The following is a 223592-nucleotide window of genomic DNA, read 5'->3' as shown; positions in this document are numbered from 1 at the left end:
TGGCCCTCACGATCGCCCACCTGAACACGCGCCAGCAGTTCGGCCGGCCGTTGGCCGAGTTCCAGGTGCTGCGCCACCGCGTGGCCGACATGAAGATGGAGATCGAGCTGTCGCGCTCGATGAGCTATTGGGCCAGCCTGGGGCTGGAGGCGGAGGCACCGGCCCGGCGGCTGGCGCTGTCGCAGGCCAAGTACCAGCTGTCACGCTCGATGAAATGGGTGGGGCAGCAGGCCGTCCAGCTGCACGGCGCCATCGGTCTCACGGACGAGTACGGACTCAGCGACTACGTCAGGCGCCTCTACCAGCTGGAATACACCTTCGGCGACGGCCCGCACCACCTGGCCATCCTGAGCGAAGCGCAGTTCGCAGACGCCTGACGCGAAAAAAGAGGCCGTGCGATCGGCACGGCCTCCTGGCGACGGAGGAATCCGTCACTCGGGGGTGATGCCGGCCATCTCCACCAGCTTGCCCCAGGCCTGGGTGTCGGTCTTGACACGCTGCAGCAGCTGGGCCGGCGTCGACGCCTGAGGCTCGGCGCCGATGCCGCGCATGAACTCCACATACTGAGGCTGGCGGCTGATGGTGTGGATGTAACCATTGAGCTTGTCCACCGCAGCGGCCGGCACCCGGGCCGGCATGAACACAGCGAACCATGCGGTGAGGTCGTAGCCAGGCAGGCCCGCTTCTTCCATCGTGGGCACATCGGGCAGGGCGGCCATGCGCTCGCGCCCGGTAACGGCCAGCGCCCGTACGCTGCCGCCCCTGGCCTGCGGGATGGCCAGGGTGGCATCGGCGAACACCATGTGGATGCGCCCCCCCATCAGATCGTTCATGGCAGGCGGAACACCCTTGTACGGCACGCTGAGGATGTCCACGCTGGCCATCTTCTTGAACATGGAACCTGCCACCAGCCCGGTCGCGTTGCCGCTGCCGAAGCTGTAGCGGGTGGGGTCCTTGCGGATGCTCGCCAGCAGTTCGCTCACGCTTTTCTCCGTCGTGAGCCTGGGGTTGGTCACCATGACGAAACCCAGCGTGGCGACGCTGCTCACGGGCGTGAAGTCCGCCACCGGGTCGAACGGCAGTTTCTTGAACAGGTGGGTGTTGGCCGCGTGCGTGGAGTTGGGGGTGAACAGGATGGTGTACGGATCGCCGGCCGCGGCCGCGACAGCGGAGGCAGCGATGTTGCCCAGGGCACCAGGCTTGTTGTCAACGACCACGGGCTGCCCGGCGAGCAGTTCGATCTGGCGAGCCAGCTGCCGCGCGGCGGCATCGATGCCGCTGCCGGCGGGATAGCCCAACAGCATCTTGATCGGCCGGGTCGGGTAGTTGTCCTGGGCCAGGGCCGGTGCCGCCGCCCAGGCACAGCCAAGGGCGAGGGCGCAGGCCAGGGCCGCGCGGCGCGGCAGGGTTTGCAGAGAGTTCATGGTGTGGTGTCTCCTGGGTTCGTTAAAAGACTCAGTACCGGGCCGACAGCGCGGTGCCGATGACGTGGCTGGCGAAAGCGCTGGCGCCGGTGGCTGACATGGAGGGCGCATGGGTCAGGTATTGCTTGCATGCGCGCAGGGCCACCGTGCCGTTGCCGGCAAAACCGGCCAGCCAGCGCGCGGCGGTCGACTCGAACGCCTGCGCGGCCACCACGTGACTGACGAGCCCTGCGGCCAGTGCCTGCGCGGCCGAGAGTTCCTCGCGCGTGTAGACCAGCATCGCCAGCGTCTTCAGTGGCACGCGGTCGTGCAGCGCCGCCATGACCAGCGCCGGCGGTATGTCGCGTTCGAGCTCCGGAATGGAGAAGCGCGCGCCCTCGTGCGCCAGGGTGATGTCGCACACGCAGGCCAGCGCGGCACCGACACCATGGGCGCGTCCCTGCACCACCGCGAGGGTGGGCACGGGCGCGAACTTGATGGCGTCGTACAGCGCCAGCGCCGGCTCGGCCACCAGATGCCGCAGCTTCTCGGCCGAAGGCACCGCACCGCCCTTGGGCGGTGTGGGCGACTTGCGCCCGGCACAGAAGTCATCGCCTGTTCCGCGCAGGCAGATGGCCTTCACGTCGTCGCCCAGGGTCTGTACGGCGTGGACGATGGACGCCGACATGGCCGCGTCAACCAGGTTTCCGGTGCCCGGATCGTTGAGCGTGAGGGTCAGCACGCCGTCGTGCAGCGACTGCAGCACGCCGGGCGTCGATGAGGCATCGTGGGTGTTCGTCGTCATGGTGGCTCTCGCTTCAATGGGCGCCTTGCGCAGCGCGGTCCTGGTGGATCACTTCCCACACCGCCAGCGGCGTGGCCGGCATGGGCAGCTCTTCGTCGGTGTAGGCCGCCAGCGCGTGGGCCAGGGCGTTGAACGTACAGGCGGTCGCGGGTGTGATGCCGCTTTCGCCGCCTCCCTTGACCCCCAGCGGATTGCCATGCGTGGGGTCGTTGGTCAACTCCACGCGCAAGGGCGGCATCAGCTCGGCGTGGGGCATGCCGTAGTCCATGTAGGAGCCCGAGAGCACCTGACCGCTCTGCCGGTCGACGTGGTAGCCCTCCGTCAGGGCCTGGCCCAGGCCTTGGGCCAGACCGCCATGCACCTGACCTTCGACGATGAGCGGGTTGATCGCCTGCCCGACATCGTCCACCGCGCTGTAGCGCACCACCTCGATGCAGCCAGTCTCGGGGTCGATCTCCACCTCGCACACAGCCGCACCCGTCGGAAACGCAGGCATGCGACCATTGAACTCGGCCTCGGCACCCAGTTCGCGCGTCCCGGGATCGCCCGGCATGCCATGGCGTTGCACGTGGCTCGCGAGTTGAGCGAGTGTGATTCGCCGCGTGCGCAGGCCCCACCACACGCGCGCCGAGAAACCGGCGCCCTCCCGGACAAGACGCTGCGGGTCGACACGCAGGCAATGCGCCGCAACGGCGCGGGCCCTGGCCATCAGCTCGGTGCTCGCGTCGATGAGCAGCTTGCCGCCAAGCCGCATGGAGCGGTCGGAGTGCGTGCCACCGCCCCACTTGACGAAGGCGGTGTCGCCCGTGCGCAGCCGGATCGATTCGAACGGCACCCCGAGGTGGTCGGCCACGACCTGCGCGAACGTGGTCTCGTGGCCTTGCCCGGTCGACTGCGTGCCCGACACGATGTCCGTGGTGCCATCGGGCAGGATGCGCAGCTCGATGCGTTCGCGCGGCGCGCCCACGGGCGATTCGATGTAGTTGGACAGGCCGATGCCGCGCAGCCGGCCGCGCTGCAGGGCTTCCTGGCGCCGCGATTCGAAGCCCTGCCAGTCGGCGAGCTCGATCACGCGTTCCATGTTGGCGGGGAAATCCCCACTGTCGTACGGCAGCCCCATGGGGCTCAGGCGCGGCAGCGTCTCGCGCCGGATCAGGTTGATGCGACGGATCTCCAGCCGGTCCATGCCGAGGCGGGCCGCGGCGATGTCGAGCAGGCGCTCGAAGGCATGCATGCTCTCCGGCCGCCCCGCGCCCCGGTAAGGGCCGGTCGGCACGGTGTTGGTCACGACACCGGTGACGTGGATGGCGGCCACCGGTACGTCGTACACGCTGGTGGTGACGCGCATCGCGTTGGCCATGGGCACGTAGGAAATCGTGTGTGCGCCGACGTTGCCGATCAGCTCGTTGTCCACCGCGAGAATGCGCCCTTGCGCGTCGAAGGCCATGGCCGCGCGGAAGGTCATGCCACGGCCCTGGTAATCGCTCACAAAGGCCTCGCTGCGGTCCCCGGTCCACTTGACCGGCCGGCCCACACGACGGGCGGCCCACAGCACGCAGGCCGGCTCCATGTTGAGCGAGGTGCGCGGGCCGAAACCACCCCCCACATCGGGAGAGATCACGCGAATGCGCGCGGGTGGCACCTTGAACGCCTCGGCCAGCCCCAGCTGCTGGCGCACCACGCCCTGGCTGCCGGAGGTGAGTTCGTAGACATCCGCAGCCGGGTCGTACTCGCCGATGGCCGACCTCGGCTCCATCTGGGCGTTGACGATGCGGCTGTTGCGGAACTCGCGCCGCACCACCAGAGCGGCGTTCTCGAACGCCGCCCGCGCGGCGGCGCGGTCACCGATCTGCGTGCTGAAACAGCAGTTGCGCGGCAGGTCGTCGTACAGCTGCGCGGCACCTTCGGCCAGCGCATCGTCGGCGTCCACGACCGCGGGCAGCACCTCGTACTCCACCTGAACAGCCTCCACGCCGTCGCGCGCCTGGTGAGGGGTCTCGGCCACCACCATCACCAGCGCCTCGCCCACGTGGCGCACCTTGTCCACGCTCAGGGGCCACTGGCGCCGGTTGTAGATGCTCCCTGTCTCGGACGAGAGGAACGCCTTTTCCTTGTGGTTCACCGCGGCGACGGGATTGGGCACGTGGTCGATGCCCTCGAATCCGTCGGCCTGGTAGTCCGCGCCCGTCAACACCGCCAGAACACCGGGCAGCGCCAGCGCAGCCGCTGTGTCGATGCGCACAATGCGCGCATGCGCATGGGGCGAGCGCAGGAACGCCGCCCAGGCCTGGCCCGGCTTGTCGATGTCGTCCGTGTATCGACCCTGGCCGACCACCAGGCGGCGGTCTTCGTTGCGTGGCTGGGCCTTGCCGATCCAGCTCATCGCGTCTCCTCCGCGTCTGCCCGGGCGCTGCAGGGCAGACCCATTTCCGTGGCGGCCTGCTCCACCGCCCGCACGATGTTGATGTAGCCGGTACAGCGGCAGATGTTGCCTTCCAGCGCGGTGCAGATCGACCCGTGATCGATGTGCCGGCCCGAGCGCAGCAACCCGTCGGAAGCCATGATCATGCCTGGCGTGCAGAAGCCGCACTGCAGCCCGTGGCACGCCATGAACGCCTTCTGAAGCGGGTGCATGCCCTCGCCGTCCGCCAGCCCCTCGATGGTGACGACCTCGCCACCACTGGCCTGAACGGCCAGCACGGTGCACGACTTCACCGCGACCCCATCGAGCCGCACGGTGCACGCGCCGCATTGGGACGTGTCACAGCCGACGTGGGTGCCGGTGAGATGCAGCTCGCGGCGCAGCAGGTCGACCAGCAGGGTGCGGTCATCCACATGACGGCGCACCGGCATGCCATTGACGGTGAGCTCCACGTTGGCCTGCTCGTGGCTGCCACCGGGCTGCGCACCGGCAGACGCGGCGACGGCCGCCGGCTGCAGCCGGGCGTGTTCACCGCCCCCTTCCGTCAACACCTCGTTGAAACGCGCGAAGAAACGGTCGGCCATCCTCGCGCCCACCGAGCCCACCAGCCGGGAGCCGATCTGCGCAAGCTTGCCGCCCACGTGGGCCTGGGCCGCGTAGACCAGCAGCGTGTCCGGCCCCTCGTCCTCCAGCGTGACCACCGCGGTCATTTCTCCGAAGCCCGCCATCCCGCCTTCCCCCTGGCCGCGCAGGCGGTAGCCCCGCAGCGGCTCCCGGTCCTGCACCGACAGCGAGCCCTTGAACCGCGCCTTGACCGGCCCCACGGAGGCGCGCACCACCACCTGCCATTCGCTGTCATTGACCGCGGTGAAGGATTCGCAGCCATCGATGCATTGTTCGAGCACCGCAGGGTTGTTGAGCGCCGCCCACACCGTCTCGCGGCTGGCGTGGATGACCTGTCGTCCCTTGAATTCCATGATCAGTTCACCTGTGGATCGGTGGCGCCCAGGGCGGACAGCGCACGCCCGGCCAGCACCCCGACCAGATGGGCCCGATAGGCCCGTGTTGCCGTGGCATCGGCGTTGAACCCCGATGCATCGGGTTCCATGCCCGCCAGCGTTCCGGCGTTCCAGCCGGCGCTTGCGCAGGCAGCCAGACGCTCTTCGGCCGCAGTCCAGCGGAACGCGCAGGGCCCCGCGCCCGTCACAGCGACGCGGACCTCGCCCCTGTGGTCCGCGATGAACACGCCCACCACGGCATACCCGGAGGCCGCGTGCCGGTGCTTCACATACGCCGCGCGATCGGGCACCCGGAACTCGATCGCCGTGAGGATCTCGGTGGGCTCGAGCGCGGTCTCGAACATGCCCAGGAAGAAAGCATCGGACTCGATGCGGCGCCGATCGGTGATCAGTGTCGCCTTGAGCGCCAGCACCGCGGCGGGATAGTCGGCGGCAGGATCGCTGTTGGCGACCGAGCCGCCCATCGTGCCCCGGTTGCGCACCTGCTGGTCACCGATCAGACCCGCCAGCCCGGACAGGGCGGGCAGGCAGCGCCGGACCGTGTCCGACTGCGCCACGGCGGCGTGCCGCGTGGCCGCACCGATGCGCAGCACGCCATCTTCTTGCGCGATGCCCTGGAGCTCCGGCAACCGGCTCAGATCCACCAGATGGCTTGGCGCGCTCAGGCGCTGCTTGAGCGTGGGAACCAGCGTCATGCCGCCGGACAGTGGCCGGGCATCGGGAAACCGGGCGAGACAGTCGACGGCCTCCTGGACGCTGGCCGGTCGGAGATAGGCAAATGGATACATCGACTCAACCCGCGGCCAGCCACGCCTGCGCCCGGGCTGCCACCCAGGCCGGCACTTCCTGCATGGGGTAGTGACCGGCCTGCGGCACCACCTCGATCTCGGCATGCGGGTAGTGCCGCAGCCAGGTCTGCCGGGCCCGTTCGAGGTTGATGCCCGGGTCGAATTCGCCCACCAGCACCTTCACGGGCAGATCCAGCCCGGCGATCTCGTCGGCGAAGCCCTGGCCCGCCCATTCGCCAAGATAGGCGCGCATGGCCTCGGGGCGGTTTTCCATGGAGTCGGCAGCCACACCCTGGCACCAGGTCGCGGTGAGGCGTTGCCCGGTGGACAGGTGGACGATCTGTTGCCGTGCGGCGGCATCGTCCACCGCCGACTCGAAGAAGGCACGGCGCGCGGCGTCCATGCCGGAGCCGGCGGCGGACACCGGCGCCACACCCAGCATGCGCTGCACCCGGCCGGCGGCCTGCAGGGCCACCTTCTGCATCGCCATGCCGCCCATGGAATGCCCCACCAGCGAGAAAGTCGCCCAACCCAACTGGTCTGCCAGGGCCAGCACGTCCGTTGCTGCCTCGTCGAACCGATAGGTGCCCACCTCTGCACGGCGCGAGCCGTAGCCACGGTAATCGAACACCGCGCATTCGAACTGCTGCGGGTCCAGAGCTGCCAGCAGGGGCTGCCAATGCCGGGACAGGCCCAGCCAGCCGTTCATCACCACCACCTTGCGGGCCCCCCGGCCCCAGGTGCGCGGGGTGAGATCGTCCGTCATAGCGGCAAGGTCTCCACGTTGTATTCAAACAGCCATTCGTAGCGCTGCCGCACGCGCTCCTCGGTCCATTCACGGTCCACATAGGCCGCCGCCCCTTCCGCATGGGCGAGCTGTGGGTTGTGGAAACGCGTGGCGTTCTCGTTGGCGCCCTGCACGATCCTTGCGGTGCGCTGGACGCGGGCAGCCTCATAGGCGGCGGTCGCACGATCGATGTCACCACCGTACTCGTGCAGCGCCCGGGCCAGCAGGTAGCCGTCTTCCAGTGCCATCACCGCGCCCTGCGCGAGGAACGGCAGCGTCGGGTGACAGGCATCGCCCAGCAGCGTCACGCGTCCACGGGTCCATGACGGCATGGGGTCTCGCACCATGAGTGCCCACTTGTACGGTGTCTCCACCGCGCGGATCAGGTGGTGCACATCCTCATGCCAGCCAGCGAAGTCGCGCTCGAAGTCTTCCCGCGAGCCCTTCTGCGACCACGACTCGACTTCCCATCCTTGCGACTGCTCGACCACCGCCACCAGATTGACCAGCTTGCCGGACCTCACGGGATAGTGGATCACGTGCTTGCCAGGTCCGACCCAGTTGTAGCCATGAGGTTGCTGCAGATGCGCGGGCAGCGTGCGCGCATCGATCACGCCGCGCCAGGCCACGATGCCCGAGAAGCGGGGTTCGTCGTCACCGAACAGGCGCTGACGCACCTGCGAATGCACGCCGTCGGCCCCCACCACGAAGTCGGCGGTGGCCACTTCCTGCCCCGAGGCGAACATCCGCACCACATCGCCCTCCTGGCGAATATCGGTGACGCGGGTGTCCAGACGGATCGCATCGGGACTCAGCGCGCGCACGCCCTTCACCAACGCCTGGTGCAGGTCGCCACGGTGCATGGTGAGGTAGGGGAAGCCATAGCGCTGGCGCGAGACCGAACCCAGATCGAACAGCTTCCACTCCTGTCCGGTGGACCACAGCCGCACGAACTTGCCCGCCGGCTCGGAGGCGATTGCCATGATGTCGTCCATGAGTCCGAGGGCCGCCAGCACCCGCACGCCATTGGGGCTGATCTGCACACCGGCGCCGATCTCCCCGAGTTCCCTGGCCTGCTCGAGCACTTCCACCTGAAAGCCCCTTTTGAGCAAGGCGATGGCGGCCGTGAGCCCCCCGATACCGGCACCGATGACTGCTATCCGCATGAACGTCCTTTGGCCCTCTCCGCCTTCGCGGGGGCGCGTTGATTGACAAGGGCGCCACTCTAAATTGAGTCGGGACGAAAGTTAATCACGACTATTCGATCATGCCATCGGGAAATCGAATGAATGGCCCGCACGCCACCGGGAGCTCGGCCATGCCACTCTCCACCCCTGTGTGCGTGAACAGACAGACCCGTTGCGGCAACGGGTCCATGCTGGCCTGCCAGACCTCAGCGAGATGCCACATGAAGAGCAAACTCATCCACGAAGCGGATGGCCAGCGCACGTTCGCCATCGTTCTGTCCCGCGGCGACGAGATCACCGCGTGCCTGACGGCGTTCGCACGACAGGAAAAGCTGTCCGCGGCCAGTCTCAAGGCCATCGGTGCGCTCGAGCGCGCCGAGCTGGCCTGGCTGAACTGGGACACGAAGAAATACGACCCCATCGACGTGGACGAGCAGGTTGAGGTCGCGTCGTTGACAGGAGACGTCGCGCTCGGGCCAGACAACCAGCCGGCCCTGCACATTCACACGGTGCTGGGCAAACGGGATGGGGCCGCCGTGGCCGGCCACCTCAGGAGCGGGGTCGTGCGGCCCACGCTCGAAGTGATCCTGACGGAGTCGCCGCGGCACCTGTGCAAGCGGCACGATCCCGAGAGCGGCCTGGCCCTCATCGCCCCCGACGCCTGAGGGCCTGAGGGCGCTCAGCCGCGCGGGTTCTGGCGCGTCACTTCGGCGCGCAACCGGTCTTCCTGTTCCCGCAGCGCTGGCGTGAGGGCCTCGCCGAAGTCCTCGGCAGAGAACACCTGGCGGATTTCGATCTCGGATTCCCCCGGCATGGGATTGGGGCAACGCTTCACCCAGTCGATGGCCTCCTGCAGTGAGGCGCATTTCCAGATCCAGAAACCTGCAATCAGCTCTTTCGTCTCCGCGAAAGGGCCATCGATGACCTGGCGATCACGGCCGGAGAAGCGCACACGCGCTCCCTTCGAGCTCGGGTGCAGGCCTTCACCGGCTTCCATGACGCCGGCCTTCACCAGCTCTTCATTGAAACGGCCCATCTCCGTGAGCAGCTGCTCACTGGGCATGACGCCAGCTTCGCTGTCGCGGTCGGCCTTGATCAGGATCATGAATCGCATGTCGTTCTCCTTGTGCGGTGTGTCAGAGCAGGACGGCTCAAACCTCTCGACGAGTGGGCGACGCGGAATTCGACATCACCGGACCACAACAAGACAGCGATGCGTTCAACTCACTGCGGCGTGAGCACTTCCAGCCCACCCAGATACGGCCGAAGCACCTCAGGTACGGTGACGCTGCCGTCGGCGTTCTGGTAGTTCTCCAGCACCGCCACCAGCGCACGGCCCACCGCGAGACCGGAACCGTTGAGCGTGTGCACCAGTTCATTCCTGCCCTGTGCATTCTTGAAGCGGGCCTGCAGGCGACGGGCCTGGAAGGCCTCGCAGTTGGAGACCGAGCTGATTTCGCGGTAGGTGTTCTGCGCGGGCACCCACACCTCCAGGTCGTGCGTGCGGGTGGAGCCGAAGCCCATGTCGCCGGTACACAGCACGATCACACGGTACGGCAGGCCGAGCTTCTGCAGCACGGCTTCGGCGTGTGAGGTCATCGCATCGAGCGCCTCGTAGCTTTTCTCGGGGTGCACGATCTGCACCATCTCGACCTTGTCGAACTGGTGCTGGCGGATCATGCCGCGCGTGTCTCGCCCGGCGCTGCCGGCTTCCGAACGGAAGCACGGCGTGTGCGCTGTCAGGCGGATGGGCAGGTCGGACTCGGCCAGCACGGTGTCGCGCACGGTGTTGGTCAGCGTGATCTCGCTGGTGGAGATGAGATACAGCGCCTGCGTGTCCGGCACTTCCTCGCCCTCCTGGCCGCCCTTCTTCACGGCGAACATGTCACCCTCGAACTTGGGCAGCTGACCGGTGCCCAGCAGCGTCTCGGCATTCACGATGTAGGGCGTGTAGCACTCGGTATAGCCGTGCTCCTGCGTCTGCACGTCAAGCATGAACTGGGCGAGCGCGCGGTGCAGGCGTGCGATCGGGCCACGCATGAAGGTGAAGCGCGCGCCGGCCAGTTTGGAGCCGGTCTCGAAATCCAGCCCCAGCTTCTCGCCAATGTCGACATGGTCGCGCAACTCGAAATCGAAGCGGCGGGGCGTGCCCCAGCGGCGCAGTTCCACGTTGGCGTTCTCGTCGCTGCCCACCGGCACGCTTTCGTGCGGCAGGTTCGGCACGGCGAGCAGCAAGGCCTGCAGTTCGGCCTGGATCACCTCCAACCGCGCGGCTGAGGTCTCGAGCTCGGCCTTGAAGGCGGCCACCCGGGCCATGGCGGCATCCGCCTCGGCGTGCTGGCCTTTGCCCTTGAGCATGCCGATCTGCTTCGACAGTGAATTGCGCTGCCCTTGCAGCTCTTCGGTGCGGGTCTGCAGTGCCTTGCGCTCGGATTCCAGCGCCTGGTAGGCCACCACATCCAGGTAGGGCTGCGGCTGCTTGCGGGTCTGCAGGCGCGCCACGACCGCGTCAAGGTCTTTTCTCAGTTGAACGATGTCTAGCATGCGGTGATTGTAGTTTTGCACCCTGGCCGGGCACGGGCGCGCTCAGCGCAGATGTTCCAGTGGCTGGGCGTCTTCGCCTTCGATCTTCAGGCCCTTGGGCAGCGGGAACTTGATGGTTTCGGTCAGACCATCCATGGTGCGGACGGAGATCGCCCCCAGCGACTTGATGCGCTCGATCACCTGCCGTACCAGGATCTCAGGCGCCGATGCCCCGGCCGTGAGACCCACGCGCAGCTTGCCCTCGAACCACTCGGGCTGGATTTCGTCGGCGTTGTCCACCATGTAACCCGGGGTACCGAGCTTCACCGCCAGCTCACGCAAGCGGTTGCTGTTGGAACTGGTGGGACTGCCCACCACGATCACGATATCCACCTGCGGGCTCAACAGCTTGACCGCATCCTGCCGGTTCTGGGTGGCGTAGCAGATGTCCTGCTGCTTCGGCTCCCGCACGCTGGGGAAACGCGCCTTCACCGCGTTCAGGATTTCGGCCGCGTCATCCACCGACAGCGTGGTCTGCGTGACCACCGCAAGCTTGTCCGTCTGTGCCGGGGCCACGCGGGCGACATCTTCCACGTCTTCCACCAGATGGATACCGCTGTCGAGCTGACCCATGGTGCCTTCCACCTCGGGGTGGCCCTTGTGACCGATCATGATGAATTCGTAACCCTCGCGGTGCAGCTTGGCCACCTCCACATGCACCTTGGTCACCAGCGGGCAGGTGGCATCGAAGATGTGAAAGCCGCGCTGTCTGGCCTCGTCCTGGATGGCCTTGCTCACGCCATGCGCCGAAAACACCAGCGTGGCGCCGGCGGGCACGTCCGAGAGCTCCTCGATGAAGATGGCCCCCTTGGCCTTCAGGTCGTTCACCACATAGGTGTTGTGCACGATCTCGTGGCGTACATAGATCGGCCGGCCGAACTTGGCCAGTGCGCGCTCGACGATCTCGATGGCCCGGTCCACGCCGGCGCAGAAGCCGCGCGGCTCGGCCAGGATGATTTCTTGCGATTCAGCCATCAGAGCACCCCGATCAGCTGGACTTCGAACCGCACCGGCTGGCCGGCCAGCGGGTGGTTGAAGTCGAACAGCACCGCGCCGTCCTCACGCACCTGCACGGCAGCACCGGCATAGCTGCCCAGTCCGTCCGGTGTCGGGAATTGCACCACGTCCCCAGCGGCGTACTGCTCGTGCGGGTCGCCCAGTTCGTTCAGCAGCTTGCGCGCGACCCATTGCACCATGTCCGGCTGGCGCTCCCCAAAGGCCTCGCCAGCGGGCAGTTCGATCACCGTGCGGGTGCCCTCCTCCAGCCCGATGAGGCGCTGCTCGATCGCTGGCGAAAGTTCGCCCGCGCCCAGGCTCAGCGTGGCGGGCTTGTCGCTGAAGGTGTCGATGATCACCTGGCCCTGGGGACCGGACATCCGGTAGTGCAGGGTGAGAAAGGAGCCTTCTTGGACTTGGGGCATGGCGTGGGGGGTATCCCTGGACGAGGTGTGCGAAAAAGAGCGGTTTCGTGGCCGACAGGCCCCTATTGTAAAAACCAGGCAAAAACAGGGAGGAAACCCCATGGATGGCCTTCTGGCACCCGGAATCAAGGGCCTGCCGAACGACGCTCGCCCCCGGGAAAAGCTGCTCGCGCGCGGGCCCGGTGCCCTCAGCGATGGCGAGTTGCTGGCACTGCTGCTGCGCACCGGCATCTCTGGCAAGCACGTGTTGCAACTCGCCCAGGAGCTGCTGGACCGCTTCGGTGGCATCGGCGGTCTGTTGCACACCGGCGCCGATGCGCTCAAGCAGGTCAAGGGTCTGGGGCCTGCCAAGCGGGCCGAAGTGACGGCTGTGCTGGAACTGGCCCGGCGCGCCCTCGCCCAGACGCTGGAAGAACGCACCATCTTCGAAAGCCCGCAGGCGGTGCGCGACTACCTGCAGCTGCAGCTGGGGGGCCGGCCGCACGAGGTCTTCGCGGTGATTTTCCTGGACAGCCAGAACCGCCTGATCGCGCTGGAAGAGCTGTTTCGCGGCACCCTGACACAGGCCAGCGTCTACCCACGCGAGATCGTGTTGCGCGCGCTGCACCACCACGCAGCCGCCGTGGTGCTGGCGCACAACCACCCGAGCGGCGTGGCCGAGCCCTCGCGCGCCGACATCGAACTCACCCAGATCCTGCTGAAGGCCATGGCGCTGGTGGACGTGCGCGTTCTCGACCACTTCATCGTCACCCGGCAGCGCGCCACCTCGATGGCGGAACAGGGGCTGATGTAACCGGGCGGGAATACTCCCCGGGGTGGGCGACAATTCCCGCATGAAAGTCCACACGCTGGCCGAGCTCAAGGCGCTCAAGCGGACGATGGCCGAGCGCGCAGCGGCCGATGCCGCACGCCGCGAGGCGGAGCGGCTCACCGCCCTCAAGCGGGAACGGGAACACCGGCTGTTCGAACTCGCTGTCGGCCCCGTGCGACCCATCGTGCACCCAGGGCGCATCGAACCCCGTCGCGTCCCCGTGAATCCTGTGCCCGTACAGCGCCAGCGGGACGAGGCCGCGGTGATGCGGGAAGCCTTGTCGGACGAATTCGATATCGAGACGCTTCTGCACACCGATGAGCTGCTGAGCTACCGCCGGCCGGGCCTGGGGCCGGAGATCGTGCGCAAGCTGCGCGAAGGCCGCTGGAGCATCCAGCGCCAGATCGACCTGCATGGTCTGCGCACGGACGAGGCGCGCGAAGCCCTGGGCCGCTTCATTCGAGAGTCACATCAAACGGGTGTGCGCTGTGTGCGCGTGGTGCACGGCAAAGGCCTGGGGTCGCCCGGGCGCACGCCCGTGCTGAAGAACCGCGTGCTGCGCTGGCTGGTGCAGAAAAAAGAGGTGATGGCCTTCGTGCAGGCGCGGCCGGCCGAGGGTGGCGCGGGTGCGCTGGTGGTGCTGCTGCGGCCAAGCTGAGCCGTGGCGGTGGGCTTCAGCCCGGCGAATTCCTCATCCAGTCTGCCGTCTGGAAAAAACTCGCCTTGAGACGCGCTCTCAAGGCCGGGTCGACCTCCACGTCGCCCATCGCCTGGTCCATGCAGGCCAGCCACTGGTCGCGTTCGATGATGCCGATGGCGAATGGCATGTGGCGCATGCGCAGGCGCGGATGACCGAAACGATCGGTGTAGTGCTGCGGGCCGCCGAGCCAGCCGCAGAGAAACCAGACCAGCTTCTGCCGGGCGCTGTCGAGCGTTGTGCCATGCACCGCGCGCAACTCGCGGTAGCGCGGTTCGATGTCCATCAGGTCGTAGAAGCGGTCGACCAGGGCATGCACCTTGTCTTCGCCGCCGATCCAGTCGAACGGTGTGGCGTGCTGCGTGGGTTCCTGGGGTTCGATGAGGTCGCTCATGCCACTCACACTGCCGCTTTGCGCAAAGTTTCCACCACCGGGGTGCGCAGCACGCTGCGCAAACCCCACCAACCCGCCAAGAGCGCCAGCACTGCGCCCAGAATGGCACCGCCGAGCGGCACCCAGGGCGATGCGGTCCAGGAGAACTGGAAGACGAAGCGCGCCAGCGCCCAACCCACCGCGACCGCGACCACCGAGGCGAGGAAACCGGCCAGCAAGCCCACGCCCAGCAGTTCCACGCGCTGCACGTTGCGCAACAGCTGGGAGCCCGCACCCACGGCACGCAGAATGGCGAACTCTCGCTCGCGCTCGCCGCGTGTGGCCGTGATGGCGGAGAGCAGCACGACCAACCCGGCCGCGAGCGTGAAGGCGAACAGGAATTCCACCGCGCTGATGACCTGCCCCAGCACACGCTGCACCTGCGCGATGGTCTGACTCATGTCGACGTTGGTGATGTTGGGGAATTCACGCACCAGAGCGTTGTCGAAACCGTTCGCGGGTTCGGGCGCGCGGAACGCCGTGATGTAGCTCACCGGCACATCCGGCACCTGCGCCACCGGAAAGACGACGAAGAAGTTCACACGCATCGAGCCCCAGTCCACCTTGCGCAGGCTGGTGATGCGGCCTTCGGTGATCTGGCCTGCGATGTCGAAGCCCAGGCGATCGCCGAGCTTGAGGCCGAGCTCCTCGGCCAGCCCCTCTTCCACGCTCAACGCATCGGGCTCGTTGTCCATCCAGCGGCCACCGACGATGGGGTTGTGCTCCGGCACGGTGGCGGTGTTGGAGAGGTTGAATTCGCGGTCCACCAGCCGTTGCGCGCGGTCTTCCGTGAAGTCTTCGGGCACCACGGCCTTGCCGTTGATGGTGACCAGCCGGCCCCGGATCATGGGGTACCAGTCGTAGCGCTGCACGCCCGCACCCTTCAGCGCTTGCTGGAAGGCTTCGCCCTGCTCGGGCTGCACGTTGATGACGAAGCGGTTGGGCGCATCGGGCGGTGTGGCGCTGCGCCAGCTGGAGATGAGATCGGTGCGCAGCAGCACCAGCAGCACCAGCGCGAGCAGGCCGACAGCGAGCGCGCTGATCTGCACCACCGCATACACCGGACGGGCCGAGAGCTGACGCGTGGCCATGACCAGGGCGCGGGGCGCGGTGGCCTCGTTCACGCTGGCACGCAGAACGCGCACGGCGGCGTAGCTGGCGACGGCGAACAGCAGCACGGCCGCCGCGAAGCCGCCCACCGCGATGCCGCCCAGCAGCAGGTCGCGGCTGGCGGCCAGCAACAGCGCCGCGAAGCCGGCCATGCCCAGGCCCAGCACGGCCAGCGTGGCAGGTTTGAGCTGGCCCACGTCGCGGCGGATCACGCGCAGCGGCGGCACCTGGGCGAGCTGCAGCACAGGCGGCAGGCCGAAGGCCATCATGAGGGTGAGACCCATGCCCAGCCCCAGCAGCGCCGGCGCGATACCTGGTGCCGGCAGACTGGCTTCCACCAGCCCCGCGAGCAGCAGCACGAAGGCATGGTGCACCACATAGCCAATGGCCACGCCCAGCGCGCTGGCGAACAGGCCGATCAGGGCGAACTCCAGCGTGTACGCGCGTGCCATGGTGCCCTGCGAAAGGCCGAGCACGCGCAGCATGGCGCAGTCGTCCAGATGACGCTGGGCAAAGCCGCGCGCGGCAATGGCCACGGCCACGGCACACAGCAGTGCAGCCAGCAGGGCCACGAGGTTGAGAAACTTTTCGGCACGCCCCAGCGTCTGCTGCATCTCGGGCCGCCCACCCTCCAGGGACTCCAGCCGCATGCCACGCACATCGGGTTGCCGCATCGCCTGTTCAGCCCAGCGGCTGAATTCGCCAACGCGGGCACCATCACCGGCCACGGCGAGGCGGTAGGTCAGGCGGCTGGCCGGTTGCACCAGGCCCGTGGCGGGCAGATCCGCCGCATTGAGCATGACGCGCGGCGCAAAGCTCATGAAGCCGCCACCCCTGTCGGGTTCGACCACGATGATCCGGCTGATGTCGAACGATGAGTCGCCCAGCAGCAACGGCTGCCCTATCCGAAGGTCCAGCGCGACCAGCAGCGCTTCGTCCACCCACACGGTGCCGGGTGCGGGGATGCTTCTCGCGGCACTGTCGGGCCCGCCCTGGGTCTCGGCCAGGCGCACGGTGCCGCGCAGCGGGTAGCCCTCGCCAACGGCCTTCAGGGCCACCAGGCGCGCCGCGCCGCCCTCTTCCTCGCGTGCGCGGCCCATGGTGGGAAAGCCGAGCGTCTGGGTGGTGCTCAGGCCGAGCGAACGCGCGCGCTCCTCGAACGACGGTGGGGGCACATGGTCACTGCTGACCACCGCGTCGCCGCCCAGAAGTGCGCTGGCATCCCGCGTGAGGCCGCCTTGGAGGCGGTCGGCGAAGAAGCCCACCGCCGAGAGGGCCGCCACGGCCAGCGTGACGGCCAGCATCAGCAGACGAAGCTCACCCGCACGCCAGTCGCGCAACAGGGAGGACCAGCCCAGGGTCCAGAAACGAATGGGCAACGAGCGGATGGGCGATGTCATGGTGACGGATTCGAGCGCGCTCGGTGCAACTGGTTCACTTCGTGCCGAAAATCCGGTCGCCAGCGTCGCCCAGGCCCGGCACGATGTAACCATGGTCATTCAGACCGCGATCGACCGCCGGGGTGTAGACCGGCACGTCGGGATGGGCGTCGTGGAAGGTCTTGAGGCCTTCCGGGCAGGTGACGAGGCACACGAAGCGGATCGAGCGCGGGCCGGTCTTCTTGATCCGGTCCACCGCGCTCACGGCGGAATTGCCAGTGGCCAGCATGGGGTCGAGCACGATGACGTCGCGCTCGTGCATGTCGTGCGGCATCTTGAAGTAGTACTCCACCGCCTGCAGGGTGGCGGGGTCGCGGTACAGGCCGATGTGACCCACGCGCGCGCCGGGAATCACCTGCAGCATGCCGTCCAGGAAACCGTTGCCCGCACGCAGGATGGAGGCGAGAACCACTTTCTTTCCGTCGATGACGCGCGACTTCATCTTCTCCAGCGGGGTCTCGATGTCGATTTCCTGCATCGGCATGTCGCGGGTGATCTCGTAGGCAAGCAGTGCGCTGAGCTCTTGCACCAGCTCACGGAAGCTCTTGGTGCTGGTGTCCTTGCGGCGCATGAGGGTGAGCTTGTGCTGCACCAGGGGGTGGTCAATGACGTGGACGTCTCGGCTCATGGAAATGTCTCGGAAAAGGGTGATCCGAGTTTATGCCCGAACGAACGGGCACCGCCGCGTCAGGTGGAACTGGCTGCGCGCTCGCGGGCCACGGGTGACGGAGCTGGCATCGCGTCGAGCACGATCCGCTGGGGGTTGGCATAGCAGAGAAAACGCTGGTTGGTGGCGCGGCCGATGGCGCACAGGCCGACCCGCCGGGCCACGTCCAGCCCCATCTGGGTGATGCCACTGCGCGAGATCACGACCGCCACGCCCATCTGGGCCGACTTGATGACCATCTCGCTGGTGAGGCGGCCGGTTGTGTAGAAGATCTTTTCGCCCCTGGGGGTGGAAGCGTCGTTCATGGCCATCCACCCGGCAATGGTGTCCACCGCGTTGTGACGCCCGACATCCTCCACGAACAGCTGCAGCGCCTCCCCATGAAACAGGGCACAGGCATGCACCGATCCGGCCGACTTGTAGGTGCTCTCCTTGAGCCGGATGGTATTGACGATGGAATACAGCTGCGACTGCTTCAGCCCGGCTTCGGCAGGGAGGCGGATGTTGTCGATCTCGTCCATGAGGTTGCCAAACACGCTGCCCTGGCCGCAACCCGTGGTCACCACACGCTTCGCGGTGCGCTCCTCGATGCGGTCAATGCCTGCGCGCGTCTTGACCGATGCGGCGTTCACGTCCCAGTCCACCGTGATGGACTCGATCTCGCTGGCCGACGCCACCAGCCGCTGATTGAGGAGATAGCCCAGCACCAGCCACTCCGGGCGGGCGCCCAACGTCATCAACGTGACCAGCTCGCGCTTGTCGACGTAGACAGTGAGATCGCGCTCGGCGGGAATGGCGATGGTCTCGCGCGCGCCTTGTTCGTTCATGACCTCGATTTCTCGGGTCAGCGGGGCGCGCGCTTCGGTCAGTTGGGGAAGGGCCATGGACGAAGACTACCGCATGAAAAGGGCCGCCACCCGGAGGTGCGGCCCATGGGAGGGCGGCGGCAAGGGGCTTCCCCTCGCCCGCCGGTCACTTCTTGGCGGGTGTCGCGGCGCCGGCGGGCGCCTGGCTGCTGGGTGGCGCCTTGGCGGTGTCGGGCGGGGAATGCGCGCCTGCAGCTTCCGCCGGCTTCGGCGGGGTGTAGGCGAAGGGGCCTGGGTCGGTGCAGGGTGGCGCACTGGCAGTGGCCGGTGCCACGGACTTGCCGGCAGCGGCAGCGGTCTTGAAGTAGTTCGCGGCGGCCTTGTCCATCGACACGCACAGCTTGTAGCCCTCCACCTTGGTTGCCCAGGCGGTGCGCGCAGCGGTCTCGGCCGCCTTCGCCTTGGCCTCTTCGGTGGGGGGTGGAGGTGCGGGCAGCTTGGCCTGGGCGGAAGCGGCCAATAGCACGGCCATGCACAACAGGGTACGTTTCATGGGACTTTTCCTTGTCTCTCGGTCTTGTCGTGTTCCTGATGCCTCAGGCCTTGACGGCCTGCACCGCCTCTGCAGCCGCGGCCTCATCGACCTTGGCACTGCGTTGCGCAGGGATCTTGCCGGCCTTGATGTCGTCGTACCAGAGTTCGTGGTGTTCCCTGGCCCAGGTCTCGTCCACGTAGCCGGTCTTCATGGCCTTGTAGGCGCCCTTCATGCCGATCGTGCCCAGGTAGATGTGGCCCATGAACAGCGCCATCATCAGCACCGCCGCGCTGGCGTGGATCATGTGCGCGACCTGCATGTTGCCCCGCGTGTACTCCACCGACGGCAGGATCTTGTCGAGGAACAGGCCGGAGCCCACCACGATCAGGCCGAAGAAGAACACCCCCGCCCAGAACACCACCTTTTCGCCGGCATTGAACCGGTGCGAAGGCACCTCCTTGCCTGTCAGCAAACCGCCACCCTTGAGCAACCAGGTGATGTCTTCCTTCGCCGGCAGGTTGTCCTTGATGAAGGTGAAGATCACCACCACCAGCGACACGGCAAACAGCGGGCCCACGAAGTTGTGCACGTTCTTGAGCGCGTAGGTCAGCCAGCCGAACAGCGTGCTGCCGATGATGGGGAGCAGGAAGAATTTGCCAAAGGCCATCATGATCCCGGAGATGGCCAGGGCGACGAAGGCGATCGCATTGACCCAGTGTGCCGCGCGTTCGAAATACGTGAACCGTTCGATCACACGTCCCGTGGGCTGGCCATGCACCGGAATGGCACCTTTGGCGAAATAGAACAGCGCAATGGCCACCACGACGATGAGCATCAGCGAGCCGCCATAAGGAATGATCCAGTTGTTGCGCACCTGACGCCAGGCCTCACCGGCATTGGTCAGGCGCGAGCCCGGGTAGTTTGCAAAGGGCTGGATCAGGTTGCCGGCTTCCAGGTACGGCAGGCTGGAATAGCCCGTCACACCTTTGCCCACATCGCGCCACATCGGCGCGTTGTTGCCCGGCTGCACCTTGCCGCGCTCGGCGTTGGTCTGCTCGGGGTACTTCGGGTCGGTGCTCGCATCGGGAGCGATCTCGAAGATGTTGGCGCCACGGATGCCACCCATCTGGCCCGTGGCCGGTGCGGCCGCACCCGACGCAGGGGCCGGATCCTCCGGAGGATCGACCTTGAGCGTCTGGGCACTGGCCCAGCCCGCACCGAGCGCCAGCGCCGCGGCCACCAGAAGAGACGGCAGCGACAGGCGACGGGCGCCTGCAGTCAATAGCCTGGTCATGGTGTGTGCCTCAGGGTTGGGTGCCGCCCATGCGGGTGTAGTCGTTCTGGCCGTACTGCGCACGCGTCTTGAGTTGCTGCTCCCAACTGGTGCGGTCGCCGGCCTTCCAGCCGGTGTTCGCATACTGGCTCGCGCCCACGCCGTGGTACGGCGCGCTGTCCTGCTTGACGCCGGCGGCGTTCATTTCCTGCGGCTTCTCGCCGCAAGCCGCGAGGGCCAGCAGCGCAGCGGAGAGTGGGATGACGAGTGTGAAGCGGCGCATCATGACTTGGTCCCTTGTGCGGAGCCATAGGCGGTGCCCCAACCCCAGACTTCAGCGCCCTTGCCCCGCTGCAGCACGCGATTGCGGAAGATATCGGCCACCACGTCGCCATCACCGGCGAGCAGGGCTTTGGTCGAGCACATCTCGGCGCAGGCCGGCAGTTTGCCTTCGGCCAGTCGGTTGCGACCGTACTTCTCGAACTCGCTCTGGCTGCCATGGGCTTCCGGACCACCAGCGCAGAAGGTGCATTTGTCCATCTTGCCGCGCACGCCGAAGGTGCCTTGCGAGGGGAACTGCGGCGCACCGAACGGGCAGGCATACGAGCAGTAGCCACAGCCGATGCAGACATCCTTGTCGTGCAACACCACACCTTCGTCGGTGCGGTAGAAGCAGTTGACTGGGCAGACCGCCATGCAGGGGGCATCGCTGCAGTGCATGCAGGCCACGGAGATGGACTTCTCGCCCGGCACACCGTCGTTGAGCGTGACCACGCGGCGGCGGTTCACGCCCCAGGGGACTTCGTGTTCGTTCTTGCAGGCCGTGACGCAGCCATTGCATTCGATGCAGCGTTCGGCGTCACAGATGAATTTCATTCGTGCCATGTTGTGCTCCTGGTCTTATGCTTTTTCGACGTTGCAGATCGTGGTCTTGGTTTCCTGCATCATCGTCACGATGTCATAACCATAGGTCGTACCCGTGTTGACGGCCTCGCCGCGCACGATGGGGAATGCGCCATCAGGGTAGTAGGCCTTCATGTCCGCACCCTGCCAGCGGCCCGAGAAGTGGAACGGCAGCCACACCGTGTCGGGCCCGACGCGCTCGGTCACCAGCGCCTGCACATTCAGGCGTGCACCCGTCGGCGTGTTCACCCAGACGCGTTCGCCGTTGCGGATGCCACGCGCGGCTGCGGCCTGCGGGTTGATCTCGATGAACATTTCCTGCTGCAGTTCGGCCAGCCAGGGGTTGGAGCGCGTTTCCTCGCCACCGCCCTCGTACTCGACCAGTCGGCCCGAGGTCATGATGAGCGGGAATTTCTCGTGCATCTTGTCCTCGACGTTCTTCGCCTGCAGCGACTTGTAGAGGATCGGCAGGCGCCAGCGGGTCTTCTGGTCGTCGTGGCTGGGGTACTTGGCGATCATGTCCGGGCGCGTGCCATAGATCGGCTCCCGATGCTGCGGCACGGCATCGGGGAAGTTCCAGACCACCGCACGCGCCTTGGCATTGCCGAACGGGTGGCAGCCGTGCTTCATCGCGACGCGGATGATCGCACCCGTCGGGTCGGTCTTCCAGTTCTTGCCTTCGGCGGCCTTCTGCTCGGCCTCGCTGAGGTCGGCCCACCAACCCAGCTTCTTGAGCAGCACGTGGTCGAACTCGGGGTAGCCGGTGGTGATCTCCGAGCCCAGCGAATGCGAACCGTCCTCGGCCAGCAGGGTCTTGCCGTCGCGCTCCACGCCGAAGTTGGCGCGGAAGCAGCCGCCACCGTCCATGACGTGCTTGGAGTTGTCGTACAGGTTGGGCGAACCGGGGTGCTTGATCTCGGGCGTGCCGTAGCAGGGCCAGGGCAGGCCGAAGTAGTCGCCGGTCATGTCGTAGCCGGTTTCCTTGTCGACCACCTTGCCCTTGGCCTTGAGCGTCTTCACGTCGAAGGCGTTCATGTTGCGCATGTGGGCCTTCAGGCGCTCGGGGCTCTGGCCGGTGTAGCCGATGGTCCAGACCGACTTGTTGATCTCGCGCAGGATGTCTTCCGGCACCGGCTCGTCCATGCCCTTGACTTTCTGCATCTTGTAGTTCTTGCTGAGCTCGGTGGCGAAGCCGAGTTTTTCAGCGAACTGGTGCATGATCATGTGGTCGGTGCGGCTTTCCCACAGCGGCTCGATGACCTTCTCGCGCCACTGGATGGAGCGGTTGGACGCGGTGCAGGAACCGCTGGTCTCGAACTGCGTGGCCGCCGGCAGCAGGTACACCGCGCGGTTGGGGTTGAGGTCTTCCGCCTTGCCCGGCATGGCCGCCATCGACGCGGTGGCCGAGGGGTACGGGTCCACCACCACCAGCAGGTCGAGCTTGTCCATCGCGCGCTTCATTTCAAGACCGCGCGTCTGCGAGTTCGGCGCGTGGCCCCAGAAGAACACGCCCCGCAGGTTCGGACCCTGGTCGATCAGCTCGTTGTTCTCCAGCACGCCGTCGATCCAGCGTGAGACGGTGATGCCGGGCTTCTCCATCGTGCCTTCGGCGTACTGTTTCTTGATCCACTCGTAGTCCACACCCCACACGTTGGCGAAGTGCTTCCAGGAGCCGGCGGCCAGGCCGTAGTAGCCGGGCAGCGAGTCCGGGTTGGGGCCGACGTCGGTCGCGCCCTGCACGTTGTCGTGGCCGCGGAAGATGTTGGTGCCACCGCCGCTCTTGCCGACGTTGCCCAGCGCGAGCTGCAGGATGCACGAGGCGCGCACCATGGCGTTGCCGATGGTGTGCTGCGTCTGGCCCATGCACCAGACGATGGTGGCCGGCTTGGCTTCCGCCAGCATCTTGGCCACCTTGAACATCTGCTCTTCCTTCACACCGCAGGCTTCCTCCACGGCGGCAGGCGTCCACTTGGCCATCACGTCGGCCTTGACGGCCTCCATGCCGAACACGCGGTCGTTGATGTACTGCTTGTCTTCCCAGCCGTTCTTGAAGACGTGGTACAGCAGGCCGAAGAGGAAGGGAATGTCGGTACCGGAGCGGATGCGCACGTACTCGTCGGCCTTGGCGGCTGTGCGCGTGAAGCGGGGGTCCACCACGATCATCTTGCAGCCGGTTTCCTTGGCGTGCAGCATGTGCAGCATCGAGACCGGGTGGGCCTCGGCGGCGTTGGAGCCGATGTACAACGCGCACTTGCTGTTCTGCATGTCGTTGTACGAGTTGGTCATGGCGCCGTAGCCCCAGGTGTTCGCGACGCCGGCCACCGTGGTGGAGTGGCAGATGCGCGCCTGGTGGTCGCAGTTGTTGGAGCCCCAGAAGCTCACGAACTTGCGCAGCAGATAGGCCTGCTCGTTGCTGTGCTTGGACGACCCCACGAAGTACACCGAGTCGGGGCCACTGGCCTCGCGCAGCTCCTTCATCTTCGCCGTGATCTCGTTGAGCGCGGTGTCCCAGGAAATGCGCTGGTACTTGCCGTTGACCAGCTTCATCGGGTACCGCAGGCGGTATTCGCCATGACCGTGTTCGCGGAGCGAGGCGCCCTTCGCACAATGTGCACCAAGGTTGATGGGCGAGTCGAATACCGGCTCCTGGCGCACCCAGACGCCGTTCTCGACGATCGCGTCGGACGCGCAGCCCACCGAACAGTGGGTACAGATGGTGCGCTTGACTTCGATCTTGCCGGTGCCGTCGATGGATTTGCCGCCGCTGGCAGCGTGCGATTTCTTCACCAGCGTGAGCTGGCTGGCGGCCAGACCGACGCCCACGCCCAGACCCGAGCGGCGCAGGAAAGCGCGGCGGTCCATGGTGGGCAGGGCCGTGGAGAGGCCGCGCTGCAGGTTGCGCACGAAGCCGGAAGATGCGGAAGAAGCGCGCGGCGCGTGCGCACCCGAAGAGGATTTTTTGGTCAGCAACATGGGGAGAGCTCCGGTTCGCTCAGAGGCGGGTGGTCTGGTAGTACTGCTTGACGTGATCGCTCAGCGAGTAACCACCCCCTTTGGTCGGCGCGACCTTGGACTCGACGGCGGCCACCTCTTCCGGCGCCACGCGGGGAATGAGAGTGGCCGCGGCAGCCAGGGCACCGACCGTGGATGCTCCCGCGAACAGGGTGCGGCGGTTGAGGCCTGTGCGGCCTTCATCGGGTTGGTTTCGTGGGGACTTGTTCATGCATGTCTCCTGGTTGGTCCGGCCCCGCTTCACAACATGCGGGCCTTTTGCATACGTCGAATCTAACCTTCCGTTACCACGTATGCAAGCCGCACATAGGTCCTTCCCTCACAGGCAAATGCGACCTTTTCTCATCTGAGAATGCCGCACCGCAGCATGCTCCTGCGCTTCCGATTTCATAGCCAGAACCGTGCCACGTGCAGGCGGTGCCCGCCGGATGCACGAGGGGCCGTAGCGGCAGTTCGCCCTTTCCCTCGGAAGCGCAGGCCGCGCTTGCGATGGCAATGGATCGATGCGGCGCGCGACTAGGTGATAACCCATGTCCACCAATCCATTAGTGCACGCTGCTGCCGTCAGTCTGTCATCGGCCATCGCGACAAGTTGTCGCACGCGCTTCGCGCCACCACGGCGCGACAGCCACGCGCAATGCGTCTGAAAAGCGCCAATACCCCAGTGATTTCGTAGGCTACGTCCGTAGAATCCCGCCGGGTGGAAACCTCATTTCTTCCCCCCTCGCCCGAACGCACGCTGGAAGGCTGGCCCGACTGGTCGATCCTGATCGTCGACGACGAGCAGGGCATGCTCAACTTCCTCGTCAAGACACTGGCGCCCCGCTGCCATTTCGTGATGAGCGCGTCCAGCGCGGAAGACGGCGCGCAGTGGCTGCGCGGCCACCACGTCGATCTGGTCATCCTCGACATCTCGCTGCCCGGCAAGAGCGGTGTGGCCTGGCTGAAGGAACTGCGGGAACAGGGCTTCACAGGCGAGGTGATCCTGATCACCGCATTCGCCGACCTCGACACCGCCATCGAAGCCCTGCGCGCCGGTGCGTCGGACTTCATCCTCAAACCGTTCCGGGTGCCACAGATCCTCAATGCCGTGAAGCAGTGCTACGAGCGCTCGCGGCTGCGGCGCGAGAACTTCGTGTTGCGCCGCGCCGTCACCAGTGCGCCGGGGCGGGCCGCGCTGGTTGGCGGCTCTGTCGCCATGCAGCAGCTGCGCAAGTCGATCGAGCGCGTGGCACCGGTCAACAGCACCGTGCTGCTGCAGGGCGAATCCGGCACGGGCAAGGAACTGGTGGCGCGCGAACTCCATGCCCTCAGCAGCCGGGCAGGTGGCCCCTTCGTTCCTGTCAACTGCGCGGCGGTATCCCCCGAGCTGATCGAGAGCGAGCTGTTCGGCCATGCCAAGGGGGCGTTCACCGGGGCCACCCGTGCGCGCGACGGCCTGTTCCATTACGCCCAGGGCGGCACACTGTTTCTCGACGAGATCGCCGAGCTGCCCTTGCCCATCCAGGCCACGCTGCTGCGCGCGATCGAAGACCTCAACATCCGTCCCGTGGGCAGCGAACAGCTTGTGCCACTGAACCTGCGCATCGTCGCGGCCACCAACCGGCAGCTCAGCGATGAGGTGGCAGCCGGCCGCTTCCGCAAGGACCTGTTCTTCCGCCTGCAGGTGGTGGACCTGGCCTTGCCTCCCCTGCGCGAGCACAAGGACGACATCGCGGAGCTGGTGGCGCACTTCATGGCGCAACTCGCTCCCTCGCTCGGTGTGGAGCCCCTGTCCATCAGCGAACAGGAGATGGACTTCCTGCGCGAGTACGACTGGCCAGGCAATGTGCGGGAACTGCGCAACCTGATCGAGCGCTCGCTGATCCTGGGCAACCTCAACGTGTCGGCGCTGTACCCAGGCCAGACCCGCCGCCCCGACACCAACGCGGCGCCCACCGACCTGCACACGCTGGAGAAGATGCACATCCTCTCGGTGCTCGAGTCGGTACAGGGTGACAAGACCCGTGCCGCACAGCTGCTGGGCGTCTCCCGCCGCACCCTGGAACGCCGTGTGGCGGAGTGGAGCATGGCATGACCCGGCGCGCTGCCTCAATCGCATGACACTCTGGCGTGCGCCACGCTGGCTGGCCGGCTCGGTCCGCAACAAGCTGCTGGCCATGGCGCTGCTGCCGCTGCTGCTCGCATTTCCGATGCTGGTGCTGGCGCTGGCGCTGTGGGGTAACGTGGCCTACGACCGTCTGCTGATCACCAAGGTGCGCAGCGACCTCGCGGTGGCCCATGGCTACTTCGAACAGGTGCTCAGCGAGGTGGGGTCGGGCACGCTGGGCGTGGCCGCATCGCAGTCGCTCTACACCGCGCTGCACGCCGCCACACCCGACAGGCGGCAGGCACTCAACCAGCAGCTCGCATTGGGCCGCGAGCGGCTCGGCCTGGACTTCCTCGTGCTCTATGACCCTCAGGGCGAGGCCCTTGCGCGCGCCGTGCCCAACGGTCTCAGCCGGGAAGATGCCACCGCCCCGATTCCGCAAATGCCGCCCGCACTCGGCGGTTCGCTGAAGATCAGCCGCACGAACGCCAACGCCAGGCTGCTGGTTCTCGACCCGGAGGGACTCGAGGCACTCGCGCCACACCTCGCCGCGCGCCTTCGCATCCCTCTGGTGGCCACGCGCAACGCGGCGCCCGACACGCGAGAAGCCGAGCACCGCGCGCTGGTCATGCTCTCGACCCACCCGGTGCGCGACGCCGCTGGACAGACGATCGCGGTGCTGGCTGGTGGTCTGCTGCTGAACCAGAACCTGGACTTCATCGACCACATCAACCGCATCGTCTACCCCGAAGGGTCGCTGCCCTTCGGCAGCCAGGGCACGGCCACGCTGTTCATGGATGACGTGCGCATCACCACCAACGTGCGCCTGTTCCAGGACCAGCGCGCCATCGGCACACGCGTGTCGCAGACGGTGCGCGATGCCGTGCTGGAACGCGGGCAGACCTGGCTGGACCGCGCCTTCGTGGTGAACGACTGGTACGTCTCCGCCTACGAACCCCTGCTCGATGCGCACGACCGCCGCATCGGCATGCTTTACGTGGGCTACCTGGAAGCACCCTTCCGACTCGTGCGCTATGCAATGCTGGGCGTGATGGGCCTGATCTTCCTGGGCGTGATGGCGCTTTCGGCCTGGTTCTCGTTGCGCTGGGCTCGCAGCATCTTCCAGCCGGTACAGCAGATGAACCGAACCATGCAGCTGGTGGAGGAAGGCCAGCCGCATGCACGCGTGGGCGAGATCTCGGCGCGCGACGAACTGGGCGCGCTGGCCGGACACCTGGATCAGTTGCTCGACGTGATCGACGACAAGACTGCGGCCCTGCAACGCTGGGGCGAAGAGCTGGACCACAAGGTGGCCGAGCGCACGGCGGAGCTGGAGGCCAGCAACGCCTCGCTGCAGCTGGCGCAGCAGCAGCTGGTGAAGAGTGAAAAGCTCGCAGCGATCGGCCAGCTCACGGCCAGCATCGCGCACGAGATCAACAACCCGATCGCGGTGATGCAGGGCAACCTGGACCTGATGCGGGAGACGCTGGGCGAGGCCAGCCAACCGGTGAAGTCGGAGCTGAAGCTGCTGGACGAGCAGGTGGAGCGCATGCGCATCATCGTCACGCAGTTGCTGCAATACGCGAGGCCCACGGAATACGCGGGTTATGTGGAAACGCTGGACATCAATCGCACAATGGAGGACTGCCTGGTGCTGGTGGGTCATCTGCTGGCGCAGACGAACATTGGCGTGGAACGCGACTTCCAGGCGACGCGGCGCGCAGGATTGAACCGACAGGAGCTGCAGCAGGTGATCATCAACCTGATGATCAACGCGATACAGGCGATGCCCAAGGGCGGTGTGTTGCGGCTGATGACGCGCGACTGGATGGACAGGGCGGGGCGAAGTGGCGTGCAGCTGTGGGTACAGGACAGCGGCGCGGGCCTGTCACCCGAGGTGCTGGAGCGGCTGTTCCGTCCGTTCTTCACGACGAAGAACGACGGCAACGGCCTGGGTCTGTGGATCAGCCAGGGCCTGGTGGAGCGCTATGGCGGGCACATCACGGCCGAGAACCTGGCGTCAGGGGCGTCGTTCTGCGTGGCGCTGTTGACCGAGCCGCATGCGCCGGATGCCGCGCCCACCCGGGATGGGCGGCCCGGGGGGCTCTGACCCGATCTCCCCAACCCCTCAGCGCGAAAACTCAGACCAGCATGTCGAAACCTTGCGTCTCGACATTGAAGAAGGCCCGCGTGAACCCAGCCAGCGCCGCGTAGAACCGCGCCTTGGGATGGCGTTCCACCGCATCGCACATCTGCAACACCCAGGGCTGCAGATGGGCTGTGAAGAACTTCTGCTGTTGCGTGAGATTGGCCACCTCCACATCGTCACCGGCGATCAGATAGCGCATCACTTCGCAGAGATAGGCAATGTGGTCTTCGGTCTCGGGCATGGCCTCGTCGCGCGACAGCCCCAGCAACGCCAGATCGCCGCGCAGCGCCGCCAGTGGCTTCTCGTTCAGGAAACCGCTCAGGTAATGCGAACCGAACAGGAACACTTCCGGTTTTCCCACCCCGCCGAACAGCGATTCGAACTCCGCAGCCACTTCATCGTCCCCCATCGACCGGGTGGCAGCCACCACCTCGCGCCAGGGCTCCTCGAGGAATCCACCCGCGGCCGGCGCTTCGGTCACGGCCACGCGCAGCTGCGACATCAATTCGGTCGAGGGCGGTGCGTAATACAGCGCGGCCAGCAGCCCATACACCTCGGCGCGGGCCGTTTCTTCGTCCAGCGTGGAAGTCGAGACAGGAAGGTCGTTGTTCATGTGAGCTCGCGGATCAGTGATCGGTGATGCGGGCCTCGCCCGGATTGGAGTACAGGTCCACCACACGGCAGTCGCCGCACATTTTCAGGCGCTCCAGCGCCTCGCCCTGGAACATCGCGTGGCCCGAGAGCTTGGCCAGCATGACCTCGATGCCTTTGAGCGTGCCGAACGGCTTGGCGCAGCGGATGCAATGGTAGGGCTGTGCCTCGTTGAGGACGCGCAGCTGCTTGCGCTGCTCGCCCAGCAACAGGCGCGGCTGCAAGGTGATGGCGTCTTCCGGGCAGGTGCTGGCGCACAGGCCGCACTGCACGCAGTTCTTCTCGATGAAGCGCAGCTGCGGCCGCTCCGTGTTGTCCTGCAGTGCGCTGGCCGGGCAGGCGCTCACGCAGCTCAGACACAGGGTGCAGGTGTCCTTGTTGACGTTGATCGTGCCCAGCAGCGACGCGCCGGGCAAGGCGATGGCCTCTGCGGGCGCGCGTTGTGCCGCGCTGTCCTGCAGCAGGTGATCGAGCGCGAGTTCGACGGTGGCACGCTTCTCGGCCTGGATGGCGAACGTGGCGCGGCGTTTTACGGCCTGCGCCGGTGCGTCGTCCAGCGCGGCATCCAGCGCCGTCACATCCGTCGCCTCGATCAGACGGAAATGCCGGCCGCTGTATCCCAGGCCGTTCACGATGGCCTGCGCAACGTCCATCTGCGCGCGCACGGCTTCGCGGTACTGCGGCGCCTCCTCGCCGGTCATCAACACCCACACCTGCGACGCGCCGTAAGCAAACGCTGGCAGCCACACGTCCAGCCCGACAGAGGCGGTGTGCCACAGCGGTTGCGGGATCACGCGCGCGGGCACGCCGCGCACGGCCTTGGCATCGAGCGAAGCGGCGCGGCCCAGGTCGGCAACGAGTGCAGCACCGGCCTTGTCGCTGTGCAGCAGCAGGGCCGCGTCCTTGCCACCGGCCTTGGCGTACGTGGACAGCACGGTGCGCAGTTTCGTGCCCTGCTCGCCCGCGCGCGGGTAGGCGTACGACAGCGCGCCCGTCGGGCAGACCGTGGTGCAGGCGCCGCAGCCCACGCACAGGTTGGGGTTGACGATGATCTGGTTGCGCTTGAGATCGCTGCTGACCGCCAGTGCCGAGCACACCTCGACGCAGGCGTTGCAACCCACGGTTTCGTTGCGGCCATGCGCGCAGAGCTTCTGCTTGTAGGTGAAGAACTTCGGTTTCTCGAACTCACCGACCAGATCCCTCAACTGGATGACGGTGGCCATGGCCGCCTCGGACTTCAGGCCACCAGCGAGGTGGAAATAGCCCTGCGGAGGCGCGTGCTGCGTGAATGCCGGCGTGTCGCGCAGGTCCAGAACGATGTCGAAGCGTTCCGTGTGCGCCTGGTCTTCACGCTGGAAGTTGATGGCACCGACCGATTCGCAGGCCGTCACGCAGGCGCGGTGGCTCTTGCAACGGTCCATGTCGATCTGATAGTCCAGTCCGATGGCACCTTCGGGGCAGGCGGCAACACAGGCATTGCATCGCGTGCAGAGGTCCAGATCGATGGGATTGTCCGTGCGCCAGCTCACGTCGAACGCGCCCAGCCACCCGCGTACCTCGTGCAGCGCGCCCGCGATCACCGGGTGGCGACGCGCCTGCGTGCCACGGCCACCCGTGGCCATGAGGCTCACCTGCAACACATCGCCCACCATCGCGGCGATGCGTTCGCTCTCGTCGAGCTTACCGATGATCAGCAACCGCCCTTCGCTCTTGTAAGTGACCGTGGGCACCGGCTCGGGGTCGGGCAGACGGGCTGCGGCCAGCAGCGCCGCCATCTTCGGCATGGCCCGGGCGCCTTCACGGCCCCAGCCGCCGGTTTCGCGGATGTTCACGAAATGGATCGGGCGCACATCGAGCGCGACCGCGCCCTCGGTCTGTTCCGAGAGTTCGGTGAAGAGCTGGCTCTCCTGCGTGCAGGCCACCACCAGCTCGTCCTTGCTGCGACAGGCCTTCTGGAAGGCGGGCGCGTCGCGGCGGCACAGCGTGGTGTGCAGGGTCAGGTCTTCATCCAGCGCGTCGCCCAGAACCCGGGGGTTCAGCGGCATCGTCTGGTTGCAGTTGCAGATCAGGGTGGTCATCGTGGGAATCCGGGGAAGCGGAAGCGAGCGGTTCGCAAGCGTCGGCGGTGGCGTCCGGGTGGGACGGTCCGCCGATCGGTTCGGGAGAAGGGTCGGAGGCAGCAGCCTGGGGCGCGTTCACCTCGGGCGGGCGGACCTCGTCGGGGTCGTCCACCAGCTTGAGGAAACGCGCGCCCACCATCTTGGCCACCTCGGCGGCCAGCAATGGGCTGGGCTTGGAGTAGTCGTCGATGTAGATGTCCAGTCCGTCCATCACGTTGTAGTGCGGATCGGTGAACAACTTCTTCATCGCAGCGTTGCGCACATCGCTGGGCACGCCACGGGCCACGAAGCCGGAGTAGTCCGACTCGGGTGTGAGGCGGGCAACGTCTTCCAGCGTGAGGGCGGGCGGCGATTCCGCCGCCTCAGAAGGTTGCGGTGCCGGCCCCGACGGTGCAGCGGGTGCGGGTGCGGGGGCCGGAGCCGCCACCGGCATTGCAGGTCTGGCCGGCGGCTCTGGCGGCACGGCCTCGCCGGTGCGCACCTGCACCTTTCGGCGCGACCAGCGCGAGAAGAAGTTGCTGTCGTCTTCGGCGGCCATGATCAGTGCCCGGGAGCGCCACCCCGGCGTTTGTCTGTGGAGATGCGCACCGGTTGACCGAAGCGGTCGGTCAATGGCTTGAAGCTGTCGGGGCGCTTGCGCTTCTTGGGCTCGGGCTGGTAGGTGGCGTCCACGAAGCCGCGCAGCCAGTCCACCACCACCTCCGGCGCGGCCACCTGGTCCACCCGCTCCTGGGCGTCGAGCCAGCGGCCCGCATCGTGGTAGCTCAGCGTCACGATCTGTGGCACGGCCATGGGTTCGCCATCCAGCAGGCGCTCTTCATCGGCGCGCCAGAACACCCAGAAGCAGGGGTTGGGGCTGTTGAGGTTGAGGAAATAGCCTTCGGCGTCGTCGCGGAACAGCTCCACGCGAAAACGTGGAAACAGCCAGTGCGTGGCCTGCGCGTCGGAGCCTGCAGTCTCCACCGGCTCCACCGCATGCGGTTCGTGTGCCTCGTGCTCTGGCGCGGGACCGGTGTCTTCCGGGTCGGTGCGCACCATCACATCGGCCAGCACCCAGCGCCAGGCCTGCCAGCGGCTCATGGGCCCGCTCACCGGCTCGCGCCGCATCACCACATCGACTTCGATGGCGGGTCGGCTGCGGGCGGGGGACGACATATGTTCGATCTGCATACGGAGACCGACTGTAAGCCATACCCCCAGGAGCAGCGCGCTTTCAGCGGCTTCTCCCCGCCCCAAGGTGCGACATGCAAGGGGAAACCCTGAAATTTCCGCGTGCTCCCTGGACGAGGCGCCACCAGCCACAAGGTCGATGGTGACCGGGTGGCCCGCCGCAGCGGCATAAAAGGAGGAGAACCGGCGCAGCCGGTTCGGGGGACAGCCGCGGAGGCGGGCCACCCGGTCGCCACCGACCGCCGCCCCGCCAACGCCAGAGAGAAACGCAGCCTCAGTACGTCTCGAGATGCAACCGGCCTTCGCGCTTCAACGCGGCGCCAATGGTGTCCCAGTTCAAGCCCGCACCCTGCGCCACATCGCGCAGCGCCAGCACCACGCCCTCCTCCATGCTCTTCAGGCCACACACATAGAAATACGTGTTCGCGTCCTGCAGCATCGCGGCCAGGTCGGCGGCGCGCTCGCGCATCACATCCTGCACGTAGCGCTTGGGCTGGCCCGGCGTGCGGCTGAACGCGAAGTTGATGTCGATGAAGTCCTTGGGCAGGCTCTGCAGTGGGCCAAAGTACGGCAGCTCTTCCTGCGTGCGCGCGCCGAAGAACAGCATCAGCTTGCCGCCCTCGAACTTGCCCGAGGCGCGCAGGCGTCGGCGCCATTCGGTCATGGCGCGCATGGGCGCGCTGCCGGTGCCGGTGCAAATCATCACGATGCTCGAACGCGGGTGGTTGGGCATGAGGAAGCTGGTGCCGAACGGCCCGATCACTTCCACCTTGTCGCCCACCTTGAGGTCGCACATGTAGTTGCTCGCCACGCCGCGAACAGGGTCGCCGTCGTGGTCCTGCAGCACGCGTTTGATGGTCAGCGACAGGTTGTTGTAACCCGGACGCTCGCCGTTGCGCGGGCTGGCGATGGAGTACTGGCGCGCGTGGTGCTTGCGGCCGATGTCGTCGACACCGGGCGGCACCACGCCGATGCTCTGGCCTTCCAGCACCGGGAAAGGCATGGCGCCGAAGTCGAGCACGATGTGGTGGGTGTCGTAGTCGCTGCCAGCGGTCTTGCCGACTTCGGTGACCCGCACATTGCCGACCACGGTGGCGGTCACCGTCTTCTGCGCGGCCTTGGGGCCGTAGAGGTTGCTGTAGGCGTGGGCGGCCGACCAGGGCGGCAACGTGGCGCCAAAGGCGGCCGAGTTGAAAGCCTCTTCACCACCCGGCTCCTTCACCACCGCCGGCGGTGCGACGGGCGCTGGTGCGGTGGACACGTCGGCACCGGCTTCTGCCAGGCCTTCGAGTTCTTCGGGCGGCAACTCGGCAGGCAGTTCGTCCCACTTGAGCTGCTCTTCGGTGGTGTAGGCCCGCACGCGGGGCATCATGCGCCAGTTGTCGATCGAGCCGGTGGGGCACGGCGAGATACAGTCCATGCAAAGGTTGCATTTGGACGCATCGACCACGTAGTTCACCGAATCGTGCGTGATCGCCTGCACCGGGCAGATGGCTTCGCAGGTGTTGCACCGGATGCAGATTTCCGGATCGATCAGGTGCTGCTTGATGACAGCGGCTTCAGCAATGGCGTTCATGGCGAGTCTCCGTGGAATCGAGAGACAGTGTAGGAGCGAGGAAGGCTAAGACCAAGGTCGCCGCGGAACTGGCTTTGCCAGGCCGCCAGCGACGCCCCCTGGGGGGTGACGCCGCAGGCGGCGCGGGAGGCGTCAACAAACAGTCACCCGAACCTGACGTATTCGAAGTCGACCGGCTGGCGGTTGATGCCCATGACAGGCGGGGCGATCCAGCCGGCGAACTTGCCGGGGTCGACCACGCGACCCATGAGCGAGGCGACAAAGGCGAAGTCTTCCGGGGTCGGCAGCCACTCGCTCTTTTTCGCGGCCCATTCGGCCTCGTTCACCACGCGGCCATCGGGCGACATCTTGATGCCGGCGAGCGCGCCGATCTGGCGGTTGAAGGCCTTGTGCGGCACTGTCAGGCGGGTCGGGATGCCGGCTTTCTCCAGCACCTTGTTCCAGCGGTTCACACCGGCCACGGAGTCGGTGATGAAGTCGTCGCGCAGCACTTCGTTGAGCGCGTTGAGCATCGGCACTTCCTTCTCGACCAGCTGGCCGTCGCGGACTTCCAGCACCTTGTAGGTCTGTCCCTTGAGGATGTGGTCGTCGGTGCGCTTGCCTTCCTCGTAGCGGCCCTTGAGGCCCGAGCTGTAGAAGATGGCGGCATTGCTCGACTGGTCGGCACCGAACAGGTCGATGGTGACGCTGTAGTGGAAGTTCAGATAACGCTGGATGGTGCCCAGGTCGATGGCGCCGGCGGCGCGCACCTTCTGCGGGTCATCCGTCTTGAGTTCGTTCATCACCTGCGCGGTGCGCGTGAGCACACGCGACACGCCGCTCTCGCCCACGAACATGTGGTGCGCTTCCTCGGTCAGCATGAACTTGGTCGTGCGGGCCAGCGGGTCGAACGCAGACTCGGCGAGCGCGGACAACTGGAACTTGCCGTCGCGGTCGGTGAAGTAGGTGAACATGAAGAAGGCCAGCCAGTCGGGCGTCTTCTCGTTGAACGCACCCAGGATGCGGGGGTTGTCCTGGTCACCCGAGGTGCGCTGCAGCAGCGCCTCGGCTTCTTCACGGCCGTCGCGGCCGAAGTGCTTGTGCAGCAGATACACCATGGCCCACAGGTGGCGGCCTTCTTCCACGTTGATCTGGAACAGGTTGCGCAGGTCGTACATGGACGGCGCGGTCAGGCCCAGGTGGCGCTGCTGCTCGACGGACGCGGGCTCGGTGTCGCCCTGCGTGACGATGATGCGGCGCAGGTTGGCACGGTGCTCGCCAGGCACGTCCTGCCAGGCCTTCTCACCGAGGTGATCGCCAAAGTGGATCTTGCGTTCGGCATCGCCCGGGTTCAGAAAGATGCCCCAGCGGTAGTCGCGCATCTTCACGTGGCCGAACTGTGCCCAGCCCTGTGGGTCCACGCTGACCGCGGTGCGCAGGTACACCTCGTGGTTGGTCGAGCCTTCGGGGCCGACGTCGTCCCACCAGTTGATGAAGTTGGGCTGCCAGCCTTCGAGTGCGCGCTGCAGCGTGCGGTCCTCGCTGAGGTTGACGTTGTTGGGGATCTTCTCGCTGTAGTTGATCGTGGACATGGCGGTTCTCCTGGGCGGTTATCGGTGGGAAGACACGGATCGAGGAAAGGGGGTCAGGGGGCGAAGAGGGTCCGGCTTCGCCGGCCCGAGACGCCGTCCCCTGGGGGAAGACGCCGCAGGCGGCGCAGGGGGCATTTCAAACCCGGTTGAAATCGAAGGCGGCCTTGTCGCCCTTGCCGTACACCTTCAGCGCGCCCTTTTCGCCCACGGCGTTGGGGCGGATGAAGATCCAGTTCTGCCAGGCGGTGAGGCGGCCGAAGATGCGGGTGAGCATGTTTTCCTTCTGCGCGAAACGCAGGTTGGCCTCCAGGCCGGTGAGCGCATCGGGCGACATGGCAGCGCGCTCCTCCAGCGCGATGCGCACTTCGTCGGCCCAGTCAATGTCGTCGGGCGAGGCCGTCACCAGGCCCAGTGCCAGTGCGGCGTCGGCATCCAGTGCCTTGCCAATGGCGCCACGCGCGGCTTCCATCGGTTGCTCTTCTTCATAGAAGCGGCGCTGCAGGCGCGACTGGCCGTTGACCATGGGCAGGAAGCCGAAGTTGAACTCGCCGAGCTGGAGCCTGGGCGCGGCATCGGCGTCGTCGGGCAGGGCCAGCATGTAGGCGCGGTCGGCGCAGAAAGCGAGTTCGGCCAACGAACCGGCGAAACAGGAACCGGATTCGATCAGCGCGAAGAGGCTGCGCGAGGACACATCCAGGCGGGCAAAGGTGCGGCGCATCAGGCCCAGGGTCTCGCGCACGAACCAGTGATCCTTGTGGGCAAGCATCAGCGCATCGCTGGCGAGTACAGCGGCGGCATCGCCTTCGGTCTTGAGCAACCAGGTGCCCATGTCGAGTTCGTTGGTGCGCAGGCACAGGATGGCATCGTCCAGCTCGCGCGCCATCTGCAGCGGCCACCAGGCGGCACCGGCGGCCTCGATGCCGGCGATGTCGGTCGGCTGCGCGCCGGTGGGGGCCTTCACGGTCAGGGTGACGTTGCGCCTGGCACGGTCGATCGCCACGCTCACATACTGGTAGCTGATGCCGTCGGCGCTGTCGGTGCGCTCAACGCGCGGCAGCGTCACGCCCTTGCCGGCGGCGGGACGGTCGCTCTTCGCGGCCAGCGCGGCGGCGCGTTCCTTCACATGGTCGGCGAACTTCTGCGGCTTGGCGATGGAGTCGACCAGGCGCCAGTCCACGGCCTTCTGGCCACGCACGCCTTCGCTGGTGGTGCAGAAGATGTCGGCCAGGTCGTGGCGCACGTGACGCTTGTCGGTGACGCGGGTCAGGCCGCCGGTGCCGGGCAGCACGCCGAGCAGCGGCACTTCGGGCAGCGAGACGGCAGAGGAACGGTCATCGACCAGCACGATCTCGTCGCAGGCCAGGGCCAGCTCGTAGCCGCCGCCAGCGCAGGCGCCATTGAGCGCGGCGACGAACTTCAGGCCGCTGTGCTTCGACGAGTCTTCGATGCCATTGCGGGTTTCGTTGGTGAACTTGCAGAAGTTCACTTTCCAGGCGTGGCTGGAGAGACCCAGCATGAAGATGTTGGCGCCCGAGCAGAACACGCGGTCCTTGCCGCTGGTGACGACCACGGTGCGCACTTCGGGGTGCTCGAAGCGCACGCGGTTGAGGGCGTCGTGCAGTTCGATGTCCACGCCCAGGTCGTAGCTGTTGAGCTTGAGCTTGTAGCCGGGGCGGATGCCGCCGTCTTCGTTGATGTCCACCGCCAGCGTGGCAATCTCGCCGTCGAAGGACAGCTTCCAGTGGCGGTACTGGCTGGGTTCGGTGCGGTAGTCGACGGCGGGGGGCGTTGCGGTAGCGCTCATGGGATGTCTCCGGCAATGTCTGGGGCGATAGCAGGTCCGCAGGAAGCTGCGGCGGGATCAGGCCCGACGACCTGCACTCAAACGCTGGTCCGAACCTGGTGATGTGAATAATAATTCACAAATCCAAAAGCGTCAATGCACTTTCATGCATGTTTTTCTTCGAGGCCGATGGCCTCGCGCACCTGGGCACGCAGCGCCTGGAACGCGTCTTCGAGGTTGTAGGCGCTGGTGTCGAAGCTCATGTCGGCCTTTGAATAGAAGGCAGAGCGGCCGGCGAGGATGCGCTTGAGGTCTTCCATGGCCTCACGGCTTGCGGCCATGGGGCGCATGTCGCCCTGCGCGGCCACGCGGCCCATGTGGTCGGCCGGATCGGCCTGCAGCCACACGGTGGTGCAGTGGGAGAGCAGCAGGTTGAAGTTGGCCGCGTCGGACACGAGGCCGCCGGGCGTGGCGATCACCACCTCCGGGTAGATCTGGATCGCCTCTTCCAGCGCGCGGCGCTCGTAGCGGCGGTAGGCCGGCGTGCCGTACAGGGAATGGATCTCGTTGATGCTGCAGCCGGCGAACTTCTCGATCTCACGACTGAGTTCGATGAAGGCGAAGCCGAGGTCGTCGGCCAGGCGCTGGCCCAGCGTGGACTTGCCGGCGCCGCGCAGGCCGATGAGCGCGATGCGCGCCTTGCGCCCCGGGTCGCCGCCCGCCGCGGCGCCACCGCCGAGCAGACCGCCGATGGCGATGCGCGCGCGCCGCAGGTCGGCCTCGTTGCGTTTCTCCAGCAACTCCCGGATCAGCAGCCATTCAGGTGAGCTTGTGCTCACATCACCGATCAGCTCGGCCAGCGAACATTGCAGGGCCTGCGCCACCTGCAGCAGCACCAGAATGGAGGCGTTGCCGGTGCCGTATTCCAGATTCGCCAGGTGGCGTTCGGACACGTCGGCCGCGATGGCCACAGCCTTGCGCGTCATGCCGCGGCGTGAGCGCAAGGTGCGCACGCGTTCGCCCAGGGCCACCAGGAACGGGTGGCGCGGCTCCTCTTCCGCGCCGTGCTGCCGGGCCTCTGCGGGGGCCGTTGCGCCGCTGTCGACGTCCATGATGTGCCTGACCTTTCTGTGGAGCGGCTGGCAGTGAAAACCCTTTGGGGGCTTGCCAAGCGCCAAAACATGCACTTTAATGCACAATCTGCAAAACGCAAGATAGTGCATTTATAGCGCCATTCGCCCCCCGCAACCAGTGCGGGGGACCCGACCCACCCCGAGAGACAAGCCATGACGACCTCCCCCCTGCTTCCCAATCACCTCGGCGGCCAATGGCAGACCGGCAATGGCGCGGGCACACCGCTGTTCGATCCGGTGCTGGGCACCGAGCTCGCCCGCGTGAGCAGTGCCGGCCTGGACCTCGCCGCCGGTTTCGCCTTCGCGCGCGAACAGGGCGGCAAGGCACTGCGCGCGCTCAGCTACGGCGAACGCGCCGCCCTGCTGGCCGCCATCGTCAAGGTGCTGCAGGCGAACCGCGACGCGTACTACGAGATCGCCACCGCCAACGCCGGCACCACCACCAAGGACTCCGCGGTCGACATCGACGGCGGCATCTTCACGCTCGGCTACTACGCCAAACAGGGCGAGGCCCTGGGCAGCGCCCGCGCGCTGCTCGACGGCGAGCGCATCCGCATGGGCAAGGACCCGGTGTTCCAGACGCAGCACATCCTGCAACCCACGCACGGCGTGGCCTTGTTCATCAACGCCTTCAACTTCCCGAGCTGGGGCCTGTGGGAGAAAGCCGCGCCGGCCCTGCTCTCTGGCGTGCCGGTGATCGTCAAGCCGGCCACCGCCACCGCCTGGCTCACGCAGCGCATGGTCAAGGACGTGATCGACGCCAACATCCTGCCGCCGGGCGCGCTGTCCGTGGTCTGCGGCTCGTCGGCCGGGCTGATGGACCAGCTGCAGCCGTTCGACGTGGTCTCGTTCACCGGTTCCGCAGAGACCGCACGCATCATCCGCAGCCACCCTGCGGTCGCCGAGCGTTCGGTGCGCTGCAACATCGAGGCCGACAGCCTCAACAGCGCCCTGCTCGACCCGGCGGCGACCGCCGACGGCGAGGCCTTCAACCTGCTTGTGAGCGAGGTGGTGCGCGAGATGACGGTGAAGTCGGGGCAGAAATGCACCGCGATCCGCCGCGTGTTCGTGCCGCGCGCGCTGTACGACGCCGCCGCCCAGGCCATTGGCGCCAGGCTCGCGAAGACCAGCGTCGGCAACCCGCGCAACGAGTCCGTGCGCATGGGCTCGCTGGTGAGCGCGGAGCAGAAAACCAGCGTGCTCGAAGGCATCGCGACGCTGCGCGCCGAAGCCGAGGTACTGTTCGACGGCAGCAGCGCGGCCCTGGTGGATGCCGACGCTGCGGTGGCCGCCTGCGTGGCACCCACGCTGCTCGGTTCGCGCGAACCCGCCAAGGCGAAGGTGCTGCACGAGGTCGAGGTGTTCGGCCCCGTGGCCACGCTCATGGCCTACGACAGCATCGGGCAGGCCTACGAACTCATCCGCCGCGGCGAAGGTTCGCTGGTGTGCTCCGTCTACAGCACCGACCCGGCCTTCACCGCCAGCGCCGCGCTGGAGCTGGGCTCGGCCCACGGCCGCGTGCATGCCATCTCGCCCGATGTGGCGGCCAGCCAGACCGGCCACGGCAACGTGATGCCCATGTCGCTGCACGGTGGCCCCGGCCGCGCGGGCGGTGGCGAAGAGCTGGGCGGCTTGCGCGCGCTGGGCTTCTACCACCGCCGCAGTGCGGTCCAGGCCAGCAGCGCAGCGCTGGACGTCCTGGCCGCCTCGGCGGTAGCCTTGAAATTCTGAGACAGCACCCGCGACCCCACGAGGAGACAAACCCATGGACACCCCCGTCGCTCCGCCCCCCGAGCGCTTCAACTTCGCCCGCCACCTGCTGGAACTCAATGCGGGCCGCGAAGGGCGCACGGCCCTCATCGACGACCAGGGCACGCTGACCTACGTCCAGCTGGGCGACCAGGTGCGGCGCTTTTCCGCCGCGCTGACCGCGCTCGGCCTGCGCCGCGAGGAACGCGTGCTGCTGCTGATGCACGACAGCAGCGACTGGGTGGTGGCTTTCCTCGGTGCGCTGCACGCGGGCGTGGTGCCCGTGGCGGTGAACACCCTGCTGACCGCGCAGGACTACGCGTACATGATGTCCAACAGCCGTGCCCAGGCCGCGCTGGTGTCGGCCGCGCTGCTGCCCACGCTGCAGACCGCGCTGGACAAGCTCACCGCCCAGGGCGGGCACGAGGTGAAGCACATCATCGCCTCGCGATCCACCAATGCCCTGCCCGACGGCGTGCACCACTTCACCACGCTGGTGGGCAGCCACGCGCCCGCCGCCGAGGCGGCCGACACACACGGCGACGAGCCGGCATTCTGGCTTTACTCGTCGGGCTCCACCGGCGCGCCCAAGGGCACAGTCCACACCCAGGCCAACCTCTACTGGACCGCCGAGCTCTATGGCAGGAACGTGCTCGGGCTGCGCGAGGACGACGTGGTGTTCTCCGCCGCCAAGCTCTTCTTTGCCTACGGCCTGGGCAACGCGCTGAGCTTCCCGCTCAGCGTGGGCGCCAGCGTGGTGTTGATGGCCGAGCGCCCCACGCCGCAGGCCTGCTTCAAGCGCTTCACCGAGCTCAAGCCCACGGTCTTCTATGGTGCGCCCACCGGCTACGGCGGCATGCTGGCCAGTGCCGATCTGCCGAAAAGGAACCAGGTCGCCCTGCGCCTGTGCTCATCGGCCGGCGAGGCCCTGCCGCAGGACATCGGCCAGCGCTGGACCGACCACTTCGGTGTCGAGATCATCGATGGCATCGGTTCCACCGAAATGCTGCACGTGTTCCTCTCGAACCGGCCCGGTGACGTGCGTTACGGCACCACCGGAAAACCGGTGCCGGGCTACGAGATCGAACTGCGCGGCGAGGATGGCCAGCCCGTGGCCGATGGCGAGATCGGCGATCTGTACATCAAGGGCCCGAGTGCGGCGCTGATGTACTGGAACAACCGGGGCAAGAGCCGCGACACCTTCCAGGGGGACTGGACCAAGGCCGGCGACAAGTACACACGCGACGCCGACGGCTACTGCACCTATGCCGGCCGCAACGACGACATGCTCAAGGTCAGCGGCATCTACGTGAGCCCGTTCGAAGTGGAGGCCACGCTCGTGCAGCACCCCGCCGTGCTGGAAGCCGCCGTGATCGGCAAGACCGACGCCGACGGCCTGACCAAGACGAAGGCCTTCGTGGTGCTCAAGGCCGGCGCGCAGGCCACGGACACCGAACTGCAGGCCTTCGTGAAGGAGAAGCTCGCGCCCTACAAATACCCGCGCTTCATCGAGTTCCTGCCCGAGCTGCCGAAGACGGCGACGGGCAAGATCCAGCGCTTCCGGTTGCGGGAGCGTGAGGCGGGCTGAGCCCGTTCGCCCCAAGAAAAAGCCGGCAGATGCCGGCTTTTTCTTGGGTGACAAGACCTCAGGTGTCCTTCGAAATCTTGATCGACGGGAACTTGCTCGAGAAATCCTTGGCCTTCGCCGCAATCTTGATCGCCACCTGACGTGCCACGCCCTTGTAGAGATTGGCAATCTCGCCCTCGGGGTCGGCCACCACGGTGGGCATGCCGCTGTCGGCCTGCACACGGATGCTCATGTTCAACGGCAGGGCGCCGAGGTAGTCCATGCCGTATTCGGCCGCCATGTTCTTGCCGCCGTCGGCCCCGAAGATGTGCTCGACGTGACCACACTTCTCGCACACGTGCACGGCCATGTTCTCCACGATGCCGAGGATGGGCACGCCCACCTTCTCGAACATCTTGATGCCCTTGCGCGCATCGAGCAGGGCAATGTCCTGCGGGGTGGTGACGATCACGGCACCGGTCAACGGCACGCGCTGGCTCAGGGTGAGCTGGATGTCGCCGGTGCCCGGCGGCATGTCGACGATCAGGTAATCGAGGTCGGACCAGTTGGTCTGGCGCAGCAACTGCTCCAGCGCCTGTGTGGCCATCGGGCCGCGCCAGATCATGGCTTCATCACGGTCGATCAGGAAGCCGATGGAGATCACCTGCACGCCGTAGTTCTCCAGCGGATCCATGGTCTTGCCATCCGAGCTTTCGGGCCTGCCTTCCACACCCATCATCATGGGCTGGCTCGGGCCGTAGATGTCGGCATCCAGAATGCCGACCTTCGCACCTTCGGCTGCCAGGGCCAACGCAAGGTTGACGGCCGTGGTGCTTTTGCCCACACCGCCCTTGCCCGAGGCCACGGCAATGATGTTCTTCACATTGGGCATCAGCTGCACGCCGCGCTGCACCGCATGGGCAATGATCCTCGTGGTCATGTTGACCGACACGTTGTCCACGCCAGCCACTGTGCGGGCAGCGGCGATCAGCGCACGGCGCAGGGCAGGCAGCTGGCTTTTGGCCGGGTAGCCCATTTCCACGTCGAAAGACACGTCACCCCCGGCCACCTGAAGGTTCTTCACCGCTTTCGTGGAGACGAAATCCTTGCCGGTGTTCGGGTCGGTAACGGCTTGCAGCGCGGTCAGCAGCGCCTGGGAATCAACGGCCATGGGCAACGGTCTCCTGGAGAGGTGGGGGGGGTATCGGTGTTATGGGGCATGAGGGCCTGGGGAAGTCTAACGTCCTGCCCGGGGCAAGGGCATACACACAGACGGCATGAGGGCATCGGCCCGTAAAATCGCGGGTTCCCCGTCAGAAAGCCCTTTTCACCATGAGCCAGCAGCGACGCCTGTTCGTCACCACCGCCCTGCCCTACGCCAACGGCCATTTCCACATCGGCCACATCATGGAATACATCCAGGCCGACATCTGGGTGCGGTTCCAGCGCATGCAGGGGCACGAGGTGAACTTCGTCTGCGCCGACGACGCCCATGGCGCGCCGATCATGATCGCCGCCGACAAGGCCGGCAAGACACCGCAGCAGTTCGTGGCCGACATCGCCGCCGGCCGCAAGCCCTACCTGGACGGCTTCCACATCGGTTTCGACAACTGGCACAGCACCGACGGCCCGGAAAACCACGTGCTGGCGCAGGACGTGTACCGCGCGCTCAAGGCCAGCGGCCTGATCGAGACACGCACCATCGAGCAGTTCTTCGATCCCGAGAAGAACATGTTCCTGCCCGACCGCTTCATCAAGGGCGAGTGCCCCAACTGCCACGCCAAGGACCAGTACGGCGACAACTGCGAGGTCTGCAGCAAGGTCTACAGCCCCACCGACCTGATCAACCCGTATTCCGCGCTCTCGGGTGCCAAGCCGGTGTTGAAGAACTCCGAGCATTTCTTCTTCAGGCTCTCCGACCCGCGCTGCATCGAATTCCTCAAGGCATGGACCACCAGCGGCGCGGTGCAACCCGAGGTGCTGAACAAGATCACCGAGTGGATCGCGCCGGGCGAGGACGGCAGGCCGAAGATGGGCGACTGGGACATCAGCCGCGACGCGCCCTACTTCGGGATCGAGATCCCGGACGCGCCCGGCAAGTACTTCTACGTCTGGCTGGATGCGCCGGTGGGCTACCTCGCCTCGCTGAAGAACCTGTTCGACAAGACCGGCCGCGACTTCGACGCCTTCATGGCGGATCCGGCGACCGAGCAGTACCACTTCATCGGCAAGGACATCATCACCTTCCACACGCTGTTCTGGCCCGCGATGCTGAAGTTCAGTGGCCGCAAGGTGCCCAACGCGGTGTTCGTGCATGGTTTCCTCACCATCAACAACGGCGAGAAGATGAGCAAGAGCCGGGGCACCGGCCTGGACCCGCTGAAGTACCTGAACCTGGGCATGAACCCGGAATGGCTGCGCTACTACCTGGCCGCCAAGCTGAGTTCACGCAACGAGGACGTGGACTTCAACGCCGAGGATTTCATGCTGCGGGTCAACAGCGACCTCGTGGGCAAGTTCGTGAATATCGTCTCGCGCTCGGCGGGTTTCATCACCAAGCGCTTCAACGGCGAGCTCACACACGCGTTCGACCCGCAGGGCGCGACCCTGCTGAACGACATCCGTGGCGCAGCTCAAGGCATCGCCGCCCTCTACAACGACCGCGAATACGGCAAGGCGATGCGCGAGATCATGGCGCTGGCCGATCGCGTGAACGCCTACGTCGACCAGCACAAGCCCTGGGACCTGGCCAAGGACAGCGCCAACAGCGAGCAGCTGCACCAGGTGTGCTCGGTGCTCGTCAACGCCTTCACGGCGCTGGCGCGCTACCTCGCGCCGGTGCTGCCAGATCTCGCGCAACGTGTGCAGGAACTGACCGGTGCCGATCTGAAGACCTGGTCGGACAGCGCCGACGTCGCGCGCATACAGCCCTATCAGCACCTCATGCAACGCGTGGACGTGAAGCAGCTCGACGCGCTCTTCGAGCCACCACCGGCGCCCGTGCAGGCCGTCGAGGTGCCGGGTGGAGAGCCCATCGCCGACACCATCTCCATTGACGACTTCGCGAAGATCGATCTGCGCATTGCGCAGATCGTCAACTGCGAACCCGTCGAAGGATCGACCAAGCTGCTGCGCCTCACGCTGGACGTGGGCGAAGGCCGCACGCGCAACGTCTTCAGCGGTATCGCCAGCGCCTACAAGCCCGAAGACCTGGTGGGCAAACTCACCGTGGTGGTGGCCAACCTCGCGCCGCGCAAGATGAAGTTCGGCGTCAGCGAAGGGATGGTGCTCGCCGCCAGCCACGCCGACGAGAAGGCGCAACCCGGCATCCACGTGCTCAACCCATGGCCCGGCGCCACGCCTGGCATGCGGGTGCGCTGAACGGTCCCGCCGTGTTCAAGCCGATCCGGGGCTTCACCAGTCTGCAGCGCACGCCGCAGACCGATCTGAAGCTCGGCTCGGTGCTGGCCTTCGTGGCCGGCGCGGCCAATGCGGGCGGTTTTCTGGCCGTGGGCCAGTACACCTCGCACATGACGGGCATCGTCTCCTCGGTGGCCGACCACCTGGTGCTGGGCGAATTCACGCTGGCGCTGGCCGGCATCGGATCGGTGCTGGCCTTCCTGCTCGGCGCCATGACCACGGCCTGGCTGGTGAACTGGGGCATGCGCCGGGAGCTGCGCAGTGCCTATGGTCTGCCGCTGGTGCTGGAAGCTGTGGCGCTGCTGGTGTTCGGTCTGTTCGGCGCCGCCATCGGGTTCATGACACCGGTGTTCCTGCCGCTCACCGTCGTGCTGCTGTGCTTCATCATGGGCCTGCAGAACGCGGTGATCACCAAGATTTCGCGCGCCACGATCCGCACCACCCATGTCACGGGCCTGGTGACCGATCTTGGTATCGAGCTGGGCAAGCTGCTGTATGTGAATCGGGCGGAAGAGGCCACGCCCGTGCGCGCCAATAGAGGCCGGCTGCGCGTGCATGGCCAGCTCATCATCTGCTTCTTCGTGGGCGGACTTGCCGGGGCACTGGGCTTCAAGTACATGGGCTTCATCAGCACCGTGCCGCTGGCCCTGATGCTCCTGCTCCTGGTGATGCGACCGGCGCTCGACGACTGGCAGCGGCTTCGCCCGACTTGAGGCCGGGGATGATCAGCGCCCGCGGTCCAGATCCGGATCGCGCGTGGACATCGTGGAGATCACGCGCAGGTCGCTGTCGAACACGACCGTGAACACCTTGGACTCCCCCACACCGGGGCTTTCGAAGTAGCGCCAGTCGTAGTGCGTCTCGCGCTTGAGCGGGTACGTGGTGATCTTCATGGGCTTGCCCAGCATCCGGCGCACGGTCTCCATCGGCATGCCGGCCTGGACCTGGGCGAAAGTGCGCGGATTGAGCACCTGGCGCAGCGCAGCCATCTTGCCGTCGGGGCCGATGGTGATCATGTAGTTGGTGTGCCCTGCCGGCTGGCGGTTGTATTCGTAGATCTGGGCGCCATCCTCGCCGTCCCAGACCGCTTCAGGAGCCCCGAAGCGCTCACGCACGTCAGCCTCGGTCGACACGCCCTCCTCCAGCTCGCTGATGTTCTGGGGGTCACAGGCCGAGAGCAGGCCCACCAGACCCAGCAAGGCCAGCAGCCCTGGCACGGTGCGCCATTTCTTGTCCATTGCGGATCGCATGTCGGTTCCTTGTCCCGGATGAAGGAGAGACCAGTCTAAACGGCGCCCAGACCCGCGCTGGACGAAGATCGGGGCACGAACGGTACCCAAAGGTAACATCGGTCCATGTCCCGAGGCCTGCCCCCCCTTGCGCCATTCCGCCCGCGCCTGCTCGATGCGATGCAGGACTACAGCCGCGACAAGCTGGCGCGCGACGTGGGTGCCGGCGCCACGGTGGGTATCGTGGCCCTGCCACTGGCCATGGCATTCGCCATCGCCAGTGGCCTCAAGCCCGAGGCCGGCCTGTGGACCGCCATCATCGCGGGCTTCCTGATCTCCGCGCTGGGCGGCACCTCGATGCAGATCGGCGGCCCGGCAGGCGCCTTCATCGTGATCGTCTACGGCATCGTCGAGCGCTACGGCGTGCCCAACCTGCTGATTGCCACCGCCAGCGCGGGCGTGCTGCTGTTACTGCTCGGGCTGTTCCGCCTGGGCACGCTGGTGCGTTACGTGCCCGTCAGCGTGGTGATCGGCTTCACCAACGGCATCGCGGTACTGATCGCCATGTCGCAGGTGCGCGACCTGCTGGGGCTGGAGATCGAGAAGATGCCGGGCAGCTTCTTCGGCCAGCTCAAGGCCATGCTCCAGCACATCGACAGCTTCAATCCCTTTGCCTTCGCGCTGGGCGGCCTGTGCGTGCTGGGGCTGTTCGTCTGGCCGCGTCTGTGGGCAGTGGATTTCCAGTTCCGCCGCCGGATCGAGAAATTGGACCGGGTGAGCGCGCTCAAGGCCACGTCGCGCCTTCCCGGGCCGGTGGTGGCCCTGGTGACGCTCACGTTGCTGGCGTGGGCGCTGAGCCTGCCGGTGGAGACGATCGGTACGCGCTTTGGCGGCATCCCCCAGGGCACACCGGCTTTCGACCTCCCCGACTTCTCATGGGAGACCGTTCGCCTGCTGGTCACGCCCACATTGACCATCGCCCTGCTCGGCGCCATCGAGTCGCTGCTGTGCGCGCGCGTGGCCGACCAGCTCGGCGACGCGCCCAAGCACGACCCCAACCAGGAGCTGATGGCCCAGGGCATTGCCAACACCGTGGTGCCCTTCTTCGGTGGCATGCCCGCCACCGGCACCATCGCGCGCACGGTCACCAACATCCGCTCGGGCGCGGCCTCGCCGGTGGCGGGCATGGTGCATGCGCTCACGCTGGCCGCCGTGGTGCTGATCGCCGCGCCGCTGGCGTACCACATTCCGCTGGCGGTGCTGGCCGGGGTGCTGCTGTTCGTGGCATGGAACATGGGCGAATGGCGGGAATTCGCGCGCCTGCGGCAGTTCAGCAACCACTACCGGTTGATGATACTGTCCACGTTCTTCGTCACCATCATCTTCGACCTCACCGTGGCGGTGGAGCTCGGCCTGGTGCTGGCGGTGGTCCTGTTCGTGCGCCGTCAGAGCGAGATTTTCCGCGCCGAGCCGATCGCCCGCACCGAGCAGCAGGCCACCTACAGGCTCTATGGCTCCCTGTTCTTCGGCGCCGTGGCAAAAATCGATCCCATCGTGGCCGATGTGGAGCGCTCCCCCCACCCGATCAACGTCATGCTGGACGCCAGCCACATGATCTCGCTCGACACCACCGGCCTGGACGCACTGGAACAGCTGCACAAGGCGGTGCACAAACGCGGCGGACACCTGGGCATCGTGGGGCTGCATGCCCAGCCGCGCTCGCTCATCGAGCGTTCCGGCTTCGCGCAGCGGCTGCACACCTGCCAATGAACCTCTGAGGGCGGCCTGCGGGACGCCCGGTAAAATCGGCCACTTTCCCTCCGCGCACCCAACGAGCCCACCATGTCCTTCTTCCGCCGCCCCGACTACCAGTCCGACACGACGCAGTTCATCGAACAGCTCAAGGCCGCCAGGCCGGGACTGGAGCAGTCGCAGCGCCAGGGCCGTGCCCTGCTCTGGGACAAGCAGATCGACCGCGAATTCCAGGCCAGGGCCGAGGCCGCCCGCGTGCCGCAGCAGCCCTACGTCTACCAGACCGGCTCCGACCACGCCTGACCACCGCCGGCAAAGGCTCTCCCATGAGCGACCCACACACGCTCAACGAGGCGCCACAGGGCCTGGATGAGGTTCTGCCGTCGGTGGTGGACCACGTCGCCCTGGCGCGGCTGTATGGCGAACCGCTGTTCACCATGCCGCGCGACCTGTACATCCCGCCGGACGCTCTGCAGATCTTCCTCGAGGCCTTCGAAGGCCCGCTCGACCTGCTGCTCTACCTGATCCGCAAGCAGAACTTCAACATCCTCGACATTCCCATGGCGGCGGTGACGCGCCAGTACCTGACCTATGTCGACGAAATCCGCGCCAGCAACCTGGAACTGGCCGCCGAGTACCTGCTGATGGCGGCCATGCTGATCGAGATCAAGTCGCGCATGCTGCTCCCGCCCAAGAAAACGGCCGAGGGCGAAGAACCCGAAGATCCGCGTGCCGAACTGGTGCGCCGCCTGCTCGAGTACGAACAGATGAAGCTGGCCGCGCACCGGCTGGCCGACAGCCCGCAGTACGGGCGCGATTTCATCCGTGCCCAGGTGTACGTGGAGCAGGCGCTGGCGCCGCGCTTTCCCGACGTGAGCGCGATCGACCTGCAGAGCGCCTGGCGCGACATCCTCAAGCGCGCCAAGCTGGTTCAACACCACAAGATCAGCCGCGAGGAGCTCTCGGTGCGCGAACACATGAGCATCGTGCTGCGCCACCTGCAGGGCCGCAAATTCGTCGAATTCGGCGACCTGTTCGACCCTTCGCTGGGCGCGCCGGTCCTGGTCGTCACTTTCATCGCCATGCTCGAACTGGCGAAGGAAACGCTGATCGAACTGACCCAGGCGGAGGCATTTGCCCCGATCTACGTCCGCCTCGCCTACACCCCGGCATGATGGGGCGCGGCCTGGCGCCGACACACTTCCTCTCTCTCCGCCCATGACCAGTCCACACCGTTTCGACGTCCTCATCATCGGCAGCGGCCTGGCCGGTCTCACGGCCGCCCTGCACCTGGCCCACAGCCACCGTGTGGCGGTCATCACCAAGCGCGCACTCAGTGACGGTTCCAGCAACTGGGCCCAGGGCGGCATCGCGGCCGTGCTGGGTGAAGGCGACAGCGTGGCATCCCACATCGAGGACACGCTGGTGGCCGGTGCGGGGCTGTGCGACCTGGAGGCCACGCAGTTCACCGTGGAAAACGCGCCCGCGGCCATCGCCTGGCTGCAGGAACTCGGCGTACCGTTCTCTCAGGAGGCCGGCGAACTGCATCTCACGCGCGAGGGCGGCCACAGCCACCGGCGCGTGGCCCATGTGGCGGACGCCACCGGCGCGGCCGTGCAGGCCACACTGATCGAACGCGTGCGTGCCACGCCCGAGATCCAGCTGTTCGAACACCACATGCTGGTCGACCTCATCACCGACCGGCAGCTGCCTGGCGCGGGCACCGAGCCGCGCTGCTTCGGCGCCTACGTGCTCGACACCGAGCGCGACGAGGTCATCACTTTCAACGCCACGCACACGGTGCTCGCCACAGGCGGCGCCGGGAAGGTGTACCTCTACACCACCAACCCCGACACCGCCACGGGCGATGGCATCGCTGCCGCCTGGCGCGCGGGCTGCCAGGTGGGCAACATGGAATTCATCCAGTTCCACCCCACCTGCCTGTACCACCCACACGCCAAGAGCTTCCTGATCACCGAGGCTGTCCGAGGTGAAGGAGGTCTTCTCAAGCTGCCACCCCACCTGGGCGGCCACCGCTTCATGCCCGACCACGACCCGCGCGCCGAACTCGCTCCGCGCGACGTGGTGGCCCGGGCGATCGATTTCGAGATGAAGAAGCATGGCCTGGACTGCGTGCACCTGGACATCTCGCACCAGCCCCCCGAATTCCTGCGCGAGCATTTCCCCAACATCCTGGCGCGGTGCGCGGAGCTGGGCATCGACATCACGCGCGAGCCCATTCCGGTGGTGCCGGCGGCGCACTACACCTGCGGTGGCGTGGTGACCGATCTCGCCGGCCGCACCGACATTGCTGGCCTGTACGCGGTGGGTGAAACCACCTGCACCGGACTGCACGGTGCCAATCGGCTCGCCAGCAACTCGCTGGTGGAGTGCATGGTGTTCGCCCAGGGCGCGGTGAACGCGATCCGCGCCGCGCCCGGCGTGGGCCCGACGCCCGCCGCACCGCAGTGGGACGACAGCCGCGTGACCGACGCCGATGAGCACGTCGTGATCTCGCACAACTGGGACGAGCTGCGCCGCTCCATGTGGGACTACGTGGGTATCGTGCGCACCAACAAGCGCCTGGAGCGCGCGGCGCACCGCATCGCGTTGCTGCAGTCCGAAATCCAGGAGTTCTATTCGCAGTTCCAGGTCACGCGCGACCTGCTCGAGCTGCGCAACCTGGTGCAGGTGGCCGACCTGATCGTGCAATCGGCCATGCGGCGCCACGAAAGCCGCGGCCTGCACTTCAGCCGCGATTACCCCGGGCTGCTGCCCGAGGCGAGGCCGACCATTCTGATGCCGCGGGCCCGGTAGAGGAGGTTCAGGCGGCGCCGATGTTGGGCACGAGAGCGCCTGCATCGTGCCCCGATTTCATGGCCGCCGTGAAGGCGAGCATGCGGTCGATCGGCCGGCGCGCCAGCGGGATCAGCGCCGGATCGACGTGGATCTCGTTCAGGCCTTTCTCCAGAATCTGCGCCACACCCGCGAGGCCGTTCATCGCCATCCAGGGGCAGTGCGCGCAGCTCTTGCAGGTGGCGCTGTTGCCGGCCGTCGGGGCTTCGATGAACACCTTGCCCGGGTTCTGCTGCCGAAGCATGTGCATCATGCCGTTGTCGGTGGCCACGATGAACTCGGACGCATCCAGCGTGCGCGCGGCGTGCAGGATGGCGGAGGTGGAACCCACGGCATCGGCCAGGGCGATCACGTCCGCCGGGCTTTCCGGGTGCACCAGCACCTTGGCCTTGGGATGTTCCTTTTTCAAGGCTTCCAGCTCGAAGGCCTTGAACTCATCGTGCACGATGCACGAGCCGGTCCACATCACCATGTCGGCCCCGGTCTCGCGCTGGATGTAGGCACCCAGATGCTTGTCGGGCGCCCACAGAATCTTGTGGCCCTTGTCCTTGAGCGCGCGCACGATGTCGAGCGCGCAGCTGGAGGTGACCAGCCAGTCCGAACGTGCCTTCACGGCCGCACTGGTGTTGGCGTATACCACCACGGTGCGGTCCGGATGGGCATCGCAGAAGGCATTGAATTCGTCGATCGGACAGCCGAGGTCGAGCGAGCAGTTCGCGTCGAGGTCCGGCATGAGCACGGTCTTCTCGGGGCTCAGGATCTTGGCGGTCTCGCCCATGAAGCGCACCCCTGAGACCACCAGCGTGGTCGCGGCGTGGTCGCGGCCAAAACGCGCCATTTCCAGCGAATCGCTCACGATGCCGCCGGTCTCGATGGCCAGATCCTGCAGATCGGGATGTACGTAGTAGTGCGACACCATCACGGCATTGCGCTCCTTGAGCAACTGCCGGATGCGCTCCTTGAGCGCGGCGCGCTGCTTCGGACCGGGTTCCACCGGGACGCGCGCCCAGGCATGCTGCGTCGGGCAGGCCGGCTGTTCGTATTCCACGTCGATGACAGCGGTGTCGTCTGGGGTGTTCATGGGGTCGTCGTGTCTGGAGTTTCCGGCCGCTCAGAGCGTCTGGAAGCGCATGGAAAAATCGGTGGCCTTGACGTCCTTGGTGAGGCCGCCAATGGAGATGCGGTCGACGCCGGTTTCTGCAAGAGCCCGCACGGTGTCCAGGTTCACGCCACCCGAAATCTCGAGCACGGCGCGGCCAGCGTTGCGCCGCACCGCCGCGTTGAGCGTGGGAATGTCCATGTTGTCGAGAAGCACCATGGTCGCGCCGCAGGCCAGTGCCTCGTCGAGCTGGGTCAGCGTCTCCACCTCGATCTCGACGAACCGCGCATCGGGTGCCTGCTCGCGCACGCGCTGCAGCACCTGGGCCACGCCGCCTGCCGCGGCAATGTGGTTTTCCTTGATGAGCACCGCGTCGTACAGGCCGATGCGGTGGTTCACGCCGCCACCGATCTTCACCGCGTACTTCTGCGCCAGGCGAAGCCCGGGCAAGGTTTTTCGCGTGTCCACGATCTGCGCCCGCGTGCCGGCCACCGCCTCCACGAAAGTGGCCGTCTTGGTGGCCACGGCCGATAGCAGCTGCAGGAAATTGAGCGCGGTACGTTCTGCTGTGAGCAGGGCCTGGGCACGTCCTTCGATACTGAGCACGGTCTGTTCGGCCGCGCACCGCTGCCCCTCCCCGACATACCATGACAGGACCGCCTGGGGGTCGAGCGCGTGCACAGCGGCCTCCACCCAGGGCGTGCCGCAGATCACGGCGGCCTCGCGCGCCAGGATGCGGGCCCTCGCAGGCCGCTCGGCATCCACCAGAGAGGCGGTCAGGTCACCACCGGCCACGTCTTCGGCCAGCGCCAGCGCGACATCGCGCCGCGCCAGTTCCTGCACGTCGGCCAGGGTGAATTCAGAGAGGTGTTTCATGGGGCGCAAGCATAGCGGTTTGGACTATAGTGCCCGATTCTCACCCACCCCCAACCCCTGCGGGATTCCCACATGAGCACCCCCACCAACTCCACGCCCATGGCCACGCCCTACGGCACCTTGCCTGCAGCGTCGCCCCTGCCCCAGCGCAAGCCGGTCAGCCTGCCCCGGCTGAATGAAATGCGCGAGCGCGGCGAAAAGATCACGATGCTCACCGCCTACGACGCCACATTTGCCGCGGTGGCCGATGCCGCTGGCGTGGAGTGCATCCTGGTCGGCGACTCGCTGGGCATGGTGTGCCAGGGACTTGCCAGCACCGCCGGCGTGACCCTCGAAACCATGGCCTACCACGTGGAAAGTGTGGCGCGCGGCCTGCGCCGCGTGCAGGGCACGGCCTGGCTGCTGGGCGACCTGCCCTTCGGCAGCTACCACGAATCCAAGGAGCAGGCCATGCGCAGCGCAGCGCAGCTGGTGCACGCTGGTGCCCACATGATCAAGCTGGAAGGTGGCGGATGGACCGCCGAGACCACGCGTTTTCTCGTGGAACGCGGGATTCCTGTGTGTGCGCATCTCGGTCTCACGCCACAGACGGTGCATGCGCTGGGCGGCTACCGCGTGCAAGGCCGCGGCGACGCGGCCGCGCTCACGCTCAAGCGGCACGCGCTCGAACTGCAGGATGCCGGCGCCACCATGCTGGTGCTCGAAATGGTGCCGGCCGCGCTGTCCGCCGAGATCACCGCGCAACTGCCGCATTGCCACACCATCGGCATCGGCGCCGGCAAGGGCACGGCGGGCCAGGTGCTGGTGATGCACGACATGCTCGGCGTCAACCTGGGCAAGAACCCCAAGTTCGTCCGCAATTTCATGGAAGGCGCAAGCAGCGTGCGGGACGCGATGGCGGCTTACGTGGCCGCGGTGAAGGACGGCAGCTTCCCCGACGACAGCCTTCACGCCTGGTAGGACAATCCTCCCGCAGCGCCTGCGGTGCTCTCCATGGGGAAGCGCAGGCGGCCTCCCGGCGCCCTTTGAAAAGACACCCTCATGAAACTCGTTCACACCATCGAAGAGTTGCGCGACACGCTGCGCCCTTTCAACTCGCCCGCCCTGGTGCCCACCATGGGCAATCTGCACGCAGGACATCTGGATCTGGTGCGCGCGGCGAAGCCGCTGGGCGACGTCACCGTGGCGAGCATCTTCGTCAACCGCCTGCAGTTCGCGCCCCACGAAGACTTCGACACCTACCCCCGCACCCTGCAGGCCGACTGCGACAAACTCACCGCCGAAGGCTGCGACGTGGTGTTCGCACCTTCCGAGAAGGAGCTGTATCCCGAGCCCCAGGGCTTCAAGGTGCAGCCGCCCGCCGATCTGGCTGACATTCTGGAGGGCCACTTCCGCCCGGGCTTCTTCACGGGTGTCTGCACCGTGGTCATGAAGCTGTTCCAGTGTGTGCTGACCCAGGCGAAGGGCCCGCGTTATGCGCTGTTCGGGCAGAAAGACTACCAGCAGCAGATGGTGATTCGCCGCATGGTTCAACAGTTCGCCCTGCCCGTGAACATCGTCAGCGTGCCCACACAGCGCGCCGCCGATGGACTGGCGCTGAGTTCTCGCAACGGCTACCTGAGCGAAACCGAGCGCACCGAGGCCGTGCAGCTGTCACTGGCGCTGCGCGCGCTCGGACGCGACGCCATGGCCGCGGCCGATGGTCTGGTGCGTCACCTGCCCAACCTGGAAGAGCGTGCCATGCAGGGCCTGGCCGCACGCGGCTGGCAACCCGACTACCTCACCGTCCGCCGCCGTGCCGACCTGCAGGTACCGCAGGCCGGCGACCCGCTGGTGGTGCTGGGCGCCGCGCGCCTGGGCAAGACACGGCTGATCGACAACTTCGAGATCTGACCCCGGAAAAACGCGCCATGCTGCAACTGCGCCCCAACTGCGAGTGCTGCGACCGGGACCTGCCCAACGAAACCACCGACGCGCGCATCTGCACCTTCGAGTGCACGTTCTGCAGCGATTGTGCGGAAACGCGGCTGCACAACACCTGCCCCAACTGCGGCGGTGAACTGGTGCGCCGCCCCCGGCGGCCGGCTGCGGCCCTGACCCGCCATCCCGCCTCGACGGAACGCGTGCTCAAACCCGAGGGCTGCGCGCCAGCGGTGGCCTGAAAGGCCGGCTAGAGCCCCTCGTCCTTGGGATCGCGTGCCATGAGTGCGGCCACCGCCTGCGCTGGTCGCAGCCGCCCTTCGAGCAAGGCCACCACGGCTTCGCTGATCGGCATGTCCAGACCCAGCAGGCGTGCTCGCTGAACCACGGTGCGGGCGCTGTACACACCCTCGGCAACGTGGCCGAGCGAGTCCACCGCCTCGCTCAGGTTCATCCCCTTCGCCAGCAATTGCCCGACCCGGCGGTTGCGCGAGAGGTCACCCGTGGCGGTGAGCACCAGATCGCCCAGCCCCGAGAGACCCATGAAGGTATCGGCCCGCGCTCCCAGGGCGACCCCCAGGCGCGTCATCTCGGCCAGGCCGCGCGTCACCAGCGCAGCCCGGGCATTCAGCCCGAGGTCCAGGCCATCGCACAAGCCAGTGGCGATGGCCAGCAGGTTCTTGACGGCCCCACCCACCTCCACACCGACGATGTCGTCGTTGGCGTAGATGCGGAGCATCGGGCTGTGGAAAGCCGCGACCAGCATGTCGCGCACGCTGGCGTGTTCGCTCGCGGCGACCAGCGCCGTCGGGCGGCCTTTCGCCACTTCCTGTGCAAAGCTGGGACCACTGAGCACGCCGGCCTTGAGGCGCGGTGCCACCTGGGCCCGGACTTCGTGGCCCAGCAGCCCGTGCATGGATTCGCCACCTTGTGGCGCTTCGAAGCCCTTGCAAAGCCATGCCACGGGCGTGGGGTGGGCCGCCAGCGTCTGGAGCATCCCGCGCAGGCCCGACATGGGCGTACCGATGACGATCAGGTCGGCCTGGTTCAGAAACGGGGCAGACGCATCCAGGGCCCCATCGGCAACACTGATCGCGGGCGGCAAGGTCACACCCGGCAGGTAACGGCGGTTTTCACGCCCGGTGCGCATGTCTTCCGCCTGTTGCGCATCGCGCGCCCAGAGCGTGACCTGGCGGAATTCACCGTCCTGCGCGGCCGCGCCGACGGCCAGTGCGGTGCCCCAGGCGCCCGCTCCGAGCACGACGATGTTCATGGAATACCCCCCCGCGAGAGGGATTACTGTGTGACGATGCGCGGGGCGTCGTCGGCGGCCTGGGCCTGTTGCTGCTCGTACATGGCCTGGAAGTTGATCTCGGCCAGGTGCACGGGCGGGAAACCAGCGCGCTGGACCAGATCGGCCACGTTGCTGCGCAGGTAGGGGTACACGATCTGTGGGCAGGCGATGCCCATGATCGGGCCCATCTGCTCCTGCGGCAGGTTGCGGATCTCGAAGATGCCGGCCTGCTTGGCCTCGACCAGGAACACGGTGCGGTCCTTGATCTTGGTCGTCACGGTGGCAGTGACGCTGACTTCGTACACGCCATCGGCCACCGGGCTGGCTTCCACCCCAAGCTGGATGTCCACCGTGGGCTGCTCCTGTTCGAGCAGGATGGCCGGCGAATTGGGCTGCTCCAGCGAAGCCTCCTTGAGGTAGACGCGCTGGATCTGGAAGATGGGTTCCTGGTTTTCTGCCATGGTGGTGTCTCGAAAGAAGCGAAGGAGAAAAAACGAACCCGCCGGGGAATCGAAGTCCCTGCGGCGGGCACAGCCGTGGATTATGTCAGCCCGGCAGGGCGGGTCGTGACTCAGGCCTGGAGCATCGGTACCAGGCCGCCACGTCCATCGAGCGCATGCAGGTCGTCGCAGCCACCCACATGGGTATCGCCGATGAAGATCTGTGGCACGCTGGTGCGCCCTGTGAGCTGCGTCATCTGAGCGCGCAACTCGGGCTTGCCGTCCACGAACACCTCTTCCAGGTCGACCACCCCACGCCGGTCGAGCAAAGCCCGGGCCCGGCTGCAATAGGGGCAGTACGCACTGGTGAACATCTTGACCTTGGCCATGCGGAGAATCCTGTCGATCCGTTGGAACAAGGGAAATGATCAGGCTTTTTCCACCGGGAGGTTGGCGGTGCGCCAGGCACCCATGCCACCCGTCAGGGCATGTGCGTTTTCGTAGCCCAGCTTCTTGGCGATGGCCACGCCGCGGTTGGCCGTTGCACCATTGGCACAGACCATGATCACGGGAACGGCCTTGTTCTTGACGGCGCCAGGCAGCTTGGCTTCCAGATCGGCCAGCGGAATGTTCTTGGCGCCGATCACATGGCCGGAACCAAAGCCGGCCGCGTCCCGCACATCCACCACCACCGCCTTGTCGCGATTCATCAGTTGCACAGCCTGCGCCGCGTTGACGGAGCCTGCACGCCCCCCCGCAGAAGCCAGCGGCCAGAGCAGGAAGGCCCCGGACGTGATAGCCACTGCAATCAAAACCCAGTTTTCGATAAAGAAACTCACAGATACACCTTTCGAGTAAGCCCGGGATTTTAGAATGTCTGGTTGCGCCGCGCCGATCCTGTTCGGCATCGCATGCCCGATCGGGCCCGGTTGTCCGGCTCGCGGGTTGACCGCTCCATCCCCATCCGCCCATCAACGCACCGCTTGCCCATGTACAAACTCGTCCTGATTCGCCATGGCGAATCCACCTGGAACCTGGAAAACCGATTCACCGGCTGGACCGACGTGGACCTCACGCCCACGGGCCTGGAACAGGCGAAGAACGCTGGTCGGCTGCTCAGGGCCGAGGGTTACGACTTCGATCTGGCCTATACCAGCGTGCTCAAGCGCGCCACCCGCACGCTGTGGCACGCGCTGGACGAAATGGACCGCACCTGGCTGCCCGTGGTGCACAGCTGGCGCCTGAACGAGCGCCACTATGGTGCATTGCAAGGTCTGAACAAGGCCGACATGGCCAAGCAATACGGCGACGAGCAGGTGCTGGTCTGGCGCCGCAGCTACGACACACCGCCTCCGGCGCTGGAGCCCAGCGACCCGCGCAGCGAGCGCAAGGACCGTCGCTACGACCGCCTCAAGCCGGAAGAAATCCCACTCACCGAGTGCCTCAAGGATACCGTGGCACGCGTCTTGCCGTTCTGGAACGAAGCCATGGCGCCGGCGATCAAGGCCGGCAAGCGGGTGGTGGTCGCGGCGCACGGCAACAGCATCCGCGCCCTGGTGAAGTACCTGGACGGCATTTCCGACAACGACATCGTCGGCGTGAATATCCCGAACGGGATCCCGCTGGTCTACGAACTCGACGCGGATCTCAAGCCGATCCGGCACTACTACCTGGGTGACGCCGAAGTGGCAGCGAAGGCTGCTGCGGCCGTGGCCGCGCAGGGCAAGGCCTGAAACCGGCGATCCGTCACGCAACCCTCTGGAATACCAGGGGTTCGCAAAGGGAACCGAAGCATTCCGCCCTGCTCCAAGGTGTATATTGACCCGACAGGGTCCAGCAGGCCCTGCACGGGCTTTTTATTGGGGTATCTCGATGGCAAGACAGGTGAGTCATAAGCTGAAGATCGCGGGCTGGGTGGCCATTGGTGCGGTCGCCGGAGCACTGACCACAGTGCAGTTGCAGGCAACCGCCCAGCGAGCGCTCGCACCCCTGCCGCTGGAAGAGCTGCAGCAGCTCGCAGCCGTCTTTGGAATGGTCAAGAGCGACTATGTCGAGCCGGTGGACGAGAAGAAGCTCATTTCGGAGGCCATTTCCGGCATGGTCGCCAGCCTCGATCCGCATTCGCAGTACTTCGACAAGAAGTCCTTCAAGGAATTCCGTGAAGGCACCAGTGGGCGTTTCGTCGGCGTGGGCATCGAAATCACGATGGAAGACGGTCTGGTCAAGGTGGTCTCCCCGATCGAGGACTCCCCGGCCTTCCGCGCCGGCCTCAAGACCGGCGACCTGATCACCAAGATCGACGACACCATGGTCAAAGGCCTGAGCATCAACGACGCTGTCAAGCTGATGCGCGGCGAGCCCCGCACCAAGGTCCTGCTGACCATCTTCCGCAAGGACGAGAACCGAACCTTCCCGGTGACGATCACCCGCGAGGAGATCAAGACGCAGAGCGTGAAATCGCGCGTCGTCGAGCCGGGTTATGCATGGGTCCGCGTGTCGCAGTTCCAGGAACGCACGATCGAGGACTTCGCCCGCAAGATGGAAGACATCTACAAGGCCGACCCCAACCTCAAGGGGATGGTGCTCGACCTGCGCAACGATCCGGGTGGTCTGCTGGACGCGGCCGTGGCATTGTCTGCCGCGTTCCTGCCCGAGAACGTCACCGTGGTCTCCACCAACGGCCAGCTGGAAGACAGCAAGTTCATCTACAAGTCGATTCCGCAGCACTACCTGCGCCGAGGCGGTGCCGACCCCATCAAGCGCCTCACCGACAACACGCAGGGCGCGCTCAAGCGCGTGCCGCTGGTGGTGCTGGTCAATGAAGGCTCCGCATCGGCCAGCGAAATCGTCGCCGGCGCGTTGCAGGACCACAAGCGCGCAAAGGTGCTGGGCAGCCAGACCTTCGGCAAGGGCTCGGTGCAGACGGTGCGCCCCCTCGGCCCCGACACCGGCCTGAAGCTCACCACGGCGCGTTACTACACCCCGTCGGGCAACTCCATCCAGGCCAAAGGCATCGTGCCTGACGTGATGGTGGACGAAACCGAAGAAGGTAACGTGTTCGCCGCCCTGCGCACGCGCGAGGCCGATCTGCAGAAGCACCTGAACAACGGCACCGAAGCCGCAAAGGGCGATGCCGCGATGACCGACGCGGAGCGTGCCGCCGCGCAGCAACGCGACGAAGCCCGTGAAGCCGCTCGCAAGCGCCTGGAAGAGGAAGCCCGGAAGAATCCGAACCAGCGCCTGGTGCCGGAGTTCGGTACCGAGAAGGACTTCCAGCTGCAGCAGGCCCTCAACCAGCTCAAGGGCCGCCCTGTGCTGGTGAGCAAGACGCTGTCGGTGCGCGAAGAAGAGAAGAAAGAAAACTGATGGACCCCGCGGGCACCGCCCGCGGCGAGACACTTGGACGACGCCCAGCTCCTCCGCTATTCGCGCCACATCCTGCTCAACGAACTGGGTGTCGAAGGCCAGGAAGCGTTGCTGGCCTCTCACGCATTGGTGATTGGCGCAGGTGGCCTGGGTTCACCGGTGGCGTTGTACCTGGGCAGCGCGGGCGTCGGCCACATCACGCTGGTGGATCACGACACCGTCGATCAGACCAACCTGCAACGACAGATCGCCCACAACCTCGCGCGCGTAGGCCATCCCAAGGCCGAGTCGGCGCGCGAGGCCATCGCCGCCATCAACCCCGACGTGCGCGTCACCACCGTCACCCGGCGTGCCGACGCGGAACTGCTAGACGAGCTGGTGTCGCAGGCGGACGTGGTGCTCGACTGCACCGACAACTTCGCCACTCGCCATGCCATCAATCGGGCCTGCGTGGCCCACCGCAAGCCTCTGGTCTCGGGTGCGGCGATCCGCATGGATGGCCAGCTCAGCGTGTTCGATGCGCGTACGCCGGGCAGCCCCTGCTATGCCTGTGTGTTCCCCGAAGAAGCCGGGGTGGAGGAAGCCTTGTGCGCGACCATGGGTGTGTTCGCGCCACTGGTAGGCGTCGTGGGCACGATGCAGGCGTCCGAGGCACTCAAGGTGCTCACCGGGCTGGGCTCGCGCATCACGGGTCAGCTGTTGATGATCGATGGGCGCGATCTGGCGTTCACCCCCATCGCGCTGCGGCAGAACCCGCAATGCACGGTGTGCGGCCAGCCGCACTGACCTGACGCCTCAGGGCAGCATGCAAGGGCCGTGGCGCTGGCGGAACGCCCGCGGCAACTCGGCAGTGCCGTCTGCGAACAGGCCTTTGCTGGCGCGGCGAGCCATTTCTTCCTGCTCGCGGTACGGCCCCAGGCTGCGGCGCCAGCGGTACGACCAGGCATGTCCCTGCAACACCATCCAGGCGGCCACGTCGGCGCCCTGGTGTGTCAACTTTGCGAGCCCGCGACCATAGTCGTCGTGCTGGCGCACACTGACGGTCACCATCTGGTCCATCACCCGCCCGGCCAGCGCATCACGCGAGGCCGTGCCACCCGCCTGGCAGATTTCGGGGGCATCGATGCCGTCAATGCGCAGCTTGCGGTAGCGCCCACCATCCAAGGGTTGTACCCACACCGTGTCGCCATCGAACACACGGCTGACCCTCGCAACATAGACCTCGGACGAGGCGTTGGTGGTCGCAATGGCCGGGAGCGCTGCCGAACAGGCCCACAACAGCGACAGAACGGGGCAGAGGAGCCGGCGCGTCAACCCTTCTTGCCGCCCAGCACGAGAAGTGCCGCGCCGATCACGATGGCGCCGACACCGGCCCACACCGGCACGTTCACGGTTTCCTTTTCCTTCACCGACAACTCCAGCGGCCCCAGCTTCACGGCCTCCGTGTTCTTGGTGTAACTGAAGCTGCCGTAGACGAGGCCGAGCACCCCGCCGACGATGAGCACGATACCGACCAGTTTGGCTGCGTTCATTGGAAATTCCCTCGAATGGTTGTGTGCGCGCTCCACCCGCCTGGCCCGAATGTCAGCGGTGCAGCGCGATGCCGATGATGCACCAAGCAAGGATACCCGTGGTTCAGCCTCAACTGTTCAGTGCTTCCCCTGCCACCAGGCCCGCCCCCAGTCCACCCGCCGCGGCACCGCCCCCGCCTCCTCCACCGCCCCGCGCGCCAGCGCCACCTCGCCCTTCGCCATCTCCCCGGCCGCGTGGCGGTGACCCAGGTCCGGACGCGGGCAGCACGAAGCTCGCGGGAATCGGGTCCAGGCCCAGCTGTCGGCGCAGATCGGACCGCAACTCTTCGATCAGCGGCTGGAAATCTGGCGATTCGCCGCGCTTGAGTGCAGTGGCACAAGTGGCGGCCAGCTCCACCTGGGCCAAGGAACCGAACAACACCACTTCGGCCAGCGTCTCCTCCATCTGGGATGCGTTCTCCACGGTGGCGGGAGAGAACGACCCCGCCAGGGCGCGGTACGCCGCGACCAGCGATTTCAGGCGCTCGGTCTCCTGGCGGTTCTCGCGCTGGCGCCGTTGCTGGACGCGCTGCATCACGAAGACGCGAATCACCAGCAACACGATGGCGACCACCAGGGAAGCCAGCAGGGTGAGGGGCAACGTGCCCATGTCAGCGAGCCTCATGGCCTGGGTCAGGGCTCGGCCAAAGCCAACCGCAGGCGGTCGCGCAAAGCGTCGTACTCTGCCTTGTGGCGTGTCTTGAGTCGCCGCAAGCCGGCCTCCACCATCCGCACCTGCGCCGCGGCGTCTGCCGTCTTGATGCGCTCGATTTCGGTCTGGATCTCCTGCAGCCGCTGGCGGGCTTCCCGCCCGGCCTTGCCGCGCGGCGGCGTTTGCGCGGCCATGTCGAGCAGCAGCTCGGTGATCAACCCTAGCTGGCGTCCATAGGTGGCTGCCTCGAAGGCTTTGCGCTCGATGACCGGGTCACCGGACGCCGTGTCGATGCCATCGAAAAACCACTGGGTTCGGGGTTCTATGCGCTGCGCCACATCACCGCTGAAGGGCAGCTGCAGTTGCGGCGCCCACAGAAAGAGCCAAGGGTACATGCAGGTCCTCCTGAAAAACCAAGGACAGCTTACCTGCTTGCACGCCGGTGGGAAAGCAGTGCGCTCAGCGCAGATCGGTCCACCAGCGCCGGTTCTGCCGCGGCTGTCCCAGCGTGAGCACCTCGCCGATCTCTGGCGTGGCCAGCGGCAATCCTTCGCGCTCTGCGATGTCGGCCACGCGGTCCATCGGATCGCGCCAGCTGTGGAAACCCAGGTTGAACGTGCTGTTGTGCACCAGGTAGAACTGCCGGGCCCCCAGGTCCTTGAACGCCTGCACGGTCTCTTCGGGCGACTTGTGCGACGACGGCCAGTAGCTGTCGTAGGCACCGTTTTCCAGCAGCGCGATATCGATCGGACCCAGTCGCTCGCCTATGGTCTTGAAGCCGGTGAAGTAACCGGTATCGCCACTGAAATAGATGCGCTCGTCACCGCTCTGGATGAGCCACGACGTCCACAGCGTGCTGTTGCGGTCCCAGAGCGTGCGGCCCGAGAAATGGTGCGCTGGCGTGGCGGTGAGTTGCACGCTGGCGTGGGTCGTGCGCTGCCACCAGTCGAATTCCTCGACGCGCTGAGGGTCCACACCCATCGCCTGCAGCCGGGCACGCAGGCCCAGTGGCACGAAGTAGCGCTGCACGCGTTCGCGCAGGTACACGATGGTGCCCTCGTCCAGGTGATCGTAATGGTCGTGAGAGAGGATCACCCCCTCGATGGGTGGGAGCTCCTCCAGCGACAACGGTGTCGCGTGGAAGCGCTTCGGTCCGAACCACTGCACCGGCGACGCGCGCTCACTGAACATAGGGTCGATCAGCCAGTAGCGACCCTTCAGCTTGAGCAGGTGCGATGAGTGCCCGAGGCGCACGATGTGGTTCGCCGCCGGGTCGAGCGCCTCGAGCATCGCGCGGTCCAGACGGCGAACCGGAACGGGGTCGCGCGGCACCGCGTCTGCCTGGGTTTCGAACAGGAAGCGGCTCCAGATTTTCCAGGAGCCCATGCTGGGGCGGGTGTTCGGGTCGGGCGTATTGCGGAACCGGCCGTCATCGCCCAGCTGAGGCGACGCCCGCTGTTCGCTGTTGCCAGCGCCGACGGCGCAGCCCGCGCACAGGCCCGCCACGGCCAGCAACAGTCCAAGGGTTCTCGATAAATGCGGCACGGGCATGTGTCGCATCCGTTCAGGCGGTCGTGCTGGCAGGGCTCAGCAACGCATCGAGCCGGCGCAGGCCCGCGACCGTCTGCAGGCACGCCTGAGCCGCCTCGGTGCCCTTGACGGCGAAGTGGCGCAGGAAGTACTTGCGGTGTTCTGCATGCTCATGGAAGTGGTGCGGCGTGAGCACCGCCGAGATCATCGGCACGCCGGTATCCAGTTGCACGTCCATGAGGGCCTGTACGACTGTCTGAGAGACGAAATCGTGGCGGTAGATACCGCCGTCGACCACGAGCGCACTGCCAACCACGGCGGCGTAGCGGCCGGAGCGGGCCAGGCGCTGCGCGTGCAGCGGGATCTCGAAGGCACCGGGCACATCGAACACGTCGATGGCATCGGCACCGAAGCCGCCTTGCGCCATTTCGGCGAAGAAGGCGTCGCGTGCCTGATGCACGATGTCGGCGTGCCAGGAGGCTTCGACGAACGCGAAGCGCAGGCCAGCGGGCAGGTGAAGGTGGTGGGAAGACTCGGTCTGATTCATGGTGTCCTCAAAAAGGAGGGGCCGACAAATCAGGGCGCACAAGCGCACGCGCCTCCCCTGTGCACACGCGCAGGGGGCACGACGCTCGCGCTCTCTTTCATCCGGACTGTGACCGTCGGTCCCGGGATCTCACCGGGTCTGCTGACCCCATGCACCGAACGGGCCGGCGCCTGGGCGCTCGCGGCACTCGTTCGGTCGTGTCGCCACGCCGCCATCACCGCCGGTGGGGAGTTCCACCCCGCCCTGAGAACGCTTGTGTCCGACACTGGGTCGAACGGAGGAGATTCTAGGCATGGTGGCATTCCCGTGCTGTCGCGCGGGTTGGAGGCGCTTTCAGGCCGTGACGATCCAGCCTTCGAGCGGGTCGAACGCCGGCAAGCCCCAGCGGGGGTGCCCACTGCGGTGCTGCTGTTCCGCCCAGGCCGCCTGCAGCAGGCACAACACCGCGTCCAGACTGTCACCACTGGGGTCGTCAGCCAGCGCATCCCGCTGGGCATGGCTCAGGCGAAGCCGCAGGCCCACGGCCTGCAGCAACGGTGCCTGACCGCTCTCCAGCGCGTTGATGAGGGTCTTGCGCGCGATCAGGCGCTCCGGTGTCTGCTTTGCCCGATCGTCGGCCTTGTACGACGCACTGCCCAGCACGCTGCGCGCGAGCAGGCCGGGATAGGCCTCCAGTGCGACTCGGCCGCCGTCGCCTTCGCAGAGGCCCGGCAGCGTGACGCCCGCAGCGATCAAGCGTGGCACGCCTGCATGCAGCATGAACGCCACGGGCGGATTGACCCATTTCATGCTCGGGCTGGAGCCAGCCGGCCCATCCGTGGCCCGGTGCGCGAACTTGCCGCCCACAGGCCGCGCGTCGCAGAAAGCCGAGAACGATGCACGGATGGACTCGCGATTCAGCTCCGCATAGTGCGCCATGCAGTCCGCCCAATCGGTGGGCCAGCCCAGCTGGGTGACCAGCTCGCGCGGCAGGCCGAACGGCAGGTCAAAACCACCCACCCAGCGCCCCGGCGCAGCCAGGCGCTGACTCCAGCCATCCAGCGACTCGAAACGCTCCACCGCCTCCAGCACCACGCGCCCCCGGTCGGCACGACCGACCGCGAGCGTGATAGGTTTTCGTCGGGTCGGCGCACTGGTGAAGTCGCAACCCAGGAGTTGCCAGGGCTCGCTCATGGCAGCCTCAACCCAGTCCCAGCGCAGTCACGCCCGCGGCGATGCAAATGGCACCGAAGATGCGCGCCACACGGTCACCCTCGCCCAGCAGATGCCCACCGATCAGGGCGGCGAACAGCATGGACACCTCGCGCGCCGGCGCGACATGCGACAACGGCGCTTCGCGCATGGCATAAAGCACCAGCACGTATGCCACGGGGCTGACCACCGCCACCAGCAACGCGTAGCGCCATTGCACCCGCCAGAGTTGCCGGGCCGTGGGCAGGTCGCGCAGCACGCTGGGCGCGAGCAGCGCAAGGCGCACAAAGTTGCCCATGTAGTCGACCAGGATGGGTGACATCACGAGGAACTTGACGGCGTAACCGTCCACCACCGTGTAGCCTGCAATGAACACACCGGTAAGAAGGCCATAGAACATGCCCTTGTGCACACGCTTGCGTGCCACAGGGTCGTGCGCGGCACGCAGCAAGCCAGGGCCACCCGCGATCAGAAACACACCACCGACCACCCCCGCGATGCCGAATGCACCCAATGCGGAGATCTGTTCACCCAGGAAAACGATCGCGAAAAGCGATGACAGCAAGGGGCCGGAGCCGCGGGCCAGCGGATACACCACAGTGAGATCGGCCTTGCGGTACCCGCGCAACAGGACAACGAAGTAGAAGACGTGCAATACACCACTGGCGACCACGAGGCCCCACTCGATGGCACCCCAGCGTGGCACCTCGTCGAGCCCAAGCCACCAACCCAGAGGCGCCCAGACCAGCATCAAAAGGATGCCAGTGAAGAAAACGAAACGCGCGTCGCCGGCGGCCTTCTTCGCCGCAATGTTCCAGCAGGCGTGGATCAGGCCTGCCAGCACGACGAGACAGAATGCGGTAAGAGACATGCGGCGTCAAAAGAAGCCTGGCCCGGGGAGCAGCGAGGGTCCGGCTCTGCCAGCCCAAGGCGCTGTCAACCTTCCCGGCGCTGAAGGCTCGCCAGAGCGGGGGGAAGCCGCGCAGCGGTGCAGGGGGCTGCTCCTCAAGCCCTGCCGATGATGTTGGCGGTCGCCATCAGCTCTTCCAGCAAGGCCAGCGACACGCGGCCCGACACCCCGTAGGGATCGAACTCGGGGCGCTCGGAGTACTTCAGCACAATGGAGGTGTTGAGCCTGGAGAGGTTGACCTGCCCCATGGTCCAGCCACCAAAGCGACGCTCGGTGATCTCTTCGTAGTGCAGCAGCACCACGTCGGTGTGGCGCGGGTCGGCCACGATGTGGTTGTAGAGGTCGTTCACCGCGTTGCGCCCGCCCTCGATGGCCTGCAGGAACACGCCACCACCGTAGCACAGCACACCGGTGATGCCGTTGCCCAGGTTGTGCGCGCGCGAGGTGTCCAGGATGGAGTCGATGGCTTTGGCACAGTCCTTGTCGACAGCGCGGCTGACGTAGAGCAGACGTACGAGCATGTGAAGCCTCAGGGTTGACGGGGGATGAGCGAGAGGAATTCGCGGCGCAGGTTGGGGTCCTTGAGGAACACGCCGCGCATGACCGAGTTGATCATCTTGCTGTTCATGTCCTTCACGCCACGCCAGGCCATGCAGTAGTGGCTGGCCTCCATCACCAGCGCGAGGCCGTCGGGCTGGGTCTTCTCCTGGATCAGGTCGGCCAGTTGCACCACGGCTTCTTCCTGGATCTGCGGGCGGCCCATGATCCATTCGGCCAGTCGTGCGTACTTGGACAGGCCGATCACGTTGGTGTGTTCATTGGGCATGACACCGATCCAGATCTTGCCGATGACCGGGCAGAAGTGGTGGCTGCAGGCGCTGCGCACGGTGATCGGGCCAACGATCATCAGCTCGTTCAGGTGTTCGGCGTTCGGGAACTCGGTGACGCTCGGGCCTTTGACGTAGCGGCCGTTGAACACTTCCTTGATGTACATCTTGGCCACACGGCGCGCCGTGTCGGCGGTGTTGTGATCGTTCTCGGTGTCGATGACCATCGCGTCGAGCACGCCCTGCATCTTTTCCGCGACTTCGTCGAGCAGCTTCTCCAGCTCGCCCGGCTGGATGAACTCAGCGATGTTGTCATTGGAGTGGAAGCGCTGGCGCGCGGCCTTCACGCGTTCGCGGATCTTGACCGACACGGGCACGCCGTGATCGTCGTCAGGGGGGGCTGCGGAGGTCATGTCGGATGCGGTTTTCGTCAGCATGGGGCATGCTAACACCGGACCTCCCGGGAGCCCCGGGCCTGGGGACTTTGGGCCGGGCGCCTCAGCGGGTGTCGCCCACCAGCAGTTGTTCCAGGTCCTGAAGGGTGTTGGCCTCGTGCAGCGGCTTGTCGTGGCGGATGCGCTGCATGCGCGGAAAGCGCAGTGCCACGCCGCTCTTGTGGCGCGTGCTGCGGGCAATGCCCTCGAAAGCCAGCTCGAACACCAGGGTGGGCCGCACGCTGCGCACCGGTCCGAACTTCTCCAGTGTGTTCTGGCGGATCACCGCATCCACGGCCTTGAACTCTTCGTCGGTGAGGCCGGAATACGCCTTGGTGAAAGCAACAAGCTGAAGGCCGTCGGGGTCTGCCGGACGGCGCTGCGCGATGGCCTCGACCACCGCATCGGCCTCGGCGGCGTCGGCCGGTGGCCGGTTCCACACCGCAAAGGTGTAGTCGGTGTACACCGAGGCGCGGCGGCCGTGGCCCGCCTGGGCATAGATCAGCACGCCGTCGATGGACAGCGGGTCGATCTTCCATTTCCACCAGGCCAGGGGGGCGTCCACCCCACCGCGCTTCTGCCGGCCCGTGCCGTAGGCGCTGTCCCGGTGTTTGAGCATGAGGCCCTCCACACCCAGCGTACGGGCCTCGGCGCGCCGGCCCGCGAGCATGGGCCAGTCGTCACCGGCCAGCTGAGGCGAGAGCCACAGACGCGGTCCCGGCGTCTGATTCAGGGACGCTGCAAGGGCTTCCAGCCGGGCGCGGCGTTCATGCTGCGGCGCCTGACGCTGGTCTTCATGGCCCACTTCGAGCAGGTCGTAGGCCATGAAACTCACCGGTGCGGCAGCCAGCACCTTCGGGCCCAGGGTCTTGCGGCCGATGCGCTGCTGGAGCAGCGCGAACGGCGCGGGGCCACCCGGGCGCTCACTGCCTGGCAGCCGCGCGGCGCCGGTGCCGTCGTCCCACACCAGAATCTCACCATCCAGCACGGTGCCGTCCGGCCAGCGCTGCGCCAGGGCCTGCAGTTCGGGAAAGCGGTCGCTCATCAGCTCCTCGCCACGCGACCACACCCACACCTGCCCGGCCCGCTTGACGATCTGCCCACGGATGCCATCGAACTTCCACTCCGCCAGCCAGTTGCGCGCGGGGCCCAGGGCAGCCACTTCGTCAACGGCATCCGCGCCCAGAGGACTGGCGAGGAAGAATGGGTAGGGCTGACTCGGATCGCGGCTGTCCTGCCCGGCGACCAAGGCATCGGCCGGGGCGACAAGCGCCCGGTACGCGGCTGCGGTGGGTGACCGTTTGCCGTCGGTAAAGCCCATCATGCGTGCCGCGACCAGCTTCGCGTCCAGCCCGGCGTGCGCAGCCAGGGCCCGCTGCACCAGCAGCTTGCTCACGCCCACGCGAAAGCCGCCGCCCACCAGCTTCACCAGAAGAAAGCGCCCTGTGGCATCGAGCTCCCGCCACCAGGCACCCAGGGACTGGGCAATGGCTTCGTCGCTCTGGCCACGCAGGGGCAGCAGACGTTCCTCCATCCAGATGCTCAAGCGGGTCTGCATGCCGGTGCTGTCCTGCGGCAGGGGCAGCACGAGCGCGATGGTTTCGGCCAGATCGCCCACGGCCTGATAGCTCGCATCGAACAACCACTCCGGCAGACCCGAAGACGCGATGGCCTGCGCGCGCAGTTGCGCGGTGCGGATGAGCTGGCGCGGCTTGCCACCGGAAAGGAAGTACACCGCCCAGGCGGCGTCCGCGTCGTCCGCCTCGGCAAGGTAGCGCCGCAGCGCGGCCACCTTGGCGTTGGTGGCCGTCGTCGCGTCAAGCTCGTCGTACAGCGCCGCGAAGCGTTTCATGCGCCCGCCTCGGCCTCATCGCCGTATTCGGTGTCGAAACTTTCGGCCTGCAGCCCCTGCTCCTGCAGGTAGCGCACCAGCACCGGCACACTGCCGTGCGTGACGATGATGCGATCGGCGCAGGTCGCGCCGATCGCACTGAGCAAGCCTGGCCAGTCGGCATGGTCGCTGAGCACGAAACCGCGGTCGTGACCACCCCGGCGGCGCCATCCGCGCACCTGCATCCAGCCGCTGGCGAAGGCGTCGGACAGGTCACCAAAGCGCCGCATCCAGGGTGTGCCGAGCGCCGATCCCGGACACAGCACCAGCGCTCGGCGCAGGCTCGCGGGATCCGTGACCTCGCCCACCGCCCGCGTCTCGGGCAGCGGGACTCCGGCGGCTCGGTACGCGCGGTTCAGCGGCTCGACCGCCCCGTGGCACACGATGGGACCGATGGACGCATCCACGCCGGCCAGGATGCGCTGCGCCTTGCCCAGGCTGTAGCAGCTGAGTACGCTGGCACGACCGGTTCCGGCGTTGTCATGCCACCAGCGGTTGATCTCGCCAAAGAGTTCTGCATCGGGACGCCAGCGGTAGATCGGCAGGCCGAACGTCGATTCGGTGATGAAGACGTCGCAACGCACCGGTTCGAAAGGTGCACTGGTGCGGTCTGGCGTGGCACCAGCGGGTGTGGTGCGGTAGTCACCACTGGCCACCCACACGCGACCCTGGTGTTCCAGCCGCACCTGCGCCGAGCCCAGCACATGCCCCGCCGGATGCAACGAGATGCGAACGCCGTGGTGTTCGATGGCCTCACCATAGGCCAGGCCCTGGAAGGTGATGTCCGGGCCCAGGCGGGCGCGCAGCAGGCCCTCGGATACCGCCGTGGCAAGGTAATGCGCGTGGCCTGTGCGCGCGTGGTCTGAATGCGCGTGGGTGATGACAGCTCGGTCCACCCGGCGCCAGGGGTCGATGTAGAAGTCGCCCGGTGGGCAGTACAGTCCCTCGGGTCGCTGGACGATCAGGTCCCCCGCCATCGCATCAATAACGGTGGCCCGTTACGAACAGGGTGATCCGCATGATCGCAAAGGCCATGCGATCAAGCTGGCGCTGTATCCAGGGTCTCCGGCTGATCGCGTCCGCATCGAGGAGTTGCCCGCTGTGCTGCACCAGACCGTCAAGGTGACTGTGCAGCAAACCGGAGAAGCGCCGGTCGTTGGTCATCACATTGGCCTCGCGCGCCAGCAGCATCGACAGAGGATCGAGATTGGTCGAGCCCACCGTGGACCAGCGCCGGTCCACGACCGCCACTTTGGCGTGCAGCGCGCTCGGCGCGTACTCGTGAATCTGGATGCCTGCATTCACCAGACGCTGGTAGACCGGGCGCGCGGCGCGGTACTGCAGGAAATGTTCGTAGCGGCCTTGCAGCAGCAGCTGCACCCGCACGCCCCGCTGGGCCGCCAGGGTGAGCGCACGGCGCAGCTTTCGACCCGGGATGAAATACGCGTTGGCAATCACCACATCCTGGCGCGCCTCGCCGATCGCCTTGAGGTAAGCGCGCTCGATGTCGTGCCGGTGACTCACGTTGTCGCGCAACAGCAGCGTGGCCCGCGCCCCATCCACCCCGAGCGGTGCGGGAGACGACTCGCCGTAAGGACCATCGTTGTGCCCTGCCTCGCCCGACTCCGCGAGCGCTTCGATCTTCTGCAACAGACGCGAGAAGTCACCCACCGGGCGAGAGGCGCGAAGCGCATCCCATGCGGCCTTGAACTCGCGCTGGCGCACCCGCCGCGCGGCCAGCGTGCGCCACCAGAGTTGCTCCATGGTGTCCGCCATGTCCTCCACCAGCGGGCCGGCCACGCGCAACGCGAAATCGAGCCGGGGTGCACTCAACCGGCCCAGCGCCACGTCGTGCTGGTCGTCGATGATGTTGATGCCACCGCAGAAGCCAACCACGCCGTCGACCACGCACAGCTTGCGGTGCAGGCGCCGCCAGTTGCGCGGCGCCAGCAGGCCGAGCCGGCCCAGCGGGGCATAGATGCGCATCACCACCCCCGCCTCGGCGAAACGCCGCTGCCACTCCTCGGGCACCAAGGGCGTGCCCACCCCATCGATCAGCAGGCGCACCACCACGCCGCGCCGGGCCGCACGCTCCATGGCCTCCGCCACACAGAGGGCCGAGCCGGCGAACTCGAAGATATAGGTCTCCAGGTGCACGACCATGCGTGCCGCATCCATCGCCTCGACCAGGGCAGGAAAGAACTCCACCCCGCCTTGCAGCAACAGCAGCTGGTGTCCTCCTCGCATGGGCGGGTGCCGAGCCGCCGCTGCCGGGCGAAGGGGGGCATCGCTCACAGTTCGAGCTCGGCAATCAGGGGAAGATGGTCCGACATGCGTGACCAGACCCGGCCGTGCGGCACGTGCGCAGACACCGGACGCAGGCCGCGCGCGAAGATGCGATCCAGGTGCAGCAGCGGCAGGCGCGATGGATAGGTGGCCAGGCGGATGCCTTCGAAGGTGCGCAGGTCCAGCGCCGCCATGGGCCGCAGCAGTTGAGCACCCCAATCGTTGAAATCACCGGCCACAACCAGGGGCGCAGTGGGCGGCACCGTGGAGGCGATGTACTGGCCCAGGCGCTGCACCTGCCGCTCGCGGCTGGCATGGATCAGACCCAGATGCACAACGATCACGTGCACGTCGACCCCGTCCACCAGCAGTTGCACGTGCAGCAGGCCGCGCTGCTCGAAACGGTGATCGGACACGTCGGAATGCTTGATGTCGATCACCGGCCAGCGCGACAACAGCGCATTGCCATGCTCGCCGTGGCGTGTGACGGCATTCGTGCGGTAGACGGATTCGTACCCCTCAGGCGAGAGGTAGACGGCCTGGTCGAGTTCCGGCCAGCGCGTGAAGTGCTTCTCCATCTTGCGGTTGTGGCGCCGCACCTCCTGCAGGCAGACGATATCGGCATCGAATTGCTCCACCGCGTGGGCGATGTTGTGGATCTCCAGCCGACGCCCCGGGCCCAGGCCCTGCACGCCCTTGTGGATGTTGTAGGTCGCGATCCTGACGATGCTCATGGACAAATGATGCCACCAAGCGATGCTCCCGGTTTGCGCACGCCGCCGAGGCGCGGCAGCCAGGCGATCGCCTCGGCATTGGAAGGCGAGAAGCAGCGTTCGGCAGCTTCTGCCCATGGCAACCACACCTGGTTGCGGTGTTCACGGGGACTGAGGCGCACTGTTGCCACGGCGGGGACGCACAGGCCGAAGAGGTGCTCGGTGTTGTGCGTCACGCCAGGCGCGTACCGGTGCAGCCACTGCGGATAGATTTCGTACACGTTTTCAAGCGACCAGTCGCTCAGCACATGGCCGGACGCCCGGGCATCGATACCCGTCTCCTCGAACACTTCGCGCACGGCGGCGGCTTCGAACGGCTCGTCTTCGGCCTCCTTCGATCCCGTGACCGATTGCCAGAAGCCGGGGGCGTCGGCCCTTTCGATGAGCAGTACGTCGAGCGCGGGGGTATGGATCACCACCAGCACCGACTGTGGGATCTTCAGGACAGACACGGCGAGCTAGCTCAGCGGTGTCTGGGCGGTACGGAGCCCCGGTCGCGCACGCTCTGCACGAACTTCCAAGCCGACCACAGTCGCATACCCAGCGATGCCGCGCGGCGCGGGCGCCATGCCGACAGCAGCAAAGTACCGGCGGCCGCCGCAAACGGGTTGCCACGCAACCAGATCCAGGCGTCCTGCAATCTGTCGATCCAGGTGAGCGCCGGCTGCATGTCCTGCAGGTGCCAGACGGCGCGGCGGCGCAACTGCGCCGAGCGCTGCACCAGCCGCTCACGCCGCAGAGCCAGTTGCACCGCGCGCGGGTTCAATCGTCCTCCTTGGCGGCACGCAGACCATCACGATCTTTCCTCAGCTCTTCCACGCTGGCGGAGAACAGGTAGGTCCCGGAGCGCACGCGTTCGCGCGCCAGCCAGGCGGCAACCCCGCCCGTGACCAAGAACAGGCCGGTGAACACGCCGAGCGCAAGCAGCCGGTGCGTGTCCCACAGCGCCACCGTGATCAGGAGGGCCAGCAGAACCACCCCCAGGCTGAGGAAAGCGACAGCGATCGCGCCATACACCAGCAGCGCGCCCACGCGCAGCACCTCTTCCTGGGCCTCGATACTGAGCAGCTCCAGACGGATCTGCACCAGTTCCAGCACGGTGGAAGCCAAGCCCCGCAGGGAGGACGACATGCGCTGAGGACCGCTCATGGGTATCAGCGCCTGAATCAGCGACGGCTGATGAGAAGGCCAACCACCAAGCCGATGCCCGCAGCGGCGCCAATGGCAGGCCAGGGATGCTCGTGCACATAGTCGTCCGCAGCGTGCGCGGCTTCAAGCGCCTTTTCCTTGATGGCGTCCTCGGCGTCCGACAGCTTGTGACGCGCCTGGCGCAGGTTTTCATTGATGCGCTCACGCAACTCCACCACCTTTCCTTCGGTCTGGTGGGCAGTGGCCTGCATGAGCTCCTCGGCGTCGGCAATCACACGCTGCAGGTCTGCGACGAGTTTTTCCTTGTCGGCCACGGTGTTCTGACGGATCCTTGCCATAAGAGAGCTCCTTTCAAAAAACCCATGGTAGCAAACAGGATGACGAAAATAGGCTGGAGATAAAAGCAATCAGTGCTTTGATACAAGAAAAAGGGCGCCATTCGGCGCCCCTTTCGGAGAAGTCCTACAGACGCCTCAAGCCGACTTCGACAAGTCCACATTGCGCAGGCGGATGTGCAGTTCGCGAAGCTGCTTCTCCTCGACGGGGCTGGGTGCCTGGGTCAGCAGGCACTGGGCACGCTGGGTCTTGGGGAAGGCGATCACATCGCGGATGGACTCGGCTCCGGTCATCAGCGTGACGATCCGGTCCAGGCCGAAGGCGAGACCACCATGGGGCGGTGCACCGTACTGCAGAGCGTCCAGCAGGAAGCCGAATTTGAGCTGGGCTTCTTCGGGCGTGATCTTCAGGGCATCAAACACCTTCTGCTGCACTGCGGCCGTGTGGATACGCACCGAGCCACCACCGATCTCCCAGCCATTGAGCACCATGTCGTAGCCCTTGGCGATGCACTTCTCGGGGGCGGTCACCATCCAGTCTTCGTGGCCATCCTTTGGCGCCGTGAACGGGTGGTGCACCGCCGTCCAGCGGTCGGCCTCTTCGTCATGCTCGAACATGGGGAAGTCGATCACCCACATCGGTGCCCAGCGGTCCTCGAACAGGCCGTTCTTCTTGCCCAGTTCGCTGTGGCCGATCTTCAGCCGCAGCGCACCAATCGCATCGTTGACGATCTTGGCCTTGTCGGCACCGAAGAAGATGATGTCGCCGTTCTGTGCACCGGTACGGGACAGGATCTCGCCAACGGCCTTGTCGTGCAGGTTCTTCACGATCGGACTCTGCAGGCCATCGCGGCCCTGACCGGCATCGTTGACCTTGATCCAGGCCAGCCCCTTGGCGCCGTAGATCTTCACGAACTCGGTGTACGCATCGATCTCGCTGCGGCTCATGTCGGCACCGCCACGCACGCAAAGCGCGACAACACGTCCGCCTTTCGAGGTCGCCGGGGCGGAAAAGACCTTGAAGTCGACATCGGCCATCACGTCGGTGAGTTCGGTGAACTCGAGCTTGACGCGCAGGTCCGGCTTGTCGGAGCCGAAGCGGTGCATGGCTTCGCTGTAGGCCATGATCGGGAACTCGCCCAGATCGACGCCGAGCGTGTTCTGGAACACCGTCTTGATCATGCCCTGGAACATGTCGCGAATGTCTTCCTCGGTCAGGAACGAGGTTTCGATATCGATTTGCGTGAATTCGGGCTGGCGGTCGGCACGCAGGTCTTCGTCGCGGAAGCACTTGGTGATCTGGTAGTAGCGGTCGAACCCGGCCACCATCAACAGCTGCTTGAACAGCTGCGGCGACTGCGGTAGCGCGAAGAACATGCCATCGTGCACGCGACTGGGCACGAGATAGTCGCGCGCGCCCTCGGGCGTGCTCTTGGTCAGCATCGGGGTTTCGATGTCGATGAAGCCGTTGGCGTCGAGGAACTTGCGGACTTCCATGGCCACGCGGTAACGCAGCATCAGGTTGTTCTGCATGTAAGGGCGGCGCAGGTCCAGCACACGGTGGGTGAGGCGTGTCGTTTCCGACAAGTTCTCGTCGTCCAGCTGGAACGGCGGCGTGACCGAAGGGTTGAGCACCTTGAGCTCATGGCACAGCACTTCAATCTGGCCGCTCTTGAGCTTGTCGTTGGTCGTGCCGGCAGGGCGAGCACGCACCAGGCCGGTGACCTGCACGCAGAACTCGTTGCGCACATCCTCGGCGGTCTTGAACATGTCGGCGCGATCGGGGTCACACACGACCTGCACATAGCCTTCGCGGTCGCGCAGGTCGATGAAGATCACACCCCCGTGGTCGCGGCGGCGGTTGACCCAGCCGCACAACCGAACGGTTTGGCCCATCTGGGCTTCGGTCACCAGACCGCAATAGTGGGTACGCATCGCCATTTGCACTCTTCTTTCAACAGATTCGCGGGCGTGCCCGCAGGGAACATTCAGGAGTTGGAGGCGGCACCGTTGTCGGTGGCCAGTTTGATTTGGGCGTTCTTCGGGCCGCCAGGCACGATCACGCCCATGGACACGATGTACGTCAGCGCCTCGTCCACGCTCATCTGCAACTCGACGCAGGCGCTCTTGCGCACCATGACAAAGTAGCCGCCTGTGGGGTTGGGCGTGGTGGGAACGTACACGCTGAGAAACTCGTCATGCTCTGCGCCGCCGGGCATGGACTGGAGGTGGGACAGCACATCACCACCCGGCGAACCGGTCAGAAAGGCGATTGTCCACATACCCTCGTGAGGCCACTGCACCAGCAGCGCCTTGCGGAAGGCATTCCCCTTCTCGGAGAACAGCGTGTCGGACACCTGCTTGACGCCGGAGTAGATGGAACGCACCACAGGAATGCGGTGCAGCATGGCGTGCCACCAGCTCACCAGCTTGTTGCCAATGATGTTGGAGGCAAGTGCTCCGATGGACACCACCACCACCAGGGCAAACACCACGCCCAGACCAGGGATGTGCACGCCAAGCAGTTGATCGGGCTGCCAGCTCGTTGGCAGGATGCGCAATGTCTGGTCGAGCGTGCTCACCACCCATTCCAGCACCCACAGGGTGATGATGAGCGGCACCAGGACCAGAAGGCCCGAGAACAGCCATTTGCGCAAGGCGGCCATCACACTGGGCTCAGGTGGATGTGGGGGGCGTCGTGCTGGCGGGTACCGACGGAGCGGGTGCGGCGGCAGGCGCTGGAGCGTCGGCGGACGCGTCTCCCGATGCTTTGGCGGGCGAGGAAGCGGCGGGGGCTTCGCCGCCCGGGGACGGCGCCGGGGAGGCCGACTTGTTGCCCTCCCGGAAATCGGTCACATACCAGCCCGAACCCTTGAGCTGGAAACCAGCCGCCGTCAGCTGCTTCTGGAAACTGGCCTGCCCGCAGGCGGGACAGACACTGAGCGGTGCGTCAGAGATCTTCTGCAGCACGTCCTTGGCATGGCCGCAGGACGCGCACTTGTAGGCATAGATAGGCATGGCAAGGACCTGTTTGAGGGCAGAAGCGCCGCCGGACCACGGCGCATGACGTTCCCCGCGCGGCACGTGGAACAAAACCGGTCATTATAAATTGGGGGGCGCAATCAGTGCGCGCGAGATCTCAAGCCCCGGAGCCATCTACCAAAGGCGCATGCGCAGCAACAACTGCATCACCACCAGGCCGAGTGCGAAGCCGATGCCGCCATACAAAATGCCCTGCAGCAGGCGATTGGTGCGCCGCTGCTCTGCCAGCAGGGTGTCCAGCTCGCGCCGCAGCTCGTGCGGTTTGTGCTGCAGATAGGCATGCAGCAGGCGCGGTAGTGCTGGCAGCAGTTTGGCGTACTGCGGCGCCTCGTCCTTGAGTTGCTGCAGCAGCTTCTGCGGGCCGATCTGCTCCACCATCCATTTTTCGAGAAAGGGTTTGGCGGTACTCCAAAGGTCGAGTTCGGGGTCGAGCTGCCGCCCCAGCCCCTCGATGTTCAGCAGCGTCTTCTGCAACAGCACCAGCTGCGGCTGGATTTCCACATGGAAGCGGCGCGACGTCTGGAACAGGCGCATGAGCACCATGCCCAGCGAGATTTCCTTCAACGGGCGGTCGAAATAGGGTTCACACACCGCGCGGATCGCCGACTCGAGCTCGTCCACCCGTGTACCGGCCGGCACCCAGCCCGATTCGATGTGCAGCTCGGCGACGCGCTTGTAGTCGCGCCGGAAGAACGCGGTGAAGTTCTGCGCCAGGTACTCCTTGTCGGTCTCCGTCAGCGTCCCCACGATACCGAAATCGAGCGAAATGTAACGGCCGAAGGTGCCCGGTGCCGTGCTGACCTGGATGTTGCCAGGATGCATGTCGGCATGGAAGAACCCGTCCCGGAACACCTGGGTGAAGAAGATCGTGACACCGTCACGTGCGAGTTTGGGAATGTCCACACCGGCCGCGCGAAGCTCGTCCACCCGGTTGATCGGCACACCGTGCATGCGCTCCATCACCATCACTTCGGTATGGCAATAGTCCCAGAGCATCTCGGGAATCAGGACCAGATTGAGGCCCTGCATGTTGCGCCGGAGCTGGGCGGCATTGGCCGCTTCGCGCAGCAGGTCCAGTTCGTCATGCAGGTACTTGTCGAACTCCGCAACCACTTCCCGCGGCTTGAGCCGCTTGCCATCGGCCGACAGGCGCTCCACCCATGCCGCCATCATGCGCATGAGACTGAGGTCTTTGTCAATCACTGGCCGCATGTTCGGGCGCAGCACCTTCACCGCCACCTCGCGGCCGCCATGGCGACCGTCGCGCAGGGTGGCGAAATGCACTTGCGCCACCGAGGCGCTGGCCACGGGCACATGATCGAAATGCGAAAACACCTCGTCGAGCGGCTTCCCGAACGAGCGCTCGATCATGGCCACCGCCACCTCACTGGAGAAAGGCGGCACGCGGTCCTGCAGATGCGCGAGCTCGTCGGCAATGTCGGTGGGCAGCAGATCCCGCCGGGTGGACAGCACCTGACCGAACTTCACGAAAATGGGGCCGAGACGCTCCAGCGCCTCCCGCAACCGAGCACCACGGGGCGCCTCCAGGTTGCGCCCGATGGAGACGATGCGGGTGAGCAGGCGGATAGCCGGCCGCTCGAAACTGGAGAGCACCAGCTCGTCCAGCCCATAGCGCAACACCACCCAGACGATGAAGGCGCCGCGGAAAAGCCGGCTCATGCCGAAGGTCCGTCAGCGCGCGAGGGCGCTGACGCATCGCCAGCGGCAGCAGGGGTCGCACGGCCAGTGGGCAGACGCTCCACGAATGCCTTGACGGCCTTTGCCGCCGAACGGGCAAAACTCGCGAGCGTGTGGGCCGTGGCGTCACCGACCACGCGGGACAGGTCCTCCTCCACGTCCCAGCGCACGTTGTCCACCAGCCAGGCCACCTCAGCGGCCAATTGCACATCGCCCTGGATATCGACGCCAGGCTTCTGGCCCGCCAGCACGCTCTGAGCCATGGCCAAGGGCGACCGCTGCGTCAGGGTGACGCTCAACTCGGGCGTGGCCTCGGGCGGGCTGCGTTCCAGAAGGCCGGCGGCGGTCGGCGCAAGGGTGAGGTGGAAATCGCCCCACTGGACGCGCACCGCCTTGCCCTTCTGGCGGCGCAAGCGGTCCTGAGCGGCTTTTTCCTGCATCAGCACATGGTTGAGGAACAGCACCACGCGGTTCTGCAGTTCATCGACCACCCATTCGGGAGGGCGAATCGCGCCCAACAGGGATTGCAGGAAGTTCAAAGGGGTGCCGGTGCCAGCCCCAGACGAAGAAACGGGTGGTTCATTTTTCATGACCACCCGATTCTGACGGATAAAGCGTGGTGCGCGGCGCCAGCCCGCACCGTCACGCCCGGTGCGGGGGCACAGACCACATCACTGAAGGGCTTGCACGCCCGCCACCAGCCAGCCGCCGGGACCGTTCTTCGGCCGCGTGATGTTCCACACCTCGCGGAAGGGGTTCGGGCCGGCAGAGGCCTCCTCGCGGATCAGCCCCGAGAACTCGACGCTGGCCATGTATTCGCCGTGCAACTCCTCGATGCCCAGCAACTGGGCGTCGAGCATCACTACCTCGGTCTTGTTCACGGCACCGCCACTGGACTGCTCACGCTCGGTCAGCTGGCCGCGAATCTGCTCCAGCATGTCATCGGTCATCATGGCGCGCAGCGCGGGGATGTCGGAACGGTCCCAGGCATCCTGCAGGCTCACGAAATTGGCCTTCGATGCCTTCAGGAAACCATCGGCATCAAACCCGGCAGGGACGCCCCAGCTCTGGCTGCCGCCAAGCGCTGAGCCGATCATCGAGCCACCAGCACCCGCCGGGCGAATGGCGTCGAGGCTGGCCGGGCCGCTGCGCTCCCAGGGTCGCGCCGAAGCGTCGTTGCCCACATTCTTCGGCTGGTAGCTGCGCGGGGTGGCCGGATCGAACTGCGAGTGGCCAGCACCCTGGTAGGCCATGGCAGGCGCACGGCGACGCATCACCATGCCGACCACCACCATCACGACAACGGCGAGCAGGGCAAATAGCAGGAACTGGGCAAAGGCTTCGCCAAAACCCAGCGAGGAAGCCAGCCACGCCAAGCCGAGGCCGGCCGCAAGTCCACCGAGCATCGCGCCCCACGGCCGCTTGGGCGCGGCCGCAGCTGCGCCCGCCGGATTGGCTGTGGCGGGCCGCGCGGCGGCGCTTTGCGCCGGCGCCTGCTGCGGCGTGGCCTGTTGCGACGGCGGCGCGCTGTTGCGCTGCGTCACATTGCCCGACTGCTTGCCGAACGACATGCCGCCGCCCATGCGCTTGGCCCAAATATCCTGGGTGCCGAGCGCCATCACGCAGACCAGCAACACCGACCACATCTTGTTCATGCCTTTGCCTCCTTCAAAACAACAGAAACCTCAACAAACCCGATTCAGCACTTGATGCCCACATGCAACGCCACCACACCGGCGCTCAGGTTGTGCACGTCCACGTGACCAAAGCCCACCGTGCGCATCATCTGCCTCAATTCCTCCTGGCCTGGGTGCATCCGGATGGATTCCGCGAGATAGCGGTAACTTTCCTCATCATTGGCCACCAGCTTGCCCAGCTTCGGCAGGATGTTGAATGAATACCAGTCATAAGCTTTCTCGAGCGGTTTCGCCACCCGGGAAAACTCCAAGACCAGCAGTTTGCCACCCGGCTTGAGCGTCCGATGCATTTCGGCCAGCGCAAGTTCCTTGTGGGTCATGTTGCGCAAACCGAATGCCACCGACACAAAGTCGAAAGATCCACTGGTGAACGGCAGTTTCTCCGCGTCGCACACCATGGTGGGCAGAACGATCCCCAGGTCCAGCAGGCGCGAACGGCCTTCGCGCAGCATGGCTTCGTTGATGTCGGTGTGCACCACCCGCCCGGTGGACCCCACCTTGCGGGCAAAGGCCAGGGACAGGTCACCGGTACCGCCGGCAATGTCGAGCACCTGATCGCCCGGCTGCGGATTGGCGACGGTGATGGTGTAACGCTTCCAGATGCGGTGCAGGCCGGCCGACATGAGGTCGTTCATCACGTCGTACCTGGGCGCGACCGAATCGAACACGCCGCGGACGTGCCGCGCCTTCTCTTGCTCGTCGACGGTCTTGAATCCGAAATGGGTGGAGGCCATGGTGTGTTCCCGGTCAGTGGCTGCCGCAGGCGTGTCCGCCCTTTTCGGGCATGGGTGCGTCGCGCTCCACGCCGGCGGCCAGCAGGCGGGCGTCGTAGTCGGCCCACAGTTCGTCCTGCTTCGAACCCAGAAAGTAGAGATAGTCCCAGGAAAAGATGCCCGAACTGTGACCATCCGTGAAGGTCGGCTGCACCGCATAGTTGCCCACGGGGGCGATATCGAGGATGCCGACCTCTCGCTTGCCAGTCTGCAAAACTTCCTGGCCCTTGCCATGGCCCTGCACTTCGGCCGACGGTGAATAGACCCGCATCAGCTCGAAGGGAATCCGGAATTCGCGGCCATCGTCAAAACCGACCTCGAGCACGCGCGACTGCTGGTGCAGGGTGATCGACTGAGGCGAAGGGGTGTTCTTGTCGAGTCCGGCCATGGGTATCTCCGTTGTTCAGACCAGCACGCGCTCGATGCCGCCCTGGTTGGCCTTGGCCACGTAAGCCGGCAACCACTCTTCGCCGAGGATCTGGCGTGCCATTTCCACGACGATGTAATCGGCCTCCAGCAGGCCTGACTTGAGGTCGTCACCATAGCGACTCAGCCCCTGCAGGCAGCTCGGGCAGGAGGTCAGGATCTTCACGTTGTCGCGCTCGCCCACCGTGCCAGCGGCCCGCAGCGCGGCCTCGCCCTTGCGGATTTCCTCTTCCTTGCGGAAGCGGATCTGGGTGGAGACATCCGGCCGGGTAACACCCAGCGTGCCGGACTCACCACAGCAACGCTTGCTTTCCACCACGTTGCTGCCTACCAGCGCCTTGACCGTTTTCATCGGTTCCTGCAGCTTCATGGGCGTGTGGCACGGGTCGTGGTACAGGTACCCGCCCTGCCCGCCGGGCAGCGTGATGCCTTTCTCCAGCAGGTACTCGTGGATGTCGATGATCCGGCACCCCGGGAAGATCTTGTCGAATTCGTAGCCTTGCAGCTGGTCGTAGCAGGTGCCGCAGCTCACCACCACGGTCTTGATGTCGAGGTAGTTCAGGGTGTTGGCGACGCGGTGAAAGAGCACCCTGTTGTCGGTGATCATCTTCTCGGCCTTGTCGAACTGGCCACTGCCGCGCTGCGGATAGCCGCAGCACAGGTAGCCCGGTGGCAGCACGGTCTGCACGCCCGCGTGCCAGAGCATGGCCTGGGTGGCCAGACCAACCTGCGAGAACAGCCGTTCTGAACCGCAACCGGGAAAGTAGAACACCGCCTCCGTCTCCGCAGTGGTCGCCGACGGGTTGCGGATGATGGGCACGTAGTCCTTGTCTTCAATGTCCAGCAAGGCCCGGGCGGTCTTCTTGGGCAAGCCCCCCGGCATCTTCTTGTTGATGAAGTGGATCACCTGTTCCTTGATCGGAGCAGCGCCCAGCGTGGCCGGCGGTGCGCTGGTCTGCTTGCGTGCAACACGCTTGAGCAGGTCGTTCGCCAGCCGCTGGGCCTTGAAGCCCACGCCCACCATTGCGCCTCGCACGAACTTGATCGTCTCGGGGTTGGTCGCGTTGAGGAAGAACATGGCCGCCGCGTTGCCTGGGCGGAAGCTCTTCTGACCCATCTTGCGCAACAGGTTGCGCATGTTCATGGTGACGTCGCCGAAGTCAATCTTGACCGGACACGGGCTCAGGCACTTGTGGCACACCGTACAGTGGTCAGCCACGTCTTCGAACTCTTCCCAGTGCTTGATGCTGATGCCGCGGCGCGTCTGCTCTTCATAAAGGAAGGCCTCAATCAGCAGCGAGGTGGCCAGGATCTTGTTGCGCGGCGAGTACAGCAGATTCGCACGGGGCACGTGCGTGGCGCACACCGGCTTGCATTTGCCGCAGCGCAGGCAATCCTTGACGCTGTCGGCGATGGCACCAATCTCGCTGCGCTGCATGATGATCGATTCGTGGCCCATCAATCCGAAGCTGGGCGTGTAGGCATGCGACAGATCGGCACTGCGAAGGGTTGCGTCGTCCGTCGTGCCCTGGCGCAGCAGCTTGCCCTTGTTGAAGCGGCCTTCAGGATCGACCCGGCTCTTGTACTCGGCAAAGGGACGCAGTTCCTCATCGGTGAGGAACTCCAGCTTGGTGATACCGATGCCATGCTCGCCGGAAATCACGCCGTCCAGCCGCCGGGCCAGCACCATGATGCGGGCGACCGCTTCATGCGCGGTCTGCAGCATCTCGTAGTCGTCGCTGTTCACCGGAATGTTGGTGTGCACATTGCCATCACCGGCGTGCATGTGCAGCGCCACCCACACGCGCCCCTTGAGCACGCGCTTGTGGATGGCGTTGCACTCCGCCAGCAGCGGGCCGAACGCGGCGCCGGTGAAGATGGCCTGCAACGGGGCGCGGATCTGCGCCTTCCAGCTCGCCCGCAGGCTGTGGTCCTGGAGCTGCGGGAACAGCGTGTCGATGTCGCGCAACCAGCCAGTCCAGAGTGTTCGTACCTCGCGCACCAGCGCCAGCGCCTGCTGCACGCGGTCCTCCAGCAGCTCGGCACTGGGAATGTCGCTCGCGTCGTCGGTTTTGCCCAGGGGCAGATGACCCTTGGCAAAAAAGGCCTCGAGTGCATCGGCCAGCTTGATCTTGTTGCGCAGCGAGAGCTCGATGTTGATGCGCTCGATGCCCTCGGTGTACTCACCCATGCGCGGCAGTGGGATCACCACGTCTTCGTTGATCTTGAAGGCGTTGGTGTGCTTGCTGATGGCCGCGGTGCGCTTGCGGTCGAGCCAGAATTTCTTGCGTGCTTCCGCGCTGATGGCCACGAAACCTTCGCCGCTGCGCGAATTCGCCAGGCGGATGACTTCGCTGGTGGCACGCGCGACGGCATCGGCGTCATCACCCACGATGTCGCCGATCAGCACCATCTTGGGCAAGGTGCCGCGCTTGCTCTTGGTGGCATAACCCACGGCTTTCAAGTAACGGTCATCGAGGTGCTCCAGGCCGGCCAGGATGGCGCCGCCAGGGCGTTTCATCTCACCGAACATGAAGTCCTTGATGTCGACGATGGAGGGCACGCAGTCCTTGGGGTTGCCGAAGAACTCCAGGCACACCGTTCGCACATGCTCGGGCATGCGGTGCACCACCCAGCGCGCACTCGTGATCAGGCCGTCACAGCCTTCCTTCTGGATGCCGGGAAGGCCACTGAGGAACTTGTCGGTCACGTCCTTGCCCAGGCCTTCCTTGCGGAAGGTTCGGCCGGGAATCGCGAGCTGTTCGGTGCGCACCGGCGTCTTGCCGTCGGCCTCGAAGTACCGGAGTTCGAAAGTGGCGACCTCGGCATCATGGATCTTGCCGAGGTTGTGGTCGAGGCGGGTGACTTCAAGCCACTGTGCCTGCGGCGTGACCATGCGCCACGACACCAGGTTGTCCAGTGCCGTGCCCCACAGCACGGCCTTCTTGCCGCCCGCGTTCATCGCGATGTTGCCGCCGATGCAGGAGGCCTCGGCCGAGGTGGGATCGACGGCGAAGACATGGCCGGCCCGGTCTGCCGCGTCGGACACGCGCTGGGTCACAACGCCTGCCTCGGTCCAGATGGTGGGCAGCGGTTGCTCATGGCCCGGCACCTTGACCCACTCGACTTCGGTCATGGCCTCGAGCTTCTCGGTGTTGATCACCGCACTCTTCCATGTCAGCGGGATCGCGCCGCCGGTGTAGCCGGTACCGCCCCCGCGCGGAATGATGGTCAGGCCCAGCTCGAAACAACCCTTGACGAGCAAGGCCATTTCGGCCTCTGTGTCGGGCGTGAGCACCACGAAGGGGTATTCGACGCGCCAGTCTGTGGCGTCGGTGACATGGGAGACGCGCGAGAGGCCATCGAACTTGATGTTGTCGCGGGCGGTGAGCTTGCGCAGCGCCTTGGTGGCACGCTGGCGCAGCGTCGCCATGTCTTCAAAAGAGCGGGAAAACTGGTCAACCGCCGAGCGTGCCGACTTGAGCAATTCGTCCACCAGGGCGTCGCGCGCCACATCGTCCTGGGGCGTGCGGCGCTTCTGCACCTCGGCCAGGCGGTGGTGCAAGGCATCCACCAGTTGCTGGCGGCGCCTGGGGCTGTCGAGCAGGTCGTCCTGCAGGTAGGGATTGCGCTGAACCACCCAGATGTCACCCAGCACCTCATAGAGCATGCGCGCCGAGCGCCCGGTGCGGCGCTCCCCTCGCAGCTCGTCCAGCAGCAGCCAGGCGCGCTCCCCGAGCAACCGCACCACAATTTCACGATCCGAGAAGGAGGTGTAGTTATAGGGAATCTCGCGCAAACGCGGCGCATCGTCGGTGGCGGTGGCGAGCAACGAAAGCGGTGTGGGTGCGTTCATTTGTGTGGCAGTCGCCAGCTTGACAGTACAGAACCCAAGATGGTACCGCAGCGCAACATATCCCATGCCACCCTGTGGAAACCCCTGTTGTCATGCCCGGGAAACGCATGTGCAATGGTTTTGTCATATCGGAGCCATACCCTACCCCCACCGGTTTCCGACCATTTCCCTAGGAGCAACACCCATGCAGAAGCGTTTTCTTCCCTTGACCGGCGCCCTGGCGCTCGCCGCCCTGATGAGCGGCCCCGTCCACGCCCAGGCCCCGACCGAGATCCAGTGGTGGCATTCGATGAGCGCAGCGCTTGGCGAGTGGGTCAATGACCTCGCTAGGCAGTACAACGCCAGCCAGACCCAGTACAAGGTGGTTCCCACGTACAAGGGCACCTACGACGAGTCCATGACGGGTGCGATCGCCGCCTTCCGCGCAGGGAACGCACCGCACATCCTGCAGGTGTTCGAGGTCGGCACCGCCACGATGATGGCCAGCAAGGGCGCGATCGTTCCCGCGGCCAAGGTGCTCAACGACGCCGGCTTCAAATTCGACCCGACGCAGTACGTGTCCGCCGTGGCGGGTTACTACACCGCGCCCAACGGCCAGATGCTGAGCTACCCGCTCAACAGCTCGACCACCATCTTCTATTACAACAAGGACGCCTTCAAGAAGGCCGGTCTGGACCCTGAAAAGGCCCCCAAGACCTGGCCCGAGGTGTTCGCAGCCGCGTCCAAACTCAAGGCCAGCGGCCACGCCTGCCCGTTCACCACCAGCTGGATCAGCTGGACGCAACTGGAGAGCTTCTCGCTCTGGCACAACACCCTGTTCGCCTCCAAGAACAACGGCTTCGACGGCAACGACGCACAACTCCAGATCAACACGCCGTTGCACGTGCGCCATTTCGAGAATCTGGCCAAGGCGTCCAAGGAAGGCAGCTTCGTCTACAAGGGCCGCGGCAACGCACCCGACGCCTCCTTCCCTTCGGGCGAATGCGCCATGATCACTGGCTCCTCGGGCCTGTACGCCCGCGTGAGCAAGGACGCCAAGTTTGCCTACGGCATCTCCACCCTGCCCTACTACGCCGACGTCAAGGGCGCTCCCCAGAACACGGCCATCGGCGGGGCCAGCCTGTGGGTGATGGCCGGCAAGAAGCCTGCCGAGTACAAGGGCGTGGCCGATTTCCTGAACTTCCTGAACGACACCCGGGTGCAGGCCGCCAGCCACCAGCGCACCGGTTACCTGCCCGTGACCACGGCCGCCTACAAGCTGACGGAAGCGTCCGGTTTCTATGAAAAGAACCCGGGCACCGACGTGGCCGTGACGCAGATGATCCGCAAGGCCACCGAAAAGTCGCGCGGCATCCGCCTGGGCAACTTCGTGCAGATCCGGACCATCATCGATGAGGAAACCGAACAGATCTGGGCTGGCCGGAAAACGCCCAAGGAAGCGCTGGACACCGCCGCAGCCCGCGGCAACGAGCAACTGGTACGCTTCGCCCGCGCGAACAAGTAAGCTCGCGCCGTGAGCCCGATGATGCCCACCAGACACTTGGTGAGGCATCGATAGCCCGCCACTCTGCATGCCCCCCCGGGTTTGCAGTGCGGCGGGTTGTCTTTTGAAAGACCTGGAAAGACAGAAATGGAAAAGCGCGTTCTCTTCCGCTCCTCGTGGCTGCCGTGGGTGCTGCTGGCACCACAGCTGGCGGTCATCAGCATCTTTTTCTTCTGGCCGGCGGGTCAGGCCCTGGTGCAGTCATTCCAGGTGCAGGACTCGTTCGGTTTTTCGAAGGAATGGGTGGGCCTGGAGAACTTCAGGAACCTGTTCGAAGACCCGAGCTATCTGGCCTCGTTCAAGACCACCGCCTTCTTCTCGGTGCTGGTCGCCGGATTCGGCATCGCGATTTCGCTGGTGCTGGCCATTTTTGCCGACCGCATCATCAAGGGCGCGCTCGCCTACAAGACCGCGCTGCTGCTGCCCTACGCCGTGGCGCCAGCGGTGGCCGGCGTGCTCTGGATGTTCATGTTCTCGCCCTCACTCGGTGTGGTGGCCTACATGCTGCGCCAGTCGGGGTTCGACTGGAACCACATGCTGAACTCCGACCATGCGATGACGCTGATCGTGATCGCTGCGGTGTGGAAGCAGATTTCCTACAACTTCCTGTTCTTCCTGGCGGGGCTGCAGTCGATCCCGAAGTCGCTGATCGAGGCCGCCGCCATCGACGGGGCCGGCCCCTGGCGCCGGTTCTGGAGCATCCAGTTCCCGCTGCTGTCGCCCACCACCTTCTTCCTGCTGGTCATCAACGTGGTGTACGCCTTTTTCGACACCTTCGCCATCGTGGACGCCACCACGCAAGGTGGGCCAGGGCGCGACACCGCGATCCTCGTCTACAAGGTCTACCACGACGGCTTCAAGGCCATGGACATGGGTGGCTCGGCCGCGCAGTCCGTGGTGCTGATGGTCATCGTCGTCCTGCTCACGGTGATCCAGTTCCGCTACGTCGAGAAGAAAGTGCAGTACTGACATGGTTGAACGCAGTCCTTACCTGACGCTGCTGTCGCACCTGATCCTGGTGCTCGGCGTGCTCATCGTCGGCTTCCCGCTGTACCTGGCCTTCGTGGCGTCCACCCACACGGCACAAGACATCGTGCAGGCGCCCATGCCCCTGCTGCCCGGCAGCAACTTCTGGCAGACCTACCGCGACACGCTGATGGGTGGTGGCAGCGGACCGGGTTCGAGCGCCCCCGTGGCCCGCATGATGTGGGTGAGCCTGGTGACGGCGCTCGTCATCACCTTCGGCAAGATCGCCATCTCGCTGCTGTCGGCCTTTGCGATTGTCTATTTCCGTTTCCCGTTCAAGAACATCTGCTTCTGGCTGATCTTCATCACGCTGATGCTGCCGGTCGAGGTGCGCATCGGCCCGACCTACCAGGTGGTGTCCGACCTGGGCATGCTCAACACCTACGCCGGCCTGACGATTCCGCTGATCGCCTCGGCCACCGCAACCTTTCTCTTCCGGCAGTTCTTCCTCACCGTGCCGGATGAACTGGTCGAGGCCGCGCGGGTGGACGGTGCCGGCCCGATGCGCTTTTTCAAGGACATTCTGGTGCCCCTCTCGCGCACCTCGATCGCTGCGCTGTTCGTGATCCAGTTCATCTACGGCTGGAACCAGTACCTGTGGCCCCTGCTGGTCACCACCTCCGAAGAGATGTACCCGGTTGTGATCGGCATCAAGCGCATGATCGCCGGCGGCGACGCGGGCAACGAGTGGAACATCGTGATGGCCACCGCGCTGCTGGCCATGCTGCCACCCGCGCTCGTGGTGATCTTCATGCAGCGATGGTTCGTCAAGGGCCTGGTGGACACCGAGAAGTAGCCGCCCGCCGCGCACCGCCCCGATACACAACCCGAACGCAACACACGTCATGGCCTCTCTCTCACTCCGCAACATCGTCAAGCGCTACGGCATCGGCCCCAAGGCCAATCAGGTCATCCACGGGGTGAATGCCGAGATCCAGGATGGCGAGTTCGTCGTCATCGTCGGCCCCTCGGGCTGTGGCAAGTCCACGCTGCTGCGCATGGTCGCGGGCCTGGAGGAAATCTCCGGCGGCGAGCTGCGCATCGGCGACCGAGTCGTCAACAACCTGGAACCGGCCCAGCGCGACATCGCGATGGTGTTCCAGAACTACGCGCTCTACCCGCACATGACGAATTTCGACAACATGGCCTACGGCCTGAAAATCGCCAAGGTGCCCAAGGAAGAGATTCGTGCCCGGGTGGACAAGGCCGCCAAGATCCTCGAACTCGGTCACCTGCTCGAGCGCAAGCCGCGCGAACTCTCGGGCGGCCAGCGCCAGCGCGTGGCCATGGGGCGTGCGATCGTGCGCCAGCCCCAGGTGTTTCTGTTCGACGAGCCGCTGTCCAACCTGGACGCCAAGCTGCGCGCCCAGACCCGGCTGGAAATCCAGAAGCTGCACCGCGAACTGGGCATCACCTCTCTGTTCGTCACACACGACCAAGTCGAGGCCATGACGCTGGCCGAACGCATGATCGTGATGAACGCGGGCAACATGGAACAGTTCGGTACACCCGAAGAGGTCTACACCCACCCTGCCACCACCTTTGTCGCCAGCTTCATCGGTTCGCCACCGATGAACCTGCTCAAACACGCACCGGGTGGGCGCGCGGGCAGCATTCTGGGGATCCGTCCGGAGCACATCGACATCGGCACCGAGGGCTGGGCCTTGCAGGTGGAAACCGTCGAACTGCTGGGCGCGGAACGGCTGGTACACGCGCGGTTGGGCGACGAGATGCTGATCATCCGCACGCACGAAGACCAGGGAGCGCCTGCTGTCGGCAGCACCATCCACGCCAAGCCCCGCGAAGATCGCTTGCACTGGTTCGACGCCGAAACCGGCCACCGCCAATGAGCGAGGAGCAGGCAGGCGGCCTGTGGGCCTATCCACGCTGGATCGCCCACCGTGGCGCCGGAAAGCTGGCGCCCGAAAACACCCTGGCAGCGTTCCGCCTGGGAGCGAGCCACGGCTACCGCATGTACGAATGCGACGCCAAGCTCAGCGCCGACGGTGTAGTGTTTCTGTTGCATGACGCGACGCTGGAGCGCACCACGAATGGCGCAGGCGTGGCGGGGAATCGCGACTGGAAAGAATTGAGCCTGCTGGATGCAGGCAGCTGGCACTCCCGCGCTTTCGCGGGCGAGCCGCTCGCCACGCTGGAAGCGGTGGCACACCACTGTCAGGCGCAAGGGCACTGGCTCAACATCGAGATCAAGCCCACCCCGGGGACCGAGCTGACCACGGGGCGTGCGGTGGCCGAAACCGCAGCGAAGCTGTGGTCGACCGACACCGCACGCCCGCCCCTTCTCACATCGTTCCAGCCCGATGCCCTGCGGGGTGCGAGAGAAGCGGCGCTCAACCTGCCGCGGGGCCTGCTGCTCGATACGCTGTGGGACGGCTGGCGCCAGGCCGCGCAGGATCTGGCGTGCGTGGCCGTGGTCTGCAACCACGCGCTGTGGGACCGACCGAGCGTGGCGCAGGCCCGCGAGGCCGGCCTGCGCACCCTGGCCTATACGGTGAACGACGAGTGGGCCGCGCAACGGTTGCTGGACCTGGGCCTGGACAGCATCATCACCGACCGCGTCGACCTGTTTCCGCCAGGCCGCTGAAGCGGGCGCTCAGCGCTTGCGGTGCAGCCACCAGGCCAGGGAGCCCTGCACGACCACCAGGGCCGCATAGGTGGCCATCTTGCCGTCACGGCCAAAGAACACCAACCCGGCGAGCAGAACCACCACGCCAGCCACGATCAGCATGAAGGCCTCCAGGCCGGCGCCTCGGGCGGTGCGACCGGCACGGCGAAACCGTGGCACCACCCACAGGATGAGGGCCAGAAAAACGGCGGGTGCGATGAAGCCGGCGAGGTGCCCGAGGAAGGCCAATGGCGTCATTGGGAACGGGCTGCGGCGTGCATAAGGGTTCAATTTTATAATCACCCCATGTCTGTCTGGGCGCTCGGCATCAACCACAACACGGCTCCGCTCGATTTGCGGGGCCGTTTTGCGTTCGCGCTCGACCAGATCCAGCCCACCCTGCACGGGTACCGCCAGAGTCTGGCGCGCCAACCCGAGGCCACCCTGCTCTCCACCTGCAACCGCACCGAGCTCTACGGCGCGGGCGACCAGTCGGCTGTCGACCCCACACTCGACTGGCTGGCCCAGACCGGCGGCGTGAGCGGCGATGTGCTGCGCGATCATGCCTACGTTCTGCGGGACGATCAGGCCGCACGCCATGCGTTCCGCGTGGCCAGCGGCCTGGACAGCATGGTGCTCGGCGAAGCCCAGATCCTGGGCCAGATGAAAGACGCGGTGCGCGCCGCCAGTGACGCTGGCGCCCTGGGCACCACGCTGCACCAGTTGTTCCAGCGCTCGTTTGCTGTGGCCAAGGAAGTCCGCAGTTCCACCGAAATCGGCGCCCATTCCATCAGCATGACTGCCGCGGCGGTGCGACTGGCATCCCAACTGTTCGAGGATCTCCGCGACATCAAGGTGCTGTTCGTCGGTGCGGGCGAGATGATCGAACTCGCCGCCACGCATTTCGCGGCCAAGACCCCGAAAGGCATGGCCATTGCCAACCGCACCCTGGAACGCGGCGAGAAACTCGCCAGCCGCTTCGGTGCACAGGTGATGCGGCTGGCGGATGTGCCAGACCGCCTGCACGAATTCGACGCTGTCATCAGCTGCACGGCCAGCACGCTGCCCATCATCGGCCTGGGGGCCGTGGAACGGGCGCTCAAGAAGCGCCGCCATCGCCCCATGTTCATGGTCGACCTCGCGGTGCCGCGAGACATCGAGGCCGAGGTGAAGGCACTGCCCGACGTGTATCTCTACACCGTGGACGATCTGGCCACGGTGGTGCAGACGGGCAAGGACCATCGCCAGGCGGCAGTGGCCCAGGCCGAAGCCATCATCGATGCGGGCGTGCTGAGCTTCATGCACTGGATGGAACAGCGCGATCCCGCCCATGGCGTGGTGCCGCTGATCCAGCAGATCAACGCCCAGGCGGATGAGTGGCGCACCACCGAAATGGCGCGCGCGCGCCGTCTGCTGGCCAAGGGTGAGCCTATCGAGGCCGTGCTGGAAGCCCTTTCGCGGGGCCTCACGCAGAAAATGCTCCACGGCACGCTGGCCGAGTTGCACACCGGCGACCTTGCCACCCGTGCCGTGACGGCGCAGACCGTTTCCCGGTTGTTCCTGCGCGACGAGCCGCCCAAATCCTCGCGCCGCACCTAGCTCCGCTCGGTCTGCCCTGTCATTGCAGGCGCCTGCCTGCGCCGGCACGCTGTTCCTATCCCACCATGAAACCCTTTGTCCGCGATACCCTGCTGCGCCAGCGAGCCCGACTGCATGAGCTGGACGCCTTGCTGTCGGCGCCCGATGTCGTCGACCAGATGGACCGTTTCCGCGCCTTGAGCCGCGAACATGCGGAGGCCTCTGCCGTGGTCGAGGTGTTCAACCGCTACCTCCAGCGGGAAGCCGATCTGGCAGCGGCACAGGATATGTTGGGGGACGCCGACATGGCGGAAATGGCGCAGGAGGAAATCCAGGGCGCCGAGGCCGACATCTCGCAGCTGGACACGGAATTGCAGCAGCTCCTGCTGCCCAAAGACCCGGACGACGAACGCAACGCCTTCGTCGAAATCCGTGCAGGCACCGGTGGCGATGAATCGGCCCTGTTCGCCGGCGACCTGGCCAGGATGTACACACGCTATGCAGAAAAACAGCGCTGGCAGGTGGAAATCGTGAGCGAATCGCCCAGCGAGCTGGGCGGCTACAAGGAAGTGGTGCTGCGTGTGGCTGGACACGGCGCCTACGGCCGGTTGCGTTTCGAATCCGGTGGCCACCGCGTGCAGCGGGTGCCGGCCACGGAAACCCAGGGACGCATCCACACCAGCGCAGCCACCGTCGCGGTCATGCCGGAACCGGACGAAACCCAGGCCGTGCAACTCAATCCGAGCGAATTGCGCATCGACACCTTCCGTGCCAGTGGCGCGGGTGGACAGCACATCAACAAAACCGACTCCGCCGTGCGGGTGACCCACCTGCCCACGGGCATTACCGCCGAATGCCAGGATGGCCGCTCGCAGCACAGCAACAAAGCCAAGGCGTTGCAGGTGCTGACCGCACGCTTGCAGGAGAAGGAGCGCAGCGAACGCGCAGCGACCGAGGCAGCCACCCGCAAGGGCCTGGTGGGCAGCGGCGATCGCAGCGACCGCATCCGCACCTATAACTTTCCGCAGGGCCGCATCACCGACCACCGCATCAACCTCACGCTGTACAAGGTGCTGCTGGTCATGGAAGGCGATCTGGACGAGGTGATCCATGCCCTGCAGGTGGCACGCGGCACCGAGTTGCTGGCCGAACTTGAGCAAAGCAACGGCGCATGAAAGTCACCCTGCGCGAGGCACTTGCCGAGCTGCATCGCAGCGACCTGAGCCGTATCGATGCCCAGATGCTGCTGTTGCTTGCCCTGGGAAAAAACCCGCATGACCGCGCCTGGTTGATGGCCCACGATGGCGACATGTTGAGCATCGAAGCCAGCACGCGCCTGCAGGTCCTGCTGCAACGCCGTCAGCACGGTGAACCCATGGCCTATCTGCGCGGCAACCAGGAGTTCTTCGGGCTCACGCTGCAGGTGGATTCGCGCGTGCTGGTGCCTCGCCCTGACACCGAGACCCTCGTGAACTGGGCGCTGGACGTGCTGGATGCCGGCGCCGGATCAGAAGCCCCCGAGGTGCTCGACCTGGGCACCGGCAGCGGGGCCATCGCGCTGGCCATCAAGGCTCGACGCCCCGCCGCCCGGGTCACGGCCACCGACGCCAGCCACGCGGCTCTTGAGGTCGCTCGCGCCAACGCCGGCGCGCTGGCACTGAAGGTGGATTTTCATGCAGGCCGCTGGCTGGCGGCCGTGGAGGCTCAACGCTTCAACCTCATCGTCAGCAACCCGCCCTACATCGCCGAGGGAGACCCCCATCTGGACACGCTCCACCACGAACCAGAAACAGCCCTCACGTCAGGCCCCGACGGCCTGGATGACATCCGGCAGCTGATCGTCAGCGCGCCGGCCCACCTTCATCCTGGCGGTTGGCTGCTGCTGGAGCACGGCCACGACCAGGCGGATGCTGTCCGCGCCCTGTTCAAGGCGACCGGTTTCGAGCAGACGGACAGCCGCACCGATCTCGCGGGCATCGAGCGATGCAGCGGCGGCCGATGGCCGCAACAGCGATAATGCAAGGCGTTCCCAGCCCCCTTGAGGCCTCTTCCGCAGAAGGAATCCCCACCATGAGCGATGCACAAACCCGAATCGACCAGCTGGTCAAATCCCACGACATCGTGCTGTTCATGAAAGGCAGCGCGAGTTTTCCCATGTGCGGCTTCTCCGGCCGCGCCATCCAGATTCTCAAGGCCTGCGGTGTCGAGACGAAGACGCTGACCACGGTCAACGTGCTCGAGGATGACGGTATCCGCCAGGGCATCAAGGAGTACAGCAACTGGCCAACCATCCCACAGCTGTACGTCAAAGGCGAATTCATCGGCGGCTCGGACATCATGATGGAGATGTACCAGTCCGGCGAACTGCAGCAGGTCATCAACGGCGAAGCTTGAACGCCAACGCTCCTTGCAGAACCACCTTCGGGTGGTTTTGTCGTTTCTGGCGTGCGTGTTATCACACACCCACGGTTCATCTCTGTGCCTGAAGTTGGTTTTTTGATTCCTCACCATTGAGGCCAGGCACGTCTTGTGCTTGAATGAAATCGTCGCTGAACCCACTAGGAGAATCGCATGAGCTCCCGCAGCCTGGTCGCTTCACCCTCCCTCGGCCTGCCCATCGCACAGATGCGCAGCGTGTTCAACGCCGACGACGTCGAACGCAAGCTCGCCAATCTGCAGGCCAGCGGCAACGAGCGCGACTACGAAAGCCTTCGCAACACCTGGCAACGCATGCTGGAACGCGGCCCGCAGCGTTTTGCGGTCAAGCCGTCGGGTGTGCCGGACATGGCGCCGCTCTACGACCTGCTGCCCAATTTTGGTGAAGTGCTCGACGACGTGAAGCGCCACGTCGCCCTGAGCCAGGACAGCCGCGACAGCCTCGAGGTCACACCCATCCTGTTGCTTGGCCCGCCCGGCGTTGGCAAAACCCATTTCGCGCGGCAGCTCGCGGAGCTGCTGGGCACCAGCATGAACCTGGTGCCCATGAGTTCCATGACCGCCGGCTGGCTCCTCTCCGGCTCGTCCTCTCAATGGAAAGGCGCCAAGCCAGGCAAGGTGTTCGAGGCTCTGGTGGACGGTCAGTATGCCAACCCGGTGATCGTGGTGGACGAAATCGACAAGGCCAGCGCGGATGCCCAGTACGACCCGCTGGGCGCGCTCTACAGCCTGCTGGAGCACGACACAGCGCAGAGCTTCATCGACGAGTTCGCGGAGGTGCCGATCGACGCCAGTCAAGTGATCTGGGTCACTACCGCCAACGACGAGCGCGGCATCCCTGACCCCATCAGGAACCGCATGAACGTGTACGAAATTGCGCCCCCTTCGCCCGAGGCGGCGCGCAAGATCGCGGCCCACCTCTACCGCAGCATCCTCGGCGAACACGACTGGGGTCAACGCTTCGATCCGGAGCCGACCGGCGATGTCCTGGATCAGCTGGCCACACTGGCACCGCGAGAGATGCGCAGGGCCTTGGTGACTGCGTTCGGCAATGCACGGTTGGACAACCGCTACCGCATCGAGCCCGACGATCTTCCGCGCAACGGCGCAAACAAGGGGCGGATCGGTTTCCTGCAGTAGCCGCAGAAGACACACCGTCAAGCGTCGGGATGTGCCCAGTTCTTGGCGGCCGCGTACACCGCGTTCGGGTATTCGGCCCGGCCACGGCTGCCGTTGTAACGGCCCAGGGCCATGAAAGTGTCACCGCGTTCGCGGTCAAGGTAGTGGCGCAGGATCACGCACCCAAAGCGCAGGTTGGTCTGCATGTTGAACAACCGGCTGGCATCGCCGTCGCCGATCAGGCGTGACCAGAACGGCATGATCTGCATGTAACCACGCGCACCCACGCGCGATATCGCGAACTTGCGAAACGCGCTTTCGACCTGAACCAAGCCCAGCACCAGTGTGGTGTCCAGACCAGCGCGCCGCGTTTCGTACCAGATTGTCTGGAGGAATTCGATGCGCGTCTGGAAGTCCGGCTTGCGCCGCTGAAGCCGGTCGCTTGAGGCGCCCAGCCAGCGCAGGTACGCCAGCCGCTTTTCGAGCTCGGTGAACTCGGGCACCGGAGGCGCGCTGTTGGCAATCGCCGCGCTCAAGGCGCTGCGCACTGAGTCTGCCAGCGGCTCCTCCAGCTGCCCCCCGGCTTGCACCATTCTCGGCAGCATGCCCAGGCCCAGCGAGCCTGCGGCCAGCAGGCAGTCGCGGCGCGACCAGGCCGGCGAACTCATGTCTTCAGCTTGCCTTTCAAGAGCGCAACCACCTCACCCACGGCGACCTGGGTGGCAGCAGTGTGACGGCGGTGCTGGTACTCCACCTGTCCCGCCGCGAGGCCGCGGTCACCGATGGTGACGCGATGGGGCACGCCAATGAGCTCCCAATCCGCGAACATGGCACCGGGCCGCTCGCCACGGTCGTCCAGAATCACATCCAGGCCTGCGGCGAGCAGCTCACTGTACAGCCGTTCGGCTGCCGCCTTCACCTCAGGGCTGCGGTCCATGCCGATAGGGCAGACCACCACAGTGAAAGGAGCCAGTGCGTCCGGCCAGATGATGCCGCGCTCATCGTGGTTCTGTTCGATGGCCGCTGCGGGCAGCCGCGTGATGCCGATGCCATAGCAGCCCATTTCGAAGTGGGCGGGCTTGCCATCTTCACCGAGGAAGGTGGCATTCATCGCCTTGCTGTACTTCGTGCCCAGATAGAACACATGGCCGACCTCGATGCCACGTTCGATCGCCAGCCGGCCTTTGCCGTCGGGCGACGCATCGCCCTCGACCACGTTGCGCAGATCGGCAACCAGCGCCGGCTCCGGCAGGTCGCGCCCCCAGTTCACCCCAGTCATGTGGAAGTCCGCTTCATTGGCACCGCAGATCCAGTCGGCCATCACGGCCACGTCGCGGTCCACCACCAGGTTCAACGGCTTCTTCAGCCCAATCGGCCCCAGGTACCCCGGCTTACAGCCGAAGTGGGCATCGATCTCAGCACCCGTCGCAAAGCGGAAACCCGCATTGAGCCCGGGAACCTTGGCCACCTTGACCTCGTTCATGTCGTGATCACCCCGCAACAGCAGCAACCAGACCTGGCTCTTGACGATTTCACCGGCCTCGTTGAACTCATCGGTGGCCAGCACCAGGGATTTCACCGTCGTTGCCAACGGCACACCCAGCAGGGCTGCCACATCGGCGCAGGTGCTCTTGCCTGGCGTGGGCGTCTTGACCATCGGATTGGTCGCCCCCGGACGCGGGCCAGCAGGTGCCAGCGCCTCGGCCTTCTCCATGTTGGCGGCGTAATCACTTTCAGGGCAATAAACGATCGCATCCTCACCCGTGGCGGCGATCACTTGAAATTCCTCGCTCAGGTCTCCACCAATGGCACCGCTGTCGGCCGCCACCGCGCGGTAGCGCAGTCCAAAACGGTCAAAGATGCGCCGGTAAGCCTCCGCCATGACCTGGTAGCTCGTCTTGGCGGCAGCCTCGTCACGGTCAAAGCTGTAGGCGTCCTTCATGATGAATTCACGCCCACGCATGAGGCCGAACCGGGGGCGTCGCTCGTCCCGGAATTTAGTCTGGATCTGGTACAGGTTCTTGGGCAACTGCTTGTAGCTGCGGAAGTCCTGCCGAGCGATGTCAGTGACCACTTCCTCGCTGGTCGGCTGGACCACGAAGTCGCGGTCATGACGGTCCTTGATGCGCAGCAACTCGGCCCCCATCTTTTCGAAACGGCCTGTTTCCTGCCAGAACTCCGCGGGCTGAATCACCGGCATCGTCAGTTCCACTGAGCCCGCCCGGTTCATTTCCTCGCGCACGATGGCTTCCACCTTGTGGATCACGCGCAGCCCCATGGGCATGTAACTGTAGATGCCCGCGCCGAGCTTCTTGACCATGCCTGCGCGGGTCATCAGCTGGTGGCTGACAACTTCCGCGTCGGCCGGTGCTTCCTTGAGGGTGGAAATCAGGAACTGGGAGGCTTTCATGAGCGAACTGGTGCTGCCTGGAGGCGGTGTTGGAGGTCAGGGAAGGTTCCGAAGCGGCAAGCCTTGCTCAGACTTGCCCCCGCGCCCGGAGAGGCGACAGGTGTGTGATCACTTCGCAACTGGCACGCTGCGATGCATAATGAACACAGTTTAAAAATTTGGGGTTGATTATGCTTGACAGAGAAGGCTTCAGGCCCAATGTCGGCATCATTCTGCTCAACCAGCGAAACCAGGTGTTCTGGGGCAAACGCATTCGCTCCCACTCCTGGCAGTTTCCGCAAGGTGGCATCGACAGAGGCGAGACACCTGAGCAGGCGATGTACCGCGAGTTGTATGAGGAAGTTGGCCTCATGCCTGAACACGTGAGCATCGTGGCCCGCACGCGAGACTGGTTGCGCTACGAAGTGCCTGACCGCTTCATACGCCGCGATGCCCGCGGCCACTACAAGGGACAAAAACAGATCTGGTACCTGCTGCGCCTTATGGCACAGGATTGGAATCTGAATCTGCGCGCCACGAGCCATCCCGAGTTCGACGCATGGCGTTGGCACGACTACTGGGTTCCGCTGGATGTGGTCGTGGAGTTCAAGCGAGGCGTCTACGAAATGGCGCTCACCGAGCTCTCGCGCTACCTGCCCAAGACCGACACGCGGAATCGGTATCTGCGTGGCAACACGCGCCACCGCCATGAAGAGAATCCGGAACCGCCATCGGTGGTGCCCGCCGGACTGGAATTGCCCCCGGGCGCCAGCTTTGACCCCGACCCGCAGAGCGGCATCCGCTCTGCGCACATCGAACACAAATGAACCTGTCCTATCGCTGTCTGCCGCGACGCACGGTTGTCGCCGCGACGATGATTTCGCTCCTGTGCCTGAGCGCGGCCGTGCAGGCACAGTTGAAAGACCCTGACGCTGAGCCCTGGCAAGAGTCGGCCGTCACCCCTCCAGTGAACTTCAGTACCGACGCGCTGCAACCGTTCGAGGTATCCCAGCGTGCGGAACTGAGCTATGGCATCGACCCCAAGACACTGGCTGTCGGCGAGGATGGCGTGGTTCGCTACGTGATGGTCGCCCGCAGCTCCAGCGGCGCACTCAATGTGCTGTTCCAGGGGGTGCGCTGCGCGACCGCCGAAGTCAAGACATACGGGCGCTGGAACAACAACGCGTCGAGCTGGAACACCAACAGCAAGGAAGAATGGCAGCCTTTGTCGTTCTCCGGCTCCACGAGGCCCGCGATGATGCTGGCCCGCGCGGGTGTCTGCGACGGCCGAACCATCAACGGGAATCCGCAGAAGATCCTGCACACCATCAAGTACGGCCGCCCCGACGTTCGTTGACTCGGGTGAACAGGCTGCGATCAGCCGCGCGCCAGCACCAGATTGTCGCGATGGATCATTTCAGGCTCGGCCACGTAGCCCAGCAGGCGCTCGAAATCCTGGGATGACTTGCGGCAGATGAGCCGTGCTTCGCTGCTGGCATAGTTCGCCAGGCCACGCGCCACCTCCACACCGCGTGCATCGCGGACCGCGATCACGTCGCCACGAGAGAACTCGCCATCGACGTTTGTCATGCCGATCGGCAACAGGCTCTTGCCCTCTCCGACGATCTTGCCCACGGCGCCGTCGTCCACCACGACCGCACCTCGCAACTGGAGGTGGTCCGAAATCCAGCGCTTGCGCGCCTGATGCTTGGGCGTCTGTGCCATGAGGCAGGTACCAATGGCCTCACCATCGGCCAGCCGCAGCAGCACGTCAGCTTCACGCCCCCATGCGATCACCGTGGAGGCACCCGAACCTGCGGCCCGCTTGGCGGCCAGAATCTTGGTGATCATCCCGCCCTTGCCAATGCCACTGCCTGCACCGCCAGCCATGGCCTCCAGGCGCGGATCTCCCGCACGGGCCACGTGCACGAACTGCGCAGCCGGATCGCGCCGGGGGTCGGCGGTATACAGCCCCTTCTGGTCGGTAAGAATGACGAGCACGTCAGCCTCCACCAGGTTGGCCACCAGCGCGCCCAGGGTGTCGTTGTCACCAAACTTGATTTCGTCGTTGACAACCGTGTCGTTCTCATTGATCACAGGCACCACGCCCAGCTGCAACAACGTCACCAACGTGGAGCGGGCATTGAGGTATCGCTCGCGGTCGGCCAGATCTGCGTGTGTCAGCAGCACCTGGGCGCTGCCCACGCCACAACCGCGCAGCTTGGTCTCGTACATCTGGACCAAACCCATCTGCCCCACCGCCGCCGCCGCCTGAAGTTCGTTGATCTCCTTGGGCCGTACCGCCCAACCCAGCCGCTTCATGCCCTCGGCCACAGCTCCGCTGCTGACCATGATGACTTCGCGCCCCTGCCGCACCAAAGCCGCAAGCTGCTGGCTCCATTGGCCAATGGCCTCTTCATCCAGGCCTCGCCCCTCATTGGTCACGAGGCTGGAACCCACCTTGATCACGATGCGCCGCGCCGTCTTGAACACGACAGATGGGACCAGGCCCTGCTCGTTCACGGTATCGGCAGGAAGGGCTGGAGAAGCGGCGTGCATGGGATGTACATCAGGGGGTTTGGGTAAAGCGTGGATCGACTTCCACAGGCGCCTGCTGCGACTGGTGCACCTGCGCAATGTGCTGGTACACCTTCTGCACCAGCAACTCGCAGCCCTCACGCGTCAGAGCTGAGATCTCGAAGACCGGGCCCTTGTATTTCAGGCGCTTGACGATGTCCTTGACGCGTGCCTCGCGCTCTTCGGCTGGCACCATGTCGAGCTTGTTGAGCACGAGCCAACGCGGCTTCTCGTGAAGCTTCTGATCGAATTTCTTCAGCTCTGCCACGATGGCCTTCGCCTGCGCAACAGGGTCGACCCCTTCGTCAAACGGCGCCACGTCCAGCATGTGCAGCAACAGACGTGTGCGCTGCAGGTGCCGCAGAAACTGGTGGCCCAGACCTGCCCCCTCCGAGGCGCCTTCGATGAGACCAGGCACGTCGGCCACCACGAAGCTTTTCTCCGGACCCACACGGACCACGCCCAGGTTCGGGTGAAGCGTGGTGAAGGGGTAGTCGGCGATCTTGGGCCGGGCATTGGAGATGGCAGCTATCAGCGTGGACTTGCCCGCATTGGGCATCCCCAACAGACCCACGTCAGCCAGCACCTTGAGCTCAAGCTTGAGACTGCGCTTCTCGCCCGGCCAGCCTGGTGTCTTCTGACGGGGCGCACGGTTGGTCGAACTCTTGTAGTGCATGTTGCCAAAACCGCCATCGCCGCCCTTGGCGATCGTCACCTGCTCGCCGGGTTGCAGCAGTTCATGCAACACTTCACCCGTCTCGGCATCCGAGATAATGGTGCCCACGGGCATCTTGAGCACGATGTCATCACCTTTGACGCCGAACATGTCCGAGCCTTTGCCATGCTCGCCACGATGCGCCTCGAATCGACGGGTGAACCGGAAATCCACCAAGGTGTTCAGACTGGCATCGGCGACTGCAAACACGTGACCGCCACGTCCACCGTCGCCACCATCAGGCCCGCCGAATTCCTTGTACTTTTCATGCCGGAAAGATGCGCAGCCATTGCCGCCATCGCCCGCGGCGACATCGATCGTGGCTTCGTCCACAAACTTCATGACATGCTTTCCGGAGGTTTCAACCGTATGCCAAAGACCAAACAAAAAAGCCCGCACGGGCGGGCCTTTTGCTGAAGATGCATCAGATGCGCCTGTCGCACCGCACCGATCTCTCAATCATGCAGCGCCGACGCCACCCTATCAAACGGGCGTGATGTTGACCACTTGACGATTCAGCGCACCCTTGGTGGCGAAGCTCACGTGACCATCGACCGTTGCAAAAATGGTGTGGTCCTTGCCCACACCCACGTTGGTGCCCGGGTGGAACTTGGTGCCGCGCTGACGCACGATGATCGAACCAGCGCTGACCAGCTCACCACCAAACGCCTTCACACCGAGCATCTTGGGCTTGGAATCGCGCCCGTTTCGCGTTGAGCCGCCGCCTTTTTTCTGTGCCATGTTGACTTACTCCTCAGGCTGCGATCGACGAAATCTGCAGTTCGGTGAAATTCTGACGGTGACCTTGACGCTTCTGGTAGTGCTTGCGACGGCGCATCTTGAAGATACTGACCTTGTCGTGCCTGCCGTGGGCCAACACCTTGACCGTGACCGTTGCGCCGGAAACCAAGGGAGTGCCAACCTTGATCTCGGTGCCGTTGCCGACAGCCAGAACCTGGTCAAACACGATCTCTTGGCCCACATCCGCAGCAATCTGTTCTACTTTAATTTTTTCGCCAGCAGCAACACGATACTGTTTGCCACCGGTTTTTATGACCGCGTACATATGAACCTCTTTAAAAATTCCACAAGTGGAAGCCGGCAGACGAAATTCCACCGAGCCAATGATTTTAGCATGTGCCTCTCCAACAGGCAAGTTGATGCTGCCTGACCGGAGAAACCAAGCCTGAGCGAACACTTGCCATTCCTATAATCGCGACCGCCGACATCACCTGCCACCGCTGACGACTTTGACCACATCGACCCCGCCCGCCAACCCCCTGGACCTGATTCGGCCTGACATGCTTCAGGTCGACCACGTCATCAGCGAACGCTTGACCACCGAAGTTCCGCTGGTGCGGGAGGTGGCCCAGTACATCATTTCGGCTGGCGGCAAGCGGTTGAGGCCGGCACTCCTGCTCCTGGTCAGCGGCGCCATCAACAACCAGAACCCGCAGCGCCATACCCTGGCTGCAGTCGTCGAATTCATCCACACCGCCACATTGCTGCACGACGATGTGGTGGACGAATCCACACTGCGCCGCGGACGCGAAACCGCCAATGAACGGTTTGGCAACGCCGCCAGCGTGCTGGTGGGCGACTTTCTTTACTCGCGCGCCTTCCAGATGATGGTGGACATCAACGACATGCGCGTGATGCAAGTGCTTTCTGACGCCACAAACGTGATTGCAGAAGGCGAAGTGCTGCAGCTCATGAACATGCATGACGCCACTATCGACGAAGCGGCGTATCTGCGCGTCATTCGCTCGAAGACCGCCAAATTGTTCGAGGCAAGCGCGCGGTTGGCCCCGATACTTGCCGGCGCCGATGCCCATACCGAGGCACTGTGCGCGCAATACGGCCAAGCGCTGGGCACCGCGTTTCAAGTGATCGACGACGTCCTTGACTACGAAGGCAGTACAGACGAGCTGGGCAAGAATCTGGGGGACGACCTGCGCGAAGGCAAGGTCACCCTGCCCATCATCTGCGCTCTGCGCGCCGGCTCGGATGCTCAGAAAACACTGGTGCGCCAAGCCATCGAGGAAGGCGACGTGACACACCTCGATGCCATTCGGGACATCATTGTCCAGACCGGCGCGCTGGATGCGGCACGGGTCAGCGCCCATGAAGAAGCCAAGCGCGCCATCGATGCCGCGAAGCAACTGCCAGCGAATGCCTATAGTGCGGCTTTGCTACAATTGGCGGCTGGCCTGCTCGAGCGTCGATCTTGAGCGGCCACTGAAGGCCAACGGCCCTCAGGCGATCGACCGCAATCGGTCCATCGGGGTGTAGCTTAGCCTGGTAGAGCGCTACGTTCGGGACGTAGAGGCCGGAGGTTCGAATCCTCTCACCCCGACCATTTCCTTTTTTGTAGATTGACCGTTCAGCCCGCTTCAACGACCGGTCGGACAGGTTTCGCGTCGCCGATACAACGGCGAAGGCAGGGCATTAGGCAATTCCAGCACCGGTTGCCTCAATAATGACGGGCAAGTCCTTGATTTGCGATAGATTACAAGACTATGGCGTCCGTCGAAACCGTCCCTCAGGAGACCCCGTCCATGGCCCTGCCGGGCTTGGGCCGCGCCTTGGTATCCGCAGGAAAGCTCGGCCAGAAGGCGGCTGAGGACCTTTACCGCAAAGCCCAGAGTGGGCGCACCAGTTTCATTGCCGAGCTGACCGGCTCGGGGGCCGTTTCCGCCTCGGATCTGGCGCACACCATGTCGGTGGCGTTCGCAGCACCCTTGCTCGACCTCGACGCGATCGACGTACAACGCCTTCCCGCCGGGCTGCTTGACGCCAAGATTTGCTCCGACTACCGCATCGTTGTCCTGAGCAAGCGCAACAACCGCCTGATGGTTGCAACCGCCGATCCTGCCGATCAACAGGCGGCGGAGAAGATCAAGTTCGCGACCCAGATGGGGGTGGACTGGGTCATCGCCGAGTACGACAAGCTCAGCAAACTGGTGGAAACGCAGACCACCAGTGTCAACGATACGATGGACAACATCATCGGTGGCGAATTCGAGTTCGACGAGGCTGCAACCGACGCCAATGTGGACGTCGCCGACAAGGCCTCGGAAGTCGACGATGCGCCGGTGGTGAAGTTCCTTCACAAGATGCTGATCGACGCGTTCAATATGCGGGCGTCGGACCTGCACTTCGAACCCTACGAGCACAACTACCGCGTCCGTTTTCGCGTGGACGGCGAATTGCGCGAGATTGCTTCGCCCCCGGTTGCCATCAAGGACAAACTGGCTTCCCGGATCAAGGTGATCTCCCGCATGGATATCTCCGAGAAGCGTGTGCCGCAGGATGGTCGCATGAAGCTCAAGATCGGTCCTGACCGCGTCATTGACTTCCGTGTCAGCACGCTGCCCACCCTGTTTGGCGAAAAGATCGTGATCCGTATTCTCGATCCGAGTAGCGCGAAGGTGGGTATTGATGCCCTGGGTTACGAACCGGAAGAGAAAGAGCGACTGCTCAATGCGATCAGTCGCCCCTACGGCATGGTGCTGGTCACCGGACCGACCGGCTCCGGCAAGACCGTGTCCCTGTATACCTGCCTGAACATCCTGAACAAGCCAGGCATCAACATTTCCACCGCGGAAGATCCGTCGGAAATCAACCTGCCGGGCGTCAATCAGGTCAACGTCAATGAAAAGGCCGGCCTCACTTTCGCCGCAGCCCTCAAGGCCTTCCTTCGTCAGGATCCTGACGTGATCATGGTGGGTGAAATCCGTGACCTGGAAACAGCCGATATCTCGATCAAGGCAGCCCAAACCGGCCACATGGTGCTGTCCACGCTGCACACCAACGATGCGCCAACCACGCTGACGCGGATGATGAACATGGGCATTCCCACGTTCAACATCGCCTCCAGCGTGATCCTGATCACCGCGCAGCGGCTGGCACGCCGCCTCTGCCCCATTTGCAAGGCACCCATGGATGCGCCTCGGAAGGCGCTGGTGGATGCAGGCTTCAAGCCCGAGGAGCTCGATGGCACATGGACACCCTACAAGCCCGTGGGCTGCTCGGCATGCAACAACGGATACAAGGGCCGCGTCGGCATCTACCAGGTGATGCCTATCTCGGAAGAGATCCAGCGCATCATCCTGCGTGGAGGCAGTGCGCTGGACATCGCGCAGCAGGCAAGCAAGGAGGGGGTTCGCACGTTGCGCGAATCCGGTCTGCTCAAGGTCAAGCTGGGGCTGACGTCACTGGAAGAAGTGCTCAGCGTGACCAACGAATGATGCAGCTATAGACACGAGGCTCAGAGGACACCATGGCAACCGCACTATCCAAAACCGTCAAGGACGCCGTCTTCGAGTGGGAGGGCAAGGACCGCAGCGGCAAGACCGTCCGTGGGGAAACACGCGCTGCGGGGGAGAACCAGGTATTGGCCGCACTGCGGCGGCAGGGCATCGTGCCAGGCAAGGTCAAGAAGCGCCGCATGAGTTCGGGCAAGCGCATCAAACCCAAGGACATTGCGATCTTCACCCGTCAGCTGGCCACCATGATGAAAGCTGGTGTGCCCTTGCTTCAGGCGTTCGACATCGTCGGCCGGGGCAATGCGAACCCGAGCGTGACCAAGCTGCTCAACGACATCCGGACCGATGTGGAAACCGGTACTTCGCTGAGTTCGGCGTTCCGCAAGCACCCGCTCTATTTCGACAGTCTGTACTGCAACCTCGTGGAGGCGGGTGAGGCCGCCGGTATCCTGGAAGAATTGCTGGACCGTCTGGCAACTTACATGGAAAAAACCGAGGCGCTGAAGTCCAAGATCAAGTCGGCGCTGATGTATCCCATTGCGGTGATCGTCGTGGCGTTCGTGGTGGTGACCATCATCATGATCTTCGTCATCCCCTCGTTCAAGCAGGTGTTCTCCTCCTTCGGTGCCGACCTTCCCGCCCCGACCCTGTTCGTCATCTCCATGAGCGAGTTTTTCACCGAGTATTGGTGGCTCATCTTCGGTGTCATTGGAGGTGGCTTCTACTTCTTCATGCAGGCCTGGCGGCGCAACGAGAAGGTACAACGCTTCATGGATCGCCTGTTGCTCAAGCTGCCGATCTTTGGACCCCTGATCGAAAAATCGGTGATCGCTCGCTGGACCCGGACGCTGTCCACCATGTTCGCCGCTGGTGTGCCTCTTGTGGAGGCGCTGGATTCGGTCGGCGGCGCCGCAGGCAATTCCGTGTACGCCATCGCAACCGAGAAGATCCAGCAGGAGGTTTCGACCGGCACCAGTCTGACGGCAGCCATGACCAATGCCAACATCTTCCCTTCGATGGTGCTCCAGATGTGCGCCATCGGTGAAGAGTCGGGTTCGATCGACCACATGCTGGGCAAGGCTGCTGACTTCTATGAAGCGGAAGTGGATGACATGGTGGCAGGCATCTCCAGCCTGATGGAGCCCATCATCATCGTCGTGCTGGGCACCGTGATCGGAGGCATCGTGGTATCGATGTATCTGCCCATCTTCAAGCTGGGCCAGGTGGTTTGATGCTCGAAACAGCAGGCACGCCAGCAGCGACGTTGCTGGGCGTGCTGGGTTTGCTGGTGGGCAGTTTTCTCAATGTGGTGATCCACCGCCTGCCCAGGATGATGGAACTGCGCTGGGCGGCAGAATGCGCGGAGCTTCAGTCGGAGGAAACCGCCTCAGCAACGGCAGCACCTGAGGCCGCTCCCTTCAATCTGATGGTGCCACGATCACGCTGCCCGCACTGTGGCCATCAGATTCGCTGGCACGAAAACATCCCTGTGCTCAGCTACCTGGCGCTGCGGGGCAAGTGCAGTCAATGCGCCACGCCGATCAGCGCGCGCTACCCTGCAGTGGAGTTCACGACAGCGGTCTTGTTCGCCTGGTGCGGGTGGCACTGGGGCCTGGGCGGGGAAGCGCTGGCATGGAGTGGTTTCTCGGCTGCATTGCTGGCGCTGGCCTGTATTGACTGGGACACCACCCTGCTGCCCGACGACATCACCCTCCCCTTGCTGTGGGCGGGTCTGTGCGCCGCGGGCCTGCGCCTGACGGGCACCGCACTGCCTGACGCTCTCTGGGGTGCTGTGGGCGGCTATCTGTCCTTGTGGTTGGTGTACTGGGCATTCAAGCTGATCACGGGCAAGGAAGGCATGGGCTATGGCGATTTCAAGCTCTTCGCCGCATTGGGAGCCTGGTTTGGCTGGCAGGCCTTGGTCCCCGTGATCCTGATGGCCTCGGTGATCGGTGCGGTCATCGGCATCGTGATCAAGCTCAAAGGCAATCTGCGTGAAGGAGGCTATGTGCCTTTCGGCCCATTCCTGGCGCTGGCGGGTTTGACCGCCATGGTGTTCGGACCTTCGGCCATCCTGGCCGCGATTGGCCTGTGAAGTCCCCTGCGCGCCTCGGGCTCACTGGCGGCATCGGCAGCGGCAAAAGCACGATGGCTCGGCTGCTGCAGGCCGAGGGAGCTGATGTGATAGATGCCGATGCCATCTCTCGTCGCACCACGGAGGCCGGCGGCAAGGCGATGCCGGCGATCGAGAAAACCTTCGGTCGGGCGTTTCTGGCGGCAGACGGTGCGCTTGACCGACAACGCATGCGGGACCACGTGTTCGCGAATCCAGATGCCCGTCACACGCTCGAACGCATCATTCACCCTCTTGTGGGTGATGAAATACGGCAGCAGACCGAGGCATCCATATCGCCATGCATCGTGTTCGACGTGCCTCTGCTGGTGGAATCGCCACACTGGAGGCCGCAGCTGGACCGCGTTCTGGTCATCGACTGTTCGCCCGCCACGCAGATCCGCCGGGTGAATGCGCGCAGCGGATGGGATGCCGCCACCACGGAAGCCGTGATGCGCAACCAGAGCCCACGTGCATGGCGTCTGGCTGCCGCTGACATCGTGGTGTTCAACGACACCGATGACATTGCCCTGCTGGAGCGAGCGGCGAAGGCACTGGCCATGCGGTTCGGGCTATGATGAACCCCCACCCGCCGCCCCGCCCTGCGACCGCCCGCCGCCGTGATCCTGTACGACTACCCCTTCAACGAACGCATTCGCACCTACCTGCGGCTTGAACAACTGTTCCGTCGAATGGTCGAACTGGTGCCCCGTAGCCATCCCCTGGATCACCACTACGCGATCCAGACGATCTTCGAGATCATGGACGTCGCTGCGCGCGCCGACATGAAGTCGGACGTGCTCAAGGATCTCGACCGACACAAGCAGCAACTGATCGGCTTCCGCGGCAACCCCATGATTGCCGAACAGGCGCTCGAAGAGGTGATCCAGAAGCTGGATGACTGTTTCACTCAGCTCAACGAGATGACTGGCAAGACCGGCCAGGCGTTGACCGAGAACGACTGGCTCATGAGCATTCGCAGCCGCATTGGCATCCCGGGTGGCACTTGCGAATTTGACCTTCCTGCTTACTACCACTGGCAACACCGCACGCCAGAGGAGCGCAGGGCCGATCTCCACCATTGGTCGGTGCCACTCGCCCCGTTGGCCGAGTCCATCGTGCAGTTGCTCAAGATGCTGCGCGAGTCAGGGTCGGCCCAGAAAGTGGTGGCGCCAGGCGGCCAGTTCCAGCTGAATCTGCCACAAGGTCGCACTTTCCAGCTTCTGCGCCTGCGCATCGATCCCTCGACCGGGCTCATCCCGGAAATCAGTGGAAACCGCCTGATGCTGTCGGTTCGACTGATGCGCCATGGCGAAGACGACCGCCTGCATCCTGCCCAGGAAGATGCGGCCTTCGAATTGACGTTGTGCGCCTGAGATCTGACGTGGGCGACACTGCCGGCGGCACCCCCATCCGCACCGTCCGCTGCCCCAACTGCAGCGGGCCCAGTATTTACGCACCCAGCAACGCCTATCGGCCGTTCTGCAGCGAGCGCTGCAAGCACATGGATCTGGGCGCCTGGGCCAATGAAGAATTCAGCCTTCCCGAGAAGGAAGGCCACAACGACCCCGGCTTCGAGCAGAGCTGAGGCGTCCGCCCTCGGGCCAGCATGCGGGCGCCAGAAAGCCGTTCAATTCGCCTGTTCAGCCGCCAGCCACTCCAACACGGGAATCGTACCCGCGAGTACGGGGGTGCACGACACCGGCAAATGCTGCCAGCCGAACTGTTGCCCTTCGTGCATCTGCAGATCGCCCGTCCAGTCACGCACCTTGCAGAAGTGGAGACGCACGAGCCCATGTGGATAGTCCACCAAGGACACTTTCCAGATGTGCACCGCGCCGATCGTCAGCCCGATCTCTTCCTGCAACTCCCGCCGCAACGCCTGTTCGACGGTTTCCCCTGCTTCGAGTTTGCCGCCCGGAAATTCCCAGTAGCCCGCGTACACCTTGCCCGGCGGACGCGTCGTCAAGAGAAAAGCACCGTCCGGGGCGATGAGTACGCCGACCGCCACATCCACGATGGGTCGGTCAGCGGGTCGCGGGTCGCCTGGATCGGCGTCGACCACCAGCACCTGAGCGTTCATGCCTGAGACGCGTGCGTGCCAGCGTAGTCACGCGCGAACTGGTAAGCCACCCGGCCACTGCGGGAGCCGCGCTCCAGTGCCCAGACCAGGGCCTGAGGCCGTGCGGCCTCGATGTCCGACGCGGGCACACCCAGAGCGGATAGCCATTGCCCCACGATGGTGATGTATTCGTCCTGACTGAAGGGGTAGAAACTCACCCAGAGGCCGAAACGCTCGGAGAGCGAGATTTTCTCCTCCACCACCTCGCCCGGATGCACCTCTCCGTCAGCGGTGTGCGTATAGGTCAGGTTTTCCTTCATGTACTCCGGCAACAGGTGACGCCGGTTGCTGGTCGCGTAGATCAGCACATTCGGGCTGGCCGCAGAGACCGAACCATCCAGAATGGACTTGAGCGCCTTGTAACCGGGTTCTCCGTCTTCGAAGCTGAGGTCATCGCAGAACACGATGAAACGCTCGGGTCGATCGGCCACCACCTCGACGATGTCGGGCAGATCCACCAGGTCGGATTTATCCACCTCGATCAGGCGCAAACCCTGCGGCGCGTATTCGTTGAGGCAGGCCCGCACCAGCGAAGACTTGCCGGTGCCACGTGCGCCAGTCAACAACACGTTATTGGCAGGCAAGCCTTGTACGAACTGGAAGGTGTTGCGCTGAATCTTCTGCTTCTGACCATCGATCTCCTGCAGATCATTCAGACGCATGGCACCAACCTGCCGCACGGGTTCCAGAACACCGTGCCCACTGCTGCGCTTGCGATAGCGCCACGCCACAGCCAGAGTCCAATCTGGCGCCGACAGTGGCTGCGGCAGCACGGCCTCGATGCGGTCGATGAGTTGTTCCGCGCGTTGCAACAGGCGTTCGAAGTGCTCGTTCATGAGCGGTAATCTGCGTTGATGGTCACGTACTCGTGGCTGAAATCACAGGTCCACACGGTCTCTGTCGCAGTGCCCCTGCCCAATCCAATGCGCACCAGAATCTCGGTCTGCTTCATCACACGCTGGCCATCCTCTTCCTTGTAGTCAGGATGGCGTCCACCGGCTTTGACCACATGCACATCGCCAAGATGAAGGTCGATGCCACCCACATCCAGATCGTGAATGCCTGCGTAACCCACGGCCGCCAGGATGCGGCCGAGATTGGGGTCGCTTGCAAAGAAAGCCGTTTTCACCAGCGGCGAATGGGCCACGGCATAAGCCGCCAGCAAGCACTCGGAGGCACTGCGCCCTCCTTCCACCTGCACGGTGATGAACTTGGTCGCACCTTCGCCATCGCGCACGATGGCATGGGCCAGTTGCCGGGCAACCGGCGTGAGCGCCGCCACCAGGGCGCGCCCCGCCGCACTATCGAGATCGGTGACGGTGGCATTGCCCGCCCGACCGGTGGCGATCACCACGAAAGAGTCATTGGTGCTGGTATCGCCATCCACCGTGACACGATTGAACGAGGCATCGGCCAGGCGGCGGGCAAGATCGTTCATGAGAGCGGGCGCCACACTGGCGTCGGTGGCCAGGAACCCCAACATGGTGGCCATGTTGGGCCGGATCATCCCGGCACCCTTGGCAATGCCCGTGGCGGTGACGGAGCGCCCATCGATCTCGAAACGCTGGCTGACCGCCTTGGGCAGGGTGTCCGTGGTCATGATGCCCTGTGCCGCTGACAGCCATTGGGCACCATCGTCCGCCTGCGGCTGTGCCGCGTCGGCGAGCGCCTGCGGCAAGCCTGCCAGCAGGCGGTCCAACGGTAGCGGTTCCATGATCACACCCGTGGAGAAAGGCAGCACCTGTTCATGGTGCAGGCCCAGCGACCGTGCAAGGGCCGTGCACGTCTGACGGGCATTCCCCAGCCCCGGGTCACCGGTGCCAGCGTTCGCATTGCCGGTGTTGATCACCAGCGCCCGGATGGCCTGCCCCGATGCCAGATGCTCGCGACACACCTGAACCGGTGCGGCGGCATAGCGGTTCTGCGTGAACACCGCGCCGACGACACAGCCTTCATCGAGCAGAAACACGGTCAGGTCCTTGCGGTTGGCCTTGCGGATACCCGCTTGCGCCACCCCGATGCGCACGCCCGCAACGGGCTGCAGATCAGCGACCAAGGGGGCATTGAGTTGAACAGGCATGTGCGCTCCGTGGATGTACGTGATGCGACAGTCACGCGAAGACGGGCATTCTGCGATGCCGGCCCCGACGCAACGGTCAGTCCAGCTTGCCGTGGCAATGCTTGTATTTCTTGCCGCTGCCACAAGGGCAAGCTTCGTTGCGACCCACGCGCGGCACCTCGCCCGCAGGTCGCGCCGCCGCCGCAATGGCGGCGTCTGCGATGGTCTCAGTCTCACCGGTTTCGGTGGGCGCGGTATAGGTGACGTTCGCAATCTGTTCGGCGCGCTCTTCGAGCTGCTCGGTTGCGGCGGCCACCTGCTCTGCAGACTGCACCCGAACATTCATGAGCACTCGCGTGACGTCGTTCTTGACACTGTCGAGCAACTGCCCGAACAGCATGAAGGCTTCACGCTTGTACTCCTGCTTGGGCTGTTTCTGCGCGTAACCCCGGAGGTGAATGCCCTGGCGCAGATAGTCCAGCGCGGCAAGGTGCTCACGCCATTGGCCATCGATGGTCTGTAGAAGCACCACACGTTCAAACTGGGTGAAGTTCTCCTCACCCACGAGAGCCACCTTGCCATCGAACACCGTCTTGGCCTGCGCCAGCACCCGCTCGACGATTTCTTCGACATCGATGGCCTCGGCGTCCGAAACCCATTGGTTCACGGGCACGTCCACAGCCCACTCTTCGCGCAACACGCGCTCGAGCTTCGGCAAGTCCCATTGCTCCTCCACGCTGCCTTCTGGCACGTATTGGTGCACGAGGTCGGTGAAGCAGCCCTCACGCAGCGCGTCAATCTGAGCACGCAGCGAACCCGCATCCAGAATGTCGTTGCGCTGCTGGTAGATCACCTTGCGCTGGTCGTTGGAGACGTCGTCATACTCCAGCAACTGCTTGCGGATATCGAAGTTCCGCGCTTCCACCTTCCGCTGGGCACTCTCGATGCTGCGCGTGACGATGCCGGCTTCGATGGCTTCGCCTTCCGGCATCTTCAGGCGATCCATGATCGCGCGCACGCGGTCTCCTGCGAAAATACGCATCAGCGAATCGTCCAGACTCAGGTAGAAACGCGAGGAGCCCGGATCACCCTGGCGACCAGAGCGGCCACGCAACTGGTTGTCGATGCGTCGCGACTCGTGGCGCTCGGTCGCGATGATGCGCAAGCCGCCCAGCGACTTCACCTTCTCATGGTCTTGTTGCCATTGCTGGCGGATCGTCTCGATGCGGGAAGCCTTGGTGATGGCGTCCAGCGTTTCATCGCCTTCCACAGCATCCACCATCTTCTCGAGGTTCCCCCCCAGCACGATGTCGGTACCGCGACCCGCCATGTTCGTGGCGATGGTGATGGCGCCAGGGCGTCCTGCCTGGATGATGATGTCGGCTTCGCGCGCATGCTGCTTGGCGTTAAGCACTTCGTGCGGCAAGTTCTCCGCCTGCAGCAGGCCTGCGATGATTTCCGAGTTCTCGATCGAGGACGTACCGACCAGCACCGGCTGGCCACGCTCATGGCATTCGCGGATGTCCTGGATCGCCGCGACGTATTTTTCCTTCGTCGTCTTGTAGACGCGGTCGAGCTGGTCGGTGCGCTTGCTGGGCCGGTTCGGAGGAATCACCACCGTCTCCAGGCCATAGATTTCCTGGAATTCGTACGCCTCCGTGTCCGCGGTACCCGTCATGCCCGAAAGCTTGCTGTACAGGCGGAAATAGTTCTGGAAAGTGATGGACGCCAGCGTCTGGTTTTCCGGTTGAATCGCCACACCCTCCTTGGCCTCCACGGCCTGATGCAGGCCATCGCTCCAGCGGCGGCCGGACATCAGGCGGCCGGTGAATTCGTCGACGATCACGATCTCACCGTTCTGGTTCACGTAGTGCTGGTCGCGGTGGTAAAGGTGGTGCGCCTTCAGCGAGGTCACCAGGTGGTGCAGCAGGGCGATATTGGCTGGGTCGTACAGAGACGCCCCTTCGGACAGCAAGCCAGCCTGGCTCAGTAGTCGCTCGGCGTTTTCATGGCCCTGTTCGGTCATGTGGATGGAGTGTGCTTTCTCATCCACCGTGAAATCGCCTGGCTTCGTGACGCCCTCGCCCGTCCGCGGATCCGCTTCGCCTTCCTGGCGCACCAGATGGGGCACCAACTGCTTGATCGCCATGTAGACCTGTGTCTGGTCTTCCGCCTGGCCACTGATGATCAGCGGCGTGCGGGCTTCGTCGATGAGGATCGAGTCCACCTCGTCGACGATGGCGTAGTTCAGACCGCGCTGGACGCGGTCACCAGCCTCGTAGACCATGTTGTCGCGGAGGTAGTCGAAGCCGTATTCGTTGTTGGTGCCATAGGTGATGTCGGCACGGTAGGCAGCCTGCTTCTCCTCTCGAGGCGCCATGGGCAGGTTGATGCCCACCGTCAGTCCCAGGAAGTTGTAGAGACGGCCCATCCACTGGGCATCGCGGCTTGCCAGATAGTCGTTCACTGTCACGACGTGAACGCCTTTGCCGCTCAGGGCGTTCAGGTACACGGGAAGCGTTGCGGTCAGCGTCTTGCCTTCACCGGTCCGCATTTCGGCGACCTTGCCATGGTGAAGCGCCAGACCGCCGACCAACTGCACATCAAAGTGGCGCATCTTCATGACGCGCTTGCTGGCTTCACGGACGACGGCAAAAGCCTCCGGCAGCACAGCCTCCAGGGTCTCACCTTGCGCAAGGCGTTGCTTGAATGCCTCGGTCTGCGCCTTCAGCTCGTCGTCACTCAGTTGCTCGAACTTCGACTCCAATCCATTGATGCGCTCCACCGTCTTGCGATAGGTCTTCAGAAGACGGTCGTTGCGGCTACCAAAGATTTTGGTGAGGAAGTTTGTGGCCATACGTGCAGGCCTGCGCCGGACATCCTGCGGATTCCGGACAGGCAATTGGAGAAAGGAGAACTCTCTCGAACCCGGGAGAGCAAACGACGGGAAACTACCCGTGATGTGCCGACGAACGTGGGGCTTTCAAGAGCAAAGCGCGCATTTTACCCGTCGCACCCAAGGCCTGTTCAATGCTTGCGGAGAGCTCCGCCCGGCGCCTTGGCAACGGCCATGCTTTCACCTGCCGCAAGAAAGCGCTGGGGATCCTGGGGCACACCCGACACCCAGACCTCAAAGTGGAGATGTGGCCCTGTGGAGCGGCCTGTCGTACCCACCTCGGCGATCTTCTGGCCCCTTTTCACGATGTCACCCTTCTTGACCAGCACCTTGGAGGCATGGGCGTACCGCGTGATGAGGTTATTGCCATGGTCCACCTCGACCATGTTGCCGTACGCGGCATGGTATTCCTGCACCACCACCACACCGCCGGCCGCCGAGAGAATTGGCGTGCCCGGATCGGCCGGAAAGTCCAAACCCGTGTGCAGAGCCGAGCGACCGGTGATCGGGTCGATTCGGAAGCCGAAGGGGGATCCCACCTGCACATCCCTGACCGGTTTTTCGGTTGGAACCATGGTGCTCTGGATTTTCTGGTCGAACAGACGCGACTCGACCACCGTCAGCCAGTCGACCCGCGATCCACTGTTCTGGTCAATCCTGTCCAGCGCACTCATCAGTTCATCCATGGTCAGGTCGCGCCCACCCACCAGCGCGCCACCGGCGCCAGGTGTTGTCTTGAACTCCGCTGGGCTCAATCCCGCCAGACCGGCCACCCGCTCGCCCAGCGAATCGATCTGCACCATGCGAGCCTGCATTTCGCCCAGCTTGCGAGCCATCGCATCCAGGTTGGCTCGCACATAGGCGTTCTGTGAATTGGCCTCGTCCTGATGCACCAGCCGGGCAACCGGCGCAAAACCAGGCCAGCCTTGTCTCACGCCTTCCAGAAACACCCAATGATAGGTCGTGATAGCGCCGAGCATCAACAGCACCGACGCGAGAACACCCACGCCGACCAGCGTGAGCCCGCTGAGATGCATGGCCCGGCTTCTTGCCAGCCATGCGTCCGTGATAATGATGTGCACTGCTCTACCTTTCCTGGCGCTCCGGGGTGACCCGAACGACCTTCATTCCATGTCTACCGCTCCCCGACCCCACCATTCCATGCTCAGTCTCGAGCAGGCCGTGGGGGCCGCGCCGACGCTCGCCGCGCTTCAGGAGCGCATCAAGGAATCCCGTTGGTGCCTGGACCAGGTACAACACCTCATACCGTCAAGCTTGCGCCTACAGGTGCAGCCAGGTCCCTTGCAGGACCAGGAATGGTGTCTGCTGGTGAAAAGCACGGCCGCCTCCACCAAGCTGCGCCAGTTGCTGCCAACCCTTCAGCAGACTTTGACCCAGAGGGGTGCGCAGGTTAACGCAATCCGCATCAAAGTTCAAACATCGGGACGATAGGCGCGGCTTGTGGGCATGTGGGCGGTTCGGGGACCACTTCGGCACAGACTTGTGCATCGCTGGCGCGCAAATTGCACACTTTGCGCCGCACCTGCTGGAACCAAGCAATTCTGACCATCTCCAAACAACTCGGACGCCGTCAGTCATGTGAGCGCTCTGGAGAGGTGCTCACTGTTGGACTACCTGCCGAAACACTTCCTTTCGTCAAGATTTGTCTGAAATTTGATAGCATCTTTTCTTCCACCTGCCAAAGTTGTGCCACGGCTCTTCCGAACCAGACCTTCTTTCTCCTCGACCCCAAATACTTGATGTTTGAGAATATTCGCGCTGACTTTGAAGCGCATGGCCGCAAGTGGGGGGCGCAGGGGTTTTGGGTGATGGTGGTCTACCGCTTCGGGCGCTGGCGCTACACAATCCGACCAGCCATCGTACGCAAGCCCTTTTCGCTCATGTACAAGGTGCTTTACAAGGCGGTGCAGATGGCCACCGGTGTCGAGCTTCCTTGTGAAGTCCCTGTAGGAAAGAACTTTGTCATCGAGCACTTTGGCGGTATCGTGATCAGCGGATTTTCGGCGTTTGGTGACAACTGCAGAATTCGCACGGGCGTGGTCGTTGGTTTGGCGCGCGTCGAGGATCCCTGCGCACCGGTCTTCGGCAACAACGTGGACATCGGAGCAGGAGCCAAGATCCTGGGCCGCATCCAGGTAGGAGACAACGTGCTGATCGGCGCGAACTCGGTGGTGGTCCGAGACGTGCCCTCAAACTCGATCGCGGTGGGCGTCCCGGCGCGCATCAAAAGCCGGCAACATCGGCACACGCCAACACCACCCGCCAAAAAATCAGTCGCTCAGGCTCAAGCCGACCGTTGATATCGGGGCAGACACCCCGTCTGACACCCATCGTTAGTGGTGCCGCTTGTCTGACTCGAACAGACGACCTATCGCTTACAAGGCGATTGCTCTACCAACTGAGCTAAAGCGGCAGTAAGGCAAAAATTCTACTTGACCCGTTTGAGTTGGGGCCTACCGCCCGGCCGCCCAGGGCCCGGGGGCGGTTCCGGTGGGTCACCGGCCGCGGCACCCTCGCTGGGCACGGAACGCAGCGGCCCCCTCGCGGGAGCGTCTGCGGGTACATCCGCGCCAGCAGGTGAATCCGACACAACAGCGGCATCCACCCCCGCACCGGATACCTGCGGAGCGGGGAACGCCATTCCCTGACCGTTCTCACGCGCATAGATCGCGATCACGTGACTGACAGGCACGATGATCTCGCGGGCCACGCCACCAAAGCGGGCCTTGAACTCAAGGAACTCGTTGCCCAACTTCAGGGAACTGGTGGCTTCCATGCTGACATTGAGCACGATCTCACCATTCTTCACAAACTCCATCGGCACCCGCACCGACGCATCCACCTGCACCGCAATGTAGGGAGAGAAACCGTTGTCGGCGCACCATTCATGCAGTGCACGGATCAGGTAAGGCCGAGTGGAAGGGATTTCCGGTTCGCTCATGACGTCGAGCCGCTCCGAGGAGCAGGCTGCCTTTTACTTGCGCATCACTTTCTCGGACGGCGTGAGCGCCTCGATGTAAGCCGGGCGCGAGAAGATCCGTTCAGCGTACTTCAGCAACGGGGCGGCGTTCTTGCTGAGCTCGATGCCATAGAAGTCCAGTCGCCAAAGCAAGGGTGCAATCGCCACATCAAGCATGGAGAAGTTGTCACCCAGCATGAACTTGTTTTTCAGAAACACCGGAGCGAGCTGGGTAAGGCGATCACGGATATGCGCGCGAGCCTTCTCCAACGCCTTCTCGTTGCCCTTGGAGCTGCGCGATTCGAGCATGGAAACGTGCGTGAACAGCTCCTTTTCGAAATTGAGCAGGAACAGGCGCACGCGCGCGCGGTCCACCGGGTCACCGGGCATCAGCTGCGGATGGGGAAATCGCTCATCAATGTACTCGTTGATGATGTTCGACTCATAGAGGATGAGATCGCGCTCGACCAGGATGGGCACCTGGCCGTAAGGGTTCATCACGCTGATGTCTTCGGGCTTGTTGTACAGATCGACATCCCGGATCTCGAAGTCCATGCCCTTTTCAAACAACACGAAACGGCAGCGGTGGGAGTAAGGGCAGGTGGTGCCCGAATACAAGACCATCATGAGGGAGTCTCCTTAAAACAAAAACAGTGGCTGCCAACATGCCCGCAGGCACTGCCAACCACTGTGGAACAACAGGAGCAGCCTTCAGCAGACCACTCCCTTCCTGATCAGATTATTTGACGTCTTTCCAGAAAGCGGCATTCAGACGCCAGGCCACGACGGTAAATGCGGCCAGAAACAACATCACCCAGATGCCGATGCGCACGCGAGAGTTCTGCGCAGGCTCGGCCATCCACTGCAGGTAAGCGACCAAATCGCCAACGTTGTCGTTGTACTGGGCTTCAGTCATCGTGCCAGGCTTGACCTGGGTCCAACCCTTCACCCGATCCACTTCATGGCCGTGGCTCATCACCTTCTCGTGCACAGGCCGGCGCTCTCCCTGCAGCTCCCACAGCGGGTGCGGCATACCGATGTTCGGGAAAGCCAGGTTGTTCCAGCCCGTGGGCTTGGTTTCATCGCGGTAGTAGGTGCGCAACAGCGTGTAGACGTAGTCGGCACCCGTACCAGCGCTGCTGGAGCGCGAACGAGCGATCAGCGTGAGGTCTGGCGGATTCACGCCAAAGAACTGCTTGGCCTGGCGAGGGTCGATCGCCGCCTTCATCGTGTCGCCGATCTTGTCGGTCGTGAAGGTCAGGTTCTCGGCGATCTGCTTGTCGTTCAGGCCAATGTCGCGCAGGCGGTTGTAGCGCATGAATGCCGCTGAGTGGCAGCTGAGGCAGTAGTTGACGAACAGCTTGGCACCGTTTTGCAGGGCCGCCATGTCATTGGTGCGCTGGGGCGCTTTGTCCAGCGGAATGCCACCGCCTGCGGCCAACGCAGCGCCCGACAGGCCCAGGGCCAGCATGAAGCCCATCAGAATTTTTTTCATTTGCTTGACTCTCCGGATTGGCTCTGTGGGGTTCAGTGGGGTTGGAACGTGACGCGATCGGGCACCGGCTTGAATTCGCCGAGGCGGCTCCACCAGGGCATCAGCAGGAAGAAGCCGAAGTAGAACAGCGTACCAACCTGGGACACACGCTCGCCGATGGGCGACGGCGGGAGCACCCCAAGGTAGCCAAGAATCAGGAAGTTGATCACAAACACCGTGTACAGCCAGATGTTCCAGGTCGGGCGGTAGCGGATGGACTTGACCGGGCTGTGATCGAGCCATGGCAGGAAGAACAGGATGATGACGGCGCCGCCCATGGCGACAACACCCCAGAACTTGGCATCGATGGACAGCATCAGCGCGACCGCCACCAGCGCGGCGATCACGATACCGGCCTTGATAGCACCGGACACCTTGGCCTTGACCGCTCCCAGAACCGCCGCCATGACGACGATGACCACGAGGGCATACATCATTTCGGTGGTGATGGCGCGCAGCATCGAGTAGAACGGCGTGAAGTACCAGACCGGCGCGATGTGCAGCGGAGTCACCAGCGGATCGGCCGGGATGAAATTGTTGTACTCGAGAAAGTAGCCACCGAACTCCGGTGCGAAGAAGATGATCGCCGAGAACGCCATCAGGAAGACGGAAACACCCAGGATGTCATGCACCGTGTAATACGGGTGGAACGGGATGCCATCGAGCGGTTTGCCAGATGCGTCCTTGTTGGCCTTGATCTCGACACCATCGGGGTTGTTGGATCCCACTTCGTGCAGCGCGATGATGTGCGCAACCACGAGACCCAGCAGCACCAGCGGCACGGCGATCACGTGGAAGCTGAAGAAGCGGTTCAGGGTGGCATCACCCACCACGAAGTCACCACGGATCAGCAGAGCGAGGTCGGGGCCGACGAAGGGAATGGCCGAGAACAGATTGACGATCACCTGGGCGCCCCAGTAGGACATCTGGCCCCACGGCAGCAGGTAACCCATGAAGGCTTCGGCCATGAGGCACAGGAAGATCGCGCAACCGAAGACCCACACCAGCTCGCGGGGCTTGCGGTAGCTGCCGTAGATCAGACCGCGAAACATGTGCAGATACACCACCACAAAGAACGCCGAAGCACCGGTGGAGTGCATGTAGCGGATCAGCCAGCCCCACGGCACGTCGCGCATGATGTACTCGACAGAGGCGAACGCCAGGTTGGCGTCCGGCTTGTAGTGCATCACCAGGAAGATCCCTGTCACGATCTGGATCACCAGCACCAAGAGGGCCAGCGAGCCGAAGAAGTACCAGAAGTTGAAGTTCTTGGGCGCGTAGTACTCGGAGAGATGCTCCTTGTACAGCTTGGACAGGGGGAACCGGTTGTCTACCCAGTTCAGTGCTTTCTGACCGATCGGTGCGTCGGGGGAAATTTCTTTGAATTCAGCCATGGGGGTGCCTCTGTGATCCGTTGTCTGCCAGCGCCGCTCAGGCCTGCTTCTCTTCGCCCACCAGCAAGGTGGTGTCGGACAGGTAGTAGTGCGGCGGCACTTCGAGGTTGTCGGGTGCGGGCTTGTTCTTGAAGACACGGCCAGCCACATCGAACGTGGAGCCATGGCAGGCACAGAGGAAACCACCCTTCCAGTCGTCTGGCAGCGAAGGCTGGGGCCCAGGGGTGAGCTTGTCGCCAGGGGAGCAGCCAAGATGGGTACAGATACCTACCGTCACGAGATATTCGGGCTTGATGGAGCGGTGACGATTCTTGGCGTACGCAGGCGTCGGGTAGGCCGTGCGGTCTGAATTGGGGTCGGCCAGCTGGCCGTCGAGCCCTTCCAGAGCAGCCAACTGCTCCGGAGTGCGGCGCAGGATCCATACTGGCTTGCCGCGCCATTCGACGACGATTTTCTCGCCAGGCTGGATGCCCGAGATATCCACCTCTACGGCAGCACCGGCAGCCTTGGCCCGCTCAGACGGCTGAAAAGTGCTCACGAAGGGAACGGCGACTGCGGCTGCTCCGGCACCACCCATGGCGCAGGAGGTGATCAGCCAGGTTCTGCGGCTGCGATCAACAGTCGCGCCTGCGGTTGCTTCACTCATGGGGATCTTTCAATGGAGTCGAGACGGGACACTGGGGACAACCCGGCATTGTACTGGAGCAGTCAAGGGGCTTTACCGCTTGTCGGGGTGTGTGACTTGGCTATTGCTCCCCAGCGATCCCAGCCTGCAGCCGGGAGGCTATCGGTGCCAGGGGACTGTGTGAGAATCATCCCTGGATCGCAAGCACATCGGCCCGTTTCGCCCGGGCCCGACAACCACCCGTCAACTGGAGGACCTCATGGGCATGTTGCAGGAATTCAAGGAATTTGCCGTCAAGGGCAACGTGATCGACCTCGCTGTGGGCGTCATCATCGGCGGCGCCTTCGGCAAGATCGTCACTTCGATGGTGGAAGACGTGATCATGCCGATCGTGGGCTCCATCTTCGGAAGCCTCGATTTCACCAACCTCTTCATTCCGCTGGCCAAGGTTCCAGAGGGCACAGCCCCTACCCTCGCCGCGCTCAAGGCGGCTGGTGTACCCACCCTCGCGTATGGCAGCTTCATCACCGTGGCACTGAACTTCACCATCATGGCGTTCATCATTTTCGTCATGGTCAAGCAGATCAACCGCCTCAAGCGCCAGGCACCTGCCGCTCCGGCCGAACCGCCACCGACACCTGAAGACATCGTCCTGCTGCGCGAGATTCGCGACAGCCTGCGCAAGTAGCCGCCGGCCGCACCCGTGAAGACGCCGGACCCGCAAGGGTTGCGGCGTTTTTTCTTCAGGTGGCTGCCAGCGCGGCGTCGATGGCAGCCAGCAGGCTGGTGGGGCTGGCCTGTCCGGTTCCGGCGATGTCAAACGCGGTTCCGTGGTCCGGGCTGGTACGGACGAAGGGCAGGCCCAGTGTGGTGTTCACGCCATGCTCCAGGCCGAGCAGCTTGACGGGAATCAGCCCTTGGTCATGGTACATCGCGACCACCACGTCAAAGGCCCCCTGCCGCGCGCGCATGAACACGGTATCGGGTGCATGTGGCCCGCTGACCAGCACTCCGGCTGCCCTCGCTTGCTCGACAGCGGGGGTGATCGCCTCGATCTCCTCCCGGCCAAACAGACCACCCTCGCCGGCATGCGGGTTCAATCCGGCAACCGCGACGCGAGGTGCATCGAAACCTGTGCGGCGGAAATGCGCGTCGGTGATGCGAATGGTCTCCAGTACTTGCTCGGGTGTGACCGCTTCCAGCGCCTGCCGCAGCGACACGTGGATGCTCACCAGAACCGTGCTCAGTCCCGGACAACTGAGCATCATGCGCACCGGCAGCTCTGACACGGGCACGCCCAGGTGCGACGCCGCCAGGGCCTGCAGCATCTCGGTGTGCCCGGGGTGATCGACGCCTGCCACCGCCAGCGCTTCCTTGTGGATCGGCGCCGTGACCAACGCCCTCGCCTTCCCGGAAAGAACGGCTTGGGCGCCCCAGCGAATGCAATCAGCCGCCGCCCTGCCCGCCTCGGCACTCACCCGGCCCAGGGGCACGGGCCGCAGAAGCGAGCAGGCCTGGATCACCGGCACGCAACCCGGTGGAACGGTACCGAAGGCCGACAACACCTCCACCTCGGCCAGCATCAGGGCGTCTGCGGCGGATGCCGGCCCGGAAGCGGTCGTGCGTAGCGCGCGCTGCATCGCGGCCACATCGCCCGCCACCACTACCTGTTGCTGGAGCGCAGGCCGCTCACGGAACGCCCGGGCGATGATTTCCGGGCCAATGCCAGCCGGATCACCCATGCTCACGACGATGGGAATTGGATGAGCAGTGGACATGCGGGGCCTCAGGCGGGGTTGTCGATGTCGATGAACATGTGCTCCAGACCGAGCTGGGACGACACATGTGCGCCGACCGCTGGAGCCCCATAGCGCTCCGAGGCGTGGTGACCACAGGCGATGTAGGCAACGCCGCATTCGCGCGCGTAGTGCGCCTGAGGCTCGGATATCTCGCCGGTGATGAACACATCCGCGCCAGCCGCGATCGCGGCCTCGAAGTAGCCCTGGGCGCCGCCCGTGCACAAGGCCACGCGGCGCAAGGGCCGGTCGGGCTCGGCCACGAGCGTGACAGCACGCCCCAGGCGCTTTGCCACATGGTCGGCCAGCGCAGCGGCAGACTTGCAGTCGCGCTCACCCATGAAACCCAGCGACTGGTCGCCGAACCGCCCTTGCTCCTCGGCAAGAATCCGCACCCCCAGATGGCGGGCGAGCTGGGCGTTGTTGCCCAACTCTGGGTGGGCATCCAGAGGGAGGTGGTAGGCAAACAGATTGATGTCGTTCGCCAGCAGCAAGGCGAGCCGCTGCTTCATCCAGCCTGTGACCCGGCCGTCCTGCCCACGCCAGAACAAGCCGTGGTGCACCAGAATGGCATCGGCACCCTCCGCCACGGCGGCTTCAATCAAGGCCCGACTGGCCGTGACGCCGCTGACCACTTTCCGCACGTCTGCCCGGCCTTCTACCTGCAGCCCGTTAGGCCCATAGTCCTTGAAACGCGAAGGCTGCAGCAGGGCATCCAGGGTGTCGGCCAATTGGGCCCGGGAGACAGCAGAGGACATGGGGCGAATGGCAGACATGGGGTGAGGAGTGGGGCGAGGCAGGTCCTCCATTCTGACACCCGCTCCGTCGATCGAAAGAAGTCCACCCGACCCTTGAAGCCGGCGGTGAACCCGCCCATTTGCAGGACAATATCGGCCACACGCCCTGGCCCCACCGCACCTTCAACCCGCTTTTGGCCCCTCCATGAAACGTCTCTGGCTCCTGTTCGCCCAAACCGTCACCGTGCTGGTGGCGGCTCTGTTTGTGGTGAACACATTGCAACCCCAATGGCTGAGCAAGCGCACGACCGTGGTACCTGTCTTCGAGGCAGCATCTGGCACCGCCGTGCCGCAAGTAGAAGGAAACGGCAGCTTCCGTGCGGCAGCCCGTGCGGCATCGGGCGCCGTGGTGAGCATCAACACCAGCAAGGCGCCCAGCACCGGCACACAGAGCGCCGACCCCTGGTTCCGTTTTTTCTTTGGTGACCAGGCACCTTCGCAACAGCAGAGCGGCCTCGGCTCCGGCGTGATCGTCAGCCCCGCCGGCTACGTACTGACCAACAACCACGTGATCGAGGAAGCGGACGAGATCGAGGTCATTCTCAACGACGGACGCAAGGCCGTCGCCCAGGTTATTGGTACCGACCCGGAGACCGACCTGGCCATCCTGAAAATCAACCTGACCGACTTGCCCGTGATCACCCTGGGCAACTCCGATGCGCTGGAAATCGGCGACCAGGTACTGGCCATTGGCAACCCTTTTGGCGTGGGCCAGACCGTGACCAGCGGAATCGTCAGCGCACTGGGCCGGACACAGCTGGGCATCAACACCTTCGAGAATTTCATCCAGACCGACGCCGCCATCAACCCGGGCAATTCCGGAGGTGCGCTGGTCGACGTGAGCGGTCAGCTGATGGGCATCAACACCGCCATCTACTCCCGCTCGGGTGGGTCGATGGGCATCGGCTTCGCCATCCCCACCTCCACCGCCCGCAGCGTGATGGAAGCGATTGTCAAGGACGGGCAAGTCACGCGCGGCTGGATCGGCGTCGAACCGCAGGACCTCAGCCCCGAACTCGCCGAGAACTTTGGCATGAAACCGGGCACGGGCGTCATCATCAGCGGTGTGCTGCAGAACGGGCCTGCTGCCCAGGCCGGTATCCGCCCGGGTGATGTGATCACCGCCGTCGGGGGCCGTCCGGTGAACAACGTGGCACAACTGCTGTCGGCGGTGGCCAACCTCTCGCCGGGTATAACCACTTCGCTCGACGTGGTCCGGCGCGAAGGCAAAACAAAAGTGGACGTCACGCCGGGTCGGCGCAACCTGCCACGGCAGCAGACGCTGCCTCGCTGAGCCGATCGTTCAGGAAGCGGTTTCCTGCTCGGTTTCGTCGTCGGTCTTTCCCGACGACTTGATGAACCACTGCGCACCCCAGATGCCCAGCTCGTAGAGCAGGCACATCGGCACGGCCAGCGCCAGCTGGGAAATCACGTCGGGCGGTGTGACAACGGCGGCAATCACGAACGCCACCACGATGAAGTACCCGCGGAAGTCCTTGAGCTTCTGCACGGTCACCATGTTCATCTTGACGAGCAGCACCACCACGATCGGCACCTGGAACGCCAGGCCGAAGGCCAGATAGAGCGACAGGATCGCTTCGACGTAGGAGGCGATGTCCGGCGTGGCGGCCACACTGGCCGGCGTGAACTTCTGGATGAAGCCAAACATCTTGTCCAGCACGAAGAACTGCACAAAGGCGATACCCACATACGCCAGCAGGCTGCCCATCACGATCAGGGGAATGGCAAAGCGCTTTTCGTGGCTGTACAGGCCCGGCGCCACGAAGGCCCAAACCTGGTACATCCACCAAGGCAGCGACAGCAGCAGCGCTGCCATGGCCAACACCTTGATGGGAACGAAGAAGGGCGAGAACACGCCCACGGCAATCAACTTGGCGTCCGGCGGCATGTGAGCGCGGATCGGCACCGCGATCAGGTCGATCAATCCACTCGGACCGGGCCACAGCGCCAGCAGGGCCATGCACACGGCGAGGCCGATGATGCCGCGCAGAAGCCTGTCACGCAGCTCCATCAGGTGCTGCACGAACGGCTGTTCGGAACCGGCGAGCTCGTCGGTGGGATCTTTGGAGTCGGACATCAACGGGGGGTGGAAGAGGAACGCGGCCGGAAGCGGGCCACGCGGGCCGCACCCGACTGGGTGCGAGTCCGCACGCCGGTACGGGCCTTGAACCACTGAGGCATCGCCTTCTGCTTGAGGCGCCAGTTTTTCTTGGGGTGTTTGTAGACCGGCGGAGTCTCGAGCGAGCCCATCGAACTGCCCGTGTCGTACGACGTGGACGGGCCATCGAGGCCAGATGTGGCCTCGGACCACGACTTCTCGAAGTCGCTGGCCGTGCTCTGGACCGAATTCTCCACGTCGCGCGCGGCCTCGGTCATCGAGTCCTTCATTTTCTTGAGCTCTTCCAGCTCCATGGAGCGGCTGACCTCCGCCTTGACGTCGGCCACATAGCGCTGCGCCTTGCCCAGCAGCGCGCCCACGGTGCGCGCCACGCGCGGCAGCTTCTCCGGTCCGATGACGATCAACGCCACCGCACCGATGAGGGCGAGCTTGGAAATGCCCAGATCAATCATGTGTCGGCCATCTTGCAGGCGTGGTGGGGGCGAAAATCACCCGTGGGTGTATGGCGCCAGAAAGGCGGGGCAGTCAGCCGGGAGGCTGTCAGCTCTTCTGCTTGGCTTCGACGTCGATGGCGTTTTTGTCAGCGCGGGAGGCGTCCTGGGTGACTTGACCGGGTGCGGCGTTGTCGGCGGGGTTTTGCCCACCCTCCTTCATGCCGTCCTTGAAACCCTTGACCGCTCCGCCGAGGTCAGAACCGATGTTCTTGAGCTTCTTGGTGCCGAACACCATCACCACGATCAGCAGCACGATCAGCCAGTGCCAGATGGAAAACGAACCCATGAGCAACTCCAGATTGGAAAATTAGGAAGCGAAAAGACGCTGTTCGTGGGATTCTAAGCCCGGGTGGGAGTTCAGCCACCCTCGCTGCCCAATACCGTAGCCCGCCAGACGGCGGTCAGCCTCGCAACCACGGACGCGGGCCACCCATCACATGCACGTGAAGGTGGTGCACTTCCTGCCCACCTTCAGCACCGTTGTTGCACACGATGCGAAATCCCCCTTCGGGGTATGGATTGCAGCCCTGCTCGAGCGCCAGACGTGGCGCCAGGGTCATGATCCGCCCCATCACGCGCTCGTGCTCGGGCCCCAGTTGGGCCATGGAGGGCAGATGCACCCTGGGAATCATCAGGAAATGCACGGGCGCCCAAGGATTGATGTCATGGAACGCAAAGATGTCTTCGTCCTCATAGACCTTCCTGGAGGGAATCTGGCCGGCAATGATCTTGCAGAAGATGCAGTTGGGATCGTGAGTACTCATGGGATCGTGGTGTTCAGTCGGGCATCGCCTGGCTGGCGTTCATGCGCACCATGCCTTTGACGATGCGGTACAGGAACCAGATGGAGATCAGGCACCAGGCAACCCATCCGGGCGCCACCAGCAGCAGCCACAGGGGGAGCGTCACCAGATAGAGCACAGCAGCCCAGATCACCGTGCGGATACGCCAGGAGAAATGGCTGGCTTGCCAGGTGCCTTCGGCATCGCCCTTTTTCACCAGGTCAATGATCAGCGCGATGATGAGCAGCACGGGGCTGGCCTGCGCCCCCGGCAACACGGCCCCCACCGCGACGATCAGGTGCAGGACGTAGCTGACCCAGCCAACCGTCTTGAGAGACTGGGCCTTCTCGCTGTCGACCGCCTTGACGTCGATGATGTCGCTCATGGGATCCTCCTCTCGTCAGCCAGCGGCCGGCCCAGCGGCTTCCCGCTGCAATACCTTGCGCATCGCTTTTTCTTCCAGACCACTCAGACCCTCGCGGCGCACCAGCTCCGCGATCACGTCAGCAGGGCTGAGGTTGTAGTGCGCCAGTGCGATCATGCAATGGAACCAGAGGTCAGCGGTTTCGTTCACCAGCTTCTGGCGATCGCCCCCGTGGTCGAGATCCTTCGCGGCCATCACGGCCTCGGTGGCCTCCTCACCGATCTTTTTCAGGAAGGTGTCGGGGCCCTTGTGCAGCAGACGGGCGACATAACTCTTGTCGGGATCGCCGCCGTTGGCCGGTTTGCGGCTCTCTATGACAGCGGCCAGACGGACCAGGTCATCGGTGTTGGACATGGATCGGTTACCTGTAGATCGACTCTGGATCTTTGAGCACGGGGTCGACGGCATGCCATTGCCCACCCTCAAAGCGCTGGAAGAAGCAGCTGTGGCGGCCGGTGTGGCAAGCGATGCCGGGTTCGTGCCCCAGTTGCGTCACCTTGAGCAGCACCACATCATTGTCACAGTCCAGGCGAATGTCGTGCACAGTCTGCACATGGCCCGACTCTTCACCCTTGAACCACAGCCGGTTGCGCGACCGGCTGTAGTAGACCGCCCGACCGAGCTCCGCCGTTTTCTGCAGCGCCTCACGGTTCATCCAGGCGAACATCAGCACGTCGCCAGAGACGGCCTCCTGCGCAATCACGGGCACCAGACCCTGTGCGTCCCACTTCACTTCATCCAGCCAGTTCATGGGGAGGAATCTACCATGGGCCTTACGCCCTGAAACCCCTCGCCACCGGAATGCCGTTAGGATGGCTCAACCCCTGCTCTGCGGCAGAGTGCCGGGGCCCTCCAACAACAAGGAAAACCATGAAGATCCGCACCCTGCTCCTGGTCTTGTTCATCCTGTTCATCGCCGGCTTCGTTGCCCTCAATTTTGAACAGATCCTTCAACCAACGGCACTCAATTTCGGCTTCACCCAGGTACAGGCCCCCATGGGCCTGGTGCTGCTGGGTATGCTGGCCCTGGTCCTCGTGGTTTTCCTGGCTGCGCTGGTCTACTACCAGACGCTGCATCTGATGGAGGTGCGCCGCATCACGCGCGAGGCCGCCGACCAGCGCGTGCTGGCCGACAAGGCCGAAGCGTCGCGGTTCACGGAGTTGCGGCAGTACCTGCAAGGCGAGCAAATCGCAACGACGGCGCGCGACGATGCGCTGGCCGAGAGGCTGCACGCGAAACTGGATCAGGTCCAGGCAGCACTCACTCAGGTGATCGAACAGAACGGCAACGGGCTGAGCGCGAGCATCGGGGAACTGGAGGACCGGATGGAGCGACGCCTTCCGCCCAGTGGCAGCGCTTCCATCTGACCAGCGGTTCAGCGCCGGACCGGAATCCCGCGTTCGGCCATGCGAGCCTTGGCCTGGGCCACCGTGAATTCGCCGTAGTGAAAAATACTGGCGGCCAGCACGGCATCTGCACCACCTTGCTGCACGCCGTCGGCCAGGTGATCGAGGTTGCCCACCCCACCTGAAGCAATCACGGGCACGCTCACAGCATCGGCCACCGCGCGCGTGAGAGCCAGATCGAAACCCGACTTGGTACCGTCGCGGTCCATGCTGGTGAGCAGGATCTCCCCTGCCCCCCAATCGGCCATCTTCGACGCCCAGGCCACCGCATCCAGCCCAGTGTTCTTGCGACCGCCGTGGCTGTAGACGTCCCACCCCTCGCCACGCTGCTCCAGATCGCTGCCCTGGCGGCGCTTGGCGTCGATCGCCACCACGATGCACTGGGCGCCATACTTGTCGGAAGCGTCGCGAATCACCTGTGGGTTGGCAATGGCAGCCGAATTGAAGCTGGTCTTGTCCGCGCCCGCATTGAGCAGACGGCGCACATCTTCCACCGTGCGGACCCCACCGCCCACCGTGAGCGGAATGAACACCTGCGACGCGACCGCTTCAATGATGTGCAGAATGAGATCCCGTCCGTCGGAGGTGGCGGTGATGTCCAGAAAGGTGAGTTCGTCGGCGCCCTGCTCGTTGTAACGGGCAGCAATTTCCACCGGGTCACCGGCATCGCGCAACTCCACAAAGTTGACGCCCTTGACGACGCGCCCGCCGGTCACGTCCAGGCAGGGAATGATGCGCTTGGCCAGCATGAACGCCTTATCCGTTGAGTTCGTCGGCGAGTTGCTGGGCCGCTTCGAAGTCGAGATCCCCGCTGTAGATCGAGCGACCGCAGATCACCCCCTCGACACCTTCATCCTCCACGGCACACAGGGATCGGATGTCTTCCAGGTTGGACAGGCCGCCGGAGGCAATGACAGGAATGGACAAAGCCCGCGCGAGCTTCACGGTAGCCTCGATATTGATGCCAGAGAGCATCCCGTCGCGGCCGATGTCGGTATAGATGATGCCTTCGACGCCGTAGTCCTCAAACTTGCGGCCCAGGTCCACCACTTCGTGGCCGGTGAGCTTGCTCCAGCCATCTGTGGCGACCTTGCCGTCCTTGGCGTCCAGGCCCACGATGATGTGGCCGCCGAACGCGGTGCAGGCATCCTGCAGGAAGCCCGGGTTCTTGACCGCCGCCGTGCCAATGATGACGTAACGCAGCCCGGCGTCCAGATAGCGCTCGATGGTATCGAGATCGCGGATGCCACCGCCCAGCTGCACGTCCACTTCGGCCCCCACCTCCTTGAGGATGGCGCGGATGGCCTGCTCATTCCTGGGCTTGCCTGCAAAAGCGCCATTGAGATCCACCAGGTGCACGCGCCGGGCACCTTTGTCCACCCAGCCGCGAGCGATGGCGGCCGGATCGTCGCCAAACACCGTGGATTGGTCCATGTCGCCTTGTTTGAGGCGAACGCACTGGCCGTCTTTCAGATCAATGGCAGGAATCAGCAGCATGATGGTGTGAATGGAGGGCGGATGGACTCAGGGATTCCAGGACAGAAAGTTGCGGTAGAGCGCCAGCCCCTGATCGGCGCTCTTTTCCGGGTGAAACTGGGTGGCAAAAATATTATCGCGGGCGATGGCAGCCGCAAAGCGCCCGCCGTAGTCGGCCTCGCCAACGCTGTGTGCCGCCGCCGCAGGGCGTGCATAAAAACTGTGCACGAAGTAGAAATAAGCCCCGTCCGCAATGCCCTGCCAGAGAGGGTGTGGCGCACCGCGCCCCAGGGCGTGAAACACCGGATTCCACCCCATCTGCGGCACCTTGAACCGGCTTCCATCGTCCTGTCGTCGTCCTTCCAGCTGGAAGCGCACCACTTCACCGGGAATCAGGCCCAGCCCATCGGTCGGCCCCTCCTCACTGCGGTCCAGCAGCATCTGCATGCCCACGCAGACGCCGAACAGGGGCTTGTGCGCCGCCGCGTACAACACGGCATCCTGCAACCCGGAGGCAGCGAGCTCGCGCATGCAGTCCCCCATGTGGCCCTGACCGGGCAGCACCACCCGATCAGCGTCCATCACATCCTGTGAACGGGCGGTGACCAGCACCTCCACGTCCTGCGCCTGCGCCACGTGCTGCACCGCCTGCGATACCGAGCGCAGGTTCCCGCTGCCGTAGTCCACCACGGCGACCGTCTTGCGTTTCATCGGGCTAGAAACTCAGAGTGAGCCTTTGGTCGAAGGAATCACATCGCCCATGCGCGGGTCGCGCTCCAGGGCCATGCGCAGGGCACGGGCGAAAGCCTTGAACACGGTTTCGGCTTGGTGGTGAGCATTTTCGCCGTGCAGGTTGTCGATGTGCAGCGTCACGCCGGCGTGGTTCACGAAGCCCTGGAAAAACTCGAACGCGAGCTGGGTGTCGAAGGCGCCGACCATGCCGCTCTTGAAGGGAACGCGCATGTGCAGGCCCGGGCGGCCCGAAAAGTCGATGACCACACGCGACAGGGCCTCATCCAGCGGCACATAGGCATGACCGTAGCGGCGGATTCCTTTTTTGTCGCCCACAGCCTGGGCAAACGCCTGGCCTAGCGTGATGCCCACGTCTTCCACCGTGTGGTGCCCGTCGATGTGCAGGTCGCCCTTGGCCTGGATGTCGAGATCGATCAGCCCGTGGCGGGCGATCTGGTCGAGCATATGGTCGAAAAAGCCGATGCCCGTGGACAGGCTGGCCTGGCCCGTGCCATCGAGGTTGATGCGCACGCCGATCTGCGTTTCCGAAGTGTTGCGTTGCACCTGTGCGACGCGGTCGGACACGGCGGGGACGGAAGTCTGGGTCATAGGGCGGTCTGGAGGGCGCGGATCAACTGGGCGTTTTCCGACGGAGTACCCACGGTCAGGCGCAGACAGTGGGTCAGCAGTGGGTGCATTTTAGAAACATTCTTCACCAGAATGCCCTGGGCCTTGAGGGCGTCGAAACTGCGTTGCGCATCCGGTACGCGCACCAGCACCATGTTGGCCTCGCTCGGGAACGGTTTCACACCCGGCAGATGGGTCAGCGTTTCGACCAGCAGCGTGCGCTGCTCGCGGATCTGGGCGGCCTGTTCGGCAAACACATTTGCGTGTTCCAGCGCGAAGAGGGCGCACTCTGCGTTCAGCACGCTCACGTTGTAAGGGGGGCGCAGCTTGTCGATCTCGTGCACCAGCGCCTGCGGGCCGATCATGTAGCCAATGCGGACCCCTGCCAGACCGAATTTGGACAGCGTGCGCATGAGCAACACGTTCGCATTGGCCGTCGGCTGCGCGCGGATCTCGTCCAGCCAGCTGTGGCGGGAGAACGGCTGGTAGGCCTCATCGATCACAACCAGTCCACCAAAACCAGTCGCCTCCACGATGAGCCGGCGGATGGTCTCCGCATTCCATAGGTTGGCGGTCGGGTTGTTGGGATAGGCGATGTAGGTGACGGCGGGCCGGTGCTCCCGCATTGCAGCCAGCATGGCGGCCTCGTCGAGTTCGAAGTCTGCGGTGAGCGGTACACCCACGAACTTCAGGCCTTGCAGCTGCGCACTCATCGCGTACATCACGAAGCCCGGCAGCGGCGCCAGGATGCTTGCACCCGGCAGGTCACAGCCCATCGCAAGCAAAGAGATCAGCTCGTCCGAGCCGTTGCCCAGCATGAGGCCGCAACCCGATGGCAGGTCCACGTAGCGGACCAGCGCCTGCTTGAGTTCATCGATGCGGGCACCAGGGTAGCGGTGGATGGCCACAGCACCCAGGCGCGCGCCCAGCCCGGCCTGCAGGGCTGGAGGCAGCGGGTACGGGTTCTCCATCGCATCGAGCTTGACCATACCGGTCGAATCCTGGATGGCATAGGCGTGCATGGACTGCACGTCCTGACGGATCATGTCCATCGGGCTCGCGCTCATTTCGCACTCCGCATCGGGGGCACGACGTCCAGCCGCATTTCGGCCGCACGAGCATGTGCCTGCAGGCCTTCGCCGTACGCCATCTCTGCGGCGATGCTGCCCAATGTCTGGGCACCGGCGGAGCTGACCTCGATCAGGCTGCTGCGCTTCTGAAAGTCGTAAACGCCCAGCGGCGAGGAAAAGCGTGCTGTTCCGCTGGTGGGCAGTACGTGGTTCGGTCCGGCGCAATAGTCGCCCAGGCTTTCACTGGTGTAGGCACCCAGGAAGATCGCGCCCGCGTGTCGCAGCAGCGGTTCCCAGCGGTGTGGGTCGCTGCTGGAGACCTCCAGGTGTTCCGGGGCGATGCGGTTGCTGATGGCACAGGCCTCTTCCATGCTACGGGTGTGGATCAGCGCCCCGCGGTCGTTCAGGCTTTTCACGATGATGGCCGCCCGGGGCATGGACGGCAGCAGGCGGTCGATCTCCCTCTGCACCGCCTCGATGTACGCCTCGCTGGGGCACAGCAGGATGCTTTGCGCCAGCTCGTCATGCTCGGCCTGGCTGAACAGGTCCATCGCCACCCATTCGGCAGGCGTGCTGCCATCGGCCAGCACAAGGATTTCGCTCGGGCCGGCGATCATGTCGATGCCCACCGTGCCGAACACCCGCTTCTTGGCACTGGCCACATAGGCGTTGCCCGGGCCAGTGATCTTGTCTACCCTGGGCACGGTGGCGGTGCCATAGGCCAGCGCCGCAACCGCCTGGGCACCACCGATGGTGAAGGCGCGGGTGACGCCCGCCACGTAGGCAGCCGCCAGCACCAGGTCGTTGCGCTCACCGCGCGCCGACGTGCTCTCGCCATTGCCGCCGGTGGCCACACTGCCACGAACCGGCGTGGGCACCACCATGATGATTTCCTGCACACCAGCCACGTGCGCGGGGACGGCGTTCATGATCAGACTGGACGGGTACGCTGCCTTGCCGCCGGGCACGTAGATACCTACGCGGTCCAGCGGCGTCACCTTCTGGCCCAGCAGCGTACCGTCCTCGTCGCGGTAGCTCCAGCTCTCGCCCCCTGCCTTCTTCTGCGCTTCGTGGTAACTGCGTACGCGGCGCGTGGCCGCCTGCAGCGCGTCGCGCTGGGCGTTGGGCAGGCTGTCGAAAGCCGCCTTGAAGTCGGCTTGCGTGAGCTCGAGATCGGCCATCGTGCTGGCGGACAGGCCGTCGAAGCGCGCGGTGTACTCGAGCACCGCCGCGTCGCCCCGTTCGCGCACATCGGTCAGGATGTCGGCCACGCGCAGCTCGATCGCGCCGTCGGTCTCGGCCGACCAATGCAGACGGGCCGCGAACTGCGCCTCGAACTCGGAGTCAGCGGTGGAGAGTCGGGCAGGGCGGGCTAAAAGGCTCATGGCTGGACAGCGGGTTTCTCGATGGCTTGCGCGAAGGCGTCAATGATGGGGCGGATCGCAGCCTGCTTGAGTTTGAGAGAAGCCTGGTTGACAACCAGCCGCGCGCTGATATCCATGATGCGCTCCACTTCCACCAGGTGATTCGCCTTGAGCGTGTTGCCCGTGGACACGAGGTCGACGATGGCATCGGCCAGGCCGGTCAGCGGCGCCAGCTCCATGCTGCCGTACAGCTTGATCAGGTCCACGTGCACACCCTTGCCCGCGAAGAACTCGCGCGCGATGCTGGTGTACTTGGTGGCGACCTTCAGGCGCGACCCCTGGCGCACCGCCGAGGCATAGTCGAAGTCGGCCCGCACCGCCACGCTCACGCGACAGCGCGAGATATTCAGGTCCAGCGGCTGGTAGAGGCCCTGGCCACCGTGCTCGATGAGCGTGTCCTTGCCGGTCACACCGAGATCCGCACCTCCATGCTCGACGTAGGTCGGCACGTCGGTGGCGCGCACCAGCACGACGCGCACGCCGGGCTGGCTCGTGGCAAGAATGAGCTTGCGAGACTTTTCGGGATCTTCCAGCACCTCGATGCCCGCTGCACGGAGCAGAGGCAAGGTCTCGTCGAAGATGCGACCTTTGGAAAGGGCGAGAGTGATCATTTGATGCGTTCGATGTCAGCGCCGATACCGCGCAACTTGGCTTCCATCTGGTCGTAGCCCCGATCCAGGTGGTAGATGCGGTCGACGATGGTCTCACCTTCGGCCACCAGACCAGCAATCACCAGGCTGGCGGAGGCGCGCAGGTCGGTGGCCATTACCGTGGCACCCGACAGGCGCGGAATACCTTCGATGATCGCCACCTTGCCGTCGGTCTGGATGTGGGCGCCCAGTCGCACGAGTTCGTTGACGTGCATGAACCGGTTCTCGAAGATGGTCTCGGTGACCTTGCTGGGCCCATCGGCGATGCAGTTGAGCGCCATGAACTGCGCCTGCATGTCGGTCGGAAACCCCGGATATTCGGTGGTTCGGAAGCTCTGCGCCTTCAGGCGACCGGTCGCTCGCACACGAATGAAAACACCACCACCGTCCTGGCCTGCCTCGATCTCGGCCCCCGCCTCGCGCAGTTTGTCGATCACAGCGTCCAGATGGTCCGCGCGGCCGTGGCGCAGCACCACGTCGCCACCCGCGGCCGCCACTGCGCAGAGGAAGGTACCAGCCTCGATGCGGTCGGCCACCACCTGGTGCGTGCAGCCATGCAGGCTGTCCACACCCTGCACATGGATGCGGCTGGTGCCATGGCCTTCGATCTTCGCGCCCATGGCGATGAGCATCTCGGCCAGATCGCCGATCTCGGGCTCCTGCGCGGCGTTCTCCAGCACCGTCTCGCCCTGGGCCAGTGCCGCGGCCATGAGGAAGTTTTCGGTGCCAGTCACGGTCACCATGTCGGTGGCGATGCGGGCCCCGTGCAGCCGCGTCCTGCCCATGGGCAGTCGCGCCTCCATGTAGCCATGCTCCACCACGATTTCGGCCCCCATGGCCTGCATGCCCTTGATGTGTTGGTCCACCGGCCGCGAGCCGATCGCACAGCCGCCAGGCAGCGACACTCGGGCGTGGCCGAAGCGCGCCAGCAGCGGCCCGAGCACCAGCACCGAAGCGCGCATGGTCTTGACCAGCTCGTAAGGTGCCTCGGCCTTGATCGGGTCTGCCGCCTTCAGCGTGATGCCGCTGCGGTCTTCCCGGGTCTGCGTCTGCACGCCCATGTTGTCGAGCAGCTTGCGCATGGTGACCACGTCCTGCAGGCGTGGCAGGTTGTTCAGCGTCACCAGCTCGGGGGTGAGCAGTGCGGCGCACAACTCGGGCAACGCGGCGTTCTTGGCGCCGGAAATGAGCACCTCACCCGTGAGGGTGCGACCACCGTTGATTCGCAGTTTGTCCATGGAGCGCGTCAGTTTCGGGGTTGGCCTGCCCATTCGGCGGGTGTGAAGGTTTTCATCGACAAGGCGTGCACTTCGTCGTTCTGGATGCGTTGACCCAGGGTGCCGTAAACGGCCTGGTGGCGCTTGATCGCGCGCAGCCCCTCGAACGCTGGCGAGACGATCACTGCAGCCCAATGACGGCCGTCACCGGTGACTTCGATGTGCTCGCAGGGGAGGCCGGCGGCGATGAGGGATTGCAATTCTTCAGCGGTCATGGGTTGTCTAGTGCCGAATCTTGTAGCCGATCTTGAGCAGGTGCAGCGCGAACGCGCTCACCACGGTCAGCGCGCCGCCCACCAGGGCCAGGCTGATCCAGGGCGACACATCGCTCACGCCGAAAAAGCCATAGCGGAAGCCGTCGATCATGTAGAAGAACGGGTTGAGGTGGCTCACGCGCTGCCAGAAGTCGGGCAAGGAATGAATGGAGTAGAACACGCCCGAGAGAAAGGTCATGGGCACGATGATGAAGTTCTGGAAAGCGGCCATCTGATCGAACTTCTCGGCCCAGAGGCCGGCGATGAGGCCCAGCGTGCCCAGCAGGGCCGCTCCCATGAAGCCAAATGCCAGGATCCACAGTGGCGCCACCAGCGACGGCTGGGCAAACCACCAGGTAACCACCATCACGCCCATCCCGACGGCCATGCCACGCACGATGGACGAGCCCACGTAGGCCACGAACCACGCGCGGTGCGACAGCGGCGTGAGCAGCAGGAACACCAGGTTGCCCATGATCTTGCTCTGAATGAGCGAGGACGAGCTGTTGGCGAACGCGTTCTGCAACACGCTCATCATCACCAGACCTGGCAACAGGAAAGCCGTGTAGCTCACGGTGTCATAGACCTGCACGCGCCCTTCCAGCACATGGCCGAAGATCATGAGATAGAGGATGGCGGTGATCACCGGTGCGGCAACGGTCTGGAAGCCCACCTTCCAGAAGCGCAGCACTTCCTTGTAGAACAGGCTTTGCCAGCCAGTCATGCGTTCCTCGCTCCTACACCCGTCACTGTGTCTGCGGCACCGGCATCCGGAGGCGTCTCACCCGGCAACGGGACGGGCCCAGGCCGGCCACCGGTACCCGTGAGGTCGAGAAACACATCCTCCAGATCGGCCTTGCGGATCTCGATGTCTTCGGGCGAGACCCCTACCTCGCGCAGCCGCGCGAGGATGCGCTCGACCGCCAGGGCATCGTTCGCGGGCAACTGCACCACACGGCCGGTGATCCGGGCCTGCACCGCCAGGTCGATCGGCAGGGCCGCATCGGTCTTGAAGCGCAGTACGTTGGAAGCAGCCCGCGCCAGCAGCGCGGAAGTGGACTCGAGCGCCACCACCCTGCCCTGCTTGAGCATGGCAATACGGCCACACAGGGCCTCCGCCTCCTCCAGGTAGTGCGTGGTCAGCAACACGGTGCTCCCGCGACTCTTGTTGAGATCGGAGACGAACTGCCACAACGTCTGGCGCAATTCCACGTCCACGCCGGCAGTCGGTTCGTCCAGCACGATCACGGAAGGCTTGTGTACCAGCGCCTGGGCGATCAGCACACGGCGCTTCATGCCACCCGAAAGCTGACGCATGTTGGCAGTGGCTTTGTCGGCCAGACCCAGACCATCGAGAAGCTCATCGATCCAGGCGTCGTTGCGCTGCATGCCGAAGTAGCCCGACTGGATGCGCAGGGCCTCGCGGACATTGAAGAAGGGATCGAACACCAGCTCCTGGGGCACGACACCGAGCCGCCGACGTGCGGTGGCGTAATCGGATTGGACATCGCTGCCGTGCACAAGCACCCGGCCCGAACTGGCCCGCGCCAGCCCTGCGAGAACGCTGATGAGCGTGGTCTTGCCGGCACCATTGGGGCCGAGCAACCCGAAAAATTCGCCCTCCTCGATGTCGAATGACACCGATTGCAGCGCGTGCAGATCGCCGCGAGGAGTCGGGTAGGTCTTGGAAACTTGCTGGAAGGAGACGGCTGGCATGCGCGGGCGGGACCCTTGGGTCACCGGCCACGGGGCAGGACATCTGGCGTCCGCCGGTGAACCCGGTATTTTATGCGCCCCCCTCCCGCTCTGCTGGCGGGGGGTTGCCCATCACACTTCAGGCAGCGAGCAACTCACGCACGCCGTAGAGCGAGGCGAGGTCTTCCAGGCGCCGGGGCCAGCCGCTGACCCGAAGCTCACGGCCCTGGGCCAGCACGCGGCGGCGCAACTCCAGCAGGACCGACAGCGCAGAGGAGTCGAACACCTGCAGGGAAGCGGCGTCGATTTCCACGGTCTGGTCCGAATGTGACCTCAGCTCAGCCCCCAGACGCGCCAAGGTGTGATCAGCTTCCACGAGCGTGAGGCGCTCCGGCAGGGACAGGGGGGCAGCAACGGCCACGGCAGTCATCAGCTCTTGCCGACCATGTTCTTGTTGGTCTGCGCCAGCCAGGCAATCAGGCCATCGACGCCCTTGCTGCCTGCTTCCTGGGCAAAGCGGGTGCGATAGTTCTCACGCAACCAGACACCCAGGACGTTGATGTCAATGACCTTCCAGCCGGCGGGGGTCTTCTCCAGCTTGTAGTCCAGCTGGATGTCCGAACTGCCCTGTCCCTTCACGAACGAACGCACCACCACTTCGGTATCGGCGGGGTTCGCCCGGAACGGCCGGAAGCTCAGGGTCTGGTCCTTCACTTCACTGAGCGCACCGGAGTACGTGCGCAACAGAAGGGTCTTGAACTCGTCCTGGATGCGTTGCTGCTGCTCGGGTGTGGCCTGGGCCCAGTACCGGGCTGCGGCAAACCGGGTGATGCTCTCGAAATTCACGTTGGGCATGACCTTGCTGTCGACCAGCGCAACGATCTTGGCCATATCGCCGCCGCGCAGCGCCGGGTCGGCCTTGATGTCAGCCAGGACTTCATTCGACATGCGCTTGACCAGCGCATCGGGCGCTTCGCCCTGCGCGAGGGCGGGCAGGGTCCAGGCGCTGGAGACAGTCAGGGCCATCACGGCAAACCAAGAGCGGCGTTTCATCATGTTCTATTCCTTTCGAGCCAGAGGCTCTGCTGAAGACACTGCAGCCTAAACCATCGGACGATCGCGTTTGTTAAGGATTCCCCTTCAAACGTTGCGATTCGTATCCTTATTTGCTGTCTTCTTCGGCGGTTTCACCGTCACCAATACCAATCCCCTTCTCGATCATGTCGTCGATCTGGGTTTGGCGGCGGTTCAGATACAGGTCGCGAACGAAGCTGTAGGGTTCCATGCCGGAGTCCTCCAGCATCCTGGATGCCCGCAGCAGGTTCGCACGGCCGTCCACCACGCGCAATGCCGTCAGCGAGTTGCGTGTCGGCACGTGATCGACGCTGCTCACCAGGTCGCCATAGCCGTCCACCAGCAAACCAGTGCCGTCGCGCACCGATGACGGGCCAAACAACGGGAGAACGAGGTAGGGACCGGCCGGCGCACCCCAGCGGCCCATGGTGTGGCCGAAGTCGAGCCGGGTGCGGGGAATGCCCATCTCGGTGGCGATATCGAGCACCCCGCCCAAGCCAAAAACCGTGTTCACGCTGAAGCGCATCAGATTTTCGGTGGCCTCACGCGGACGCAGTTGCAGACCGGCATTCACCGACGACCATAGATCGGCCAGGTTGCCGAAAAAATTGCTCACACCGGTGCGCACCGGGCTGGGGGTGACGTTCTGGTACGCCGTGGCCACCGGCTTGAGAACCGCAGTGTCGAGCGCATCGTTGAATTTGTAGACGCTGCGGTTCAGCGGTTCGAGCGGATCGCGCGGATTGGCATCGGGACCGGTGGCGCACCCGGCCGCGTAGGACAGGACCACCGCCAGCACTGTGCCTTTCGCGGCCACGCCGCGGTACTCGTGTAGGTATTTCATGATGTAGATATCCCTGGGTTGCTCACCGGCTGTTTCACATGACCAGTCTGCATTCTCAGCCGCGAGGGAAAAGGCCAAATCGGGGCGTTGCAAAGCCCCCACAGATCGACTATCTGGCCCCGTCGGCCGCAGCAGGCTTGTCGCTGTTCTCGGCCGCGCGGCTGAACAGGAACTGGCTGATGAGGTTCTCCAGCACGATGGCGGACTGGGTCGAACTGACGACATCGCCATCGACGAAGTTCTTCTCGTCGCCACCGGGCTCGATGCCGATGTACTGCTCACCGAGCAGGCCGCTGGTGAGGATCTTGAGCGAGCTGTCCCGGGGAAACGCGTAGCGTGACTGCAGCTCCAGGCGGATGTTGGCCTGGAAGGTCTTGTCGTCGAAGGTGATCGAGTCAACCCGGCCCACCAGCACACCGGCACTGCGTACCGCTGCCTTGGGCTTGAGGCCACCAATGTTGTCGAAGCGGCCGACCACATGGTAGGTCTTCTCGAAATTGAGGCTCAGGAGATTGGCCGACTGCAGTGCGAGAAAGAGGATGGCCGCCGCGCCGATCAGCACAAACAGACCCACCCAGACGTCATTTTTGGAAGTTTGCATGTCCATCCGCTCCAATCAGATGCTGAACATCATGGCGGTAAGGACGAAGTCCAGCGCCAGCACGCTCAGCGAAGCCACCACCACGGTGCGGGTGGTGGCGCGAGAAACCCCTTCAGGCGTGGGATGCGCCTCGAAACCTTGCAGCAGCGCCACAAACGTGACGGCAAACCCGAACACCACGCTCTTGATGATGCCGTTGCCCACGTCGGCCCAGACGTCCACGCCGCCCTGCATCTGGCTCCAGAAAGCACCCCCATCCAGGCCGATCAGCACCACGCCCACCAGCCATCCGCCGATGATGCCGACGGCACTGAACACCGCCGCGAGGATGGGCATGGCGATGACGCCCGCCCAGAAACGCGGTGCAAGCACGCGGCGCACCGGGTCCACCGCCATCATTTCCATGGCGCTGAGCTGCTCGCCGGCCTTCATGAGGCCGATCTCCGCCGTGAGTGAGGTGCCGGCACGGCCGGCGAACAGCAATGCGGTCACCACGGGACCGAGTTCGCGCATGAGCGAGAGTGCGACCAGCAGGCCCAGCGCTTCCGTCGCTCCATAGCGCTGAAGCGTGTAGTAGCCCTGCAGGCTCAACACAAAACCGACGAAAAGGCCTGAGACGCTGATGATGGCCAGCGAGTGATTGCCCAGGAAGTGGACCTGATCTCGCACCAATGAGGGACGGCGCAAGGCAGCGACCATGAGCCAGAGCAAGCGGAAGAACAGGCGCGTGCCCCTGCCGACGCTGCCGAGTTGCAGCCGCACGGCTCGGCCCACGCGCGCGGGATGCAGGGCATTCATGGGCGTGCTCCCTGGCGTTGCGGGCCGAAATCGTCGGCAAGCCCAGGGCCCGGGTGATGGAAACGCACCGGCCCGTCCGGCAGAGCGTTGACAAACTGATGCACCAGCGGATCCTGGCTGTGGCGCACCTCCTCAGGCGTGCCCTGGGCGGCGATCTTGCCGTTGGCCAGCACGATCACCTGGTCGGCAATGTGAAAAGTCTCGTCCAGGTCGTGTGAAACCACGATGCTGGTGAGGCCCATGGCGTCATTGAGCTGCCGGATCAACCGGGCCGCCGTCCCAAGCGAGATCGGATCCAGGCCCGCGAAAGGCTCGTCGTACATCACGAGTTCCGGATCCAGGGCAATTGCACGGGCCAATGCAACCCGCCGTGCCATGCCTCCAGAGAGTTCGCTGGGCATGAGGTCGCGCGCACCGCGCAAGCCCACGGCATTGAGCTTCATCAGCACGATGTCGCGCACCATGGCCTCGGACAACCGGGTGTGCTCGCGCAGGGGAAAAGCGACGTTGTCAAACACACTCATGTCGGTGAACAGGGCCCCGAACTGGAACAACATGCCCATGCGCCGCCGCGCTTCATACAGCGCCTTCGGACCCATCGTGGTCACATCCTGACCATCAAACAGCGTCTGACCCGACTGACCACGGATCTGCCCGCCGATGAGACGCAGCACGGTGGTCTTGCCGCCGCCTGAGGCGCCCATGAGCGCCGTGACCTTGCCACGTGGCACGGTCAACGAGATGTTGTCGAGGATGGCGCGCTCACCGTATCCAAAGGTGAGTCCGCGCAATTCGACCAGAGGGGTTGGGGAATCGGTGGGCATCAAACAAAAACCGGGCTGTTCAGCGCCCGGTTTTTGGATGATACGGGATTCGAGGCAAGCCCCGAGCGCCGTTGTGTTTCGATAAATATCAGCGCTGTTTCATTAGATTTCAGCGCGGCAGGTCCGAAAAGCCCATCAGGAACTCGTCCACCGCCCGCGCCGCCTGGCGGCCTTCGCGGATGGCCCAGACCACCAGACTCTGGCCACGGCGCATGTCGCCAGCGGCAAACACCTTGGGCACGTTGGTGGCGTAGCCGCCGATGAAGTCGGTGCTGGCCCGGGCGTTACCGCGAGCGTCCTTCTCCACGCCGAATCCTTCGAGGATGGTGGCAACCGGGTTCACAAAGCCCATGGCCAGCAGCACCAGATCGGCCTTGTAGGTCTTCTCCGTGCCTGCAATCTCGACCAGCTTGCCCTCTTTCATCTCGACATTCACCGTGGTCAGGCCCGTGACCTTTCCCTTCTCGCCGATGAATGCCTTGGTGGAAATGGCGAACTCGCGGACACAGCCTTCCTCGTGGCTGGAGCTGGTGCGCAGCTTGAGCGGCCAGTACGGCCACACCAAGGGCTTGTTCTCCTGCTCGGGCGGCTGTGGCATGACTTCGAATTGCGTGACGCTGACCGCGCCATGCCGGTTGCTGGTGCCGACGCAGTCACTGCCGGTGTCGCCACCACCGATGACGATGACGTGCTTGCCGTCGGCGCGCAACTGGCCTTTGAGTTTGTCGCCGGCGTTGACCTTGTTCTGCTGCGGCAGGAACTCCATGGCGAAATGGATGCCGTCGAGGTCGCGGCCGGGCACCGGCAGGTCGCGGCTCTGCTCGGAACCACCCGTCAGCAGAACGGCGTCAAAGTCCTTCTGCAGCTGCTCGGGCGAAATGGTTTCCTTGGCCCAGTTCGTGACCTTGCTGCCTTTGGGCAGCTCGCCCACCAGAACGCCAGTGCGGATGACAACGCCTTCGGCCTCCATCTGCTTGACGCGCAGGTCAATGTGGCTCTTCTCCATTTTGAAGTCGGGAATGCCATAGCGCAGCAGGCCGCCCACGCGGTCGTTCTTCTCGAACATGGTCACGTCGTGGCCAGCACGCGCGAGCTGCTGTGCCGCGGCCATCCCCGCCGGGCCCGAACCCACGACCGCCACCTTCTTGCCCGTCTTGTGGCGCGGCGGCTGCGGTTGCACCCACCCTTCGGCCCACGCACGGTCGATGATGGCATGCTCGATCGACTTGATGCCCACCGCATCGTCGTTCACATTGAGCGTGCAGGCGGCCTCACAAGGCGCAGGGCAGATGCGGCCGGTGAACTCCGGGAAGTTGTTGGTGCTGTGCAGCACGGTGATGGCGTTCTGCCAGTCGCCCTGGTACACGAGGTCGTTGAAGTCCGGAATGATGTTGTTGACCGGGCAGCCGTTGTTGCAGAACGGTGTGCCGCAGTCCATGCAGCGCGCAGCCTGCACCTTCGACTGCGGGTCATCCAGGCCGACGACGAATTCCTTGTAATGCTTCAGACGCTCCGGCACGGGCTTGTAGCCCTCCTCGAGACGCTCGTACTCCATGAAGCCGGTGACTTTTCCCATGATGGTGATTCCTTCGATTGCTTGCGTGCGGCGGGCTTACTTGGCGGGCACCGTGGCCTTCTTGGCCGTGGACTGGGCCTTGGTGGTGGCGACGGCAGCGGCCTTGCGGGCGTTGATCTCACCCAGCGCGCGCTTGTATTCGTTGGGGAACACCTTCACGAACTTGCCGCGCGATTGCGCCCAGGTATCGAGCAGTTCGCGCGCGCGCTTGCTGCCGGTCCAGCGGTTGTGCTCTTCGAGCAGCTTTTTCAGCTGTGCCTCATCACTCTGGTCGCGGTGCCAGATGGCTCGGTCCAGCGTGGCCTCCTGCTCTGCCGCAGAAAGCACCTTCTCCAGGCTGACCATGGCGGTGTTGCAACGCTTGGCGAAATCGCCGTCCTCGTCGTACACATAGGCCACACCGCCACTCATGCCGGCAGCGAAGTTACGACCCGTCTTGCCCAGCACGACCACGGTTCCACCCGTCATGTACTCGCAGCCGTGGTCACCGGTGCCTTCCACCACCGCAGTGGCACCCGACAGACGCACCGCGAAACGTTCGCCCGCCACACCGCTGAAGAAAGCCTCACCGGTGGTGGCGCCGTACATCACCGTGTTGCCCACGATGATGTTGCGCGTGGCCTCGCCGCGGAAGTCGATGCTCGGACGCACCACCACGCGGCCGCCGGACAGTCCCTTGCCCGTGTAGTCGTTGGCGTCACCGATCAGGTACAGCGTGATGCCGCGCGTCAGGAACGCGCCGAACGACTGGCCACCCGTACCCTCAAGCTGGATGCGGATGGTGTCGTCGGGCAGGCCCTCGGGGTGCACCTTCGTGACGGCACCCGAGAGCATCGCGCCCACGGAACGGTTGACGTTGCGTGCCACCTCGATGAACTGCACACGCTCGCCCTTGTCGATGGCCGCACGCGACTTCTGGATCAGGATGTTGTCCAGCGATTTCTCGAGACCGTGCTCCTGTTCCTGCGTGTGGAATCGGGGCACATCGGCGGGCACCACAGGCTGTGCCAGCAGTCGCCCGAAATCCAGACCGCGCGCCTTCCAGTGCTCGATGCCCTGACGCATGTCGAGCAGGTCGGCACGACCGATCAGGTCGTCGAACTTGCGGATGCCCAGCTGCGCCATGATCTGGCGTGCTTCTTCGGCAATGAAGAAGAAGTAGTTGACGACATGCTCGGGCTTGCCGCTGAATTTCTTGCGAAGGACCGGATCCTGCGTGGCCACGCCCACCGGGCAGGTGTTGAGGTGGCACTTGCGCATCATGATGCAGCCCTCGACCACCAGCGGCGCCGTGGCGAAGCCGAACTCGTCGGCTCCCAGCAGCGCACCGATGACGACGTCGCGGCCGGTCTTCATCTGGCCATCGGCCTGCACGCGGATGCGGCTGCGCAGGCGGTTGAGCACCAGCGTCTGTTGCGTCTCGGCCAGACCGATCTCCCACGGGCTGCCCGCGTGCTTGATCGACGACCAGGGCGACGCGCCCGTGCCACCATCGTGGCCGGCAATCACCACATGGTCGGCCTTGCACTTGGCCACGCCAGCGGCGATGGTCCCCACACCGATCTCGGACACCAGCTTCACGCTGATGCTCGAGTGCGGCGCCACGTTCTTCAGATCGTGGATCAGTTGTGCCAGGTCTTCGATCGAATAGATGTCATGATGCGGCGGCGGCGAGATCAGACCGACACCCGGCACGCTGTGGCGCAGCTTGCCGATGTAGTCGCTGACCTTGCCACCGGGCAACTGACCGCCTTCGCCAGGCTTGGCCCCCTGCGCCATCTTGATCTGGATCTGGTCGGCGCTGTTGAGGTACTCCGCCGTGACGCCGAAGCGGCCGGACGCGACCTGCTTGATCTTCGACCGCATCGAGTCACCGGCCTGCAACTCGTAGTCCACCTCGAAGGTGTCCTTGCCCAGCAGGTCCGACATGGTCTGGCCCTGCTTGATCGGGATGCCCTTGAGTTCGTTGCGGTAGCGCAGCGCATCTTCGCCGCCTTCGCCCGTGTTGCTCTTGCCGCCGATGCGGTTCATGGCCACGGCCAGGGTCGCGTGGGCCTCGGTCGAGATGGAGCCCAGGGACATGGCGCCTGTGGCGAAGCGCTTGACGATTTCGGCAGCCGGCTCGACCTCTTCGATCGGAATCGCGCCAGCGGGGTCGAACTTGAATTCGAACAGGCCGCGCAGCGTCATGTGACGACGGCTCTGGTCGTTGATGATCTGCGCGTACTCCTTGTACGTGGACCAGTTGTTCGCACGCGTGCTGTGCTGCAGCTTGGCGATCGCGTCGGGCGTCCACATGTGCTCCTCGCCACGGGTGCGCCAGGCGTACTCGCCACCGGTTTCCAGCATCGAGGCCAGCACCGGGTCGTCGCCAAAGGCGGCCTTGTGCATGCGGATGCCTTCTTCGGCGATCTCGAACACGCCGATGCCGCCGACCCGGCTGGCCGTCCCGGTGAAGTACTTGTCCACGGTCTCACTGTTGAGGCCGATCGCCTCGAACAGTTGCGCGCCACAGTACGACATGTAGGTCGACACGCCCATCTTGGACATGATCTTGGACAAGCCCTTGCCGATCGCCTTGACGTAGTTGTAGATCGCCTTGTCAGCGCTGAGGTCGCCGGGCAGCCCCTTGCTGATGGCTTCCAGCGTTTCCATCGCCAGGTACGGGTGCACGGCTTCGGCACCGTAGCCTGCCAGCACAGCGAAGTGGTGCACTTCGCGCGCGGTGCCGGTTTCCACCACCAGGCCCGCGGTCGTGCGCAGGCCTTCACGCACCAGATGCTGGTGGATCGCCGAGAGCGCGAGCAACGCAGGAATGGCGATCTGCGTGGCGCTGACGGCACGGTCGCTGATGATCAGGATGTTCTTGCCACCCTTGATGGCGTCCACCGCACTCGCGCAGAGCGATGCCAGCTTGGCCTCGACACCTTCCCGGCCCCAGGCGGCGGGATAGGTGATGTCCAGGGTATGGCTGCGGAACTTGCCCTGCGTCACGGCGTCGATGTCGCGCAGCTTGGCCATGTCGGCAAAGTCGAGCACAGGCTGGCTGACTTCCAGCCGCATCGGTGGATTGACCTGGTTGATATCGAGCAGGTTGGGCTTGGGCCCGATGAACGAAACCAGTGACATCACGATCGCTTCGCGGATCGGGTCGATCGGCGGGTTCGTCACCTGCGCGAACAGCTGCTTGAAGTAGTTGTAGAGCGGCTTGTTCTTGTCGGAGAGCACGGCCAGGGGGCTGTCGTTCCCCATGGAGCCAATGCCTTCTTCGCCGTTGGCGGCCATCGGGCTCATCAGGAACTTGATGTCTTCCTGCGTGTAACCGAAAGCCTGCTGGCGGTCCAGCAGCTCAGGCGCGACGCGCTCGACACCGGCCGCCTGTGGCTCGGTGGCGGTGATGCGCTGTTCCTGAGCCGACTCGCCTGCCACCGGTGTTTCCACGTCATCCAGGCGGATGCGCAGGTTGTCGATCCACTGCTTGTAGGGCTTGCTGTTGGCAAGGTTGGCCTTGAGCTCCTCGTCATCGATCATGCGGCCCTGCTCCAGGTCAATCAGGAACATCTTGCCGGGCTGCAGGCGCCACTTGCGGACGATCTTGTTCTCGGGCACGGGCAGCACGCCCGATTCGGAACCCATGATGACGAAGTCATCGTCGGTGATGCAATAGCGCGAGGGGCGCAGGCCATTGCGGTCCAGCGTGGCGCCGATCTGGCGGCCATCGGTGAACACGATGGAGGCCGGGCCATCCCAGGGCTCCATCATCGCGGCGTGGTATTCATAGAAGGCCTTGCGGCGGCCATCCATGGTGGTGTGCTGCTCCCACGGCTCGGGGATCATCATCATCACCGCCTGGGCCAGCGGGTAGCCTGCCATGGTGAGCAGTTCCAGGCAGTTGTCGAAAGTGGCCGTGTCGGATTGCCCCGCGAAGCTGATCGGATAGAGCTTATGCAGATCGGCACCCAGCACCGGCGAAGACATCACGCCTTCGCGCGCCTTCATCCAGTTGTAGTTGCCCTTGACGGTGTTGATTTCACCGTTGTGTGCCACATAACGGTACGGGTGGGCCAGCGGCCATTCCGGAAACGTGTTGGTGGAGAAGCGCTGGTGCACCAGACCCAGCGCCGAAACGCAGCGGGCATCCTCCAGATCCCGGAAGTAGGTGCCCACCTGATCCGCCAGCAGCAGGCCCTTGTAGACCACCGTGCGACTGCTCATGCTGACGACGTAGTATTCCTTGCTGTGCGTGAGCTTCAGGCGCTGGATGTTGGCACTGGCCGTCTTGCGGATGACATACAGCTTGCGTTCCAGTGCGTCCTGCACGATGACGTCATTGCCCCGGCCGATGAAGACCTGACGGATGATGGGTTCCTTTTCGCGCACGGTGGGCGACATGGGCATGTCGCGGTTGACCGGCACGTCGCGCCAGCCCAACAGCACCTGCCCTTCGGCCGCGATTGCGCGTTCCATTTCCTGCTCGCAGGCCAGCCGGCTGGCGTGTTCCTTCGGCATGAAAATCATGCCGACGCCATATTCGCCAGCGGGCGGCAGCACCACGCCCTGAGCAGCCATTTCCTCGCGGTACAGCGCGTCAGGCAACTGGATCAACAGCCCGGCGCCGTCGCCCATGAGCTTGTCGGCGCCGACCGCGCCCCGATGATCCAGGTTCTCAAGAATCTTGAGGCCCTGCTTCACGATGGCATGGCTCTTCTCACCCTTGATATGCGCCACGAATCCAACGCCACAGGCGTCATGTTCATTGGCCGGGTCATACAGGCCGTGCTGCTGGAGATGTTGTTGTTCGGCTGCCGTGGACATGGCGCGTTCCTTCTCGGTTCGTGGGCGTGAAATGCAAAACGGAGTGCGAGCTTATTGCATTGCAACAACAATGCCAAGCAGTTTAAATGGGGTCAGATTCCAATTTAATTCCGACAAAATCGATAAGAATTCAATTGGGGACAGATTGATCTGATCGCAGACACAGGACGCAAATCCTGATCTTTCTCAGCGGGGAGCAGACAACGGGCGACCCGCCCGCGCTTTTGCGACACGGCGTGGCGTGCGCTTCTGCAAAGCAGCCGAGAAGTCTTCATCACCCAGGGCCCAACCGTGCAGGGTCGCGTCGGTGATGGCGCCTTGCTGGGTCGCGGACTGCCCCGCCCGCACCAATTCGGTGTACGCCGCCTCGCGCGCAAAGGGCGTGTTGCCGAGACTCCAGTACAACGAAGGCGGCGTAACCCTCCGGTCAATCAGCTGGCCGATGTAGTGGCGGTGGCTGGACCAGGGATGTTCGCGCGGGTCTGCCACGATGCCGGCTCGCACGGGATTGAGATCCATGTAGACCATGCAGGCGAGCAGATAGCGTTCCGCCTGCACCAGCGTCGACCTGTAGCGCCCCTCCCACAAAGTCCCCGTGCGCGAGTGCAAGTCGTTGAAGTGGCGCACATAGCGCCGTCCGACCGACTGCATCATCATTGGCACGCCGTCGGCTGTCTCCGGCGTGAGCAGCAGATGGAAATGGTTGTCCATCAACGCATAGGCGTTGAGCGCCACCCGATGCTGCTTGGCGTTTTCGCCCAGCAGTTCCAACAGGAACTCGCGATCCGCATCGCTTTTCACGATGGCCTGGCGGTTGTTGCCACGCTGGATGACGTGATGAGGGTAGCCAGCAACGGTGAGGCGAGGGAGACGGGCCATGATGATCGCGGGGCGCCGTGGAGCCCCGCATAGTAATCCGACCCCGATTATGGATGCGGCTCAAGGCCGCGAGCGCCATTCGGCCTGCAGGCGGCCTGCCAGCAGAATGCCGAGCAGCGAGGAAGCACCGGTGACGGTCCACGTCCAATGCCAGCCGCCTACCACCGTGGCGACCCAGGCCACGAGGGGTGGACCCAGGAACTGCCCCAGTGCAGAGAACTGCTGCATCCAGCCCACCGTGGTGGACACGGTTTCGCTGTCGGGGGCAAGCTTGACCGCCAACCCGAACAGGGTTCCTGGAATCAAGCCACCCACACCTGAAAATGCCAGCACGGCCAGGTATTGCCAGACCGGATGCCCGACCGCAGCGAACGCCACCCAAGCCCCCAGGCCCATGGTCAGATACGCCAGCGTGAGCACCATGCCAGGCCGGGCTCCCCGCGCCAGCCACCAGCCAGCGCCGATGTTGCCCACCATGTTGATACCGGCCGCCAGCGCGCTGAGCACGGCCACGGTGGAGCCGGCATACCCGGCCTGGTGGTAGATCGTGGGCAGGAAACCCACAACCGCCAGCCATTGGCCCGAATACAGGAAGAAAGCCAACGCCGTCAGCCATGGACCCGGTGACTGCAACGTGCGGCGGAGCCTGGGACCGAGCGCAGCGCTGCGCGAATCCGTTGTGGAAGCCGGTTGAAACTGATCATCCGGGGCCACCCATTTCGCCAGACCGGCCGCCGCCATCAACGACAACAGGGCCAGCAGTACCCAGGCCCAGCGCCAGCCCAGCGTTGCAAGCAGCGGTACACCCAGCAGCAGGGCGAGCGATGTGCCCAGAGGCATGTACGCCCCCCACCAACCCAGGGATCGTGACAAGGTGGGACCGTGGTGCACACGTTGCCGCAGAAGTCCAGGTGCGGGCAGGACCGCAGACAGAAATCCCATGCCCTCCAGCACGCGAGTGATCAGCAACACGTGCACATTGGGCGCCAGCGCTCCCAACGCACTGCCTGCGGCCAGCAGCATCAGCCCGGCCAGCATCACACGCCTGGGCCCCAACCGATCCGCCATCAGCCCCACCACCAGTCCCAGCGTCATGCCAGCAAGCTGAACCAGCGACAGCAGAAAGCCCGCTTGCACCAGGCTCAAGCCCAGGCTGTCGCGCAACACCGGGATGGCGACCGGCAGCTTGCCCACATGCAAGGCGCAGGTCACACCGACCGCGACGACCAGCGCCGCCAAGGGCCTGGGGCCAAGCCTGTTCGGTGCCGTCACGGAAACAGCACGGCGCCACAAAGGCGCTCGTGTTCCCGAATGGCAAATCGGTCCGTCATGCCGGCGATGTAGTCGGCCACTGCCCTGGCCAGATGCTGCTTGCGCCCATGCGCCTCGGGCAGGGCCTCAGGCGCGTTCATGTAGCACTCGAAAAGATCGCAGACCACGCGCCGCGCGCGATCCGTGGTCTCCATCACTTGCGGATGCCGATAGAGGTTCCGGAAAAGAAAGGCTTTCAACAGCCGCGAGCGGTGCCTCATCTCGTCTGAAAATCCGACCAGAAGGGACTGGCTGCGCACGGCTTCTGCACTGGCCACCTCGGCGGCGGCGATGCGTGCGCGCGTGGTGTCGATCACGTCATAGACCTGGTCGCTGAGCATCAAGCGGATGGACTCGAACAGGACCCGTCGGCCCTGCAGTTGCGGGTGTGCCTTCAGCGCTGCACGATGGTAGTGCTCGAACAGTTCGACGTCGGCCATCTGATCGAGCGTGAGAAGACCCGATCGCACCCCATCATCGATGTCGTGGGCGTTGTAGGCGATTTCATCCGCGAGGTTGCACAGTTGGGCCTCGAGCGAGGGCGAGCCGCCATGCAGGAACCTCGACGCCACCCCCCCGGGTTCCTGTTGTTCCAGCCGCTGAGCATTGGCACGGGAACAGTGCTTGAGGATGCCTTCCCGGGTCTCGAAACACAGGTTCAGCCCATCGAATGCCGGGTAGCGCTCCTCCAGTTCATCCACCACGCGCAGACTCTGCAGGTTGTGCTCGAACCCCCAGTTGCCGTCCGTTTCATCCGGCGCCGTGTGCCCCGCCGCCTTGAGGCATGTGTTGAGCGCATCCTGGCCCGCATGCCCGAACGGCGTATGCCCGAGGTCGTGCGCCAGCGCAATGGCCTCCACCAGATCCTCATTCAGCTGCAGCGATCGAGCGATGCTGCGGCCCAGTTGGGCCACCTCCAGCGAGTGGGTGAGCCGGGTGCGGAACAGATCACCTTCATGGTTGAGAAAGACCTGGGTTTTGTAGACCAGGCGCCTGAACGCGGTGGAGTGGATCACACGGTCCCGGTCGCGCTGGAATGCAGTGCGCGTGGGTGCTTCGGGTTCGAGGTGGCGCCGGCCTCGGCTGTGGGCCGGATCGCTCGCACAAGCCGCCAACCCGGGGCGCGGTGCAGCGGGCGATACGGTCATCACGCCGCCTGGCAGCTGGTTTCGATCACCTGCGCCACCAGAGCGTCGGGAGCGCTGCGCATGGTGGCATGGCCAGGTTGGTCGATCACAACAAATTTGATCAATCCACCTTCCGACTTCTTGTCCACCCTCATGAGCTCCAGGTAGCGTGCCACGTTGTCTTGCTTGTCCAGCACCGGCGCCACTGTCGGCAAGCCAGCGCGGCTCACCAGCCTCGTGAGGCGCTCGACAAAAGCCGCATCCACCAGATCCAGGGCGGCGGAAAGTCGCGCGGCCATGACCATGCCGCAACCCACTGCCTCGCCGTGCAGCCAGGCACCGTAGCCCATGCCTGCTTCGATGGCGTGACCGAAGGTGTGGCCGAAGTTGAGGATCGCACGCATGCCCGATTCCCGTTCGTCCTGGCCCACCACCAGTGCCTTGATCTCGCAACTGCGGCGCACTGCGAAGGCCAGCGCCTGCGCCTCGCGGGCCATGAGGGCATCCATGCTGGCTTCGATCCAGTCCAGGAAGCCCATATCCGCAATGGGGCCGTACTTGATGATCTCGGCGAGCCCCGCACTGAGTTCACGATCGGGCAAGGTCTTGAGGACGTCGAGATCGCACAACACGCGCTGGGGCTGATAGAAGGCCCCGATCATGTTCTTGCCCAGAGGGTGGTTGATCGCGGTCTTGCCGCCCACCGATGAGTCCACCTGCGCCAGCAGCGTGGTCGGCACCTGGACGAAAGGGATGCCGCGCATGTAGCTCGCGGCGGCAAAGCCCGTCATGTCACCCACCACACCACCGCCCAGCGCGAACAGCACGGTCTTGCGGTCGCAGCCGTGGGACAGCAAGGCGTCGAAGATGAGATTGAGCGATTCCCAGGTTTTGTAGGCTTCGCCGTCGGGCAGCACCACCGTGTGGATGGATGCATAGGCCGGCCTCAGGACCTCGGCGAGGCGGTCCCGGTACAAGGGCGCCACGGTCGTGTTGGTAACAATCATCGCGCTGGCGGCACGTGGCAGGCCAGCGTAACTTTCCTGGGCATCCAGCACGCCCGAACCGATCAGAATGCCGTAGCTGCGATCGCCCAGATCGATGTCCACCTGCTGAGTCTGCAAGGCGCTGTGCTGCTGTGAAGTCATGGGCACCGAGTTTATTCGGTACGCGTCGGTGCCGCCTGCGCCAGGCTAAGGCCTGGACAAAGGGGGTGGAGGTGTGGGCGGTACATCGCCACCCACTTCCAGTTGCATCACGATCATGTTGACCAGTGTCGCCACCGAAGGGCGCCCGGTTTCGATGATGAAATGCGCCGTCTCCCGGTACAGCGGGTCGCGCACCTCGAACAGGTCGCGCACCCGCTGCAGCGGGTCTTCCACCTGAAGCAAGGGCCGGTTGCGGTCGTATCGCAGCCGACGGTACACCTCTTCCGGCGTGGACTTCAGGTAGAACACCCTGCCCCGCTGGTGCAGCCGCTCGCGGTTTTCGGGTCTCAGAACCGAGCCCCCACCCGTGGACACGATCGACGCAGGCCCTTGCGTCAACTCGTCGATAACCGACGCCTCGATGTCGCGAAAACGGGACTCGCCCTCCCGTTCGAAGAACTCACGGATCGAACAGCCCAGACGCTGCTCGATCACATGGTCGGAATCGAAAAAAGGGAGAGCGAGACGCCGGGCCAGTTGCCGCCCAACCGTCGACTTGCCGGAACCTGGCAAGCCGATCAGGAAACTCGATGAACCGCTGCTCAATTGATGGCCGAGCGCCCCAGCACACGTGGCGTGATGAAGATCAGGAGCTCGGACTTGTTCGCGATGCGGTTGCGCGACTTGAACAGGTTGCCCACGGCGGGGAGGTCACCCAGCAGCGGCACCTTGTTGACCTCGTCGCGCTCGGTCTGCTCGAAGATACCGCCGATCACCACCGTACCGCCGTTCTCGACCAGCACCTGCGTCTGCACGTGCTTGGTGTTGATGGCGATGCCATCCGGCGTCGATTCACCGCGGCTGTCCTTGTTGATGTCCAGGTCCAGAATGATGTTGCCCTCGGGGGTGATCTGCGGGGTCACTTCCAGCTTCAGATTGGCCTTGCGGAAGGCAATCGCTGTGGCACCGCTGGAGGTGGCCGTCTGGTAGGGAAACTCCGTACCCTGCTCGATGAGCGCCTTCACCTGATCGGCGGTGACCACACGCGGGCTCGACACGATACGACCCTTGCCGTCCGATTCGAGCGCAGAGATTTCGAGGCTCAGGAAGCGCGATGCGTTGGGGCTGAACAGCGACAGGGCATATGAAGCCGCCTGCGCACTGCTGGGGTTGGCCGGCAGGTTCACGAACGGGGCCGATGTCAACGTCGGCGCGGTGGTCACAGCCCCATACGTGGAACCGAAGTTACCTTGCACCTGGTTGCCATTGACGGAGCCCACGCCGAACCCACGGACACCGCCACCCAGACGCACGCCCAGTGACTTGCCGAAAGTGTCGTCGGCCTCGACGATGCGCGCCTCAATCATCACCTGACGAATCGGAATATCGAGACGGCGGATCAGGTCCTGCACCTGCTCCAGACGGGAGGGAATGTCGGTCACGAACAGCTGGTTGGTTCGCGGCTCGGAGATCACGCTGCCGCGCTCGGACAGGATTCGGGCACTGGCCGTATTGGATGTCCCCGAACTGGATCCGGTTGAGACCAGCTGCGCCGCAATGTCGGCCGCCTTGGCGTAGTTCATCTGGAAGCCCTGCGTGCGCAACGTCTCCAGGCTCTCGATAGAGGCCTTGGACTCCAGCTCCTGCTTCTCGCGTGCGGCGATCTCGTCCTTCGGCGCAATCCAGAGCACGTTGCCGGACTTGCGCATGCCCAGGCCCTTGGCCTGCATGATGATGTCCAGCGCCTGATCCCAGGGAACGTCTTTCAGGCGCAGCGTGACAGCCCCACTCACGGAGTCGGACGTCACGATGTTGAAGTTGGTGAAGTCCGCGATGACCTGCAACAGCGAGCGCACCTCGATGTTCTGGAAGTTCAGCGACAGCTTCTCACCGTTGTAGCCGGGACCCTGCGTCAGCTTGGAGGAGTCGATCTTCTGCTCGCGCACCTCCAGCACGAACTGGTTGTCGCTCTGGTAAGCGGAGTGCTCCCAGTTGCCAGTCGGTGCCACCACCATCCGCACACGGTCCCCGGCCTGCGAGGTTGTGATGGTCTGGATAGGCGTACCGAAGTCCGTCACGTCCAGCCGGCGGCGCAGACCTTCCGGCAAGGATGTCTTGAGGAATTCGACCACCAGATTCTGGCCTTGCTGCCGTATGTCGACACCCACCTGGTTGTTGGCCAGCTCGACCACCACACGCCCGGCATTGCCAGCACCACGGCGGAAATCAATGTCCCTCAGCGCAGCCACATCACGGTTGCGGTTCTCCGCAAATGCAGAGGGCGGTGTGGTGGTCGCTGAAACCGGCTGCGCCCGCTCCAGCACCACGAGCAGCGTATTGCCTTCGATCCTGGCCTCGTAGGCGGCCGCCTGCTTCAGGTTGATGACGACACGGGTACGGTCACCGGCCTGCACCACGTTGGCGGATCGCAGGTTGCCTTCGTTGATGTCGACCGCGCTGCGGCCGATCGCGTTGGCCACGCCAGGAAAGTCCAGTGCAATGCGCGCGGGCGCCTGGATGGTGAAGCCCGTCGGCAATGCGGCCAAGGGCGCCGAGGTGTTGATGCGAACCACCTCCACACCACCCTGTATGCCGCCCGAAATCGATTGGATCGCGTTCTGTGCCTGCGCCCAGACGGCCGACAGCGTCATGCATGCCAGCACCGCCCCTTTAAGCGCCCCCCGCCCGATGGCTGCGAATCCGGTTGCCCTTTTTGGCTTGTTCATTTAGAAGCATCCTCTTGTAACTGCAACGCCGCAGCGCGCTCGATCCATTCCCCTGCTGAGTCCTGCACGATCTCGCGCATCACCACCTCGGTTTCGGTGATGCGGGTGACACGTCCGTAGTTCTGGCCCAGGTAGTTGCCTGGCCGAACCTGGTACAGCAGGCTGTCCACCTTCACGAGCGCAACGAGCTTGCCATCCCGGTTAAGGCTGCCCACCATCGACATGGTGTCCAGCGGGTAGGCTTCCAGCGGCTGCTTGCGGCGATTCAGCTCGGGCTCGATGAGCGCGGCATTCGCCACCGGCGCCACCTGGCTGCCCCGCATCATGATGGCCATCTTCTCGCTGCTGAAGGGCTGCGTCATGCGCTCGCCCAGATACGCCTGCGGCACGAACTTCGTCGGCTCCGGAATCGGTTGCACGGACGGCTTGATCGAGTTGCGCTCGGTCTGCATCCAGACCTGCAACTCATCCTGGCCCGACGAAGTACAGGCAGTCAGCAAGCCGGTCAGCAGAAGACCCGCCACAGTGGGAATCCATCGACCGTGCATCATTTCTTGGCTCCCGATGCCCGTTGTTGTGCGGCCACTTCGTCCTGATCCAGATAGCGGAACGTCTTGGCGGTGCAATCCAGGATCAGCACGCCCTCACGGTCCTTGATGGGCGTCAGCGTCATGTTGTTCAAGGTGACGATGCGCGAGAGGTTGGCGATATCCGCAGCAAACAGGCCGATATCGTGGTAAGTGCCGGTCACGCGCACTGTGATCGGCAACTCTGCGTAGTACTCCTTTACGCTCACCTGCCCGGGACGGAACACCTCGAACTGCAAGCTGCGCCCAAGGCCAGCCTGGTTGATGTCAGACAGCAAGGCATCCATTTCCGCCTTGCTCGGCAGCTGCTTCTCGAGCTGTGTCACATACTGCTGCACCTGCTCGAGCTGCTTCCGCAGGGCGTCCAGATTGACGGCCTGCACCAGCTTCTTGCGGTAATCCTCGCGAAGTTGTTCTTCCCGCGCTTTCTCTGCGATCAACTCTTCATCGGAATTCTTGAGCCAGGCGAACCACAGCGCCGCAACAACGGCCGCACAAACGGCCACAAACAACAGGTTACGGGGCAAACCCGGCCATTGCGACGGGTCGTTCGGATCCAGTCCGGTGAACTGGGCTTTGAGCTTGTCCTGGATTCCCTTGAAATCCACATCGATCTTGGGCGTCTTGGCCATCTTGCGCTGTCCCTTGTTCAGACCTTGCCTGGCGCGGCAGCAGAGGCGCCCGGTGCAGGCGTAGCGGAAGGACGCTTCAACGAAACACGGATCGAGAAGTTCGACACCCGGCGTTGGTCACGGTTGCCCGCATTGGCCTGAGCCGCCACGATTTCCACCAGCTCAGGACGCACCAGCCAGGGACTGTTGTTCGACAGGTTGCGCAGCAGATCGGACACGCGCTCCTGAGACTGGGCCACACCCACGAGCAGCACGCTCTGATCCTCCTGCTTCATGCTGGTAAGGAAAATGCCATCGGGCAATTGGGCCACCAGCTCATCCAGAAGATGCACGGGCAGATTGCGGTCGCCCTGCAGGTTCTCCACGGCCGTCTGACGCGCACGCAGTGAGGCGATTTCGCGTTGCAGGTTGGCGATGTCCTTGATTTCGTTATCGAGCTTGGCGATCTCGCCCTGCAGAAACAGGTTGCGCTCCTGCTGCGAGGAAATCTGGCCCTGGTACCAGGTAAAGATGGCGCCGCAGATCACGCCACCCAGCAAGACCGACAGGCCGAGCTGGGTGAAGAACTGGTCCTTCTGCCGCTTGCGGGCCGCCTCGCGGTGAGGCAGCAGGTTGATCAGGATCATTGGTAGAACCTCCGCAGGGCAAGGCCGGTAGAGGTCAGGTAAGACGGCGCTTCACGGGACATCTTGCGCGCCTGTACAGAGGAGGCCATCTCCATCGCATCAAAGGGATTGATCACCATGCAGGCGAAGGACGTCTGATGGGTCACGGCCTCGGTCAAGCCCGGCAGCGCCGCACTCCCCCCCGCCAGCAGGATGTGATCGACCTTGTTGTAGGGCGTGCTGGTGAAGAAGAACTGGAGCGCTCGACCCACTTCCTGCGCCATGCTTTCGATGAAGGGATCGAGCACTGCGGCACGGTAATCATCCGGCAGATCGCCCGAACGCTTCTTGGCCTCTGCTTCGTCGGAGGAAAAACCGTACTGGCGCACGATAAGCTGCGTCAGCTGCGCGCCACCAAAAGCCTGGTCGCGCTCGTACAGCACGTCGTCGTTGCGCATCACCTGCATGCTGGTGGTCAATGCCCCGACTTCGAAGAGAGCGACCAGAGAATCCACGCCCTGGTTGGGCAGCGTCTCGATGACCCGGCCAGCTGCCATGCGGGATGCGTAGGACTCCACATCCATCACAACCGGTTTCAGCCCGGCCGCTTCCGCCAGGCCCTGACGATCCGACACTTTCTCCTTGCGGGACGCGGCAATCAGCACCTCGACATCGCCCACGGAATTGGCGCTGGGGCCAATGACGCAGAAGTCCAGGCTCACCTCATCGAGCGAGAAGGGAATGTACTGGTTGGCTTCCGATTCGACCTGGGCCTCAAGTTCCTTTTCCGAGAGACCGCCCGGCAGAATGATCTTCTTGGTGATCACCGCCGACGCAGGCAGCGCGAGCGCCACGTTTTTCGTCCGGCTGCCACTCTTGCGGACCACGCGCCGCACCGCTTCGGCGACCTCGTCAAACTTCTCGATGTTGCCGTCGGTGATCCAGCCACGCTCCAGGGGCTCCATGGCGCAGCGTTCGAGCACCAGATCGCCCGCCCGGTTGCGGCTCAACTCCACCAGCTTGACGCTGGAGGAGCTGATATCAATGCCGAGCAACGGCGCCGGTTCACGGCTGAATAACGACCCCAATGAGCTCAAGGTGGCCCCCAAAAATGACGGCGAAAGGTATCGCCAAACTTAAGAATTCACTTGAATGCTAGCAGTAAGCCCTTTGTCCAGTAAAGATTTTTTGCCTTTGAGACAAAGTGAAACGTTGTCAAAACCCGACGTATTCTGGACCCACCGCTCAACGCTTCATCGGCCGATTGGCCGGGAAATTCACAACAACTCACAATATGCCGGACGGGCCGTTTTCGCCCGGCATCCCGATTTTTATAATTGCCGGCTCCGGCTCCGAACGATTGCATGCCCAAAAAAGACACTTCTCCGTCCAGCTCCTCTGACACGTCAGTATTGACTGGGCGACGCGCACTCATCTGGGCTGGTCGCTTGGTGGTGGGTCTGGCCGGACTGGCGGTGGCGGGTGTTGCGTGCGTGCTGATGGCGGTGGGCATCGCGCTGGCAGTGGCCTATCCCAATCTGCCCGAAGTGGCGGGATTGGCCGACTACCGCCCCAAGCTGCCACTGCGGGTGATTTCCGCTGATGGCGCCCTGCTTGGCGAGTTCGGCGAAGAGCGGCGCAACCTGCTCACGATCAACGAGATTCCCGAGGTCATGAAGAACGCCGTTCTGGCGATCGAGGATGCTCGCTTCTTCGAGCACAACGGCGTCGACTATCGCGGCATGATGCGCGCGGCTCTGGCGAACCTGCGGCAGGCCAAGAGCCAGGGTGCCTCCACCATCACCATGCAGGTAGCCCGCAACGTCTACCTTTCCGCAGAGAAAAGCTATACCCGCAAGATCTACGAGGTACTGCTGACTTTCAAGCTGGAACACATGCTGACCAAGGAGCAGATCCTGGAGATCTATATGAACCAGATCTTCCTGGGTCAGCGCGCCTATGGTTTCTCGGCAGCATCCCAGATCTACTTCGGCAAGTCCCTCAAGGACGTCTCGATTGCGGAAGCTGCCATGCTGGCGGGCCTGCCCCAGGCCCCGTCTGCCTACAACCCGGTCAGAAATCCGCGCCGCGCGCGCGCGCGGCAGCTTCACATCATCGACCGCATGGTGGAAAACGGCTTCATCACCGCCGCACAGGCAGAAGAGGCCAAGGCCGAGCAACTCAAACTGCGGGTGGTGAACCCTTCGAATCGCCCGCACGCCGAGTTCGTGGCCGAAATGGTGCGCCAGTCCATTGTTTCCCAGTACGGTGAAGAGGCTTACACGCGCGGTCTCGTGGTGACCACCACGATCAAGTCCAGTGAACAAGTCGCGGCCTACCGCGCCGTGCGTCAGGGTGTGCTGGACTACGAGCGGCGACAGTTCTACCGTGGCCCGGAGCTGTTCATCGACCTGCCCGAAGACAAAACCGCCCGGGATGAGGCCATCGACGAGGCGCTGACCGATCGCCCGGACAACGACGACCTGCTGTCTGCGGTCGTGCTGGAAGCCAACGCACGCAGGGTGGTCGCGGTGCGCCAGGATGGTGAGCCTTTCGAGATCACGGGCGAAGGACTCAAACCCGTGCAATCCGGCTTGTCCGACAAGGCAGGCCCCAACATCAAGATCCGGCCCGGGGCCGTGATCCGTGTCGTGCAGACAGCACCTAAGGTCTGGCGCATCACGCAATTGCCCGAAGTGGAGTCGGCCTTTGTCGCGCTCGACCCGCGCACGGGCCAGGTGATCGCGCTGGTTGGCGGGTTCGATTTCCAGAAAAGCAAGTTCAATCACGTGACCCAGGCTTGGCGCCAGCCCGGTTCCAGCTTCAAGCCCTTCATCTACTCCGCCGCGCTGGAAAAAGGCGTGACGCCCATGACGGTCGTCAACGACGCGCCACTGTTCTACTCGGCAGGGGAAACCGGTGGCAAACCGTGGGAACCGAAGAACTACGACGGTCAGTTCGAGGGCCCCATGTCGGTTCGACGGGCACTGGCCAAGTCGAAGAACATGGTATCCATCCGGGTGCTCCAGCTGGTGGGCACACAAAGTGCCCAGCAATGGGTGTCGCGGTTTGGTTTCGATGCCGACAAACATCCCCCCTACCTGACGATGGCCCTGGGCGCGGGTTCGGTCACGCCGATGCAGATGGCCACCGGCTACGCGGTGTTTGCCAACGGTGGCTACCGCATCTCCCCCACGCTCATCACGCGTGTGAGCGACCACAAGGGCAAGGTGCTGTATGAAACCCCGGAGGCGACCTTGAACGAAGAGCAACGCGCGATCGAGCCGCGCAACGCCTTCATCATGAACAGCCTGCTCCAGGAAATCACCCGCTCAGGTACTGCCGCACGGGCTCAGGCCACACTGAAACGCACCGACCTGTACGGCAAGACCGGCACCACCAACGACGCCGTTGATGCCTGGTTCGTGGGCTACCAGCCCACGCTGGTCGCTGCCGCCTGGGTGGGGTACGACACACCGCGCAACCTCGGCAGCCGGGAAACGGGTGGGGGCCTGAGCCTGCCCATCTGGATCACCTTCATGACGGAGGCCCTCAAAGGCGTCCCCGTGGCGTCGTACACCCCGCCCTCTGGCGTGATCAACGTGGGCGGCGAATGGTATTACGAAGAGTTCGGACCGGGCCGGGGCGTGCACGGATTGGGCCTGCAAGATTCCTGGCCGGGCGCCGTGGGCACGCCGCCTGAGCTGGACGCCAATGGCGTTCCGGTGACCAGGCCGCCGGCACCCACCGAGGAGCGCCGCAGCATCCTCGACCTTTTCAGGAACTGAAGCTCAGCGGCTGCCCGGATTGCTCGGACGCGCAACGAGACAGGTGTGCAAAGAATTCGCCCTGGCCCTTGGTATCCATCCAGACGCTGCCGTCGAATCTGTAGTGAAAGCCACCGGCACGGGCGGCCATCCACACCTCATGCAGCGGTTTCTGCAGGTTGACAACAATCTGGCTGCGGTTGGCGAAGGTCAGGGTGATCATGCCGCCGACGCGCTGGTTGTCGATGTCCGCGTCGGTGTCGTCGTTGATGCGGTCGCAGGCCAGTTCGACCGCGCGCAGCAGCGCCTCTGCACGGTCCTGGTACTCAATGTCGGTCATTACAATGCGTCGATGTTTGGTTTGAAACGCATTCTAGGTCGGGCCTGCAGCCCCTCACGGCGCATGGCCTTCATCGCCAGCCTGTTCGGCGTCCTGATGCTGGCGGCCTGCGGACAGAAGGGCCCGCTGTACCTTCCCGGGCCCGACACGCCCGAAGCGCAGAAGAAGCCCGGCTCCGTTCAAACCACGCCGTCCACCCCCCCATCCCCACCTGCGCCTCGCTGAACGGCCGCGCCTCCCACCGCATCCGCATGACCACCCTCGCCGGCCCGACCGCCGCCACGCTACCCCCGTTTGTCAGCTACCAGAATCAGCAACTGATGGTGGAGGGTGTTCCGCTGGCCGCGCTGGCCCACGAGCACGGCACTCCACTTTTCGTGTACAGCCGTGCGGCCATGCTCAGCGCGCTGGCGGCCTACCAGCGCGGCCTCGCAGGCCGCGAGCACCTGATCTGTTACGCGATGAAGGCCAACTCGTCGCTGGCGATCCTCCAGGCGCTCGTGCGTGCAGGCTGCGGCCTGGACATCGTGTCCGGCGGCGAACTGGAGCGTGCACTGGCGGTGGGCATCGATCCATCCAGGGTCATCTTTTCCGGGGTGGGCAAGACCCGCGCTGAAATGCGGCAGGCACTCCAGGTGGGCATCGGATGCTTCAACGTGGAAAGCCGCGCCGAGCTCGACGTTCTCGACGAAGTGGCCCGTGACATGGGTCTGCGCGCACCCGTGAGCGTGCGCGTCAACCCGAACGTGGACGCACAGACCCACCCCTATATTTCCACCGGCCTCAAGGGCAACAAGTTCGGCATTGCACATGAGGACGTGCTGTCGACCTACACGCATGCGGCCGCCTGCAAAGGCCTGCGGGTGGTGGGTATTGACTGCCACATTGGCTCACAGATCACGCAGACCGGGCCTTATGTGGATGCCATGGACCGTGTGCTCGACCTGGTGGAACGGATCGAAGCCGCAGGTGTGCACATCGAGCACATCGACTTTGGCGGAGGGCTCGGCATCGACTACCAGGGCGACACCCCCCCCGAAGCCGATGTGCTCTGGCAAGCCCTGCTGCAACGGATGGATGCGCGGGGGTTCGGCGATCGCAAGATCTGCATCGAACCAGGCCGATCGCTGGTGGGCAACGCGGGTGTGTGCCTGACCGAAGTGCTCTACCTCAAGCCCGGCGAACAGAAGAACTTCCTCATCGTGGACGCGGCGATGAACGACCTGCCGCGCCCAGCGATGTACCAGGCCTTTCACCGCATCGTGCCGGTGGTGCCGCGCAACAATGCCACGGCGTCCACCTGGGATGTGGTTGGCCCGGTGTGCGAGAGCGGTGACTGGATCGGCCGCGACCGCGAGCTGGCGGTGCACCCCGGCGACGTTCTCGCGGTCCTGTCGGCCGGCGCGTACTGCATGAGCATGGCCAGCAACTACAACACGCGGGGCCGCGCGGCCGAGGTGCTGGTCGATGGCACACAGGCGCATCTGATTCGTGCACGCGAATCGCTGGCCGATCAGACGCGGCTCGAACGCCTGCTCTGAACCGCTCGCGCGCTCTCAAGCGCGACATCCATGACCACAGTGAAGATGGCGATCTGCAACGCAGCCTTGCCAGACTTGTGCGTGCCCTCTTGTGGTGCAACGGAACGAGCTCATGCCCTCGGTGTTTGCACCTATAGGCCATGCAGATCGAGTCCTCCAGAATCCGTCGACTTGTGCACAGCAACATGGCCCGACAGCACTCTGGAAGCCCCACAAATCCATGCACGACAAGACCAGCGACACCATTCTGGAAACGCGTCAGCTCACCAAGTCCTTCAAGGGTTTCACAGCCGTCAATGACGTCAATCTGCGCGTCCAGCGCGGCTCGATCCACGCGCTGATCGGGCCCAACGGCGCAGGCAAGACAACGTGCTTCAACCTGCTGACCAAATTCCTGGAACCCACCCAGGGCCAGATCCTCTTCAACGGGCAGGACATCACGCGAGAGCAGCCCGCGCAGATCGCGCGGCGCGGCATCATCCGTTCGTTTCAGATCTCGGCAGTATTTCCCCACCTGAGTGTGCTGGAGAACGTGCGCGTGGGCCTGCAGCGCAAACTGGGAACGGCCTACCACTTCTGGAAGAGCGAACGTTCGCTCAACCAGCTCAATGAACAGGCACACCACCTGCTGACCGAAGTCGGATTGCAGGATTTCGCGCGTGAAACCACGGTGAATCTGCCCTACGGCCGCAAGCGAGCGCTGGAGATCGCCACCACGCTGGCCATGGAGCCCGAGCTGATGCTGCTGGACGAGCCCACACAAGGCATGGGCCACGAAGACGTGGACCGCGTGACCCAACTCATCAAGAAGGTCGCGGCCGGTCGCACCATCCTGATGGTCGAACACAACATGGGCGTGGTGTCCAACATTGCCCACACCATCACCGTGCTGCAACGCGGCGCCGTGCTGGCCGAGGGCTCGTATGCCGAAGTGTCGGGCAATCCCGCCGTGATGGAGGCCTACATGGGCACCACGGACGGCCAACTGCAGGGGGCGCACTGATGGCCACGCCCGCCCTGGAAATCCGGAATCTGCAGGCCTGGTACGGCGAATCGCACGTGCTGCACGGTGTCGACATGGTGGTGCAGCCGGGGGAAGTGGTCACCCTCCTGGGGCGCAATGGTGCAGGCCGGACATCGACATTGCGCGCCATTCTGGGTCTCACCGGATCGCGCAAAGGCTCGATCCAGAGCAATGGCCAGGAACTCATTCACCTGCCCACGCACCGCATCGCGCGCCACGGCATTGGCTACTGCCCCGAAGAACGCGGCATTTTTGCCAGCCTTTCGTGCGAAGAAAACCTGCTGCTCCCCCCCGCCCTGAAGGGGTCAGGCAAAGGCATGTCGGTGGACGACATCTACGAAATGTTTCCCAACCTCGCCGAGCGCCGGCACAGCCAGGGCACGCGCTTGTCAGGCGGTGAACAACAGATGCTCGCCGTGGCCCGGATCCTGCGCACGGGCGCTCACCTGCTGCTGCTCGACGAAATCTCGGAGGGCCTGGCACCTGTGATCGTGCAGGCCCTCGCCCGCATGATCAAGACGCTCAAGAGCAAGGGCTACACCATCGTCATGGTGGAACAGAACTTCCGCTTTGCCGCACCGCTGGCCGACCGCTTCTACGTGATGGAGCATGGTCGCATGGTCGAACAGTTCGATGCGTCCCAATTGAATGAAAAGATGCCCGTTCTGCACGAGTTGCTCGGCGTCTGACCCGCCATCACCCGCTTTCTTCCACCACCACACCAACGGAGACTGACAGCATGAAACACACAGCCAAACTGCTCATCCTGGCACTGGGTGCCGCCGGCTTGTTCACCGCCGCACATGCGCAGGACAAGGTCCGCATCGGCTTCACCACCGACATGTCGAGCCTGTACTCCGACGTGGACGGCAAGAACGGCGCCATGGCCATCCAGATGGCCATCGACGACTTCGGCGGCAAGGTGCTGGGCAAACCGGTCGAGCTGCTGACCGCTGACCACCAGAACAAGGCCGACATCGCGGCGTCCAAGGCCCGCGAGTGGTTCGACACACAAGGCATCGACGTCATGATCGGCGGCACGAACTCCGGCACCGCCCTGGCCACCGCCAAGGTGGCAGAAGAGAAGAAGAAGCTCTACATCGTGAACGGTGCTGGTTCGTCTGCACTCACCAACGCAGCCTGCTCGCCCTACACCGTGCACTACGCTTACGACACCGTGGCGCTGGCCAAGGGCACCGGCGGCGCCGTGGTGAAACAGGGTGGCAAGGACTGGTTCTTCCTCACGGCCGACTACGCCTTCGGTCACGCCCTGGAGACCGACACGGGCAACGTGGTGAAGGCCGCCGGCGGCACGGTGAAGGGCGCGGTGCGTGCACCGCTGAACACCTCGGACTTCTCCTCCTTCCTGCTGCAGGCACAAAACTCGGGCGCCAAGATCCTGGGCCTGGCCAATGCCGGTGGTGACACCATCGCCTCCATCAAGGCGGCCAGCGAGTTCGGGATCAACAAGAGCATGAAACTCGCCGGCCTGCTGATGTTCATCACCGACATCCACAGCCTGGGCTTGAAGGACACACAGGGCATGTACCTGACCGACAGCTGGTACTGGGACAAGGACGACGCCAGCCGTGCCTTCGCCAAGAAGTTCTTTGCCAAGGCCAAGAGCATGCCCACCAGCATCCATGCAGCCAACTACTCGGCAGCCACCACCTACCTGAAAGCCGTCGCGGCCGCCAAGACCACCGACAGCGACAAGGTGATGGCTCAACTCAAGAGCATGGAGATCAGCGACTTCTTCGGCAAAGGGCGCATCCGCCCCGATGGCCGCTACGTACACGACATGTACCTGCTCGAGGTGAAGAAGCCGTCCGAGTCGAAGTCGCCCTGGGACTACATGAAGGTCGCCGCCACGCTCAAGGGCGAGGAAGTCTTCACAACCAAGGCCGAGTCGAAGTGCGCCCTCTGGAAGTGATCTGACATCCGGCACCGCGGGCCGGCGCCCGCGGTGTCCGCCTGTTCGCGGCACCTGACCCACCCAACCTGACGCACCGCCGATGGACTTCTTCGGAATACCTTTGTCCGCCCTCCTGAGCCAGCTGCTGCTGGGTCTGGTCAACGGATCGTTCTACGCCATCCTGAGCCTGGGTCTGGCGGTCATCTTCGGGTTGCTCAACGTCATCAACTTTGCGCACGGTGCACTGTTCATGCTGGGCGCGGTGCTGACCTGGATGGGCATGAACTACCTGGAGCTCAACTACTGGGTGATGATCGTGCTCGCCCCCCTGGCGGTGGGACTCGTGGGCATCATCATCGAACGGCTGTTCCTGCGCTGGATCTACAAGCTCGACCACCTCTACGGGCTGCTGCTCACACTCGGGCTCACGCTGATGCTCGAGGGTGTGCTGCGTTCGGCCTACGGTGTCTCTGGCCTGCCCTACAGCGCGCCGATTTCGGGTGCCACCAACCTGGGCTTCATGATCATGCCCAACTACCGCGGCTTCGTCGTGCTGGCGTCGCTGGTGGTGTGCCTGCTTACCTGGTATGTGATCGAGAAGACCAAGCTGGGCGCCTACCTGCGTGCGGGCACCGAGAACCCCCGCCTGGTGGAGGCTTTCGGTATCAACGTGCCGCTCATGGTCACGCTCACCTATGGCTTCGGCGTGGCGCTCGCGGGTTTCGCTGGCGTGCTCGCCGCACCCGTCATGCAGATATCACCCTTGATGGGACAGAACCTCATCATCATCGTCTTTGCCGTCGTGGTGATCGGAGGTATGGGCTCCATCCTCGGCACCATCCTCACCGGTCTGGGGCTGGGCATCGTCGAAGGCCTGACCAAGGTGTTCTACCCAGAGGCGTCTTCCACCGTGGTCTTCGTCATCATGGCGATCGTGTTGCTGATCCGGCCCGCTGGCCTGTTCGGCAAGGAAAAGTGAAGCCGGCATGAACAAAACGTCCAAGAACATCCTCTACGGCTTGCTGCTGCTGGTTCTGCTGGCCGTGCCTTTCATCGGTATCTATCCGGTGCTGGTCATGAAGCTGCTGTGCTTCGCCCTGTTCGCCTCCGCCTTCAACCTGCTGCTGGGTTACACCGGATTGCTGTCTTTCGGGCACGCCGCATTCCTGGGCGGCTCGGCCTATGTCACCGGTCATGCGCTGAAAGTCTGGGGCGTGCCAACGGAAGTCGGCCTGCTGCTGGGCACCTTGGCGGGCGCGGTGCTCGGATGGCTCGTCGGTTCGCTGGCCATCCGCCGTCAGGGCATCTACTTCACCATGATCACGCTGGCGCTGGCGCAGATGCTGTTCTTCTTCTGCCTGCAAATGCCCTTCACGGGCGGCGAAGACGGCCTGCAGGCCGTTCCGCGTGGTCAGCTCCTCGGGTTCATCAACCTCGGCAACGACCTGACGATGTACTACGTCACGCTGCTGATCACGGCAGCAGCGTTCCTGCTGATCATGCGCATCGTGCACTCGCCATTCGGTCAGATTCTCAAGGCGATCAAGGAAAACGAGCCTCGCGCCATCTCTCTGGGTTACGACACGCAACGCTTCAAGCTGATGGTGTTCGTGCTGTCCGCTGCCCTGTCGGGGCTGGCAGGCTCCCTGAAGACACTGGCCATGGGCTTCGCCACGCTGACCGACGTGCACTGGACCATGTCGGGCTCCGTGGTGCTGATGACGCTCGTGGGCGGCCTGGGCACGCTGTCGGGCCCACTGGTCGGGGCCGCCGTGGTGATCGCGCTGGAGAACAAGCTGGGTGAATTCGGACACCTGGTCGCTAGCACCACGGGCATTGAATGGTTCAACGGCCTGGGTGAATCCGTGACGATGGTCATCGGTTTCATCTTCGTGGTGTGCGTGCTGGCCTTCCGGCGCGGCATCATGGGCGAAGTGATCGCGCTCGTGGAGCGCTGGCGCGGCAAGCAGGCCTGAGCCTGCGGGAGCGTCAGGCCCGCAGCCGGCGCCACAGGCGCCAGGCCAGCAGGCTGCCGAGGATCGCGGCATACACGCCGACCTCGGCAAAATTGTTCTTTCCGCTGCGCATCCAGAAAAAGTGCAGCACCGCCAGCACCGCGATCATGTAAACAAGGCGATGCAGCCATTGCCAGCGCCTTGCGCCCAGTGCGCGAATGGCGCGGTTGAACGAGGTTGCTGCCAATGGCAGCAGCAGCAGCCAGGCCAGAAACCCCACCAGGATGAACGGCCGCTTGATCACATCGGCCGCCACTGCGGCCAGGTCGAACTCCATGTCGAAAGCGGCGTAGGCCAGCAGGTGAATGCAGGCGTAAAAGAACACGAACAGGCCCACCATCCGTCGCAAACGCAGCAAGGCAGGCCAGCCCAGCGTCGTTCGCAAAGGGGTGATCGCGAGCACCAGCACGAGGAACCTCAGGGTCCACTCCCCCAGGGAGCGGATCAGGGCCTCAGCAGGGTTGGCACCCAGGCGGTCGGTGAAAGCCGCAAACACCAGCCATGCGAACGGCAGGCAGGCCAGCACGAAGGCAATGGGCTTGGCCGAACGATGCCCGAGCCAGCCATTCACCCGCGAGGCACGGCGCGGAACAGTGCCGTCCATCAATACAGCTTGCGCAAGTCCATACCGGCATACAGCTGCCCCACCTGGGGTGCATAGCCGTTGAACATCAGGGTCTGCCGGCGCTTGGCGAACAAACCACTGCCTTCGCCGATGCGGCGCTCGGTGGCCTGGCTCCAGCGCGGGTGCGAAACCTCGGGATTGACGTTTGAATAGAAGCCGTATTCCTGCGGCGCGGCCACGTTCCACGCCGTGCGGGGCTCCTTGTCGGTGAACCGGATCTTCACCAGCGATTTGCCGCTTTTGAAACCGTACTTCCACGGCACCACCAGCCGCAGGGGAGCACCATTCTGGTTGGGCAGCACCTCGCCGTACATGCCAAACGCCAGCAGCGTCAGGGGATGCATGGCCTCGTCCAGCCGCAGACCTTCCACATACGGCCATCCCAACACACTGGAGCGAAGGCCCGGCATCTGCTTCGGGTCGGCCAGCGTCACGAATTCCACGAATTTGGCACTGCCTTGCGGCTGCACCTGCTTGATGAGCTCGCTCAGCGAGTAGCCGACCCAGGGGATGACCATCGACCATCCCTCCACACAACGCAGGCGATAGACGCGCTCCTCCATCGGACTGAGCTTGAGCAAGGCATCGAGGTCGAAAGTGGTCGGCTTGTTGACCAGGCCTTCAACCGCCACCGTCCAGGGGCGGGGTTTCAACGTCTTGGCGTAGGACGCGGGATCGGACTTGTCGGTGCCAAACTCGTAGAAGTTGTTGTACGAGCTGGCGTCGTCGTAGGAGGTCAACGCCTCCATGGTCACGGCGCCGTCCAGCGTGGAACGTTTGCCGGGCAAGCTCCCCAGTTTGCCGGGTTTGGGTGTGGTGGACGCCGCCTGCGCCCACGCCTCCCGCCCTGCCCATGAAGCCATTCCACCCGCCGCAGCCGCTGTCAGCAACCATTGCCGGCGGTTCTGGTAAACGGCCCGCGGCGTGATCTCGCTGGCCTGGGGGTGAACGAAACCGTGATCGTGCGTGCGGATAAGCATGGGGCCGTCCTTGCTGAATGCCACCCGACCGCGGAAGATGCCGCGCGGGCTGTTGACCTGTCTTGAGACAAGAGCGATTCTGGCAAAGTTCCAGCGTGGCCGCACGGGCCGCGCAATGTCCGTCAGCCGGTGTCAGAGTTCGCCGTAGCTGTGCAGGCCCGAGAGGAACATGTTCACGCCGATGAACGCGAAGGTCGTGATCGCCAGGCCCACCAGCGCCCACCAGGCCGCCACCGTGCCCCGCAAGCCTTTCATGAGGCGCATGTGCAGCCAGGCCGCATAGTTCAGCCAGACGATCAGCGCCCAGGTTTCCTTCGGATCCCAACTCCAATAGCCACCCCAGGCTTCGGCCGCCCAAAGCGCGCCCAGCACGGTGGCGATGGTGAAGAAGGCGAAACCGACCGCGATGGCCTTGTACATCACGTCGTCCAGCACCTCGAAACTGGGCAGGCGCTCGGCGATGCGGCGACGGCCGAACAGGATCCCGCCAACGATCAGCGCCGAAACACCGAAGTACACGAACCAATAGCTGCTGCCGTTTTCTGCAGCCGACTGGCGGAACACGATCGGCTCGAAGCACAGCACCACGCCCAGCAGCCACAGCGGCGCCAGCTTGTACCAGCGGCTCTCGCTGGCGCTCTGCTTGATCAGGTAGGCAAAGGCCAGCATCGCGGCGATGGCGAAAGTGCCGTATCCAATGAAGTTGGCTGGCACATGCAGCTTCATCCACCAACTCTTGAGCGCGGGCACCAGCGGCTGGATGGCGTGCGCCTCACGCACCAGTGTGTACCAGAGCAGGAAACCGACCGCAGCGCTCACCACGAGCATCGCGAATGCGCCCATGCGGCGGGTCCTGTACTGGTCTTCGTAGTACAAGTAGAAGGCCGTGGTCATCCAGCAGAACAGCACGAACACTTCGTACAGGTTGCTCACCGGAATGTGACCGATGTCAGGACCGATCTGGTGGCTCTCGTACCAGCGCACCATCGTGCCGATGAGGGCCAGCGTGACGGCCACCCAGGCCAGGCGCGAGCCGAGCAGCTCGAAGGTGTCACCCGCCCTCTTGAACATGCCCACCCAGTAGAACGCCGTGCTCATGAAGAAGAGCACGCTCATCCAGAGGATGGCCGACTGGCTGGAGATGAAGTACTTGAGCAGGAAGACCTGATCGGCGCGCGCCAGATCGGCACCATTGGGCGTCTGGTACAGCCAGATCGCCAGCATCGAGAATGCCGCCACCACCACCGAGAGCGCGCGCAACGGCCGCCAGAACCAGCCCAGCCAGATCATGGCCGGCACGGTACCGATCAGGATGGCCTTTTCATAGCCATCCATCGCCGCGTTGTAGCGAACGAACGCCCACGCGGCACTGGCGATCACGAAGGCGGCAAACAACCAGTCCCAGACGTCACGACGGGCAAAGTACCCGGGTCTCAGACCTTCGCCGCTGTTCTGGCCCTTCTTCAGCTCGATGGTCTGGGTGGCAGTGACGCTGTTCATGGATGCACCTTCAGCAATTGGGTCTTGAGCAGTTCGAATTCGCGGTCGGCCTCGAGCGTCTTGCGGTTCGATGACAGGGCCATGCGGGCCTGCGAGGCCGCATCACCCTCGGGCGAGAGCCACACCCACAGGCGGCGCTCGCGGACGTAGAGCATGGCAAAAACGCCCAGAATGAGCAACAGGCAGCCCAGGTAGACGATGCTCTGGCCCGGCGCGCGCGCCACCTGGAACACGCTGGCCTGCACGTGCGTGAAGTCCTTGAGCTGGAACGTCATGGGTGCGGGATAGAAGAACGTGTCGCTCAGGCTGATCACGGCCTGCGCCATGAAATGCTGCGTGGTTTCGTTGCGCTCCAGCGGCGGCAGGCCGGCGCGCTCACGGCTGATCTGCATCAGTTCGAACAGCGTGCCGTTGAGGATGCGCACCAGCACGTCGCTCGCGCGCTCACGCTCGGCGTCGGGCACGTTGTTCTCGAGAAATGCGGACACGGCCTGCAGACCCCCGCGAACCGGCTGAGCCCCGGCACCATTGGCAGCGACAGGCTGAACGCCCGGCACGTTGATCGACTCGGCACCCGCAAACAACCCCAGGGCGCGGGAAGCCGACGCGGCCAGCGCCTCGGCCAGCTCAGGACGCCCGTCCTCCACCGCCGACGCGGCGTAACGGCGCACCGCCTCTTCGCGCAACTGCGCATCGCCGAGTGCGGCGCGCAGACGGACAAAGCCGTCCATGCCATCCTTGTCGTCCACCGGAATGCGCAGGTAACGGAAAGTCTCGGCCGGGGTGTCGCGCAGCCCCAGCAGGTACACGCGCGAGCCGTCAATCTCCACCGGAAGCATGTAATTGTGGTACTCCACCGCTTGTCCGGCCGCGTCACGCAACTTGTAGGAAACGCTGGGCCCCACGTTGCGCAAGGTCCGCTCGGTCACGGTCTTGTGGCCAGAACCGAGCCGGCTTTCGATCGAGCTGCGCAGGTCGACCTTGCGAACGTCCACGGCCTCGGCGGCATTGCTCGCGGCAAAGTTCTCGACGTTGATCACCCGCAGCCCCGTGTACTCCAGCGTGAGCTTGTCGTCGCCGTTGCTGAGCGAGGTCGAACTGCCGATGGTGCCTTCGATCTCGAACGGCCGCGTGGGGCCGTTCAGCGGCACCGCCTGCAGCTTCACGCGGGAGCCACCATCGTCAAAGCTGGACTGGTAGATGTTGATGCCACGGTGGCTGGCGGGGTGGTTCACCTCCACGCGTGCCTCCTTGCGTTCGCCGGTTTCATGATCGTGGATCACGATGTCGCTGGCAAACAGCTTGGGCATGCCAGTGTCGTAGTACTCGACGATGAACTTCTTGAGCTCGACGGAGAAAGGCAGATCCTGCAGCAGCACACCCTGAGGTTGCGTGAGGATGGCGGTCCCCGCCGTGGTGCCTTCGGTCACCAGCAGATTGCCCCGGAACGTGGGGTTGCTGGGGGACAAGCGATGCTGGGCTGGCACATCGGCAATCAGCCCTCCGCCCATGAAGGGAGTCTTTCCGTTGAACCAGGTCTGAGCGCGCACCATGAGGTCACCATCGACCAGACCACCGACGCACACCAGCACGATGGCGCTGTGCGCTGCGAGATAACCGATCTTGTTGGCGGCACCCACCTTCGCCGCCACCATCCAGCCCGTACCGGCCGGTGTGGGGCGCGACTGCAATTTGACCTTCCAACCCGAACCCAGCAGAGTCTGGCCAATGCGGTTGGCAGCGATCTCGGGTGTCTCTGCCAAGGCACCTTCAGCACGGTGCGGAAATGCTTTCAGGCTCTGCTCGCGGATGTTCTCCTTATAGGCCTTGAAATCGGCAAAGATCTTGGGCGTGTTGCGCGCGATGCAGAGGCTCGTGCTCACTACCAGAAAGGCCAGGATCAACAGGAACCACCACGCGCTGTAGACCGAGTACAGGTTTGCACTGGCAAACACGTCGGCCCAGAAGGGGCCGAACTGGTTGACATAGTTGATGAAGGGTTCATGCTGCTTGACCACCGTGCCAATCACCGAAGCGATACAGATCACGGTGAGCAGCGAGATGGCAAACCGCATCGAAGACAGCAGCTCCACCAGCTCGCTGACAATGCGCGAGCCGGTGCGGATGTGCAGGCCTTGGGTGGAAACGGTCATGTGGGTCGGGGGAAGAACGGTGCAGCAAAAAAGGGCGGTTCCAGTGTTCCCGGAACGCGCCCTGTTGTGATGAGTTTTGTGGTCGGCGGTTCAACGCCCCTCGGGTTTATTGCATTGTGCCGACAAATATTATTGTCTGCTTATATCCCGGCCAGCCATGAGGGGCTTGCCCTCGTGACCATCAACGCAAGCCAGCGATGTAGTCCGACACGGCCTGGATTTCGCGATCGTTCATCTTGGCGGCGACGCCGGTCATCTGCGCGTTGTTCTTGCGCGTGCCATCGCGGAAATGCTTCAGCTGCGTGGCGGTGTACTCGGCCTGCTGGCCGGAGAGGCGCGGGTACTGCGAAGGAATGCCGGCCCCGTTGGGGCTGTGGCAACCGGCGCAAGCGGCGATCTGGCGGTCTGCAATGCCACCACGGTAGATGCGCTCACCCAGGCGCACCAGATCCTTGTCGGTGGCTGCGCCACCCTTGGCCTTCTGGTCGGCCAGCCAGTAGGCGATATTGCGCATGTCGTCGTCCGACAGGGCGCCAGCAAAGCCTTTCATGATCGCGTTGTCGCGCTTGCCCGACTTGTACTCCTGCAGCTGCTTGATGAGGTACTCAGGGTGTTGCTGCGCGAGTTTCGGGTTTGCCGGCGTCGTCGAGTTGCCATCCGCTGCATGGCAGGCCACGCAAACTTGGCCGTACATGGCGCTGCCCTTGGCCAGATCGGGTTTGGCCGATTGCGCCTGGGCGCTGAACGACAGGGCTGCGGCGGCAGCGGCGCAAAGGAGGGAAACAGGCAATTTCATGACGGGGCGGGCGTCGGTTGCGACGGGTTCTGTTGTGGGAGTTCTCGGTTTATCTGGACAAAGCCAATCGATTTTACAATGTCCCACCGGGAACCACCCCAAATGACCCACCGCCCCACTCCAGCCCCCCAGACCGTTTCGCCGTCTCAGGACGCCCCAGGGCCCAAAGCCCCGATACCCCCAGCTGGAAAAGACAACACCACTCCCAAGCCGGATGCCAGGATCGCGCACGGCTGGCTGCACACAGCCCGCTTTCTCACCACCGCGCCGCAGCTCGAACATCTGCCCCCGCTCGACGTGCCCGAGATCGCGTTCGTGGGCCGCTCCAATGCGGGCAAATCCACCTGCATCAATACACTGACGCAGCAAAAGCGCCTCGCCTTCGCGTCGAAGACACCCGGACGCACGCAAAGCATCAACCTGTTTTCATTGGGCAAGCAAGGTGTGACAGATGCGGTTCTCGCCGACCTGCCGGGCTATGGGTATGCCGCTGTGCCGCGGGAAGCCAAGCTGCGCTGGCAGCGCGTGATGGGCAACTACCTCCTCACGCGCGACAACCTCAAAGGGGTGGTGCTGCTGATCGACCCTCGCCTGGGCCTGACCGAACTCGACGAAATCCTGCTGGAAGTGATCCGTCCACGCGTCGAGGAGGGCCTGAAATTCCTGGTGCTGCTCACCAAATCCGACAAGCTCAACCACGCAGAGGCGCAAAAGGCACTGTCGATTGCGCGACTGCAGTCGGGCGGCGGCGAAGCGAGACTCTTCTCGGCCTTGAAAAAGAAGGGGCTGGACGAGGTGGCGCTGCTGCTCTGGCAATGGACCCACGGAGACAACCTCTCGTCGACGGCCCTGGCCGTTCCCGAAGAAGAGCCTCCCGCACTGGACTGACACGGCGCGGGCCCATCCCGGAGAGCCCGATGATCCAGACCTTCCAGCAAGCCCTGCCCCACGGCATCCGCCTGAGTTGCCGAGCCGCAGGCGAGGCCGGCAGGCCCGTGCTGCTGTTTCTCCACGGTTTTCCGGAAGCCGCGTTCGTGTGGGACGAGCTGCTGGCGCATTTCGCCCAACCTGCCCAGGGGGGTTACCGCTGTGTCGCGCCCAACCTTCGCGGCTTCGAGCATTCCAGCGCCCCCACCGAAGTGTCTGCCTACCGCGCCAAACCCTTGCTGCAGGATCTCAGTGCGCTGGTCGACGCCATCACCTCAGACAGCGCCACGCCCGGCCAGGTCGCGGGACTGATCGCCCATGACTGGGGAGGTGCGCTGGCCTGGGGTCTGGCCGCGCTACAACCGGCGCTGATGCGAAAGCTGGTCATCGTCAACGCACCGCACGCAGCGACCTTCCAGCGCGAACTGGCCCATTCGCCAGCCCAGCAGGCGGCCAGCGCGTACATGAACTTCCTGGCCCGCCCGGATGCCGCGGACCTGCTCGCGGAGAACGATTTCGCGCGTCTCTGGCCGTTCTTCACGCACATGGCCGCCGCCAGCGGCGCCACCGACTGGCTCGACGATGCCATGCGCGAACGCTACCGCGAGGTATGGCGCCAGGGCCTGAGTGGCCCCTGCGCGTACTACGCGGCTTCACCCCTGCGCCCACCCACGGCCATGGACCCAGGGGCTGCCACTGTGGAAGTCCCCCGCGACAAAACCTCGGTGAAGGTTCCCACCCTGGTGGTGTGGGGCCAGGGCGATACCGCACTGCCCGAGACGCTCCTCGATGGATTGGAGGCGTACGTCGACGACCTGCGCATCGAGCGCGTGCCGGGCGCCACACACTGGATCGTGCACGAGCATCCCGCACACCTCGCGTCATCCATCAGCGCATTTCTGGCCAATCAGAGATCTGCGTAGAACGAAGGCTCCGTGCCAGGCCGGGTCTTGAAGCGCTTGTGCACCCAGTAGTACTGCTCCGGCGCCTCGCGGATGTAGCCTTCGAGGTAGCGGTTCATTTCCGCCGTGTCCGCTTCGGCGTCGGCGGTCGGGTAGTCACCCCAGGGCGACATGACACGCACTTCATAGCCGTCGCGCGTGAGCCGGCTCACCACCGGCACGACCTTCGCACGTCCCAGGCGAGCCAGCCTGGAAAGTGACATGAGCGTGGCAGTCTGCACGCCAAAAAATGGGACGAATGCTGCGTCACGCATGCCGTGGTCCATGTCGGGCAACAGATACAGCGGCAGGCCCTGGCGCATCGCAGCCACCAGCGGTTTGATGCCCTGGCGCTTGCCCACGACATGAGGATTGCCGAATCGCTGACGACCCTGCGCCATCCATCGGTCCACATCGGCGTTCAACTGTTCGGCATAGAGCCCACAGAAACGGCGCTCCATGCGAGTCGTCAGCGCGATCCATCCCGCGTCCATCCCCACGAAATGCGGCGCAAATATCACGGTAGGTTCGTTGCCCGCCAGTGCAGCCATATCCCCTGTGAGCGTGAGCCGCTCGCGCACTGTCTCCAGCGGAGCTTCCCAGAGCCAGCTCCGATCCAGCCAGGCCTGCGCGAAATAGACAAAGTGCCGACGTACCGCACGCGTGCGCTCGGCATCGCTGCTCTCCGGAAAACACAGCGACCAGTTGACGCCAGCGATGCGCCTGCGGCGCGCCGCCACGGTGTACAACGCCTGACCGAGCACCCAACCCGCGCCACGCACCCATGAGAGTGGCAAGGCGGCGAGCACTCTCATGAACGCCACCCCGAGCCGGTTGGCTAGGTTGCCTCGCGGCAGCGGCGTATCGGCAGCAGGGGATGGGGGGGACATCAGGAAGAACCAGGAGCCGCGCGAACCGGCGACTTGTAGCGGTTGTAAGACCAGAGGTACTGGGTCGGGCATTCTCGCACCAGCGCTTCCATGGCGCGATTGATCTGCGCGGCGGACTCAGCCGGATCTTGCGCGAGCGCCCCCCCGTTGAGCAGGTCGAACGGGCGCACATGCACGCGATATCCTCGCCCACCCGCCAGGCGCTCACCCCAGCTCAGAAGGATCTGTACACGGCCGGCCTGCGCAAGGCGGGCCGACAAGGTCATGGTGTAGGCCTCCCGGTCGAAGAACGGCGCCCACACGCCCTGCCCTTCGGGGGGAACCTGATCCGGCAACAACCCGACCGCCTGTCCCGCCTTGAGGGCTTTGATGAGCTGCTTGACCCCGGCCAGTGTGGTGGGCGCGGCAAACAGACCCGGCCGTTGGCGCGCCCCGGCGACGAGGTCGCGCAGCCAGACCTGTCTCGCAGGGCGAAACAGCACGGTCATCGGATTGGCATGGCCGAATCGCTTCGCATAGGACTGCGCCGTGACTTCGAAACAGCCCAGATGGGGTGTCAGGAACAACACGCCTTCGCCCCGGGCATGCGCGGCTTCGATGTGCTCCGCTCCCGTCCATGACACAGGCACAGGCCGACCCAGCCACAGGCGGGGCAGTTCGGCCACCAGCTTGCCAGCCTCCCCCACCGAGGCCAGCGCCACCTGCCGCGAGAAACCCGCCTGCGCCGCGTTGGCGAACAAACGTTGCCGATAACGCCCCGAGAGCGCAAAGCTCAGCCAGCCCAGCAGCCAGCCCAAGGCGTGAAGCACAGGCAATGGCATCCAGCTCAACGCACGAAACAGACAGTGGATCAGGAAGGCCACGGATGGGAGAGGGCGCAGAACGCGTCCTGAAAACTTAATCTAGAATCCCGGAATCGCCGAGTTATGGAACTAATTGCGGGGCGATTCACAAATACCGCTAAAGCGTTCGCCGAACTCTGACAGACCGGCAACGCGGGTCAACCACTGTGGAGTTTATATACATGGCGAACGATTTCCTTTTCACGTCCGAATCCGTCTCCGAAGGCCACCCCGACAAGGTCGCCGATCAGATTTCGGACGCAATCCTCGACGCAATCTTCACCCAGGATCCGCGCAGCCGCGTGGCCGCGGAAACCCTCTGCAACACCGGCCTGGTGGTGCTGGCGGGCGAGATCACCACCAATGCACACGTCGACTACATCCAGATTGCGCGCGACACGCTGAAGCGCATCGGCTACGACAACACCGAATACGGCATCGACTACAAGGGCTGCGCCGTGATGGTCTGCTATGACAAGCAGTCCAACGACATCGCCCAGGGGGTAGACCACGCCAGCGATGACCACCTGAACACCGGCGCCGGCGACCAGGGCCTCATGTTCGGCTATGCCTGCGACGAAACGCCCGAGCTGATGCCCGCACCGATCTATTACGCACATCGCCTGGTCGAGCGCCAGTCCCAGTTGCGCAAGGACGGCCGTCTGCCTTTCCTGCGCCCCGACGCCAAGAGCCAGGTCACGATGCGCTACGTGGACGGCAAGCCGCACAGCATCGACACCGTGGTGCTGTCGACCCAGCACTCCCCGGACCAGAGCGAGTCCCCCACCAAGATGAAGGCCTCGTTCAACGAAGCCATCATCGAGGAGATCATCAAGCCAGTGCTGCCCAAGGAATGGCTCAAGGACACCAAGTACCTGATCAACCCGACCGGCCGCTTCGTCATCGGCGGCCCACAGGGTGACTGTGGCCTGACGGGCCGCAAGATCATCGTGGACACCTATGGCGGTGCCTGCCCACACGGCGGTGGGGCGTTCTCGGGCAAGGACCCCTCCAAGGTGGACCGCTCAGCCGCCTACGCCGCGCGCTATGTGGCGAAGAACATCGTCGCGGCTGGCCTGGCGCGGCAGTGCCAGATTCAGGTGGCCTACGCCATCGGTGTGGCACGCCCGATGAACGTGACGGTCTACACCGAAGGCACCGGTGTGATCCCTGACGAGCAGATTGCCGCGCTCGTACAGGAGCATTTCGACCTGCGCCCCAAGGGCATCATCCAGATGCTGGACCTGCTGCGCCCGATCTACGCCAAGACGGCCGCCTACGGCCACTTCGGTCGCGAAGAGCCCGAATTTTCGTGGGAGCGCACGGACAAGGCAGCCGCACTGCGCAAGGCGGCCGGACTGTAAATATTCACAGACCCTGGTTACAAAAGCCCCATGGCCTTGGCCCTGGGGCTTTTTTTATGACCTTTTTCCGACACCTCATTGGAGCCACTGGTCGTAACAATTTGAATTTTCTGAGGCGGTGACCGATATGGAGAGTACAAGCCACTTTCTGGTTTGCACTGCAACGACCCGGGAGCCTCGAAAAATGGACAACGCTATCTGCCCTGAAGGGATGGACACGCCCGAGCAACAGTTCGAGCGGTTGCTGGCCCTGAGGACGCAAGAACTCCAGGCCGCGCTGGACAGCGCTCGGTCGCTGTGCGACCAGGCGACCTGCGGTCTGCTCACTTTTGACGCCGCACAACGATGCGTGCAGCTCAATCAGGCGCTGCGAACCTGGCTGGGCCACGGTGCGCCAGGTGCGACCCTTGGTGAACTGGTCGCACCGCGCTCGCGCGATGCCCTGAACACCCATGTCGAATCCCTGCGCCAGAGCGGGCAATGCGAGCCGGTCGAACTGGATTGGCTGCGTGCGGATGGCAGCGTGTTTCGCGCGCGTCTTGCGTCCAACCCGGTGTTCGATGCCGAGGGCCATTTCCTGCACGGCAGTGGCGTGGTGACCATGGTCGATACCGCCGACAGCGTTGCACCACAGGACAGCCTGCTGCGCAGCATCACCGATCGCATCCCGGCCCGTCTGGCCTACTACGACAAGAACCTGATCTGCCGATTCGCGAACCAGGCCCACGCCGCGCGCTACGGAAAGACGCCGGCCGAAATGGTGGGCTCACCTCTGAGCCAGGTGGTACGACCCGACATCCTTCCCGACATCCTGCCGCGCGTGGCACAGGCGCTGTCGGGACAGACGCAGACTTTTGAAGCCGAACGTGTCGCCGCCGACGGCTCGGTCAATTACTTCGAGATCCACTACATCCCTGACTACCAGAACGGTTCGGTGGAAGGTATCTTCATCGAGCTCCACGACATCACCGAACGCCGCCGCACGGAGGAGTTCGTGCTGCACGCCAACCAGGATCTGGAAGAGCGCGTCCGTTCGCGCTCGGCGGAACTGTTTGCCAGCGAGCAACGCTACCGCCTGATGGTGGACGCGATCCAGGACTACTGCATCTATTTCGTCGACGAGAACGGGGGCATCACCGAATGGACCGAGAGTGCCCAGCGCCTGCACGGCCACACCCGCTCGCAGATCATGGGCCGGTCGTACGAGGTGCTGCTGGCTGCCGACAACGCCGGCGAGGATGAGGTCGATCCCGGCCAGGTGCTGCGCCTGGCAAAAGCCCATGGCCAATGGGAGACCCGTGGCTGGCGCCTGCGGGAAGACGGCTCGCGCTTCTGGGCACACACGGTGCTCACCGCGCTGCGCAACGAAGCCGGCGACCTGCAAGGACTGTCGAGCATCACCCGCGACATGACCGCCGCCAAGAGCCTGGAGGACGTGATGAACGACCTCAACCGGGAACTGGAGAAGCGCGTGGCAGAGCGCACGCAGCAGCTCGTGGCCGCCAACAAGGACCTCGACGTCTTCTCGCACATGGTGTCGCACGACCTGCGCGCACCGTTGCGCCACATCGCCAGCTTCATCAGCCTGCTGCAGGAGCAGATGGGCGACTCCACCGATGCGCTGGCCTTGCAATACCAGAACTCCATCGCCAAGGCATCCAAGCGCATGAGCCTGATGATCGAAGGCCTGCTGGAATACGCCCGGCTGGGCCGCGTGGCGATCGAATCACAACCGGTCCCCATCACCCAGCTGGTGCAAGGCGTGATCGGCCACCTGAAGCAGGAAAACCAGGATCGCCGGATCGAATGGGTGATCGAGGACGATCTGCCTGTGGTCCGCGGCGACGCCATGCTGCTGGCCCAGGCGCTGGGGAACCTGCTGGGCAATGCCGTCAAGTACACGCGGCTGCGCGATGTGGCGCGCATCGAGCTGGGATGGAAAGTGAACCCCGTCGGGGGCCGCACCTTCTACATCTCCGACAACGGCGTGGGCTTTGACCTGGAGAAGGCGCACAACCTGTTTGTCATGTTCCAGCGGCAACACCATTCGATGGACTTCGAGGGCACGGGCACGGGCCTGGCGCTGTCGCAAAGGATCATCGAACGCCATGGTGGGCGCATCTGGGCCGAGACCACGCCGGGCGAAGGCTGCACCTTCTACTTCACCCTGCCCTTCGATGGCATGGAGCCTGAAATGGCCTTCCCGGAATCTTCGCTGGCCGCATTGCCCGTCTGAGGCGCACGCCGATAATGGGGCGGTGATCACCCCCGCCCCGCACTTTCCCCCCCTGTTCAACCTGCAGGGCCAGGTGGCCCTGGTCACGGGTGCCGGCCGTGGCCTCGGCCTGGCGATGGCCTGCGCCCTCGCCCAGCATGGCGCCACCGTGTGGATCAACGGCCGGGATGCCGATCAGCTGAACCGAGCAGCGGCGCATATCCAGCACGTGCACGGAACCGGCACAGGCTCCGCGCATGCCCTGCCCTTCGACGTGGCCGACGAGGCGGCCTCCAGCGCGGCCGTGGCGCGGGTACTGGCCGAAAGCGGCCGGCTGGACATCCTGATCAACAACGTGGGACAACGACGTCGCCAGTCGCTCGACGAGCTGCCTGCGAGCGCGCTGCGGGAACTGCTGGAAACCAATCTGGTATCGGCCTGGCATCTGTGCCGCGAAGCGGCACGCCCGATGCGCGCGAAGGGCTCGGGACGGATCATCAATGTCACCTCGATCGCGGGGCCGATCGCCCGGGCGGGTGATGCGGCCTACACCACGGGCAAAGGCGCGCTGGAAGCGCTCACGCGCGCCCTGGCCGCCGAACTCGGTCCGCAAGGCATCAACGTCAATGCCATCGCGCCCGGCTATTTCGCCACCGACACCAACGCGGCCATGGTCGACGATGCCTCCACCGCTGAATGGCTGTCTCAGCGCAGTTCACTGGGCAGGTGGGGGCAGCCCACCGAAATCGGTGGGGCAGCGGTCTTCCTGGCCTCAGCTGCCGCGAGTTACGTGACGGGCCAGGTGCTGGTGGTCGACGGCGGCTACCTGGCGCATTTCTGAGCGGGCCACGCCGCCAGAATCAACTGACGTGCCGGCGCACCCAGGCCTCGTAGGCGGACAACCACTTCTGGACGAACTCCCGGCTGTCGGCCCCGATAGCTCCGTCCTTGTCAAACAGCCCCTCCTTGGCCTGCAGGAAGGCCTCGGGCTGGCCCAGGGTGGGCATGTCCAGATAAGCCAGGATGTTTCGCAGGTGCTGCTGGGCCAGCGACGTACCGATTGCCCCGACCGACACGCCGATCACCCCCGCCGGCTTGCCCGCCCAGGCGCTCTTGCCATACGGGCGCGAGGCATGGTCGATCGCATTCTTCAGCACGCCTGGAATCGACCGGTTGTACTCTGCCGTCACGAAGATGAGGCCTTGCGAGGCCTGGATCTCGGTCTTCAGCCGATGCACCTGGGGCGCCGGGTCGGCATCGTCGTCCTGGTTGTACAGCGGCAGGTCGCCGATCTCGAGCTGCTTGAATGTGAAGTCGCGGGATGCGAGCTTGCCGAGGGCGTTCGCCAGCTGGCGGTTGAAGGAGTCGCGACGCAGGCTGCCGACGATGACGCCGATCTGGAATCCACTCATGTCAAATCCTCTCCGAAGGGTGATGGAACAAGGGATGAACGGGACAGCCTACAGGTTCGGCACAGACACTCAGGCCGGTGTGGGTACCGCAGGACGGCCGGGCAGGTGCAGCACCACCTTGCGCGGCTCGCCGGCCATCTGGTCCAGCGCCTGGCCGAGACGCGAGAGCAAGGGCTCAACCTCCACCTCGCCGGTGCCTTCGGGCAATGACATGGAGACCAGCCGGAAACGCAACGACAGGCCCGCCGGCAGCGAGGGCACCTGTTCCAGTCCCTTGGCCACGATGTGCTGCGCCAGCAACACGAGCCCGTCGGCAGGCAATGGGCCTTCCATCAGGATGGCAAAGCGTGCATCGGCCACGCGGCAGACCGTGTCCACATCCCGCGCCACGTGCGACAACCGCGAGGCGGCCACCACCAGCGCCCGGTCGGCAACCTCCCGACCTTCGCGCGAGACGATATCCGCGTGGTTGACGAGTTCGACCAGCATCAGGCCGCACCGGTGGCCATAGCGGCGGGCACGGCGCACCGCGTCGTGCAGGCGCAGGAACAACACCGGCGCGATGGTCAGGCCCGTCAGCGGGTCGGTGCTCTCGATCGCGCGGAGGCGGGCGTGGTTCTCGTTGAACTCCTTGGCCCGCCGATGCAGGATGTACAGCAACAGGGGAATCTCGATCGCCGAGCCGATGAGCACCGCGTACTGCGTGGCCCAGCTGTCGGGCAGCACGCCGGCAGCGCGCAGCGCGGGGAAGGGGTAGCTCAGATGGACCGGCAGAAACCCCAGCGCGAGCCATCCTCCGTACTTCTCACCCAGGCGCCAGGTCCAGATGCACAGCGCGAAACTGAGCAGCACCGACAGCAGGCCATACAGGTTGAGCACCAGAAAGACCTCGCGGTTCTGCAACAGCAGGTAGAAGACCGGGAACAGCAAACCAAACAGCGACCAGGCGATCACGAAGCGGTCCACCCGGCTGTGGTGTCTCGAGACCGCGCAAGCCTCCCGCACGAACCAGATGCCCGACGCGGTCAGCCACAGCATGAAGATGGCGGGCGCCGCGTCGTTCCACCAGGCCCAGTCCCGCCAGAAGAACACCCCGCCCACACCGGTGAAGGCCGCCTGGAAACCCAGCATGGCGGCGACATAGCAGCAGTAGGCGATGAAGGCGCGGTCCCCGTACAGGCGCGCATGCACCCAGCCCCAGAACAGCACGAGCAGGCCGAACCCCAGGTATCCGCCAACGAGCAGGAAAGTCCAGTAGCGCGTTGCCTGCAGCGTGTTTTCGTCCAGCAGCAGCAGGCGCGGGCTCAAGGAGGCAGGGCGGTTCTCCAGACGCAGCCACACCGGGCCCGCCGTCGCGGCCGGGAGTGCGAAGACCGGCGTCTGGTCCGGGTGGCTCCAATGCGACACCGGCAGGTGATCGCCCGCCTGCTGCGCAACCCACCGACCATCGGGCCCTGTGGCATGGAACGCCACCCGGTTGGTGAAGGCGGCCGCGCTCAGGGCGAGGTACCAGCGCCGCCCGGCATCCAGCGCCGGCAAATCCACACGGATCCACAAGGCGGCTCGATCGAGATCAAAGGAGCGGTAGCGCTCCATCGGCTGGAAGTCATCGGCCGGCCGCGCCATCGCCTCCTCCAAGGACGCCGTGCCGGTGGTGTCGACCCAGAAATGGGTGTGCAGCGTGACGTCCGTGCCAGACGCTTCGGCCCTGGCCGTACCCGCGGCCGTGGTCAGGCCAAGCCCCAGCAGCAGGACGGCATGCATCGCCAGACAACGCAGGAGGGAACCACGAGGCAGCGAAATGAGACGAGAGCGGCGCATCCCGGTATCGTAAATGTTTGTGACAACGCCTTCATGAACGGAGCAGCACCCTGTGCACGTGAACCAGAAATAAACCGGCCCGAACTTGAAATGGAGGGGCGGCGCCCTTATGATTAGCACTCGCTGGCGATGAGTGCTAACACCCGTCGCCATGTCGATCAGCGGTTTCTGCCCGCCCTCTGGCTGGCTTCCGCCGTTCTGAACACATCCCAATCCGTTCCATATCCAGGAGATGCAATGAACCTTCGTCCTCTCGCCGATCGCGTGATCGTCAAGCGCATTGACAGCGAAACCAAGACCGCCTCCGGCATCGTCATCCCCGACGCCGCCGCCGAAAAACCCGACCAAGGCGAAGTCCTGGCGGTCGGTCCCGGCAAGAAAAACGACAAAGGCGAACTGTCCGCGATGAACGTCAAGGTCGGTGACCGCGTTCTGTTCGGCAAGTACAGCGGCCAGACCGTCAAGGTCGCTGGCGACGAACTGCTGGTCATGAAGGAAGACGACCTGTTCGCGGTCGTCGAAAAGTAAGCCTTCGCTCACTCATCACCATTTACTGAATCGGAGAAATCACATGGCAGCAAAAGACGTCATTTTCGGCGGCGAAGCCCGCGCACGCATGGTTGAAGGCGTGAACATCCTGGCCAACGCGGTCAAGGTCACCCTGGGCCCCAAGGGCCGCAACGTGGTGCTCGAGCGCTCCTTCGGCGCCCCCACCGTGACCAAGGACGGTGTGTCCGTGGCCAAGGAAATCGAACTCAAGGACAAGCTCCAGAACATGGGCGCCCAGATGGTCAAGGAAGTCGCTTCCAAGACCTCGGACAACGCCGGTGACGGCACCACCACCGCCACCGTGCTGGCCCAGGCCATCGTGCGCGAAGGCATGAAGTACGTGGCCGCCGGCATGAACCCGATGGACCTCAAGCGCGGTATCGACAAGGCAGTGGAAGCCCTGATCGCCGAGCTGAAGAAGGCCTCCAAGGCCACCACCACCAGCAAGGAAATCGCCCAGGTCGGTTCGATCTCCGCCAACAGCGACTCCTCCATCGGCGAAATCATCGCCAACGCGATGGACAAGGTCGGCAAGGAAGGCGTGATCACCGTGGAAGACGGCAAGTCGCTGCAGAACGAGCTCGACGTGGTCGAGGGCATGCAGTTCGACCGCGGCTACCTGTCGCCCTACTTCATCAACAACCCCGAAAAGCAATCGGCCCTGCTGGACAACCCCTTCGTGCTGCTGTACGACAAGAAGGTGTCCAACATCCGTGACCTGCTGCCCACGCTGGAGCAAGTCGCCAAGGCCGGCCGCCCGCTGCTGATCATTGCCGAAGACGTCGAAGGCGAAGCCCTGGCCACGCTGGTGGTCAACACCATCCGCGGCATCCTGAAGGTCGTGGCCGTGAAGGCACCTGGCTTCGGCGACCGCCGCAAGGCCATGCTGGAAGACATCGCCATCCTGACCGGCGGCAAGGTCATCGCTGAAGAAGTGGGCCTGACGCTCGAGAAGGTGACCCTGGCCGACCTGGGCCAGGCCAAGCGCGTGGAAATCGGCAAGGAAAACACCACCATCATCGACGGCGCCGGCGCCGCCGCTGACATCGAAGCCCGCGTGAAGCAAGTGCGCGTGCAGATCGAAGAAGCCACCAGCGACTACGACCGCGAGAAGCTGCAGGAGCGCGTCGCCAAGCTGGCTGGCGGCGTGGCCGTGATCAAGGTCGGTGCCGCCACCGAAGTCGAGATGAAGGAAAAGAAGGCCCGCGTGGAAGACGCCCTGCACGCCACCCGCGCTGCAGTGGAAGAAGGCATCGTAGCTGGTGGTGGCGTGGCGCTGCTGCGTGCCCGTCAGGCCGCTGGCGCCATCAAGGGTGACAACGCCGACCAGGACGCCGGTATCAAGCTGGTGCTCAAGGCCATCGAAGCGCCCCTGCGCGAGATCGTGGCCAACGCCGGTGGCGAACCGTCGGTGGTGGTCAATGCCATCCTGGCTGGCAAGGGCAACTACGGCTTCAACGCGGCCAACGACACCTACGGCGACATGATCGAAATGGGTATCCTGGACCCGACGAAGGTGACCCGCACCGCTCTGCTGAACGCCGCCTCCGTGGCTTCGCTGATGCTGACGACCGAAGCCATGGTCGCCGAAGCGCCGAAGGAAGATGCACCGGCCATGCCGGGCGGCGGCATGGGCGACATGGGTGGCATGGGCGGCATGGGCATGTAATCAGCCCGTGAGCGCCACTGCGGCAACCGCTGCCGCAGGCCTCTCTGCAAAACCCCGCGATATCCTCGCGGGGTTTTCTTTTTGTGCTGCCCATGCCCGATACCGCTCACGCGCCTCCCATTCCCGTCACCGGGCCTGTGGCCTGGGACGACGACGGCATGCCGTACAGCCCACGCTTCGGCGAGCGATACCGCAGTGCGGGCACCGAACGCCAGGGTGGCTGGGCGCAGGCCCGGCACGTGTTCCTGGCGGGGTGTGCCCTCACCACCCCCGACGGCGAACGCCTGACCGAGCCGGCGTGGCGCAACGCCTGTGAATGGCGCATGCTGGAGAACGGCTTCGGTCTCGGGTTGAACTTCCTCGCCACCTGGTATGCCTGGCGACAGGACCCGCAGCGCCCGGCCCGCCTGGTGTACGAGGGCACGGAGGCCTGGCCCCCCTCAGCCGAGGACGTCAGGCGCAGTGCAGCCCCATTCGAGCAGCTAGCCCCCATGGCCGACACCCTCGCCGACGCATGGGAACATCTGCTTCAAGGTGAGGAATACTGTTTCGACGCGGGCCATGTGGTGCTTCGCCTGCATGGAGGCGACGCCATCGGTGCCTTGCGGCGTGTGCCGCCCGGCGTGGACAGCGTATTTCTCGATGGTTTCAACCCCAAGCTCAACCCGGACATGTGGTCCCGCGAACTGCTGGAGGTGATCGGCACGTTGGCGCGGCCTGGTACCCGGGTCGCCACCTGGTGCGTGCTGCGCGCCGTGCGCGACGGTCTGAAGGCCTCAGGCTTCACCGTCCGCCGACGCGAAGGCTTGCCACCCAAGTGGCATTGCCTGACCGCGGTCAGGCTGCCTTCATCAGACCTTCCAGCTTGATCGTGTCCGCCACGAAGGCGCGAATGCCTTCGGCCAGCTTTTCGGTGGCCATGGCGTCTTCGTTCAAGGCGAACCGGAAACTGGCCTCGTCGTGCGTCACGAACGGAATGTCCAGGGTCTTGGCGGTGGTGGCGTCGAGCGCCTTCGTCAGCGGCGCCTCGCTGGCCGCCAGCTGGGCCAGCAGATCCGGGCTGATGGTGAGCAGATCGCAACCTGCCAGCGCCGTGATCTGCCCCACGTTGCGGAAGCTGGCGCCCATCACCTCGGTGGCCACGCCGTGCTTCTTGTAGAACTCGAAGATGCTGCGCACCGACCGCACACCCGGGTCGTTCGAGCCCGCCATGGCCGCCTCGTCCCAACCCGCCCCGGCGGTCTTCTTGTACCAGTCGTAGATGCGCCCCACAAAAGGCGAGATCAGTTGCACACGCGCCTGGCCGCAAGCCACGGCCTGCGCGAACGAGAACAGCAGCGTGAGGTTGGTATGGATGCCCTCCTGTTCCAGCCGGGCCGCGGCCTGAATGCCTTCCCAGGTGGACGCGATCTTGATCAGCACGCGGTCCACGTGCACGCCTTCGCCCTGGTAAAGATCGATGATCCGGCGCGCGCGATCCACGGTGGCCTCGGTGTCGAAGCTCAGGCGGGCATCCACCTCGGTGGAGACGCGGCCGGGAATCAGGCGAAGGATCTCGCAACCAAAACGGACCAGCAAGCGGTTCATCACCTCGTCCAGACCTTGCGCACCATGCCGGGCGACAGCGTCTTTCAGCAGATGTGCGTATTCAGGTTTCTGAACCGCCTTGAGGATGAGCGACGGATTCGTCGTTGCATCCTGGGGGGCGTAGGCGGCAATCTGGTTGAAATCACCCGTGTCGGCCACGACCGTGGTGAGCTGTTTGAGGGCATCGAGTTGGTTCATGAGCGAATTATGGGCCCGTCCTGGTAATAAAATTTCACCATTCGCACAACCGATGTAACGATCGCACACCATGCTCGACCGGATCAAAGCCTCCCTGCCTTCGCTGGCACCCGCCGAGCAACGCGTGGCCAGGCTGGTGCTGCTCGACCCGCGCACCTTCGCCAGCCTGCCCGTGACCGAGCTGGCCGACCGCGCCCACGTGAGCAAGCCCACCGTGGTGCGCTTCTGCCGGAGCATGGGTTACGACGGCCTGTCGGATTTCAAGCTCAAGCTCGCGGGTACGGTGAGCGAGGGCGTGCCCTTCATCCACCGCAGTGTCGATGTGGACGACAAGACCGGGGATGTGCTGGTCAAGGTGATCGACAACACCGTGGCGGCCTTCCTCAAGTACCGCAACGACGCCTCAAGCCATGCCATCGAGAAGGCGGTGGACGCGCTGGTCGCCACCTACCGCAACCGGGGTCGCATCGAGTTCTATGGCGCGGGCAACTCGGGCATCGTCGCGCAGGATGCGCAGCACAAGTTCTTCCGGCTCGGCATCAATGCCATTGCCTACAGCGACGGCCATATGCAGGTGATGAGCGCGTCGCTGCTCGGGCCCGGAGACTGTGTGGTGATCATCTCCAATTCGGGACGCACGCGCGACCTGATGGACGCGGCGGACATCGCGCGCAAACACGGGGCCACGGTGATCGTCATCACCACCAGCGGTTCTCCGCTGGCGCAAAGCGGCCACATCCACCTCTCGGCGGACCACCCCGAAGGTTACGACCGCTACAGCCCCATGACCTCACGCCTGATGCACCTGATGGTGATTGACATTGTGGCCACGTGCCTGGCCTTGCGCATCGGCGGGACCAAGTTGCAGCCCTTGCTCAAGGAAATGAAGAACAACCTGAAAAGCAAGCGGTACGCCTGAAGACGGGTGTTCCCCGCCCATCGGGCGTCGCTCAGATCCGCTTTTCCTCCACCGCATGGCATGCGATGCGGATGCCATCCAGCTCCAGCAGTTGCGGCCGCTCGTTGCGGCAACGGTCGTTGGCATGCGGGCAGCGCGGATTGAACGCACAGCCGCTGGGTGGATTCAACGGATTGGGGACCTCGCCCGACACCGGCGTGCGGGCCTTGCCGGTGTCGTGCATTTTCGGAATCGCGTCCAGCAGCATGCGCGTGTAGGGGTGGCGCGGCCGCTCGAACAAGGTGTGCTTGGGCGCGAGTTCGACCAGCCGCCCCAGGTACATCACGCCCACCTGATCGCTCACGTGGCGCACCACGGCCAGGTTGTGGCTGATGAACAGGTAGGTCAGGCCGCGCTCGCGCTGCAGGTCCTTCATGATGTTGAGCACCTGCGCCTGCACGCTCACGTCCAGCGCCGAAGTAGGCTCATCGCACACGAGGAACTCGGGCTGCGTGGCCAGGGCCCGCGCGATGGAGATGCGCTGGCGCTGGCCACCCGAGAACTGGTGCGGATACTTCACCCGGTCCAGTGGCGACAAACCCACCGATTTCAACAGCTCGTCCACCCGTGCGCGCAGCGCTGCGGGCTCCTTCTCGATCTCGTGCTCGCGCAAGGGCTCGGCAATGATGTCCTCCACGCGCCAGCGCGGGTTCAGGCTGGCATACGGGTCCTGGAAGATCATCTGGATGCGGCGGCGCAGCTTGCGCCCCTCGGGGGTCTTGAAGGCCGCGTGCGCGTCCTGTCCATCGAACACGAAGCCCCCGCGTGTGGGGTTGTAAAGACCCACCAGCAGGCGCGCCACCGTGCTCTTGCCGCAACCGGACTCCCCCACCAGGGCCAGCGTCTGGCCGCGCGGGATGTCGAAGGACACGCCATCGACGGCGCGGAGCAACTGCCTCGGCTGGCGTTCGATCACGCGATTGAGCCACGGCGCCGAGACGTCGAAGGTTTTCGCCAGATCGGTCGCACGCACCAGCGGCGCGGCGGTCGCCGACGAGGAAGTGGTCGCGGTGCTGTCGGTCATATCCAGACTCATGCCACGGCTCCTGCCTGCGCATGCAGCCAGCAGGCCGCCCGTGTGGCACCGGCGGGCAACAGCTCCGGCCGGTCGGTGTGGCAGCGGTCGAATGCCCGATCGCACCTCGGGTTGTAGGCACACCCCTTGGGAATCGCGTTGAGGCGGGGCATCGCACCATCAATCTGGTGCAGGCGTTCGCGGTCCTGGCTCATGTCGGGAATGCACGCCATCAGGCCTGCGGTGTAGGGATGTGCCGGGTGGTTGATGACCTCGTGCACCGGGCCGATCTCGGCGATGCGCCCCGCGTACATCACGGCCACGCGGTCGCAGGTTTCGGCGATCACGCCCATGTCGTGCGTGATCAGCATCACCGCGGCACCACGCTGTTTGCAGATGGTCTTGAGCAACGTGATGATCTGCGCCTGGATGGACACGTCCAGCGCGGTCGTGGGTTCGTCCGCCACGATGAGCTGCGGCTCGGCGGCCAGCGCCAGCGCGATGACCACCCGCTGGCGCATGCCGCCGGAGAACTGGTGGGGAAAGTGGTTGATGCGTTGCTCCGCGGCGGGTATGCCCGTGTCCTTGAGGAGATCGATCGCCCGCTTGCGCGCTTCGGCCTGGCTCACCGGCAGGTGGGTCATGATGGTCTCGACAAGCTGCCGGCCCACCGAATACAGCGGGTTGAGCGAGGTGAGCGGGTCCTGGAAGATCGCGCCGATCTGGCGGCCCCGCACCTTGCGCATCTGGTCGTACGGCAGGTTGTCGATGCGCTTGCCATGCAGAAGGATTTCGCCAGAGGCCACCCGGCCGGGCGGTTCGAGCAAGCCGATGATGGACGCACCGGTGAGCGACTTCCCCGCACCGGACTCGCCGACGACACCCAGGATTTCTCCCGGGGCGATATCGAAGGAAATGTCGTCCAGCGCGCGCAGCGTGCCACGGCGGCCGGGAAATTCGACGACGAGGTTCTTGACTTGAAGCAGGCTCATCGTGGTCTCAGCGCAGGCGGGGGTTGAGTGCATCGCGCAGCCAGTCGCCCAGCAGGTTCACGCTCAGTGCGATCAGCACCAGCATGGCGCCCGGAAAAATGGTGATCCACCACTCACCGGAGAACAGGTAGTCGTTGCCCACACGGATCAGCGTGCCCAGCGACGGTGAGGTGGGCGGCGCGCCCACGCCCAGGAACGACAGCGTGGCTTCCGTGATGATGGCCGTGGCCACCTGGATGGTGGCCAGCACCAGCACCGGGCCCATGACATTGGGCAGCACATGGCTGCGCATGATGCGCAACGGCGCCACCCCGGTCACGCGCGCGGCCTGCACGTACTCCTTGTTGCGCTCCACCAGCGTCGAACCGCGCACGGTCCGGGCGTACTGCACCCAGCCCGTGAGCGTGATGGACAGGATGAGCACGCCGAACGCCAGGGTTTCGTGGGCGTTGGGGAACAAGGCTCGCCCGACGCCGGCAATCAGCAGGGCCACGAGGATGGCAGGGAACGACAGCATCACGTCGCACAGCCGCATGAGAAAGCCATCCACCCAGCCACCAAGGAAACCGGCGAGCAGTCCAAAGGAAACGCCGATGATCACCGAAAGCACCACCGAGGCCAGACCGACCGCCAGCGAGATGCGTGCACCGTACATCAGGGCCGAGAGGATGTCCCGGCCCTGATCGTCGGTACCGAGCAGGAAGGAAGGACTGCCCTCCGCATTCCAGGCAGGCGGCAGGCGGGCATTCATCAGGTCGAGTGTGGCGAGATCGAACGGGTTGTGCGGCGCCACCCAGGGCGCGAAGACCGCGCAGAACACGCAGACGAGCGCGATCAGGGCCGCCACGATGGCTGTGGGCGAGGTGCGGAAGCTGTGGCCGACATCGCTGTCGAGCGCGCGTTGGAGCAGGCGGATCACGTGGGTATGTTTTTTTATGGTGAGGCTGACGCGGCCACTCGGTCACGCGCCAGCCGGGTCGTCACCGGGCTTACTTGCCCGCCTTCACCGACATGAAGCGGAACGGCATGAAATTGTCCGCCAGTTGCACAAGTTCCACGTTGTTGGCCACGCCCCAGGCCAGGGCCTGCTGGTGCAGCGGCAGGTGGCCGATGTCATCGGTGTGCAGCTGGAAGGCTTCCTTGATCATGGCGTCGCGCTTGGCTTTGTCGGTTTCCGACTGGATCTTCACCGTCAGCTCATCGAGCTTGGGATTGCAGTACGCCCCCAGATTGAACTGACCGCTGCCCTTGTCGTCCACGCAGCGCATCAGCGCGTTCAGGGCGTTGTGCGAGTCGTAGGTACCTGGTGTCCAGCCCAGCATGTAGAAGCTGGTGTCACGGCGCAGGATCTTGGGAAAGTAAGTGCCCTTGGTCTCGGCCTGCAGGTTGATCTTCACGCCAATGCGCGCCAGATTGGCTGCCACCGCCTGGCAGATGCCGCCATCGTTCACATAGCGGTCGTTCGGGCAATTCATGGCCACCTCGAAGCCGTTCGGGTAACCGGCATCGGCCAGGAGTTTCTTCGCGCCATCGGGATCGTACGGGAGGCGGTTGTTCATGCTGGCGTCGAAACCATTGATGCCCGGCCCCACCATCAACGCCGTGGGTTTGGAGGCGCCGCGCATCACCGTGCGCTGGATGCCGTTGATATCGATGGCCTGATAGAAGGCCTGGCGCACGCGCTTGTCCTTGAACGGGTTCTTGCCCTTGATGTTCGAGTACAGCAACTCGTCGCGCTTCTGGTCCATGCCCAGGAAGATGGTGCGCAGCTCGGGGCCCTGCATCACCTTGCTCTTGCCGCTGGCGTTGATGCGCGCCACGTCCTGCAGCGGCACGGGTTCGATCACGTCCACCTGTCCGGACAGCAGCGCGGCCACACGCGTGGCATCGTTGCCGATCGGCGTGTACTCCACGTTGACCACGTTGCCTTCAATCTTGCCCCAGTAACTGCCATTGCGCACGAAGCTGGTCTTGACGTTGGGCTGGCGCTCGCGCAGGCGGAATGGGCCTGTGCCATTGGCGCGGAAAGACGCGGCGTTCTCGATGCCCTTGCGGCGGTCCACCGGGCGCTGCGCCTGGTTATCTTCCGACCACTTCTTGTTCATGATGAACAACAGCGAGAGCACATCCGGCAGGATCGGGAACGGCCCCTTGGTCTCGATGTCGACAGTGAAGTCGTTGATCTTCCGAACCTCCTTCACATCGTTGGTGTAGCTCTTCATGTCGGAGCCTTCGCCCGACGCACGCGCAAAGGTGAACAGCACGTCGTCGGCCGTGAACGGTGCACCGTCGTGGAATTTCACGCCTTTGCGCAATTCAAAGCGCCATACGCTGGGGGATGTCTGCCTCCAGCTCGTGGCCAGGCCTGGCACGAGATTGAGGTTGCGGTCACGCGCCACCAGAGGCTCATAAACGTTGTTCGTCACGCTGAGCTGCAAGGACTCGTTGAGCGAATGCGGATCCATCGACAATGCGTCGCCCTGATTGCCGATACGGATCGTCTGTGCCGAGGCCACCCCCATGGAGGCCATGGCGGACGTGACCAGTGCGGCCGCCAGCGTTTTCCTGAAGTTCATGCTTCGCTCCTTGTTGCGTTTGTGGTGGTGGAATGGGTTCTGGGTACCGGGTGAGTCTCGTCTGTCAGCGGCATGCCCTGCTCCACCAGACCCGCGTGCAGCGCGGCGCCCAATGGCAGCACCTCGTCGTTGAAGTCGTAGCGGCTGTTGTGCAGGAAACAGCTGCCCACGCCGTTCTCCGCACCCTGTCCCAGCCGGAGGTAGGCGCCGGGCTTGACCTGCAGCATGAAGGAAAAGTCCTCAGCCCCCATGCTCGGGTCCATGTTGCGGTCCACGTACTCGTGTCCCACCAGCTTCTGCGCCACGTCGGCGGCGAAGCGGGCCTCGTCGCGCGTGTTGATGGTGGCTGGATAGATGCGTTCGTAGTTTACGTGCGCGGTGGCACCCAGACCCAGCGCCACACCGGAGCACACCTCCTGCAGACGCCTCTCCACCATGGCCTGCACCTCGGGATTGAAGGTGCGCACCGTGCCCACCAGCGTGGCCTTTCCGGGCATCACGCTGAAGGCACCCATGTCGCCCGCCTGCATGGCGCACACGCTGATCACCGCGCTGTCGATGGCCCGCACGTTGCGCGAGACGATGCTCTGCACGGCCGTGATGATGTGCGCCGACACCAGCACGGGATCCACCGTCTGGTAGGGGTGCGCGCCGTGGCCCCCTTTGCCCGTCACCTCGATGGTGATGCGATCGGCCGACGCCATCATGGGGCCCGGGTTCACGCCCACCATGCCAGGTCGCATCTGCGGCCAGTTGTGCATGCCGAAGACCGATTGCACCGGGAAGCGCTCGAAGAGCCCGTCCTCGATCATCGCCTTGGCTCCGGCAAAGCCCTCCTCACCCGGCTGGAAGATCAGCACCGCCGTGCCGTCGAAGTTCCGCGTCTCTGCCAGATAGCGCGCCGCGCCCACCAGCATCGCGGTGTGCCCGTCGTGACCACAGCCATGCATCATGCCGGGCCGCTGGGACTTCCATGCGAAATCGTTGTGCTCGGTCATTGGCAGCGCGTCCATGTCAGCGCGCAGGCCGATCATGCGGCCACTGGCCTGCCGCCGTCCCCGGATCACCCCCACCACACCAGTCTTGCCGATGCCGGTGTGGATCTCGTCCACCCCGCACACCTTGAGCGACTCGACCACACGCTGCGCGGTGTAATGTTCCTCGAAGCCGATTTCCGGGTGCGCATGCAGATCGCGTCGCAGCGCTGTGAGCTCCGGGTGGAAGGCCGCGATGTGTGCGAACGCACGGCCATGCGCCTTGATGCGGGATGTCGTCGGCATCAGTGTCCGCCCGCCTTTTCCACGCGCAAGCGTGGGTCGACCGCGAAGTACAGCAGGTCGACGACCAGGTTGATCACCACGAAGATCAGCGCGATGAGGCACAGGTAGGCGGCCATCACGGGGATATCGGCGAACGTCACCGCCTGAATGAACAGCAGCCCCATGCCGGGCCACTGGAACACCGTTTCCGTGATGATGGCAAACGCGATCAGGCCGCCCAGCTGCAGGCCGGTGATGGTCATCACCGGCACCAGCGTGTTCTTCAGCGCGTGGCCGAAATGCACGGCACGGTTGGACAGACCACGGGCACGAGCGAACTTGATGTAGTCGGTGCGCAGCACCTCGAGCATCTCGGCACGCACCAGGCGCATGATCAGCGTGAGCTGGAAGATCGCCAGCGTGATCGCTGGCAGTGTGATGTGATGCCAGCCCTTGGCCGACAGCAGGCCGGTGCTCCACCAGCCGATCTGCGTCACCTCGCCACGGCCGAAGCTGGGGAACCAGCCCAGCGTCACCGCGAACACCAGGATCAGCAGGATGCCGATGAGAAACGTGGGCAGCGACACACCCAGCAGCGACACCGTCATGAACACCTGGCTCATGAAGGTGCCACGGCGCAGTGCCGCATACACGCCCATGGGAATGCCGATCACGAGTGCGAGCAGTGCAGCCACCATCGACAGCTCCAGCGTGGCGGGGAACCGCTCCGCGATGAGGCGCGACACCTTGGCCCCCTGACGCAGCGAGAGGCCGAACTCGCCTTGCGCGGCATTCACGAGGAAGTGCCAGAACTGGATGAAGAAGGGTTGGTCCAGACCGAGGTCCGCACGCAACTGGCGCACCTGTTCTGGTGTGGCGTCCTGACCCAACAGGAACACCACCGGGTCCCCCACGTACTGGAAGAGCATGAACGCGATCAACGCGACACTGACCATGACGATCAGCGCCTGCACGAACCGCCGGAGGATGAAGGCAATCATGAATGAAAGAAAGAGAGGGTCGCGCCACGGAGACGCGACCCTCAACCGAACCTGAAAATCAGTTTACCTTGATCAAACGCCAGTCCAGGCGATTGTCAGCGCGGTGAACCACGTCGATGTTCTTTTTCATCGCCCAGGGAATGATCTGGTTGTGCAGGGGGATGTGGGCCACATCCTCGTTCTGCAGCGCCAGTGCCTTGGTCAGCAGCTCGGTGCGCAGCTTGAGGTTGGTTTCCTTCTTGGTGCGCTCCACCAGCGCATCCATCTGCGGGTTGCTGTACCGGCCCACGTTGTAGTTGCCGTCACCGCCCGCGCCCACCGAGCGCACCAGCGACTGCAGGCTGTAGAGCGCATCGAAGGTGGGCACGCCCCAACCCAGCATGTAGATGCTGGCCTCATAGCGCTGGATCATCGGGAAGTAGGTGACCAGAGGCAGGGTGCGCAGCTTGGCCTTGACGCCGACACGCGCCCACATGGCGGTCACGGCCTGGCAGATCTGTTCGTCGTTGATGTAGCGGTTGTTGGGGCACGCGAAGTCCACCTCGAAGCCATCCTTGTAGCCTGCGTCGGCCAGCAGCTTCTGCGCGGCCGCCACATCGAAGGGATAACGCTTGTGGACGGCCTCGGTCCAGCCATTGACCTGAGGCGCCACCAGGGCGCCCGTGGGTTGGCCCAAGCCCCGCAGGCTCACCCGGGCGATGGTGTTCATGTCGATCGCCTGATACAGCGCCTTGCGGACACGCTGATCCTTCAACGGATTCTTGCCCTTGATGTTGCTGCCCGGCAACTCCTCACGGAACTGATCCATGCCGAAGAAGATCGTGCGGTTCTCGATACCGTCGATCACTTTGAGCTTCTGGTCATTGCGCACGCGCGCCAGATCCTGCGGGCTGGGATCCAGCACGAAATCCACCTCGCCCGACAGCAAAGCCGCCATCCGCGTGGCCACCGCCTTGACCGGTGTGTAGATCACCTCGGTGACGTTGCTCTCGGACTTGCCCCACCAGCTAGGATTGCGCGTCATCACCAGCTTCTGGTCCGGCTGCCACTCCTTGAGCACGAACGGACCCGTGCCATTGGCGTTGCGATGCGCGAAGTTCTCGTCCTGCGTCTTGATGTCCTTGGGCGTGGTGGAGTTGTTCTTCTCCGCCCAGGCCTTGCTCATCATGCGCAACTCCGTGAGCTGGTTCAGCAGCACGGGGTTGGGATCCTTGGTGAAGATATCGATGGTGTTGGCATCCACCTTCACCACCCGGTCGATGCCCTGGGCGTAAATGCCGAAGTTGGACGTCTTGGCCATCGCGCGCTCGATCGAGAACACCGCATCGTCGGCCGAGAACGTGGAACCATCATGAAACTTCACGCCGGTGCGCAGATTCAGGCGCAGCTGGGTGGGAGACACCTGATTCCAGGCGGTCGCCAGCACCGGCTCGGGCTTGAACGTCTTGCTGTTGTAGTACACGAGGGATTCGTACACCGCCGCATGAACGCCATTGGACAAGGCATTGTTCTGCGAATGGATGTCCCAGGTGGGAATGTCGCTGGCGCTGCTCCACTTGAAGGTCTTCGCCTGCAGACCCGCACCCGCCAGCGCCAGACCCACGCCCAGCACCATCGTACGCATTGCCATCACGGTCGGTTTCATCGTTGACACCTGAAATAAATGAAGGTGCCGCCACTATGCAACAAACGTTCCCGCCGATGCACCGGAGTAACCCGAACGGGAATCCCATCCGGCTCGTGAAACCATCGTTTGAATGCCTGGGTGCTGCGTTATGTTCTTCTGCAGACCCAGATCAACAGAAGCATGTCTAGCGCACTTCGCTCGCCAACTCCAGCTTCAATGCGCCATACCAGGCCGTGAGCCGGCTCTCGGTGTTGTCGGTGTCCGTCATCAACGCCACCAGGCGAAGAGGTCCGGGCTCCTCGCCAAACGCCAGACGGAAGTCCGCCCGCACGTCGCGAACGTGATCGCGCCACTGGCCGATGTGGCTTGTGCCAGCGTCGAGCACCACTTTGCGGATGCGGTCGGTGCGCGGATTCACCACAACGGTGCCCGGCTCGTGCTGGGCGCTCCACACATAGACCAGCGAGGCATAGGGCAACTCCTCGCCCGTCAGCAGACGGCTCATCTCGGACAGGCGATGGTTGCGGGCACTCCACTTCGTGCGATCCCCGTCGAAAGACAGGACGACACGCACGGGCGAATCCGCCTGACTGGCCACCGAGAGATCGGCATCCTTCGGCAGGCCGTCGACCCTCCACGCGAATGACACGCGCCCCACCGACTGCAGCGCCGGATCAAAGCGCTGGCGCAGGATGCTGACAGAACTGTCTGCCCGCACCCGCAAGGCCGGACGCCCCGCCACCTGCACAGGCTCGAAGTCCACGTACCGCTTGCCTGGAAACGAGAGCGGTTCCCAGGGCACGTCCATGGCGGGGGTGACAAACAGCTGGCTGGCAGATTTCAGCAACGCCGGGCTGGCACCGCCAGACACCTTCTGCGGTCGCGAGGGGGGGCGCTCATCGCCTGCGCCACCCGGCTCCTGTGGCGACCAGGCGCAGCCCGCCAACACGAGAGACAGCGCAATATAAGAAGTTTTCACTGCCAAAATTCTTCTAAAAATCATTCTTTGGTACTAAATTTCATGCCTGAAGTCCTTGTCAAACGGACTTCGGCCACGGGTCATCGCACCACCCATGGCATCTCAAAAATCTCAAACGGAGGATCCATGCTCAAGAAAATTGCAGCCAGCCTGCTCTCGCTACTCGCCGCCGCCAGTTTCGCTGCGGTCGACATCAACACCGCCACGGTCGCCGATCTCGACAGTATCAAGGGCATCGGGCCCAGCACCTCCACCAAGATTCTGGACGCACGGAAGGCCTCCCCGTTCAAGGACTGGAACGACCTGATCCAGAGGGTACCCGGCATTGGAGGTAAGCGTGCCTCCAAGCTGTCGTCCGAAGGACTGACCGTCAACGGCGAAGGCTTCAAACCCGCCGCTGCCTCACCGGCCGAGAAGAAAAAACCCGTTGCGGCCTCGAAGTAGGAACACCCGCGCATAAAAAAAGCCACCCGAAACGGGTGGCTTTTTGCTGATCGGTGTTCCGGGGAACGGAGATCAGAACTTGTGCTGCAGACCAGCGCCGACGAAGGAATACTTGTCGGACGTGGTACCGCCAACCTTCTGCTTGGAGCTGTTCAGAGCTGCGTACACCAGGGTGCGCTTGGACAGGGTGTAGGTGGCACCGAATGCCAGACCTTGACGCTTGACTTCAGGGGTCACGTCCTTATCCTTCGAACCGGCGTAGCCAGCCGACAGGGTCAGGGCGGAGGACAGGGGGAAGTCCACGCCGAACTGGTAGTCGTTGGTCTTGTCAGCCAGCACCTGGCGGGTCTGGCCCACGCCACCACGCAGGACCACCGGGCCCAGGTCATAGGCAGCAGCCAGGTAGGCGTACTTCTGGTCTTCACCGGCGGTGATACCTGCTTCACGACGCAGCTGGTATGCGAACGCCACGGTCAGAGGACCATTGGCGTATTGCAGGTTGAAGTCGGTCTGGTCGGCGCTGGTGGCGGCGTTTTCGTCCAGGCCATGCGACACGGCAGCGCTGAAACCACCGAAGCTGGGGGTGGTGTAGCGGAAAGCGTTGCGCGGCTTGTCGTTGTAGTTGTACACGCTCATCACGGGGTTGCCAGCCAGGCTGAAGCCACCGGAACCGGGCGAGAACACGAACGAGTCGAACACCGAGTTGCCGATGTAGAACACGTCATCGAAAGCCGACCAGACGTTACCGAATTGCACGGTACCGAAGCCACCTTCCAGGCCAACCCACGATTGGCGATCGAAAGCGGTGCCGGTGTTGGCGGTGCCGCGCGAAGCGTCAAAACCTTGCTCCAGCTTGAAGATGGCCTTCAGACCACCACCCAGGTCTTCCGAACCCATCAGGCCGAAACGGCTGGTCAGCAGACCGCCGGAGTTCAGCACGGTGGTGGAGGTTTCAGCGCCCACGGGACCCGACTTCACGCGAGCAGCGTAGACGTCGACCAAACCGTACAGGGTCACGCTGGACTGGGCCTGGGCCATACCAGCCACGGAGCCGAGAACCGCCAGGGCGATCAGGGATTTTTTCATGGTTACTTCCTTAAAAATATTGCGGTGAGAACCACCACAAAGTTAGAAAACTGACCGATGAATATTAGGAGGAAAGATCGCGGCGCTAAGGGTAAGCCCTGAAAAACGGCTCAAATACCTGGCGTTTCGTTGCCTTGGTGCAACAACTCGTGCACAGACACACCGCGAATCCCGGTAATGCCTCAGAGGCACAAAAAAACCGCCTGTCAAGGACAGGCGGTTTTTCAAACATCGAATCCGGCTGGCTCAAGGCCAGCTGAAGGATCAGAAGTTGTGCTGCAGACCGAAGCCGAAGCCGGTGCTGGACTTGGTGCCGTCGCCACCAGCAGCGGTCACGGTGGCGGGGATCCAGGCTGCATTGCGGCGTGCCACGTTCACGTAGGCTTGGGTGCGCTTGCTCAGGTTGTACTTGTAGCCAGCGATGATGGTGCGGCCATCGTCGCCCACTTGCTCGTTGTTGTTGAACGAGGCGTACACGAGGCCGGGGCCCACAGGGGCGGTCAGACCCAGTGCCCAGGAGTTGTCGCTGTCGGAAGCCAGACCACCTTGGTCACGGATCGTGAACAGCACCTTGACGACGCTGAAGTCATACGACACGGCGAACTGGTTCACGGCCTTGAGGGTCGTGGCAGCAGCGGTTGCACCGGTGTAGTTCACGAAGGTCAGGCTCAGAGGGCCACCGTCGTAACGCACGCCGAGGGCCTTGCCAGCCTTGGCACCAGCAGCGGTCGACTCGGAAGGAGCGTACTCGAGCTGGACTTGCACACCACCGAAACGGGGCGAGTGGTATTGCACGGCGTTGGGCACGTACACCGAGCTCGAAGCGTTCGAGGTCTTGGCGTTAACAGTGGCGTTACCACCCAGCACGGTGTTGGCATCGTGGCCAGAAACACCCTTGGTGCCGTTGGCCAGCAGGACGTTGCCGTACAGCGTGTTGACCGGACGGCCAGCGCGCAGGGTACCGAAGCCACCGGTCAGGCCAACGAACATGCCGTTGTTGCCCAGGCCGTCGGTGGAGGAAACGGTGCCGGTGTCGCTGTTGAACGAGGTCGACACTTGGAACACAGCCTTCAGGCCGCCGCCGAGGTCTTCAGCGCCGGACAGGGTCCAGTTGCTGGTGCCGTTGCGGTTGGCGGTCATGCGGGTGGCGTCGCCAGACCAACGCTTTTCGAGGCCGACGTCAACGGTACCGGACAGGGTCACGGTCGACTGGGCGAAGGAGGCGCTGGTGGCTGCCACGGCGGCCAGAGCGATCAGGGTCTTTTTCATGGAAGGGTTCTCCAAGGGTTAATAAGGGCCGGAAGTCTTTGCCGCCGAGCCAACCTCCTTTCAGGAAGCTGGGGCAATTGCATCAGAAAGTTTCTTATGACGCCATGGTGTTGACGGCTTTTCTCGCCTCATGGCGGTGCATTCGTTGCACCTGTGCCACGCTGTTAGTAAATACCCGCATATGTATAGGCGGTGGAGTCGCCACCACGCGGCGAACCGTTCAACCCAGGAAACGTGATGAGGCTGTGACCTGCCGCAACAGAGCCCTTCGCAAACCATGGCAGCATGTACACCTTGCTTCCCTGCATCTCACAACCATGACTACCGCCACCGATGCCCTGCTGAACGCCGCCGATTCGGCCCTTCGAACGCTGTTTGTGGCTCCCCGTGCGTCCCGCGAATGCCCCACCCTGCCCGAGCGTGCATCGGATCCGGAACTCGGAGACGATGAGCGCCGACTCTCGGGTGCCTTGATGCGGGTCAATCACGTCGGCGAGGTGTGCGCGCAGGCGCTCTACACCGCGCAAGCCCTGGCCGCACGCTGGCCCCGAGGCGGCCACTCACAAGGCAATGAGGCGCTGGCACAGCAACTGGAAGCCGCTGGCCGCGAGGAGACCGACCATCTGGCCTGGACCCAGGCACGTCTCGAGGAACTGGGCGCACGCCCCTCGCTGCTCAACCCGCTCTGGTACGCCGGCGCGTTCGGGCTGGGCCTGCTTGCGGGACGCGTGGGACCCGGCGTGAGCCTGGGCTTCGTCGTCGAAACCGAGCGCCAGGTGGAAGCGCATCTGGCCAGTCACATGGACCGCCTGCCCTCCAGGGACCATGCCTCTCGCGCCATCGTGGCGCAAATGAAGGACGACGAAGCGCGGCATGCCCGCGAAGCCCAACAGGCCGGGGCTGTCGAGCTGCCCACGCCTGTCAAGGGACTGATGCGTGCAGCGGCCAAGGTGATGACCACCGTGGCACACCGCATCTGAGCGTCAGGCCACGAAGCCTGACGCTCAGGCTTCCAGCAGATCGAAGCTGGTCGTGATCTCTGCCGTCTTGCCGAGCATGATGCTGGCGGAGCAGTATTTGTCGTGGCTCATGGCAATGGCACGCTCCACAGCCGCCGCCGGGATGCCCTTGCCGCTCACGGTGAAGTGCATGTGGATCTTGGTGAAGACCTTGGGGTCGACCGGGGCGCGCTCGGTCACCAGCCTGACGCTGCAGCCACGCACGTCGTGCCGGCCGCGCTTGAGGATCAGCACCACGTCGTAGGCCGTGCAGCCGCCGGTGCCCGCAAGAACGGTTTCCATGGGACGTGCGGCCAGGTTGGCGCCGCCGTTCTCGGGCTTGGACTCATCCGGGGCGCCGTCCATTGTCAGCACATGGCCGCTGCCGGTCTCGGCAACAAAGCCCATGTTCGAGCGGGTGCCGGCGGCGCCGGTCCAGGTGACGGTGCATTCCATGGTGTGTCCTGTCGTTAAATAACCAAGGTATTGGAGCCCGCGCTCTAAAAATCATAGAAATCGCAGACTGGATGTTGCAACGCAGCATTCGCACGTTATACTGGCGGCATTGTATTTACGGTTGTCTCCTCTACCCTCCACGGGTGGATTCAAGCCCGGCCTGGCACTGCCAGTCCGGGCTTTTTTTCGCCCTCGATATGATGTGCGCCGAGGATCACCATGCCGTCAGCCCGCTCCACACAACGCAAAAACACCCCTTCCACCTCGTCGATCACCGCCATGGGGCCGGCGGATTACCTTAAAAGAATCCTGAACGCCCGCGTGTACGACGTGGCCGTGGAGTCTGCCCTCGAACACGCCGGCAACCTCAGTCGTCGGCTGCACAACACCGTGCTGCTCAAGCGCGAGGACCAGCAACCGGTGTTCAGCTTCAAGCTGCGGGGCGCTTACAACAAGATGGCGCACCTGTCGCCAGAACAACTGAAGAAGGGCGTGATCTGCGCGTCGGCGGGCAACCATGCCCAGGGCGTGGCGCTGGGTGCCCGCAAACTGGGCACCCGCGCGGTGATCGTGATGCCGACCACCACCCCGCAGGTCAAGATCGACGCGGTGCGCGGCTTCGGCGGCGAGGTGGTGCTGCACGGCGACAGTTACACGGACGCCTACAACCATTCGTTGTTGCTGCAGAAGAAGCAGGGACTCACTTTCGTACACCCCTTCGACGACCCGGATGTGATCGCCGGCCAGGGCACGATCGCGATGGAAATCCTCCGCCAGCTCCAGAGCCTGGGCTCGGACCACCTCGATGCGGTCTTCGTGGCGATCGGTGGCGGCGGCCTGATTTCAGGCGTCGCCAACTACATCAAGGCCGTGCGACCCGAGATCAAGGTGATCGGCGTCCAGACCACCGATTCGGATGCCATGCTCCGCTCGGTGGAAGGCGGCTCCCGTGTCGCACTGAACGATGTGGGCCTGTTCGCGGACGGCACGGCAGTGAAGCTGGTTGGCGAGGAAACGTTCCGCATCGCACGCGAGCTGGTCGACGGCTACATCACCGTGGACACCGACGCCGTGTGCGCTGCCATCAAGGACGTGTTCGTGGACACGCGCAGCATCGTCGAGCCTTCCGGTGCACTGGCGGTGGCCGCCATCAAGCAATACGTGGCCCAGAACAAGACGCGCGGAGAGACCTATGCCGCGATCCTGTGCGGCGCCAACATGAACTTCGACCGGCTGCGCTTCGTGGCCGAGCGCGCGGAGGTCGGCGAGGAGCGCGAAGCCCTGTTCGCGGTGACGATCCCCGAAGAGCGCGGCAGCTTCCGGCGCTTCTGTGAGGCCATCGAGCAATTGCCCGGAGGCCCGCGCAACGTCACCGAATTCAACTACCGCATCCACGACGGCAACGCTGCCCACGTGTTCGTCGGCTTGACCACCCATGGCAAGGGCGAATCCGGCAAGATCGCTGCCAACCTGATCCGGCACGGATTCGAGACACTGGACCTCACGCACGACGAGCTGGCCAAGGAGCATGTCCGCCACATGGTGGGCGGCCACTCGCCACTGGCGCACGATGAGCGCCTGCTGCGCTTCGTGTTCCCGGAACGGCCGGGCGCACTGCTGAAGTTCCTGAGTCTGATGCGGCCGGGCTGGAACATCAGCCTGTTCCACTACCGCAACCAGGGCGCCGACTATGGCCGCATCCTGGTCGGCCTTCAGGTGCCTGCGAAAGACCACAAGGCATTCGACAAATTTCTCGAGACACTGGGTTACCCGTATGTCGAGGAAACCGCCAACCCGGTGTACCGCCTGTTCCTCAAAAGCTGAACCGCACCATGGCACTTGATCCCGTCTTCGAACCGATCACCCGGCGAGCGCCCGAGTTGCCCGCGAATCTTCGCTTGCCGCACATCGCAGCCACCGCCGACACGCTGCTCGACCACTCGGTGATGCAACGCCTGGCGCCAGAAGGCGCGCCGGAACATGCGCTGGGGCGGATGGAAGCCCTGGTGTTGCAGCTGGCGCGCATCCAGAACAGCAGCCAGCAACCTTTCGACCAGCTGGTCTTCGACGCGCCGCAACTCGTCGTTTTTGCAGCCGACCACGGAGTGGCGGATGAAGGCATGTCGGAGCACGCGCAGTCCATGACCTGCGAACACGTGTTGCAACTTCTGCTCGGCGCTGCGCCCGTCAGTGCACTGGCCCAGATGCACGGTTTCGAGCTCACCGTGGTGGATGCGGGCGTGGCCTCGCACATTGATCTGCCCGACGACGCGGTTCGCAAGGCGCCATTGCTGCGCCGCAAGATCGGCTATGGCACCCGCAATCTGATGATAGGGCGGGCCATGTCGCAGGCGCAGGTCGTGTCCGCCCTGCATGCGGGCATGGATGTGGTGCGGCACCTGCCCGGCAATGTGATCGCCCTGGGCGATGTTGGCGTGGCCAACAACGTGAGCGCCTCCATGCTGCTCTCCAGGCTGTGTGGCGTGCCGCTCTCCGACGCGTGTGCCCGGGACGATTTCCAGAATGCGGCCGCGGACGACGCCCAGCATCCACAGCGCATCGAAAAGCTCTCCGCCGCCGCGAGCCGCCACCGGAAGGCACTGGGACCGATAGACGCTCTGGCCGCGCTTGGCGGGTTCGAGATTGCCATGATGGTGGGCGCCATGCTGCAGGCCGCCAGTGAACGGCGCGTGGTGCTGGTGGACGGGTACGTCGCGGGCGCCGCGGCCCTTGTCGCGCGCAGCCTGATGCCGGCGGTGGCGGACTATTTCGTGTTTGCCCACCGATCGGCCGAAGGCGGGCACCGGCTGATGCTGATCCATCTGCAGGCGCAGCCGCTGCTGGACATGGGCATGCGCATGGGCCAAGGCACAGGAGCCTTGCTGGCGTGGCCCCTGCTGCTCGCAGCCCGGGGCCTGCTGCAACGCTGAACCGCGACCTTCAGGGTGTCGTGGCCACCTGCGGCACGGTCAACTCCATGCTGGTGGGGGCCTCCAGCGAAGGGCCGAGGCGAGCCCCGCCACGCGTAACGCTTTGCAAAATCAGCCCCCCATCCAGAGGTGCCCCGATGCGGTAAGGACGGGGTGGCTGGCCATCGATGGCGATGAGCGCCGCACCATCCCGCGTGCCCACGGCCACCACACCCAGCAGGTTGTATCGGGGTGGCGCCGCGCTGGCCACGGCCCCCGTGGGCACCGCTGCCGGCAAGGCGCCCAGCGTGCGGGCCACCGCCGTGGTTTCGGCCGCCGTCCGGGCCGGCGCCATGGCCGACACAGGCGTCACAGGCGAACGCCCCCAGGCCAGCAACACCCAGTAACCCGCACTCAAGCCCGCCGCCAGCCACAGCAAGCCGGCTGCGATGGTCGGCCCCCGGCGGCCCGCCGTCTGCAGGGCAGCGGGACTTTCCATCAGGAAACCGGAATGACCGAACGCAGGTGCCTTGTTCATATGGGCGCATTATGATCGACCAACACCGGTTCCGGGCCTGTCCATCGGGCCTTCCAGAGGCCCGCGCTTGCGGGAGATTGATTTGCAACACCACACCCTTCACCCCATCCGCAGGCCACGCGTCGTGGCCCGAACGACCCAGGCGCTGCGGCGCGGATTCACCCTCATCGAACTGATGGTGGTGCTGGTCATCATTGGCGTGCTCGCCGCACTGATTGTGCCCAACGTGCTCGATCGCGCCGACGACGCGCGCGTGACCGCCGCCAAGACCGATGTCAACAACCTGATGCAGGCGCTGAAGCTGTACCGGCTGGACAACCAGCGCTACCCGTCGAATGAGCAGGGCCTCAATGCACTGGTGACCAAGCCGACCGTCAACCCGGTGCCGCCGAACTGGCGCCCCTACCTGGACAAACTGCCCAGCGACCCCTGGGGCCGCCCCTATCAGTACATCAATCCTGGCCTGAGAGGCGAGGTCGATGTGCTGTCGCTGGGTGCGGATGGTCAGCCTGGCGGCGAAGGCAAGGACGCCGACATCGGCAGCTGGCAATGAACATCTTCGGGCGCCCCGGCGCCGCCACCCCATCGGCGCGGTTCCGCCCGGAACGCCATGGCATGGTGGTAGCCGCTGCCGGTGCGAGCCTTCTCATGCCTTGATCATGCCCAGCAAGGCGCGCGGCTTCACCCTGCTCGAACTCATGGTTGTGCTCGTGATCGTGGCATTCGCCACGGCAGGCGTGAGTCTGGCCATGCGCGACAGCAGCGCCACGCAGCTGGAACGCGAGGGCCTGCGACTGACGGCCATGCTGGAATCCGCGCGCGCTCAGTCCCGCACCAGTGGCCTGCCCGTGATGTGGCGCAGCCTGCCCCAGGGTTTCGAATTCATCGGCCTGCCCACGCAGGGCTCGACCGGCTCGGGGCCTCGCCCATGGCTCAACGCGGAAACGCAAGCACAGGTGCTGCAGCCGCCGGGTGCCCAGACCCTCGTGCTCGGACCCGAGCCGCTGATCGCCGCCCAGCGCGTGATTCTGGTGCAAGGCGATCGGCGGATCACCGTCGGCACTGACGGCCTCGCGCCCTTTGCCGTGCTGGCCGGCTCACCATGACCCGTCAGCGCGGCTTCACCCTGATCGAGGTGCTTGTCGCCCTCGCGGTGGTGGCCATCACACTGGCCGCCGGACTGCAGGCCACGGGTGCACTCACGCGCGCATCGGCGCGACAGAGCGACCAGTGGCTGGCCCAGCTCTGCGCCGAGAATGAACTCACCCGCCTGCGCCTGCAGCGCCAGTTGCCCGGCACGGGCGATACCGACATCGTGTGTCAGCAGGCGGGCCGGGAAATGCTCGTTCGGGTGTCGGTGCTGCCCACACCCAACCCCAACTTCCGGCGTGTGGACGCCGTGGTGGAGGCGGCGGTGGATGGTGTCAATGTGCGCCTGCTGAACCTTTCGACGGTGATGGGCCGCTACTGAGCATGAGGGCCGCCCAACGCATTCCATCGCCGGAGTCCGCGCGCGGCTTCACCCTGGTGGAACTGCTGGTGGCCATCGTCGTGATGTCGATGCTCGCCCTCTTGAGCTGGCGTTCGATCGACGGCATGACCCGCACGCAGACCCTCACCCAGCAACGCGCCGACGACCTGCTGCGCATGCAGGCGGCCATGGGCCAATGGGCCGCTGATCTCGATGCGCTGATCGACACCGGCGAAGTCAATCCGCTGGACTTCAACGGCCAGGTGCTGCGCATGACGCGGCGCGACAGCGGCGAAGTCGGCCTGGAAAGCCGTGGCATCCGCGTCGTGGCCTGGACACGACTCACCGGCGTGGCCCTGGCCGGGCTGCCCCAGATTTCATCCAGCATCAACGCCAGCGGCCAGTGGGCGCGCTGGCAATCGGGGCCCGTGCTGCGGCGGGACGAACTGGCACGCGCGTGGCAGCGCGCGGCCGAGTGGGGGCGTGGCACCTTGCCGTCCCAGAGCGGCAACCCCGGCACCGACAGCGCCATTGCCCTGCTGGGCATCGACAACTGGCAACTCTTCTACCACCGGGGTGAAACCTGGGCCAACCCACAGTCTTCCCTGGGCAACGAGGACCCCGGAGCTCCTGCAGGTTCGGGCGCGGGCACCCTGCCCAACGGCGTTCGCCTGGAACTCATCCTCGGCCAGGGCGAAGGCCTCAGCGGCAGCCTGGTGCGCGACTGGGTGCGGCCCACGCTGGAGGCCGGCCGATGAGACCCGGCGCCCAGCCGCCTCGCGCGCGCCGCGCCGAGCGAGGGGCCGCACTGCTGCTCGCCATGCTGGTCGTGACGCTAGTGGCCACGCTGGCGGCCGCCGCGCTGTGGCAACAGTGGCGATCGGCGGAAGTCGAACAGGCCGAGCGCCGGCGCGTTCAGGCGGGATGGGTGCTCACGGGCGCGCTGGACTGGGCACGGCTCATCCTGCGCGAAGACGCGCGCGACAACCAGACCAGCGGGAACGCCGACCACCTGGGCGAACCCTGGGCCATGCCGCTGGAGGAAGCACGCCTGTCCAGCTTCCTCGCCGTCGACAAGAACAACAACACCGACGGCATGCTCGAAGCCTTTCTCTCGGGCGAGGTGATCGACCTGCAGTCGCGCATGAACTTCATGAACGTGGTGCGCACGGTGGGCACCGGCGCCCAGACCAGGGTGGAACTGTCGGAAACCGACATGCGCGCCTTCACCAAGCTGTATGAGCAATTCGGGCTGCCCACGTCGGAGCTCAATGCGGCCGCCAACGAACTGCGCGCGACCTTGGCCATGGCACTGAGCGACCCCATGCCCTCACGCACCGCCCTGATGCCCCGCAAGTACGCCCAGCTGGGCTGGCTGGGCATCAGCCGCAACAGCCTGGCGGTTCTGGAGCCGCACGTGACGGTGCTGCCCACCCGCTCAACACTCAACCTCAACACCGCCAGCGCCCAGGCCATCTGTGCCAGCGTGCCGAGCCTGGACATGGCGCAGGCCCGCCAGATCGTCACCGCGCGCGAGCGCGAGCCGTTCAGAACGCTGTCCGACGTCCGCACCGTGGTGCCCGCGATGGTGGCCGAACTGTCGGATACGTACCACGGTGTGCGCAGCAACCACTTCGAGGTTCGCGGTCGACTGCGGCTGGACGACACCATCATCGAGGAGCGTTCTCTCGTCGTGCGCAGCAACCTGGACGTCCGGGTGGTGTGGCGTGAACGCTTTGCCCGGCGCTGATTCACAGAGTACGAACCGACTCATATCGATCACCAACCGTCACTCAGCCTATCTAGAATGGTGCGTTTGCCCAATTTATAAAACCTTCGCATGACTTCGTCACCGTGCTGATCGTCACCCCTTCGGACTTCTCTGCCGCGCCTCCCGCTGGCCCGACCGCCCTGTTCGACTGGGCTTCGTCGAGCAACGGCCAACAGATCACCGACCACGGTCAGTGCGCGGCCGCGTTGCTGCCACGCGACGACGACGTGGTTCTGGTGCTGCCGCCGCGCGCGGTGTCCTGGCACCGCGTGGCGCTGCCCAAGGTGGCCACGGCACGGCTGCGTGCCGCGCTCGAGGGCCTGCTGGAAGATCGCCTGCTCGCCGACACGGCCGACCTGCATTTCGCCCTCGAACCCGAGGGCCGCTCGGGCCAGACCGTGTGGGTGGCCGCCTGCCACAAGGTGTGGCTGCGTGGCTGGCTGCAGATCCTGGAAGGTGCCGCGCGCCCCGTCGGCCGCATCGCCCCGGCGCTGTGGCCCCTGGTGCCCTCGGAAACGCCGGGCGTGTCGCCGGGCGCCTCGCGCAGCTTCTCGCTGGACGTGCCATCCAACATCCACTGGGCCTACAACGAGAACGGCCAGGTATGGCTGGGCAGCGCCGGCCTGCTCGGCGTGAGCTGCACGCCACTGCGCGAAACCCCGTTGGGCCATGGCACCGCGGGTGACATGGTGGTGACCGCCCTGATGCCCCCGCCGAGCAACGCCCCCGGCGAACCTGGCGAATACGACGTCTGGCTGGCCGACCCGACCGTTGCCGGGCAGGCCGAGCAGATCATGCAGCAGCGCTTCGAGCTGGTGGCCCACCCCGCCTGGCTGCTGCGCTGTGCCCAGTCCGACTGGAATCTGGCCCAATTCGACCTCAGCCTGTCGGCCGGCGCGCGCCGGGGCCAACGGCTCAAGCGCAGCTTCAGACAGTGGCGCAACGCCCCGGCCTGGCGCCCTGCCCGCTGGGGCCTGGCCGCCCTGCTGGGCGTTCAGCTGGTGGGACTCAACGCCGCCGCGTGGCACGAACGCAGTAGCCTGGAGGCCAAGCAACAGGCGATGGTGCAGACCCTGCAGCAAAGCTTCCCGCAGATCACGCTGGTGCTCGATGCGCCGGTGCAGATGCAGCGCGAAGTCGCCCGCCTGCAACAGGCCAGCGGCGCGCTCTCCGACGGCGACCTCGAGACCCTGCTGGCGGCCATCGATCAGGCCTCGGCCGGCGAGGCGCTGCTTCCCTCCACCGTGGCGTACAGCACCGGTGAGGGCCGTTTTTCCGGGTGGCGCGCCACCGAAGACCAGTTGCGCGCCCTGCAACAGTCGCTCCAGAACAGCGGCTGGCGGGTCCGCTTCGACGGCAACGAACTGGCGCTGCGCCCGCCGGAACCCTGACCATGGCCACCACAGCGAACGCCTCTCCCATTGCCAGGCTCACCCTCGCCCTCTCGGTGGCCATGGCACGCCTGTCCTCGCGCGAGCGCAACGCCGTCACCGTCGCCGCCTGGGTCATTGGCCTGGGCCTGCTCTGGTGGCTGGCCGTGGCGCCGGCCCTGGACACCCTCAGGCAGGCGCCCGCGCGCCATGCCCGCCTGGATGCCCAGCTCGGGCAGATGCAGCGCATGGCCGCCACCGTCCAGAATCTGCGCAGCCAGAGCACCGGCCAGCCGCCGGGCCGCGACGAAGTCCTGCGCGCCCTGGAGGCAGCCACCACCGGCCTGGGTGGCACCGGCCAGCTCGCGGTGCTGGGCGACCGTGCCACCCTCACGCTGCGCAACACGCCGCCCGAGGCCCTGGCCCAATGGCTGGCGCAGGTGCGCATCAATGCCCGCATGCTCCCGCTGGACAGCCAGATTTCCCGCGACCCGGGAGCGCCGGGCTGGAACGGCACGGTGGTGCTGACCGGACCCGGTCTGGGTGGTGCGCCATGAACGGCGCCTGGCCCACCCGACTGGCATGGATCGGTGGCCTGCTGGGCCTGCTGGCGGCGCTGCTCTTCTTCGCCCCCGCACGCTGGTTGGCCAATGGCGTGACCTCGGCCACGCAAGGCCAGCTGCAGCTGGTGAACGCCCGCGGCACCGTGTGGAACGGCCAGGCGGACATGGTTTTCACCGGCGGCGAAGGCAGCCGCACCCAGACCGCGCTACCGCGAGGCCTGCAATGGCAGCTGGCGCCGCGCCTGGTGTCGGGTTCGCCAGCCATGGCGCTGCGACTCACCGCGCCGTGCTGCACCCCCGAGCCCATGGCGATCACCCTGATCCCGCGGTTGGGCGGTGCGGAAATGCGCGTGGCCAGCTCCGACAGCCAGTGGCCTGCCGAGCTGCTCAGTGGCCTGGGCACCCCCTGGAACACGCTGCGCGTCGAAGGCCGGCTTGCCCTGCGCACACCCGGCATGACACTGCGCTGGGACCAGGGCCGCACCAGCCTGCAGGGCGAGGCCGCCATCGAGGCCATCGACATCGCCTCGCGCCTGTCGGCCCTGCGTCCGCTGGGCAGTTACCGCATGACCATGCGCGCCAACGCCGAAGGCAATATCACCACGTTGGATCTGCAGACCCTCGGCGGCGCCCTGAAGCTGCAAGGCATGGGCCAGTGGGTGGGTGGCCGGCTGCGCTTCGAAGGCGTGGCGGAAGCAGCTCCCGAGGCAGAAGCCGCACTGGGCAACCTTCTCAACATCATGGGCCGCCGGCAGGGCCCACGCTCGCTGCTCAGCATTGGCTGAGGCTCGCAGGCGTCCCATTCACCACACTTCACGATACGATCCGCTCATGAAACCGAACCTCCTCCGTGTCGCCCCGGGCCGTGCAGCCCACGGCGGTGCGCTCACGGCGCTGGCACTGGCCTTGTGCCTGGTATCGGGCAACGGTGTTTCACAGACCGCCCGCGCGCCGGCCGCGGCGAGCGAACCCGTCACCCTCAACTTCGTCGCGGCCGACATCGAGTCGGTGGCCCGCACCATGGCGACGATCACCGGCCGCAATGTGGTGGTCGATCCGCGCGTGAAGGGCTCCGTCAACCTCGTCACCGAACGACCGGTGTCGCCCACGGCGGCGCTCAACCAGTTTGCGGCCGTGCTCCGGCTGCAGGGTTTCTCGCTGGTGGACACGGGCGGTCTCTACAAGATCGTGCCCGAGGCCGATGCCAAGCTGCAAGGCAATGTGGTGAGCGCGGGCTCGGTGTCCGCGCTGCCCGCCTCCAACACGGTGGTGACGCAGATATTCCGTCTCAACCACGAGTCGGCCAACAACCTCGTGCCGGTGCTGCGCCCGCTGATCGGCCCGAACAACACCATCAACGTCAACCCCGGCAACAACTCGCTGGTCATCACCGACTACGCGGACAACCTGCAACGCATCGGCCGCATCATTGCCTCGCTCGACGTGGCCGGCGCAACTGACGTTGAAATCATTCCGTTGCGTTACGCCGTGGCGGCCGACATGGCCGCGCTGGTTGGGCGCCTGATCGATCCCGCCACCACCGGAGGCAGCGCACAGGCCGACCAGTCGTACCGCACCACGCTGGTGGCCGAACCACGCAGCAACAGCCTGGTGCTGCGCGCCGCCAATCCCGCCCGTCTGGCGCTGGTGCGCTCGCTTGTGGCCCGGCTGGACCAGCCGTCGTCGGAGAACATCAGCGGCAACATCCACGTCGTCTACCTCAAGAACGCCGACGCCACCTCGCTCGCCACCACACTGCGTGCCGCCATGGCCGGCGAAGGCGGGGTGAACGGCAACAGCCTGGGCGGCACCGCCTCGGCCGCCAGCCGCACGGCCCTCACCCCCACCGCTGCCAACGGCACCGCGAGCGCCACCAGCAATCCGGCCACCGCCGCCGTGGCGGCCAGCGCATCGCCATCGACCGGTGGCCAGATCCAGGCCGACCCCGCCACCAATTCGCTCATCATCACCGCCCCTGAGCCGCAGTACCGCCAGCTGCGCGCCGTGATCGACCAGCTCGATTCGCGCCGCGCCCAGGTCTATGTGGAAAGCCTGATCGCCGAGGTCAACGCCGAAAAGGCATCGGAATTCGGCATCCAGTGGCAGGGCGCGCTGGGCAGCTCGGGCGACCGCGTCATCGGTCTCCTGGGCACCAACTTCGGCACCGGCGGCCGCAACATCCTCGACCTCGCCCAGGGCAACGCCACGCCATCGCCCGGCCTGAACCTGGGCCTGGCGCGCCGCACCAATGGCGTCTACGTGCTGGGTTTCCTGGCCCGCTTCCTGCAGGAAAACGGCGAGGGCAATGTGCTCTCCACCCCCAACCTGCTGACGCTCGACAACGAAGAAGCCAAGATCGTGATCGGCCAGAACGTGCCTTTCGTGACCGGCCAGTTCACCAACACAGGCAGCAACGAAGGTTCGGTCAATCCGTTCCAGACCATCGAACGCAAGGACGTGGGCCTGACCCTCCGGGTAAAGCCGCAGATCAGCGAGAACGGCACCATCAAGATGACCATCTACCAGGAGGTCAGCAGCGTGGTGGCGTCGTCGGTCAACTCCACCACTGGCCTCATCACCAACAAGCGCACCATCGAGTCGACGGTGCTGGTGGACGATGGCTCCATCGTGGTGCTGGGTGGCCTGCTGCAGGACGAGTACGCGGGCAACCAGGACAAGGTGCCGGGCCTGGGCGATGTGCCGATCTTCGGCGGCCTGTTCCGCAACGAAACCCGCTCGCGCAGGAAGACCAACCTGATGGTGTTCCTGCGCCCTGTGGTGATGCGCGATGCGCGCGACACCAGCAGCCTGGCGCTGGACCGCTACGAGCTGATGCGCGCGGTGCAGAAGGAAGCGCAGCCCCGCCAGAGCAGCGTGCTGGGCGTGAACGAGGCGCCGGTCATGCCGCCGCAGGCACCGCCACGCAACCTGTCACCCGACGGCACCGCACCCGTGCGTTCGCTGGCCGATCCGCTGACCACCCCTCCGGTGAACCAGCCGCCGCAGAATACGGCACCGCAGCAGTGAGGCCGCGGCCGTGAAGTACCCGCTGCCCTACGCATTCGCCCGTGAGCACCACTGGCTGCTGGAAGACGACGGCTCCACCCTGACCCTGCTGGGCAGCAGCACGCCGGCCACCGAGTCGGGCGCGCAGACGCGGCGCCTGTCGGCGCTGTCGGAAATCCTGCGCGTGCACCCTGTCAACGACATCCTCTGGGAAACCGGCGAGGTGCTCAAGCAGCGCATCAGTGCGGCGTACGCCCAGGGCGAATCCAGCGCGGCCGCCGTGGTGAGCGAGGTGCAGAGCGACGCGGACCTGAGCCGCATGATGCAGGAGTTGCCGGCCATCGAGGACTTGCTCGAGACCGCCGACGACGCCCCCATCATCCGCATGCTCAACGCCCTGCTCACGCAGGCCGCGCGGGACGGCGCGAGCGATATCCACATCGAGCCCTACGAACGGCATTCGAGCGTGCGCTTCCGGGTCGACGGTTCGCTGCGCGAGGTGGTGCAGCCCAACCGCGCACTCCATGCCGCGCTGATCTCGCGCCTGAAGATCATGGCCGAGCTCGACATCTCGGAAAAACGCCTGCCGCAGGACGGCCGCATCTCGCTGCGCATCGGCACCCGCGCGGTGGACGTCCGCGTCTCCACCCTGCCCAGCGCGCACGGCGAGCGCGCGGTGCTGCGCCTGCTCGACAAGAGCGAGAGCAAGCTCAGCCTGGAAGCCGTGGGCATGCAGGGCGACGTGCTGGGCGCCTTCCGCAAGCTCATCGGCCAGCCGCACGGCATCATCCTGGTGACCGGCCCGACCGGCTCGGGCAAGACGACCACGCTCTATGCCGCCCTGCAGCGCCTGGACGCCAGCGCGCAGAACATCATGACGGTCGAGGACCCGATCGAGTACGAGCTGCCCGGCGTCGGCCAGACGCAGGTCAACTCCCGCATCGAGCTCACCTTCGCCAAGGCCCTGCGTGCCATCCTGCGGCAGGACCCTGACGTGATCATGATCGGTGAGATCCGCGATTTCGAGACCGCGCAGATCGCCATCCAGGCCTCGCTGACCGGCCACCTCGTGCTGGCCACGCTGCACACCAACGACGCCCCCAGCGCCGTGACCCGCCTGACCGACATGGGCGTGGAGCCCTTCCTGCTGAGCTCTTCGCTGCTCGGCGTGCTCGCGCAGCGCCTGGTGCGCAAACTCTGCCCACACTGCCGCCGCCAGGACGACAAGGGGCAGTGGCACCCGGTGGGCTGCGAACAGTGCAACCACTCCGGCTACAAGGGCCGCACCGGCATCTACGAACTGATGGTGGCGGACGACAAGATCCGCGCGCTCATCCACAACCGCGCCGCCGAGAGCAAGCTCTACGTGGCCGCCGAAGCCGCCGGCCTGCGCTCCATGCGCGCCGACGGCCAGCGCCTCATCGACGAGGGCATCACGTCACCCGAAGAGGTGATGAGCGTGACGCGGGATTGATGCGCACGTACTGACATGCCCGCCTATACCTTCGAAGCCCTCGACGCCCAGGGCGCCACGCAGAAAGGCCTGATCGACGCCGACACCGCGCGCGCCGCACGCAGCATGCTGCGCGCACGGGCGCTGGTGCCCCTGCTGGTGGAGCCTGCCGCGGCGGCTTCTGGCGTCACGGTGGCCAAGGGCTTCAACATCACGCTCTGGGGTGGCCGGGCCTTCAGCGCCACCGCGCTCGCGGTCTGGACGCGCCAGCTCGCCGGCCTCGTGGCCGCGGGCCTGCCGCTGGAACGCGCGCTGTCGGCGCTGACCGAAGAATCCGAGGACGAGAAGCAGCGCAACCTCATGGCCACGCTGCGCTCCGAGGTCAACGCCGGCTCGCCTTTCGCGCGCGCGCTCGCGCAGCACCCGCGAGAGTTCTCGCCCATCTACACCGGGGTGATCGCCGCCGGCGAGCAAAGCGGCCTGCTGGGCACCGTGCTTGAACGCCTGGCGGACGACCTCGAAGCGCGCGAAGCCCTCAAGAACAAGATCGTCGCGGCCTCGCTCTACCCGGCCATCGTCACACTGGTGGCGATCGTGATCGTGGTCTTTCTCGTCTCCTACGTGGTGCCGCAGGTGGCCAACGTGTTCGCCGGCAGCAAGCGCGCCCTGCCCTTCCTCACCGTGGTCATGCTCGGCCTGAGCGACTTCGTGCGCTCCTATGGCTGGCTGATGCTGGGCGTGCTGGTGGCCGGGGGTGCCGGCGTCGTGTTCGCGCGCCGCAACCCGACCATCCGGCTGAGCATGGACGCCGCCTGGCTGCGCCTGCCGCTGGTGGGCCGCCTCGCGCGCGGCTACAACGCGGCGCGTTTCTCGGCCACGCTGGCCATGCTGGCCGCCGCTGGTGTGCCCATCCTGCGCGCGCTGCAGACCGCCGCCGAAACGCTCTCCAACCAGGCCATGCGTGCCGACGCGCTCGACACCGTGGTGCTGGTGCGCGAGGGCGCGCCGCTGGCGTCCGCGCTCGGCAGCAAGAAGCGCTTTCCGCCGCTGGTGTCCATGTTCGCGCGGCTGGGCGAACAGACCGGCCAGTTGCCCAACATGCTGGAACGCGCGGCCAAGCAACTGGGCGACGAGGTGCAGCGCCGCGCCATGCACATGGCCACCATCCTGGAACCCCTGCTGATCGTGGGCATGGGTCTTGTGGTGATGCTGATCGTGCTCGCGGTGCTGATGCCGATCATCCAGCTCAACCAACTCGTGTCCTGACCATGCCCGTGACGCTCGACGGCAAGCTCGTCGTTGCCATCTCCTCCCGCGCGCTGTTCGACTTCGAGGAGGAGAACCAAGTCTTCGAGACCGGCGACGACCGCGCCTACATGAAGCTCCAGCTGGAGCGGCTGGACAAGCCCGCCGGGCCGGGCGTCGCCTTCTCGCTGGTGCACAAGCTGCTGGCCTTCAACGACGCCGAGGCGCAGCGCGTGGAGGTGGTCATCCTCTCGCGCAACGACCCGGTCTCGGGCATGCGGGTGTTCCGCTCCGCCAAGCACTACGGCCTGCCCATCCAGCGCGGCAGCTTCACGCGCGGCCAGCCGCCCTGGCGCTACCTGCGCCCGCTGCGCGCCAACCTGTTCCTCTCCACCCACCTGGCCGACGTGCGTGCCGCCCTCGAAGCGGGCGTGCCCGCCGCGCAGGCCTACCCGCAATCGGTGCACGCCAGCGACCAGCACCCGAACGAGGTGCGCATCGCCTTCGATGGCGACGCCGTGCTGTTCTCCGATGAGGCCGAGCGCGTCTACCAGGCCGAGGGCTTGTCGGCCTTCCAGGAGCACGAAGCCAACAAGGCCTCGCTGCCGCTGGCCGGCGGCCCGTTCAAGCCGCTGCTGGAGGCCCTGCACCGGCTGCAGAGTGAAGGCACGCCGATGATGCGGGTGCGCACCGCGCTGGTGACGGCGCGCAGCGCCCCGGCGCACGAACGCGCCATCCGCACGCTGATGAACTGGAACATCGAGGTCGACGAGGCCATGTTCCTCGGCGGACTGCCCAAGGGCGAGTTCCTGCGCGAGTTCGAGCCCGATTTCTTCTTCGACGACCAGACCGGCCACATCGAATCGGCCGCGCTGCACGTGCCGGCGGGGCATGTGGCCAGCGGCATCAGTAATGGTTGACTCCCCCCTGCGCCGCTGACGCGGCTTCCCCCCTCTGTGGCGCGCCTTCGGCGCTTCGAGGGGGGACGGCATCTCGGGCGGGCGAAGCCGGACCCTTGATGCCTCTGGCCTGCGCTGCCCTTTCCCCGAAGGGAACAGCTTCTCGGGCCGGCGGAGCCGGTCCCTGGATGCCTCTTGAAGGGGCGTTTCGTTCGCTGCGACTTGCGCTTTGGTTCGCCGAACCGCGGCATAAGTCTTGCCTCATTGAGCGGGCCGGGCTAGCCGCTACGATGCGTCTTCACGGGGCGCGGTCCGCGCCCGACCTGCCAAGGGCTTTTTCATGACAACGACATCCGCCCCCGATTCCCGCCCGCCATCGCTGTGGCCCACGCTCAAGAACATCTGGGGGTTTGCGCTGCCCTACTTCCAGTCGAGCGAAAAATGGCGCGCGCGCGGCCTGCTGCTGGCGGTGGTGCTGCTCAACCTGGGCACCGTCTACATGCTGGTGCAGATCAACGAGTGGTACCGGGTGTTCTACGACGCCCTGCAGGCCAAGGACCAGCCGGTGTTCTGGCAACAGATCGGCCGCTTCGGCTGGCTGGCACTGATCTACATCGTGCTCGCGGTCTACAAGTTCTACCTCACGCAAATCCTGCAGCTGCGCTGGCGCGTCTGGCTGACCGACCACTACATGGCCCGCTGGCTGGCCAACAAGGCCTTCTACCGCATGGAGCTTGCGCGCTTCACCGCCGACGAACACGGCAACCCCGACAACCCGGACCAGCGCATCCAGGAAGACCTGAACCTTTTCACCAGCTACACCGTGTCGCTGTCCATGGGCATCTTCAATGCCCTCATCACGCTGGTGAGCTTCGTCGGCATTCTCTGGACGCTCAGCGGCTCCATCAACGTGCCCCTGCCCGGTTTCCTCGGCGGTGGCGAGATGGAGATCGTCGGCTACATGGTGTGGGCCGCCGTGCTGTACTGCGCCGTGGGCAGCGCCATCGCGCACTGGATCGGCCGGCCGCAGGTGCGTCTGAACTTCCAGCAGCAGATGCTGGAAGCCAACTTCCGCCACCACATGGTGCGCGTGCGCGAGTACAGTGAATCGATCGCACTGGACGGCGGCGAACAGGTGGAGCGCCGCCAGCTCGACCTGCGTTTCCGCGACGTGATGGGCAACTACTTCAGCCTCATCCGCAACCAGAAGCAGCTCACCTGGTTCAGCAGCTTCTTCTCGCAGGCCGCCATCATCTTCCCGATGATCGTGGCCGCGCCGCGCTACTTCAGCGGCGCCATCCAGCTCGGCCAGCTCATGCAGATCAACTCTGCCTTCGGCCGCGTGCAGGACTCGCTCTCCTGGCTGGTGGACAACTACATGGCGCTGGCCGTGTGGAAGGCCACCACCGACCGCCTGGTGGGCTTCGAGACCAGCCTGGCGCACCAGTCGAAGACGAGCGACGGCCTCGCCACCACCGAAACCGCAGGCGGCATCACCGCACAGGACCTCACCGTGGGCCTGCCCGGCGGCAGCACCCTGCTGGCCGGTGTGGACCTGAACGTGAAACCCGGCGACACGGTGCTGCTGCACGGCCCCTCGGGCAGCGGCAAATCCAGCCTGTTCCGCGCGATCTCGGGCATCTGGCCGCACGCGCGCGGCCGCGTGAGCGTGCCGGCAGACACCATGTTCATTCCGCAGCGGCCCTACTTCCCCGACGGCCGCCTGCGCGACGCCCTGGCCTACCCGGACCCGGCCGAGAACTACACCGACGAGGCACTGCGCGAGGCGCTCGACGCCGCCCTGCTGCCGCAGCTGGCCAGCGAACTCGACCGCGAAGACGCCTGGAGCCAGAAGCTCTCGGGCGGCGAACGCCAGCGCCTGGCCATCGCCCGCGTGATGCTCAAGAAACCCGCCTGGGTGCTGGCCGACGAAGCCACCAGCGCGCTCGACGAACAGGCCGAAGCCACGATCTACCAACGCCTGGTGGAGCGGGTGAAACAGGCCCACGGCGCCATCGTGTCCATCGCGCACCGCTCGACACTGGCAGCGCACCACCAGCAGCAATGGGCGCTGCGGGCAAACGAACAGGTTGCGGGCGGGCCGCGCTACCGGCTGGATGTCAGCAAGGCGGACTGACGGCCCTCAGGCGATGGGGCTGGCGTAGTTGTCCCAGCCCCGCGCCCTCAACCCGCAAGCCGGGCAGCCGCCACATCCGTAGCCCCACGGATGCCGGTGTTCCCGGTCGCCGAGGTAGCAGGTGTGGGTGTGCTCCACGATCAGTTCCACCAGTGCGTTGCCGCCGCCCACCAGCAGGGCGTCTTCGCCGAGGGCGTGGGCCAGGCGCCAGGTGTCGGCCTTGTCGATCCACATGAGCGGGGTGTCGATGAGGAAGCGGTGGTCCATGCCGAGCGAGAGCGCCACCTGCAGCGCTTTCATGGTGTCGTCGCGGCAGTCGGGATAGCCGGAGAAGTCGGTTTCGCACACGCCGGTGACGATGACCTGGATGCCGCGCCGGTAGGCGAGCGCCGCCGCGAGCGTGAGGAAGAGCAGGTTGCGGCCGGGCACGAAGGTGTTGGGCAGGCCGCTTTCTTCCATGCGGAAAGCCATGTCGCGGGTGAGCGAGGTTTCGCTGACCTTGCCGAGCACGGCGAGGTCGAGCACATGGTCTTCGCCCAGGCGCTGCGACCACGCCGGGAAGCGCTGGCGCAGTTCGCGCAGCACGTTCAGGCGGGCGGTCATTTCCACGCTGTGGCGCTGGCCGTAATCGAAGCCGATGGTTTCCACCCGCGGGTAACGCGAGAGGGCGTGGGCCAGGCAGGTGGTGGAGTCCTGCCCGCCAGAGAACAGCACCAGGGCGCTGGTGTGGTGGGGAGTGGAAGCGGGAGCGGAGGTCATGGCCACCATCGTAGCTCGCGAAATGAATCCGCATCGCCCAGAAACACCGCGGAACGGGCTCCGCCAGGCCGCAGGTGTGGCCCCCTTGGAGGGGTCGCGCGCAGCGCGGCAGGGGTGGTCAGGTCAGGCGTTCCGAGCGCGGGCCGGCGTGGCTGCGGCTGGTGGCGAGCATGCGGATGAGAGCGCGGTTGGCGTGTTCCAGGCTGATGTCGTGCCGCTGGCACACGGCCGGCAGGCGGTGCATCTGGTCGGGGTTGCCCATGGCGCGGGCCACGTCGAGCAGAGGGTGGTACGGGCCGTCGTTGCGCAGCACGGCGTCGAACACGCGGCCGGACATGGGCAGGCGGTTGAGCAGTTCGTTCAGCGGCTGGTGCAGCAGGCGGTCGAGCTGCGAGAGCAGCGCGGTGGTGTAGACCTCGCCGCGCAGCGCGTCCTCCGAGCCGGAGGCCAGCAGGTGCTGGGCCAGGCGCGAACGCATCACCATGGCGTAGCGCACGGGGTGCAGGTCGCGGTCGGGTTCGCTGCCGGGCAGTTGCTCGGCCAGCCAGCGGCCGAGTTCCTTGAAGCCGAGCATCATGAGGGCGTGCCGCAGGGAGGCGATTTCATGGCGCCCGCCGAACGCGGCGGAGTTCACCAGCAGCAGAATGCGGTAGACCAGCACCGGGTCCTGCCGCACCATGCGCTCGAGGCGTTCGATGGAGCAGTCCTCGTCACCGATGACCATGAGGATCTGCCGGATGACGTCGGCGTCGTAGTTCAGCGGCTGGTGCCGGTGCGCGTGCAGCACGTCGGCATCGGGCCAGCCGAGCACGCCCCAGGCGTTGGCGTCGTCCAGGCATTGCTTCACCACGGCCTGCGTGGTGACGCCTTCGACCAGCTGGCCGATGAGGCCGGCGGGCACGGGTTCGGCGCCCAGGCGCAGGAGGTTGCGCGCGTCGGCGGGGGCCACGGCCTCGCCGCGCACGGCGGCCAGGTCGGTGTGGCGCAGCAGACGGTGGCCACGCTTGGCCGCGGTGTTGAGTCGGGCCAGGGTGTCGGGTTGTTCGAACAGCGCGGCGGGCACTTCCAGCCAGGTGTTGTGCACAGGGGGGCAGGCCAGCGCCTGTTGCAGCAGCTTCGGGCTCTCCACGCTGAGGATGAGCACGGGCGCGCTTTCGGGCCAGTCGTCGCCCAGCGCCTGCATGAGGTGCGCGGCGTCGATGGATTCGGGGTGCACGGCGCGCACGCCCAGCCGCACGGCGGCCAGTTCGCGCGAGCGGTTCCACACGGGCTCGTAGCCCAGCGCAACGCTGTCCAGCACGGTGTGGCTCATTGTCAGCATGGGAAACCTGGAAAACTCAATTGATCACCTGGAAGAGCGAGAGGCGTTGCACCTGCGCGTAGGTCTTGATGGCGGCTTCGAGGCCGAGTTGCTGGGTCTGCAGGTCGGAGATGCCCTTGATCGGGTCCATCTCCACCAGACGTGCATTCTCCGTCTTCAGGGCAACGGAGGCGTCTTCCATCTGCGTGTTGAGCGAGTCGGCGCGGTTGAGCCATTCGCCGGCGCGGCCACGGGCGGCGAGCACACGGTCGTGCCCGGCATCGACTTCGGTGATGGCACGTGCCAGGGCCTGGGTATGGTGCGCGGTGTCGTTGGGGCCGTTGTAGCG

The 223592-nt window shown here is 64.8% G+C and carries 225 protein-coding genes, 2 tRNA genes, 1 pseudogene and 1 riboswitch (2 of these 229 only partly in view); of the genes and pseudogenes, 79 read left to right on the top strand and 149 right to left on the bottom strand.

Annotation, left to right across the window (positions count from 1 at the left end):
- Positions 1-377, top strand: partial view of an acyl-CoA dehydrogenase family protein gene (locus J2X09_RS11635; protein WP_204733583.1) — the final stretch only. Its footprint begins 727 nt before the window's first position; only the last 377 of its 1104 coding nucleotides appear in the window; its start codon lies off the left edge, out of view; it ends in the stop codon at positions 375-377.
- Between the two features lie 54 nt (positions 378-431).
- Here the strand turns inward: J2X09_RS11635 and J2X09_RS11630 are convergent, their stop codons facing one another.
- From J2X09_RS11630 to J2X09_RS11590, 9 genes and pseudogenes are all read right to left on the bottom strand, one after another.
- Positions 432-1424 carry a Bug family tripartite tricarboxylate transporter substrate binding protein gene (locus J2X09_RS11630; protein WP_204733582.1) on the bottom strand — a complete coding sequence of 331 codons (993 nt, stop codon included), beginning with the start codon at positions 1422-1424 and terminating at the stop codon, positions 432-434.
- A gap of 31 nt (positions 1425-1455) precedes the next feature.
- Positions 1456-2208, bottom strand: coding sequence for an enoyl-CoA hydratase/isomerase family protein (locus tag J2X09_RS11625; protein ID WP_204733581.1), 753 nt, complete (start codon positions 2206-2208; stop codon positions 1456-1458).
- A gap of 13 nt (positions 2209-2221) precedes the next feature.
- Positions 2222-4591: a xanthine dehydrogenase family protein molybdopterin-binding subunit gene (locus J2X09_RS11620; RefSeq protein ID WP_204733580.1), complete on the bottom strand. Its 2370-nt coding sequence runs from the start codon at positions 4589-4591 to the stop codon at positions 2222-2224.
- Positions 4588-5061: a (2Fe-2S)-binding protein gene (locus J2X09_RS11615; protein WP_310308332.1), complete on the bottom strand. Its 474-nt coding sequence runs from the start codon at positions 5059-5061 to the stop codon at positions 4588-4590. Before J2X09_RS11615 ends, J2X09_RS11620 begins: the two co-directional genes overlap by 4 nt.
- Positions 5062-5187: 126 nt before the next feature.
- Positions 5188-5607: pseudogene (locus tag J2X09_RS11610) on the bottom strand (SRPBCC family protein); the annotation flags it as partial.
- Between the two features lie 2 nt (positions 5608-5609).
- Positions 5610-6437 carry an FAD binding domain-containing protein gene (locus J2X09_RS11605; protein ID WP_204733579.1) on the bottom strand — a complete coding sequence of 276 codons (828 nt, stop codon included), beginning with the start codon at positions 6435-6437 and terminating at the stop codon, positions 5610-5612.
- A gap of 4 nt (positions 6438-6441) precedes the next feature.
- Positions 6442-7203 (bottom strand): alpha/beta fold hydrolase, encoded by a 762-nt coding sequence (locus J2X09_RS11600; protein WP_204733578.1) that lies wholly within the window; start codon positions 7201-7203, stop codon positions 6442-6444.
- Complete coding sequence (locus J2X09_RS11595; RefSeq protein WP_204733577.1) at positions 7200-8390, bottom strand: FAD-dependent monooxygenase; 1191 nt, start codon at positions 8388-8390, stop codon at positions 7200-7202. The genes J2X09_RS11600 and J2X09_RS11595 overlap by 4 nt, the downstream gene beginning before the upstream one ends.
- Before the next feature lie 91 nt (positions 8391-8481).
- The gene (locus J2X09_RS11590; RefSeq protein ID WP_310308285.1) at positions 8482-8634 is read right to left on the bottom strand and encodes a hypothetical protein; all 153 of its coding nucleotides are present in this window, start codon (positions 8632-8634) and stop codon (positions 8482-8484) included.
- Between J2X09_RS11590 and J2X09_RS11585 the strand changes: the two genes are divergently transcribed.
- Positions 8633-9076, top strand: a complete 444-nt coding sequence (locus J2X09_RS11585) for a PPC domain-containing DNA-binding protein (protein WP_204733576.1) — start codon at positions 8633-8635, stop codon at positions 9074-9076. The two genes, J2X09_RS11590 and J2X09_RS11585, sit on opposite strands and share 2 nt — an antisense overlap.
- A 14-nt stretch (positions 9077-9090) precedes the next feature.
- On the opposite strand, the gene J2X09_RS11580 is transcribed toward J2X09_RS11585, so the two are convergent.
- The 4 genes from J2X09_RS11580 to J2X09_RS11565 form a co-directional block, all read right to left on the bottom strand.
- The gene (locus J2X09_RS11580; RefSeq protein WP_204733575.1) at positions 9091-9525 is read right to left on the bottom strand and encodes a YciI family protein; all 435 of its coding nucleotides are present in this window, start codon (positions 9523-9525) and stop codon (positions 9091-9093) included.
- A 110-nt stretch (positions 9526-9635) separates the two neighbouring features.
- Positions 9636-10955 carry a serine--tRNA ligase gene (gene serS / locus J2X09_RS11575; RefSeq protein WP_204733574.1) on the bottom strand — a complete coding sequence of 440 codons (1320 nt, stop codon included), beginning with the start codon at positions 10953-10955 and terminating at the stop codon, positions 9636-9638.
- Between the two features lie 42 nt (positions 10956-10997).
- A complete protein-coding gene (ispH, locus tag J2X09_RS11570; RefSeq protein ID WP_204733573.1) occupies positions 10998-11969 on the bottom strand; it encodes a 4-hydroxy-3-methylbut-2-enyl diphosphate reductase in 972 nt (323 codons plus the stop codon).
- The gene (locus J2X09_RS11565; RefSeq protein ID WP_204733572.1) at positions 11969-12415 is read right to left on the bottom strand and encodes an FKBP-type peptidyl-prolyl cis-trans isomerase; all 447 of its coding nucleotides are present in this window, start codon (positions 12413-12415) and stop codon (positions 11969-11971) included. Before J2X09_RS11565 ends, ispH begins: the two co-directional genes overlap by 1 nt.
- A gap of 100 nt (positions 12416-12515) precedes the next feature.
- Between J2X09_RS11565 and radC the strand changes: the two genes are divergently transcribed.
- Together radC and J2X09_RS11555 are read left to right on the top strand one after the other, a co-directional pair.
- Positions 12516-13208, top strand: a complete 693-nt coding sequence (gene radC / locus J2X09_RS11560; RefSeq protein WP_204733571.1) for a RadC family protein — start codon at positions 12516-12518, stop codon at positions 13206-13208.
- Between the two features lie 40 nt (positions 13209-13248).
- A complete protein-coding gene (locus J2X09_RS11555; RefSeq protein WP_204733570.1) occupies positions 13249-13884 on the top strand; it encodes a Smr/MutS family protein in 636 nt (211 codons plus the stop codon).
- A gap of 16 nt (positions 13885-13900) precedes the next feature.
- On the opposite strand, the gene J2X09_RS11550 is transcribed toward J2X09_RS11555, so the two are convergent.
- The 10 genes from J2X09_RS11550 to J2X09_RS11505 all read right to left on the bottom strand — a co-directional run bounded on the left by J2X09_RS11550 (position 13901) and on the right by J2X09_RS11505 (position 24312).
- The gene (locus tag J2X09_RS11550; protein ID WP_204733569.1) at positions 13901-14317 is read right to left on the bottom strand and encodes a group II truncated hemoglobin; all 417 of its coding nucleotides are present in this window, start codon (positions 14315-14317) and stop codon (positions 13901-13903) included.
- A 5-nt stretch (positions 14318-14322) separates the two neighbouring features.
- Positions 14323-16866 (bottom strand): ABC transporter permease, encoded by a 2544-nt coding sequence (locus tag J2X09_RS11545; protein ID WP_204733568.1) that lies wholly within the window; start codon positions 16864-16866, stop codon positions 14323-14325.
- Positions 16867-16900: 34 nt separating this feature from the next.
- A complete protein-coding gene (upp, locus tag J2X09_RS11540; RefSeq protein ID WP_204733567.1) occupies positions 16901-17533 on the bottom strand; it encodes a uracil phosphoribosyltransferase in 633 nt (210 codons plus the stop codon).
- A gap of 59 nt (positions 17534-17592) precedes the next feature.
- The gene (locus tag J2X09_RS11535) at positions 17593-18456 is read right to left on the bottom strand and encodes a formate dehydrogenase accessory sulfurtransferase FdhD (protein WP_204733566.1); all 864 of its coding nucleotides are present in this window, start codon (positions 18454-18456) and stop codon (positions 17593-17595) included.
- Between the two features lie 88 nt (positions 18457-18544).
- The gene (locus J2X09_RS11530) at positions 18545-18931 is read right to left on the bottom strand and encodes a hypothetical protein (protein WP_204733565.1); all 387 of its coding nucleotides are present in this window, start codon (positions 18929-18931) and stop codon (positions 18545-18547) included.
- A 43-nt stretch (positions 18932-18974) separates the two neighbouring features.
- Positions 18975-20207, bottom strand: a complete 1233-nt coding sequence (locus J2X09_RS11525) for a formate dehydrogenase subunit gamma (RefSeq protein ID WP_204733564.1) — start codon at positions 20205-20207, stop codon at positions 18975-18977.
- A gap of 10 nt (positions 20208-20217) precedes the next feature.
- On the bottom strand, positions 20218-20472 hold the full coding sequence (locus J2X09_RS11520) for a hypothetical protein (protein ID WP_204733563.1): 255 nt from the start codon (positions 20470-20472) through the stop codon (positions 20218-20220).
- Complete coding sequence (gene fdh3B, locus J2X09_RS11515; protein WP_204733562.1) at positions 20469-21071, bottom strand: formate dehydrogenase FDH3 subunit beta; 603 nt, start codon at positions 21069-21071, stop codon at positions 20469-20471. The genes J2X09_RS11520 and fdh3B overlap by 4 nt, the downstream gene beginning before the upstream one ends.
- A 15-nt stretch (positions 21072-21086) precedes the next feature.
- Positions 21087-24062, bottom strand: a complete 2976-nt coding sequence (locus J2X09_RS11510) for a formate dehydrogenase subunit alpha (RefSeq protein ID WP_204733561.1) — start codon at positions 24060-24062, stop codon at positions 21087-21089.
- A 19-nt stretch (positions 24063-24081) separates the two neighbouring features.
- Entirely contained in the window at positions 24082-24312 is a 231-nt protein-coding gene (locus tag J2X09_RS11505; RefSeq protein WP_204733560.1) for a formate dehydrogenase, read from the bottom strand.
- Positions 24313-24801: 489 nt separating this feature from the next.
- On the opposite strand from J2X09_RS11505, the gene J2X09_RS11500 reads away from it, so the two are divergent.
- Both J2X09_RS11500 and J2X09_RS11495 read left to right on the top strand, forming a co-directional pair.
- Positions 24802-26178 (top strand): sigma-54-dependent transcriptional regulator, encoded by a 1377-nt coding sequence (locus tag J2X09_RS11500; protein WP_204733559.1) that lies wholly within the window; start codon positions 24802-24804, stop codon positions 26176-26178.
- Positions 26179-26200: 22 nt separating this feature from the next.
- Positions 26201-28300, top strand: coding sequence for a sensor histidine kinase (locus J2X09_RS11495; RefSeq protein WP_204733558.1), 2100 nt, complete (start codon positions 26201-26203; stop codon positions 28298-28300).
- Between the two features lie 31 nt (positions 28301-28331).
- On the opposite strand, the gene J2X09_RS11490 is transcribed toward J2X09_RS11495, so the two are convergent.
- The 8 genes from J2X09_RS11490 to J2X09_RS11455 form a co-directional block, all read right to left on the bottom strand.
- Complete coding sequence (locus J2X09_RS11490; RefSeq protein WP_204733557.1) at positions 28332-28952, bottom strand: TorD/DmsD family molecular chaperone; 621 nt, start codon at positions 28950-28952, stop codon at positions 28332-28334.
- Positions 28953-28965: 13 nt separating this feature from the next.
- Positions 28966-31068, bottom strand: coding sequence for a 4Fe-4S binding protein (locus J2X09_RS11485; RefSeq protein WP_310308274.1), 2103 nt, complete (start codon positions 31066-31068; stop codon positions 28966-28968).
- Positions 30995-31648: a DUF3306 domain-containing protein gene (locus tag J2X09_RS11480; RefSeq protein WP_204733556.1), complete on the bottom strand. Its 654-nt coding sequence runs from the start codon at positions 31646-31648 to the stop codon at positions 30995-30997. Before J2X09_RS11480 ends, J2X09_RS11485 begins: the two co-directional genes overlap by 74 nt.
- Before the next feature lie 2 nt (positions 31649-31650).
- Positions 31651-32265 carry a DUF3305 domain-containing protein gene (locus J2X09_RS11475; RefSeq protein ID WP_204733555.1) on the bottom strand — a complete coding sequence of 205 codons (615 nt, stop codon included), beginning with the start codon at positions 32263-32265 and terminating at the stop codon, positions 31651-31653.
- A gap of 289 nt (positions 32266-32554) precedes the next feature.
- On the bottom strand, positions 32555-33856 hold the full coding sequence (gene boxA / locus J2X09_RS11470; RefSeq protein WP_204733554.1) for a benzoyl-CoA 2,3-epoxidase subunit BoxA: 1302 nt from the start codon (positions 33854-33856) through the stop codon (positions 32555-32557).
- Between the two features lie 143 nt (positions 33857-33999).
- A complete protein-coding gene (gene boxB, locus J2X09_RS11465; RefSeq protein ID WP_204733553.1) occupies positions 34000-35427 on the bottom strand; it encodes a benzoyl-CoA 2,3-epoxidase subunit BoxB in 1428 nt (475 codons plus the stop codon).
- A gap of 136 nt (positions 35428-35563) precedes the next feature.
- Complete coding sequence (boxC, locus tag J2X09_RS11460) at positions 35564-37231, bottom strand: 2,3-epoxybenzoyl-CoA dihydrolase (RefSeq protein WP_204733552.1); 1668 nt, start codon at positions 37229-37231, stop codon at positions 35564-35566.
- A 143-nt stretch (positions 37232-37374) separates the two neighbouring features.
- Positions 37375-38322 (bottom strand): helix-turn-helix transcriptional regulator, encoded by a 948-nt coding sequence (locus J2X09_RS11455; RefSeq protein ID WP_204733551.1) that lies wholly within the window; start codon positions 38320-38322, stop codon positions 37375-37377.
- A 174-nt stretch (positions 38323-38496) separates the two neighbouring features.
- Here J2X09_RS11455 and J2X09_RS11450 point away from each other — a divergent pair, with 174 nt between their 5' ends.
- Both J2X09_RS11450 and J2X09_RS11445 read left to right on the top strand, forming a co-directional pair.
- Positions 38497-40074 (top strand): 3,4-dehydroadipyl-CoA semialdehyde dehydrogenase, encoded by a 1578-nt coding sequence (locus J2X09_RS11450; RefSeq protein WP_204733550.1) that lies wholly within the window; start codon positions 38497-38499, stop codon positions 40072-40074.
- Between the two features lie 34 nt (positions 40075-40108).
- The gene (locus J2X09_RS11445; protein WP_204733549.1) at positions 40109-41680 is read left to right on the top strand and encodes a benzoate-CoA ligase family protein; all 1572 of its coding nucleotides are present in this window, start codon (positions 40109-40111) and stop codon (positions 41678-41680) included.
- Between the two features lie 58 nt (positions 41681-41738).
- Here the strand turns inward: J2X09_RS11445 and apbC are convergent, their stop codons facing one another.
- Positions 41739-42830, bottom strand: a complete 1092-nt coding sequence (gene apbC, locus J2X09_RS11440; protein ID WP_204733548.1) for an iron-sulfur cluster carrier protein ApbC — start codon at positions 42828-42830, stop codon at positions 41739-41741.
- Between the two features lie 161 nt (positions 42831-42991).
- Between apbC and metG the strand changes: the two genes are divergently transcribed.
- Both metG and J2X09_RS11430 read left to right on the top strand, forming a co-directional pair.
- A complete protein-coding gene (gene metG, locus J2X09_RS11435) occupies positions 42992-45040 on the top strand; it encodes a methionine--tRNA ligase (protein ID WP_204733547.1) in 2049 nt (682 codons plus the stop codon).
- Positions 45004-45792, top strand: coding sequence for a YoaK family protein (locus J2X09_RS11430; RefSeq protein WP_204733546.1), 789 nt, complete (start codon positions 45004-45006; stop codon positions 45790-45792). The genes metG and J2X09_RS11430 overlap by 37 nt, the downstream gene beginning before the upstream one ends.
- A 12-nt stretch (positions 45793-45804) precedes the next feature.
- Here J2X09_RS11430 and bamE read toward each other — a convergent pair whose 3' ends face one another.
- Positions 45805-46329, bottom strand: coding sequence for an outer membrane protein assembly factor BamE domain-containing protein (bamE, locus tag J2X09_RS11425; RefSeq protein ID WP_374726496.1), 525 nt, complete (start codon positions 46327-46329; stop codon positions 45805-45807).
- A 105-nt stretch (positions 46330-46434) separates the two neighbouring features.
- Here bamE and J2X09_RS11420 point away from each other — a divergent pair, with 105 nt between their 5' ends.
- The 4 genes from J2X09_RS11420 to nadB all read left to right on the top strand — a co-directional run bounded on the left by J2X09_RS11420 (position 46435) and on the right by nadB (position 50877).
- On the top strand, positions 46435-48078 hold the full coding sequence (locus tag J2X09_RS11420) for a SulP family inorganic anion transporter (RefSeq protein WP_204733545.1): 1644 nt from the start codon (positions 46435-46437) through the stop codon (positions 48076-48078).
- A 72-nt stretch (positions 48079-48150) separates the two neighbouring features.
- The gene (locus J2X09_RS11415; RefSeq protein ID WP_204733544.1) at positions 48151-48363 is read left to right on the top strand and encodes a DUF3460 family protein; all 213 of its coding nucleotides are present in this window, start codon (positions 48151-48153) and stop codon (positions 48361-48363) included.
- A 23-nt stretch (positions 48364-48386) separates the two neighbouring features.
- Positions 48387-49235 (top strand): segregation and condensation protein A, encoded by an 849-nt coding sequence (locus tag J2X09_RS11410; protein ID WP_204733543.1) that lies wholly within the window; start codon positions 48387-48389, stop codon positions 49233-49235.
- Between the two features lie 43 nt (positions 49236-49278).
- On the top strand, positions 49279-50877 hold the full coding sequence (nadB, locus tag J2X09_RS11405) for an L-aspartate oxidase (RefSeq protein WP_204733542.1): 1599 nt from the start codon (positions 49279-49281) through the stop codon (positions 50875-50877).
- A gap of 7 nt (positions 50878-50884) precedes the next feature.
- On the opposite strand, the gene nadA is transcribed toward nadB, so the two are convergent.
- Both nadA and nadC read right to left on the bottom strand, forming a co-directional pair.
- Positions 50885-51997 carry a quinolinate synthase NadA gene (gene nadA / locus J2X09_RS11400; RefSeq protein WP_204733541.1) on the bottom strand — a complete coding sequence of 371 codons (1113 nt, stop codon included), beginning with the start codon at positions 51995-51997 and terminating at the stop codon, positions 50885-50887.
- Between the two features lie 30 nt (positions 51998-52027).
- Positions 52028-52891 (bottom strand): carboxylating nicotinate-nucleotide diphosphorylase, encoded by an 864-nt coding sequence (nadC, locus tag J2X09_RS11395; RefSeq protein WP_204733540.1) that lies wholly within the window; start codon positions 52889-52891, stop codon positions 52028-52030.
- A 72-nt stretch (positions 52892-52963) separates the two neighbouring features.
- Here nadC and panB point away from each other — a divergent pair, with 72 nt between their 5' ends.
- The 3 genes from panB (at position 52964) to J2X09_RS11380 (ending at position 55053) form a co-directional block, all read left to right on the top strand.
- On the top strand, positions 52964-53851 hold the full coding sequence (gene panB, locus J2X09_RS11390) for a 3-methyl-2-oxobutanoate hydroxymethyltransferase (RefSeq protein ID WP_510184452.1): 888 nt from the start codon (positions 52964-52966) through the stop codon (positions 53849-53851).
- An 81-nt stretch (positions 53852-53932) separates the two neighbouring features.
- Complete coding sequence (gene panC, locus J2X09_RS11385) at positions 53933-54784, top strand: pantoate--beta-alanine ligase (protein ID WP_204733539.1); 852 nt, start codon at positions 53933-53935, stop codon at positions 54782-54784.
- 17 nt (positions 54785-54801) lie between these two features.
- Positions 54802-55053 carry a DUF1272 domain-containing protein gene (locus tag J2X09_RS11380; protein ID WP_204733538.1) on the top strand — a complete coding sequence of 84 codons (252 nt, stop codon included), beginning with the start codon at positions 54802-54804 and terminating at the stop codon, positions 55051-55053.
- Positions 55054-55061: 8 nt separating this feature from the next.
- Here the strand turns inward: J2X09_RS11380 and J2X09_RS11375 are convergent, their stop codons facing one another.
- From J2X09_RS11375 to J2X09_RS11360, 4 genes are all read right to left on the bottom strand, one after another.
- Complete coding sequence (locus tag J2X09_RS11375; protein WP_204733537.1) at positions 55062-56084, bottom strand: NAD(P)H-dependent glycerol-3-phosphate dehydrogenase; 1023 nt, start codon at positions 56082-56084, stop codon at positions 55062-55064.
- 23 nt (positions 56085-56107) lie between these two features.
- Positions 56108-56566: a protein-export chaperone SecB gene (gene secB, locus J2X09_RS11370; RefSeq protein ID WP_204733536.1), complete on the bottom strand. Its 459-nt coding sequence runs from the start codon at positions 56564-56566 to the stop codon at positions 56108-56110.
- 110 nt (positions 56567-56676) lie between these two features.
- A complete protein-coding gene (grxC, locus tag J2X09_RS11365) occupies positions 56677-56934 on the bottom strand; it encodes a glutaredoxin 3 (RefSeq protein WP_204733535.1) in 258 nt (85 codons plus the stop codon).
- Positions 56935-56973: 39 nt separating this feature from the next.
- On the bottom strand, positions 56974-57384 hold the full coding sequence (locus J2X09_RS11360; RefSeq protein WP_204733534.1) for a rhodanese-like domain-containing protein: 411 nt from the start codon (positions 57382-57384) through the stop codon (positions 56974-56976).
- Positions 57385-57534: 150 nt separating this feature from the next.
- On the opposite strand from J2X09_RS11360, the gene gpmA reads away from it, so the two are divergent.
- From gpmA to J2X09_RS11345, 3 genes are all read left to right on the top strand, one after another.
- Positions 57535-58278 carry a 2,3-diphosphoglycerate-dependent phosphoglycerate mutase gene (gene gpmA, locus J2X09_RS11355; protein ID WP_204733533.1) on the top strand — a complete coding sequence of 248 codons (744 nt, stop codon included), beginning with the start codon at positions 57535-57537 and terminating at the stop codon, positions 58276-58278.
- 151 nt (positions 58279-58429) lie between these two features.
- A complete protein-coding gene (locus J2X09_RS11350) occupies positions 58430-59911 on the top strand; it encodes a S41 family peptidase (RefSeq protein WP_204733532.1) in 1482 nt (493 codons plus the stop codon).
- Positions 59912-59944: 33 nt separating this feature from the next.
- The gene (locus J2X09_RS11345; protein WP_204733531.1) at positions 59945-60697 is read left to right on the top strand and encodes a HesA/MoeB/ThiF family protein; all 753 of its coding nucleotides are present in this window, start codon (positions 59945-59947) and stop codon (positions 60695-60697) included.
- A 9-nt stretch (positions 60698-60706) separates the two neighbouring features.
- Here J2X09_RS11345 and J2X09_RS11340 read toward each other — a convergent pair whose 3' ends face one another.
- From J2X09_RS11340 to J2X09_RS11210, 27 genes are all read right to left on the bottom strand, one after another.
- Positions 60707-61225 (bottom strand): thermonuclease family protein, encoded by a 519-nt coding sequence (locus J2X09_RS11340; protein ID WP_204733530.1) that lies wholly within the window; start codon positions 61223-61225, stop codon positions 60707-60709.
- The gene (locus J2X09_RS11335) at positions 61222-61443 is read right to left on the bottom strand and encodes a hypothetical protein (RefSeq protein ID WP_204733529.1); all 222 of its coding nucleotides are present in this window, start codon (positions 61441-61443) and stop codon (positions 61222-61224) included. Before J2X09_RS11335 ends, J2X09_RS11340 begins: the two co-directional genes overlap by 4 nt.
- Before the next feature lie 109 nt (positions 61444-61552).
- Entirely contained in the window at positions 61553-62107 is a 555-nt protein-coding gene (locus J2X09_RS11330; protein WP_204733528.1) for a preprotein translocase subunit YajC, read from the bottom strand.
- Positions 62108-62115: 8 nt separating this feature from the next.
- Positions 62116-62529, bottom strand: coding sequence for a hypothetical protein (locus J2X09_RS11325; RefSeq protein ID WP_204733527.1), 414 nt, complete (start codon positions 62527-62529; stop codon positions 62116-62118).
- Positions 62530-62593: 64 nt separating this feature from the next.
- Positions 62594-63685, bottom strand: a complete 1092-nt coding sequence (locus J2X09_RS11320) for an MBL fold metallo-hydrolase (protein WP_310308264.1) — start codon at positions 63683-63685, stop codon at positions 62594-62596.
- 13 nt (positions 63686-63698) lie between these two features.
- Entirely contained in the window at positions 63699-64211 is a 513-nt protein-coding gene (locus tag J2X09_RS11315) for a 6,7-dimethyl-8-ribityllumazine synthase (protein ID WP_204733525.1), read from the bottom strand.
- Positions 64212-64296: 85 nt separating this feature from the next.
- Positions 64297-64466: riboswitch (FMN riboswitch) on the bottom strand.
- Between the two features lie 78 nt (positions 64467-64544).
- Complete coding sequence (locus J2X09_RS11310; RefSeq protein WP_204733524.1) at positions 64545-65384, bottom strand: DUF429 domain-containing protein; 840 nt, start codon at positions 65382-65384, stop codon at positions 64545-64547.
- Positions 65385-65391: 7 nt separating this feature from the next.
- A complete protein-coding gene (locus tag J2X09_RS11305; protein WP_204733523.1) occupies positions 65392-66273 on the bottom strand; it encodes an EamA family transporter in 882 nt (293 codons plus the stop codon).
- Between the two features lie 134 nt (positions 66274-66407).
- Positions 66408-66833 (bottom strand): BLUF domain-containing protein, encoded by a 426-nt coding sequence (locus J2X09_RS11300; protein ID WP_204733522.1) that lies wholly within the window; start codon positions 66831-66833, stop codon positions 66408-66410.
- A gap of 8 nt (positions 66834-66841) precedes the next feature.
- The gene (folE, locus tag J2X09_RS11295) at positions 66842-67576 is read right to left on the bottom strand and encodes a GTP cyclohydrolase I (protein ID WP_204733521.1); all 735 of its coding nucleotides are present in this window, start codon (positions 67574-67576) and stop codon (positions 66842-66844) included.
- 61 nt (positions 67577-67637) lie between these two features.
- Positions 67638-69425 (bottom strand): ATP-dependent DNA ligase, encoded by a 1788-nt coding sequence (locus J2X09_RS11290; protein ID WP_204733520.1) that lies wholly within the window; start codon positions 69423-69425, stop codon positions 67638-67640.
- Positions 69422-70441 (bottom strand): ligase-associated DNA damage response exonuclease, encoded by a 1020-nt coding sequence (locus J2X09_RS11285; protein WP_204733519.1) that lies wholly within the window; start codon positions 70439-70441, stop codon positions 69422-69424. Before J2X09_RS11285 ends, J2X09_RS11290 begins: the two co-directional genes overlap by 4 nt.
- Before the next feature lie 4 nt (positions 70442-70445).
- Positions 70446-71711: a cardiolipin synthase ClsB gene (gene clsB / locus J2X09_RS11280; protein WP_204733518.1), complete on the bottom strand. Its 1266-nt coding sequence runs from the start codon at positions 71709-71711 to the stop codon at positions 70446-70448.
- A 44-nt stretch (positions 71712-71755) separates the two neighbouring features.
- Positions 71756-72484 (bottom strand): endonuclease/exonuclease/phosphatase family protein, encoded by a 729-nt coding sequence (locus J2X09_RS11275; protein WP_204733517.1) that lies wholly within the window; start codon positions 72482-72484, stop codon positions 71756-71758.
- On the bottom strand, positions 72481-72975 hold the full coding sequence (nudB, locus tag J2X09_RS11270) for a dihydroneopterin triphosphate diphosphatase (RefSeq protein WP_204733516.1): 495 nt from the start codon (positions 72973-72975) through the stop codon (positions 72481-72483). Before nudB ends, J2X09_RS11275 begins: the two co-directional genes overlap by 4 nt.
- A gap of 11 nt (positions 72976-72986) precedes the next feature.
- A complete protein-coding gene (locus tag J2X09_RS11265) occupies positions 72987-73289 on the bottom strand; it encodes a YqjK family protein (RefSeq protein ID WP_204733515.1) in 303 nt (100 codons plus the stop codon).
- Positions 73286-73672 (bottom strand): phage holin family protein, encoded by a 387-nt coding sequence (locus J2X09_RS11260; RefSeq protein WP_204733514.1) that lies wholly within the window; start codon positions 73670-73672, stop codon positions 73286-73288. The genes J2X09_RS11265 and J2X09_RS11260 overlap by 4 nt, the downstream gene beginning before the upstream one ends.
- Positions 73673-73689: 17 nt before the next feature.
- Positions 73690-74010, bottom strand: a complete 321-nt coding sequence (locus J2X09_RS11255; protein WP_204733513.1) for an ElaB/YgaM/YqjD family protein — start codon at positions 74008-74010, stop codon at positions 73690-73692.
- Between the two features lie 135 nt (positions 74011-74145).
- On the bottom strand, positions 74146-75948 hold the full coding sequence (aspS, locus tag J2X09_RS11250; protein WP_204733512.1) for an aspartate--tRNA ligase: 1803 nt from the start codon (positions 75946-75948) through the stop codon (positions 74146-74148).
- 47 nt (positions 75949-75995) lie between these two features.
- Complete coding sequence (locus J2X09_RS11245; protein ID WP_204733511.1) at positions 75996-76673, bottom strand: DUF502 domain-containing protein; 678 nt, start codon at positions 76671-76673, stop codon at positions 75996-75998.
- 10 nt (positions 76674-76683) lie between these two features.
- Positions 76684-77025, bottom strand: coding sequence for an FmdB family zinc ribbon protein (locus J2X09_RS11240; RefSeq protein WP_204733510.1), 342 nt, complete (start codon positions 77023-77025; stop codon positions 76684-76686).
- 138 nt (positions 77026-77163) lie between these two features.
- On the bottom strand, positions 77164-78729 hold the full coding sequence (gene ubiB, locus J2X09_RS11235) for a ubiquinone biosynthesis regulatory protein kinase UbiB (RefSeq protein WP_204733509.1): 1566 nt from the start codon (positions 78727-78729) through the stop codon (positions 77164-77166).
- Positions 78726-79337 (bottom strand): ubiquinone biosynthesis accessory factor UbiJ, encoded by a 612-nt coding sequence (locus J2X09_RS11230; RefSeq protein ID WP_310308257.1) that lies wholly within the window; start codon positions 79335-79337, stop codon positions 78726-78728. Before J2X09_RS11230 ends, ubiB begins: the two co-directional genes overlap by 4 nt.
- Positions 79338-79418: 81 nt before the next feature.
- Complete coding sequence (locus tag J2X09_RS11225; RefSeq protein ID WP_204733508.1) at positions 79419-80402, bottom strand: Tim44 domain-containing protein; 984 nt, start codon at positions 80400-80402, stop codon at positions 79419-79421.
- Between the two features lie 44 nt (positions 80403-80446).
- On the bottom strand, positions 80447-81178 hold the full coding sequence (gene ubiE / locus J2X09_RS11220) for a bifunctional demethylmenaquinone methyltransferase/2-methoxy-6-polyprenyl-1,4-benzoquinol methylase UbiE (protein ID WP_204733507.1): 732 nt from the start codon (positions 81176-81178) through the stop codon (positions 80447-80449).
- 13 nt (positions 81179-81191) lie between these two features.
- Positions 81192-81605, bottom strand: a complete 414-nt coding sequence (locus J2X09_RS11215) for a gamma-butyrobetaine hydroxylase family protein (protein ID WP_204733506.1) — start codon at positions 81603-81605, stop codon at positions 81192-81194.
- 15 nt (positions 81606-81620) lie between these two features.
- On the bottom strand, positions 81621-85499 hold the full coding sequence (locus J2X09_RS11210; RefSeq protein WP_204733505.1) for a DUF3683 domain-containing protein: 3879 nt from the start codon (positions 85497-85499) through the stop codon (positions 81621-81623).
- A gap of 184 nt (positions 85500-85683) precedes the next feature.
- Between J2X09_RS11210 and ugpB the strand changes: the two genes are divergently transcribed.
- The 5 genes from ugpB (at position 85684) to ugpQ (ending at position 90673) form a co-directional block, all read left to right on the top strand.
- Positions 85684-87003 carry a sn-glycerol-3-phosphate ABC transporter substrate-binding protein UgpB gene (gene ugpB / locus J2X09_RS11205; RefSeq protein ID WP_204733504.1) on the top strand — a complete coding sequence of 440 codons (1320 nt, stop codon included), beginning with the start codon at positions 85684-85686 and terminating at the stop codon, positions 87001-87003.
- 126 nt (positions 87004-87129) lie between these two features.
- Positions 87130-88011, top strand: a complete 882-nt coding sequence (gene ugpA / locus J2X09_RS11200; protein ID WP_204733503.1) for a sn-glycerol-3-phosphate ABC transporter permease UgpA — start codon at positions 87130-87132, stop codon at positions 88009-88011.
- A gap of 1 nt (position 88012) precedes the next feature.
- Positions 88013-88864: a sn-glycerol-3-phosphate ABC transporter permease UgpE gene (gene ugpE, locus J2X09_RS11195; RefSeq protein ID WP_204733502.1), complete on the top strand. Its 852-nt coding sequence runs from the start codon at positions 88013-88015 to the stop codon at positions 88862-88864.
- Between the two features lie 49 nt (positions 88865-88913).
- On the top strand, positions 88914-89918 hold the full coding sequence (ugpC, locus tag J2X09_RS11190) for a sn-glycerol-3-phosphate ABC transporter ATP-binding protein UgpC (protein WP_204733501.1): 1005 nt from the start codon (positions 88914-88916) through the stop codon (positions 89916-89918).
- Positions 89915-90673: a glycerophosphodiester phosphodiesterase gene (gene ugpQ / locus J2X09_RS11185; protein ID WP_204733500.1), complete on the top strand. Its 759-nt coding sequence runs from the start codon at positions 89915-89917 to the stop codon at positions 90671-90673. The genes ugpC and ugpQ overlap by 4 nt, the downstream gene beginning before the upstream one ends.
- Before the next feature lie 9 nt (positions 90674-90682).
- Here the strand turns inward: ugpQ and J2X09_RS11180 are convergent, their stop codons facing one another.
- Entirely contained in the window at positions 90683-90952 is a 270-nt protein-coding gene (locus tag J2X09_RS11180; RefSeq protein ID WP_204733499.1) for a hypothetical protein, read from the bottom strand.
- Between the two features lie 48 nt (positions 90953-91000).
- Here J2X09_RS11180 and hemA point away from each other — a divergent pair, with 48 nt between their 5' ends.
- The 5 genes from hemA (at position 91001) to J2X09_RS11155 (ending at position 95848) form a co-directional block, all read left to right on the top strand.
- Positions 91001-92293, top strand: coding sequence for a glutamyl-tRNA reductase (gene hemA, locus J2X09_RS11175; protein ID WP_204733498.1), 1293 nt, complete (start codon positions 91001-91003; stop codon positions 92291-92293).
- A 65-nt stretch (positions 92294-92358) separates the two neighbouring features.
- Positions 92359-93447 (top strand): peptide chain release factor 1, encoded by a 1089-nt coding sequence (gene prfA, locus J2X09_RS11170; RefSeq protein ID WP_204733497.1) that lies wholly within the window; start codon positions 92359-92361, stop codon positions 93445-93447.
- Positions 93444-94289: a peptide chain release factor N(5)-glutamine methyltransferase gene (gene prmC, locus J2X09_RS11165; RefSeq protein ID WP_204733496.1), complete on the top strand. Its 846-nt coding sequence runs from the start codon at positions 93444-93446 to the stop codon at positions 94287-94289. The genes prfA and prmC overlap by 4 nt, the downstream gene beginning before the upstream one ends.
- A 53-nt stretch (positions 94290-94342) precedes the next feature.
- Positions 94343-94666: a Grx4 family monothiol glutaredoxin gene (grxD, locus tag J2X09_RS11160; RefSeq protein ID WP_204733495.1), complete on the top strand. Its 324-nt coding sequence runs from the start codon at positions 94343-94345 to the stop codon at positions 94664-94666.
- A gap of 177 nt (positions 94667-94843) precedes the next feature.
- Complete coding sequence (locus J2X09_RS11155; RefSeq protein ID WP_204733494.1) at positions 94844-95848, top strand: AAA family ATPase; 1005 nt, start codon at positions 94844-94846, stop codon at positions 95846-95848.
- 17 nt (positions 95849-95865) lie between these two features.
- Here the strand turns inward: J2X09_RS11155 and J2X09_RS11150 are convergent, their stop codons facing one another.
- Positions 95866-96495 carry a lytic transglycosylase domain-containing protein gene (locus J2X09_RS11150; RefSeq protein WP_204733493.1) on the bottom strand — a complete coding sequence of 210 codons (630 nt, stop codon included), beginning with the start codon at positions 96493-96495 and terminating at the stop codon, positions 95866-95868.
- On the bottom strand, positions 96492-98237 hold the full coding sequence (locus tag J2X09_RS11145; RefSeq protein WP_204733492.1) for a proline--tRNA ligase: 1746 nt from the start codon (positions 98235-98237) through the stop codon (positions 96492-96494). Before J2X09_RS11145 ends, J2X09_RS11150 begins: the two co-directional genes overlap by 4 nt.
- 170 nt (positions 98238-98407) lie before the next feature.
- Here J2X09_RS11145 and J2X09_RS11140 point away from each other — a divergent pair, with 170 nt between their 5' ends.
- Together J2X09_RS11140 and J2X09_RS11135 are read left to right on the top strand one after the other, a co-directional pair.
- Positions 98408-99043, top strand: coding sequence for an RNA pyrophosphohydrolase (locus J2X09_RS11140; RefSeq protein WP_204733491.1), 636 nt, complete (start codon positions 98408-98410; stop codon positions 99041-99043).
- A complete protein-coding gene (locus tag J2X09_RS11135; protein WP_204733490.1) occupies positions 99040-99573 on the top strand; it encodes a CNP1-like family protein in 534 nt (177 codons plus the stop codon). Before J2X09_RS11140 ends, J2X09_RS11135 begins: the two co-directional genes overlap by 4 nt.
- Positions 99574-99593: 20 nt before the next feature.
- Here the strand turns inward: J2X09_RS11135 and proB are convergent, their stop codons facing one another.
- The 4 genes from proB to rplU form a co-directional block, all read right to left on the bottom strand.
- Complete coding sequence (gene proB, locus J2X09_RS11130) at positions 99594-100775, bottom strand: glutamate 5-kinase (protein ID WP_204733489.1); 1182 nt, start codon at positions 100773-100775, stop codon at positions 99594-99596.
- A gap of 10 nt (positions 100776-100785) precedes the next feature.
- Positions 100786-101850, bottom strand: a complete 1065-nt coding sequence (gene cgtA / locus J2X09_RS11125) for an Obg family GTPase CgtA (RefSeq protein WP_204733488.1) — start codon at positions 101848-101850, stop codon at positions 100786-100788.
- A gap of 141 nt (positions 101851-101991) precedes the next feature.
- Positions 101992-102249, bottom strand: a complete 258-nt coding sequence (gene rpmA, locus J2X09_RS11120) for a 50S ribosomal protein L27 (RefSeq protein ID WP_204733487.1) — start codon at positions 102247-102249, stop codon at positions 101992-101994.
- 13 nt (positions 102250-102262) lie between these two features.
- The gene (gene rplU / locus J2X09_RS11115) at positions 102263-102574 is read right to left on the bottom strand and encodes a 50S ribosomal protein L21 (RefSeq protein ID WP_204733617.1); all 312 of its coding nucleotides are present in this window, start codon (positions 102572-102574) and stop codon (positions 102263-102265) included.
- A 235-nt stretch (positions 102575-102809) separates the two neighbouring features.
- Here rplU and J2X09_RS11110 point away from each other — a divergent pair, with 235 nt between their 5' ends.
- The 8 genes from J2X09_RS11110 to J2X09_RS11075 all read left to right on the top strand — a co-directional run bounded on the left by J2X09_RS11110 (position 102810) and on the right by J2X09_RS11075 (position 109477).
- Positions 102810-103739 carry a polyprenyl synthetase family protein gene (locus tag J2X09_RS11110; protein WP_204733486.1) on the top strand — a complete coding sequence of 310 codons (930 nt, stop codon included), beginning with the start codon at positions 102810-102812 and terminating at the stop codon, positions 103737-103739.
- A 51-nt stretch (positions 103740-103790) separates the two neighbouring features.
- A tRNA-Pro gene (locus J2X09_RS11105) sits at positions 103791-103867 on the top strand.
- Between the two features lie 160 nt (positions 103868-104027).
- A complete protein-coding gene (gene pilB / locus J2X09_RS11100) occupies positions 104028-105758 on the top strand; it encodes a type IV-A pilus assembly ATPase PilB (protein WP_204733485.1) in 1731 nt (576 codons plus the stop codon).
- Between the two features lie 32 nt (positions 105759-105790).
- Positions 105791-107008, top strand: a complete 1218-nt coding sequence (locus tag J2X09_RS11095) for a type II secretion system F family protein (protein ID WP_204733484.1) — start codon at positions 105791-105793, stop codon at positions 107006-107008.
- Positions 107008-107871 carry a prepilin peptidase gene (locus J2X09_RS11090; protein WP_204733483.1) on the top strand — a complete coding sequence of 288 codons (864 nt, stop codon included), beginning with the start codon at positions 107008-107010 and terminating at the stop codon, positions 107869-107871. Before J2X09_RS11095 ends, J2X09_RS11090 begins: the two co-directional genes overlap by 1 nt.
- The gene (gene coaE, locus J2X09_RS11085) at positions 107868-108467 is read left to right on the top strand and encodes a dephospho-CoA kinase (protein WP_204733482.1); all 600 of its coding nucleotides are present in this window, start codon (positions 107868-107870) and stop codon (positions 108465-108467) included. The genes J2X09_RS11090 and coaE overlap by 4 nt, the downstream gene beginning before the upstream one ends.
- Positions 108468-108509: 42 nt before the next feature.
- Entirely contained in the window at positions 108510-109265 is a 756-nt protein-coding gene (zapD, locus tag J2X09_RS11080) for a cell division protein ZapD (protein ID WP_204733481.1), read from the top strand.
- Positions 109266-109273: 8 nt separating this feature from the next.
- Positions 109274-109477: a DNA gyrase inhibitor YacG gene (locus J2X09_RS11075; protein ID WP_204733480.1), complete on the top strand. Its 204-nt coding sequence runs from the start codon at positions 109274-109276 to the stop codon at positions 109475-109477.
- 42 nt (positions 109478-109519) lie between these two features.
- On the opposite strand, the gene J2X09_RS11070 is transcribed toward J2X09_RS11075, so the two are convergent.
- The 5 genes from J2X09_RS11070 to J2X09_RS11050 all read right to left on the bottom strand — a co-directional run bounded on the left by J2X09_RS11070 (position 109520) and on the right by J2X09_RS11050 (position 116048).
- Positions 109520-109972, bottom strand: a complete 453-nt coding sequence (locus J2X09_RS11070) for an NUDIX domain-containing protein (RefSeq protein WP_204733479.1) — start codon at positions 109970-109972, stop codon at positions 109520-109522.
- Positions 109969-110847 (bottom strand): ATP-binding protein, encoded by an 879-nt coding sequence (locus tag J2X09_RS11065; protein ID WP_204733478.1) that lies wholly within the window; start codon positions 110845-110847, stop codon positions 109969-109971. Before J2X09_RS11065 ends, J2X09_RS11070 begins: the two co-directional genes overlap by 4 nt.
- Positions 110844-112091: a bifunctional glutamate N-acetyltransferase/amino-acid acetyltransferase ArgJ gene (gene argJ / locus J2X09_RS11060; protein WP_204733477.1), complete on the bottom strand. Its 1248-nt coding sequence runs from the start codon at positions 112089-112091 to the stop codon at positions 110844-110846. The genes J2X09_RS11065 and argJ overlap by 4 nt, the downstream gene beginning before the upstream one ends.
- Positions 112092-112167: 76 nt before the next feature.
- Positions 112168-114927 (bottom strand): preprotein translocase subunit SecA, encoded by a 2760-nt coding sequence (secA, locus tag J2X09_RS11055; protein ID WP_204733476.1) that lies wholly within the window; start codon positions 114925-114927, stop codon positions 112168-112170.
- Between the two features lie 170 nt (positions 114928-115097).
- A complete protein-coding gene (locus J2X09_RS11050; protein WP_310308245.1) occupies positions 115098-116048 on the bottom strand; it encodes a M23 family metallopeptidase in 951 nt (316 codons plus the stop codon).
- A gap of 79 nt (positions 116049-116127) precedes the next feature.
- On the opposite strand from J2X09_RS11050, the gene J2X09_RS11045 reads away from it, so the two are divergent.
- The gene (locus J2X09_RS11045) at positions 116128-116418 is read left to right on the top strand and encodes a DciA family protein (RefSeq protein WP_310308243.1); all 291 of its coding nucleotides are present in this window, start codon (positions 116128-116130) and stop codon (positions 116416-116418) included.
- A gap of 71 nt (positions 116419-116489) precedes the next feature.
- Complete coding sequence (locus tag J2X09_RS11040) at positions 116490-117287, top strand: serine O-acetyltransferase (RefSeq protein WP_204733474.1); 798 nt, start codon at positions 116490-116492, stop codon at positions 117285-117287.
- A 37-nt stretch (positions 117288-117324) separates the two neighbouring features.
- On the opposite strand, the gene J2X09_RS11035 is transcribed toward J2X09_RS11040, so the two are convergent.
- From J2X09_RS11035 to petA, 6 genes are all read right to left on the bottom strand, one after another.
- A tRNA-Thr gene (locus J2X09_RS11035) sits at positions 117325-117400 on the bottom strand.
- A 15-nt stretch (positions 117401-117415) separates the two neighbouring features.
- Complete coding sequence (locus J2X09_RS11030) at positions 117416-117928, bottom strand: ClpXP protease specificity-enhancing factor (RefSeq protein WP_204733473.1); 513 nt, start codon at positions 117926-117928, stop codon at positions 117416-117418.
- A gap of 33 nt (positions 117929-117961) precedes the next feature.
- Entirely contained in the window at positions 117962-118573 is a 612-nt protein-coding gene (locus J2X09_RS11025) for a glutathione S-transferase N-terminal domain-containing protein (protein WP_204733472.1), read from the bottom strand.
- A gap of 112 nt (positions 118574-118685) precedes the next feature.
- The gene (locus J2X09_RS11020) at positions 118686-119441 is read right to left on the bottom strand and encodes a cytochrome c1 (RefSeq protein WP_204733471.1); all 756 of its coding nucleotides are present in this window, start codon (positions 119439-119441) and stop codon (positions 118686-118688) included.
- A gap of 32 nt (positions 119442-119473) precedes the next feature.
- Complete coding sequence (locus J2X09_RS11015; protein WP_204733470.1) at positions 119474-120874, bottom strand: cytochrome b; 1401 nt, start codon at positions 120872-120874, stop codon at positions 119474-119476.
- Positions 120875-120911: 37 nt separating this feature from the next.
- Positions 120912-121520: a ubiquinol-cytochrome c reductase iron-sulfur subunit gene (petA, locus tag J2X09_RS11010; protein ID WP_204733469.1), complete on the bottom strand. Its 609-nt coding sequence runs from the start codon at positions 121518-121520 to the stop codon at positions 120912-120914.
- Between the two features lie 238 nt (positions 121521-121758).
- Here petA and mscL point away from each other — a divergent pair, with 238 nt between their 5' ends.
- Positions 121759-122187, top strand: coding sequence for a large conductance mechanosensitive channel protein MscL (gene mscL / locus J2X09_RS11005; RefSeq protein ID WP_204733468.1), 429 nt, complete (start codon positions 121759-121761; stop codon positions 122185-122187).
- Positions 122188-122242: 55 nt separating this feature from the next.
- Here the strand turns inward: mscL and pdxA are convergent, their stop codons facing one another.
- Both pdxA and J2X09_RS10995 read right to left on the bottom strand, forming a co-directional pair.
- Positions 122243-123277 carry a 4-hydroxythreonine-4-phosphate dehydrogenase PdxA gene (gene pdxA / locus J2X09_RS11000; RefSeq protein WP_204733467.1) on the bottom strand — a complete coding sequence of 345 codons (1035 nt, stop codon included), beginning with the start codon at positions 123275-123277 and terminating at the stop codon, positions 122243-122245.
- A gap of 8 nt (positions 123278-123285) precedes the next feature.
- Positions 123286-124053, bottom strand: coding sequence for a Nif3-like dinuclear metal center hexameric protein (locus J2X09_RS10995; RefSeq protein ID WP_204733466.1), 768 nt, complete (start codon positions 124051-124053; stop codon positions 123286-123288).
- Positions 124054-124237: 184 nt separating this feature from the next.
- On the opposite strand from J2X09_RS10995, the gene J2X09_RS10990 reads away from it, so the two are divergent.
- Entirely contained in the window at positions 124238-125386 is a 1149-nt protein-coding gene (locus J2X09_RS10990) for a S1C family serine protease (RefSeq protein WP_204733465.1), read from the top strand.
- A gap of 9 nt (positions 125387-125395) precedes the next feature.
- Here J2X09_RS10990 and tatC read toward each other — a convergent pair whose 3' ends face one another.
- The 7 genes from tatC to hisI form a co-directional block, all read right to left on the bottom strand.
- On the bottom strand, positions 125396-126190 hold the full coding sequence (gene tatC, locus J2X09_RS10985; protein WP_204733464.1) for a twin-arginine translocase subunit TatC: 795 nt from the start codon (positions 126188-126190) through the stop codon (positions 125396-125398).
- Positions 126190-126684 (bottom strand): Sec-independent protein translocase protein TatB, encoded by a 495-nt coding sequence (tatB, locus tag J2X09_RS10980; protein WP_204733463.1) that lies wholly within the window; start codon positions 126682-126684, stop codon positions 126190-126192. Before tatB ends, tatC begins: the two co-directional genes overlap by 1 nt.
- 88 nt (positions 126685-126772) lie before the next feature.
- Entirely contained in the window at positions 126773-127012 is a 240-nt protein-coding gene (tatA, locus tag J2X09_RS10975) for a Sec-independent protein translocase subunit TatA (RefSeq protein WP_204733462.1), read from the bottom strand.
- A 115-nt stretch (positions 127013-127127) separates the two neighbouring features.
- Positions 127128-127490, bottom strand: a complete 363-nt coding sequence (locus J2X09_RS10970) for a histidine triad nucleotide-binding protein (RefSeq protein WP_204733461.1) — start codon at positions 127488-127490, stop codon at positions 127128-127130.
- Positions 127491-127503: 13 nt separating this feature from the next.
- Positions 127504-127893, bottom strand: coding sequence for a DUF4870 family protein (locus J2X09_RS10965; RefSeq protein ID WP_204733460.1), 390 nt, complete (start codon positions 127891-127893; stop codon positions 127504-127506).
- Positions 127894-127908: 15 nt separating this feature from the next.
- Positions 127909-128286, bottom strand: a complete 378-nt coding sequence (locus tag J2X09_RS10960) for a phosphoribosyl-ATP diphosphatase (protein ID WP_204733459.1) — start codon at positions 128284-128286, stop codon at positions 127909-127911.
- 7 nt (positions 128287-128293) lie between these two features.
- Positions 128294-128683: a phosphoribosyl-AMP cyclohydrolase gene (gene hisI / locus J2X09_RS10955; RefSeq protein ID WP_204733458.1), complete on the bottom strand. Its 390-nt coding sequence runs from the start codon at positions 128681-128683 to the stop codon at positions 128294-128296.
- 119 nt (positions 128684-128802) lie between these two features.
- Between hisI and J2X09_RS10950 the strand changes: the two genes are divergently transcribed.
- On the top strand, positions 128803-129300 hold the full coding sequence (locus tag J2X09_RS10950) for a LapA family protein (RefSeq protein WP_204733457.1): 498 nt from the start codon (positions 128803-128805) through the stop codon (positions 129298-129300).
- A gap of 8 nt (positions 129301-129308) precedes the next feature.
- On the opposite strand, the gene hisF is transcribed toward J2X09_RS10950, so the two are convergent.
- The 29 genes from hisF to J2X09_RS10805 form a co-directional block, all read right to left on the bottom strand.
- Positions 129309-130088 (bottom strand): imidazole glycerol phosphate synthase subunit HisF, encoded by a 780-nt coding sequence (gene hisF / locus J2X09_RS10945; protein ID WP_204733456.1) that lies wholly within the window; start codon positions 130086-130088, stop codon positions 129309-129311.
- A 7-nt stretch (positions 130089-130095) separates the two neighbouring features.
- On the bottom strand, positions 130096-130836 hold the full coding sequence (gene hisA / locus J2X09_RS10940; RefSeq protein WP_204733455.1) for a 1-(5-phosphoribosyl)-5-[(5-phosphoribosylamino)methylideneamino]imidazole-4-carboxamide isomerase: 741 nt from the start codon (positions 130834-130836) through the stop codon (positions 130096-130098).
- A 27-nt stretch (positions 130837-130863) separates the two neighbouring features.
- Positions 130864-131526: an imidazole glycerol phosphate synthase subunit HisH gene (hisH, locus tag J2X09_RS10935; protein ID WP_204733454.1), complete on the bottom strand. Its 663-nt coding sequence runs from the start codon at positions 131524-131526 to the stop codon at positions 130864-130866.
- A gap of 12 nt (positions 131527-131538) precedes the next feature.
- Positions 131539-132156: an imidazoleglycerol-phosphate dehydratase HisB gene (hisB, locus tag J2X09_RS10930; protein WP_204733453.1), complete on the bottom strand. Its 618-nt coding sequence runs from the start codon at positions 132154-132156 to the stop codon at positions 131539-131541.
- Positions 132153-133241, bottom strand: a complete 1089-nt coding sequence (gene hisC, locus J2X09_RS10925; RefSeq protein ID WP_204733452.1) for a histidinol-phosphate transaminase — start codon at positions 133239-133241, stop codon at positions 132153-132155. The genes hisB and hisC overlap by 4 nt, the downstream gene beginning before the upstream one ends.
- Complete coding sequence (hisD, locus tag J2X09_RS10920) at positions 133238-134629, bottom strand: histidinol dehydrogenase (protein WP_204733451.1); 1392 nt, start codon at positions 134627-134629, stop codon at positions 133238-133240. The genes hisC and hisD overlap by 4 nt, the downstream gene beginning before the upstream one ends.
- The gene (gene hisG / locus J2X09_RS10915) at positions 134626-135279 is read right to left on the bottom strand and encodes an ATP phosphoribosyltransferase (RefSeq protein WP_204733450.1); all 654 of its coding nucleotides are present in this window, start codon (positions 135277-135279) and stop codon (positions 134626-134628) included. Before hisG ends, hisD begins: the two co-directional genes overlap by 4 nt.
- Positions 135276-136556, bottom strand: a complete 1281-nt coding sequence (murA, locus tag J2X09_RS10910) for a UDP-N-acetylglucosamine 1-carboxyvinyltransferase (RefSeq protein ID WP_204733449.1) — start codon at positions 136554-136556, stop codon at positions 135276-135278. Before murA ends, hisG begins: the two co-directional genes overlap by 4 nt.
- 8 nt (positions 136557-136564) lie before the next feature.
- A complete protein-coding gene (locus J2X09_RS10905) occupies positions 136565-136810 on the bottom strand; it encodes a BolA family protein (protein WP_204733448.1) in 246 nt (81 codons plus the stop codon).
- Positions 136811-136817: 7 nt separating this feature from the next.
- Complete coding sequence (locus tag J2X09_RS10900) at positions 136818-137573, bottom strand: ABC transporter permease (RefSeq protein ID WP_204733447.1); 756 nt, start codon at positions 137571-137573, stop codon at positions 136818-136820.
- Positions 137570-138565 (bottom strand): ABC transporter ATP-binding protein, encoded by a 996-nt coding sequence (locus J2X09_RS10895; protein WP_204733446.1) that lies wholly within the window; start codon positions 138563-138565, stop codon positions 137570-137572. The genes J2X09_RS10900 and J2X09_RS10895 overlap by 4 nt, the downstream gene beginning before the upstream one ends.
- A 118-nt stretch (positions 138566-138683) precedes the next feature.
- Positions 138684-138974 (bottom strand): STAS domain-containing protein, encoded by a 291-nt coding sequence (locus J2X09_RS10890; protein WP_204733445.1) that lies wholly within the window; start codon positions 138972-138974, stop codon positions 138684-138686.
- A complete protein-coding gene (locus J2X09_RS10885; protein WP_204733615.1) occupies positions 138974-139597 on the bottom strand; it encodes an MlaC/ttg2D family ABC transporter substrate-binding protein in 624 nt (207 codons plus the stop codon). Before J2X09_RS10885 ends, J2X09_RS10890 begins: the two co-directional genes overlap by 1 nt.
- Positions 139598-139706: 109 nt before the next feature.
- Positions 139707-140462, bottom strand: coding sequence for an MlaA family lipoprotein (locus tag J2X09_RS10880; RefSeq protein WP_204733614.1), 756 nt, complete (start codon positions 140460-140462; stop codon positions 139707-139709).
- A 109-nt stretch (positions 140463-140571) separates the two neighbouring features.
- Positions 140572-141063 carry an outer membrane lipid asymmetry maintenance protein MlaD gene (gene mlaD, locus J2X09_RS10875; RefSeq protein WP_204733444.1) on the bottom strand — a complete coding sequence of 164 codons (492 nt, stop codon included), beginning with the start codon at positions 141061-141063 and terminating at the stop codon, positions 140572-140574.
- A 15-nt stretch (positions 141064-141078) separates the two neighbouring features.
- Complete coding sequence (gene mlaE, locus J2X09_RS10870; protein ID WP_204733443.1) at positions 141079-141861, bottom strand: lipid asymmetry maintenance ABC transporter permease subunit MlaE; 783 nt, start codon at positions 141859-141861, stop codon at positions 141079-141081.
- Entirely contained in the window at positions 141858-142685 is an 828-nt protein-coding gene (locus J2X09_RS10865; RefSeq protein WP_204733442.1) for an ABC transporter ATP-binding protein, read from the bottom strand. Before J2X09_RS10865 ends, mlaE begins: the two co-directional genes overlap by 4 nt.
- A 109-nt stretch (positions 142686-142794) precedes the next feature.
- The gene (locus tag J2X09_RS10860) at positions 142795-144261 is read right to left on the bottom strand and encodes a glutamate synthase subunit beta (protein ID WP_204733441.1); all 1467 of its coding nucleotides are present in this window, start codon (positions 144259-144261) and stop codon (positions 142795-142797) included.
- Positions 144262-144297: 36 nt separating this feature from the next.
- Positions 144298-149076 (bottom strand): glutamate synthase-related protein, encoded by a 4779-nt coding sequence (locus J2X09_RS10855; RefSeq protein WP_204733440.1) that lies wholly within the window; start codon positions 149074-149076, stop codon positions 144298-144300.
- A 186-nt stretch (positions 149077-149262) separates the two neighbouring features.
- Positions 149263-149955, bottom strand: a complete 693-nt coding sequence (locus J2X09_RS10850) for a transposase (protein WP_204733439.1) — start codon at positions 149953-149955, stop codon at positions 149263-149265.
- Positions 149956-150015: 60 nt separating this feature from the next.
- Positions 150016-151227, bottom strand: a complete 1212-nt coding sequence (locus tag J2X09_RS10845) for an MFS transporter (protein ID WP_204733438.1) — start codon at positions 151225-151227, stop codon at positions 150016-150018.
- Positions 151224-152414 carry a deoxyguanosinetriphosphate triphosphohydrolase gene (locus tag J2X09_RS10840; protein WP_204733437.1) on the bottom strand — a complete coding sequence of 397 codons (1191 nt, stop codon included), beginning with the start codon at positions 152412-152414 and terminating at the stop codon, positions 151224-151226. The genes J2X09_RS10845 and J2X09_RS10840 overlap by 4 nt, the downstream gene beginning before the upstream one ends.
- Positions 152414-153541 (bottom strand): 3-dehydroquinate synthase, encoded by a 1128-nt coding sequence (aroB, locus tag J2X09_RS10835; protein ID WP_204733436.1) that lies wholly within the window; start codon positions 153539-153541, stop codon positions 152414-152416. Before aroB ends, J2X09_RS10840 begins: the two co-directional genes overlap by 1 nt.
- Before the next feature lie 45 nt (positions 153542-153586).
- Positions 153587-154120, bottom strand: coding sequence for a shikimate kinase (locus tag J2X09_RS10830; RefSeq protein ID WP_204733613.1), 534 nt, complete (start codon positions 154118-154120; stop codon positions 153587-153589).
- Positions 154121-154143: 23 nt separating this feature from the next.
- Complete coding sequence (locus J2X09_RS10825) at positions 154144-156267, bottom strand: type IV pilus secretin PilQ (RefSeq protein WP_204733435.1); 2124 nt, start codon at positions 156265-156267, stop codon at positions 154144-154146.
- Positions 156264-156818 carry a pilus assembly protein PilP gene (locus J2X09_RS10820; protein ID WP_204733434.1) on the bottom strand — a complete coding sequence of 185 codons (555 nt, stop codon included), beginning with the start codon at positions 156816-156818 and terminating at the stop codon, positions 156264-156266. The genes J2X09_RS10825 and J2X09_RS10820 overlap by 4 nt, the downstream gene beginning before the upstream one ends.
- Positions 156815-157486, bottom strand: a complete 672-nt coding sequence (locus tag J2X09_RS10815) for a type IV pilus inner membrane component PilO (protein ID WP_204733433.1) — start codon at positions 157484-157486, stop codon at positions 156815-156817. The genes J2X09_RS10820 and J2X09_RS10815 overlap by 4 nt, the downstream gene beginning before the upstream one ends.
- A gap of 17 nt (positions 157487-157503) precedes the next feature.
- A complete protein-coding gene (locus J2X09_RS10810) occupies positions 157504-158112 on the bottom strand; it encodes a PilN domain-containing protein (protein ID WP_204733432.1) in 609 nt (202 codons plus the stop codon).
- A complete protein-coding gene (locus J2X09_RS10805; RefSeq protein WP_204733431.1) occupies positions 158109-159188 on the bottom strand; it encodes a pilus assembly protein PilM in 1080 nt (359 codons plus the stop codon). Before J2X09_RS10805 ends, J2X09_RS10810 begins: the two co-directional genes overlap by 4 nt.
- A gap of 267 nt (positions 159189-159455) precedes the next feature.
- Here J2X09_RS10805 and J2X09_RS10800 point away from each other — a divergent pair, with 267 nt between their 5' ends.
- Entirely contained in the window at positions 159456-161879 is a 2424-nt protein-coding gene (locus J2X09_RS10800) for a penicillin-binding protein 1A (RefSeq protein ID WP_204733430.1), read from the top strand.
- On the opposite strand, the gene cyaY is transcribed toward J2X09_RS10800, so the two are convergent.
- Positions 161869-162198, bottom strand: coding sequence for an iron donor protein CyaY (gene cyaY, locus J2X09_RS10795; RefSeq protein WP_204733429.1), 330 nt, complete (start codon positions 162196-162198; stop codon positions 161869-161871). The genes J2X09_RS10800 and cyaY overlap by 11 nt on opposite strands.
- A gap of 63 nt (positions 162199-162261) precedes the next feature.
- Between cyaY and lptM the strand changes: the two genes are divergently transcribed.
- From lptM to J2X09_RS10760, 7 genes are all read left to right on the top strand, one after another.
- Complete coding sequence (lptM, locus tag J2X09_RS10790; RefSeq protein WP_204733428.1) at positions 162262-162423, top strand: LPS translocon maturation chaperone LptM; 162 nt, start codon at positions 162262-162264, stop codon at positions 162421-162423.
- A 26-nt stretch (positions 162424-162449) separates the two neighbouring features.
- On the top strand, positions 162450-163739 hold the full coding sequence (gene lysA, locus J2X09_RS10785; RefSeq protein ID WP_204733427.1) for a diaminopimelate decarboxylase: 1290 nt from the start codon (positions 162450-162452) through the stop codon (positions 163737-163739).
- A gap of 220 nt (positions 163740-163959) precedes the next feature.
- Positions 163960-164742 (top strand): ABC transporter ATP-binding protein, encoded by a 783-nt coding sequence (locus J2X09_RS10780; RefSeq protein WP_204733426.1) that lies wholly within the window; start codon positions 163960-163962, stop codon positions 164740-164742.
- Complete coding sequence (locus J2X09_RS10775) at positions 164742-165452, top strand: ABC transporter ATP-binding protein (RefSeq protein WP_204733425.1); 711 nt, start codon at positions 164742-164744, stop codon at positions 165450-165452. The genes J2X09_RS10780 and J2X09_RS10775 overlap by 1 nt, the downstream gene beginning before the upstream one ends.
- Positions 165453-165502: 50 nt before the next feature.
- The gene (locus J2X09_RS10770; RefSeq protein WP_204733424.1) at positions 165503-166696 is read left to right on the top strand and encodes an ABC transporter substrate-binding protein; all 1194 of its coding nucleotides are present in this window, start codon (positions 165503-165505) and stop codon (positions 166694-166696) included.
- A gap of 82 nt (positions 166697-166778) precedes the next feature.
- A complete protein-coding gene (locus J2X09_RS10765; protein ID WP_204733423.1) occupies positions 166779-167657 on the top strand; it encodes a branched-chain amino acid ABC transporter permease in 879 nt (292 codons plus the stop codon).
- A gap of 7 nt (positions 167658-167664) precedes the next feature.
- The gene (locus J2X09_RS10760) at positions 167665-168654 is read left to right on the top strand and encodes a branched-chain amino acid ABC transporter permease (protein WP_204733422.1); all 990 of its coding nucleotides are present in this window, start codon (positions 167665-167667) and stop codon (positions 168652-168654) included.
- A gap of 13 nt (positions 168655-168667) precedes the next feature.
- On the opposite strand, the gene msrQ is transcribed toward J2X09_RS10760, so the two are convergent.
- From msrQ to J2X09_RS10735, 5 genes are all read right to left on the bottom strand, one after another.
- A complete protein-coding gene (msrQ, locus tag J2X09_RS10755; protein ID WP_204733421.1) occupies positions 168668-169297 on the bottom strand; it encodes a protein-methionine-sulfoxide reductase heme-binding subunit MsrQ in 630 nt (209 codons plus the stop codon).
- On the bottom strand, positions 169297-170298 hold the full coding sequence (msrP, locus tag J2X09_RS10750; RefSeq protein WP_204733420.1) for a protein-methionine-sulfoxide reductase catalytic subunit MsrP: 1002 nt from the start codon (positions 170296-170298) through the stop codon (positions 169297-169299). Before msrP ends, msrQ begins: the two co-directional genes overlap by 1 nt.
- Before the next feature lie 132 nt (positions 170299-170430).
- Positions 170431-171798 (bottom strand): c-type cytochrome biogenesis protein CcsB, encoded by a 1368-nt coding sequence (gene ccsB, locus J2X09_RS10745; protein WP_204733419.1) that lies wholly within the window; start codon positions 171796-171798, stop codon positions 170431-170433.
- On the bottom strand, positions 171795-173951 hold the full coding sequence (locus J2X09_RS10740; RefSeq protein ID WP_204733418.1) for a cytochrome c biogenesis protein ResB: 2157 nt from the start codon (positions 173949-173951) through the stop codon (positions 171795-171797). The genes ccsB and J2X09_RS10740 overlap by 4 nt, the downstream gene beginning before the upstream one ends.
- Positions 173952-174132: 181 nt before the next feature.
- Entirely contained in the window at positions 174133-174747 is a 615-nt protein-coding gene (locus tag J2X09_RS10735; RefSeq protein ID WP_204733417.1) for a c-type cytochrome, read from the bottom strand.
- Between the two features lie 102 nt (positions 174748-174849).
- On the opposite strand from J2X09_RS10735, the gene yihA reads away from it, so the two are divergent.
- Both yihA and J2X09_RS10725 read left to right on the top strand, forming a co-directional pair.
- Positions 174850-175635 (top strand): ribosome biogenesis GTP-binding protein YihA/YsxC, encoded by a 786-nt coding sequence (gene yihA, locus J2X09_RS10730; RefSeq protein WP_204733416.1) that lies wholly within the window; start codon positions 174850-174852, stop codon positions 175633-175635.
- 29 nt (positions 175636-175664) lie between these two features.
- The gene (locus J2X09_RS10725; RefSeq protein WP_204733415.1) at positions 175665-176597 is read left to right on the top strand and encodes an alpha/beta fold hydrolase; all 933 of its coding nucleotides are present in this window, start codon (positions 175665-175667) and stop codon (positions 176595-176597) included.
- Here the strand turns inward: J2X09_RS10725 and J2X09_RS10720 are convergent.
- Both J2X09_RS10720 and J2X09_RS10715 read right to left on the bottom strand, forming a co-directional pair.
- Positions 176582-177505 carry an LpxL/LpxP family acyltransferase gene (locus J2X09_RS10720; protein WP_204733414.1) on the bottom strand — a complete coding sequence of 308 codons (924 nt, stop codon included), beginning with the start codon at positions 177503-177505 and terminating at the stop codon, positions 176582-176584. The genes J2X09_RS10725 and J2X09_RS10720 overlap by 16 nt on opposite strands.
- Positions 177505-178407 (bottom strand): lysophospholipid acyltransferase family protein, encoded by a 903-nt coding sequence (locus J2X09_RS10715; protein WP_310308319.1) that lies wholly within the window; start codon positions 178405-178407, stop codon positions 177505-177507. The genes J2X09_RS10720 and J2X09_RS10715 overlap by 1 nt, the downstream gene beginning before the upstream one ends.
- Before the next feature lie 122 nt (positions 178408-178529).
- Here J2X09_RS10715 and metK point away from each other — a divergent pair, with 122 nt between their 5' ends.
- From metK to J2X09_RS10700, 3 genes are all read left to right on the top strand, one after another.
- Positions 178530-179711 carry a methionine adenosyltransferase gene (gene metK, locus J2X09_RS10710; RefSeq protein WP_204733413.1) on the top strand — a complete coding sequence of 394 codons (1182 nt, stop codon included), beginning with the start codon at positions 178530-178532 and terminating at the stop codon, positions 179709-179711.
- Between the two features lie 184 nt (positions 179712-179895).
- Positions 179896-181947, top strand: coding sequence for a PAS domain-containing sensor histidine kinase (locus J2X09_RS10705; protein WP_204733412.1), 2052 nt, complete (start codon positions 179896-179898; stop codon positions 181945-181947).
- 22 nt (positions 181948-181969) lie between these two features.
- The gene (locus J2X09_RS10700; RefSeq protein WP_310308217.1) at positions 181970-182767 is read left to right on the top strand and encodes an SDR family oxidoreductase; all 798 of its coding nucleotides are present in this window, start codon (positions 181970-181972) and stop codon (positions 182765-182767) included.
- A gap of 19 nt (positions 182768-182786) precedes the next feature.
- Here the strand turns inward: J2X09_RS10700 and J2X09_RS10695 are convergent, their stop codons facing one another.
- Both J2X09_RS10695 and J2X09_RS10690 read right to left on the bottom strand, forming a co-directional pair.
- Positions 182787-183338, bottom strand: coding sequence for an NADPH-dependent FMN reductase (locus J2X09_RS10695; RefSeq protein WP_204733410.1), 552 nt, complete (start codon positions 183336-183338; stop codon positions 182787-182789).
- A 69-nt stretch (positions 183339-183407) separates the two neighbouring features.
- On the bottom strand, positions 183408-185102 hold the full coding sequence (locus J2X09_RS10690) for a sensor domain-containing diguanylate cyclase (RefSeq protein ID WP_310308215.1): 1695 nt from the start codon (positions 185100-185102) through the stop codon (positions 183408-183410).
- A gap of 294 nt (positions 185103-185396) precedes the next feature.
- Between J2X09_RS10690 and J2X09_RS10685 the strand changes: the two genes are divergently transcribed.
- The 3 genes from J2X09_RS10685 to mnmC2 all read left to right on the top strand — a co-directional run bounded on the left by J2X09_RS10685 (position 185397) and on the right by mnmC2 (position 188246).
- Positions 185397-185687: a co-chaperone GroES gene (locus tag J2X09_RS10685; protein ID WP_204733408.1), complete on the top strand. Its 291-nt coding sequence runs from the start codon at positions 185397-185399 to the stop codon at positions 185685-185687.
- Positions 185688-185730: 43 nt separating this feature from the next.
- Positions 185731-187377 (top strand): chaperonin GroEL, encoded by a 1647-nt coding sequence (gene groL, locus J2X09_RS10680; RefSeq protein ID WP_204733407.1) that lies wholly within the window; start codon positions 185731-185733, stop codon positions 187375-187377.
- 92 nt (positions 187378-187469) lie between these two features.
- Positions 187470-188246 carry a tRNA (5-methylaminomethyl-2-thiouridine)(34)-methyltransferase MnmC2 gene (mnmC2, locus tag J2X09_RS10675; protein ID WP_204733406.1) on the top strand — a complete coding sequence of 259 codons (777 nt, stop codon included), beginning with the start codon at positions 187470-187472 and terminating at the stop codon, positions 188244-188246.
- Here mnmC2 and tal read toward each other — a convergent pair.
- A complete protein-coding gene (gene tal / locus J2X09_RS10670; protein ID WP_204733405.1) occupies positions 188215-189162 on the bottom strand; it encodes a transaldolase in 948 nt (315 codons plus the stop codon). The genes mnmC2 and tal overlap by 32 nt on opposite strands.
- A 70-nt stretch (positions 189163-189232) precedes the next feature.
- Between tal and J2X09_RS10665 the strand changes: the two genes are divergently transcribed.
- A complete protein-coding gene (locus tag J2X09_RS10665) occupies positions 189233-190081 on the top strand; it encodes a MurR/RpiR family transcriptional regulator (protein ID WP_204733404.1) in 849 nt (282 codons plus the stop codon).
- A 31-nt stretch (positions 190082-190112) separates the two neighbouring features.
- On the opposite strand, the gene J2X09_RS10660 is transcribed toward J2X09_RS10665, so the two are convergent.
- The 8 genes from J2X09_RS10660 to J2X09_RS10625 all read right to left on the bottom strand — a co-directional run bounded on the left by J2X09_RS10660 (position 190113) and on the right by J2X09_RS10625 (position 199569).
- Entirely contained in the window at positions 190113-191156 is a 1044-nt protein-coding gene (locus J2X09_RS10660) for an ABC transporter ATP-binding protein (protein WP_310308211.1), read from the bottom strand.
- Positions 191153-192127 (bottom strand): ABC transporter ATP-binding protein, encoded by a 975-nt coding sequence (locus J2X09_RS10655; protein WP_204733403.1) that lies wholly within the window; start codon positions 192125-192127, stop codon positions 191153-191155. Before J2X09_RS10655 ends, J2X09_RS10660 begins: the two co-directional genes overlap by 4 nt.
- Before the next feature lie 7 nt (positions 192128-192134).
- A complete protein-coding gene (locus J2X09_RS10650; RefSeq protein WP_374726497.1) occupies positions 192135-193043 on the bottom strand; it encodes an ABC transporter permease in 909 nt (302 codons plus the stop codon).
- A 73-nt stretch (positions 193044-193116) separates the two neighbouring features.
- Positions 193117-194703, bottom strand: a complete 1587-nt coding sequence (locus tag J2X09_RS10645) for an ABC transporter substrate-binding protein (protein ID WP_204733401.1) — start codon at positions 194701-194703, stop codon at positions 193117-193119.
- Complete coding sequence (locus J2X09_RS10640) at positions 194700-195983, bottom strand: M20 aminoacylase family protein (protein ID WP_310308205.1); 1284 nt, start codon at positions 195981-195983, stop codon at positions 194700-194702. Before J2X09_RS10640 ends, J2X09_RS10645 begins: the two co-directional genes overlap by 4 nt.
- Positions 195983-196963, bottom strand: a complete 981-nt coding sequence (locus J2X09_RS10635) for an ABC transporter permease (protein ID WP_204733400.1) — start codon at positions 196961-196963, stop codon at positions 195983-195985. Before J2X09_RS10635 ends, J2X09_RS10640 begins: the two co-directional genes overlap by 1 nt.
- A gap of 58 nt (positions 196964-197021) precedes the next feature.
- Positions 197022-198593, bottom strand: a complete 1572-nt coding sequence (locus tag J2X09_RS10630; protein WP_310308317.1) for an ABC transporter substrate-binding protein — start codon at positions 198591-198593, stop codon at positions 197022-197024.
- 181 nt (positions 198594-198774) lie between these two features.
- Positions 198775-199569: a DUF3047 domain-containing protein gene (locus J2X09_RS10625; RefSeq protein WP_204733398.1), complete on the bottom strand. Its 795-nt coding sequence runs from the start codon at positions 199567-199569 to the stop codon at positions 198775-198777.
- A 126-nt stretch (positions 199570-199695) separates the two neighbouring features.
- Between J2X09_RS10625 and J2X09_RS10620 the strand changes: the two genes are divergently transcribed.
- On the top strand, positions 199696-200013 hold the full coding sequence (locus tag J2X09_RS10620; protein ID WP_204733397.1) for a ComEA family DNA-binding protein: 318 nt from the start codon (positions 199696-199698) through the stop codon (positions 200011-200013).
- Positions 200014-200085: 72 nt separating this feature from the next.
- On the opposite strand, the gene J2X09_RS10615 is transcribed toward J2X09_RS10620, so the two are convergent.
- Both J2X09_RS10615 and J2X09_RS10610 read right to left on the bottom strand, forming a co-directional pair.
- The gene (locus tag J2X09_RS10615) at positions 200086-201099 is read right to left on the bottom strand and encodes a porin (protein ID WP_204733396.1); all 1014 of its coding nucleotides are present in this window, start codon (positions 201097-201099) and stop codon (positions 200086-200088) included.
- A gap of 264 nt (positions 201100-201363) precedes the next feature.
- Positions 201364-202368, bottom strand: coding sequence for a porin (locus J2X09_RS10610; protein WP_204733395.1), 1005 nt, complete (start codon positions 202366-202368; stop codon positions 201364-201366).
- A 317-nt stretch (positions 202369-202685) separates the two neighbouring features.
- Here J2X09_RS10610 and coq7 point away from each other — a divergent pair, with 317 nt between their 5' ends.
- Positions 202686-203348, top strand: coding sequence for a 2-polyprenyl-3-methyl-6-methoxy-1,4-benzoquinone monooxygenase (coq7, locus tag J2X09_RS10605; RefSeq protein WP_204733394.1), 663 nt, complete (start codon positions 202686-202688; stop codon positions 203346-203348).
- A gap of 24 nt (positions 203349-203372) precedes the next feature.
- Here coq7 and J2X09_RS10600 read toward each other — a convergent pair whose 3' ends face one another.
- Together J2X09_RS10600 and J2X09_RS10595 are read right to left on the bottom strand one after the other, a co-directional pair.
- Entirely contained in the window at positions 203373-203822 is a 450-nt protein-coding gene (locus J2X09_RS10600) for an OsmC family protein (protein ID WP_204733393.1), read from the bottom strand.
- 149 nt (positions 203823-203971) lie between these two features.
- Complete coding sequence (locus J2X09_RS10595; RefSeq protein WP_310308201.1) at positions 203972-204103, bottom strand: hypothetical protein; 132 nt, start codon at positions 204101-204103, stop codon at positions 203972-203974.
- Between J2X09_RS10595 and ilvA the strand changes: the two genes are divergently transcribed.
- Both ilvA and J2X09_RS10585 read left to right on the top strand, forming a co-directional pair.
- Positions 204102-205646 (top strand): threonine ammonia-lyase, biosynthetic, encoded by a 1545-nt coding sequence (gene ilvA, locus J2X09_RS10590; RefSeq protein WP_310308200.1) that lies wholly within the window; start codon positions 204102-204104, stop codon positions 205644-205646. The two genes, J2X09_RS10595 and ilvA, sit on opposite strands and share 2 nt — an antisense overlap.
- An 8-nt stretch (positions 205647-205654) precedes the next feature.
- Positions 205655-206752, top strand: coding sequence for a nicotinate-nucleotide--dimethylbenzimidazole phosphoribosyltransferase (locus tag J2X09_RS10585; RefSeq protein ID WP_204733391.1), 1098 nt, complete (start codon positions 205655-205657; stop codon positions 206750-206752).
- A gap of 10 nt (positions 206753-206762) precedes the next feature.
- Here J2X09_RS10585 and J2X09_RS10580 read toward each other — a convergent pair whose 3' ends face one another.
- Positions 206763-207269: a general secretion pathway protein C gene (locus tag J2X09_RS10580; protein WP_204733390.1), complete on the bottom strand. Its 507-nt coding sequence runs from the start codon at positions 207267-207269 to the stop codon at positions 206763-206765.
- Between the two features lie 124 nt (positions 207270-207393).
- Here J2X09_RS10580 and gspG point away from each other — a divergent pair, with 124 nt between their 5' ends.
- The 13 genes from gspG to J2X09_RS10515 all read left to right on the top strand — a co-directional run bounded on the left by gspG (position 207394) and on the right by J2X09_RS10515 (position 221184).
- Positions 207394-207822: a type II secretion system major pseudopilin GspG gene (gene gspG, locus J2X09_RS10575; protein WP_204733389.1), complete on the top strand. Its 429-nt coding sequence runs from the start codon at positions 207394-207396 to the stop codon at positions 207820-207822.
- 106 nt (positions 207823-207928) lie between these two features.
- On the top strand, positions 207929-208375 hold the full coding sequence (locus tag J2X09_RS10570; RefSeq protein ID WP_204733388.1) for a prepilin-type N-terminal cleavage/methylation domain-containing protein: 447 nt from the start codon (positions 207929-207931) through the stop codon (positions 208373-208375).
- A complete protein-coding gene (gene gspI, locus J2X09_RS10565; RefSeq protein ID WP_204733387.1) occupies positions 208372-208740 on the top strand; it encodes a type II secretion system minor pseudopilin GspI in 369 nt (122 codons plus the stop codon). Before J2X09_RS10570 ends, gspI begins: the two co-directional genes overlap by 4 nt.
- A gap of 2 nt (positions 208741-208742) precedes the next feature.
- Positions 208743-209498: a PulJ/GspJ family protein gene (locus tag J2X09_RS10560; RefSeq protein ID WP_204733386.1), complete on the top strand. Its 756-nt coding sequence runs from the start codon at positions 208743-208745 to the stop codon at positions 209496-209498.
- Positions 209495-210490 carry a type II secretion system minor pseudopilin GspK gene (gspK, locus tag J2X09_RS10555; RefSeq protein ID WP_204733385.1) on the top strand — a complete coding sequence of 332 codons (996 nt, stop codon included), beginning with the start codon at positions 209495-209497 and terminating at the stop codon, positions 210488-210490. The genes J2X09_RS10560 and gspK overlap by 4 nt, the downstream gene beginning before the upstream one ends.
- A 104-nt stretch (positions 210491-210594) precedes the next feature.
- A complete protein-coding gene (gene gspL / locus J2X09_RS10550) occupies positions 210595-211902 on the top strand; it encodes a type II secretion system protein GspL (protein WP_204733384.1) in 1308 nt (435 codons plus the stop codon).
- A 2-nt stretch (positions 211903-211904) separates the two neighbouring features.
- Positions 211905-212438 (top strand): type II secretion system protein M, encoded by a 534-nt coding sequence (locus J2X09_RS10545; RefSeq protein WP_310308195.1) that lies wholly within the window; start codon positions 211905-211907, stop codon positions 212436-212438.
- Complete coding sequence (gspN, locus tag J2X09_RS10540) at positions 212435-213229, top strand: type II secretion system protein N (protein WP_204733383.1); 795 nt, start codon at positions 212435-212437, stop codon at positions 213227-213229. The genes J2X09_RS10545 and gspN overlap by 4 nt, the downstream gene beginning before the upstream one ends.
- A 46-nt stretch (positions 213230-213275) precedes the next feature.
- On the top strand, positions 213276-215471 hold the full coding sequence (gspD, locus tag J2X09_RS10535) for a type II secretion system secretin GspD (protein ID WP_204733382.1): 2196 nt from the start codon (positions 213276-213278) through the stop codon (positions 215469-215471).
- 10 nt (positions 215472-215481) lie between these two features.
- Positions 215482-216924 carry a type II secretion system ATPase GspE gene (gspE, locus tag J2X09_RS10530; RefSeq protein ID WP_204733381.1) on the top strand — a complete coding sequence of 481 codons (1443 nt, stop codon included), beginning with the start codon at positions 215482-215484 and terminating at the stop codon, positions 216922-216924.
- Between the two features lie 15 nt (positions 216925-216939).
- A complete protein-coding gene (gspF, locus tag J2X09_RS10525; protein WP_204733380.1) occupies positions 216940-218169 on the top strand; it encodes a type II secretion system inner membrane protein GspF in 1230 nt (409 codons plus the stop codon).
- A 2-nt stretch (positions 218170-218171) separates the two neighbouring features.
- Entirely contained in the window at positions 218172-219068 is an 897-nt protein-coding gene (locus J2X09_RS10520; protein ID WP_204733379.1) for a 5'-nucleotidase, read from the top strand.
- Positions 219069-219387: 319 nt separating this feature from the next.
- The gene (locus J2X09_RS10515; RefSeq protein ID WP_204733378.1) at positions 219388-221184 is read left to right on the top strand and encodes an ABC transporter ATP-binding protein/permease; all 1797 of its coding nucleotides are present in this window, start codon (positions 219388-219390) and stop codon (positions 221182-221184) included.
- Between the two features lie 6 nt (positions 221185-221190).
- Here J2X09_RS10515 and queC read toward each other — a convergent pair whose 3' ends face one another.
- The 3 genes from queC to flgL all read right to left on the bottom strand — a co-directional run.
- On the bottom strand, positions 221191-221943 hold the full coding sequence (gene queC / locus J2X09_RS10510) for a 7-cyano-7-deazaguanine synthase QueC (protein ID WP_204733377.1): 753 nt from the start codon (positions 221941-221943) through the stop codon (positions 221191-221193).
- A 118-nt stretch (positions 221944-222061) separates the two neighbouring features.
- Positions 222062-223255, bottom strand: coding sequence for an HDOD domain-containing protein (locus tag J2X09_RS10505; RefSeq protein WP_310308192.1), 1194 nt, complete (start codon positions 223253-223255; stop codon positions 222062-222064).
- A 25-nt stretch (positions 223256-223280) separates the two neighbouring features.
- On the bottom strand, positions 223281-223592 hold the 3' end of the coding sequence (gene flgL / locus J2X09_RS10500) for a flagellar hook-associated protein FlgL (RefSeq protein WP_204733375.1). The gene runs 906 nt beyond the window's last position; the window shows 312 of its 1218 coding nt (coding positions 907-1218); the start codon falls outside the window, past its right edge; its stop codon occupies positions 223281-223283.

The organism is Hydrogenophaga laconesensis (genome assembly GCF_031457235.1).
GTDB lineage: Bacteria > Pseudomonadota > Gammaproteobacteria > Burkholderiales > Burkholderiaceae_C > Hydrogenophaga > Hydrogenophaga laconesensis.
The sequence above is the reverse complement of the archived record's forward strand: the minus strand, read 5'-3'. Positions and strand labels throughout refer to the sequence as shown.

What these genes read in the sequence shown, in the direction of transcription:
- fdh3B (WP_204733562.1), bottom strand. Translation starts at nt 21,071, where the DNA reads ATGGCACGAATGAAATTCATCTGTGACGCCGAACGCTGCATCGAATGC.
- rpmA (WP_204733487.1), bottom strand. Translation starts at nt 102,249, where the DNA reads ATGGCACAGAAAAAAGGCGGCGGCTCAACGCGAAACGGGCGCGATTCC.
- gpmA (WP_204733533.1), top strand. Translation starts at nt 57,535, where the DNA reads ATGTACAAACTCGTCCTGATTCGCCATGGCGAATCCACCTGGAACCTG.
- J2X09_RS10905 (WP_204733448.1), bottom strand. Translation starts at nt 136,810, where the DNA reads ATGACCGCTGAAGAATTGCAATCCCTCATCGCCGCCGGCCTCCCCTGC.
- prfA (WP_204733497.1), top strand. Translation starts at nt 92,359, where the DNA reads ATGAAACCCTTTGTCCGCGATACCCTGCTGCGCCAGCGAGCCCGACTG.
- radC (WP_204733571.1), top strand. Translation starts at nt 12,516, where the DNA reads ATGGATGGCCTTCTGGCACCCGGAATCAAGGGCCTGCCGAACGACGCT.
- J2X09_RS11620 (WP_204733580.1), bottom strand. Translation starts at nt 4,591, where the DNA reads ATGAGCTGGATCGGCAAGGCCCAGCCACGCAACGAAGACCGCCGCCTG.
- J2X09_RS11445 (WP_204733549.1), top strand. Translation starts at nt 40,109, where the DNA reads ATGGACACCCCCGTCGCTCCGCCCCCCGAGCGCTTCAACTTCGCCCGC.
- J2X09_RS11320 (WP_310308264.1), bottom strand. Translation starts at nt 63,685, where the DNA reads ATGCCCGTGCCGCATTTATCGAGAACCCTTGGACTGTTGCTGGCCGTG.
- ugpB (WP_204733504.1), top strand. Translation starts at nt 85,684, where the DNA reads ATGCAGAAGCGTTTTCTTCCCTTGACCGGCGCCCTGGCGCTCGCCGCC.
- J2X09_RS10960 (WP_204733459.1), bottom strand. Translation starts at nt 128,286, where the DNA reads ATGTCCAACACCGATGACCTGGTCCGTCTGGCCGCTGTCATAGAGAGC.
- mlaE (WP_204733443.1), bottom strand. Translation starts at nt 141,861, where the DNA reads ATGAATGCCCTGCATCCCGCGCGCGTGGGCCGAGCCGTGCGGCTGCAA.
- J2X09_RS11490 (WP_204733557.1), bottom strand. Translation starts at nt 28,952, where the DNA reads ATGAACAACGACCTTCCTGTCTCGACTTCCACGCTGGACGAAGAAACG.
- J2X09_RS11480 (WP_204733556.1), bottom strand. Translation starts at nt 31,648, where the DNA reads ATGGCCGCCGAAGACGACAGCAACTTCTTCTCGCGCTGGTCGCGCCGA.
- apbC (WP_204733548.1), bottom strand. Translation starts at nt 42,830, where the DNA reads ATGGCCGTTGATTCCCAGGCGCTGCTGACCGCGCTGCAAGCCGTTACC.
- ugpC (WP_204733501.1), top strand. Translation starts at nt 88,914, where the DNA reads ATGGCCTCTCTCTCACTCCGCAACATCGTCAAGCGCTACGGCATCGGC.
- J2X09_RS11255 (WP_204733513.1), bottom strand. Translation starts at nt 74,010, where the DNA reads ATGGCAAGGATCCGTCAGAACACCGTGGCCGACAAGGAAAAACTCGTC.
- msrQ (WP_204733421.1), bottom strand. Translation starts at nt 169,297, where the DNA reads ATGGACGGCACTGTTCCGCGCCGTGCCTCGCGGGTGAATGGCTGGCTC.
- J2X09_RS11475 (WP_204733555.1), bottom strand. Translation starts at nt 32,265, where the DNA reads ATGTCGTCCCCCGCCCGCAGCCGACCCGCCATCGAAGTCGATGTGGTG.
- tal (WP_204733405.1), bottom strand. Translation starts at nt 189,162, where the DNA reads ATGAACCAACTCGATGCCCTCAAACAGCTCACCACGGTCGTGGCCGAC.
- J2X09_RS11535 (WP_204733566.1), bottom strand. Translation starts at nt 18,456, where the DNA reads ATGGCCCTTCCCCAACTGACCGAAGCGCGCGCCCCGCTGACCCGAGAA.
- J2X09_RS11600 (WP_204733578.1), bottom strand. Translation starts at nt 7,203, where the DNA reads ATGACGGACGATCTCACCCCGCGCACCTGGGGCCGGGGGGCCCGCAAG.
- J2X09_RS10900 (WP_204733447.1), bottom strand. Translation starts at nt 137,573, where the DNA reads ATGACTGGCTGGCAAAGCCTGTTCTACAAGGAAGTGCTGCGCTTCTGG.
- J2X09_RS10855 (WP_204733440.1), bottom strand. Translation starts at nt 149,076, where the DNA reads ATGTCCACGGCAGCCGAACAACAACATCTCCAGCAGCACGGCCTGTAT.
- J2X09_RS11070 (WP_204733479.1), bottom strand. Translation starts at nt 109,972, where the DNA reads ATGAACGCTCAGGTGCTGGTGGTCGACGCCGATCCAGGCGACCCGCGA.
- tatC (WP_204733464.1), bottom strand. Translation starts at nt 126,190, where the DNA reads ATGTCCGACTCCAAAGATCCCACCGACGAGCTCGCCGGTTCCGAACAG.
- J2X09_RS11590 (WP_310308285.1), bottom strand. Translation starts at nt 8,634, where the DNA reads ATGTGGCATCTCGCTGAGGTCTGGCAGGCCAGCATGGACCCGTTGCCG.
- mscL (WP_204733468.1), top strand. Translation starts at nt 121,759, where the DNA reads ATGGGCATGTTGCAGGAATTCAAGGAATTTGCCGTCAAGGGCAACGTG.
- J2X09_RS11375 (WP_204733537.1), bottom strand. Translation starts at nt 56,084, where the DNA reads ATGAACATCGTCGTGCTCGGAGCGGGCGCCTGGGGCACCGCACTGGCC.
- lptM (WP_204733428.1), top strand. Translation starts at nt 162,262, where the DNA reads ATGGCCTTCATCGCCAGCCTGTTCGGCGTCCTGATGCTGGCGGCCTGC.
- ugpQ (WP_204733500.1), top strand. Translation starts at nt 89,915, where the DNA reads ATGAGCGAGGAGCAGGCAGGCGGCCTGTGGGCCTATCCACGCTGGATC.
- J2X09_RS11210 (WP_204733505.1), bottom strand. Translation starts at nt 85,499, where the DNA reads ATGAACGCACCCACACCGCTTTCGTTGCTCGCCACCGCCACCGACGAT.
- rplU (WP_204733617.1), bottom strand. Translation starts at nt 102,574, where the DNA reads ATGTACGCGGTCATAAAAACCGGTGGCAAACAGTATCGTGTTGCTGCT.
- J2X09_RS11525 (WP_204733564.1), bottom strand. Translation starts at nt 20,207, where the DNA reads ATGACCAGGCTATTGACTGCAGGCGCCCGTCGCCTGTCGCTGCCGTCT.
- cyaY (WP_204733429.1), bottom strand. Translation starts at nt 162,198, where the DNA reads ATGACCGACATTGAGTACCAGGACCGTGCAGAGGCGCTGCTGCGCGCG.
- J2X09_RS10615 (WP_204733396.1), bottom strand. Translation starts at nt 201,099, where the DNA reads ATGAAAAAATCCCTGATCGCCCTGGCGGTTCTCGGCTCCGTGGCTGGT.
- J2X09_RS11545 (WP_204733568.1), bottom strand. Translation starts at nt 16,866, where the DNA reads ATGACATCGCCCATCCGCTCGTTGCCCATTCGTTTCTGGACCCTGGGC.
- tatA (WP_204733462.1), bottom strand. Translation starts at nt 127,012, where the DNA reads ATGGGTTCGTTTTCCATCTGGCACTGGCTGATCGTGCTGCTGATCGTG.
- J2X09_RS11095 (WP_204733484.1), top strand. Translation starts at nt 105,791, where the DNA reads ATGGCAACCGCACTATCCAAAACCGTCAAGGACGCCGTCTTCGAGTGG.
- clsB (WP_204733518.1), bottom strand. Translation starts at nt 71,711, where the DNA reads ATGCGAGGAGGACACCAGCTGCTGTTGCTGCAAGGCGGGGTGGAGTTC.
- J2X09_RS11520 (WP_204733563.1), bottom strand. Translation starts at nt 20,472, where the DNA reads ATGATGCGCCGCTTCACACTCGTCATCCCACTCTCCGCTGCGCTGCTG.
- J2X09_RS11310 (WP_204733524.1), bottom strand. Translation starts at nt 65,384, where the DNA reads ATGAGCGAGCCCTGGCAACTCCTGGGTTGCGACTTCACCAGTGCGCCG.
- J2X09_RS11145 (WP_204733492.1), bottom strand. Translation starts at nt 98,237, where the DNA reads ATGAAAGCCTCCCAGTTCCTGATTTCCACCCTCAAGGAAGCACCGGCC.
- J2X09_RS10645 (WP_204733401.1), bottom strand. Translation starts at nt 194,703, where the DNA reads ATGAACTTCAGGAAAACGCTGGCGGCCGCACTGGTCACGTCCGCCATG.
- J2X09_RS11550 (WP_204733569.1), bottom strand. Translation starts at nt 14,317, where the DNA reads ATGAGCGACCTCATCGAACCCCAGGAACCCACGCAGCACGCCACACCG.
- boxC (WP_204733552.1), bottom strand. Translation starts at nt 37,231, where the DNA reads ATGAGCGCTACCGCAACGCCCCCCGCCGTCGACTACCGCACCGAACCC.
- J2X09_RS10695 (WP_204733410.1), bottom strand. Translation starts at nt 183,338, where the DNA reads ATGAGTGGATTCCAGATCGGCGTCATCGTCGGCAGCCTGCGTCGCGAC.
- J2X09_RS10890 (WP_204733445.1), bottom strand. Translation starts at nt 138,974, where the DNA reads ATGACTGCCGTGGCCGTTGCTGCCCCCCTGTCCCTGCCGGAGCGCCTC.
- J2X09_RS11015 (WP_204733470.1), bottom strand. Translation starts at nt 120,874, where the DNA reads ATGGCTGAATTCAAAGAAATTTCCCCCGACGCACCGATCGGTCAGAAA.
- gspD (WP_204733382.1), top strand. Translation starts at nt 213,276, where the DNA reads ATGAAACCGAACCTCCTCCGTGTCGCCCCGGGCCGTGCAGCCCACGGC.
- J2X09_RS11430 (WP_204733546.1), top strand. Translation starts at nt 45,004, where the DNA reads ATGGCCCGGCGCCACGCCTGGCATGCGGGTGCGCTGAACGGTCCCGCC.
- J2X09_RS10885 (WP_204733615.1), bottom strand. Translation starts at nt 139,597, where the DNA reads ATGAAACGCCGCTCTTGGTTTGCCGTGATGGCCCTGACTGTCTCCAGC.
- J2X09_RS10735 (WP_204733417.1), bottom strand. Translation starts at nt 174,747, where the DNA reads ATGAAATTGCCTGTTTCCCTCCTTTGCGCCGCTGCCGCCGCAGCCCTG.
- J2X09_RS11305 (WP_204733523.1), bottom strand. Translation starts at nt 66,273, where the DNA reads ATGTCTCTTACCGCATTCTGTCTCGTCGTGCTGGCAGGCCTGATCCAC.
- ccsB (WP_204733419.1), bottom strand. Translation starts at nt 171,798, where the DNA reads ATGAACAGCGTCACTGCCACCCAGACCATCGAGCTGAAGAAGGGCCAG.
- mlaD (WP_204733444.1), bottom strand. Translation starts at nt 141,063, where the DNA reads ATGCAAACTTCCAAAAATGACGTCTGGGTGGGTCTGTTTGTGCTGATC.
- gspK (WP_204733385.1), top strand. Translation starts at nt 209,495, where the DNA reads ATGAGACCCGGCGCCCAGCCGCCTCGCGCGCGCCGCGCCGAGCGAGGG.
- J2X09_RS11090 (WP_204733483.1), top strand. Translation starts at nt 107,008, where the DNA reads ATGCTCGAAACAGCAGGCACGCCAGCAGCGACGTTGCTGGGCGTGCTG.
- J2X09_RS10690 (WP_310308215.1), bottom strand. Translation starts at nt 185,102, where the DNA reads ATGCATGCCGTCCTGCTGCTGGGGCTTGGCCTGACCACGGCCGCGGGT.
- bamE (WP_374726496.1), bottom strand. Translation starts at nt 46,329, where the DNA reads ATGCGATCCGCAATGGACAAGAAATGGCGCACCGTGCCAGGGCTGCTG.
- J2X09_RS11030 (WP_204733473.1), bottom strand. Translation starts at nt 117,928, where the DNA reads ATGAGCGAACCGGAAATCCCTTCCACTCGGCCTTACCTGATCCGTGCA.
- J2X09_RS10965 (WP_204733460.1), bottom strand. Translation starts at nt 127,893, where the DNA reads ATGAGCGACATCATCGACGTCAAGGCGGTCGACAGCGAGAAGGCCCAG.
- nadC (WP_204733540.1), bottom strand. Translation starts at nt 52,891, where the DNA reads ATGAAACACCTCTCTGAATTCACCCTGGCCGACGTGCAGGAACTGGCG.
- J2X09_RS10825 (WP_204733435.1), bottom strand. Translation starts at nt 156,267, where the DNA reads ATGAACAAGCCAAAAAGGGCAACCGGATTCGCAGCCATCGGGCGGGGG.
- J2X09_RS10655 (WP_204733403.1), bottom strand. Translation starts at nt 192,127, where the DNA reads ATGAGCCTGCTTCAAGTCAAGAACCTCGTCGTCGAATTTCCCGGCCGC.
- hisB (WP_204733453.1), bottom strand. Translation starts at nt 132,156, where the DNA reads ATGACCCAGACTTCCGTCCCCGCCGTGTCCGACCGCGTCGCACAGGTG.
- hisA (WP_204733455.1), bottom strand. Translation starts at nt 130,836, where the DNA reads ATGCTGCTGATTCCTGCCATTGATCTGAAAGACGGCCAGTGCGTTCGC.
- J2X09_RS11605 (WP_204733579.1), bottom strand. Translation starts at nt 6,437, where the DNA reads ATGTATCCATTTGCCTATCTCCGACCGGCCAGCGTCCAGGAGGCCGTC.
- J2X09_RS10780 (WP_204733426.1), top strand. Translation starts at nt 163,960, where the DNA reads ATGCACGACAAGACCAGCGACACCATTCTGGAAACGCGTCAGCTCACC.
- J2X09_RS10720 (WP_204733414.1), bottom strand. Translation starts at nt 177,505, where the DNA reads ATGTCCCCCCCATCCCCTGCTGCCGATACGCCGCTGCCGCGAGGCAAC.
- J2X09_RS11155 (WP_204733494.1), top strand. Translation starts at nt 94,844, where the DNA reads ATGAGCTCCCGCAGCCTGGTCGCTTCACCCTCCCTCGGCCTGCCCATC.
- J2X09_RS11630 (WP_204733582.1), bottom strand. Translation starts at nt 1,424, where the DNA reads ATGAACTCTCTGCAAACCCTGCCGCGCCGCGCGGCCCTGGCCTGCGCC.
- J2X09_RS11020 (WP_204733471.1), bottom strand. Translation starts at nt 119,441, where the DNA reads ATGAAAAAAATTCTGATGGGCTTCATGCTGGCCCTGGGCCTGTCGGGC.
- secA (WP_204733476.1), bottom strand. Translation starts at nt 114,927, where the DNA reads ATGGCCACAAACTTCCTCACCAAAATCTTTGGTAGCCGCAACGACCGT.
- J2X09_RS11505 (WP_204733560.1), bottom strand. Translation starts at nt 24,312, where the DNA reads ATGAACAAGTCCCCACGAAACCAACCCGATGAAGGCCGCACAGGCCTC.
- J2X09_RS10895 (WP_204733446.1), bottom strand. Translation starts at nt 138,565, where the DNA reads ATGCCAGCCGTCTCCTTCCAGCAAGTTTCCAAGACCTACCCGACTCCT.
- hisG (WP_204733450.1), bottom strand. Translation starts at nt 135,279, where the DNA reads ATGATCACTCTCGCCCTTTCCAAAGGTCGCATCTTCGACGAGACCTTG.
- J2X09_RS11150 (WP_204733493.1), bottom strand. Translation starts at nt 96,495, where the DNA reads ATGAGTTCGCCGGCCTGGTCGCGCCGCGACTGCCTGCTGGCCGCAGGC.
- gspF (WP_204733380.1), top strand. Translation starts at nt 216,940, where the DNA reads ATGCCCGCCTATACCTTCGAAGCCCTCGACGCCCAGGGCGCCACGCAG.
- grxC (WP_204733535.1), bottom strand. Translation starts at nt 56,934, where the DNA reads ATGGCCAAGGTCAAGATGTTCACCAGTGCGTACTGCCCCTATTGCAGC.
- ubiE (WP_204733507.1), bottom strand. Translation starts at nt 81,178, where the DNA reads ATGGCCTCCACCCATTTCGGATTCAAGACCGTCGACGAGCAAGAGAAG.
- J2X09_RS11245 (WP_204733511.1), bottom strand. Translation starts at nt 76,673, where the DNA reads ATGGCCGCCTTGCGCAAATGGCTGTTCTCGGGCCTTCTGGTCCTGGTG.
- J2X09_RS10620 (WP_204733397.1), top strand. Translation starts at nt 199,696, where the DNA reads ATGCTCAAGAAAATTGCAGCCAGCCTGCTCTCGCTACTCGCCGCCGCC.
- J2X09_RS10635 (WP_204733400.1), bottom strand. Translation starts at nt 196,963, where the DNA reads ATGATTGCCTTCATCCTCCGGCGGTTCGTGCAGGCGCTGATCGTCATG.
- ilvA (WP_310308200.1), top strand. Translation starts at nt 204,102, where the DNA reads ATGGGGCCGGCGGATTACCTTAAAAGAATCCTGAACGCCCGCGTGTAC.
- aspS (WP_204733512.1), bottom strand. Translation starts at nt 75,948, where the DNA reads ATGGCGATGCGTACCCACTATTGCGGTCTGGTGACCGAAGCCCAGATG.
- J2X09_RS11485 (WP_310308274.1), bottom strand. Translation starts at nt 31,068, where the DNA reads ATGACCACCCTGATCTGCAACTGCAACCAGACGATGCCGCTGAACCCC.
- J2X09_RS11025 (WP_204733472.1), bottom strand. Translation starts at nt 118,573, where the DNA reads ATGATGGTCTTGTATTCGGGCACCACCTGCCCTTACTCCCACCGCTGC.
- metK (WP_204733413.1), top strand. Translation starts at nt 178,530, where the DNA reads ATGGCGAACGATTTCCTTTTCACGTCCGAATCCGTCTCCGAAGGCCAC.
- J2X09_RS11495 (WP_204733558.1), top strand. Translation starts at nt 26,201, where the DNA reads ATGACACTCTGGCGTGCGCCACGCTGGCTGGCCGGCTCGGTCCGCAAC.
- J2X09_RS10585 (WP_204733391.1), top strand. Translation starts at nt 205,655, where the DNA reads ATGGCACTTGATCCCGTCTTCGAACCGATCACCCGGCGAGCGCCCGAG.
- J2X09_RS10505 (WP_310308192.1), bottom strand. Translation starts at nt 223,255, where the DNA reads ATGAGCCACACCGTGCTGGACAGCGTTGCGCTGGGCTACGAGCCCGTG.
- J2X09_RS11140 (WP_204733491.1), top strand. Translation starts at nt 98,408, where the DNA reads ATGCTTGACAGAGAAGGCTTCAGGCCCAATGTCGGCATCATTCTGCTC.
- coq7 (WP_204733394.1), top strand. Translation starts at nt 202,686, where the DNA reads ATGACTACCGCCACCGATGCCCTGCTGAACGCCGCCGATTCGGCCCTT.
- J2X09_RS11565 (WP_204733572.1), bottom strand. Translation starts at nt 12,415, where the DNA reads ATGCCCCAAGTCCAAGAAGGCTCCTTTCTCACCCTGCACTACCGGATG.
- J2X09_RS10820 (WP_204733434.1), bottom strand. Translation starts at nt 156,818, where the DNA reads ATGATGCACGGTCGATGGATTCCCACTGTGGCGGGTCTTCTGCTGACC.
- mnmC2 (WP_204733406.1), top strand. Translation starts at nt 187,470, where the DNA reads ATGCCCGATACCGCTCACGCGCCTCCCATTCCCGTCACCGGGCCTGTG.
- murA (WP_204733449.1), bottom strand. Translation starts at nt 136,556, where the DNA reads ATGGACAAACTGCGAATCAACGGTGGTCGCACCCTCACGGGTGAGGTG.
- J2X09_RS10775 (WP_204733425.1), top strand. Translation starts at nt 164,742, where the DNA reads ATGGCCACGCCCGCCCTGGAAATCCGGAATCTGCAGGCCTGGTACGGC.
- cgtA (WP_204733488.1), bottom strand. Translation starts at nt 101,850, where the DNA reads ATGAAGTTTGTGGACGAAGCCACGATCGATGTCGCCGCGGGCGATGGC.
- panC (WP_204733539.1), top strand. Translation starts at nt 53,933, where the DNA reads ATGAAACTCGTTCACACCATCGAAGAGTTGCGCGACACGCTGCGCCCT.
- hisH (WP_204733454.1), bottom strand. Translation starts at nt 131,526, where the DNA reads ATGAAACGCAAGACGGTCGCCGTGGTGGACTACGGCAGCGGGAACCTG.
- ugpE (WP_204733502.1), top strand. Translation starts at nt 88,013, where the DNA reads ATGGTTGAACGCAGTCCTTACCTGACGCTGCTGTCGCACCTGATCCTG.
- hisF (WP_204733456.1), bottom strand. Translation starts at nt 130,088, where the DNA reads ATGCTGGCCAAGCGCATCATTCCCTGCCTGGACGTGACCGGCGGGCGC.
- pilB (WP_204733485.1), top strand. Translation starts at nt 104,028, where the DNA reads ATGGCGTCCGTCGAAACCGTCCCTCAGGAGACCCCGTCCATGGCCCTG.
- J2X09_RS10685 (WP_204733408.1), top strand. Translation starts at nt 185,397, where the DNA reads ATGAACCTTCGTCCTCTCGCCGATCGCGTGATCGTCAAGCGCATTGAC.
- panB (WP_510184452.1), top strand. Translation starts at nt 52,964, where the DNA reads ATGAGCACCCCCACCAACTCCACGCCCATGGCCACGCCCTACGGCACC.
- J2X09_RS10860 (WP_204733441.1), bottom strand. Translation starts at nt 144,261, where the DNA reads ATGGGAAAAGTCACCGGCTTCATGGAGTACGAGCGTCTCGAGGAGGGC.
- J2X09_RS11585 (WP_204733576.1), top strand. Translation starts at nt 8,633, where the DNA reads ATGAAGAGCAAACTCATCCACGAAGCGGATGGCCAGCGCACGTTCGCC.
- J2X09_RS11420 (WP_204733545.1), top strand. Translation starts at nt 46,435, where the DNA reads ATGTCCCGAGGCCTGCCCCCCCTTGCGCCATTCCGCCCGCGCCTGCTC.
- J2X09_RS10595 (WP_310308201.1), bottom strand. Translation starts at nt 204,103, where the DNA reads ATGGCGGTGATCGACGAGGTGGAAGGGGTGTTTTTGCGTTGTGTGGAG.
- nadB (WP_204733542.1), top strand. Translation starts at nt 49,279, where the DNA reads ATGACCAGTCCACACCGTTTCGACGTCCTCATCATCGGCAGCGGCCTG.
- folE (WP_204733521.1), bottom strand. Translation starts at nt 67,576, where the DNA reads ATGCTGACGAAAACCGCATCCGACATGACCTCCGCAGCCCCCCCTGAC.
- ugpA (WP_204733503.1), top strand. Translation starts at nt 87,130, where the DNA reads ATGGAAAAGCGCGTTCTCTTCCGCTCCTCGTGGCTGCCGTGGGTGCTG.
- J2X09_RS10560 (WP_204733386.1), top strand. Translation starts at nt 208,743, where the DNA reads ATGAGGGCCGCCCAACGCATTCCATCGCCGGAGTCCGCGCGCGGCTTC.
- J2X09_RS11330 (WP_204733528.1), bottom strand. Translation starts at nt 62,107, where the DNA reads ATGAGGCTCGCTGACATGGGCACGTTGCCCCTCACCCTGCTGGCTTCC.
- J2X09_RS10770 (WP_204733424.1), top strand. Translation starts at nt 165,503, where the DNA reads ATGAAACACACAGCCAAACTGCTCATCCTGGCACTGGGTGCCGCCGGC.
- J2X09_RS10880 (WP_204733614.1), bottom strand. Translation starts at nt 140,462, where the DNA reads ATGAAATACCTACACGAGTACCGCGGCGTGGCCGCGAAAGGCACAGTG.
- gspN (WP_204733383.1), top strand. Translation starts at nt 212,435, where the DNA reads ATGAACGGCGCCTGGCCCACCCGACTGGCATGGATCGGTGGCCTGCTG.
- J2X09_RS10515 (WP_204733378.1), top strand. Translation starts at nt 219,388, where the DNA reads ATGACAACGACATCCGCCCCCGATTCCCGCCCGCCATCGCTGTGGCCC.
- J2X09_RS10570 (WP_204733388.1), top strand. Translation starts at nt 207,929, where the DNA reads ATGCCCAGCAAGGCGCGCGGCTTCACCCTGCTCGAACTCATGGTTGTG.
- J2X09_RS11180 (WP_204733499.1), bottom strand. Translation starts at nt 90,952, where the DNA reads ATGACGCCATTGGCCTTCCTCGGGCACCTCGCCGGCTTCATCGCACCC.
- J2X09_RS11135 (WP_204733490.1), top strand. Translation starts at nt 99,040, where the DNA reads ATGAACCTGTCCTATCGCTGTCTGCCGCGACGCACGGTTGTCGCCGCG.
- J2X09_RS11625 (WP_204733581.1), bottom strand. Translation starts at nt 2,208, where the DNA reads ATGACGACGAACACCCACGATGCCTCATCGACGCCCGGCGTGCTGCAG.
- J2X09_RS10840 (WP_204733437.1), bottom strand. Translation starts at nt 152,414, where the DNA reads ATGACCGTATCGCCCGCTGCACCGCGCCCCGGGTTGGCGGCTTGTGCG.
- hisC (WP_204733452.1), bottom strand. Translation starts at nt 133,241, where the DNA reads ATGAGCGCGAGCCCGATGGACATGATCCGTCAGGACGTGCAGTCCATG.
- J2X09_RS10800 (WP_204733430.1), top strand. Translation starts at nt 159,456, where the DNA reads ATGCCCAAAAAAGACACTTCTCCGTCCAGCTCCTCTGACACGTCAGTA.
- J2X09_RS11215 (WP_204733506.1), bottom strand. Translation starts at nt 81,605, where the DNA reads ATGGCCGGACTCGACAAGAACACCCCTTCGCCTCAGTCGATCACCCTG.
- serS (WP_204733574.1), bottom strand. Translation starts at nt 10,955, where the DNA reads ATGCTAGACATCGTTCAACTGAGAAAAGACCTTGACGCGGTCGTGGCG.
- J2X09_RS10665 (WP_204733404.1), top strand. Translation starts at nt 189,233, where the DNA reads ATGCTCGACCGGATCAAAGCCTCCCTGCCTTCGCTGGCACCCGCCGAG.
- J2X09_RS10990 (WP_204733465.1), top strand. Translation starts at nt 124,238, where the DNA reads ATGAAACGTCTCTGGCTCCTGTTCGCCCAAACCGTCACCGTGCTGGTG.
- argJ (WP_204733477.1), bottom strand. Translation starts at nt 112,091, where the DNA reads ATGCCTGTTCAACTCAATGCCCCCTTGGTCGCTGATCTGCAGCCCGTT.
- J2X09_RS11240 (WP_204733510.1), bottom strand. Translation starts at nt 77,025, where the DNA reads ATGCCTATCTATGCCTACAAGTGCGCGTCCTGCGGCCATGCCAAGGAC.
- prmC (WP_204733496.1), top strand. Translation starts at nt 93,444, where the DNA reads ATGAAAGTCACCCTGCGCGAGGCACTTGCCGAGCTGCATCGCAGCGAC.
- J2X09_RS10660 (WP_310308211.1), bottom strand. Translation starts at nt 191,156, where the DNA reads ATGAGTCTGGATATGACCGACAGCACCGCGACCACTTCCTCGTCGGCG.
- J2X09_RS10640 (WP_310308205.1), bottom strand. Translation starts at nt 195,983, where the DNA reads ATGCCGACGACATCCCGCATCAAGGCGCATGGCCGTGCGTTCGCACAC.
- J2X09_RS10580 (WP_204733390.1), bottom strand. Translation starts at nt 207,269, where the DNA reads ATGAACAAGGCACCTGCGTTCGGTCATTCCGGTTTCCTGATGGAAAGT.
- J2X09_RS11555 (WP_204733570.1), top strand. Translation starts at nt 13,249, where the DNA reads ATGAAAGTCCACACGCTGGCCGAGCTCAAGGCGCTCAAGCGGACGATG.
- J2X09_RS11315 (WP_204733525.1), bottom strand. Translation starts at nt 64,211, where the DNA reads ATGAATCAGACCGAGTCTTCCCACCACCTTCACCTGCCCGCTGGCCTG.
- yihA (WP_204733416.1), top strand. Translation starts at nt 174,850, where the DNA reads ATGACCCACCGCCCCACTCCAGCCCCCCAGACCGTTTCGCCGTCTCAG.
- hisD (WP_204733451.1), bottom strand. Translation starts at nt 134,629, where the DNA reads ATGAGCCTTTTAGCCCGCCCTGCCCGACTCTCCACCGCTGACTCCGAG.
- J2X09_RS10630 (WP_310308317.1), bottom strand. Translation starts at nt 198,593, where the DNA reads ATGGCAATGCGTACGATGGTGCTGGGCGTGGGTCTGGCGCTGGCGGGT.
- upp (WP_204733567.1), bottom strand. Translation starts at nt 17,533, where the DNA reads ATGAGCCGAGACGTCCACGTCATTGACCACCCCCTGGTGCAGCACAAG.
- J2X09_RS11580 (WP_204733575.1), bottom strand. Translation starts at nt 9,525, where the DNA reads ATGCGATTCATGATCCTGATCAAGGCCGACCGCGACAGCGAAGCTGGC.
- J2X09_RS11260 (WP_204733514.1), bottom strand. Translation starts at nt 73,672, where the DNA reads ATGAGCGGTCCTCAGCGCATGTCGTCCTCCCTGCGGGGCTTGGCTTCC.
- hisI (WP_204733458.1), bottom strand. Translation starts at nt 128,683, where the DNA reads ATGAACTGGCTGGATGAAGTGAAGTGGGACGCACAGGGTCTGGTGCCC.
- J2X09_RS11275 (WP_204733517.1), bottom strand. Translation starts at nt 72,484, where the DNA reads ATGAGCATCGTCAGGATCGCGACCTACAACATCCACAAGGGCGTGCAG.
- J2X09_RS11595 (WP_204733577.1), bottom strand. Translation starts at nt 8,390, where the DNA reads ATGCGGATAGCAGTCATCGGTGCCGGTATCGGGGGGCTCACGGCCGCC.
- grxD (WP_204733495.1), top strand. Translation starts at nt 94,343, where the DNA reads ATGAGCGATGCACAAACCCGAATCGACCAGCTGGTCAAATCCCACGAC.
- J2X09_RS11290 (WP_204733520.1), bottom strand. Translation starts at nt 69,425, where the DNA reads ATGAAACGCTTCGCGGCGCTGTACGACGAGCTTGACGCGACGACGGCC.
- petA (WP_204733469.1), bottom strand. Translation starts at nt 121,520, where the DNA reads ATGAGTGAAGCAACCGCAGGCGCGACTGTTGATCGCAGCCGCAGAACC.
- pdxA (WP_204733467.1), bottom strand. Translation starts at nt 123,277, where the DNA reads ATGTCCACTGCTCATCCAATTCCCATCGTCGTGAGCATGGGTGATCCG.
- boxA (WP_204733554.1), bottom strand. Translation starts at nt 33,856, where the DNA reads ATGAACGCCATTGCTGAAGCCGCTGTCATCAAGCAGCACCTGATCGAT.
- J2X09_RS10765 (WP_204733423.1), top strand. Translation starts at nt 166,779, where the DNA reads ATGGACTTCTTCGGAATACCTTTGTCCGCCCTCCTGAGCCAGCTGCTG.
- J2X09_RS11225 (WP_204733508.1), bottom strand. Translation starts at nt 80,402, where the DNA reads ATGAACAAGATGTGGTCGGTGTTGCTGGTCTGCGTGATGGCGCTCGGC.
- J2X09_RS11380 (WP_204733538.1), top strand. Translation starts at nt 54,802, where the DNA reads ATGCTGCAACTGCGCCCCAACTGCGAGTGCTGCGACCGGGACCTGCCC.
- tatB (WP_204733463.1), bottom strand. Translation starts at nt 126,684, where the DNA reads ATGATTGATCTGGGCATTTCCAAGCTCGCCCTCATCGGTGCGGTGGCG.
- J2X09_RS11530 (WP_204733565.1), bottom strand. Translation starts at nt 18,931, where the DNA reads ATGAAACGTACCCTGTTGTGCATGGCCGTGCTATTGGCCGCTTCCGCC.
- gspI (WP_204733387.1), top strand. Translation starts at nt 208,372, where the DNA reads ATGACCCGTCAGCGCGGCTTCACCCTGATCGAGGTGCTTGTCGCCCTC.
- J2X09_RS10850 (WP_204733439.1), bottom strand. Translation starts at nt 149,955, where the DNA reads ATGGCCCGTCTCCCTCGCCTCACCGTTGCTGGCTACCCTCATCACGTC.
- J2X09_RS11065 (WP_204733478.1), bottom strand. Translation starts at nt 110,847, where the DNA reads ATGAACGAGCACTTCGAACGCCTGTTGCAACGCGCGGAACAACTCATC.
- lysA (WP_204733427.1), top strand. Translation starts at nt 162,450, where the DNA reads ATGACCACCCTCGCCGGCCCGACCGCCGCCACGCTACCCCCGTTTGTC.
- J2X09_RS11410 (WP_204733543.1), top strand. Translation starts at nt 48,387, where the DNA reads ATGAGCGACCCACACACGCTCAACGAGGCGCCACAGGGCCTGGATGAG.
- J2X09_RS10970 (WP_204733461.1), bottom strand. Translation starts at nt 127,490, where the DNA reads ATGAGTACTCACGATCCCAACTGCATCTTCTGCAAGATCATTGCCGGC.
- J2X09_RS11615 (WP_310308332.1), bottom strand. Translation starts at nt 5,061, where the DNA reads ATGCCGGTGCGCCGTCATGTGGATGACCGCACCCTGCTGGTCGACCTG.
- nadA (WP_204733541.1), bottom strand. Translation starts at nt 51,997, where the DNA reads ATGAACACCCCAGACGACACCGCTGTCATCGACGTGGAATACGAACAG.
- J2X09_RS10740 (WP_204733418.1), bottom strand. Translation starts at nt 173,951, where the DNA reads ATGACCGTTTCCACCCAAGGCCTGCACATCCGCACCGGCTCGCGCATT.
- J2X09_RS10865 (WP_204733442.1), bottom strand. Translation starts at nt 142,685, where the DNA reads ATGCCCACCGATTCCCCAACCCCTCTGGTCGAATTGCGCGGACTCACC.
- hemA (WP_204733498.1), top strand. Translation starts at nt 91,001, where the DNA reads ATGTCTGTCTGGGCGCTCGGCATCAACCACAACACGGCTCCGCTCGAT.
- J2X09_RS10760 (WP_204733422.1), top strand. Translation starts at nt 167,665, where the DNA reads ATGAACAAAACGTCCAAGAACATCCTCTACGGCTTGCTGCTGCTGGTT.
- J2X09_RS11510 (WP_204733561.1), bottom strand. Translation starts at nt 24,062, where the DNA reads ATGTTGCTGACCAAAAAATCCTCTTCGGGTGCGCACGCGCCGCGCGCT.
- J2X09_RS10725 (WP_204733415.1), top strand. Translation starts at nt 175,665, where the DNA reads ATGATCCAGACCTTCCAGCAAGCCCTGCCCCACGGCATCCGCCTGAGT.
- msrP (WP_204733420.1), bottom strand. Translation starts at nt 170,298, where the DNA reads ATGCTTATCCGCACGCACGATCACGGTTTCGTTCACCCCCAGGCCAGC.
- J2X09_RS11335 (WP_204733529.1), bottom strand. Translation starts at nt 61,443, where the DNA reads ATGAACGCAGCCAAACTGGTCGGTATCGTGCTCATCGTCGGCGGGGTG.
- J2X09_RS11450 (WP_204733550.1), top strand. Translation starts at nt 38,497, where the DNA reads ATGACGACCTCCCCCCTGCTTCCCAATCACCTCGGCGGCCAATGGCAG.
- J2X09_RS10950 (WP_204733457.1), top strand. Translation starts at nt 128,803, where the DNA reads ATGAAGATCCGCACCCTGCTCCTGGTCTTGTTCATCCTGTTCATCGCC.
- J2X09_RS10545 (WP_310308195.1), top strand. Translation starts at nt 211,905, where the DNA reads ATGGCCACCACAGCGAACGCCTCTCCCATTGCCAGGCTCACCCTCGCC.
- proB (WP_204733489.1), bottom strand. Translation starts at nt 100,775, where the DNA reads ATGCACGCCGCTTCTCCAGCCCTTCCTGCCGATACCGTGAACGAGCAG.
- J2X09_RS10810 (WP_204733432.1), bottom strand. Translation starts at nt 158,112, where the DNA reads ATGATCCTGATCAACCTGCTGCCTCACCGCGAGGCGGCCCGCAAGCGG.
- J2X09_RS11415 (WP_204733544.1), top strand. Translation starts at nt 48,151, where the DNA reads ATGTCCTTCTTCCGCCGCCCCGACTACCAGTCCGACACGACGCAGTTC.
- J2X09_RS10600 (WP_204733393.1), bottom strand. Translation starts at nt 203,822, where the DNA reads ATGGAATGCACCGTCACCTGGACCGGCGCCGCCGGCACCCGCTCGAAC.
- J2X09_RS10995 (WP_204733466.1), bottom strand. Translation starts at nt 124,053, where the DNA reads ATGTCCTCTGCTGTCTCCCGGGCCCAATTGGCCGACACCCTGGATGCC.
- J2X09_RS10815 (WP_204733433.1), bottom strand. Translation starts at nt 157,486, where the DNA reads ATGGCCAAGACGCCCAAGATCGATGTGGATTTCAAGGGAATCCAGGAC.
- J2X09_RS10705 (WP_204733412.1), top strand. Translation starts at nt 179,896, where the DNA reads ATGGACAACGCTATCTGCCCTGAAGGGATGGACACGCCCGAGCAACAG.
- J2X09_RS11300 (WP_204733522.1), bottom strand. Translation starts at nt 66,833, where the DNA reads ATGCTCGTACGTCTGCTCTACGTCAGCCGCGCTGTCGACAAGGACTGT.
- J2X09_RS10520 (WP_204733379.1), top strand. Translation starts at nt 218,172, where the DNA reads ATGCCCGTGACGCTCGACGGCAAGCTCGTCGTTGCCATCTCCTCCCGC.
- J2X09_RS11110 (WP_204733486.1), top strand. Translation starts at nt 102,810, where the DNA reads ATGCTTCAGGTCGACCACGTCATCAGCGAACGCTTGACCACCGAAGTT.
- aroB (WP_204733436.1), bottom strand. Translation starts at nt 153,541, where the DNA reads ATGACTTCACAGCAGCACAGCGCCTTGCAGACTCAGCAGGTGGACATC.
- secB (WP_204733536.1), bottom strand. Translation starts at nt 56,566, where the DNA reads ATGGCAGAAAACCAGGAACCCATCTTCCAGATCCAGCGCGTCTACCTC.
- J2X09_RS11045 (WP_310308243.1), top strand. Translation starts at nt 116,128, where the DNA reads ATGCTCAGTCTCGAGCAGGCCGTGGGGGCCGCGCCGACGCTCGCCGCG.
- ispH (WP_204733573.1), bottom strand. Translation starts at nt 11,969, where the DNA reads ATGGCTGAATCGCAAGAAATCATCCTGGCCGAGCCGCGCGGCTTCTGC.
- groL (WP_204733407.1), top strand. Translation starts at nt 185,731, where the DNA reads ATGGCAGCAAAAGACGTCATTTTCGGCGGCGAAGCCCGCGCACGCATG.
- J2X09_RS11325 (WP_204733527.1), bottom strand. Translation starts at nt 62,529, where the DNA reads ATGTACCCTTGGCTCTTTCTGTGGGCGCCGCAACTGCAGCTGCCCTTC.
- J2X09_RS11230 (WP_310308257.1), bottom strand. Translation starts at nt 79,337, where the DNA reads ATGAAAAATGAACCACCCGTTTCTTCGTCTGGGGCTGGCACCGGCACC.
- J2X09_RS11285 (WP_204733519.1), bottom strand. Translation starts at nt 70,441, where the DNA reads ATGGCGGGGGACCTGATCGTCCAGCGACCCGAGGGACTGTACTGCCCA.
- queC (WP_204733377.1), bottom strand. Translation starts at nt 221,943, where the DNA reads ATGACCTCCGCTCCCGCTTCCACTCCCCACCACACCAGCGCCCTGGTG.
- metG (WP_204733547.1), top strand. Translation starts at nt 42,992, where the DNA reads ATGAGCCAGCAGCGACGCCTGTTCGTCACCACCGCCCTGCCCTACGCC.
- J2X09_RS11455 (WP_204733551.1), bottom strand. Translation starts at nt 38,322, where the DNA reads ATGGACGTCGACAGCGGCGCAACGGCCCCCGCAGAGGCCCGGCAGCAC.
- J2X09_RS10610 (WP_204733395.1), bottom strand. Translation starts at nt 202,368, where the DNA reads ATGAAAAAGACCCTGATCGCTCTGGCCGCCGTGGCAGCCACCAGCGCC.
- boxB (WP_204733553.1), bottom strand. Translation starts at nt 35,427, where the DNA reads ATGTCCACGATCAACTACAGCGAGAAGATCCCCAACAACGTCAACCTC.
- ubiB (WP_204733509.1), bottom strand. Translation starts at nt 78,729, where the DNA reads ATGAGCCGGCTTTTCCGCGGCGCCTTCATCGTCTGGGTGGTGTTGCGC.